The sequence below is a fragment of the Streptomyces sparsogenes subsp. cuspidosporus genome, from assembly GCF_039532705.1.
GTDB lineage: Bacteria > Actinomycetota > Actinomycetes > Streptomycetales > Streptomycetaceae > Streptomyces > Streptomyces sparsogenes.
Genome location: NZ_BAAASD010000005.1, coordinates 1 through 225888 on the forward strand (window position 1 = coordinate 1; position 225888 = coordinate 225888).

204 protein-coding genes, 1 other RNA gene, 9 pseudogenes and 1 riboswitch are annotated in these 225888 nt (G+C 72.2%); of the genes and pseudogenes, 114 read left to right on the plus strand and 100 right to left on the minus strand.

Annotated elements, in window-relative coordinates:
• The 3 genes from ABFY07_RS07870 to ABFY07_RS07880 all read right to left on the minus strand — a co-directional run.
• On the minus strand, nt 1–322 hold a 322-nt coding region (locus ABFY07_RS07870; protein WP_346173751.1), incomplete at its 3' end, for a nitrilase-related carbon-nitrogen hydrolase.
• Between the two features lie 245 nt (nt 323–567).
• Nucleotides 568–1008 carry an SPW repeat protein gene (locus ABFY07_RS07875; RefSeq protein ID WP_065958672.1) on the minus strand — a complete coding sequence of 147 codons (441 nt, stop codon included), beginning with the start codon at nt 1006–1008 and terminating at the stop codon, nt 568–570.
• 174 nt (nt 1009–1182) lie between these two features.
• Nucleotides 1183–1554, minus strand: coding sequence for a 5-carboxymethyl-2-hydroxymuconate Delta-isomerase (locus ABFY07_RS07880; RefSeq protein WP_346173752.1), 372 nt, complete (start codon nt 1552–1554; stop codon nt 1183–1185).
• Nucleotides 1555–1673: 119 nt separating this feature from the next.
• Here ABFY07_RS07880 and ABFY07_RS07885 point away from each other — a divergent pair, with 119 nt between their 5' ends.
• Complete coding sequence (locus ABFY07_RS07885) at nt 1674–1805, plus strand: hypothetical protein (protein WP_342673112.1); 132 nt, start codon at nt 1674–1676, stop codon at nt 1803–1805.
• A gap of 106 nt (nt 1806–1911) precedes the next feature.
• Nucleotides 1912–2550: a winged helix-turn-helix domain-containing protein gene (locus ABFY07_RS07890; RefSeq protein WP_346173753.1), complete on the plus strand. Its 639-nt coding sequence runs from the start codon at nt 1912–1914 to the stop codon at nt 2548–2550.
• Nucleotides 2551–2673: 123 nt separating this feature from the next.
• Here ABFY07_RS07890 and ABFY07_RS07895 read toward each other — a convergent pair whose 3' ends face one another.
• Nucleotides 2674–4887: an MMPL family transporter gene (locus tag ABFY07_RS07895; protein WP_346173754.1), complete on the minus strand. Its 2214-nt coding sequence runs from the start codon at nt 4885–4887 to the stop codon at nt 2674–2676.
• Nucleotides 4888–5225: 338 nt separating this feature from the next.
• Here ABFY07_RS07895 and ABFY07_RS07900 point away from each other — a divergent pair, with 338 nt between their 5' ends.
• The 3 genes from ABFY07_RS07900 (at nt 5226) to ABFY07_RS07910 (ending at nt 9329) form a co-directional block, all read left to right on the plus strand.
• Nucleotides 5226–6509, plus strand: a complete 1284-nt coding sequence (locus ABFY07_RS07900; RefSeq protein WP_346173755.1) for a sensor histidine kinase — start codon at nt 5226–5228, stop codon at nt 6507–6509.
• Nucleotides 6510–6744: 235 nt separating this feature from the next.
• Entirely contained in the window at nt 6745–8169 is a 1425-nt protein-coding gene (locus ABFY07_RS07905; protein ID WP_346173756.1) for a hypothetical protein, read from the plus strand.
• Entirely contained in the window at nt 8166–9329 is a 1164-nt protein-coding gene (locus ABFY07_RS07910; RefSeq protein WP_346173757.1) for an ARPP-2 domain-containing protein, read from the plus strand. The genes ABFY07_RS07905 and ABFY07_RS07910 overlap by 4 nt, the downstream gene beginning before the upstream one ends.
• 25 nt (nt 9330–9354) lie before the next feature.
• Here ABFY07_RS07910 and ABFY07_RS07915 read toward each other — a convergent pair whose 3' ends face one another.
• The gene (locus tag ABFY07_RS07915; RefSeq protein ID WP_346173758.1) at nt 9355–11388 is read right to left on the minus strand and encodes a DUF6571 family protein; all 2034 of its coding nucleotides are present in this window, start codon (nt 11386–11388) and stop codon (nt 9355–9357) included.
• Nucleotides 11389–11797: 409 nt separating this feature from the next.
• On the minus strand, nt 11798–12739 hold the full coding sequence (locus ABFY07_RS07920) for a hypothetical protein (RefSeq protein ID WP_346173759.1): 942 nt from the start codon (nt 12737–12739) through the stop codon (nt 11798–11800).
• A 409-nt stretch (nt 12740–13148) separates the two neighbouring features.
• Between ABFY07_RS07920 and ABFY07_RS07925 the strand changes: the two genes are divergently transcribed.
• Both ABFY07_RS07925 and ABFY07_RS07930 read left to right on the plus strand, forming a co-directional pair.
• A complete protein-coding gene (locus ABFY07_RS07925) occupies nt 13149–13469 on the plus strand; it encodes a hypothetical protein (protein ID WP_346173760.1) in 321 nt (106 codons plus the stop codon).
• Nucleotides 13470–13539: 70 nt separating this feature from the next.
• Nucleotides 13540–14664 (plus strand): hypothetical protein, encoded by a 1125-nt coding sequence (locus tag ABFY07_RS07930; protein ID WP_346173761.1) that lies wholly within the window; start codon nt 13540–13542, stop codon nt 14662–14664.
• 41 nt (nt 14665–14705) lie between these two features.
• Here the strand turns inward: ABFY07_RS07930 and ABFY07_RS07935 are convergent, their stop codons facing one another.
• The 3 genes from ABFY07_RS07935 to ABFY07_RS07945 all read right to left on the minus strand — a co-directional run bounded on the left by ABFY07_RS07935 (nt 14706) and on the right by ABFY07_RS07945 (nt 16993).
• Nucleotides 14706–16082: a PT domain-containing protein gene (locus ABFY07_RS07935; RefSeq protein ID WP_346173762.1), complete on the minus strand. Its 1377-nt coding sequence runs from the start codon at nt 16080–16082 to the stop codon at nt 14706–14708.
• A 118-nt stretch (nt 16083–16200) separates the two neighbouring features.
• Nucleotides 16201–16536: a PIN domain nuclease gene (locus ABFY07_RS07940; RefSeq protein WP_346173763.1), complete on the minus strand. Its 336-nt coding sequence runs from the start codon at nt 16534–16536 to the stop codon at nt 16201–16203.
• Nucleotides 16537–16558: 22 nt separating this feature from the next.
• Complete coding sequence (locus ABFY07_RS07945; RefSeq protein ID WP_346173764.1) at nt 16559–16993, minus strand: ATP-binding protein; 435 nt, start codon at nt 16991–16993, stop codon at nt 16559–16561.
• Between the two features lie 131 nt (nt 16994–17124).
• On the opposite strand from ABFY07_RS07945, the gene ABFY07_RS07950 reads away from it, so the two are divergent.
• The 3 genes from ABFY07_RS07950 to ABFY07_RS07960 all read left to right on the plus strand — a co-directional run bounded on the left by ABFY07_RS07950 (nt 17125) and on the right by ABFY07_RS07960 (nt 18969).
• Nucleotides 17125–18009: a helix-turn-helix domain-containing protein gene (locus ABFY07_RS07950; RefSeq protein WP_346173765.1), complete on the plus strand. Its 885-nt coding sequence runs from the start codon at nt 17125–17127 to the stop codon at nt 18007–18009.
• 11 nt (nt 18010–18020) lie between these two features.
• The gene (locus ABFY07_RS07955) at nt 18021–18221 is read left to right on the plus strand and encodes a DUF397 domain-containing protein (protein ID WP_346173766.1); all 201 of its coding nucleotides are present in this window, start codon (nt 18021–18023) and stop codon (nt 18219–18221) included.
• An 88-nt stretch (nt 18222–18309) separates the two neighbouring features.
• Nucleotides 18310–18969 carry a response regulator transcription factor gene (locus ABFY07_RS07960; RefSeq protein ID WP_346173767.1) on the plus strand — a complete coding sequence of 220 codons (660 nt, stop codon included), beginning with the start codon at nt 18310–18312 and terminating at the stop codon, nt 18967–18969.
• A 101-nt stretch (nt 18970–19070) separates the two neighbouring features.
• Here the strand turns inward: ABFY07_RS07960 and ABFY07_RS07965 are convergent, their stop codons facing one another.
• The gene (locus tag ABFY07_RS07965; protein ID WP_346173768.1) at nt 19071–19466 is read right to left on the minus strand and encodes a RidA family protein; all 396 of its coding nucleotides are present in this window, start codon (nt 19464–19466) and stop codon (nt 19071–19073) included.
• 138 nt (nt 19467–19604) lie between these two features.
• On the opposite strand from ABFY07_RS07965, the gene ABFY07_RS07970 reads away from it, so the two are divergent.
• From ABFY07_RS07970 to ABFY07_RS07985, 4 genes are all read left to right on the plus strand, one after another.
• Nucleotides 19605–20636, plus strand: a complete 1032-nt coding sequence (locus ABFY07_RS07970) for a helix-turn-helix transcriptional regulator (RefSeq protein WP_346173769.1) — start codon at nt 19605–19607, stop codon at nt 20634–20636.
• A gap of 103 nt (nt 20637–20739) precedes the next feature.
• Nucleotides 20740–22176: a hypothetical protein gene (locus ABFY07_RS07975; protein WP_346173770.1), complete on the plus strand. Its 1437-nt coding sequence runs from the start codon at nt 20740–20742 to the stop codon at nt 22174–22176.
• A 237-nt stretch (nt 22177–22413) separates the two neighbouring features.
• Nucleotides 22414–25560 carry an alpha-N-acetylglucosaminidase gene (locus ABFY07_RS07980; protein ID WP_346173771.1) on the plus strand — a complete coding sequence of 1049 codons (3147 nt, stop codon included), beginning with the start codon at nt 22414–22416 and terminating at the stop codon, nt 25558–25560.
• A 95-nt stretch (nt 25561–25655) separates the two neighbouring features.
• Entirely contained in the window at nt 25656–27680 is a 2025-nt protein-coding gene (locus ABFY07_RS07985) for a hypothetical protein (protein ID WP_346173772.1), read from the plus strand.
• A 110-nt stretch (nt 27681–27790) separates the two neighbouring features.
• Here the strand turns inward: ABFY07_RS07985 and ABFY07_RS07990 are convergent.
• A pseudogene (locus ABFY07_RS07990) lies at nt 27791–27904 on the minus strand (DinB family protein); the annotation flags it as partial.
• A 166-nt stretch (nt 27905–28070) separates the two neighbouring features.
• Here ABFY07_RS07990 and ABFY07_RS07995 point away from each other — a divergent pair.
• The 8 genes from ABFY07_RS07995 (at nt 28071) to ABFY07_RS08030 (ending at nt 36103) form a co-directional block, all read left to right on the plus strand.
• The gene (locus ABFY07_RS07995; RefSeq protein WP_346173773.1) at nt 28071–28667 is read left to right on the plus strand and encodes an RAD23 family protein; all 597 of its coding nucleotides are present in this window, start codon (nt 28071–28073) and stop codon (nt 28665–28667) included.
• Between the two features lie 186 nt (nt 28668–28853).
• On the plus strand, nt 28854–30512 hold the full coding sequence (locus ABFY07_RS08000; RefSeq protein WP_346173774.1) for a glycoside hydrolase family 13 protein: 1659 nt from the start codon (nt 28854–28856) through the stop codon (nt 30510–30512).
• A 25-nt stretch (nt 30513–30537) separates the two neighbouring features.
• The gene (locus ABFY07_RS08005; protein WP_346173775.1) at nt 30538–31578 is read left to right on the plus strand and encodes a LacI family DNA-binding transcriptional regulator; all 1041 of its coding nucleotides are present in this window, start codon (nt 30538–30540) and stop codon (nt 31576–31578) included.
• A 115-nt stretch (nt 31579–31693) separates the two neighbouring features.
• Nucleotides 31694–32572 carry a phosphatase PAP2 family protein gene (locus ABFY07_RS08010; RefSeq protein WP_346173776.1) on the plus strand — a complete coding sequence of 293 codons (879 nt, stop codon included), beginning with the start codon at nt 31694–31696 and terminating at the stop codon, nt 32570–32572.
• Between the two features lie 224 nt (nt 32573–32796).
• Nucleotides 32797–33693 carry an HAD family hydrolase gene (locus ABFY07_RS08015; RefSeq protein ID WP_346173777.1) on the plus strand — a complete coding sequence of 299 codons (897 nt, stop codon included), beginning with the start codon at nt 32797–32799 and terminating at the stop codon, nt 33691–33693.
• Nucleotides 33694–33712: 19 nt separating this feature from the next.
• The gene (locus ABFY07_RS08020) at nt 33713–34888 is read left to right on the plus strand and encodes a threonine synthase (RefSeq protein WP_346173778.1); all 1176 of its coding nucleotides are present in this window, start codon (nt 33713–33715) and stop codon (nt 34886–34888) included.
• A complete protein-coding gene (locus ABFY07_RS08025; protein WP_346173779.1) occupies nt 34885–35520 on the plus strand; it encodes a helix-turn-helix transcriptional regulator in 636 nt (211 codons plus the stop codon). Before ABFY07_RS08020 ends, ABFY07_RS08025 begins: the two co-directional genes overlap by 4 nt.
• A 133-nt stretch (nt 35521–35653) precedes the next feature.
• Nucleotides 35654–36103, plus strand: coding sequence for a DNA-binding protein (locus ABFY07_RS08030; RefSeq protein ID WP_346173780.1), 450 nt, complete (start codon nt 35654–35656; stop codon nt 36101–36103).
• A 9-nt stretch (nt 36104–36112) separates the two neighbouring features.
• On the opposite strand, the gene ABFY07_RS08035 is transcribed toward ABFY07_RS08030, so the two are convergent.
• A complete protein-coding gene (locus tag ABFY07_RS08035) occupies nt 36113–36760 on the minus strand; it encodes a class I SAM-dependent DNA methyltransferase (protein WP_346173781.1) in 648 nt (215 codons plus the stop codon).
• A gap of 77 nt (nt 36761–36837) precedes the next feature.
• The gene (locus tag ABFY07_RS08040) at nt 36838–37215 is read right to left on the minus strand and encodes a TetR/AcrR family transcriptional regulator (protein WP_428836880.1); all 378 of its coding nucleotides are present in this window, start codon (nt 37213–37215) and stop codon (nt 36838–36840) included.
• 128 nt (nt 37216–37343) lie between these two features.
• On the opposite strand from ABFY07_RS08040, the gene ABFY07_RS08045 reads away from it, so the two are divergent.
• Nucleotides 37344–38306, plus strand: coding sequence for a zinc-dependent alcohol dehydrogenase family protein (locus tag ABFY07_RS08045; RefSeq protein ID WP_346173782.1), 963 nt, complete (start codon nt 37344–37346; stop codon nt 38304–38306).
• A gap of 53 nt (nt 38307–38359) precedes the next feature.
• Here ABFY07_RS08045 and ABFY07_RS08050 read toward each other — a convergent pair whose 3' ends face one another.
• Nucleotides 38360–38662 carry a pyridoxamine 5'-phosphate oxidase family protein gene (locus ABFY07_RS08050; RefSeq protein WP_346173783.1) on the minus strand — a complete coding sequence of 101 codons (303 nt, stop codon included), beginning with the start codon at nt 38660–38662 and terminating at the stop codon, nt 38360–38362.
• 170 nt (nt 38663–38832) lie between these two features.
• Nucleotides 38833–39363, minus strand: a pseudogene (locus ABFY07_RS08055) (MFS transporter); the annotation flags it as partial.
• 79 nt (nt 39364–39442) lie between these two features.
• On the opposite strand from ABFY07_RS08055, the pseudogene ABFY07_RS08060 reads away from it, so the two are divergent.
• Nucleotides 39443–39742, plus strand: a pseudogene (locus ABFY07_RS08060) (winged helix-turn-helix transcriptional regulator); the annotation flags it as partial.
• Here the strand turns inward: ABFY07_RS08060 and ABFY07_RS08065 are convergent.
• Both ABFY07_RS08065 and ABFY07_RS08070 read right to left on the minus strand, forming a co-directional pair.
• The gene (locus tag ABFY07_RS08065) at nt 39730–43050 is read right to left on the minus strand and encodes a bifunctional [glutamine synthetase] adenylyltransferase/[glutamine synthetase]-adenylyl-L-tyrosine phosphorylase (protein ID WP_346173784.1); all 3321 of its coding nucleotides are present in this window, start codon (nt 43048–43050) and stop codon (nt 39730–39732) included. The pseudogene ABFY07_RS08060 and the gene ABFY07_RS08065 sit on opposite strands and share 13 nt — an antisense overlap.
• 151 nt (nt 43051–43201) lie before the next feature.
• Nucleotides 43202–43288, minus strand: a pseudogene (locus tag ABFY07_RS08070) (glutamine synthetase); the annotation flags it as partial.
• 622 nt (nt 43289–43910) lie between these two features.
• Here ABFY07_RS08070 and ABFY07_RS08075 point away from each other — a divergent pair.
• The 3 genes from ABFY07_RS08075 (at nt 43911) to ABFY07_RS08085 (ending at nt 46339) form a co-directional block, all read left to right on the plus strand.
• Nucleotides 43911–45014, plus strand: coding sequence for a hypothetical protein (locus ABFY07_RS08075; RefSeq protein ID WP_346173786.1), 1104 nt, complete (start codon nt 43911–43913; stop codon nt 45012–45014).
• Between the two features lie 297 nt (nt 45015–45311).
• On the plus strand, nt 45312–45758 hold the full coding sequence (locus ABFY07_RS08080; protein WP_346173787.1) for a GntR family transcriptional regulator: 447 nt from the start codon (nt 45312–45314) through the stop codon (nt 45756–45758).
• Nucleotides 45759–45769: 11 nt separating this feature from the next.
• On the plus strand, nt 45770–46339 hold the full coding sequence (locus tag ABFY07_RS08085; protein WP_346173788.1) for an HD domain-containing protein: 570 nt from the start codon (nt 45770–45772) through the stop codon (nt 46337–46339).
• Here the strand turns inward: ABFY07_RS08085 and ABFY07_RS08090 are convergent.
• Nucleotides 46327–46800 (minus strand): NUDIX hydrolase, encoded by a 474-nt coding sequence (locus ABFY07_RS08090; RefSeq protein WP_346173789.1) that lies wholly within the window; start codon nt 46798–46800, stop codon nt 46327–46329. The two genes, ABFY07_RS08085 and ABFY07_RS08090, sit on opposite strands and share 13 nt — an antisense overlap.
• Nucleotides 46797–47567 carry a helix-turn-helix domain-containing protein gene (locus ABFY07_RS08095; protein ID WP_346173790.1) on the minus strand — a complete coding sequence of 257 codons (771 nt, stop codon included), beginning with the start codon at nt 47565–47567 and terminating at the stop codon, nt 46797–46799. Before ABFY07_RS08095 ends, ABFY07_RS08090 begins: the two co-directional genes overlap by 4 nt.
• A gap of 1235 nt (nt 47568–48802) precedes the next feature.
• On the opposite strand from ABFY07_RS08095, the gene ABFY07_RS08100 reads away from it, so the two are divergent.
• The 19 genes from ABFY07_RS08100 (at nt 48803) to ABFY07_RS08190 (ending at nt 63500) form a co-directional block, all read left to right on the plus strand.
• Nucleotides 48803–49102 carry a hypothetical protein gene (locus tag ABFY07_RS08100; protein ID WP_346173791.1) on the plus strand — a complete coding sequence of 100 codons (300 nt, stop codon included), beginning with the start codon at nt 48803–48805 and terminating at the stop codon, nt 49100–49102.
• Complete coding sequence (locus ABFY07_RS08105; RefSeq protein ID WP_346173792.1) at nt 49099–49479, plus strand: hypothetical protein; 381 nt, start codon at nt 49099–49101, stop codon at nt 49477–49479. Before ABFY07_RS08100 ends, ABFY07_RS08105 begins: the two co-directional genes overlap by 4 nt.
• Complete coding sequence (locus tag ABFY07_RS08110; RefSeq protein ID WP_346173793.1) at nt 49476–50126, plus strand: GGDEF domain-containing protein; 651 nt, start codon at nt 49476–49478, stop codon at nt 50124–50126. The genes ABFY07_RS08105 and ABFY07_RS08110 overlap by 4 nt, the downstream gene beginning before the upstream one ends.
• On the plus strand, nt 50123–50617 hold the full coding sequence (locus ABFY07_RS08115; RefSeq protein ID WP_346173794.1) for a Pycsar system effector family protein: 495 nt from the start codon (nt 50123–50125) through the stop codon (nt 50615–50617). The genes ABFY07_RS08110 and ABFY07_RS08115 overlap by 4 nt, the downstream gene beginning before the upstream one ends.
• Nucleotides 50614–52251, plus strand: a complete 1638-nt coding sequence (locus tag ABFY07_RS08120; RefSeq protein WP_346173795.1) for a hypothetical protein — start codon at nt 50614–50616, stop codon at nt 52249–52251. Before ABFY07_RS08115 ends, ABFY07_RS08120 begins: the two co-directional genes overlap by 4 nt.
• Nucleotides 52252–52567: 316 nt before the next feature.
• Nucleotides 52568–53017, plus strand: coding sequence for a hypothetical protein (locus ABFY07_RS08125; protein WP_346173796.1), 450 nt, complete (start codon nt 52568–52570; stop codon nt 53015–53017).
• On the plus strand, nt 53017–53211 hold the full coding sequence (locus ABFY07_RS08130) for a hypothetical protein (protein ID WP_346173797.1): 195 nt from the start codon (nt 53017–53019) through the stop codon (nt 53209–53211). The genes ABFY07_RS08125 and ABFY07_RS08130 overlap by 1 nt, the downstream gene beginning before the upstream one ends.
• Nucleotides 53212–53334: 123 nt before the next feature.
• Nucleotides 53335–55212 (plus strand): chromosomal replication initiator protein DnaA, encoded by a 1878-nt coding sequence (locus ABFY07_RS08135; protein WP_346173798.1) that lies wholly within the window; start codon nt 53335–53337, stop codon nt 55210–55212.
• 3 nt (nt 55213–55215) lie between these two features.
• On the plus strand, nt 55216–55638 hold the full coding sequence (locus tag ABFY07_RS08140; RefSeq protein WP_346173799.1) for a hypothetical protein: 423 nt from the start codon (nt 55216–55218) through the stop codon (nt 55636–55638).
• 81 nt (nt 55639–55719) lie between these two features.
• Nucleotides 55720–56520, plus strand: coding sequence for a hypothetical protein (locus tag ABFY07_RS08145; protein ID WP_346173800.1), 801 nt, complete (start codon nt 55720–55722; stop codon nt 56518–56520).
• Nucleotides 56520–57881, plus strand: a complete 1362-nt coding sequence (locus ABFY07_RS08150) for a DNA/RNA helicase domain-containing protein (RefSeq protein WP_346173801.1) — start codon at nt 56520–56522, stop codon at nt 57879–57881. Before ABFY07_RS08145 ends, ABFY07_RS08150 begins: the two co-directional genes overlap by 1 nt.
• Before the next feature lie 32 nt (nt 57882–57913).
• Complete coding sequence (locus tag ABFY07_RS08155) at nt 57914–58060, plus strand: hypothetical protein (RefSeq protein WP_307110159.1); 147 nt, start codon at nt 57914–57916, stop codon at nt 58058–58060.
• A gap of 88 nt (nt 58061–58148) precedes the next feature.
• A complete protein-coding gene (locus ABFY07_RS08160) occupies nt 58149–58340 on the plus strand; it encodes a hypothetical protein (protein WP_346173802.1) in 192 nt (63 codons plus the stop codon).
• 42 nt (nt 58341–58382) lie between these two features.
• Nucleotides 58383–58697, plus strand: a complete 315-nt coding sequence (locus ABFY07_RS08165; protein WP_346173803.1) for a hypothetical protein — start codon at nt 58383–58385, stop codon at nt 58695–58697.
• Nucleotides 58698–58708: 11 nt separating this feature from the next.
• Nucleotides 58709–59038 carry a hypothetical protein gene (locus ABFY07_RS08170; protein WP_346173804.1) on the plus strand — a complete coding sequence of 110 codons (330 nt, stop codon included), beginning with the start codon at nt 58709–58711 and terminating at the stop codon, nt 59036–59038.
• A 91-nt stretch (nt 59039–59129) separates the two neighbouring features.
• Entirely contained in the window at nt 59130–60014 is an 885-nt protein-coding gene (locus tag ABFY07_RS08175) for a bifunctional DNA primase/polymerase (protein ID WP_346173805.1), read from the plus strand.
• Nucleotides 60011–61813 (plus strand): ATP-binding protein, encoded by a 1803-nt coding sequence (locus tag ABFY07_RS08180; protein WP_346173806.1) that lies wholly within the window; start codon nt 60011–60013, stop codon nt 61811–61813. The genes ABFY07_RS08175 and ABFY07_RS08180 overlap by 4 nt, the downstream gene beginning before the upstream one ends.
• 100 nt (nt 61814–61913) lie before the next feature.
• Entirely contained in the window at nt 61914–62141 is a 228-nt protein-coding gene (locus tag ABFY07_RS08185; RefSeq protein ID WP_346173807.1) for a helix-turn-helix domain-containing protein, read from the plus strand.
• Between the two features lie 93 nt (nt 62142–62234).
• Complete coding sequence (locus ABFY07_RS08190; protein WP_346173808.1) at nt 62235–63500, plus strand: tyrosine-type recombinase/integrase; 1266 nt, start codon at nt 62235–62237, stop codon at nt 63498–63500.
• A gap of 75 nt (nt 63501–63575) precedes the next feature.
• On the opposite strand, the gene glnA is transcribed toward ABFY07_RS08190, so the two are convergent.
• Nucleotides 63576–64937: a type I glutamate--ammonia ligase gene (gene glnA / locus ABFY07_RS08195; RefSeq protein WP_346173809.1), complete on the minus strand. Its 1362-nt coding sequence runs from the start codon at nt 64935–64937 to the stop codon at nt 63576–63578.
• 383 nt (nt 64938–65320) lie between these two features.
• Here glnA and ABFY07_RS08200 point away from each other — a divergent pair, with 383 nt between their 5' ends.
• A complete protein-coding gene (locus ABFY07_RS08200) occupies nt 65321–66943 on the plus strand; it encodes a multicopper oxidase family protein (RefSeq protein ID WP_346173810.1) in 1623 nt (540 codons plus the stop codon).
• A gap of 112 nt (nt 66944–67055) precedes the next feature.
• On the opposite strand, the gene ABFY07_RS08205 is transcribed toward ABFY07_RS08200, so the two are convergent.
• From ABFY07_RS08205 to ABFY07_RS08250, 10 genes are all read right to left on the minus strand, one after another.
• Nucleotides 67056–67865: an alpha/beta fold hydrolase gene (locus ABFY07_RS08205; RefSeq protein ID WP_346173811.1), complete on the minus strand. Its 810-nt coding sequence runs from the start codon at nt 67863–67865 to the stop codon at nt 67056–67058.
• A gap of 66 nt (nt 67866–67931) precedes the next feature.
• A complete protein-coding gene (locus tag ABFY07_RS08210; protein WP_346173812.1) occupies nt 67932–69152 on the minus strand; it encodes an MFS transporter in 1221 nt (406 codons plus the stop codon).
• A 60-nt stretch (nt 69153–69212) separates the two neighbouring features.
• On the minus strand, nt 69213–70379 hold the full coding sequence (locus ABFY07_RS08215; RefSeq protein ID WP_346173813.1) for a methyltransferase domain-containing protein: 1167 nt from the start codon (nt 70377–70379) through the stop codon (nt 69213–69215).
• 554 nt (nt 70380–70933) lie between these two features.
• A complete protein-coding gene (locus tag ABFY07_RS08220) occupies nt 70934–71410 on the minus strand; it encodes a hypothetical protein (protein ID WP_346173814.1) in 477 nt (158 codons plus the stop codon).
• A gap of 61 nt (nt 71411–71471) precedes the next feature.
• Entirely contained in the window at nt 71472–72599 is a 1128-nt protein-coding gene (locus ABFY07_RS08225; protein WP_346173815.1) for a hypothetical protein, read from the minus strand.
• The gene (locus tag ABFY07_RS08230) at nt 72581–73117 is read right to left on the minus strand and encodes a WXG100 family type VII secretion target (protein ID WP_346173816.1); all 537 of its coding nucleotides are present in this window, start codon (nt 73115–73117) and stop codon (nt 72581–72583) included. Before ABFY07_RS08230 ends, ABFY07_RS08225 begins: the two co-directional genes overlap by 19 nt.
• 218 nt (nt 73118–73335) lie before the next feature.
• Nucleotides 73336–74541 (minus strand): MFS transporter, encoded by a 1206-nt coding sequence (locus ABFY07_RS08235; protein WP_346173817.1) that lies wholly within the window; start codon nt 74539–74541, stop codon nt 73336–73338.
• A gap of 125 nt (nt 74542–74666) precedes the next feature.
• Entirely contained in the window at nt 74667–75695 is a 1029-nt protein-coding gene (locus ABFY07_RS08240; RefSeq protein ID WP_346173818.1) for an endonuclease/exonuclease/phosphatase family protein, read from the minus strand.
• Nucleotides 75696–75902: 207 nt separating this feature from the next.
• Nucleotides 75903–76511 carry a TetR/AcrR family transcriptional regulator gene (locus tag ABFY07_RS08245; RefSeq protein WP_346173819.1) on the minus strand — a complete coding sequence of 203 codons (609 nt, stop codon included), beginning with the start codon at nt 76509–76511 and terminating at the stop codon, nt 75903–75905.
• Complete coding sequence (locus ABFY07_RS08250) at nt 76508–78133, minus strand: MFS transporter (RefSeq protein ID WP_346173820.1); 1626 nt, start codon at nt 78131–78133, stop codon at nt 76508–76510. The genes ABFY07_RS08245 and ABFY07_RS08250 overlap by 4 nt, the downstream gene beginning before the upstream one ends.
• A 216-nt stretch (nt 78134–78349) precedes the next feature.
• On the opposite strand from ABFY07_RS08250, the gene panB reads away from it, so the two are divergent.
• From panB to ABFY07_RS08265, 3 genes are all read left to right on the plus strand, one after another.
• On the plus strand, nt 78350–79240 hold the full coding sequence (panB, locus tag ABFY07_RS08255; protein ID WP_346173821.1) for a 3-methyl-2-oxobutanoate hydroxymethyltransferase: 891 nt from the start codon (nt 78350–78352) through the stop codon (nt 79238–79240).
• A gap of 142 nt (nt 79241–79382) precedes the next feature.
• Entirely contained in the window at nt 79383–80414 is a 1032-nt protein-coding gene (locus ABFY07_RS08260) for an ATP-binding cassette domain-containing protein (protein WP_346173822.1), read from the plus strand.
• A complete protein-coding gene (locus ABFY07_RS08265; protein WP_346173823.1) occupies nt 80411–81235 on the plus strand; it encodes an ABC transporter permease in 825 nt (274 codons plus the stop codon). Before ABFY07_RS08260 ends, ABFY07_RS08265 begins: the two co-directional genes overlap by 4 nt.
• 29 nt (nt 81236–81264) lie before the next feature.
• Here the strand turns inward: ABFY07_RS08265 and ABFY07_RS08270 are convergent, their stop codons facing one another.
• Entirely contained in the window at nt 81265–85257 is a 3993-nt protein-coding gene (locus ABFY07_RS08270; protein WP_428836881.1) for an AfsR/SARP family transcriptional regulator, read from the minus strand.
• A gap of 499 nt (nt 85258–85756) precedes the next feature.
• Here ABFY07_RS08270 and ABFY07_RS08275 point away from each other — a divergent pair, with 499 nt between their 5' ends.
• On the plus strand, nt 85757–86545 hold the full coding sequence (locus ABFY07_RS08275) for a site-2 protease family protein (protein WP_346173824.1): 789 nt from the start codon (nt 85757–85759) through the stop codon (nt 86543–86545).
• Here the strand turns inward: ABFY07_RS08275 and ABFY07_RS08280 are convergent.
• From ABFY07_RS08280 to ABFY07_RS08305, 6 genes and pseudogenes are all read right to left on the minus strand, one after another.
• Complete coding sequence (locus ABFY07_RS08280) at nt 86535–86744, minus strand: hypothetical protein (RefSeq protein ID WP_065958727.1); 210 nt, start codon at nt 86742–86744, stop codon at nt 86535–86537. The two genes, ABFY07_RS08275 and ABFY07_RS08280, sit on opposite strands and share 11 nt — an antisense overlap.
• 104 nt (nt 86745–86848) lie before the next feature.
• The gene (npdG, locus tag ABFY07_RS08285; protein WP_346173825.1) at nt 86849–87574 is read right to left on the minus strand and encodes an NADPH-dependent F420 reductase; all 726 of its coding nucleotides are present in this window, start codon (nt 87572–87574) and stop codon (nt 86849–86851) included.
• A gap of 53 nt (nt 87575–87627) precedes the next feature.
• Nucleotides 87628–88569, minus strand: a complete 942-nt coding sequence (locus ABFY07_RS08290) for a carbohydrate ABC transporter permease (protein WP_428836882.1) — start codon at nt 88567–88569, stop codon at nt 87628–87630.
• A gap of 179 nt (nt 88570–88748) precedes the next feature.
• A pseudogene (locus ABFY07_RS08295) lies at nt 88749–89648 on the minus strand (carbohydrate ABC transporter permease); the annotation flags it as partial.
• Nucleotides 89649–89662: 14 nt separating this feature from the next.
• Nucleotides 89663–91018: an ABC transporter substrate-binding protein gene (locus ABFY07_RS08300; RefSeq protein WP_346173826.1), complete on the minus strand. Its 1356-nt coding sequence runs from the start codon at nt 91016–91018 to the stop codon at nt 89663–89665.
• Complete coding sequence (locus tag ABFY07_RS08305) at nt 91015–92136, minus strand: sialidase family protein (RefSeq protein ID WP_346173827.1); 1122 nt, start codon at nt 92134–92136, stop codon at nt 91015–91017. Before ABFY07_RS08305 ends, ABFY07_RS08300 begins: the two co-directional genes overlap by 4 nt.
• Nucleotides 92137–92349: 213 nt before the next feature.
• Here ABFY07_RS08305 and ABFY07_RS08310 point away from each other — a divergent pair, with 213 nt between their 5' ends.
• The 3 genes from ABFY07_RS08310 (at nt 92350) to ABFY07_RS08320 (ending at nt 94635) form a co-directional block, all read left to right on the plus strand.
• Entirely contained in the window at nt 92350–92547 is a 198-nt protein-coding gene (locus ABFY07_RS08310) for a DUF5708 family protein (protein ID WP_346173828.1), read from the plus strand.
• 122 nt (nt 92548–92669) lie between these two features.
• Nucleotides 92670–93263 (plus strand): hypothetical protein, encoded by a 594-nt coding sequence (locus ABFY07_RS08315; protein ID WP_346173829.1) that lies wholly within the window; start codon nt 92670–92672, stop codon nt 93261–93263.
• Nucleotides 93264–93327: 64 nt separating this feature from the next.
• Nucleotides 93328–94635: an MFS transporter gene (locus ABFY07_RS08320; RefSeq protein WP_346173830.1), complete on the plus strand. Its 1308-nt coding sequence runs from the start codon at nt 93328–93330 to the stop codon at nt 94633–94635.
• Nucleotides 94636–94737: 102 nt separating this feature from the next.
• Here the strand turns inward: ABFY07_RS08320 and ABFY07_RS08325 are convergent, their stop codons facing one another.
• Both ABFY07_RS08325 and ABFY07_RS08330 read right to left on the minus strand, forming a co-directional pair.
• Nucleotides 94738–95940 carry a PP2C family protein-serine/threonine phosphatase gene (locus ABFY07_RS08325; protein WP_346174027.1) on the minus strand — a complete coding sequence of 401 codons (1203 nt, stop codon included), beginning with the start codon at nt 95938–95940 and terminating at the stop codon, nt 94738–94740.
• A 206-nt stretch (nt 95941–96146) separates the two neighbouring features.
• Nucleotides 96147–96377: a hypothetical protein gene (locus ABFY07_RS08330; RefSeq protein WP_346173831.1), complete on the minus strand. Its 231-nt coding sequence runs from the start codon at nt 96375–96377 to the stop codon at nt 96147–96149.
• 71 nt (nt 96378–96448) lie between these two features.
• On the opposite strand from ABFY07_RS08330, the gene map reads away from it, so the two are divergent.
• From map to ABFY07_RS08355, 5 genes are all read left to right on the plus strand, one after another.
• Nucleotides 96449–97306: a type I methionyl aminopeptidase gene (gene map, locus ABFY07_RS08335; RefSeq protein WP_346173832.1), complete on the plus strand. Its 858-nt coding sequence runs from the start codon at nt 96449–96451 to the stop codon at nt 97304–97306.
• Between the two features lie 148 nt (nt 97307–97454).
• Nucleotides 97455–98582, plus strand: coding sequence for an iron uptake system protein EfeO (efeO, locus tag ABFY07_RS08340; protein ID WP_346173833.1), 1128 nt, complete (start codon nt 97455–97457; stop codon nt 98580–98582).
• A gap of 13 nt (nt 98583–98595) precedes the next feature.
• A complete protein-coding gene (gene efeB, locus ABFY07_RS08345; RefSeq protein WP_346173834.1) occupies nt 98596–99987 on the plus strand; it encodes an iron uptake transporter deferrochelatase/peroxidase subunit in 1392 nt (463 codons plus the stop codon).
• Nucleotides 99988–100045: 58 nt separating this feature from the next.
• Complete coding sequence (gene efeU / locus ABFY07_RS08350) at nt 100046–101023, plus strand: iron uptake transporter permease EfeU (protein ID WP_346173835.1); 978 nt, start codon at nt 100046–100048, stop codon at nt 101021–101023.
• Entirely contained in the window at nt 100974–101879 is a 906-nt protein-coding gene (locus ABFY07_RS08355; protein ID WP_346173836.1) for an SCO2278 family lipoprotein, read from the plus strand. Before efeU ends, ABFY07_RS08355 begins: the two co-directional genes overlap by 50 nt.
• A gap of 95 nt (nt 101880–101974) precedes the next feature.
• Here ABFY07_RS08355 and ABFY07_RS08360 read toward each other — a convergent pair whose 3' ends face one another.
• Nucleotides 101975–102709 (minus strand): bifunctional DNA primase/polymerase, encoded by a 735-nt coding sequence (locus ABFY07_RS08360; RefSeq protein WP_346173837.1) that lies wholly within the window; start codon nt 102707–102709, stop codon nt 101975–101977.
• 185 nt (nt 102710–102894) lie between these two features.
• Between ABFY07_RS08360 and ABFY07_RS08365 the strand changes: the two genes are divergently transcribed.
• Nucleotides 102895–103692, plus strand: a complete 798-nt coding sequence (locus ABFY07_RS08365) for a glycerophosphodiester phosphodiesterase (RefSeq protein WP_346173838.1) — start codon at nt 102895–102897, stop codon at nt 103690–103692.
• Between the two features lie 48 nt (nt 103693–103740).
• Here ABFY07_RS08365 and ABFY07_RS08370 read toward each other — a convergent pair whose 3' ends face one another.
• Nucleotides 103741–104370 (minus strand): TetR/AcrR family transcriptional regulator, encoded by a 630-nt coding sequence (locus tag ABFY07_RS08370; protein WP_346173839.1) that lies wholly within the window; start codon nt 104368–104370, stop codon nt 103741–103743.
• Nucleotides 104371–104547: 177 nt separating this feature from the next.
• Here ABFY07_RS08370 and ddaH point away from each other — a divergent pair, with 177 nt between their 5' ends.
• Nucleotides 104548–105342: a dimethylargininase gene (ddaH, locus tag ABFY07_RS08375; protein ID WP_346174028.1), complete on the plus strand. Its 795-nt coding sequence runs from the start codon at nt 104548–104550 to the stop codon at nt 105340–105342.
• 130 nt (nt 105343–105472) lie between these two features.
• Nucleotides 105473–106486 carry a small ribosomal subunit Rsm22 family protein gene (locus ABFY07_RS08380; RefSeq protein ID WP_346173840.1) on the plus strand — a complete coding sequence of 338 codons (1014 nt, stop codon included), beginning with the start codon at nt 105473–105475 and terminating at the stop codon, nt 106484–106486.
• A gap of 10 nt (nt 106487–106496) precedes the next feature.
• Here ABFY07_RS08380 and ABFY07_RS08385 read toward each other — a convergent pair whose 3' ends face one another.
• Nucleotides 106497–107684, minus strand: a complete 1188-nt coding sequence (locus ABFY07_RS08385; RefSeq protein ID WP_428836891.1) for a serine hydrolase domain-containing protein — start codon at nt 107682–107684, stop codon at nt 106497–106499.
• On the minus strand, nt 107648–108997 hold the full coding sequence (locus ABFY07_RS08390) for a multidrug effflux MFS transporter (protein WP_346173842.1): 1350 nt from the start codon (nt 108995–108997) through the stop codon (nt 107648–107650). Before ABFY07_RS08390 ends, ABFY07_RS08385 begins: the two co-directional genes overlap by 37 nt.
• 99 nt (nt 108998–109096) lie before the next feature.
• Here ABFY07_RS08390 and ABFY07_RS08395 point away from each other — a divergent pair, with 99 nt between their 5' ends.
• Nucleotides 109097–110092 carry a Gfo/Idh/MocA family protein gene (locus ABFY07_RS08395; protein ID WP_346173843.1) on the plus strand — a complete coding sequence of 332 codons (996 nt, stop codon included), beginning with the start codon at nt 109097–109099 and terminating at the stop codon, nt 110090–110092.
• Between the two features lie 23 nt (nt 110093–110115).
• Here ABFY07_RS08395 and ABFY07_RS08400 read toward each other — a convergent pair whose 3' ends face one another.
• Entirely contained in the window at nt 110116–111447 is a 1332-nt protein-coding gene (locus ABFY07_RS08400; RefSeq protein ID WP_428836892.1) for a phosphatase PAP2 family protein, read from the minus strand.
• 255 nt (nt 111448–111702) lie between these two features.
• Nucleotides 111703–113325 carry an alkaline phosphatase D family protein gene (locus tag ABFY07_RS08405; RefSeq protein WP_346173844.1) on the minus strand — a complete coding sequence of 541 codons (1623 nt, stop codon included), beginning with the start codon at nt 113323–113325 and terminating at the stop codon, nt 111703–111705.
• 419 nt (nt 113326–113744) lie between these two features.
• Here ABFY07_RS08405 and ABFY07_RS08410 point away from each other — a divergent pair, with 419 nt between their 5' ends.
• From ABFY07_RS08410 to ABFY07_RS08420, 3 genes are all read left to right on the plus strand, one after another.
• The gene (locus tag ABFY07_RS08410) at nt 113745–114407 is read left to right on the plus strand and encodes a hypothetical protein (protein WP_346173845.1); all 663 of its coding nucleotides are present in this window, start codon (nt 113745–113747) and stop codon (nt 114405–114407) included.
• Nucleotides 114408–114562: 155 nt separating this feature from the next.
• Entirely contained in the window at nt 114563–115147 is a 585-nt protein-coding gene (locus ABFY07_RS08415) for a hemerythrin domain-containing protein (RefSeq protein WP_346173846.1), read from the plus strand.
• A 265-nt stretch (nt 115148–115412) separates the two neighbouring features.
• Nucleotides 115413–116093 carry a response regulator gene (locus ABFY07_RS08420; protein WP_346173847.1) on the plus strand — a complete coding sequence of 227 codons (681 nt, stop codon included), beginning with the start codon at nt 115413–115415 and terminating at the stop codon, nt 116091–116093.
• Nucleotides 116094–116349: 256 nt separating this feature from the next.
• Here ABFY07_RS08420 and ABFY07_RS08425 read toward each other — a convergent pair whose 3' ends face one another.
• Genes ABFY07_RS08425 through ABFY07_RS08475 form a run of 11 tightly spaced genes read right to left on the minus strand, consistent with a single transcriptional unit; the run spans nt 116350 to nt 128996 of the window.
• Nucleotides 116350–116799, minus strand: coding sequence for an SRPBCC family protein (locus tag ABFY07_RS08425; RefSeq protein WP_346173848.1), 450 nt, complete (start codon nt 116797–116799; stop codon nt 116350–116352).
• 18 nt (nt 116800–116817) lie between these two features.
• Nucleotides 116818–118164, minus strand: a complete 1347-nt coding sequence (locus ABFY07_RS08430) for a hypothetical protein (RefSeq protein ID WP_346173849.1) — start codon at nt 118162–118164, stop codon at nt 116818–116820.
• Nucleotides 118097–120457 (minus strand): MMPL family transporter, encoded by a 2361-nt coding sequence (locus ABFY07_RS08435; RefSeq protein ID WP_346173850.1) that lies wholly within the window; start codon nt 120455–120457, stop codon nt 118097–118099. Before ABFY07_RS08435 ends, ABFY07_RS08430 begins: the two co-directional genes overlap by 68 nt.
• A 41-nt stretch (nt 120458–120498) precedes the next feature.
• Nucleotides 120499–121677, minus strand: coding sequence for an acyl-CoA dehydrogenase family protein (locus ABFY07_RS08440; RefSeq protein WP_346173851.1), 1179 nt, complete (start codon nt 121675–121677; stop codon nt 120499–120501).
• A 5-nt stretch (nt 121678–121682) separates the two neighbouring features.
• Nucleotides 121683–122747, minus strand: a complete 1065-nt coding sequence (locus tag ABFY07_RS08445; RefSeq protein WP_346173852.1) for a methyltransferase — start codon at nt 122745–122747, stop codon at nt 121683–121685.
• Between the two features lie 2 nt (nt 122748–122749).
• Nucleotides 122750–124471 (minus strand): AMP-binding protein, encoded by a 1722-nt coding sequence (locus ABFY07_RS08450; protein ID WP_346173853.1) that lies wholly within the window; start codon nt 124469–124471, stop codon nt 122750–122752.
• Complete coding sequence (locus tag ABFY07_RS08455) at nt 124468–125712, minus strand: aminotransferase class I/II-fold pyridoxal phosphate-dependent enzyme (protein ID WP_346173854.1); 1245 nt, start codon at nt 125710–125712, stop codon at nt 124468–124470. The genes ABFY07_RS08450 and ABFY07_RS08455 overlap by 4 nt, the downstream gene beginning before the upstream one ends.
• Complete coding sequence (locus ABFY07_RS08460; RefSeq protein WP_346173855.1) at nt 125705–125998, minus strand: acyl carrier protein; 294 nt, start codon at nt 125996–125998, stop codon at nt 125705–125707. Before ABFY07_RS08460 ends, ABFY07_RS08455 begins: the two co-directional genes overlap by 8 nt.
• Entirely contained in the window at nt 125998–126804 is an 807-nt protein-coding gene (locus tag ABFY07_RS08465; RefSeq protein WP_346173856.1) for an acyl-ACP desaturase, read from the minus strand. The genes ABFY07_RS08460 and ABFY07_RS08465 overlap by 1 nt, the downstream gene beginning before the upstream one ends.
• 3 nt (nt 126805–126807) lie before the next feature.
• Nucleotides 126808–127080: an acyl carrier protein gene (locus ABFY07_RS08470; RefSeq protein WP_346173857.1), complete on the minus strand. Its 273-nt coding sequence runs from the start codon at nt 127078–127080 to the stop codon at nt 126808–126810.
• On the minus strand, nt 127077–128996 hold the full coding sequence (locus ABFY07_RS08475) for a fatty acyl-AMP ligase (RefSeq protein ID WP_346173858.1): 1920 nt from the start codon (nt 128994–128996) through the stop codon (nt 127077–127079). Before ABFY07_RS08475 ends, ABFY07_RS08470 begins: the two co-directional genes overlap by 4 nt.
• Before the next feature lie 326 nt (nt 128997–129322).
• Here ABFY07_RS08475 and ABFY07_RS08480 point away from each other — a divergent pair, with 326 nt between their 5' ends.
• Nucleotides 129323–130996, plus strand: coding sequence for an FAD-binding oxidoreductase (locus ABFY07_RS08480; RefSeq protein ID WP_346173859.1), 1674 nt, complete (start codon nt 129323–129325; stop codon nt 130994–130996).
• 16 nt (nt 130997–131012) lie between these two features.
• Here the strand turns inward: ABFY07_RS08480 and rnpB are convergent.
• Both rnpB and ABFY07_RS08490 read right to left on the minus strand, forming a co-directional pair.
• An RNA gene (rnpB, locus tag ABFY07_RS08485) (RNase P RNA component class A) lies at nt 131013–131416 on the minus strand.
• 58 nt (nt 131417–131474) lie between these two features.
• Nucleotides 131475–132044, minus strand: coding sequence for a Uma2 family endonuclease (locus ABFY07_RS08490; protein ID WP_346174030.1), 570 nt, complete (start codon nt 132042–132044; stop codon nt 131475–131477).
• 186 nt (nt 132045–132230) lie between these two features.
• On the opposite strand from ABFY07_RS08490, the gene yaaA reads away from it, so the two are divergent.
• On the plus strand, nt 132231–133028 hold the full coding sequence (gene yaaA, locus ABFY07_RS08495) for a peroxide stress protein YaaA (protein ID WP_346173860.1): 798 nt from the start codon (nt 132231–132233) through the stop codon (nt 133026–133028).
• Nucleotides 133029–133180: 152 nt separating this feature from the next.
• Complete coding sequence (gene eda / locus ABFY07_RS08500; protein ID WP_346173861.1) at nt 133181–133831, plus strand: bifunctional 4-hydroxy-2-oxoglutarate aldolase/2-dehydro-3-deoxy-phosphogluconate aldolase; 651 nt, start codon at nt 133181–133183, stop codon at nt 133829–133831.
• A 124-nt stretch (nt 133832–133955) separates the two neighbouring features.
• On the opposite strand, the gene ABFY07_RS08505 is transcribed toward eda, so the two are convergent.
• Genes ABFY07_RS08505 through ABFY07_RS08515 form a run of 3 tightly spaced genes read right to left on the minus strand, consistent with a single transcriptional unit; the run spans nt 133956 to nt 136901 of the window.
• Nucleotides 133956–135272 (minus strand): bifunctional RNase H/acid phosphatase, encoded by a 1317-nt coding sequence (locus ABFY07_RS08505; protein ID WP_346173862.1) that lies wholly within the window; start codon nt 135270–135272, stop codon nt 133956–133958.
• A 4-nt stretch (nt 135273–135276) separates the two neighbouring features.
• Nucleotides 135277–136020, minus strand: a complete 744-nt coding sequence (locus tag ABFY07_RS08510; protein ID WP_346174031.1) for a zinc ribbon domain-containing protein — start codon at nt 136018–136020, stop codon at nt 135277–135279.
• Nucleotides 136017–136901: a Nif3-like dinuclear metal center hexameric protein gene (locus ABFY07_RS08515; protein ID WP_346173863.1), complete on the minus strand. Its 885-nt coding sequence runs from the start codon at nt 136899–136901 to the stop codon at nt 136017–136019. Before ABFY07_RS08515 ends, ABFY07_RS08510 begins: the two co-directional genes overlap by 4 nt.
• Nucleotides 136902–137108: 207 nt before the next feature.
• On the opposite strand from ABFY07_RS08515, the gene ABFY07_RS08520 reads away from it, so the two are divergent.
• Nucleotides 137109–138749 (plus strand): hypothetical protein, encoded by a 1641-nt coding sequence (locus tag ABFY07_RS08520; protein WP_346173864.1) that lies wholly within the window; start codon nt 137109–137111, stop codon nt 138747–138749.
• Between the two features lie 161 nt (nt 138750–138910).
• Nucleotides 138911–139081 carry a hypothetical protein gene (locus ABFY07_RS08525; RefSeq protein ID WP_346173865.1) on the plus strand — a complete coding sequence of 57 codons (171 nt, stop codon included), beginning with the start codon at nt 138911–138913 and terminating at the stop codon, nt 139079–139081.
• A gap of 112 nt (nt 139082–139193) precedes the next feature.
• On the opposite strand, the gene ABFY07_RS08530 is transcribed toward ABFY07_RS08525, so the two are convergent.
• The 4 genes from ABFY07_RS08530 to ABFY07_RS08545 all read right to left on the minus strand — a co-directional run bounded on the left by ABFY07_RS08530 (nt 139194) and on the right by ABFY07_RS08545 (nt 142988).
• A complete protein-coding gene (locus ABFY07_RS08530) occupies nt 139194–139910 on the minus strand; it encodes a hypothetical protein (RefSeq protein ID WP_346173866.1) in 717 nt (238 codons plus the stop codon).
• A 59-nt stretch (nt 139911–139969) separates the two neighbouring features.
• On the minus strand, nt 139970–140917 hold the full coding sequence (locus tag ABFY07_RS08535) for a 3-oxoacyl-ACP reductase (protein ID WP_346173867.1): 948 nt from the start codon (nt 140915–140917) through the stop codon (nt 139970–139972).
• An 80-nt stretch (nt 140918–140997) separates the two neighbouring features.
• Nucleotides 140998–142083, minus strand: a complete 1086-nt coding sequence (locus ABFY07_RS08540) for a Zn-dependent alcohol dehydrogenase (RefSeq protein WP_346173868.1) — start codon at nt 142081–142083, stop codon at nt 140998–141000.
• A 50-nt stretch (nt 142084–142133) separates the two neighbouring features.
• A complete protein-coding gene (locus tag ABFY07_RS08545; protein ID WP_346173869.1) occupies nt 142134–142988 on the minus strand; it encodes a MaoC/PaaZ C-terminal domain-containing protein in 855 nt (284 codons plus the stop codon).
• 338 nt (nt 142989–143326) lie between these two features.
• Here ABFY07_RS08545 and ABFY07_RS08550 point away from each other — a divergent pair, with 338 nt between their 5' ends.
• On the plus strand, nt 143327–144541 hold the full coding sequence (locus tag ABFY07_RS08550) for a sensor histidine kinase (protein ID WP_346173870.1): 1215 nt from the start codon (nt 143327–143329) through the stop codon (nt 144539–144541).
• Nucleotides 144538–145143, plus strand: coding sequence for a response regulator transcription factor (locus ABFY07_RS08555; protein ID WP_065958778.1), 606 nt, complete (start codon nt 144538–144540; stop codon nt 145141–145143). The genes ABFY07_RS08550 and ABFY07_RS08555 overlap by 4 nt, the downstream gene beginning before the upstream one ends.
• Before the next feature lie 259 nt (nt 145144–145402).
• On the opposite strand, the pseudogene ABFY07_RS08560 reads toward ABFY07_RS08555, so the two are convergent.
• Nucleotides 145403–145630, minus strand: a pseudogene (locus ABFY07_RS08560) (sigma factor); the annotation flags it as partial.
• 66 nt (nt 145631–145696) lie between these two features.
• Nucleotides 145697–147193, minus strand: coding sequence for an MFS transporter (locus ABFY07_RS08565; RefSeq protein WP_346173871.1), 1497 nt, complete (start codon nt 147191–147193; stop codon nt 145697–145699).
• Nucleotides 147194–147599: 406 nt separating this feature from the next.
• On the opposite strand from ABFY07_RS08565, the gene ABFY07_RS08570 reads away from it, so the two are divergent.
• The 5 genes from ABFY07_RS08570 to ABFY07_RS08590 all read left to right on the plus strand — a co-directional run bounded on the left by ABFY07_RS08570 (nt 147600) and on the right by ABFY07_RS08590 (nt 151644).
• A complete protein-coding gene (locus tag ABFY07_RS08570; protein ID WP_346174032.1) occupies nt 147600–148196 on the plus strand; it encodes a class I SAM-dependent methyltransferase in 597 nt (198 codons plus the stop codon).
• Between the two features lie 17 nt (nt 148197–148213).
• Nucleotides 148214–149122 carry an N-acetylmuramoyl-L-alanine amidase gene (locus tag ABFY07_RS08575; RefSeq protein WP_346173872.1) on the plus strand — a complete coding sequence of 303 codons (909 nt, stop codon included), beginning with the start codon at nt 148214–148216 and terminating at the stop codon, nt 149120–149122.
• A 165-nt stretch (nt 149123–149287) separates the two neighbouring features.
• Nucleotides 149288–150109, plus strand: coding sequence for a hypothetical protein (locus tag ABFY07_RS08580; RefSeq protein WP_346173873.1), 822 nt, complete (start codon nt 149288–149290; stop codon nt 150107–150109).
• A gap of 127 nt (nt 150110–150236) precedes the next feature.
• Nucleotides 150237–151247 (plus strand): LLM class F420-dependent oxidoreductase, encoded by a 1011-nt coding sequence (locus tag ABFY07_RS08585; protein WP_346173874.1) that lies wholly within the window; start codon nt 150237–150239, stop codon nt 151245–151247.
• A 103-nt stretch (nt 151248–151350) separates the two neighbouring features.
• Complete coding sequence (locus ABFY07_RS08590) at nt 151351–151644, plus strand: hypothetical protein (RefSeq protein WP_065958786.1); 294 nt, start codon at nt 151351–151353, stop codon at nt 151642–151644.
• 15 nt (nt 151645–151659) lie between these two features.
• On the opposite strand, the gene ABFY07_RS08595 is transcribed toward ABFY07_RS08590, so the two are convergent.
• The 3 genes from ABFY07_RS08595 to ABFY07_RS08605 are packed head-to-tail and all read right to left on the minus strand — an operon-like array spanning nt 151660 to nt 155024.
• Nucleotides 151660–152754, minus strand: coding sequence for a prenyltransferase/squalene oxidase repeat-containing protein (locus ABFY07_RS08595; protein ID WP_346173875.1), 1095 nt, complete (start codon nt 152752–152754; stop codon nt 151660–151662).
• A complete protein-coding gene (locus ABFY07_RS08600; protein WP_346173876.1) occupies nt 152754–153488 on the minus strand; it encodes a class I SAM-dependent methyltransferase in 735 nt (244 codons plus the stop codon). The genes ABFY07_RS08595 and ABFY07_RS08600 overlap by 1 nt, the downstream gene beginning before the upstream one ends.
• 39 nt (nt 153489–153527) lie before the next feature.
• Complete coding sequence (locus tag ABFY07_RS08605) at nt 153528–155024, minus strand: glycosyltransferase family 4 protein (protein ID WP_428836883.1); 1497 nt, start codon at nt 155022–155024, stop codon at nt 153528–153530.
• A gap of 366 nt (nt 155025–155390) precedes the next feature.
• On the opposite strand from ABFY07_RS08605, the gene ABFY07_RS08610 reads away from it, so the two are divergent.
• Together ABFY07_RS08610 and ABFY07_RS08615 are read left to right on the plus strand one after the other, a co-directional pair.
• Nucleotides 155391–156002 (plus strand): TetR family transcriptional regulator, encoded by a 612-nt coding sequence (locus ABFY07_RS08610; RefSeq protein ID WP_346173877.1) that lies wholly within the window; start codon nt 155391–155393, stop codon nt 156000–156002.
• 296 nt (nt 156003–156298) lie between these two features.
• A pseudogene (locus tag ABFY07_RS08615) lies at nt 156299–156757 on the plus strand (response regulator transcription factor); the annotation flags it as partial.
• On the opposite strand, the gene ABFY07_RS08620 reads toward ABFY07_RS08615, so the two are convergent.
• The 6 genes from ABFY07_RS08620 to ABFY07_RS08645 form a co-directional block, all read right to left on the minus strand.
• Nucleotides 156683–158746 (minus strand): ATP-binding cassette domain-containing protein, encoded by a 2064-nt coding sequence (locus tag ABFY07_RS08620; protein WP_346173878.1) that lies wholly within the window; start codon nt 158744–158746, stop codon nt 156683–156685. The pseudogene ABFY07_RS08615 and the gene ABFY07_RS08620 sit on opposite strands and share 75 nt — an antisense overlap.
• A gap of 97 nt (nt 158747–158843) precedes the next feature.
• Entirely contained in the window at nt 158844–160772 is a 1929-nt protein-coding gene (locus ABFY07_RS08625) for an ABC transporter ATP-binding protein (RefSeq protein ID WP_346173879.1), read from the minus strand.
• Nucleotides 160773–160971: 199 nt separating this feature from the next.
• Entirely contained in the window at nt 160972–161106 is a 135-nt protein-coding gene (locus ABFY07_RS08630) for a SapB/AmfS family lanthipeptide (RefSeq protein WP_346173880.1), read from the minus strand.
• Nucleotides 161107–161121: 15 nt separating this feature from the next.
• Entirely contained in the window at nt 161122–163974 is a 2853-nt protein-coding gene (gene lanKC, locus ABFY07_RS08635) for a class III lanthionine synthetase LanKC (RefSeq protein ID WP_346173881.1), read from the minus strand.
• Between the two features lie 220 nt (nt 163975–164194).
• On the minus strand, nt 164195–164437 hold the full coding sequence (locus ABFY07_RS08640) for a ferredoxin (RefSeq protein ID WP_065958792.1): 243 nt from the start codon (nt 164435–164437) through the stop codon (nt 164195–164197).
• Nucleotides 164437–165921: an aldehyde dehydrogenase gene (locus ABFY07_RS08645; RefSeq protein ID WP_346173882.1), complete on the minus strand. Its 1485-nt coding sequence runs from the start codon at nt 165919–165921 to the stop codon at nt 164437–164439. Before ABFY07_RS08645 ends, ABFY07_RS08640 begins: the two co-directional genes overlap by 1 nt.
• A 139-nt stretch (nt 165922–166060) precedes the next feature.
• Here ABFY07_RS08645 and ABFY07_RS08650 point away from each other — a divergent pair, with 139 nt between their 5' ends.
• The 4 genes from ABFY07_RS08650 (at nt 166061) to ABFY07_RS08665 (ending at nt 171358) form a co-directional block, all read left to right on the plus strand.
• Nucleotides 166061–167110: an MBL fold metallo-hydrolase gene (locus ABFY07_RS08650; RefSeq protein WP_346173883.1), complete on the plus strand. Its 1050-nt coding sequence runs from the start codon at nt 166061–166063 to the stop codon at nt 167108–167110.
• 158 nt (nt 167111–167268) lie between these two features.
• Nucleotides 167269–168726 (plus strand): cytochrome P450, encoded by a 1458-nt coding sequence (locus ABFY07_RS08655; protein ID WP_346173884.1) that lies wholly within the window; start codon nt 167269–167271, stop codon nt 168724–168726.
• Nucleotides 168708–169859: a cytochrome P450 family protein gene (locus tag ABFY07_RS08660; RefSeq protein WP_346174033.1), complete on the plus strand. Its 1152-nt coding sequence runs from the start codon at nt 168708–168710 to the stop codon at nt 169857–169859. The genes ABFY07_RS08655 and ABFY07_RS08660 overlap by 19 nt, the downstream gene beginning before the upstream one ends.
• Before the next feature lie 323 nt (nt 169860–170182).
• Entirely contained in the window at nt 170183–171358 is a 1176-nt protein-coding gene (locus tag ABFY07_RS08665) for a serine hydrolase domain-containing protein (RefSeq protein ID WP_346173885.1), read from the plus strand.
• 32 nt (nt 171359–171390) lie between these two features.
• On the opposite strand, the gene ABFY07_RS08670 is transcribed toward ABFY07_RS08665, so the two are convergent.
• Both ABFY07_RS08670 and ABFY07_RS08675 read right to left on the minus strand, forming a co-directional pair.
• Nucleotides 171391–172485, minus strand: a complete 1095-nt coding sequence (locus ABFY07_RS08670) for a serine hydrolase domain-containing protein (RefSeq protein ID WP_346173886.1) — start codon at nt 172483–172485, stop codon at nt 171391–171393.
• Nucleotides 172486–172613: 128 nt separating this feature from the next.
• Nucleotides 172614–173366 (minus strand): TioE family transcriptional regulator, encoded by a 753-nt coding sequence (locus ABFY07_RS08675; protein WP_346173887.1) that lies wholly within the window; start codon nt 173364–173366, stop codon nt 172614–172616.
• Between the two features lie 68 nt (nt 173367–173434).
• Here ABFY07_RS08675 and ABFY07_RS08680 point away from each other — a divergent pair, with 68 nt between their 5' ends.
• Complete coding sequence (locus tag ABFY07_RS08680) at nt 173435–174640, plus strand: erythromycin esterase family protein (RefSeq protein ID WP_346173888.1); 1206 nt, start codon at nt 173435–173437, stop codon at nt 174638–174640.
• Here the strand turns inward: ABFY07_RS08680 and ABFY07_RS08685 are convergent.
• Nucleotides 174627–175244 (minus strand): GNAT family N-acetyltransferase, encoded by a 618-nt coding sequence (locus ABFY07_RS08685; protein ID WP_346173889.1) that lies wholly within the window; start codon nt 175242–175244, stop codon nt 174627–174629. The genes ABFY07_RS08680 and ABFY07_RS08685 overlap by 14 nt on opposite strands.
• Nucleotides 175245–175312: 68 nt before the next feature.
• Entirely contained in the window at nt 175313–175744 is a 432-nt protein-coding gene (locus tag ABFY07_RS08690; RefSeq protein WP_346173890.1) for a DUF2000 family protein, read from the minus strand.
• A gap of 49 nt (nt 175745–175793) precedes the next feature.
• On the opposite strand from ABFY07_RS08690, the gene ABFY07_RS08695 reads away from it, so the two are divergent.
• Nucleotides 175794–176597: an AraC family transcriptional regulator gene (locus ABFY07_RS08695; RefSeq protein WP_346173891.1), complete on the plus strand. Its 804-nt coding sequence runs from the start codon at nt 175794–175796 to the stop codon at nt 176595–176597.
• Between the two features lie 10 nt (nt 176598–176607).
• On the opposite strand, the gene ABFY07_RS08700 is transcribed toward ABFY07_RS08695, so the two are convergent.
• Nucleotides 176608–177258, minus strand: a complete 651-nt coding sequence (locus ABFY07_RS08700; RefSeq protein ID WP_346173892.1) for a TetR/AcrR family transcriptional regulator — start codon at nt 177256–177258, stop codon at nt 176608–176610.
• A 161-nt stretch (nt 177259–177419) separates the two neighbouring features.
• Between ABFY07_RS08700 and ABFY07_RS08705 the strand changes: the two genes are divergently transcribed.
• Complete coding sequence (locus tag ABFY07_RS08705; RefSeq protein ID WP_346173893.1) at nt 177420–177632, plus strand: DUF4287 domain-containing protein; 213 nt, start codon at nt 177420–177422, stop codon at nt 177630–177632.
• Between the two features lie 7 nt (nt 177633–177639).
• On the opposite strand, the gene ABFY07_RS08710 is transcribed toward ABFY07_RS08705, so the two are convergent.
• The gene (locus ABFY07_RS08710; RefSeq protein ID WP_346174034.1) at nt 177640–178263 is read right to left on the minus strand and encodes an RraA family protein; all 624 of its coding nucleotides are present in this window, start codon (nt 178261–178263) and stop codon (nt 177640–177642) included.
• Nucleotides 178264–178357: 94 nt separating this feature from the next.
• Entirely contained in the window at nt 178358–179692 is a 1335-nt protein-coding gene (locus tag ABFY07_RS08715; protein ID WP_346173894.1) for a TolB-like translocation protein, read from the minus strand.
• Nucleotides 179693–179888: 196 nt separating this feature from the next.
• Between ABFY07_RS08715 and ABFY07_RS08720 the strand changes: the two genes are divergently transcribed.
• The 6 genes from ABFY07_RS08720 (at nt 179889) to ABFY07_RS08745 (ending at nt 187012) form a co-directional block, all read left to right on the plus strand.
• Complete coding sequence (locus tag ABFY07_RS08720; RefSeq protein ID WP_346173895.1) at nt 179889–180668, plus strand: TetR/AcrR family transcriptional regulator; 780 nt, start codon at nt 179889–179891, stop codon at nt 180666–180668.
• A gap of 161 nt (nt 180669–180829) precedes the next feature.
• Nucleotides 180830–180957, plus strand: a riboswitch (cobalamin riboswitch).
• 161 nt (nt 180958–181118) lie between these two features.
• Nucleotides 181119–182438, plus strand: coding sequence for a prenyltransferase/squalene oxidase repeat-containing protein (locus tag ABFY07_RS08725; protein ID WP_346173896.1), 1320 nt, complete (start codon nt 181119–181121; stop codon nt 182436–182438).
• On the plus strand, nt 182438–183220 hold the full coding sequence (locus ABFY07_RS08730; protein ID WP_346173897.1) for an SCO2322 family protein: 783 nt from the start codon (nt 182438–182440) through the stop codon (nt 183218–183220). Before ABFY07_RS08725 ends, ABFY07_RS08730 begins: the two co-directional genes overlap by 1 nt.
• The gene (locus ABFY07_RS08735; protein WP_346173898.1) at nt 183217–184476 is read left to right on the plus strand and encodes a CbiQ family ECF transporter T component; all 1260 of its coding nucleotides are present in this window, start codon (nt 183217–183219) and stop codon (nt 184474–184476) included. The genes ABFY07_RS08730 and ABFY07_RS08735 overlap by 4 nt, the downstream gene beginning before the upstream one ends.
• On the plus strand, nt 184473–186119 hold the full coding sequence (locus ABFY07_RS08740; protein ID WP_346173899.1) for an ABC transporter ATP-binding protein: 1647 nt from the start codon (nt 184473–184475) through the stop codon (nt 186117–186119). Before ABFY07_RS08735 ends, ABFY07_RS08740 begins: the two co-directional genes overlap by 4 nt.
• Nucleotides 186116–187012: an ECF transporter S component gene (locus ABFY07_RS08745; RefSeq protein WP_346173900.1), complete on the plus strand. Its 897-nt coding sequence runs from the start codon at nt 186116–186118 to the stop codon at nt 187010–187012. The genes ABFY07_RS08740 and ABFY07_RS08745 overlap by 4 nt, the downstream gene beginning before the upstream one ends.
• Nucleotides 187013–187066: 54 nt before the next feature.
• On the opposite strand, the gene ABFY07_RS08750 is transcribed toward ABFY07_RS08745, so the two are convergent.
• Both ABFY07_RS08750 and ABFY07_RS08755 read right to left on the minus strand, forming a co-directional pair.
• Entirely contained in the window at nt 187067–187603 is a 537-nt protein-coding gene (locus tag ABFY07_RS08750; RefSeq protein ID WP_346173901.1) for a hypothetical protein, read from the minus strand.
• A gap of 135 nt (nt 187604–187738) precedes the next feature.
• Complete coding sequence (locus ABFY07_RS08755) at nt 187739–188908, minus strand: steroid 3-ketoacyl-CoA thiolase (RefSeq protein WP_065958808.1); 1170 nt, start codon at nt 188906–188908, stop codon at nt 187739–187741.
• Nucleotides 188909–189206: 298 nt separating this feature from the next.
• Between ABFY07_RS08755 and ABFY07_RS08760 the strand changes: the two genes are divergently transcribed.
• Both ABFY07_RS08760 and ABFY07_RS08765 read left to right on the plus strand, forming a co-directional pair.
• Complete coding sequence (locus ABFY07_RS08760; RefSeq protein ID WP_346173902.1) at nt 189207–190439, plus strand: cytochrome P450; 1233 nt, start codon at nt 189207–189209, stop codon at nt 190437–190439.
• A 73-nt stretch (nt 190440–190512) separates the two neighbouring features.
• The gene (locus ABFY07_RS08765; protein WP_346173903.1) at nt 190513–191100 is read left to right on the plus strand and encodes an HD domain-containing protein; all 588 of its coding nucleotides are present in this window, start codon (nt 190513–190515) and stop codon (nt 191098–191100) included.
• Here ABFY07_RS08765 and ABFY07_RS08770 read toward each other — a convergent pair.
• The 3 genes from ABFY07_RS08770 to ABFY07_RS08780 form a co-directional block, all read right to left on the minus strand.
• Nucleotides 191090–191824: a superoxide dismutase family protein gene (locus tag ABFY07_RS08770; RefSeq protein WP_346173904.1), complete on the minus strand. Its 735-nt coding sequence runs from the start codon at nt 191822–191824 to the stop codon at nt 191090–191092. The genes ABFY07_RS08765 and ABFY07_RS08770 overlap by 11 nt on opposite strands.
• Before the next feature lie 121 nt (nt 191825–191945).
• On the minus strand, nt 191946–194114 hold the full coding sequence (locus tag ABFY07_RS08775) for a bifunctional glycosyltransferase 87/phosphatase PAP2 family protein (RefSeq protein WP_428836884.1): 2169 nt from the start codon (nt 194112–194114) through the stop codon (nt 191946–191948).
• A 220-nt stretch (nt 194115–194334) separates the two neighbouring features.
• Entirely contained in the window at nt 194335–194874 is a 540-nt protein-coding gene (locus ABFY07_RS08780; protein ID WP_346173905.1) for a hypothetical protein, read from the minus strand.
• Between the two features lie 260 nt (nt 194875–195134).
• Between ABFY07_RS08780 and ABFY07_RS08785 the strand changes: the two genes are divergently transcribed.
• The 5 genes from ABFY07_RS08785 (at nt 195135) to ABFY07_RS08805 (ending at nt 198708) form a co-directional block, all read left to right on the plus strand.
• The gene (locus ABFY07_RS08785; RefSeq protein ID WP_346173906.1) at nt 195135–195737 is read left to right on the plus strand and encodes a dihydrofolate reductase family protein; all 603 of its coding nucleotides are present in this window, start codon (nt 195135–195137) and stop codon (nt 195735–195737) included.
• Between the two features lie 246 nt (nt 195738–195983).
• A complete protein-coding gene (locus ABFY07_RS08790; RefSeq protein WP_065958814.1) occupies nt 195984–196412 on the plus strand; it encodes an Rrf2 family transcriptional regulator in 429 nt (142 codons plus the stop codon).
• 89 nt (nt 196413–196501) lie between these two features.
• On the plus strand, nt 196502–197239 hold the full coding sequence (locus ABFY07_RS08795) for an NIPSNAP family protein (protein ID WP_346173907.1): 738 nt from the start codon (nt 196502–196504) through the stop codon (nt 197237–197239).
• Nucleotides 197240–197374: 135 nt separating this feature from the next.
• Nucleotides 197375–198301, plus strand: coding sequence for a hypothetical protein (locus tag ABFY07_RS08800; protein WP_346173908.1), 927 nt, complete (start codon nt 197375–197377; stop codon nt 198299–198301).
• 77 nt (nt 198302–198378) lie between these two features.
• The gene (locus ABFY07_RS08805) at nt 198379–198708 is read left to right on the plus strand and encodes an antibiotic biosynthesis monooxygenase family protein (protein ID WP_346173909.1); all 330 of its coding nucleotides are present in this window, start codon (nt 198379–198381) and stop codon (nt 198706–198708) included.
• A gap of 140 nt (nt 198709–198848) precedes the next feature.
• Here ABFY07_RS08805 and ABFY07_RS08810 read toward each other — a convergent pair whose 3' ends face one another.
• Both ABFY07_RS08810 and ABFY07_RS08815 read right to left on the minus strand, forming a co-directional pair.
• Nucleotides 198849–199214 (minus strand): YrdB family protein, encoded by a 366-nt coding sequence (locus ABFY07_RS08810; RefSeq protein WP_346173910.1) that lies wholly within the window; start codon nt 199212–199214, stop codon nt 198849–198851.
• A 553-nt stretch (nt 199215–199767) separates the two neighbouring features.
• Complete coding sequence (locus ABFY07_RS08815) at nt 199768–200262, minus strand: recombinase family protein (protein WP_346173911.1); 495 nt, start codon at nt 200260–200262, stop codon at nt 199768–199770.
• Between the two features lie 147 nt (nt 200263–200409).
• Between ABFY07_RS08815 and ABFY07_RS08820 the strand changes: the two genes are divergently transcribed.
• The 3 genes from ABFY07_RS08820 (at nt 200410) to ABFY07_RS08830 (ending at nt 203155) form a co-directional block, all read left to right on the plus strand.
• A complete protein-coding gene (locus ABFY07_RS08820) occupies nt 200410–201591 on the plus strand; it encodes a helix-turn-helix domain-containing protein (protein WP_346173912.1) in 1182 nt (393 codons plus the stop codon).
• A 72-nt stretch (nt 201592–201663) separates the two neighbouring features.
• Complete coding sequence (locus ABFY07_RS08825; protein ID WP_346173913.1) at nt 201664–202563, plus strand: aminoglycoside phosphotransferase family protein; 900 nt, start codon at nt 201664–201666, stop codon at nt 202561–202563.
• Between the two features lie 160 nt (nt 202564–202723).
• Nucleotides 202724–203155: a protein-tyrosine phosphatase family protein gene (locus tag ABFY07_RS08830; RefSeq protein ID WP_346173914.1), complete on the plus strand. Its 432-nt coding sequence runs from the start codon at nt 202724–202726 to the stop codon at nt 203153–203155.
• Nucleotides 203156–203312: 157 nt separating this feature from the next.
• Here ABFY07_RS08830 and ABFY07_RS08835 read toward each other — a convergent pair whose 3' ends face one another.
• Together ABFY07_RS08835 and ABFY07_RS08840 are read right to left on the minus strand one after the other, a co-directional pair.
• On the minus strand, nt 203313–203864 hold the full coding sequence (locus ABFY07_RS08835; RefSeq protein ID WP_346173915.1) for a hypothetical protein: 552 nt from the start codon (nt 203862–203864) through the stop codon (nt 203313–203315).
• Entirely contained in the window at nt 203864–204577 is a 714-nt protein-coding gene (locus ABFY07_RS08840; protein WP_346173916.1) for a hypothetical protein, read from the minus strand. Before ABFY07_RS08840 ends, ABFY07_RS08835 begins: the two co-directional genes overlap by 1 nt.
• Nucleotides 204578–204765: 188 nt before the next feature.
• Here ABFY07_RS08840 and ABFY07_RS08845 point away from each other — a divergent pair, with 188 nt between their 5' ends.
• Nucleotides 204766–205329, plus strand: a complete 564-nt coding sequence (locus tag ABFY07_RS08845) for a GNAT family N-acetyltransferase (RefSeq protein WP_346173917.1) — start codon at nt 204766–204768, stop codon at nt 205327–205329.
• Between the two features lie 101 nt (nt 205330–205430).
• Here ABFY07_RS08845 and ABFY07_RS08850 read toward each other — a convergent pair whose 3' ends face one another.
• Entirely contained in the window at nt 205431–207503 is a 2073-nt protein-coding gene (locus ABFY07_RS08850; RefSeq protein ID WP_346173918.1) for an MDR family MFS transporter, read from the minus strand.
• A gap of 210 nt (nt 207504–207713) precedes the next feature.
• Between ABFY07_RS08850 and ABFY07_RS08855 the strand changes: the two genes are divergently transcribed.
• Both ABFY07_RS08855 and ABFY07_RS08860 read left to right on the plus strand, forming a co-directional pair.
• Nucleotides 207714–209066: a peptidoglycan-binding domain-containing protein gene (locus ABFY07_RS08855; RefSeq protein ID WP_346173919.1), complete on the plus strand. Its 1353-nt coding sequence runs from the start codon at nt 207714–207716 to the stop codon at nt 209064–209066.
• Between the two features lie 219 nt (nt 209067–209285).
• Nucleotides 209286–209948 (plus strand): HAD-IA family hydrolase, encoded by a 663-nt coding sequence (locus tag ABFY07_RS08860; protein ID WP_346173920.1) that lies wholly within the window; start codon nt 209286–209288, stop codon nt 209946–209948.
• Between the two features lie 108 nt (nt 209949–210056).
• Here the strand turns inward: ABFY07_RS08860 and ABFY07_RS08865 are convergent, their stop codons facing one another.
• Together ABFY07_RS08865 and ABFY07_RS08870 are read right to left on the minus strand one after the other, a co-directional pair.
• Nucleotides 210057–210638, minus strand: coding sequence for a TMEM165/GDT1 family protein (locus tag ABFY07_RS08865; RefSeq protein ID WP_065958858.1), 582 nt, complete (start codon nt 210636–210638; stop codon nt 210057–210059).
• A 201-nt stretch (nt 210639–210839) separates the two neighbouring features.
• Complete coding sequence (locus ABFY07_RS08870) at nt 210840–211661, minus strand: ABC transporter permease (protein WP_346173921.1); 822 nt, start codon at nt 211659–211661, stop codon at nt 210840–210842.
• 255 nt (nt 211662–211916) lie between these two features.
• Here ABFY07_RS08870 and ABFY07_RS08875 point away from each other — a divergent pair, with 255 nt between their 5' ends.
• Nucleotides 211917–212588, plus strand: a complete 672-nt coding sequence (locus ABFY07_RS08875) for an HNH endonuclease family protein (protein ID WP_065958859.1) — start codon at nt 211917–211919, stop codon at nt 212586–212588.
• Between the two features lie 707 nt (nt 212589–213295).
• Here ABFY07_RS08875 and ABFY07_RS08880 read toward each other — a convergent pair.
• On the minus strand, nt 213296–214936 hold the full coding sequence (locus tag ABFY07_RS08880; RefSeq protein WP_346173922.1) for a recombinase family protein: 1641 nt from the start codon (nt 214934–214936) through the stop codon (nt 213296–213298).
• 38 nt (nt 214937–214974) lie between these two features.
• Between ABFY07_RS08880 and ABFY07_RS08885 the strand changes: the two are divergent.
• From ABFY07_RS08885 to ABFY07_RS08900, 4 genes and pseudogenes are all read left to right on the plus strand, one after another.
• Nucleotides 214975–216015: pseudogene (locus ABFY07_RS08885) on the plus strand (metallophosphoesterase family protein); the annotation flags it as partial.
• A gap of 539 nt (nt 216016–216554) precedes the next feature.
• Entirely contained in the window at nt 216555–217034 is a 480-nt protein-coding gene (locus tag ABFY07_RS08890) for a DoxX family protein (RefSeq protein ID WP_346173923.1), read from the plus strand.
• Between the two features lie 334 nt (nt 217035–217368).
• Nucleotides 217369–218046: a DedA family protein gene (locus ABFY07_RS08895; RefSeq protein WP_346173924.1), complete on the plus strand. Its 678-nt coding sequence runs from the start codon at nt 217369–217371 to the stop codon at nt 218044–218046.
• Nucleotides 218047–218342: 296 nt separating this feature from the next.
• Entirely contained in the window at nt 218343–218948 is a 606-nt protein-coding gene (locus ABFY07_RS08900; RefSeq protein ID WP_346173925.1) for a lytic transglycosylase domain-containing protein, read from the plus strand.
• On the opposite strand, the gene ABFY07_RS08905 is transcribed toward ABFY07_RS08900, so the two are convergent.
• Nucleotides 218932–219714, minus strand: coding sequence for an alpha/beta fold hydrolase (locus tag ABFY07_RS08905; protein ID WP_346173926.1), 783 nt, complete (start codon nt 219712–219714; stop codon nt 218932–218934). The two genes, ABFY07_RS08900 and ABFY07_RS08905, sit on opposite strands and share 17 nt — an antisense overlap.
• A gap of 234 nt (nt 219715–219948) precedes the next feature.
• On the opposite strand from ABFY07_RS08905, the gene ABFY07_RS08910 reads away from it, so the two are divergent.
• Both ABFY07_RS08910 and ABFY07_RS08915 read left to right on the plus strand, forming a co-directional pair.
• Nucleotides 219949–220788 (plus strand): PP2C family protein-serine/threonine phosphatase, encoded by an 840-nt coding sequence (locus ABFY07_RS08910; protein ID WP_346173927.1) that lies wholly within the window; start codon nt 219949–219951, stop codon nt 220786–220788.
• 136 nt (nt 220789–220924) lie between these two features.
• Nucleotides 220925–221935 (plus strand): MASE1 domain-containing protein, encoded by a 1011-nt coding sequence (locus tag ABFY07_RS08915; protein ID WP_346173928.1) that lies wholly within the window; start codon nt 220925–220927, stop codon nt 221933–221935.
• A gap of 91 nt (nt 221936–222026) precedes the next feature.
• Here ABFY07_RS08915 and ABFY07_RS08920 read toward each other — a convergent pair whose 3' ends face one another.
• From ABFY07_RS08920 to ABFY07_RS08935, 3 genes and pseudogenes are all read right to left on the minus strand, one after another.
• Nucleotides 222027–223385, minus strand: coding sequence for a hypothetical protein (locus ABFY07_RS08920; protein WP_346173929.1), 1359 nt, complete (start codon nt 223383–223385; stop codon nt 222027–222029).
• A gap of 21 nt (nt 223386–223406) precedes the next feature.
• On the minus strand, nt 223407–223910 hold the full coding sequence (locus ABFY07_RS08925) for a hypothetical protein (protein WP_346173930.1): 504 nt from the start codon (nt 223908–223910) through the stop codon (nt 223407–223409).
• A gap of 416 nt (nt 223911–224326) precedes the next feature.
• Nucleotides 224327–224707, minus strand: a pseudogene (locus tag ABFY07_RS08935) (DUF6010 family protein); the annotation flags it as partial.
• Between the two features lie 200 nt (nt 224708–224907).
• Between ABFY07_RS08935 and ABFY07_RS08940 the strand changes: the two are divergent.
• The gene (locus ABFY07_RS08940; protein WP_065958871.1) at nt 224908–225846 is read left to right on the plus strand and encodes a GlxA family transcriptional regulator; all 939 of its coding nucleotides are present in this window, start codon (nt 224908–224910) and stop codon (nt 225844–225846) included.
• Nucleotides 225847–225888: the final 42 nt, after the last annotated feature.

The following is a 225888-nucleotide window of genomic DNA, read 5'->3' on the forward strand; positions in this document are numbered from 1 at the left end:
GGATCTTGTCGTACGAGGTCTCCACCCCGGGCCCGGTGGCCAGCAGGGTGTTGGTCACCCGGCCGTCGGGCGCCGGGGTGAACATGCCGGCCACCACCACCAGGCCGGCGTCCTCGGCGATCTGCCGCACCTCGGTGGCCCACGGGCCGTCCAGCGGCTCGGCCAGGGGCGCCAGCGGGGTGCCGAAGCAGGCCATGGCGGCCTCGGGGAAGACGATCAGACGGGCGTCGGCCGCCGCCGCGCGGTGTGCCTGCTCGCGCAGGACGGCAAGGTTCCGCTCCGGGCGCGGGCCGCTGACGATCTGGCTCAGTGCGATACGCATGACGGTCTGCCTCATTCCCTGGACGTTGCCTCGAAGAGTCCCTACGGGTGTGTACGTGACGCCCCGGGGGTGCGCTCATTGTGCGGCCCGGAACATCTCGGCCGTGTCCCGGGGACGCCACGGGACATCACTCGCCGGCCCGGGCGGGAACTGGCCGACCGTCAGCCGTGCGCCGGCCGTGGAAAAGCCGCCGGCCGCACGCCCCGGAGGGGGTCGTGCGGCCGGCGGCCTTCCTCACTTCACGCCTACGCCTCCCTGCCGGTACGCATCAACACCCCAGCCGCCACCAGGCCGAGCACGCAGGTGACGGCACCGACGACGACGTTGTTCCAGATGATTCCCGCGTCGGGGAACCGTGTGACCACCCAGGGAGAGATGATCATCCACACACCGATCGCGGACATCGCCCAGCACAGGCTGTACATCCGGCGCGGCGCCGTGGTCAGTCCGATGCCCAGCAGAGCCACGCAGATGCCCAGGATGAGGTTGTTGACCGTGAGGTCCGGGCGGGCGCCCGAGAAGTGGACCACCCAGGGAGAGATGGCGAAGTAGAGACCGGCCAGGAGCACCGGCCCGTCGACGAAGACGACATCCCGCGCGCCGAGCATCCGTGCGTAACGCTCGCGCATCTCGGTCACGTCGGGGTGGCGCGTGATATCACTCCTGTGGCGTGAGACGTCGGCCATTACGACTCGCCTCCTTCGATCCATGCAAGTCTGACCGCGCAGTGCGGCGCTGTGCCGCACCACCATTGTGCGCCTCGCCTCGGTTTATAGGTAGATGTCTGGTTCGACGGGAAGGAGGGCTGTTTCGGCGGGAAGGGCGGGGCCGCGCCCGGGAGCTGCGCGGCCCGGCGCACGTCAGGAGGGGTGGACCTCGGCGTGCTTCGCGTACCAGGCGCGGTCGAGGTCGGTCACATTGACGGTGATCTGCACGGCCAGCCCGGGCACGGGCGCCAGGTGGGCGCGCGCGACCTCCAGCACGGCGGCGGTCAGCGCCTGCTTGTTCTCCGCGTCCCGGCCGGACAGGATCGCGGCCTCGATGTGAACGATGGCGTGGTGCGGGGCGCCGTCGGCGATGACGGCCTCGTCGAGCCGGCGGAAGCGGGTCTTGCAGGCGTCCACCGTGGTGTCGACGGTCTTGGCCACGACCGGGTGCAGGGCGAGGCCGAAAGCGCGCCGGTCGAAGGCCTCGGCCAGGGTGTCGGAGTACTCGACGACGATGTGCGGCATGGGAATGCGCTCCTCACGGGATCGGGGCGGGCTGCGCTCGCGGGTCCGGTTGCGTGGGCATCGTCGCACCCGGCCGGCGCGGCGAGCGCGGCGGGCCGCTCGTCTGCTTCAATAGGGGCATGGCCAGCCTCCCTGACGCCGCGACGGGTCCTCTCGACCTCGAGCCGTTCTGGCCGTCCCGGCAGGCGCACCACTTCGACCGCGAGTGTTGCCGCGCTTCGTATGCGCGGGCCCGCTCGCTCGGCCGCTGACGCCGCTCGTCCGCTCAGCCGCCCTGCTCCCGGGTGATCTCCCGGCGGCCCAGCCCGCGCGCTCGACGTCCATCCGTCGCCCCTCAAGCGCGAAAGAGCCGAACCCATGACGAACGTCCGTAGCCTGTCCTCCTCCGCCGTCTCCGCCGCCACCTCCGGCTCCCCGGCCGCCGCGTCCGGCCGCCACCCCCATCCGAACCGGCAGCGGCTGCGAGCCGTGGCGCCCGACGAGGTCCCGCCGGTCGCCGAGCTGCTGCACTCCGGCGCCACCTGGCTGCCCGCCCCCGCCCACACGCTGCCCGCGCTGCCCGGGCAGCCGCCGATGGTCGGTTACCTGGTGCTCGTCCCGGCCGATCGGGTGGCCCCCGACGCGTTCGCGCCGCCCGCCGCTCCCGCCACCACGGCCGCCGCCGGGGCGGGCGCGGGCGAGACGAGGCGCGGGGCGCCCGGGACGGGCGACGAGCTGGTCCGGATCGATCCCGAGCAGCGCACCGCCCATGTGGCCGGGCGGCTGCTCGACCTGACGTACCTGGAGTTCGAGTTGCTGGCCCACCTGGTGGCGCACCCCCACCGGGTGCACACCCGCGACCAGCTGGTGACCACGGTGTGGGGGTACGGACACGTCGGCGACGGCCGGACCGTGGACGTCCATGTGGCCCGGCTGCGGCGGAAGATGGGCGCCGAGCACCGCGGGACGATCGTGACGGTCCGCCGGGTCGGCTACAAGTACGTACCGACGGCCTGACGTTCGCCGGGCGGGCCCCGGACACAGCACACGACAACGCCCGCCGCGCCGGGTCGGGCCCTTGGAGGGCCTGATCCGGCGCGGCGGGCCGGCCGGGGGGACGTACCGCGGCCCGCCTCGGCCTCAGCCCCGGTGACCGGCGGACGCCGTCGGCCGCTCCTGGGGCAGGGGCGGCAGCTCCGCGTCCTGCTCGCCGTGGTTGAGGCTCGGCAGCCAGGCCAGCGCCTTCGGCAGGTACCAGTTGCGCTCCCCGAGCAGCGCCATCACCGAGGGCAGCAGCACCATCCGGACCAGCGTGGCGTCCACCAGCACCGCGACCGCGAGGCCGACGCCCATCTGCTGCATGTCCTGCATCCGCAGCAGGGCGAAGACCGCGAACACCGCGACCATGATGGCGGCCGCTCCGGTGACCGAGCCCGCCGTGGACCGGATGCCCTCGCGGATCGCGTCCCGGGTGGCCAGGCCCCGGTCGTGGGCCTCACGGATCCGGGAGACCACGAAGACGTGGTAGTCCATCGAGAGACCGAAGAGGATCACCAGGACGAACAGCGGCATCCAGCCCTCGATCGCCCCGGCCGGCTCCATGCCCAGCGTCTCCGCGCCCCAGCCGTGCTGGAAGACGGCGGTCATGGTGCCGTACGCGGCGCCGACGGACAGCAGGTTGAGCAGGATCGACGCGATGGCGATCGGCAGCGACCGGAAGCACACCAGCATCAGCAGGAAGGTGACGGCGGCGATGAAGAGGAACACCGGCGCGATGTCGCTCTTCAGCTGGTCGTTGAAGTCGATGCTGGAGGCCAGCTCCCCGCCCACGTAGGCCTTCTCGGACACCGGGCCGAGGACCTGCGGGACGATGTCCTCCTTCAGGGTGTGCAGGGCGTGCTTGGAGGCGGCGTTGGCACCGTTTCCGGCCAGCGGCACCTCGATGCGCGCCACGCCCTCCTTCTGGTGCAGCTGGACCTCGACGTTCTTGCCGAACTCGCCCGAGGCGGCGAGCTTCCGCCGGAAGTCGGCGACCGCGCCCTGGAAGCGGGGCGAGGACACGTCGTCGGACCGCAGGACCACCTCGGCCGGGGCGGGGCCACCGGGGAAGGACTCGGTGATCTCCTTGAAGGCCACCGTCAGCTTCGAGTCCGAGCCGAACTGCTTCTCCATGCCGAGCTGTTCGGTCTTCATCCCCAGCGCGGGGGCGCACAGAGCCAGCAGCAGCGCGCCCGCCAGGACCGCGAACAGGCCCGGCTTGGCCAGCACCGGCTTCATCATCCGGCCGGAGATGCCGCCGCTGGCGTGCACGCCCTTCCTGCGGCGGCGGTTCAGCAGCGGCACGCGCCCGGCGTCGACCCGGTCGCCGAGCCAGGACAGCATCGCGGGCAGCACGGTCACCGAGCCGAGCATGGCGGTGAGGACGACCAGGATGGTGGCCACCGCGAAGCCCTTGAAGAGCAGCAGGCCGGACAGGAACATGCCCGACATGGCCAGCATGACCGTGACACCGGAGATCAGCACCGCCCGGCCGCTGGTCTGCGCGGCGATGCGCAGCGCGCTCTGGGCGTCCCGGCCGGCGGCCCGCTCGTCGCGCTCACGCCGCAGGTAGAACAGGCAGTAGTCGACGCCGACGGCCAGGCCGACCAGGAACATCACGGAGTTGGTGCTGGAGTACATCGGCAGTTCGTGGCTGGCCAGCGCGAGCAGGCCGAAGGTGCCGACGCAGGCGGTCAGCGCGAGGAAGACCGGCAGCAGCGCGGCGACCAGGGCGCCGAAGACGACGAGGAGGATGCCCAGCGCCAGGGGGACGGCCGTCATCTCCGCGGTCTTCATGTCGCCGGAGAGCATGTCGTTCAGGCTGTGCGCGAAGGTCGCGTCGCCGAACTCGTACAGCTTGACGCCCTCATGGCGCGCCTCGGTCTCCTTCACCGCGTCGAGCACCGGCTGCATCCGGTCGCCCGCGGTGTCCGGGTCCCCCTTCATCTCGAAGCCGATCAGCCCCTCCCGGCCGCTCTCGGAGCGCACCGGGCGCTGGACCCGCTCCGTCTCGCCGCTCTTCTCCAGCCGCGACGCGAGGTCGCCCGCGGCGGCCCGCCAGCCGTCCGGCTCGGCGCTGCGCAGCATCACCATCTCGCCGGCGGGGGGTTTGAGCCCGGCGTCCTCCAGGACCTTCTCGGCGCTCGCCGAGTCGCCGCTCCCGTTCTGGGAGTTGGTCATCTCATTGATGCCGGACATGCCGCCGATGACGGCGACGACCACGACGAACAGCAGCCACCCGATGATCGCGGTCTTGCGGTGTCGGGTGCTCCACCCGCCGAGTCGTACGGCGAGGCCCCGCCTCGTTGCGCTCATGGCGTCTCCCCCGGGGAGGTGTGAGTCCTGCGTGGAACCGACGGCGGAACCGGTGACGGAACCGGCAGGACTGAACGGACTGAACGGACCGTTGAGGTCACGTCATCGACGCTAGAAAACGGCGGGCTCGCGCCCCAGCCGCACAAGCCCCCCATTCGGGGAGGCAAAAGGAGAGTCCCGGGGGTGGGGCTAGGTATACCCCGGGACGGGGGCAGGGCCGAGTGACCGGGCGGGCGGGGTCCGCCAGACTGGGAGCGTGGGAGCCGGGGGGACCGGCCCCTCCCGGTCGGGGCGCGGGCCCGGAGCGGGTCCCGCGCAGGCGTCAGGGGGATCGTCCGATGAAGATTCGCAGCGCGCTGCTGGCCACCGCCCGGGGGCTGGGGCTCGCGAACGTCTCGCTCGCCGGGTCCATCACACTGTTCGTGCTCGCGGTGTTGTCCCTCGCCCTGCTCCCGCTGGGCGTGGGGGTGCTCACCACCCCGCCCGTGCTCGGCGCGGTGCGGGCCCACGCCAACCACAGGCGCCTGCTGGCCGCCCGCTGGTCCGGGGTGCAGGTCCCGCTGCCCTACCGCGCCCTGCCTCCCGACCGGCGCGGCGGGCTGGTGGGCCTGGTGGAACAGTGCTCGCTGCTGCTGAAGGACCCGGCGACCTGGCGGGATCTGTGGTGGCTGGCCGTCGACATGACCGCCGGGTTCGTCACCGCTCTGCTGGCCTTCGCCTTCATTCCGTTCGGTCTCGAGGGCTGGACGCTGGCGCTGGGCACCTGGAAGCCGATCGTGCACGCCGCCGGCGGCTACTGGTACGCGTTCATCCCCATCTCCTCCCAGTCCACCGCGAATCTCGCCGCCCTGCTGGGCAGCGGCTTCCTGGTCCTGGGCGTCTTCGCCTCCCCCCTGCTGCTGCGGGCCCACTTCCTGCTGGGCCGGGCCTTTCTCGCCCCCACGCCGGGGATGGCGCTCGCCGAGCGGGTCCGGCACCTCACCGAGACCCGGCACGACGCGGTCGACACCTCCGCCGCCGAGCTGCGCCGCATCGAGCGGGATCTGCACGACGGCGCGCAGGCCCGTCTGGTCGCCATGGGCATGAGCCTCGGCGCGGTGGAGGCGCTGGTCGAGAAGGACCCGGCCAAGGCCAAGGAGTTGCTGGCGGCGGCCCGCGCCAGCTCCGCGGAGGCCCTGGCCGAGCTGCGCGACCTGGTCCGCGGCATCCATCCGCCGGTGCTGGCCGAGCGCGGCCTGGGCGACGCCGTGCGGGCCCTGGCGCTGCGGATGCCGCTGTCCGTGGAGGTGGACGCGGACCTTCCGGGCCGGGCCGCGGAGCCGATCGAGTCGGCGGCGTACTTCGCGATCAGCGAGCTGTTGACGAACGCGGCGAAGCACTCCGGCGCCCAGCGGGTGTGGGTCGACATCCACCACGACGACGGCGCCGGCTCCCTGCGCATCGCGGTGACCGACGACGGGAAGGGCGGGGCGGCCCCCTCGGAGGGCTCCGGGCTGAGCGGGCTGCGGCGGCGGCTGGGCGCCTTCGACGGGGTGCTGGCCATCAGCAGCCCGGTCGGCGGGCCGACGATGGTGACGATCGAGATACCCTGCGAGCTCTCCGTCGCTCGCCCCACCGGCTGAGAGCTGCCTGCCCGAGGCCCCGGGAAACCCGGGGGCGGACCGTCGTACGCCGGTGCTAGCGTGCTGGGGTCGGCCGCGGGACTCCGGCGCGACTTCCGGAACCCGCCTGTGAAGCGATGATTCGCAGTTCGTGCCCCCATTCCCCGGCCGACCCCCGCCTGCCGCGCCGCCGGAAGACCGAAGCAGGAAAACGACGCAGGAGACCGGCGCAGGAGACCGAAGCAGGAGACGCACGTTGGAGAGCTACGCCGATCTCGTGGCGGCCGAGGACCTGCTGCTGTTCGTGAACGCGGCGATCACCTCCACCGGACAGCGGGAATTCCGTTCCCGGGCCGAGGAGCAGCGCATGTCGCTGGACTTCCTCCACGCGTATGTGCTCGGCAACTACCGTGAGCTGTACGCGGCGACGCTCGCCCTGGACATCAACCACCACAACGCGGCGCGGATCGTGCGCGGGCTGCTGGAGACCGCGTCCGAGGCGACGCCCGCGCAGCGCAGCGCCGAGGGGCCGCTGATCGCCAGGCGGCTGGCCCTGCTTCCGCCGCAGCGGGTGTACCGGCTCTTCCGCGAGCTGCGCCGGGCCGGGGTCAACAACCGCCGCACCCGGGCCATCACGCGGGACTGGCTGGCCGCCCGGCCCGATCCGGCGCTCGACGCGGTCAAGTACCGCTCCGGGGTCAAGGCCGCCGCCCGCCACGCGCATCTGCGGCTCGACGGCGAGCTGGGCGACTTCCTCTTCGAGCCCCACACCCGCCGGGCCGGCTTCACCACCCCCCTGTTCGACGCGTGGCGCCGCGCCCACTACAGCCACAGCGCGCTGTACGAGCTGCCGTACACCGTCGCCGAGGGATTCGCGGCGGCGCACGGCATCGACCGGGCCGCGTTCCTGGAGCGGATCGCCCCGCGCCTGACCCGGCTGGAGCGGCTGCGGCTGCGGGAGTCGGCCCGGGACCACCGGGTGGACGGGGTGGCCGGCGACCTCGCCGCCCTGCCGCTGACCCGGCTGGCGAGTTATGTCCTGGCCCTCCCCCTGGACGACCGGGCCCGCCGCCGCGAGGAGCTGACCGCCGCGCTGCGGGCGGCAGCGCGGCGCACCGCGGGCCCCCGCGCGGGCAGCTGGGGGCGGGTGGCCGCCGTGCTGGACGACAGCTTCTCGACCCTCGGCTCGGGGCAGAAGCGGCGCCGGCCGCTGGCGGTGGCGCTTGGCTGCCACTTCCTGCTGGAGGCGCTGGCCGGCGAGTGGATCCCGCTGTGGCTGTCCGGCCGCACGGACGCGCTGCTGGCGTATCCGTACGGGCCGACGCCGCTGGGCGCCCGCGTCCTGGACGCGCTGGAGCACCGCCCGGACCGGCTGGTGATCGTCTCCGACGGCTTCGACAACGCGCCGCCCGGCCTGGCCGGCGAGGTGCTGCGGGTGTGGCGCGCCCGGCTGGACGCGGAGGGCCGCACCAGCGTGGTCCACCTCAACCCGGTGTACGAGGCGGAGGACTTCGACGTGCGGCGGCTGGCGCGCGAGGTGCCCACCGTCGGGGTGCGGGACGCGGAGGACCTCCCGGCCCTGGTGGAGCTGGCCCAGTTCACGCAGGGCCGCACCCAGGCGGCCGATCTGTGGGCGCATGTGGACGCCCGCGTGCGCGGCTTCTTGCGGGAGGAACGGTGAGTGAGGAAGAGGCGCCCGTGGAGCTCGCGGGCCTGACCGCGCTGCCCTCCCAGGTGTGGGGCGCCGTCCGCCTGGTGCCGCTGGTGCGCGAGGAGCCGATCGCCGACCTGCGGCTGGACGACCGGCTCTACGGGGACGACTTCGCCGCCGTGGAACTGGACCGGCGCACCGCGTACTGCTCCTACATCCCGCACGGCTTCGTCGCGACCTGGACCGGCGACGGCACCCCCGCGTCCTCCTACGGCACCCAGCTGCGGCCGGGCGCGGGCGGGGAGCGCCCCGCGTGCGTCCCGCTCCGCTTCCATCGCCGGATGGCCCGCCGCGCCGACCGGAACCGGGTGCGCTTCCTGCCCCTGCACCTGGCCCTGGAGGGCTATCTGGCGCTGCACTTCGGCGGCCCCGACGTGGTCTGGGAGGAGTGGTCCCGCCGGGCGGTGGCCCATGGCCTCTCCCCGCGCGTCGAGCAGGCGTACGCCGGGGCCGAGGTGGAGGGGCTGCGCGACGCGCTGCGGGTGTTCGAGATCCACCCCGGCCAGTGCGGGGTCATGGTCTACGCGGCCGACGCGCTCGCCGCCGCCTTCGTGGTGCCGCACCCCGACGACTACCGCGCCCTGCACTCCTCGCTGGTCCTTGACCTGTTCGGGGAGCTGGTGCACCACTACGCCACGCTGCACGGCCCGGTCCCGGAGTTCCGGGCCCGGCTGCGCGACGGCGCGGTGAGCTCGCTGGCCGACCTGCGGGCCGAGGCCGCCCGGCAGCGGCGGGAGTGGGCCGCGTTCCACGACCGCACCATGGCGGGCGGGCTGCTCGACGCGTCGTACGCCTTCCAGCGCGTCCGCGCGATGGGGCCCTTCACCCTGTCCCGTTTCCTGCCGCCCTTCCACCGCAACACCGAGCAGCACATCGGCGAGACCATCACCCACCAGGACGGCCGGCTGGCGTATCTGAAGACCTTCCGCCTCTCGGAGGCCCAGATACGCCGCGGCCATCTGCTCACCGTGCTCGCCGCCCACGACTGGCGCCTGGAGGCGGCCGCCGGCGCGCTGGGCGTGAGCTGCGACCAGCTCGCCTCCCGCATGGAGCACGCGGGGTTCGGCGCGCTGCTGCGTCAGGACATACGCGACCGGTACCGCGCGGCGGCCCGCCGCGCGGCACCCTGATGCCCTGATGCCCTGATGCCCGAGGCTAGACCCCGGGCCGCCCCAGGGCCTGGAGCGCCTCCCGGCGCGCGCTGTCGTGGCGCTCCTGGCCGGAGCCGACAAGGGTCCTGGTGAGGCCGCTGTCGGCGTCCTCACCGTGCTGGTGGGTCCACCCCACGACGAGGGAGTCCACCTGCCGCTGGCCCACGTCGAAGACCTTCATGTTGTCCAGCGCCGCCGACGCGTTGGCCTGGGCGGCGTAGTCCTTGCCCCACTCGTACATGCCGTAGTAAAGGAGGGAGCCCGCGATGTCGGCGGCGACCGGCAGATGCCCCCCGAGGGGCTTGTCCGGCACGAAGTTGAGCGCCCCTCCGGTCATCAGGAAGCTGGCCGTCCGGACATCCGTGGCCCACTGCACCGCCTTGTCCCTCTTGTCGAAGAGGATGTCGGAGGTGACCCCGTCGTAGAAGCCGAAGGTGGAGGAGGCCGCGTTGATGGCGGCGGTGCGGTCGTTCGGATTCTTGAAGTCGGTCCGGGCCAGCGTCTCCGCCGCGTACTGCCGCTCCGCGGCGTACATTCCGGCGTACGCGTTGGGATCCTCCGCGACGCCGCGCATGATGCGCGACAGCTCCTCGGGCGACACGGCCATGCGGACCGTGCCGTCGTCGCTCCACACCCCGCCGCCATCGGCGTGGATCTTGTAGTTCTCGTTGGTGCGGGACAGGATCTCGTGGGTGTCGGGGGTGTAGTCCATCAGCATGTGGCCCAGGGGCGAGCGCAGGCCGGCGGGCATCTCGTCGCCCTTCCAGTCCTTGTTGAGCAGCTTGATGGTGTCGTGCATGACCCGCGCCTCGGCCTCGGTGTGTCCGCCCAGCGGGTGGTCGGTGCCCGGCACATTGCCGGTGGCGGCCGCCTCCAGGGCCCGGCCGAACCCGCCGCGCACATCCGCGTCGGAGGCGTCGTCGCCCACGGTCTCGATGTTGCCGCGCCAGTTGGTGGTGTTCTTGAGGTCCCAGTCGCGGTCCTGCAGCAGGTACTTCAGCCGGTCGTTGCCGCCGTCCGCCTTCGGGTCGAGATACCCGGTGGCCGTCTTGGGGTCATGGCTCATGATGTCGAGGGCGCCGTCGACGGGGTCGTTGGCGAACCAGCCGTCGTCCTTGCCGCTGAACTCCCCGTAGAGGTCCCAGATGTCCTTGTCCTTCCGCTCCGCCGCGATCATGTCGTCGGTCAGGTCGGAGAGGAACTGGGAGGAATACCCGCGGCCCTGCTTCATGAGGGTCACCAGGCTCTGGTAGCCACGGGCCCCCTGGCCCTGACCGGTGCCCACCGGGATCTTGTTGTCCACCGCGTCCAGGTCGTACTTCTCGACGCCCGCCTTTTTGAGGCCCTCCCGCCACGTGTCGTAGAAGGGGTCGGAGGGGGACTTGGTGGCGGTGGCCAGGGTGGTGGCCAGGCCCTTCTCAAGGGCGCGGAAGTTCTCCTTGTCGTCGCCCTTGGCCAGGTCGAAGTACTTGTTGGCCAGCTCGATGGTGCCCTTGGGGCCCATGCCGGCCAGGAAGGTCTGGCTGAACGTCTTGTCGTCCTGGTTGTCCCGGAACAGCCGCTGGTACTCGGCCATCTCCTTGGCGCTGAGCTTCTCGCCGGAGTTGAGCTTGGTCGAGAGGTCCTTGGCCTCCTCGGCCTCGACCTTCTCGATGTCGCCCTCGGCCTTGGCGTTGAACCCGTTGTCGATGCCGTCGATGAGGTTGGAGTCCCGCACGGCCGCCTGGAGCGCGACCTTCACGCCCTGGTCGGCGTCGTCGACCGCCTTGACCGCGGCCGCGATGTGTTCAGTCCATGACAGCTCAGTGGCGTGCAGGTCCGGGTCGTGCTTGATGGTGAAGGCATCGTCCTTGCTGACCTTCGAGAAGTCGTAACTCGCTCTCCCGTCCTCCGAGACCTTCATCCCGGCCTTCACCGCGTCCGCGACCGCGGACTTCACCTTCCCGTGCAGGTCCTTCAACTGGGTGTGCGCGTCCCGGAGAATCGAGGCGATTGCCTTTGCCTCCGTCTGGGCGGCGGTGAATTGCTCATCCGTCATGCCCACCTGAATCTGCCCGAGGCCATTCGCCACGCCGGTCCAAGTGCCGTCGGTCGCGGCCGTCTTTACTTGCTGCTGATATGCCTTCTGGACTTCGGAGAACTGCTTCGCAGCCTCCGTCCATTGCTTCGCTGCGGTCTCCAGGAAAGACAGGTCGACTGTCATGACCTGGTGGTACGTAAGCACAATTCCCCCATGGCTGGCCATCAATAGAAAATGAAACGGGTACGTCGGCCAACCGTGACAGTACCCCTGGCCGGGGGCCGCGAGACCCCCCCGAGACCGTTTTCATAATACGGCAAGAAAACCTTCACAAAGAAAGGGAAAACAGGTCGGACAGCCAGGGGGTTTTGTGACTCGCCTCACGGCCCGCAGGTCCGTCTCGCACGCAACCCGCGGACGACACCGGTCATTTCGGAACTTCGACCCTCACCTCCTTACGGAGATTGGCGGCGGTCTGGGCGGACTCGTCGAGCGTCAGATCCCTCGCTCCCTCCCGGGGGATCACCAGGGCCACCGTGTCGTAGTCGGCCCACACGCACAGCGCCAGCGAGCTGGGCTCGTCGGGGCTCGGCTCCTCCTTCGGCCTGATGATCTGGCACTTCATGACGCCGTTCTCGAAGCCCGCGGGCGACTTGCGCTCCGGGCTGCCCACCACGACGACATCGCTGTCCTCGCTGCCCGCCGTCTCGCTCTTCTTCTTCAATTTGCTGAAGAAGGAGTCGACGGACTTCTCCGGATCCGGCACGGTCCCATAGGCGCCCAGCATCTGGATCTTCTTCGCGTCACCGGGGGTGGCCCACTCCACCTCCAGGCCCATGCCCTTCGTCAGCCCGAAGTCCCGCGCCGCCTCGCCGTCCAGCCGCTGCGAGGTGCTGTCCCCCGAATCACTCGTGTATTCACCGAGCACGGTCGAGGGCACGGTGAGCCTGTAGTCCTTCCCGTCATCCGTCAGCTCGTCGTCGCTCGCCCCGCGGAACAGCAGGACGCCCCCGACGATCGCGGCGACCACCACCACGGCGCCGATCACCAGACCCGTCGTCTTGCCCTTGCCCCCGCCGCCCGGCGGGGCCGGCGGCATGCCGGGCGGATAGCCCGGCGGCATCTGGGGCTGCTGCGGGTAGCCGTAGCCCGGCTGCGGCGGCTGCGGGGCGGCGTACGGGGCGCCGCCCTGCGCGTACGGCCCCGGCGCCCCCTGCGCGTACGGGCCCGGCGCCCCCTGCCCGTACGGGCCCGGCGCCCCCTGCCCGTACGGATTCGGGCCGCCCTGCGACGGCGGACCGGGCGGCGGACCGGGCGGGGTGCCCGGAGGCGTCCCATACGGCCCCGGTGGCGGCTGGTTGTGACTCACAGGCTGTGGCCCCTTCCCCTTGACCCTGACCCTGACCCCTGATCAGGGGTCACAGACCTGGACGCGACAAGTGATGCATGGGGTTCCACTCACCGCGGGGCGGTTCCTCGTGCCGCCATGTCAGCCACCGCCGGCTTGCGCGGCAGGCCAACAACAGCGCGCTCAGGGTCAATGACAGTCCGAAGCCCGGATGGGACGATTGGACAAGCCCCACCGTCACCGAAGCGCCCCATCCGGCCAAGCGGCCGTAGCCGTTTCTGCCGACATGGGTTCACTACCGAAGGGACACGCCGCGATGTCCGTCCCGTCGCCGACGCCTGGCTTACCTCCGCCCCCGCCCACTTCCGAGGGGACCCGGTCGAGCCCGCAGCCGACACCCTCGCCCACCCACAACCCTCCCCCGCATCCCGTGCCGCCGTGGGGCAACCCACCGGATCTCCAGGTCTCTCCGCAGTGGCTGGAAAGCCGGGCGAAGGACTGTGACACCGCGTGCGAGGTCTTGTGGCGGCTTCTGGGACCCGCCAAGGAAGCCTTCGACTCGCTGGGCAGGGCAGCACCCGGCTGGAGTTTCGTGGACAGCATCGATGACATGGAGGGGCGCTGGAAGAAGCTCAATGGCTTTGTGCGGCAACGCCTGGGGACCGCAGCCGACAGCTTCCGGATGAGCGCGGGGGAGTTCAACCGCATCGAACACGACCGTGAGCGTGAGTTCCGACAGGTCCGCGACTGAGCGGAGCCGTGGCCCACCACGGCCGGCACACTGCCAGTCGCTCCATGCCGAGTTGGGGGAACGGTATCCGGTGATCACCATATCGCAACTGATGCACCTCGACGTCACCGCGTTCGAAGCCCTGGCGGACAACTGGGCCGCCATCCACCACAAGATCCAAACAGCTCGGACCGAGTTCCACGACGACGTGGTCCTCGCGCTGCAACACGACCACTGGATCGGCGAGGGCGGAAGAGCCGCGCAAAGTTACTGCGACCGGATTCTGCTCGATATCGACGCGTTCGACGCGGAGGTACGAAGCCTGCGCAGATACCTCGACCAGACGGCCGACGGGGCGAGCGGGCGCGGCGGGGTCAAGGGCCTGGAAGGGCATCAGCGGATGGTGGCGGAACTGCGGCAGCAGGCCCTGAACGCCGGCATGACGGTGACCGATACAGGCGAGGTCCGATGGGCGGAGGTACGCGCGCCCGGACCGCTGTCACCCGCCGACAAGAAGCACATCGCCGAGCGGAACAGCAAGGCAGCGCAACTCGAGGAGAAGATCAAGGCGGAGCTGTCCGCCGCCACCGAGATCGACGGTGAACTGGCCCGCGATCTCAAGGTCATCTTCGGTACGCCGGAGAACTTCGAGACGGAGAACCGGAAGTACGGCATCACCGATCCGGGGCTGGGTGACTGGTGGACGTACCAGAAGCTGGAAGTCGTCGAAGCGGGCATGCGGGACGGCAAGGGCTGGACCAACGCCTCAGCGCTCCTCGGCCACTACCTGCGCGGCAACGGTGAGCCGTATCAGATCGACCCCGCCACGATGCTCGCCGACATCCCACAGTTCCAGCACGATGTCGATGGGACTCTCGATGGGGTACGTCAGGGGCCGGACGGCAAGTTCACCACCCCCTGGACGACGACCGCGCCTCGGCTGTCGGACGGCGGCAAAAGCCTCGACTGGTATTACGCGCTCAATCACTTCCAGTACCGCACGGTCGGGGAGAAGCGTGACGGGCGGATCACCTACCACGTCGAGGTCCAGAAGCGATACGACTGGGGCATTCCCAGCGAGCACCGCAGGAACGTCTCGGGCGTGGGCGGCCTGATCACCATGGAGCAGGCCGATATCGCCCACCTCAACACCACGGGCAAGGCCCACGACTTCGACGTACGCGGCCGCACCGGGGAGAGGACCGCGCCGGGGTAGGCCGAAACATCACCCGACGCGGCGCCGGTCTCTGGCGGGCTTCAGTCGGTGATGTACCAGTTGTCCTTCAGGTATTCCAGGGTGGAGGTGCCGATCTCACTTTCGGAGAAGGTGACGGAGGCCCTGACCGCCGCGGCCGGAATGTCGAACTTGTCGGGGGTTCGTACGACGACCTTCCGCGGGTCGACCGTCGCGGTCTGCAGAGCCTTCTTCTGCGTGGGCGAGATCATCTGGAACGTGACCAGGAACGTGGACGTGCAGGGGCCGAACCCCTCGTCCTCCGCCTTCTTCGCGGCGGGCCCGCCCACATCGCAGACGGTCTTGATGTCCTCCCGGCCCACGGCGTGCAGGTACTCCTCGTACCGCCGGATCGCCCCCTCCTTCGTCCTGGGCGCGCCCTGGTCCGAGGGCCGCTCCGAGGGCTGGTCCGAGGGCTGCTCCGTGGGCTGGTCCGAGGGCTGCTCCGTGGGCTGGTCCTGGGGCGGGCTCGTCGGCTTCTCGTCGGCGGGCCCACAGCTGTCGCTGGTGAAGATGCCAGGCAGCAGACGCTTCGGGTACGGGCCGATCGGCCCGTTGAAGCCGTTCACATGCTGCTGCGAACCCCACCACCCGGCGTACCCCCACCACGGTTCACCCTTGACGGGGCGGATGTTGTCCCATGTGTGCCACTCCGCGCCCTTCGAGGTGCGGTCGAGCGCGATCTTCGCCCGGTGGTAGCCCGTGGTCGGGTAGGAACCGTGGGAACCACGCGCCGAGTACACCGTCGGATGCCCGCCCTGCGGGTCCAGGTCCGACCACTTCACGCTGCACGGATCGCCGCCGTGCTTCGCGAACGTCATCGCCTCCGGCTTGCCGTCGCGCAGTTGCACCGCGACGCGCTCCCAGTCGCCCTCGTGCCTGTTGCCCCCGAGCAGGTTGTTGTAGGCGTAGAAGAACCAGTACACATACGCCCCGCGCGCCGGGTCGGTCTTGTGCTTGTGGTACTCCCAGTAGACCGGCGCGCCGGTACCCTCGCCCTCGCGCACCTCCTTCGGCGGGGCGAGGTAGAAGCCGCCATCGGGCTCGGTCGAGGTACGCCACCGCTCCCCGTGCCCCGGGCAGGACACCGGCTTGGACGACGCCTTCCCCGGTTCGATGTCCGCGTGCTGGTAGGGATTCTCCGCACTCCCCAACCGCCGCGGGTCCGCCGGATCGGCCACCGGCCCCTCGTCACGGCACATGCCGTCGTGGTCGAAACGCAGCGCGGAACGCTCGATGAAGTGCGTGGCGTCCATCGGCTCCAGCGTCTCCCCCTTGGCGAGCCGCACCAGCGGCGCGAACCGCGCGGCGTCGGCCGCGGTCCCCTGCGAAGGCTCCGCCCCCGTGTACTCCTTCTCCTTCTCCGGCCCGCACGCCACCAGCGCCACGGAGAGCGACACCGCCACACCCGCCAAAGCCCGCATCCGACCCCGCACCGGCTCCCCCTTCGATCGCCCACCATCAGCCAGTGGCACGTCAGGACATCACGCGGAATCCGGCTGAACGGTTCCCCCCGAGTCAGTCGGCGTCACCGGCGGGCACGACCCACCGATGGGGCTGCCCGGTGATCGCGGCGATCTGCTCGTAGTCCTCGTCGTAGTGCAGCACGACGGCCGCATGCCGCTCAGCCGTCGCCGCGATCAGCAGATCCGGCATCGACAACGCGCGGTGGTTTCCTTTACGGATCGCTCGGGCCTGGACATCCTTGGCGCGGCCCCGTACCTCGTCCGGGCAAGGGAGGTAGTCGAAGCCGGACAGCCAGTAGCGCAGCTTTTCGGCCTCCGTGTCATTGCGAGCGGAGTAGAGAATCTCCTCCGGGCGCGTGGGGCAGCCCCCTCCACCGGGCTGCCCCACGCACGGAAGCCGCCTCATACGCTCAGCCGTGTCGCTCCTCGGCCTTCGGCGGCGCCAGCGCGAACCACACCGCCTTGCCGGTGACGCCCGCGTCCTTGTCGGTGTAGTCGACCACGCCCCAGTCGTCCGAGCACGACTCCACGAGCGCCAGCCCCCGCCCGCCCTCGTCGTCGGCCCCGGCCTCCACGGGCTGCGGCAGAGCGGCGCCCGAGTCCCACACGGTGACGCGGAAGTCCGGGGGCGCCGGCTGCCAGTCCATGCTGACGTAGGAGTCGGTGGCGGTGTTGCGCAGGGCGTTCGTCGTCAGCTCGGAGACGAGGAGTTCGGCGGTGTCCATGAGGCAGTCGAGGCGGGCCGATTTGAGGATGTGGCGGATGGTGGCCCGTACGACGCCCACCGCGCGGGGGTCGTGCGGGATGAACAGTCCGTAGGACCAAGGCTTTTCGGGCGTGCGCATGTGGCAGCCTCCAGTTGAGTACCTTGCGTGACTGGCGCCACACTCACCGTAGACTTACAGGTGCTATCACTGCAACCTTCTTGCGTCGATGTGTGGTTGCACAGTGGACTGGCCCGAGGGAAGGGAGAACCGTGGGACTCAGAAGCAGCCCGACATACCGGCAGCGGCGCCTGGGGGCGGAGCTGCGTCGCATGCGCGAGCGGAGTGGCCTGTCCTCGTACGAGATGGCGGGGCGGCTCGGCATGAAGCAGCCGCAGTTGAGCCACATCGAAGCCGGACGCACCACAATCGGTGTCGAGCGGCTCCGGGCACTGGCGGCCGAGTCAGGTGTCAGTGATGCCACCTTTATCGAAGCTCTGATCGAGATGGAGCAGTCGTCCGGCAAGGGGTGGTGGAGCGGGTTCCGTAAGCGTCTGCGACAGCCTTACCTCGACCTCGCCGAGTCGGAGGCCGCGGCGGTGCGTCTCAGGAACTACGAGCCGATGTTCATCCCGGGCCTGCTGCAGACGCGTGAGTATGCGGCGGCCGTCCATCGGGACGGGTACGCACGGCTCTCCGCCGAAGAGCAAGAGACGGCCGTCGAGTTCCGGATGCTTCGGCAGAAGATCCTTACCGGCGAGAACGCTCCCCGGTTCCACGCGATCATCCACGAGGCCGCGCTGCGCCCCTCCATGGGAGACCAAGAACTCATGCGCGCGCAGTTGCTGCGGCTGGTCGAAGCGTCCCGGCTGCCGAACGTGACTCTGCAGGTCCTGCCGTTCGACGGCCCCATCGCCTTCGGGACCGGCTTCCTGATGATCGAACCGCGCGTGGCGGACCTGAGCATGACGCTCGTCTCACACGTCGAGCAGACGCTGTACCTGGAAGACCCGGCCTCCATCGCCAGGTACGACGAGCACTTCGCTAGGTTGGAAGCCATGGCGCTGGCTCCCATCGACGCCACGGCGGCACCGGAGACACGCATCGCCAAGGACTCGCTGGGGCTGATCCAGCGCATCCTGTATCCCCTGCTCTAGGAGAGGCGTCGATGTCGCGGCTGATATGGCGGAAGTCAAGCTTCAGCGAGGGAGGAGCCGTCAACTGTGTTGAGGTCGCCACAGACCCCACCGGCACCCCCCACCTCCGGGAGAGCGACGACCCCGACACCGTCATAGCCACCACCCCCACCGCCCTCCGCTCCCTCCTCCGCGCCATAAAGACCGGCGCCCTCGACCGCCCGGGCGGCTGATCACCGCCCTCCCCCTCACGGCGGTACATTCGGGTCCGACTGGGCCAAGTCCCTGACCCCAGGGGCCCGACGAAGTCTTGGAGCCGCCGTGCGCGTTGTCCTCGCCGAAGACCTGTTCCTGCTGCGGGACGGTCTGGTCAGGCTGCTGGAGGCCTACGACTTCGAGATCGCAGCGGCCGTGGACACCGGGCCCGACCTGAGCCGCGCGCTCGCCGAGCTGAAGCCGGACGTCGCCGTCGTGGACGTGCGGCTGCCGCCGTCGTTCACGGACGAGGGGTTGCAGTGCGCGCTGGCCGCGCGGCGGGCGCGGCCGGGGTTGCCGGTGTTGGTGCTGTCGCAGCATGTGGAGCAGCTGTACGCGCGGGAGCTGCTGGCCGACGGCAGCGGCGGGGTCGGGTATCTGCTCAAGGACCGGGTCTTCGACGCCGACCAGTTCATCGACGCGGTGCGGCGGGTGGCGGCGGGCGGTACGGCGATGGATCCGCAGGTGATCTCGCAGTTGCTGAACCGGCGGGCGCAGGACAAGCCCATGGGGAAGCTGACACCGCGCGAGCGGGAGGTGATGGAGCTGATGGCGCAGGGGCGGTCGAACGCGGCCATCGCCACGCAGCTCTTCGTCACCGAGCGGGCGGTCGCCAAGCACACCTCGAACATCTTCGGGAAGCTCGGCCTGCCGCCGTCCGACGACGACAACCGCCGGGTGCTGGCCGTGCTGGCCTATCTCGACCGGGGGCATACGCGGGACTAGCCACCGGCCGGCGGCAGGACAGAAGTTGCGCGCCGACCGTCGGCGCCCCCGCTGCTCGTGCCGGTCGAACCGGCACGAGCAGCGGGGGCGGCGAGGTCGCGTCACGCGACGGCGGTCCCCTCCAGCTCGACCATCAGGGTGGGGATCGCCAGCCGTGTCACCCCGAGCATCGTGGTGGTCGGCGCCACCCCGGCGGCGCCCAGCCGCGATGCCAGCACGCCGTAGTGCTGGAAGAGCAGATCGACATCGGTGGTGTAGACGTTGAGCCGCACGAGGTTCGCCAGGGACATGCTGGCCTCGCCGAGGACGGCCTCCAGGTTGTCGAGGCTCAGCGCCAACTGCGCGGCCATGTCACCGTCATGCTGGGGCTTGCCGTCGCCGCTCATCGCGGTCTGCCCGGCGCAGTACAGGGTCCGGGTGTGCCCCGAGACGACCTCACCCTGGTTGTACCCCAGCTCGGCCGACCACGCCCACGGGTTGACCGTCGTGCGCTCCATAGCCTCATCAGCTCCCATTCGGTTCATCGACAGTACGTACGTCCGCCGGCCGGACAACCGCCCGGCCCCGAGACGCTGTTGAGAGCCTCGCAACGAAAGCGTGACACCTTGTGTCGTGTATCTCGGTAGTGTTCTCGCATGCGCGCCGACCGATTGGTTTCGCTGGTGCTGCTGCTGCGCCAGCGCGGTCGGCTGTCGGCGGCCACACTGGCCCGCGAGCTTGAGGTGTCCACCCGCACCGTGCTGCGCGACATGGAGGCGCTGTCCGCAGCCGGGGTCCCGGTCTACGCCGAACGCGGCCGGAACGGCGGTTTCGCGTTGTTGCCCGGTTTTCGGACAGAGCTCACCGGGCTGAACCACGACGAGGCGCTCGCCCTGCTGGTCGCCGGATCACGGCGCGGCGCGCAGGTGTTCGGCCTCGGCTCGGCGCTCGCTTCGGCCATGCTCAAGGTGGTTGACGCGCTGCCCGAAAGCCATCGGGACACGGCGGCGGGCGTCGCCGAGCGCTTGCTCATCGACCCGGAGACCGACCTCCTCTCGCGCCGCGTGGTCGCCGACGAGGTGCCCGACACCGTCGTGTCCGAGGTCCGGCGCGCCGTGCTCGCCGGACACCGGCTGCGCATCCGCTACGCGGCCGTGGGCCGGCCCCCGAGGTGGCGCACGGTGGACCCGATCGGCCTGGTCACCGTGCGCGACCAGGGCTACTTGCTGGCCACGAGGTCCGGCGCGGACCGCACCTACCGGCTGTCCCGGGTGCTGGCCGCCGAGGAACTCGACGAACCCGCACAGCGACCGGACCGGGTCGATCTGGACCGGGCCTGGCAGGAACACAGCACACGGTTCCGGACCGGCGGCGACCAAGTCGCCGTGCTGGTACGGGTGGACCCGGCGCGGCGGGAGGATCTGGCGGGGACCGCGCTGGCCGTCCTGGCCGAAGCGGCCGACGCGGACGGCCGGCTGCGGATGGAGGTGACCTTCCAGGATCCACGACACGCCGAATGGGCGCTGTGGCAGCTCGCCACAGACGCGGAAGCCCTGGCCCCGCAGTGGTTGCGCTCCTCCCTGCGCGACCGCGCCGCCGCGATCGCCGCCCGCTACGGAGTGTCCGACGACAACCGCCGGGTGCCGGCCGTGCCGGCCTGTCTCGACCGGGGGCATGCGCGGGATTAGCGTTGCACGGAGGGTCAAAAACTGTGCGCCCCCGGTCAACGGCGGCAAGAGTTACGGGCCGGAGAATGCTGGTGCGAGTACCTGGCTCGAAGCGGCAGGGGGCATGCGCGTGGTCTCGGCGATTCCGGAAAACCTCTTCAAGTACTCCGATGCCTGCACCAGGGGCGCCGAGCAGTTCCAGAGCTGGGTTCGCACGGTGCTGGCGCCGGCGATGAGCGCTTTCGATCGCAACGCGGCCATCCCGTGCAGCGGGCTGGACGCGGCTGTGGCCAAGCAGATCGCGGCGGCGTTCTACACGGATCGCGATGTGAGGACGGTGGGCCAGGCCTTTCTGGAGGCCGATGGCCCGACGGCCCGCAAACCGGGAACGCCGGTCGGCGCTCCGGAGAAGGCGGTCGAGTCGGCTTTCCAGCGACTGCAACGGCAGTATGCCCTGCGGGCTCTGCAGGGTGCGCACCAGGCGCAGATGAATGCGGGAGCCAATCTCGCCAAACGCCTGATGAACGCCCGGCCCGCCGAGGTGAACGACATCGTCAAGCTACTCGCACCGCACGCCAACGACCCTTATTTCAACGCCGGTTTCTACAATAACCTGGACAAGCGCCATATTGAGACCGCCATGACGTTGGGTGGAATTCCGGCTCTGGTGCAGGCCTACTCATCCGGCCTCCTGGACAGGAAGGTCCACGACAGTGTCGCACGGATTGTTTCGGTGCCCGCGCCCGACTTCCGCGGCGCCGTGAGCCTGGACGATCATTACATGAGCGATGCCCAGAAGACGGAATTCCTCAGGAGTATTGGCGCCAACCCGATGGCGGCCCGCAACTTCTTGGCGTGGTGGCCGCCCGATGTGGCGCCGCCGTCCGGCCCGGCTCATCTCTCCTACGAGCTGTGGTTCGCGGGCTACCTTCCCTATCCGTCCGTGGCTCCCCATGGCGTGGCCCCTGACGGCAGGCGCTACTCTCGCGAGGAACTGGCCGTGCTGAGCTGGATAGAGCTGCACAAGGACATCATCCTCCGGGAAGCCAGGAAGTGGGACATCGATCCGAGGGGCATCATCGCCGCCATCTCGTGGGAGGCGCTGAAGAACGTGCACAACCGGCGGCGTCCCATTGCCGTCAACATCCCTCCGACTGTCCCCAAATTTGGCTTACATTCCGTCGGACCGGGCAAGGTTCACCTTCTCAGCAGTCTCATAACGGATCTCGAGGGCGGAAAGTACGGGAACTATGTGCCCGCCACCGGACTGGACGAGCGGAAGCAGATCCTGGCCAGCAGCGAGGGGTCCATCAAATACATCGCCGCGATCATGGCCGCCTACTCCAAGGTGACGGACGATTCCGGGCACCGCCCCATCCGGAAGGACCCTGTGATGCTGACCCAGGTGTTCCATGGCGGCGGCGTGCAAGAGAACCCGGGTAAGTGGCGCGAGCATCTGAATTCTGTTCCGAAGGACTATCAATACGCGCCGGGGAACGACATGGCCGTCTGGGCCCGGCAGAACATGCGCTTCCTGGACGATGCCTTGGCCGCCGACTAGTTCCGCGTCAGGTGATTTCCCATGAGCCAGCCCCGTTGTCACTGGGCCGGCTGGCGTCGCTGGGCCGGCGGGCCTATCCGATGCCGTTGACCTGTTGCTCGATACGTGGTCGGTCGAGCGGTGGTCCACGTCGACGCATCATGCCCCGTACGCACCATTGCTGCCGCACCGTCACCCTCGTTAACGTGCCGTTGACATACGACCGTTGGCCCGGGCCGGGCGGCATTGGGGGGCACCATGAGCGATCTGAGCAGACGCACGCTGATCGGAACCGCCGGAGCACTCGGCGTCGGGGCCGCGATCGGGAGCCAGTCCCCGGCGGCGGCCGTGGGGGTGGGGGGCGCGGAGGACGCGGAGGACGCGGAGGACGCCACCGCCGCCTTCGACACCGCGCCCGCGCGCGCCGCGCTGAAGCGGCTGCTGCCGGAGCACGCCGGGCAGTTCCGGCTGGTGGCGCTGGAAAGCGATGGCGGCGAGGAGCGGTTCGAGGTCTCGGGGAAGCCGGGGCGGATCGAGGTGGCGGGGACCAGCCCGGCAGTGCTGCTCACCGGGGTGCACTGGTATCTGAAGTACACCTGTCATGCTCTGATCACCTGGGCCGGGGACCAGCTCGACCTGCCCAAGACCCTCCCCGCGCCCCGGGGCCGCGTCGAGCGGTCGACCGCGCTCCCCCACCGCTTCGCGTTCAACGACACCCACGACGGCTACACCGCGCCGTTCGCCGGCTGGGAGCAGTGGGAGCACCTGATCGACGTCGCGGCCCTGCACGGCTGCAACGAGCTGCTGGTCACCGCCGGCCAGGAGGCCGTCTACCACCGCCTCCTCAAGGACTTCGGCTACTCGGACGAGGAGGCGCGCGCCTGGCTGCCCGCGCCCTCCCACCAGCCCTGGTGGCTGCTCCAGAACATGAGCGGGTACGGCGGGCCGGTGAGCCCCGAGCTGCTGGCCAAGCGCACCGAGCTGGGCCAGAAGATCGCCGGCCGGCTGCGCGAGCTGGGCATGCGGCCGGTGTTCCCCGGCTACTTCGGGACCGTTCCGGACGGGTTCGCCGAGCGCAACCCGGGCGCGCGCACCGTCCCGCAGGGCACCTGGAACGGGCTCGAGCGCCCCGACTGGCTCGACCCGCGCACCGAGTCCTTCCGGCAGGTGGCCGCCGCGTTCTACCGCCACCAGGAGGAGCTGTTCGGCGCCTGCGAGCTGTTCAAGATGGACCTGCTGCACGAGGGCGGCGTCGCCGGGGACGTCCCCGTGGCCGACGCGGCCCGCGCCGTGGAGACCGCCCTGCGGACCGCCCGGCCCGGCGCGACCTGGGTGATCCTCGGCTGGCAGGCCAACCCCCGGCGGGAGCTGCTGGACGCCGTGGACCGGGACCGGATGCTGGTGGTGGACGGCCTGTCGGACCTGGACTCCATCACCGACCGGGAGAAGGACTGGGGCTCGGTGCCGTACGCCTTCGGCACCATCCCCAACTTCGGCGGCCGCACCACGATCGGCGCCAAGACCCACATCTGGGCGCGGCGGTTCACGCAGTGGCGCGACAAGCCGGGCAGCAAGCTGGTCGGCACCGCCTACATGGCGGAGGCGGTCGGGCGCGATCCGGCGGCCTTCGAGCTGTTCAGCGAGTTGGCGTGGCGGGACGAGGCGGTGGACCGCGAGGAGTGGTTCCGCACCTACGCGGACGTACGGCTGGGCGGCCGGGACGACCGGGCCCGGGAGGCGTACGCGGCGCTGCGCGACACCGCGTACCAGATCACCAGCTCCGACGGCCGCCCGCACGACTCGGTGTTCTCCGCCCGCCCCGATGTGACCGCGCGCTCCGGCACCAACTACGCCACCCGCGTGCCCGCCTTCGACCTGCCGGACTTCGACGCCGCCTTCGCCGCGCTGCTGGCCGTGCGCCCCGCGCTGCGCGACTCCGACGCCTACCGCCACGACCTGACCGACCTGGCCCGCCAGGCGCTCGCCGACCGCTCGTGGACCCTGATCCCCCACCTGCACGACGCGTACGCCCGCAAGGACCTCGCGACCTTCCGGGTGCTGGCCCGGCTGTGGCTGAAGCTGATGCGGCTGAGCGACGACATGACCGGCGCGCACCGCGGCTTCCTGCTCGGGCCGTGGCTGGAGGACGCCAAGCGGATGGCGTCCGGCGAGGCGGAGGCCGCCCAGCTCGAACACGCCGCCCGCGCCCTGATCACCACCTGGGCGGACCGGGTCACGGCGGACACCGGCAAGCTCGCCAACTACGCCAACCGCGACTGGAACGGCCTCATCGGCGACTTCCACCTGCCGCAGTGGCAGAGCTACCTGGACGAGCTGGAGGACGCGCTCGCCGAGGGGCGCGAGCCGCGCGAATTCGACTGGTTCGCGGTCGAGGAGCCGTGGACGCGGGAGCGCAAGAGCTACCCGGTGCGGCCCACGGCGGACGCCCACCGCACCGCGCGGCGGGTGTACGAAGCGTTGGCCAAGGCCCCGTACCAGGGCGCGGCCACCGTCTCCACCACCCCGCCCCAGGTGCCCCCCGGCGGCGCCGCCGACATCGCCGCGTCCCTGCGCAACCTCAACGGGCTGCGCGCCACCGGCCGCGTCGACTTCGACCTGACCGTGACCGGCCTCGACCCCAAGCCGCAGGGAGACACCTGGCTCCCCTCGATCGCCCCGGCGAAGAGCGGCGAGGTCCACTGGCGGGCCACCGCGCCCGGCGAGCCGCTGAAGGACCCGCTCAAGCCGCTGCCGTACGAGCTGGCGGTCGAGTTCGGGCCGCGCGGCGAGGACCGGGTGCGGCTGGACCGCACCGGCACGCTGTGGGTGGCCGGGCCGCTGGATCCGGGCCTGAGGACGGTCACCAACAACGGCGCGGTCTTCGGTCAGCTGGGCGAGCGCTTCGCGATCGACGGCGCGGGGCGGGACCTGTGGAAGGCGACGGCCGAGTTCGGGTCGGTGTACCGGGAGGGGGCGCTGGCCGTCTCCACCGCCGTGACGGTGAAGGTGGACAGCCAGGCCGCGACGGGCGCGTGGGCGCGGGCCGGCATCATCGCGCGCGACAGCCTGGCGACGGCGGGCTCCCTGGGCTTCGTCAACCTGTCCGTCACCCCGTCCAGCGGCGTCGTGCTGTCGTACGACACCAACGGGGACGGCACGCTGGACGCGTACAAGCGCGTCACCGGCGTCAAGGCGCCCGTGCTGCTGCGGCTGACGCGGGTGGCCGCCGCCTCGTACAAGGGCGAGCTGTCCACCGACGACGGGGCGACCTGGCGGGCGGTGGGGACGGTGACGGCGCCCGGCGGCGCCGGTTCCGCGCAGGACGTCGGGATCTTCATGAGCGCGGCCCACGGGGGGAACGTGGCGCGCGGCACGGTGGAGTTCAGCGGCTGGCGCGTCGGCTGACCGCGCGGGCCCGCTCGGGCGCGGAGCCGGGGCCCGCGCAGGGGCCCCGGCTCCGCGCGGCGGTGACCATCGCATCCGGCGCTCGTTCTCCAACCGTGGAGCAGCAGCAGGAGACAGCCGACCTCCCCGGTGGTTCCCCCACCCTGATCGACGTCGAGCAGGCCGAGGCCGCCATCGTCGAGCACTACCCGCGCCTGGTGCGGCTCGCGTATCTGGTGCTGCCGCCCGGCATGGGGCGCACCCGCCGGGTGCTGGCGGCCCACGGGCTCGCGCAGCGCGCGCTGCCCCGCGGCCGGGCCAACGGCGCCGGGGCCGGACCACAGACCGGTGTCAGGCCGCAGACCGGGGCCGACGGCCGGGGCGGCGCCGGGGCCACGCCCGGGCTCCCCGGGCAGCGCGGGGCGGAGGGCGCGGCGGACGACGCCGGGTACGCCTTCGTGCGGCTGCGGGTGCTGCGCGGCGCGCTGCGGGCCGCGCGGCGGCGGCGCCTGCCGCTGGGGCCGGCGCTGCCGCGGGTGTGGGGGCTGCGGCTGTCCCCGTCCCCCGGCGGGTCCGACGAACTGGCCCTGGACAAGGCGCTGTCTCAGCTGTCGGGCCCCGGCCGCGCCGCGTACGCGCTGCGCGGCCTGGAGCGGCTGGACGACCGCGAGGCGCGGGAGGTGCTGAAGGCCGCCGGGGTCGCCGACCCGCGCGGCGCGCTCGCCGAGGCGGACACGGTGGAGGACCCGGCGGGCAGCCGGGACGGCACCCTGCTGGAGTCCCCCGAGTTCGACCCCTGCGCGCTGCGGGCCCGGCCCACCGATCTGATGCGGCGCCGGCAGCACGCGCGCGCGGCGCTCGCCGCCGCCGCGGCGCTGGTGGTGTGCGGCACGCTGCTCGGCGTGCCCGGCGAGGGCTGGGGCCCCAGCGGCGCGGCCGCGCCCCCGTACGCGCGCAACCCGTCCTCGGAGCGCGCGCTCGACCCGGCCGAGCTGACCCGCGCCGCGCCCGAGGCGTGGCGCACCGCCACCCGCGCCGACTTCTCCACCTGGCCCGCCCGCGGCGACCGCACGGGCGACACGCCGCTGCTGCGCCGCGCGCTGGCCGTTTGGGCGCGGCCGGGGCGCTCGGTGCGCGTGTCGGCCACGCCCGGCACCCAGTCCGGCCCGCCCTCGGGCCCGCCCCAGCTGCTGTACGCGGGCGAGGTGGACCAGGTGGCGGTGGTCCTGCTGTACGACGGGCTGCGGGTGGTGCGGTACGCGGAGGCGGGGGGCGGCGACGGCGGCGCCGTGGCGCTGGACTTCGCGCGGGCCGACGCCGCCGACGCGGCCTCCTCGACCGGTCTGGTCGTGACCCGCGCGGACGGGAACGTCCGCTATCTGGCCGCCCCCTGGGTGCGCCACCCCTCCGTACGGGACCTGGTGCGGCCCGGCGAGGCGGCCCGGCCGCTGCGTCTGACGGCGGACGGGGTGACGGATCCGGTGCGCGCGGGCGGCGCCGACCTGGTGGGCGGCGCGGGGCGGGCGCCCGAGTGCGAGAGCTGGACCGCGCTGCGGCTCGGGTCCCGCCTGGTGACGGACCTGGGCGAGATCGTCCCGGCCCGGCTGACGTACGGCGCCCCGGGCGGCCGGGGCGGCGGGCCGCGGGACGTGGCGGGCGCGCCGGCCCGGGCGGCCTGGGCGCACACCGCGTGCCGGCTCCCGCTGCTGCACTCGCGGGGGGTGCGCACGGTCAACGCCTGGCGGTTCGCGGCCCAGCGGCTGCCCGAGGGCGGCGGCTCGGCGGAGTGGGTGTGCACGCGCGCGGAGACCTGGCGGGGCGCGGGCGGCCGGGTGCTGGCCCAGTTCCAGCCGCCCACCACCGACCCCGCCGCGCCGGCCGCGGTCGTGGCCAACGCGGGCGACTCCCCGGCCTGCGGCCCGCGCGAGCCGCGCGTGCTGGCGGGCGCGCTGTGGAAGTCCCGCGCCGGGCGGTGGTATCTGCTGGCGGCGGGCAGCAGCCAGGTGACCTCCGTCGCCGCGCGCGGCGACGTCCGGGGCACGGCGGTGGGCCGGACGCTGACCCTGCCCGCGCGGGAGGGCGACCAGGCCCGGCTGAGCGGCCGCCTGGTGTCGGGCGGACGGCTGTCGGCGCTGCGCTGACGGGAGGCGGTATGGCGAGCCCCGTGTGGTGACGTGAGGAAGGAATCCCTCACAGCCGCCGGCGCCCCCGCGCAGCCCCGCGCGTGGTCGATGGCCGTGCTTCACCACCATGCGGCGGGTTCCCACAAGAAGTCGTCGGGCTCCAGCCGCTCCAGGTGGTATTCGAACAGGGCCCAGGTCAACTCGAACTGCCAGCGCGCAAGGTCACGTCGGGAAGTCTCCATGCGCCGACCCTGACACACCGTCGTTCCGCCCGGAAATCAATTATCCGCAGTGCAGCAGAACTGATCCAGGGAACCCCATTGAACAGTGGAATTCGTCTCGTCGCGTATGGAAGGCTCGCAGGTGTCCACAGAATTCCATAGCGATTTGGGTACGGCAGGAAATCTCGTGCGGATAACGAATTCGATCGCCGCCACCGCTGTCGCGGTGCTGGCATTCACTCTGACCGGCTGCGGCGACGACGGCGACGACAGTAAGTCGGCGGCACCGACCAAGGACGACAAAGCCACCACTCGGGCCGAGGACGCGGGCAGGTCCACCCCCTCTGCCGGCGGGGACAGCGGCGACATGAAGTCCTCCCGCCCCACGCCCACCCCGAGCCGCGCCAAGGCCCCCAGCGGGACCGCCACCCCCGCCCCCAGCCGCACCACCAGCGCTCCCTCCAAGGCCCCGGCCCCGAGCCGTACGACCGCCGCCCCGCCCACCACCTCCAGCCAGTTGTCGCGGGTCCAGGGCGCCTGGTACTACCCGATGCGGGACGCGAACGGGAACCTGATCACCCTGAGGATCAGCGGCACGTCCATGTCCGCGAGCGGCAACAAGGGCACCTGCTCCGGGACCATCAGCGCCTCCATGGCCGCCACCTTCACCTGCCAGGGCGCGACCACGAGCGGCACGGCCCGGCTCAGCGACGGCGGCCGGACCCTCACCTTCAACTGGAGCGACGGCAACCCCGACCGGTTCGTCCGCGCCAAGCCCGCGTAGCGGTTCAGCCAGGAAAATGTTTGCGGCGCATTTCTGCAAGGGGATGGGGCGTTGCCCCCACGCGTTCGCCCCAGCCGCCCCGACACCTGACGGAAGCGCCGGAGCACGCCCGGATCACGCCGGATGGGCACCGCAAGCCCCTGCAAGCCTTCCGCAAGGCATTGCGGTGCTGTTACGTTCACCGGCATGACCCAGGAGCTGACCACCTCCCCCCAGACCGAGACCGCCCGTCCGGCCGGCGGTGCCGACTGGTGGCGCGACGCCGTCATCTACCAGGTGTACGTGCGGTCCTTCGCCGACAGCGACGGCGACGGCATCGGGGATCTGCGCGGCGCCCGCGAGCGGCTGCCCCACCTGGCCCGGCTGGGCGTGGACGCGGTCTGGCTGACCCCGTTCTACGCCTCGCCGCAGGCCGACGGGGGCTACGACGTGGCCGACTACCGCGCCGTCGACCCGCTGTTCGGCACCCTCGGCGACGCCGACGACCTGGTGCGCACCGCCCATGAACTGGGCCTGAAGGTGATCGTGGACATCGTGCCGAACCACACCTCCGATCGGCATGTGTGGTTCCAGGAGGCGCTCGCGGACCGGCCTCGGGGGGCGGCCCGCGAGCGCTACCACTTCCGGCCCGGCCGGGGCGCGGACGGCGAACTGCCCCCCAACGACTGGGAGTCGGTCTTCGGCGGCCCCGCCTGGACCCGCACCACCGATCCCGACGGCACCCCGGGCGAGTGGTACCTCCACCTCTTCGCGCCCGAGCAGCCCGATCTGAACTGGGACTGCCCGGAGGTCGCCGAGGAGTTCGAGTCCATCCTGCGGTTCTGGCTCGACCTGGGCGTGGACGGCTTCCGCGTCGATGTCGCGCACGGCATGGTCAAGGCCGCGGGCCTGCCCGACATCGGCCACACCGAACAGGCCAAGCTGATCGGCGCGCAGGTGCTGCCGTTCTTCGACCAGGACGGTGTGCACGAGATCCACCGCTCCTGGCGGCGGCTGCTGGACTCCTACAGCCGGGCCGACGGCACGGTGCGGATCGGCGTGGCCGAGGCGTGGGCGCCCACCTCCCAGCGGCTGGCGCTGTATGTGCGCCCCGACGAGCTGCACCAGGCGTTCAACTTCCAGTTCCTCAGGTGCCCGTGGGACGCGGCGGCGATGCGCGAGGTGATCGACGAGTCGCTGGCCGCGACCGCCTCCGTGGGCGCCCCCACCACCTGGGTGCTCTCCAACCACGACGTGGTCCGGCACGCCACCCGCTACGCCGAGGACAGCCCGGCCCAGGGGCTGCGCCGGGCGCGGGCCGCGGCCCTGCTGGTGCTGGCGCTGCCCGGCTCGACGTACATCTACCAGGGCGAGGAGCTGGGGCTGCCGGAGGTCACGGACCTGCCCGACGAGTGCCGCCAGGACCCGGCGTTCTTCCGCGCCCTCCACGCCGGCGGCCAGGACGGCTTCCGGGACGGCTGCCGGGTGCCCATCCCCTGGTCGCGCGACGGGGAGTCGTACGGCTTCGGCCCGGGCGGCAGCTGGCTGCCGCAGCCCGCCGACTGGCCCGGGCTGTCGGTGGAGGCGCAGACCGGCGACCCGGACTCCACGCTGGAGCTGTACCGCGGCGCACTCGCGGTGCGCCGGGAGCTGCCCGGCCTCGGGGACACCCCGATGGCCTGGCTGGACGCGCCCGACGGGGTGCTCGCGCTGTCCCGGCCGGGATTCGTGTGCACCCTCAACACCCTCGGGGAGGAGGTGGAGCTGCCCGTCCCCGGGCGTGCGCTGCTGTCCTCGGCCCCCCTGGAGTACGGGGCCGGCACCGTGCGCATTCCCGCCGATTCCTGTGCGTGGTGGGCAATCTGACGCGCGACCGGTACAGTCCAGCCCCATGACCGCACGGCTCGCTGACATCGCAGCCCAGGCGGGGGGCAGCGAGGCCACGGTCAGCCGTGTGCTGAACGGCAAGCCCGGCGTGGCGGCGACCACCCGCGAATCCGTCCTCGCGGCCCTCGACGTGCTCGGCTACGAGCGGCCGGTGCGGCTGCGGCAGCGCAGCGCGGGGCTGGTCGGGCTGATCACCCCCGAGCTGGAGAATCCGATCTTCCCCGCGCTCGCGCAGGTCATCGGGCAGGCGCTGACCCGCCAGGGCTACACCCCGGTGCTGGCTACCCAGACCCCGGGCGGCTCGACCGAGGACGAGCTGACGGAGATGCTGGTGGAGCGCGGGGTGGCCGGGATCATCTTCGTCTCCGGGCTGCACGCGGACACCACCGCCGATATGCGGCGCTACGACCGGCTGCGCGGCCAGGGCGTGCCGTTCGTCCTGGTCGACGGCTACTCACCGAAGGTGCGGGCGCCCTTCATCTCCCCCGACGACCGGGCGGCGATGCTGCTGGCGGTGACCCACCTGGCCTCCCTCGGGCACACCCGGATCGGGCTGGCGCTCGGCCCGAAGCGGTTCGTGCCCGTGCTGCGGAAGATCGAGGGCTTCCAGCGGGCGATGCGCGAGCAGCTGGGGGTCGGGCCGGAGGAGTCCGAGGAGCTGATCCAGCACTCCCTGTACACCCTGGAGGGCGGTCAGGCGGCGGCCGAGGCGCTGATCGAGCGCGGGTGCACGGCGGTGGTGTGCGCGAGCGACATGATGGCGCTGGGCGCCATCCGCGCGGCCCGGCGGCAGGGCCTGGCCGTGCCGGAGGACATCTCGGTGGTCGGCTTCGACGACTCACCGCTGATCGCCTTCACGGACCCGCCGCTGACCACCGTCCGCAAGCCCGTGCAGCCGATGGGCCAGGCGGCGGTGCGCGCCCTGCTGGAGGAGATCGGCGGCACCCCGGCGCCGCCCAGCGAGTTCGTCTTCCTCCCCGAGCTGGTGGTCCGCGGCTCCACGGCCTCGGCGCACGGGGCGGGCGCGCGGGGCGGCGGGACATAATCGGGCGTTTGCCGGACTCCCCTACAACCGGGACCACCCCAAGCGGGACATAAGGTGTCAAGACCGGACTCGGGGACGGTCTGCCGCCGGGTCGCTTCTGGCAGACTGTTGCCCTATGGGTGAAGCGACTGTGAGGACTCTGCCAGGCCGGACGGCCACTCCGTCACCCATCGAGGAGACCGAAGCGCGCCCGGCGCCGCCCCCTACGCTCATGGACCGGCTGCGCGCCCCCCGCAGACCCCGGCTCTGGTTCGAGATCCTCCTGGTCGCCGTCGGCTACTGGACGTACTCCCTGATCCGCAACGCCGTCCCGGAGCGGAAGCACGAGGCGATGCGCAACGCGGGCCGGATCTGGGAGTGGGAGCACCGGCTCGGCCTGGCCTTCGAGCACGGCGTCAACCACGCGCTGGACTCGGTCGGCTGGCTGATCGTCGGGATGAACTACTACTACGCCACGCTGCACTTCGTGGTGACCCTCGGCGTGCTGGTGTGGCTGTACCACTGGCACCCGGGCCGCTACGCCGCCACCCGGCTGGCGCTCTTCGCGACCACCGGGGTCGCCCTGCTGGGCTACTACTTCTTCCCGCTGGCGCCGCCCCGGCTGATGGCGAGGGGCCACTTCATCGACACCGTCGTGGCGCACCACACCTGGGGGTCGATGGCCTCCGGGAACCTGGCAGGCATGTCCAACCAGTACGCGGCGATGCCGTCGATGCACATCGGCTGGTCGCTGTGGTGCGGGATCACCATCGCGGTGCTGGCCCGCCCGGTGTGGGTGAAGGCGCTGGGGCTGCTGTACCCGGCGGCCACGCTGGTGGTGATCGTGGCGACGGCCAACCACTTCTGGCTGGACGCCGTCGGCGGGGCCCTGTGCCTGTCGTTCGGCTTCGGCCTCTCCCGCCTCTGGTACGGCAGGCTCTCGTACCGGCTGCCGAAGCAGGTGGCCGTGCGGCAGGCGGAGGCCGAGCCGGAGGCCGGGCCGCGGACGGCCTGAGGACGGCTGGCGCGGGCGGCTCGAGGGCACCTGCCGTGGGCGGCTTGCGCGCGGCTGTCAAGACGGCTTGATCGCACCCGCCCGAGCCGCCATTCTGGCTCAGCATTCAGGGGCTCGATCTTTCGCGCGAGGGCGACGATCCGCGTCGCCCTCGCGTCGCTGTGGGCACGCCGCGGGCCCGAGGACACGGCGCGGGCCCGAGGACATGAAAGGGACACCGGCACGTGCACACCGCCGACGCCACACCAGCCGCCTCCGCCCCCTCCGCCCCGCGGCTGCCCCGACCCCGCTCGGGCTCCGCCGGGCCGCGCTTCCGGCTCGTGGCCACCGATCTCGACGGCACGCTGCTGCGCACCGACCTGACCGTCTCCGCCCGCACCCGCGCGGCGCTCGCCCTCGCCGGCCGCTCCGGGGCGCGCCATCTGGTCGTCACCGGGCGGCCGGCCGCCTCCTGCCGGGAGTTCCTGGTCGCCATCGGCTACGAGGGACTCGCGGTGTGCGGTCAGGGCGCGCAGCTGTACGACGCCTCGGCGGACCGGCTGCTGGTCTCCGCGGCGCTGGACCTGGACCTGGCGCGTGCGGTGGTCAAGCGCACGGAGGAGGAGCTGGGCGGGCGGCCGCTGGAGCTGGCGGTGGTCACCGCCGCGCCCGAGAACCGCTTCGTGGTCACGCCCCGCTTCACCGACCGGGTACGGCCGGACTGGGGGCTGGCGGGCAGCCGGGAGGAGTTGTGGGCACGGCCGATCGAGAAGGTGCTGATGCGCCACCGCGAGCTGCCCGACGGCCGGGTCGCGGCGGCCGCGGCGCTGGCGGGCGGGGACGAGGTGTCGGTGACCCACTCGGAGAAGGGCATGATCGAGGTGCTGCCCGCGGGGGTGGACAAGGCCCTGGGGCTGGGGCGGGCGGCGGAACGCATGGGCTTCGCGCCGGAGGACACCATCGCCTTCGGCGACATGCCGAACGACATCCCGATGCTGGAGTGGGCGGGCTACGGGGTGGCGATGGGCAACGCGCACCCGGGGCTGATCGCGGTCGCGGACGAGGTGGCGCCGGACCACGACGAGGACGGGGTGGCGGCGGTGCTGGAACGGGTGTACGGCCTGCCTGACACCCTTGACTGACTCTCCATGGCTAAACAGAATGTCCAAAGTGCAGCCTGAATCCCGCCCCGCCGACCCGCGCCCCACCGCACCCCACTACCTGGACGAGCGGTCCGGCGCCCGCTACCCGCTCACCGACCCGCGCTGGCGCGGCGACGACGGCGCCCCGCTGACCGTCTCCGCCCTGCCCGGCATCACCCGCGAGGACGTGGACACCGGCACCCGCTCGCTGTGGCGCTACCGCGCGGCCCTCCCCCTGGACATCCCCACCCCGGTATCGCTCGGTGAGGGCCTCACCCCCCTGGTCGAGAAGGCCTGGGGCGAGGCCCCGGTCCTCTTCAAGCTGGAGTGGTTCAGCCCCACCGGCAGCTTCAAGGACCGCGGCAGCAGCGTGATGATCTCCCTGCTGGCGCAGCGCGGCGTGCCGGAGGTCATCGAGGACAGCTCCGGCAACGGCGGGGCGTCCGTCGCCGCGTACTGTGCCGCGGCCGGCATTCGGGCCACCATCCTCGCCCCCGCGTCCACCTCCCCCGCCAAGGTCCTCCAGGCCCGCGCGTACGGGGCGCGGGTGGAGCTCGTCCCGGGCGACCGGGACGCCACGGCGGCGGAGACGCTGCGCCGGTCGGCCCGTACGTACTACGCCGGCCACAACTGGCACCCCTTCTTCCTCCAGGGCACCAAGACCCTCGCCTACGAGCTGTGGGAGGACCTGGGCTTCACGGCCCCGGACAACGTGGTGACGGTGGCCGGCGCGGGCTCCACCGTGCTCGGCTGCGACCTCGGCTTCTCCGAGCTGCTGGCCGCCGGCCAGATCCGGCGCCGCCCCCGGCTGCTCGTCGCCCAGCCCGCCCACTGCGCCCCCATCCACGCGGCCTTCCACGGCGAGCCCGCCGCCCCCTTCGCCCCCACCATCGCCGAGGGCGCGGCCATCCGCGCGCCCGTCCGGCTGCCCGAGGTCGTGCGGGCCGTGCGCCGCTCGGACGGCGACATGGCGGCCGTCCCCGAGGACGAGATCGCCGCCGCGGCCCGCCGCCTGGCCGCCATGGGCCTGTACGCCGAGCCGACCAGCGCGACCGCCGCGGCGGCGATCGACGTCTTCCGCGCCCGGGGCGCGATCCGGCCCGGCGAGACGACGGTCGTGCTGCTGACCGGCTCGGGCCTGAAGGCGGCGACCACGATGAGCGCCCTCTTCACCGATCGGAAAGACGCCTCATGACCGCCGAGGACGACCTGCTCCTGCGGGAAGCCGAGAAGATCGTCGTCGCCATCGGCCGGATGTTCCCGGGGCTGTGCGAGGTCGTACTGCACGACCTGCGCGACCCGGAACACGCCATCCGGGCCATCGAGTCCAACCTCTCCGGCCGCGCCGTCGGCGACCCCGCCACCGAGCTCGGCATCGCCCGTATCCAGGACCCCGGCTTCCCCGACATCGTCCAGAACTACCCGAACCGCTTCCCGGACGGCCGCCCCGCCAAGAGCACCTCGATCGGCATCAAGAACAGCGCGGGCGAGTACGTCGCCGCCATCTGCCTCAACCTCGACGTGTCCCTGTTCGCCAGCGTCGCCCGCAGCCTCAGCAACCTGGTCCGCACCGACGACCAGGAGCAGCCCCTCACCGAGACCCTGCGCGCCCGCACCGCGGACGAACTCCGCACGGTCATAGAGGAGTTCGCCGCCGCCCGCGGCCACACCCCGCGCAGCCTCGGCTCCCCGGCGAAGAAGGAACTCGTCCGCTCCCTCAAGACCCGCGGCTTCCTCCAGGTCAAGCACTCCGTGCCGGTGGTGACCGAACTGCTGGGGGTGTCCCGGGCGACCGTCTACAACTACCTGCGCTCGCCCGCCGAGTGACGCCCCGGCCGGCGAGGCACCAAAACATCAAGGCACCAAGGCACCGAAGCGCCGACGCGCCAGCCAAGGGTATTGAACAACTCGTTCAAAACATGTCGTTGACATCAGCTCGTGCAGGTCCCATCCTGGTCCCATGACCTCGACTCCCGATCAGCCGTCCGATCCCTTCACGCCCCCGCGGCCGGAGGCGGCGCGCGCGCACCGCGTCTACGCGTCCCTGATGCGCATCGCCGAGCGCCACGCCGCCACCGACGCCCAGCGCCGCCGGCAGACCCATCCTTCGGTCCTCGGCCCGCACGAGGCCGTCCGGCTGGTGTCCTTCCTGCTCAGCGGGGCGGCTCAGCGGGACGACGGGGAGCCGGAGGTCGACCAGGCCGACATCACCGCCGCCCTGACCCTCGTCCCGCTCGTCCGCGGGGAGATGGACGAGCTGGAGGCCGGACTCCTGCAGATGGCCCGGGGCCGCGGCATGACCTGGCAGGAGATCGCCTTCGGACTGGGGCTCGGCACCCCGCAGGCCGCCAGGCAGCGGTACGAGCGACTGGCCAGCCGCGCCACGGCCGACGACGAGGCCCCGGCGTAGGCCCGGCGGTCACGGCTCCACTGGTTTGCGGAGCATGACGCAGGCCGTCGCAGGCCCGGTCTCCGACTCCTCGACGAGCGTGGCGCACACCGTCAGCCCCACGCGGGCCGCGAGCCCGGCGACGCGGTCAGGCGGCAGCAGGTAGACATCGAGGGCCATCCGATGGCCGTACCCCTTCTCCTTGCGCCGTCTCTCGTCGCCGACGTGGAAGCCGAGCAGCAGATGGCCCCCGGGAGCCAGGACGCGGTGGAACTCGCGGAACACCGCCGGCAGCACCGCCGGCGGTATGTGGATGATCGAGTACCAGGCGACGACGCCGCCGAGTTCGCCGTCCGCCGACTCCAGCGCCGTCATGGTCCCGGTGTGGAACCGCAGCCCCGGATGGTCCCGCCGGGCCACCTCCACCATCCCCGGCGACAGCTCCACACCGAACGCGTCCAGCCCGAGCGAGCGCAGATGCGCCGTCACATGCCCCGGCCCGCACCCCACATCGGCGACCGGTCCCCCACCGGCCCCCCGCACGCGCTCGGCGAACACCCCCAGCATCGCGCGCCCGAACAGATCGGCCTCGAACGCCGGGCGCACCAGCCTGGCGTAGTCCACGGCGACGGTGTCGTACGAGGTTCGGGTTTCCCGAAGGTAGGACGGCTGGGTCACGCCGCAGACCCTACCCCCGGGAAGATCTCTCCGCTCCGCGAACCAGGGTCGGGCCCCAACTCGGGCTCACCACGCTTCTACGGACCGACCCGCAGCACGTAGGCGCGGTCCATGGCGGCGTTCGTCGCATCGGGGAAAGCCGCCAGGAAGGCTTCGGTGAAACCCCGGTCGCGCGCGTGCAGCTCACAGGTCTTCTCGATCACACGGCAGAAGCCCTGCCACGGATCCGGGTCGGCGAGCCCCTCGTCGAGGATGGCGTGGCAGGCGCGCACTTCCGCCGCGAACGCCTCGGTCACCAGCGCCTGCTTGGTCGGGAGACGGCGGGACAGGGTGGCGGGGCCGATCCCGGCGTGCCGGGCGATCTCCCGCATCGGCACGTTGAGACCCTCGGTGGCGAACAGTGCGCGGGCGGCGTCGAGGAAGCGTTCGTGCTTCTCCAGGGCGTCGGAACGCACCGGGTGAGACAAACGGTCGGTCACCGCTCTCACTTCAGCCAACCGGACGGTGGCGTCCGTTAGCGTCCGCCGTGGCCGGGAGGCAGCGCCCGGCCCGGTCCCGATCGATCCCGGAGCGAGGAGACGACATGAAGGCAGTGGTGATTCGGAGGTTCGGAGGCCCCGAGGGTCTGGAGGTCATCGAGGTGCCCACCCCGGCTCCCGCCCCCGGACAGGTGCTGGTCACCACGGAGGCGATCGGCGTCGGCGGCGTCGACACCTTGATTCGCAGGGGTGGCCTCCCCGGCTACGGCTTCGAGGAAGGCCATGTCCCCGGCAGCGAGGTGGCGGGCACGGTGACCGCCGTCGGTGACGGCGTCGACACGTCGTGGATGGGCCGGCGCGTGTGGGCCTTCACCGGCGTGGGCGGCGGTTACGTCGAGCAGGCGACGGCCCCGGTGGAGGAGGTCCTCCCGCTCCCCGAGGGTCTGTCCGCTGTCGAGGCGGTGACGCTCGGCGCTTCCGGGCCGGTCGCGCACTTCGGCCTCTCCCACGCCCGCTTCGCGGCCGGCGAGTCGGTGCTGGTGCGCGGCGCGGCCGGCAGCATCGGGATCATGACGGTCCAGCTCGCGGCGCGCGGTGGTGCCGGTGCGGTGGCGGTCACGACGTCGTCGGCCCAGCGCGGCGACCGCCTGCGCGAGCTCGGCGCGACCCATGTGCTGGACCGCGCCGGCGAAGGGGGCGAGGACGCTCCGGAGGGCTACGACGTCATCATCGACATCGTCGCCGGTGCGGACATGCCTTCGTTCTTCGCCAGGCTCAACCCGAACGGTCGCATGGTCGCCGTCGGCGCCGTGGCGGGCCTGCCGCCGGCGGACTTCGGCGCGAAGATGATGACGGCGTTCCAGAAGTCGCTGTCGTTCGCCACGTTCAGCGCGAACACCGTGGCCGCACCCGATCTGCGGGGCGTGCGGGCGGAGCAGTTCGCCGCCGCGGACCGCGGCGAACTGCGCACGGTGGTGCACGAGCTGCTGCCGCTGGAGCAAGCCGTACTGGCGCACCGGAAGATGGACGCCGGTGAGGTGTTCGGCAGGATCGTGCTGACCCCTTAGCCCGCGCTCCGCGGATGCGCCCCCGGCCGTGGCCGGGGGCGCACCGGCGGGCTCTACACACCGCCTTCGGCCGTCCAGATCTTGCTGTGCAGATCCGTGCCGCGCAGCACCCGCACCCGCCACGGCGCGATGCGCAGCACGTGGTACTCGGGGTCCGTCGGCCCGCCGCGCCAGTAGCCGAGGGGGTCGTAGCCGACGCCCGGTGGGCTGCCCTTGCGGTAGAGCTCCCAGGCATAGCGCTTGGTGGGCTCGTCCTCGACCCAGGTGGAGACGCTGTCGATGAACACGGCGTTCTGGCGGGGGCTCCAGTAGGAGTAGGTGGTGTGCGGGTTGTTCGCCAGGTGGGCCGACTTCACGGGCGTCTTGTAGGCGGCCAGCCAGCCGACGGGGCGGCCGTCGACGAGCGCAGACGGGGAGGAGCACGCGGGCCCGGGGGCGGTTCTTCTTGTCGACGGTGATCATGGTCGCGTACCCGATGTCGCTGATGTACCGGAAGAACTCGCGCTCGATGTCGGAGAAGGAGCCGACCTTCGGCGTCATGCCGCCGCCGCCCCGTCGCGGGGACGGCCGCGCAGGCCGAACGCGCTGATGAGCGCGGGGCGGCCAGGACGAGGAACGACAGGACGACGGGCGCGTAGAACACCCAGCGCCAGTCGGCCGAGGTCAGCAGCCCTCCGACGACCAGGCCGACGGAGAAGCCCCCGGCCGCGGTGCCGGAGTAGACGAGGAGGGCCTTGTCCCGCTGCGGCCCCTCCTCAAAGCTGGTCGTGACGATGGACAGCCCGGCCGGGGTCATGAACGCGGCCGCGACCCCCGTCACAAAGCGGGCGACGATGAGCGTCGGCCCGTCGTCGGCGAAGCCGCCCAGGCCGGAGAAGAGCAGGAACACGGTGAGCCAGAACAGGAACATCCGCCGCCGGCCGAAGAGGTCCGCGGCCCTGCCGCCCAGCAGCATGAACCCGCCGTAGCCCACGACGTAGGCGCTCATCACCCACTGCAGCTCGCCGGTGGACATCCCCAGGTCGGCGCGGATCGACGGCAGGGCCACATTGAGCATGGCCACATCGATGCCCTCGAGGAAGATCGCTCAGCAGAGCACAAAGAGCACCCCCCACGCACGCCCGCTCATCCGGGACCGCGCGGCGGAGCGCGACGGGCTGGTGCGCCGTACGGTGCACCCGGTCGTCCCGCCGCGGGTGGACTACCAGCTCACTCCGCTGGGCGCGACGCTGCACGACACCATCCAGGCGCTGGTCACCTGGACCGAGGACCACCAGGACGAGATCGCCGTCGCGCGTGCCGAGTACGACCGGCGCGAGGCCGGGGCAGGGGCCGGGGCCGAGCCCGGCGCCGTGGCCGGGGCAGGGGCCGGGGCCGAGCCCGGCGCCGTGGCCGGGGCAGGGGCCGGGGCTGGAGCCGCGCGTCAGGCCTCGTAGTCGTAGAACAGCCGCTCCACCACGGCCCGCGCCCGCCGCGTGGTGCGCCGGTAGTCGTCGAGCATCTGGCCGACGAGCCCGGGCCCGTAGCCCAGATAGCGGGCCACCGCGGCCAGCTCCCGGCTGTCGGCGGGAAAGGTGTCGCCGGGGCGGCCGCGGACCAGCATGACGCCGTTGCGGACCCGGGTGGCCAGCACCCATGCCTCGTCCAGGGTCTGCGCGTCGTCCGCGCCGATCAGCCCGGCGTTCCGGGCGGCGGCCAGGGCCCGGCGGGTGCGGGTGGTGCGCAGCCCCGGCTCCGCCCAGCCGTGGCGCATCTGCAACAGCTGCACCGTCCACTCGACATCGGCCAGGCCGCCGCGGCCCAGCTTGGTGTGGGTGGCGGGGTCGGCACCGCGGGGCAGGCGCTCGGACTCCATGCGGGCCTTGAGCCGCCGGATCTCGCGGACCGCGTCCTCGTCCAGGCCCTCGGCGGGGTAGCGCAGCGGGTCGATCAGCTCGATGAAGCGGGCCCCGAGGTCGGGGTCCCCCGCGACCGGCTCGGCGCGCAGCAGCGCCTGGCTCTCCCACACCAGCGACCAGCGCCGGTAGTAGGCGGCGTACGAGGCGAGGGTGCGCACCAGCGGGCCGGACTTGCCCTCCGGCCGCAGGTCGGCGTCGATGGCCAGCGGCGGGTCCACGGTGGGCAGCTGGAGCAGCCGCCGCATCTCGTTGGCCACGGCGAACGCTGCGCGCGAGGCCTCCTGCTCGTCCGCGCCCTCGCGCGGCTCGTGGACGAAGAGCACGTCCGCGTCCGAGCCGTAGCCCAGCTCGTGGCCGCCGAACCGGCCCATGCCGATGACCGCGAAGCGGGTCGGCAGCTCGTCGCCCCACTTCTCGCGCACCGCGGCGCGCAGGGCGCCCGCGATGGTCGCGGCGTTGAGGTCGGAGACGGCGTCCCCGACCAGGTCCACCAGCGCCGCCGGGTCCAGCGGTGGCTCGGCGGTCCCCGGGGTGCGCGGGGCGGCGGCCGCCGTACCCCCCGGCCTCGGCGCCCCGCCGGGCCGCGGCAGGCCGGACGTGCCGGACGTGCCGGGCGCGCCGGACTGCCTGCCGCCGGGCGGCCTCGTATCGGGCAGCGTGCCGCCTCCGGTGCCGGCGGCGCTCGCCGCGAGAGCGCCGCCGGCCGACGCGCCCCCCGCGGAAGCCGCACCGAACCCGGCGCCGCCGAGCCCCGCGCCACCGGACGGCGGCAGGCTCACCGACGGCTGCACGGCGCCGTTCGCCAGGCGCGCGCTCTCGATGATGTCGGCGGCCGCCGTACGGAACAGCTCGCGCCGCCGCACCCCGCGCGCCGCCGCCACCGCGGCCTCCGCGCCGTCGGCCCGGCCGACCGCCGCGAGGGTCTCCTGCTCCAGATGGTCCCGGCCGCGCGGCCGCAGCCCCTCGGGGTCGCCGAGCAGCGCGACCGCCTCGGGGGCGCGCAGGAGCAGGTCGGGGGCGAGCCGCCCGGCGGAGAGCACCCGCGCCAGATTCTCCGCGGCGGCGCCCTCGTCGCGCAGCAGCCGCAGATACCAGGGCGTCTTGCCCAGCGCGTCGGAGACCTTGCGGAAGCCCAACAGCCCGGCGTCCGGGTCGGCGGAGTCGGCGAACCAGCCCAGCAGCACGGGCAGCAGCGTACGCTGAATCGCCGCTTTACGGGTCACACCGGACGCCAGCGCCTCGAGATGTCGCAGCGCGGCCGCCGGGTCGGCGTAGCCGAGGGCCTCCAGGCGCTGGCCCGCGGCCTGGGAGCTGAGCCGGGTCTCGCCGGGCTCCAGTTGGGCGACCGCGTCCAGCAGCGGCCGGTAGAAGAGCTTCTCGTGCAGCCGCCGCACCTCGCGCGCGTGGCGCCGCCACGCCGTGCCCAGCTCGGCCACCGGCTCGGTGCGCAGGCCGAGGGACCGGCCCAGCCGCCGCAGGTCGGCCTCGTCCTCGGGCACCAGGTGGGTGCGGCGCAGCCGGTACAGCTGGATGCGGTGCTCCATGGAGCGCAGGAAGCGGTACGCGGCGTCCAGCGCGGCGGCGTCGGAGCGGCCCACGTAGCCGCCGGCGGCCAGCGCCGCGAGCGCGTCGAGCGTGGTGCCGCTGCGCAGCGTCTCGTCGGACCGCCCGTGCACCAACTGCAGCAGCTGGACGGCGAATTCGACGTCCCGAAGACCGCCGGGGCCGAGCTTGAGCTCGCGGTCTATCTCGGCGGCGGGGATGTTCTCGACGACGCGGCGGCGCATCTGCTGCACGTCGGGGACGAAGTTCTCGCGCTCGACGGCCTGCCACACCATGGGCGCGAGTGCGTCCACGTACGCCTGGCCGAGCTCGGCGTCGCCCGCGACCGGCCGGGCCTTGAGCAGGGCCTGGAACTCCCAGGTCTTGGCCCACCGCTGGTAGTACGCCACATGGCTGGACAGGGTCCGCACCAGTGGCCCGTTGCGGCCCTCGGGGCGGAGGTTGGCGTCGACCGGCCAGATGCTGCCCTCGACGGTGGCCTCGGAGCAGACGCGCATCAGCCGGGAGGCGAGCCGGGTCGCGGCCTGCACCGCCTTGCCCTCCTCGACGCCCTCCACCGTTTCGGCCACGAAGATGACGTCCACGTCGGAGACGTAGTTGAGCTCCCGCCCGCCGCACTTGCCCATGCCGATCACGGCGAGCCGGCAGGCGGCGGCGTCCTCGGGCTGCTCCTCGGCGGCGATCTCCAGCGCGGCGCGCAGCGTGGCGGTGGCCAGGTCGGCCAGCTCGGCGGCCGCCTGGGCGACATCGGTGGTGCCGCACACATCGCGGGCCGCGATGGCCAGCAGCGCGCGGCGGTAGGCGACGCGCAGCGCGTCCGGCCGGGGCCGGCCCTCCCCGGCCTCGCCCCAGACGCCCTCGGCCAGGGCCCGCTCGAACTCGGGGGTGGTCGGGTGCAGGTCCGCCGACTCGTAGGTCACCAGGGCCTGCCAGTCCCCCGGGTGCCTGGCGAGGTGGTCGCCCAGCGCCTCGGACGCCCCGAGCACGCCGAGCAGCCGGTCGCGCAGCGGCTTGGCGGTCACGAGGGTGTCCAGCAGCGCCTGCCGCGACCCGCCGCCCGGGGCGTCCCCGCCGGGAGGCAGCGCCTCGACGAGCCGGACGAGCCCGCGCAGGGCGAGGTCGGGATCGGCGGTCGCGCCCAGCGCCTCCAGCAGCACCGAGTCGCTCCGCACGCCGGACAGCTCGGGCGAGTCCAGCAGCCGCTGGGCGGCGGACGGGTCGGTGAAGCCGTGCCGCAGCAGCCGGGTGAAGTTGCTGCTCCTGCGTCCCTGCGGTACGGACATCCCGCCGCCTCCCGTGCCTCTCGAGTGCCGCCGCCCACGGACCCGGGCCCCGCTGACCTGCTCGGCGACCTGGGGTGGGCCCGGTGACGAGCTTAGGCTCTGCGGGGCGGGACGCGCCGTGCCGGATCACACAGCCGCGCCCCGTCCGCGCTCACAGCACCGGCAGGTTCTTGCGCAGCTCGAAGGGGGTGACCTCGGAGCGGTACTCCTCCCACTCCTGCTTCTTGTTGCGCAGGAAGTCATGCCGCAGATCCGCCATATGGGGAGCCCCTTCCTGGGCCGCTTCTGAGCAGGGGCGGCGCGGTCGTCGTTGGTCGTTGTTGGCCATCGTTGGGCACCTTCGGACGGCCCACCGACGGCCCAGATGTGTCAATCACAATGCAGCCTGGCCTGCACCGCTATGTATGCTCAGCGATCCAGATGACAAGGCGCCATACGTTGATCACTGCCGTTGCGACACCAGCGGTGACAGCAGCCATCTGTCGGCTGCGAGTCAGTGAGTAGCCAACGGTCGAGTTGGGACTACCGATCACGGCAGCGTCTGGACGACATCTGGCGCGTCGAAGCCCACGAGAGCGATGGCACGCCGCGTATGGTCGCGCGCCACGCACTCTCCTGACTCGCACGCGATGCGCAGATCCGTGATGGCCACCTAGCATGGTGCTCGCCTTCCTGTCAGGGAAGCGGAGAAGGTGTCCGCCACGAAGGTCCAGGGTTCGCAGCCGGAGGGCCGCCGCGGCGGACACGCTTCTCTCAACTGTCAGCGACTTGCCGACACACAGAGCTTAGGCCGCCACAACCTCGTTTTGTGTTTCCGCGAGTCCACCCCGAGTGGACCCCGCTGCGGGTATGTTGCTTGCATGAACCCAGGTGAATCTGCTACGCGCGAGGCGGACTATTGGCCAGGTATTAGTTGCACATCCTGGCTATGGCCATTCACTCAAGACAAAGTTGAATTCGAGTTGCGCAGGGCAATCGGGAACCTCACACATGGAATGCGCCGGACTTCCGACGGAAAAGCCCCCACCCGCGAGAACGTGCTGCGATGCTTGGAGGCAACTCATGAACTAGAAAAGGCCATCAAAAAAACCATGCACATGATCGCCCTGGAGGCTGTAACCAGAGGCGCAAGCTGGCGAGATGTGGGCGAGTGCCTCAATGTCGGAAAAACAGCCGCCCATAAACGTTTTAACGGGAGACCGAGCGAGCAGGAAAGGGAATTTTCAACTCAAGAGGCAGACGCTAGTGGACTACTGGAGCTTCTCTGGAGTGGGGCGATAGGTGATGACCGACTGGGGTTCGATGATGAGGACTGGGAGGCTGCGCCTCCACATGTCTCTACCCAATACGCACTCAGAAACCTGCCAAAAGCATCTATCAACTTACACAAGGCGCTAATGGTGCAGTTGGGCGAGGAAGGAGACCCGGTACTAACCATGTACAGGGCCTGCGAGTCGCTCCGCTTGGTGATGCGGACGCTTGCAACCAAAAAAGCGGTCGACGTCATAAACGAATGCATTAGCGAGCACCAAAACTTCCGTCCTTGGATTGACGAACAGCCGGGCATCTACTTCGCCGCGGCCACACAGAGGTGCATGGTCGCACACATCCAACTGGACAAAGCCTTGAAGTCTCCAGATCGGCGCGAACGCCTTAAGTGGATGATATTGGCCCACCACAACACCCAAGAAGCCACAATGATCATATCGAGACCGGAGTGCGTCGATATAATTTCCGCACTGGAATCCAAAGTGAGGGATTCAGGGCATCCCACATTTCCACCCAGCCAAGACCAGGGTGGCAATCTCTTCGACATATTATCCCCCTACTGGGAAGGTGATAAAGCCGGACTCGCAGATGCTGCAGGAGTAGAGGTGGATGAATTAACCGAGGAACTTTCATTTAATGACCGCCTTGAGATAATAGAGATTCTCTTGAAGGATTTCGAAACATCCTCGGAGTAGATTCAGAGGATGGCCCGAGAGCCCGACAGTGCATTCCAACGGTTCAACGTCCTCTCACAGTGAGCACCCAGCGAGCGGTCAGCGCTATGGGCACCGCTTTCGTCAGTGCACCGTCGGCCACTTCGGCTGTCGCAGCACCAACTAACGGCACCGACCCTCTCAAAACGTCGGCGCACAGTACGCCCTCAACAAGCGGAGGCCAGCGAGTCAGGGCATCGTCCGGCCGGTCGTGCCTGACGTGGGAAGCTGGAAGCGCCACCGGGAAGACGTCGGCGAGGGCGAGGAAGGGGAGGCCACGTGCCGCAGGCCAGTCCGCGAGGTACGTACTTGCAGATCTCGGAGTCTCTGCGCCAGAAGATCGAGAAGGGCGCGATCAGTGAGGCGCTGCCCTCCGAGGCGGAGCTGATGCGTACCTATGGGGTCGGCCGGTCCACGGTCGGGCGGGCGCTGAAGGCTCTGAAGGCGGACGGGCTGATCGAGTCTGTGCAGGGTGCTGGCTGGTATGTCACGGGGACGGGTGACCGCCGGCCGCTGGTGGAGAAGGTGACGGACCTCCTGCGCGGCCCGGACGTCGAGGTGGGTGCCCCCTTCCCCTCCGAGAACGAGCTGTGTGAACGATTCGGCGTCTCTCGCACGGCGGTGCGCTCGGCGATCGCGCAGATGGAGGGCCGCGGGCTCATCGCGATGGGGCCGAGCCGCCGACGGCAGGTTCGTGCTCTCCCGGAGGAGCGGGCGGACTCGTAGCCTTGGCGACCATGGATCTCACAGAGCGGGCCTATGGCCTCGCCGAATCGCTGCTGTCGGAACCGCTCCCCCGGCGCTGGTCGCACTCCCTTGGGGTGGCCAAGCGGGCCCGCTCGCTCCGGCCGATCCTCGGGGAGGACGCCGGCCTCATGGAGGCGGCGGCGGTACTGCATGACGTCGGCTACTCGCCACGGATCGCCACCACCGGGTTCCACCCGCTCGACGGGGCCCGCTTCCTGCGTGACCAGGAAGGCTTTGATGAGCGCGTCGTCCGCCTAGTGGCGCACCACTCGTGCGCTCTGCTCGAGGCGGAGGAGCGCGGTCTCCGGGGCGAGCTTGAGGGCGAGTTCGAGCTTGAGCGCCCCGAGCTGGTCGACGCGCTCGTGTTCTGCGACATGACGACCACCCCGGACGGCACGCCCACGAACTCAGACGCCCGCGTCGCCGAGATCGTCAGCCGGTACGGGCCCGACACCATCGTGGGGCGCTTCATCCAGCGAGCCGCCCCCGAGATCCACGCGGCGGTGCATCGCGTGGAGGGGCGCCTCTCCGCCGCGCAAACGGCAGGTCAGCCGATGTAGGGAGCGGTACGCGACTCGTCGAGGCCGTGAGTGATCCGGAGCCGCATCGATGGGTGGATGTCCAGCTCGTCAAGGTCCGCTGGGGAGACCCAGCGGACCTCTTTCGATTCAGAGCTGGTGCGAAGGGCGCCGCCGACGGGGCGAGCGTGGAAGCAGATCGAGAACTGTTGCCGGACCTCGCCATCGTCGTACGCCATGACGTGCTGAGGGTCGGTGTAGAGCCCCACGATGTCTTCCACGACGACCGAGATCCCGGTCTCCTCCTCCACCTCCCGCACGACCGTCTGCGCGATGCTCTCGCCGACGTCGTGGCCCCCGCCGGGCAGGGCCCACAGATCATTGTCGGTCTTGTGGATGAGTAGGAGGTTCCCATCCTCGTCGCGCACGACGGCGGTGACCGACGGCACGACCGAGTTGGCCCTGGGCGCGTTCGGGTCCCGGAAGTAGTCGACACGGCTCATGCGGTTGCGCCTTCGTAGTCGGTGGGCGAGGTGATGCGTCGAGCGTTCTCCCAGACCCGTTCCACGCTCTCCGCGTACGTGTCGAACAGCTCGCCCCCGGGGACGCGCTGCAGGTGGATGACGGGCGCCATGTAGGCCCCGACTCCATAGACGTGGCCGTTTGCTAACAGCTCGTTGTCGGCGCGGTAGATCGAGTTGTACAGCGTCGTGGCGTGGAGCCTGAACTCCACGTTGGGGAGCCCGAACAGCGGCGCGTAGTTGAGAAGCGCGTTACGGATCTTCGCCGCCATCGCCGAACCGATGCCTTCGTCTTCGCCCCGTACGGCGACGGCCGGGCTATTGGGGTCCCCCAGCATGAAGCGCACGGGGACGCCGGCCGCCGACTTCTCTCGCACGAGTCGGTGGAACCGCGGGTCCTCCGTCAGCCAGAAGCCGGAGTACACCAGCACGTCGAACTGCGCGACCGCATCGGCGTACAGCTTGATCCACGCGTCCTGTGGCACGACGGAGCGGTGGGGGTAGAGCTTCAAGACCTCCGAATCGCTGGACGCTGCCACCTCCTCGGAGGTCCGCTCATCCGGCCAGAGGTACGAGACCTCACGCCGCAGCATCGAGGCGACGGCGTACTGAAACCGCCGGTAGGGCTTGCGGTTCGGCTCGGAGATCCAGCGCTCAACGGTCTTCGGAGACACGCCCAGTCGCTCCGCCACCTGCTCCAGCGTCAGGCCACTCTCCACGATGGCCCCGCGCAGCCTTTCGTTCGCCATGCGGTCTCCCCCCGCCTGGGACGTCCTGGGACGACTTCGACTGTAGCGAGTCGTGCGCAAGCCGTACATGAGCGGAGTCCAGTGTCCGCCACTTCCTCGCCAAGCTGGTCATGTCGCTGATCGAGAGCGGCAGTTCAGGCACCGAGAACCCAAGCGAGTTGACGGTGCGGAATTGATCTGCCACCTTGAGAAGCAAGTAATACATGCTTCGCTTCGGCGGTGCGTGAGGCCGCGCCATGCGTGTGCCCGGAGGGCCCCGTGAGACGGGCCCGATGGCTCGTCCCTGGCGCGTACAAACAACTTCAACGGTCACCCGGACCAGAAAACGGGAGGTCACGCGGGGACACCTAGGCCCTGGACCTACGCAGATGGGGGTCACAGCCCGGACGCCGGAGAACCGCCCCAAAGGCGGAGCACGAGCGATCACCGCTCTGAAGTTCTAGGAGATCACCACAAGAGAGGACTCAGTGATGAGACGAACTCTGAGGGTGCCGCCGTGATGGACCGGCCGACGGCACCTGTACGCACTCCGGTTCGCAAGCGGGGCTCACGCGCTTGCGGCCAAGCCGGTCCGCCTCTTCCTGCCATCGCAGCGGCTAGCGCTGCGCCGGTTGCCTCCCCCGCCCGTCCAGCCCACGCACTGCGTGAGGCCGTACGGGCGGGGCTGAGGGGAGCCGGATCCACCGACTTCAACGACAAGCGGCCCCCGGGTGGCACCCCGAGGACCGCGTACAGGCACCTGGATGAGAGGCAACCTGTGATCACCAGCATGACACGCAGCGTCCTCGTCGCGAACCCCGACGACAACGACCCGGACATGGACGAGGCGCTGCGGCGCGTTCGGTCGGGGGGTGGACGCTGATGGCGGCGTGTGGCTCCTGCGGCGGCGCCGGCGGGCGGACCGAGGACAGCTCGGAGGGCGGGGTCACCCGTCAGACCTGGCGGACCTGCGGTTCCTGCAACGGAAGCGGGAGCAAGTGATGGACCCGCGACCGCTGATGAACGCCCCGATTCGCTGCACCACCTGCAACGGCACCGGCGAGGGCCAGTGGGTCATCACCGGCAACGGGTCTAAGACCCGTCAGCCCTGTGGCTCGTGCGGCGGTACCGGACAGAAGTAGGGCCCGCTACTCCGCGAACCCGATCTCGCCCGACTCAACCGGGGCGGCGGCCTCCGGCCAAGGACAGCCCGCCGCCCCGGCTTCCCCTTCGCACCTGAAGACATCGGAGCCATCATGAAGAGCTTCATCGGTCACCATGAGGTGGCCACGGACACCGACTACCTCGAACTCGCCCTCGGAACCCCGCTTGAGCTGTGGCTCGGCGAGGAGGATGAGAGCGACGACGAGCGCGCGGCCCGTCTGGACGCGGCCCGCGACATCCTCGCCGACGACCCGGAGCTGATCGACCGCGCGACGCGGATCGCCGCCGAGGCCATCGAGGCCCACGTCCCCGCGCTGTTCCACAACGTCAGCCGCCTCCCGCGCCCGGCTCGCAGCACGGGCCGCACCACGCCGAAGGCGGTGGCGGCATGAGCTCGACCAACACCACCGCCGCCCAGCCGTTGCTGGAGATGATCGCCGCAGATGAGCGGGCGCTGCTCCGTACCGGGGAGGTGGCCCGGGAGCTCCTGGCCCTGCACGCCGATCTGCCGCTGACCGGCGTGCGGCTGAAGTACGGCGGTGAGATCCTCCTGAACGCGCCGGCGGCTGAGGACGTGAGGGCGTGGGCCGAGCGGCTGCGTTCCGAGATCACCGAACACACCGATGACCCCGGATACGGCAGCGGGTCCGTGTTCCAGCACACTTCCACCGAGTCCGTCATCGAGGGCGTCAGGGTGCACGTCTGGCACTGCCGCATCCTCGCCGACGCCGAGGCCGCCGCCTGGCGCAAGAGCGGGGGCCGACCGTGAGTCACACGCTCACCGCGATATCGGCCGCCGCTCCGCTGGCCGCCGGTTGGACCGTGCACAGTCTGTGGTTCCGCCGCATCCTCGACCAGGCGCGGCGGGACCCGCTGACCGGCTTACCCACCCGGGCCGCGTTCGAGATGCACGCGGCGCGGCTGCTGAGCAGGGCGCGCTGTGCGGTGCTGCTCATCGACCTCGACGGCTTCAAGGCCCTGAACGACACGTTTGGGCACGCCGCCGGTGACGCGGCCATCCGTGCGGCCGGTGAACGCCTTGGCACTTGGGTGCACGTCCAGAACGGCGCCGTGGGGCGTTTGGGCGGGGACGAGTTCGCCGCCGTCGTACGGATGCCGCACACCACGGATCTGCCCCTGGAGCTGCGCACCCTGCACGAACTTCTCTGCCAGCCGGTTAAGTTCGACGGCCGCCTCATCTCGCTGGGCTGCTCGATCGGTGCCTACCACGGCCCCTTTCCCGGCCCGAGCCTGCCGACCGCGCTGCGGGTGGCGGACGAGGCGATGTACGGGGCCAAGCAGGCCGGCGGCGGCTCGCTCATCGCCAGCAATCCCACGCCCGTTTACCTCACGGTCAATGGCCGCCGCGACGGCCGCTCCGGCACCGACTTCGACGCCGAAGGAGGCGTGACGTGATCAGCCCCAATACGACAACAGCCGCCGCGGCCGATGCCGTGTTGGCCGCCGCACATGCGGAGGTGAAGGCGGAGATCGGCCGCACCGACAGCAAGGCGTCGTTGCTGCTGGCCTTCAACGGTGCGCTGCTGGCGGGAGTGTGGACCGTCGCCACGGGCCTGCGTCTTCCCCCGGCCGCATTGGCCGTGGGGGCGGTGGGCGTGGGTCTGCTTATGGCCTCGGTCGCCGTGCTGCTGGCTGCGGTCCGCCCGAACCTGGGTGGCGCCCATCCGAAGGGCTTTCCACTGTGGGCAACGCTGCCCGCCGATCAGCTCCGCGCGGCGCTGGTCAGCGATGACCTGACCGAGCACGTCAGGCGCCTGTCCCTGTTGGCCGTGGGCAAGTTCGTCCGGCTGCAGCGCGCGGTGGACCTCACCCGCGCCGCTGGTGCCGCCTTCATCGTGGCCGCGCTGGTCGCGGTGGTGCTGGCCATGGCAGGAGGCACGCGATGACGTCCTGGCTGTTCGACCTGTTCCCCGGCGCGCCGGGCTGGCTGTCGTGGGCAGCTCCACTGGCCGGCGCCGTGCTGGTGCTCGCACTGGTGGCGTGGGCGATGGGGCGGCTGCGGGAGTCGCGCTGGCTGTCCGGCATCGGCCCCCAGGCCGTCGTCGCCCTCGGCGGTGTCGCGGTCTCCGTCCATGGCCTGTGGGGGTTCGCCACCGACACGGCCGGGCTGCCGAATCCGTTGTCGGTGGCGTTCATCGCCGTCTTCGACGCGGCCGAGATGACCCTGCTGGTGATGATGTACCGCGCGGCCGACCCCGAGCAGGGGTGGACGCCGGAGCTGCGGCTGATGCACCGCACCGCGTGGCTGCTGGTCAGCTTCTCCGCCGCGATGAACGCCGTCCACGCCCCGAACTGGTGGGCCCGGCCGGTCCTCGCGTCCATCCCGGGCCTGGCCGCCTGGCTGATCGAGCTGCAGCTGCGCAGCAAGCTGCACCGCGAGCGTCCCGACGAGGCCGACCAGGGCGGCCGGCCGGGGCCGGTCCGGCTGCTGGTGCTGCTGTGGCAGCACGCGTGGGCCGGACTGTTCGCGCTGCTGGGCCTGGATGCCCGTACGTCATCCTCCGCCGTGGCCCGCGCCGCGCTGGCGCAGCGGGCCGCGCACCGCGTCTACCGGCTCCGGCTGGCCCTGGAAGCCGGGTCGGCCAGTGGGAGCTCTCGGCGGGCGCAGCGCCGGTTGCGGCGGCTGCGGGGCCGGGCGCAGAAGGCGCTGGACCGTGCCGACGTCGCCACCGATACCGGGCAGTCTCTCGCCCTTGTGCGCCGTCTGGCCGCGCTAACCCGCGCGGACGAGGTGGCCCGTCTGAACTACGCGGATGCTACGGCGGTGCTGGCCCTGATCGAGGACCTGGCGGTCACCCCGGCCGCGAAGCGTCTGGAGTCCTCGGCCCTGGCCGAGCGCGCGGAGGACGCGCGACAGCGCGCGGAAGCTGCGCGGGAGGAAGCGGAGGCCGCGCGGAAGCGCGCGGAAGACGCTCTGAGCACCGCGCAGCGCAACCTCCAAGCGGCCCGGGAGGAGCACGCCGCGCTTCTTGAGCAGCGGGAGGATGCGGACGGTGCGATGGAGGCTGCGCGACAGCGCGCGGAGGACGCGCGGCAGGCCGAGCAGGACGCGCGGAAGCGCGCGGATGACCTGATCAGTGCCGCGCGGCAGGAAGCCGACCGTATCCGCACCGCCGTGGACGCGGAGGAGCAGCGACTGGAGCGGTTGACCCTCGACACGGACGCGCTCCAGCGGACCCACAGCGAAGCGCAGACAGCGTTGCGGCAGATCACGGGCCAGATCGAGGAAGCCACCGCACTCCGGGACCGGCTGCTTCGGGACGTGGCCGAGCACGCCGGCAGCGACCCGGACCCGGTGTTCAAGTCCGAAGCCAAGCAAGCCGGATGGCAGCTCTACCTGGCGTCGGTCACCGCCGACCACGGGAGCGAGCCGAGTGCCGCGGAACTGGCCGAGCGGTGCTCCGTGGACCCCGGGAACGCGCGGAACTGGCTGCGTGACTTCCGTGCCGCGCGCGCCGCGCAGCTCACCGCGCACCAGCCGCGCGCGCTGGTCGGTGTCAACGGCACCGACCGCTCATGACCTGTGCGTTACAGCCGTCCAATAGGCCCCCAGACGAGGCAGGACCCCATGAACTTGCTTGAGATCATCCTCCACATCCTCGTGCCAGCGCTGCTCGGCGCACTCGCGGTGTGGGTCGGGATCACCCGCATCCCCTGGACACCGCCGCGCGACGAGGACCAGTAACCCCAGCCAGACCTCACCGTCGTCCGGCACCACCAGTGAAGGCCAGCCCAGGGCAATTGGGCTGGCCTTCGCTGCGACTGCCGGAAGCAGTCGGTCCCCGGAGCAGTCGACGTGCCCCGGGGACAGCCTCACCATCCCACGGAGGAGCCGTATGGCACAGGAGAAGTGGACGCCTGCCCTGCTCAAGACGCCGGAGGACCGGGCCATCCACCTCGCGCAGCGACGGGCGCAGATCGAGCCGATCATCGATGACCTGCGGCGGCTGGCCCGCGAGGTGGCCGCGGACCTCAAGGAGCGCGGTGCCCTGGAGGGTGACATGCCGTTCCAGGCCAGGGCTCGCGCGTGGAGCACCGGCCGGCCGATGTTCCAGGCCGTTGACGACCTGGAGGCGGCCATCACGCACCTGGTGGCGTTCGGCGCCCGCTACGAGCGGTCGTACGAGGAGCTGCCGGAGAAGCGGGCCAGGAAGGCGGCCGAGAAGCAGCGGGTCAAGGAGCTGAAGGCGTCCGCCGGCGCACCTCAGCTTGAGCAGCAGCGGGCCGACGACGCCCCGCAGACCGAACCCGGTGGTCTTTTTGATCACCTCACGAAGGGGGCGTGATGGCCGGCAAGGACCCGGCGCGCTCCAAACGGCTCCGCGCTGAGCTGTGGGCGCCCCGGGTCAACGAGGCCGCCGATGCCCGGTCGCGGGCCATCGTCCTGTTCGACATGGCCCGCGCGCGGCTCCCCGACGACGACCCGCTCTGGCGGTCGCTGGCGTCGGAGCTGTCGCGCTATCTGGACAGCAAGCAGTAACGCTCCGCGTTCAACAACAACGGTTCAACGAGGCGATCCGGGCTCGCGCGCATAATGCGCGCGCGTCACGCGCGCGCGTACGCGAGGCGGGCCGTTACGTCAAGTAGTTGAGAGGGGCGGCCGATGGCCGACGAAGACCCGGGGAATGTGATCACACTCCCCGTCATCAACCTGGCTCCGCCGGAGGACAGCCCGCCGGCGCCGGACGGCGGACTGCCGACCCTGCCGGGCACCCCGCCCGCCGTCCCGCCGGGGCGCGTCAACCTTCCGTCGCCGGACCTGGACGGCGACGGAGACGAGGACGAGGACGAGGACGACCCGGCGCCGGGGATGGTGGCACACGCCGCTGATGCCGGGTCACCGGTCCGGGGTACCGCCTCCATGGCCATGGTGGTCATGGCCGGTATCGCCGTGGCGGCTCTGCGCGGGGCCTGGAATGTGGCCGCGTATCTCAAGGCCCGGCGTGAGCATCACAAGGCCGTCGCGGATAAGGCGCGGCAGGACAACGCCAAGGGCCAGGCGGCAGCGCCCAAGGCCGAGGTGGGTGCCGATGCGGCCCGCCGAAGGGGCCGTATCCAAAGCGGCCCGGAGTACGGCCGCGGCGTCGCCAGGGGCACGGCCAGGCCGGGCGCTGTGTCGTCCCGTATGGCGTCGGGTGCTCTGGCCAGGCAGCAGCCCAAGGCGGTGCATCCGAAGGCGGCCACCGTGGCCGGGGCGGCCAAGAGCAGGATGCCGGACGCCAGGAGGGCCGCCGACGCTCGCAAGGTAGCGCGGACGGAGGCTGCCGCTCGTACGGCCGACAAGAAGCCGGCCGGTGTGTCCTCATCAGGGGGCGCCACGAAGGATCCGGGCACCCTCGGGAAGCTGGCACTCGCGCGGCAGGCCCGGAAGAACGGTGACGCCATCGTGGCCCGGAAGGCTGACGCCGACCGCCGTAAGGCCGGTCTGGCGGGCCGGGTCAGTGCCCGGAAGCAGGGCGAGAAGGACGCCGACGGGAAGGGAATCCGGAGAGCCGCCAAGGACATGGCCCGGAAGGGCAGGAGCGGCAAGCCGGACGGCACGAAGAAGCACGACAAGGACGACGGGGCGCCCAAGGTCGATCTCACCAAGAAGCCCAAGAGCGACAAGGGCAGGGACGATCCTCCAAAGGCATCGAAGGGCCGCAAGAAGCCAGGGCCCTCCTCGTCGCACACACCCGGCGGCGAGCCAGGCAGTAGGCCATGGAGAGAACGCGCCAAGGCGGGCAATACAAAGCCAGGCACAAAGAAGCGTCGGAAGGCCCGCAAGGCTCCGCCAACCGGTGGGCGTCGGCGTCCATTTGGCGGCAGCCGTAAGCGCGGCGCACATAGCAGGCAGCGCCCGCAGGACGCGCCCCGCACCGACGGCGAGTGGCTGCGCCCTCCGCCCGGCTGGAAGGTCGGCTACTCGGTCACCATCACGCGGCCGGACCGCGAGAGGCCCAAGCCGCAGCCCGCGGCCATCAGCCGGGGCCGCCAGGCTCTCCCCGCCGCAACCTCGTCGGCCGCCTCGGCGGCCGGCACCACTCCCGGGCCGACCGGTCCGGCAGCACCACAGAAGGGACCGCGGCCCATGGGCGGAGCACCTGCCGTACGGACCACGCAGTTCACGGACGCCGAACTGACGGTGTACGACGTCATCGACTCGGACGAGGACATGGCCGAGGAGATCATGGCGGGCGCCGAGCACGCCAAGGTGGTCGCCGACCGATGCGAGCAGTTGACATCCACCCTGGAGGCGCTGCGCGCGGAGCTGATCGGCAAGAAGGTTCCCGGCGTCCTCGTCGGCTGGACGGCGCGGCTGATCGAGCGGGCCGGAGTTGTCCAGGGCAAGGCGGAGGGCCTGGCGGCAGCACTTCCCCGCGCGTCCGAGGCCATCGCGACCGCGGGTCAGCGAGCGGCCGAAGCCGACAAGCACCGTGCCGACGCGGTGAAGGACGCGGGGCACGTCGCCCCAGCCGAGCGCGAATACCACCAGGAGTAGCCCGTGAGCGAGATCGATTCTGTGGGCGTCGGCGGCCGAGTCGCCGACCTGATCGGCGATGGGGTCACGTTCACCGTCGTCACGGCCAGGCTCGCGGCAGCGTCCCTCGCCATGGCGGCCCTGTCGCAGGCCGTGCGGGGCGCCTACGACTACGTCGAAGGGTGCGCCGCGTCGGTCGACCGGCTGGCCGACACCGCCGCATCGATCCATGTGGACGCCGACGTGGTCGCCGCGCACCGCGACGCGGCGGCCGTCATGCGCTCCGTGCTGGCCGAGGCGGAGGAGCTGGCGAACGAGGCGGCCGAGATGGCCGGCGACTTCCGGCAGGCCGCCGACGGCCACGAGGCCGATTACGGCCCGGTCGCCGCCGCGATGCAGACCGGCGGCGCCGACGTGGCCGACCGGACCTACTACAGCAACCGATAGCACCGAACGCGACGAGGGGCGGCCCGCCGAACGGGCCGCCCCTCGCGCGTCCCCTCGACAGCCAGGAAGGACTCGGCCGTGATGCCGCTGCGCACCTACATCGACACCGCACGGGGCCGGATCGGCCGCGTCGCAACGGCCGCCGGGGCCACTACGCTCACCGCGGGCCTCTTCACGGACGCGGTGACGCAGCCGGGCCTCACAGCCGCCCTCGGCGCCGCGCTGCTCGGTGTGGGGTTCTCCCCTCGCCTCATGGCAGCGCACCAGAAGGTCAAGCCCGTCGCGATGATGGTCTACGCATCGCCGCACGCGGGCATGGCGGCCATCCTCGTCGCCGAGCGGGTCGCCTCGGGTGATGTGGCTCGCCTCGTCGAGGCGGGCGCCGTCACTGCCTGGACGGCTGGTGTCTGGTGGCTCCGCCCCGCGTCCCTGGCCAAGCGGATCGCCAGGGCACGGCCCGCAGCCGAGGCCATCACTCAGCCGCAAGAGGCGGTGCCGACCGTCGTCGACCAGGCGCCGACCGACCCGGCGGCCCGCTGGTGGGCGGAGAACGTGGCCCGGGAAGGCGGCATCGCACCGGGCACGTGCGTGATCGCCACGCAGCGGATCGACGCCGACCGCACGGCGGCCGTCATCGCCGCGACGAACCCCGGTGAGCCCGTGCCGGAGATCAGCATCACGCGGCTGTCCGCGCTCATGGACATCCCCGAAGAGCTGATCTCGATCGACCCGATCCCCAGCCGGGGCGCGGGCCTGCGGATGCTCGCGGTCGGCAAGAAACGCGAGGCGCCCGCCGACACCTGGACCGAGATTTCCCGCTCCGCCCTGCCGGGCGTGGAGTTGATGGAGGCGAACACGTACGAACTCAAGGAACTGCGCTGATGGCCGCCGTCAAGGAATACGTGCTGAAGACTCCCCCGGGAGGAGTGAAGAACATCGATCACGAAGCGCTGTGCGACCTGCTCAAGATCGATGACCCGTCGCGGGTCATCTTCGAACAGGCCCGAGGGGAAGCGGTCGTCAGAGTCTTTCCGACCAACCCCCTGATGCACATGCGACCCGCGACCGTGGCCGACCTGACCATGGACGCACGCGGCCGGATCGTCGTCGGCGCGTACTACGACGGGTCGCCCCTGCGGATCCGGCTGTTCGACCCGAAGACCGGCAACGCCCAGCGGATGGCGATCTTCGGCACCACGGGGGCCGGGAAGTCGCGGGCGCTGCAATCGGTGCTGGCCGCCTGCAAGCGCTCGGGCATCGTCGTGCACCTGGCCGACCTCAAGGAAGGGCAGAGCGTCCCCGAGGCGGTCGGAAACGTCGCCACGAGGGTCACGACGCAGAAGGGCGCTATCCGGCTTCTGCGCCGCCTCGTCGACGAGGCCGAACGGCGCATGAAGGCGTACGGGGAACTGGGCCGGTCCGGCTTCATCCTCGGCGACCCCGACCCGCTGATGTACGGCGTCATCGACGAGGCGAACCGGCTCCTGGAGAAGGGAGCGCCTTACCGCGACGAGGCGGCCGGGCTCATCAAGGAGCTGGGGCGTACCGGCCGGAGCGTCGGCGTCGGCATCATCCTGGCCGCGCAGGCCGGCCACCTCGAGGAGATGGGCGGAAGCGACACGCTCCGCGGGATGCTCAAGGAAGGGGAGGTGATCCTGCTCCGCTGGTCGTCCGCGATGATGGCCCAGCTCGTCTCCGATGGGCTGCTCCCCCGGGGCGAATCGCTCCAGCCGATCCCCAAAGTCGTCGGCCAGGTCCGCCGCATTCGCCGGTGGGACGAGGCGGCCGACGAGGACGAGGACGAGCCCAATTCGCAGGGCATGTGCTACCACCTCACCTCGTCGCGGCCGACGAGTATGGCGCGGTTCTTCCTCGTCGGCTCCATCGCGCCGTGCCGTGGCCATGACCCCGCCATCCTCGCGCTGTACGGCGACGGAGCGCCCCCGGGCAAGCCGTTCGACCTGGACGACGCGCCAGACCCCGAAGAGGGCACTCCGGCAGCATCAAACGCGCCGTCCGTACCGGCCACCGCAGAGGCGGCGCCGCCGGGTCCGGTGACGCTGGCCGACCGGATCACCGCTGCGCTGGCCAGCGGCCCACTGGCTGAGGCCGACCTCCTAGCGGCCGTCAACGCCGACGGCCACAAGCAGATCAAGCGCGGATCACTTCGAACCCGCGTGTCCGACCTCCGCCGAGACGGCGTGATCGGGCCGCCGGACGGCGGCCTCGTGACACTGGCTTAGACGCGCCATGCTGTCTCCAGGGAGGAGACGGCATGGACTTCGAGTTCGAGTGCTGGCGCTGCGGCGCAGACTGCGTTGTCTACGGCAAGCCGGTGGGCTTCTGGGAAGAGCGCTTCCGGCTACCGGACGAGTGGGACTGCTGGAACTGCGGCGCCACGAACATCACCCCTGACGACTGACCCCACACCACCCCCAGCGAACGAAGACCCCGGAGGGCAAAGCCTCCGGGGTCTTCGCTTGCTCTGGCACGTTCAGCAAGGAGTTGCCGTGATCGTCTCCCTGTCCGCCGTGCTCCTCCTCGGAGCCGTCCTGGCCGTCATGCTCCGCAATCGCACCCTCGGCACCGGCGGCGCCACGGTCGCCGCCCTCTTCGGCTTCTGCCTCGCCTCGACCGGCGCGGCGCCCGCGATCAACGACGCGCTGCAGTCCCTCGCGGACTCGCTGAGCCGCGTCGGCTGACACGCCTTGACCATCCCGTACGAACCGGCACCGGAGGCAGCCATGCACCAGCCCGACCCGCACCACACCATCCCCGGCAACCTCGCCCCGCACATACCCGCCGACCTCTACCGGCAGTTAGACGGCCGGCCCGTCGTCATCATCCAGCCGCCCGCCCCGGCCCCGACCCGCTCTCTCGCGAAGTGGGCCGTGCCGCTGGCAATCGGGCTCGCCGGAGCCGCCGGAGTCCTCGGCCTGGTCGCCGCCGCCGTCGCGGTCTTCGACTACGCCGCTCGCACCGCCGCCTTCATCGGCTCCACCACCGGCCCGATCGGGCTCGGCCTGTCCCTGAAGCTCTTCAGCTCCAAGAACAAATAGGAGATCACCGCATGATTCGCCGCTTCCTGGCCCGCCGACGGCTGGAGATCCGCTACTGGTCGTCGTGGACCGCCAGCCGTGCCAACGGCCGTCAGACCGGACCCCGCCCGATCCTCGCCGTGCACCGCCTGCCCGACCCCCACTGCCCGACCTGCGGCGGCGAGGGCGAGGTGAGGTGCGCCGGGCCGGATCCGGAAGAGCCGGACTACGACGACTGCCACTGCGCGCCGTTCCTGCCCCTGGCATGGATCTGGCTGCCCAAGGCGCCGCGCTGGACGCGCCGCCTGCGCCGCTGCCGCTGGTGCCGTAACCGGCCCTGCGCCTGCGTCGCGCCGTTCTAGCTACGCCCCGGGGCGGCGGCCTCCGGCCAAGGACAGCCCACCGCCCCGGGTTCCCCCTGCCCATCCACAACGGAACAGGAGAACCACCAGGATGCCCTACTCCGTACATTGGCCTGAAGCCCTAGCCAACGCGCTCCGCGCAGTGCAGCGTGGCCTGCACGTCTTCCCCCTCACCTCGAAGAAGCTGCCCGCGGTCCGCAGCCCGCACGCCGACCAGCCGGACGCGGAGCCGTGCCGCGGCGAGTGCGGCCGTCCCGGGCACGGCGTACATGACGCAACCACCGTGCCCGCCGACATCCGGGCGCTGTTCCACGCGGCGCCCCGCGCCACGGGCTACGGCATCGCCTGCGGCCGCCGACCGATGCACCTGATCGGCGTGGACCTGGACCGCAAGAACGGCCTCGACGGCGTGGCCGCCCTCCGGGACCTGGCCCACGAGCACGGATTCGACCTCCCCGGGACGGTCACGATCGCGACCCCGAGCGGCGGCCTGCACCTGTGGCTCTCCGGCCCGGCCGGTGTGGTGGTGCCGAACTCCGCGAGCCGGATCGGCCCCGGCATCGACATCCGGGGGACCGGCGGCTACCTGGTCGGCCCCGGCTCCTGGACGCCCGCTGGCGTCTACCGCGTGCTGGCCCACAGCACCCCCGTGCCCCAGCCCGTACCAGCCGCGCTGCTGCAGCTCCTCGTGCCCTCGCCCGCCCAGGAGCGGCCCCGGCCCGCCCCGGCCGCCGGGCGCGGCACGCCCTCGCAGGCGTCCGATGCCCTGGTGCGCTTCGTCCGGGACTCTCCCGAGGGCCAGTTGAACAACCGGCTCTACTGGGCCGCCTGCCGGGCCTTCGAGAGCGGCGAGGACGCGGACAGCGTCGCGGCCGAGCTGCTGGCCGCCGCCTGCGCCGCCGGCCACCCCGAGCGGGGCGCCGCGCGCACCATCGCCAGTGCCCGCAGCCGGGTCGCCGGGAGGGCGGGCCGTTGAGCGAGAAAGAAGGCAAGGGCCCCTCGCAGGCATCCCTGCTGGTGCAGCTCGCCCGTGAACGGTACGACCTGGTGACGTCGGAAGACGGCCGCCCGTACGGAGTGAAGAAGCGCGGCCCGAACCTGGCGATGCCGCTCCGAGGCAAGGCCGGGCTGCGTGCCCAGCTCGCGCGCATCTACACCGACGCCTGTGACGGCGCCGTACCCTCCCAGTCCGCGCTGGCCGACGCCATGACCGTGCTGGAGGGCATCGCGGGCGCCACCGACCCGGTGCCGGTCCACATGCGGGTCGCGGGGGACGCCGGGCGCGTCGTCGTGGACCTTGGTACCGCCGACGGCCGGTGCGTCGTCGCGACTCCGGACGGCTGGCACGTCGCTGACCGCTCGCCGGTGCTCTTCCGCCGGTCCGGGGCCATGTCCCCGATGCCCGAACCGGTGCGCGGTGGCGACGGGCTGGCCGCGCTCCGGTCCCTGGTGAACATGGACGATGCCTCGTTCCACCAGTTGGTGGCGTGGCTGGTCGCCGCGTGGATCCCGCACATCCCGCACCCCGTGCTGACCTTCAAGGGAGAGCAGGGCACCGGCAAGTCGAAGGCCGCGCAGACGATCGTCAACCTCGTGGACCCCTCGCCCGCGGCCAAGCGGAGCCAGCCGCGGGACGTGAAGTCCTGGGCGACGCAGGCGTTCAACTCCTGGGCGCTGTGCCTGGACAACGTCAGCACCATCCCGCCGTGGCTGTCCGACACCCTGTGCAAGGCGGTGACCGGTGACGGCATCGTCGACCGCGCGCTCTACACCGACGACGACGTCGTCGTGCTCACCTTCCGCCGCGTCCTGGCGATGACCACCATCGACGCCGGGGCCCTGGCCGGTGACCTCGCCGAGCGGCTGCTGATGCTCGACCTGCAGCTCATCGACGAGAACAAGCGGCGGACCGAGGAAGAGCTGGACACCGCCTTCCACGAGGCACGGCCGGTGATCCTCGGAGCGCTGTTCGACCTGCTGTCGGCCGTGCTGAAGGAGCTGCCGAACGTCCACCTGACCCGTATGCCGCGCATGGCCGACTTCGCCCGCGTCCTGGCCGCCGTCGACCGGATCCAGGGGTGGAACACCCTGGACGCTTACACCACGTCCTCGGCGAACGTCGCCGCCGACGCGCTGGAGGGCGACCCGTTCGGCAGCGCGGTGGTCACCTTCGTGGAGTCCATGGGCACCTGGACCGGCACCGCCGGCGCCCTGCTGGAGTACCTGCCCGCCCCCGAGGTGCCACACCAGAAGTGGCCCAAGGACGCCACCCGGGCGGGCGGACGGCTCAAGCGGCTCGCGCCCATCCTGCGCTCGGTCGGCATCACCTTCGACGACACCCAGCGCACCCCGGACCGGCACCGCCAACGGCTCTACACGCTCACCGCGCCCACGGGCACCAGAGATGAGCGGATTCCAGCGTCCGAAGCACCCGCAGCGTCCGCAACGGCACCCGACCAGCACGAACGCGCGGACGCTGAGACCCTCGACAGCGTCCGGCCGGTGATCGCCCAGCGTCCGCAGGGCATCTCAGCGGACGCTGCGGACACCACACCGGACGCTGAGCGCGCCCCAGCGTCCGCACCCCGCACCGCCTCCGACCAGCACCGGAGCACGTCACCGGACGCTGCGGGCACTGCGGACGCTGAAATGCACCCAATCTCTGGACGCGAGCCGCTGTGCGGCATCTGCCGCCAACCCATGGCGGCCGCGCTCGTTGCCATCGGCGAGACGACGCATCCGTGCTGCGAGCCGGTACTCGACCCGCAGCGATAGCCGCTGAGGCGGCCTCCTCGAAAGCCCAGGGCGGCGGCCCCGGCCAAGGACAGCCCGCCGCTCTGTTTGCCCATCCCGCACGCCAACAGGAGAGAGCCAGATGGCAGAGGCATCCGCCGTAGCCACGCTGCGGGCCGGACTTCCGGACCGCTACCTCACCCCCGACGACATCGCCGAGATCTTCGGCGTGCCCGTCGAGACCGTCTACCAGTGGCGCAAGAAGCGCGTCGGCCCGCCCGGCTTCCGCATCGGCAAGCACCTTCGCTACGACCCCGACGACGTCAGCCGCTACGTCAGGGAGCGCAAGGCCGAAGACAGGGCCGCCTGACAGCAACGACCAACACAGCACGACACCCGCGGGGCGGGGCCACACGGCCCCGCCCCGCTCTCTGCTCTGCCCGAGAAAGGGAGCACAGCCTCAATGGCAGGCCACATTCAAGACCGCTGGTACAAGACCGAACCCGGCCCCAACGGCAAACCCCGCCGCGTCAAGACCGACCGCTACGGCACCGGCATGCGGTACCGCGCCCGCTACATCGGCCCCGACGGCACCGAGAAGAGCAAGTCATTCCCCGACAAGCAGAAGCGACTGGCCGAGAAGTGGCTGACGCACATCGAGGCCGACATGTCTCGCGGGCAGTACATCGACCCGCGCGCCGGGCGCATCACGTTCCGGGAGTACGGCGAGAAGTGGCTCGCCGCGCAGACCACCGACCCCAACACGAGAGTTCCGGTGGGTGTGCAGCTCAGGCTCCACGCTTTCCCGTACATCGGGGCACGCCCGCTCGATTCCTTCCAGCCTGGGCACATCCGGGAGTGGCTGGCCGAGCTGGAGCGAGCGGTACCGGCATCGTCCTACCGCCGGGTGATCTTCTCGAACGTCTCGTCAGTCCTGAGCGCCGCCGTAGATGACGCACTGCTTCTCAAGAACCCGTGCAAGGCACGGTCGGTCCGGGCGCCCGAGCGCGGGGCGCCGCGGGTACGCCCGTGGCCGGCCGAGCGCGTCTTTGCGGTGCGGGCCGCGCTCCCCAAGCGCTATCAGGCGATGGTGGACCTCGGGGGCGGCTGCGGCCTCAGGCAGGGAGAGATCTTCGGCCTACCCGATGATGAAGTGAACTACGAAACCGGATGGCTGCACGTCGGCTATCAGGTGAAGGTGGTCAACGGGCACCTGGTCTTCGCCCCGCCGAAGCGCAACAAGGAACGGGACGTGCCGCTGCCGGAGCGCGTGGCGCAGGTGCTCAAAGAGCACCGCAAGCACTTCCCGCCCGTGGACGTGACACTTCCCTGGCTGCGGCCGGACGGCCCGCCCGTCACCAAGCGTCTGCTGTTCTCCCTCATAGGAGGTGGCGCGGTCCGGCGGACCGACTTCAACACCCGGCTGTGGAAGCCCGCGCTCGTGGCGGCCGGGGTGATCCCCGAGCCGAAGAAGGGTGAGCGGCACGAGGCGGCGCGCGAACACGGTATGCACGCGCTGCGGCACTTCTACGCGTCGGTCCTGCTGGACGCCGGGGAGAACATCAAGGCCCTGAGCGGCTACCTTGGCCACACGGACCCAGGCTTCACCCTCCGGACGTACACGCACCTCATGCCGAGCAGCGAGGGGCGGACCCGGAAGGCCGTAGACCGGCTGTATGAGGCGGCCGACTCCGCGCCGGACGGCCCACAGACGGCCCAGGAGGAATGAGACGACTCCGGGCCAGCGCCGTGACGACGCTGGCCCGGATCATCGGTCTAGCGGTACACCCCCGCTGACCTGCCCTTACAGCACCGGCAGGTTCTTGCGCAGCTCGAAGGGGGTGACCTCGGAGCGGTACTCCTCCCACTCCTGCTTCTTGTTGCGCAGGAAGAAGTCGAAGACGTGCTCGCCGAGGGTCTCGGCGACCAGCTCGCTGCGCTCCATCAGGGTGATGGCCTCGCCGAGATTCTGCGGCAGCGGTTCGATGCCCAGGGAGCGCCGCTCCGCGTCGGACAGGGCCCACACGTCGTCGTCGGCACCGGCCGGGAGCTCGTAACCCTCCTCGATGCCCTTGAGGCCCGCCGCGAGCAGCACGGCGTAGGCGAGGTAGGGGTTGGCGCCGGAGTCGAGGGAGCGGACCTCGACGCGGGTGGAGCCGGTCTTGCCGGGCTTGTAGAGGGGCACCCGGACCAGCGCGGAGCGGTTGTTGTGGCCCCAGCAGATGTACGAGGGGGCCTCGCCGCCCGCGCCCGCGGTGCGCTGGGAGCCGCCCCAGATGCGCTTGTAGGAGTTGACCCACTGGTTGGTCACGGCGGAGATCTCCCCGGCGTGGCGCAGCAGGCCCGCGATGAAGGAGCGGCCGACCTTGGAGAGCTGGAACTCGGCGCCGGACTCGTAGAACGCGTTGCGGTCGCCCTCGAAGAGGGAGAGGTGGGTGTGCATGCCGGAGCCGGGGTGCTCGGAGAACGGCTTGGGCATGAAGGTGGCCTGCACGCCCTGCTCCAGCGCCACCTGCTTCATGACCAGGCGGAAGGTCATGATGTTGTCGGCGGTGGAGAGCGCGTCGGCGTAGCGCAGGTCGATCTCCTGCTGGCCGGGCGCGCCCTCGTGGTGGGAGAACTCGACCGAGATGCCCATCGACTCGAGCATGGTGATGGCCTGGCGGCGGAAGTCCATGCCGATGTTCTGCGGGGTGTGGTCGAAGTAGCCGGAGGAGTCGGCGGGCACCGGGCGGCTGCCGTCCACGGGCTTCTGGCTGAGCAGGAAGAACTCGATCTCGGGGTGGGTGTAGAAGGTGAAGCCGAGGTCGGAGGTCCTGGCCAGGATCCGCTTGAGGACGAAGCGCGGGTCGGCGAACGACGGGGAGCCGTCCGGCATCAGGATGTCGCAGAACATCCGGGCGGTGCCGGGGGCCTCGGCGCGCCAGGGCAGGATCTGGAAGGTGCCCGGATCCGGCTTGGCGATCATGTCGGACTCGTAGACGCGGGCGAAGCCCTCGATCGCGGAGCCATCGAAGCCGATGCCCTCGTCGAAGGCGCCTTCGAGCTCGGCGGGCGCGACGGCGACCGACTTGAGGAAGCCCAGCACGTCGGTGAACCACAGCCGCACGAACCGGATGTCGCGCTCTTCCAGGGTGCGGAGCACGAACTCCTGCTGCTTATCCATGGTCCCCTATCCTTGCAGGTCAGACGGCTCTTGGGGTACGCGTGGGGCGCCTGTGGTCCCCAGTATCACCCGGCGGGGTTTCGGCGAGGTTTCGCACCCGCGCCCCGTGTCCCCGCCACGATGTGTGCATCGTACTTTCACGCGGCCCCGGACGGCCCAGAGCGCTTTCCCTCCCGGGCCCGCCACCGGGGTTTCCATACCCCTTGGGGGTAGGCTCCGGCCATGCTCCGCCCCGCCCCGCCGTCGCGCGCCGCCCCGCCGTCGCGCGCCGTTCCGCTGCGCATAGCGGGGCGCGTACGCCGGACCCCGCGCCCCTGAGCGGGGCGGGCGTACGCGCCGACCTCCCACGCAGCTCACACACACCGGCATTGGGGTGCTCACTCATGCACGCATACACTCGCCGCGCCGTGATCGGCGCGGGAATCGGCGTCGCGGGCGGCGGACTGCTCGCTTCCTGCGCGGCCTCCTCCTCCGCGTCCCCGGCGTCCTCGGCCTCCGCCACGCCGTCCGCGTCCGGCAACCCCGGCGGCCCGGCCTCCGCCGTGCCCCCGGGCTATGTCTCCCCCGACGGCGAGGAGGTCGCCGCCGCCGAGCGCGGGCGGGCGCGGGGGGCCGTACGGGAGATCCGGCTGACCGCCACCCCCTCCTCGCTCGACCTCGGCGACCGCACGGTCAGGACCTGGACGTACGGCGACGAGCTGCCCGGTCGGCCGGTCCGGGTCACCGCCGGCGACACGCTCGCGGTCCGGCTCGACAACAACCTGCCGCGCTCGACCACCCTGCACTGGCACGGCATCGCGCTCCGCAACGACATGGACGGCGTGCCGGGCGTGACCCAGCAGCCGATCAGGCCCGGGGCCTCGTTCGACTACCGCTTCGCGGTGCCGGACCCGGGCACGTACTGGTTCCATCCGCACTCGGGCGTCCAGCTGGACCGGGGGCTGTACGCACCGCTGATCGTCGAGGACCCGAGGGAGCCGCTGGAATACGACCACGAGTGGATCGTCATGCTCGACGACTGGGTCGACGGGGTGGACGGCAGCACCCCGGACGCGGTGCTGGACGAGCTGACCGGCGGCCGGGCGAGGATGGCCGGGATGGACGACAGCGAGGGCGCCCAGGACACCGAGGACCTCGAAGGCGCCGACGGCGGCCCCGGCGGGCGCCCCGCCGGGCCGTCCCGGAGGCTGCGGGGCGCCCGCAGCCGGCTGCTGGAGGGCGACCCGGGGGACGTGGCGTACCCGTACTACCTGGTCAACGGCCGCGCCCCGGAGGACCCCCGGGCCTTCCGCGCCAAGCCGGGCGACCGCATCCGCATCCGCTTCGTCAACGTGGGCGGGGACACCCCCTTCCGCGTCGCGCTCGGCGGCCACACCATGACGGTCACCCACACCGACGGCTACCCGGTCGAGCACACCACCACCGACGCGCTGCTGCTGGGCATGGCCGAGCGCTACGACGTGCTGGTCACCGCCCAGGACGGCGTCTTCCCGCTCGTCGCGCTCGCCGAGGGCAAGGGGGGCGCCGCGATGGCCCTGCTGCGCACGAGCGACGGCGCCGCCGCGCCGCCGCCGTCCGTGCGCCCCAGGGAGCTGGACGGCAGGCTGCTCACCGCGGACCGGCTCAAGGCCGCGGAGGACGTGCGGCTCACCCCGCGCGACCCCGACCGGACCGTCCGGCTGCGGATGACGGGGTCCATGGCGAGGTACGACTGGGCGATCAACGGCAAGCCCTACGACCCGGCGCAGCGCTATCCGGTGCGCGCGGGCGAGCGGGTCCGCGTCTCGTTCATCAACGGCACCGACATGTGGCACCCGATGCACCTGCACGGCCACACCTTCCAGCTCCCGGGCGGCGGCCCGCGCAAGGACACGACGATCGTGCTGCCGCACCACAAGGTGGACGTGGAGTTCGACGCGGACAACCCGGGGCTGTGGATGGTCCACTGCCACAACATCTACCACTCCGAGTCCGGGCTGATGACAATCATCGGATACCGGAAGTAGCCGCACCCCCGCGGCCTCGTCGTGGTCCGCGGTGAATACGTTCGTCCTGAATACGGGACAACGACACGCCGTGCCGTCGGCGTGTCGTTGTCCCGTTCTCACCCTTCTGTTCTCACCGCGAGGTAACTGTCCCGGCCTGGCTTTCCACGTGCGCGTCCAGGAATTTCCTGATCAACCCGAGCCACTCCGCCGGCGCCTCCACGAACGGCAGGTGGCCGGACGGCAGCTCGGCGAACTCCGCGCCGGGTATCCCGTCCGCGACCTCCCGGTGGTGGTACGGCGTCACCATGGAGTCCACGGCGGTGGAGATCACCAGGGTGGGCACCCGCACCCGGCCGAGGTCCTCGCGCACGTCCACGCTGCCGACGAGCTCGACCTGCTCCACGGCCCCAGGCGGTACGGAGTCCCGGGCCCCGGCCACGGTGGCCGCGAGTTCATCCGCGGTCATCCGGTCCACGAACGGCGCCCCGGCGCCGTTGAGCACCGCCCACCGGGCCAGCGCCTCCTCGTCGCCCGACCGCAGATGGCGCAGCCAGTCCTCGCTCAGCAGCCGCAACCGGGCGTTCGGGCGCGCGAAGCCGGCCGTCAGCACCAGCGCGGTCACCCGTTCCGGGTGCCGGCTCGCGGCCCGCAGCGCGACCGGGGTGCCCAGGGAATAACCTGCGATCGCGAAGGTGTCCAGGCCCTCCTCGACAGCGGCGGCGACGAGCTCGTCGGCCAGCCGGTCGAGCTGGAGCGGCTCCTCGGCGCGCGGGGTGCGCCCGGAGCCGGGGTAGTCCGGGCCGACCACCTTGTAGCGCTCGGCCAGCCCGTCGAGGATCGGACCGTAATTCCCGTCGATGCTCCCCGTCGCCCCATGGGCGAGCAACAGCCCGGGGCCCGAGCCGCGCACGATACGTCCGAGTGTTGATGCGGTGGTCATGAAGGTGTTCCTTCCGTGGAATATCAATGTGCTGATCCCGGCGCCACGACGAGGCTGCCTGGACGATCACAGGGCCTGGCGCGCCGGCTCGGCGTCGCCGTTCCGGCCCGGCCGTACGCGGCCGCGCCCCGTGAAGACTGTCTGGGCCGTCAGACCGAGCCCGGCCAGCACGACGAGCGCGCCGATCGGGGCGAGTGCGGTGAGGCCGAGGCCGCCGCTGCCCAGAACCCGGCCGCCGAGCCAGGACCCGGCCGCGATGGCGAGGTTGAAGACGGAGGTGTACGCGGACACGGCCAGTGTGGGGGCGTCCGGCGCGGCGGCCACCGCCTGGGTCTGCAACACCGGCACCAGCGCGAAGGCGACCACGCCGAGGCCGAACACCGTCACCGCGGCCGTCGCGGCCCAGTGGCTGGTGACCGCGAAGGCGGCCAGCCCGGCCGCCAGCGCGCCGATCAGGACGCGCAGCGCGCTGCGGGGGCGGCGGTCGGCCAATCGGCCCCCGATGATGTTGCCGACGAGCGCCCCGCCGCCGAAGACGACCAGCAGGACCGTGACGGACCCCTCGCCGAATCCGGCGACGCCGCCGAGTATCGGCGCGATGTAGGTGTAAACGACGAAGAACCCGGTCTCCACGACCAGAGTGACCGCGAGGAGTACGACGGCCCGGCGGACGCGCAGCGCCGCGAGCCCGTCTCGGAGCCGGGGCGCCGCGTCCGGGCGGATGGCCGGGACGAGCAGCGCGACGGCCGCGAACGCCAGCGCGCTGACCGAGCCGAGGGCCCAGAACGCCGCCCGCCAGCCATGGGCGTTCCCGATCCAGGTGCCGAGCGGAGCGCCGAGGACGGTGGCGAGGTTCAGCCCGGTGGACACGAAGGCGACCGCCCGGCCCCGCCGCTCCTCGGGGACCATCGCCGCGGCGGTCACCACGGTGATCGCGAAGAAGGTGCTGTGGGTCAGCGCGGTGAGCACCCGCGCGGCCATCAGCAGCCCGAACCCGCCGGCGCTCGCGGCCACCAGATTGCCCGCCGTGAACACGCCCAGCAGCCCCAGCAACGCCCCCTTACGCGGCGCGCACAGCGTCAGCGCGGTCACCACGGGACCGCCGACGGTGGCCGCCAGCGCGTAGCCGGTCACCAGCAGCCCGGCGGTGGGCACGGACACCCGCAGATCACCGGACAGCTCCGGCAGCAGACCTACCACCACATACTCGGCCGTGACCACCACGAACAGACATGCGGCGAGCGCGACGAGCGCGAGCCGGTTCACACGGGGAGACGTTGAACGCATGCCCGTGACGCTAAAGTCTCACATCGGTGTCAGAGTCAAGTCAGTGGGTGATTCCGCGGATCATGACTCCCGGAGCTGCTCAGATGAGGTTGTGGTGAGTATCGGACAGCGACACGCCATGGCGTCGGCGTGTCGCTGTCCGATACTCACCACAAAGTCACTGGCGTCCCCGTCAGGCGCCGAGGGGCAGCGGCGGCCGTCGGGGATGTGCCAGGCGTACTCACGCCCGTCGGCCTCCCGGACGTAGCCGAAGCGGTCTTGAGCGGGCCGGCCGTGGTCGTCCCACCAGAGCCAGGCGGCCTCCGTCCGCTCCCACAGGTCCACGGCGCCACCGTAGGTGACGGTGGCGACGCGTTCCCCGGTCAGCGGGGCGCGGGCCCACGCCCCATCGCGCCGCTGAAGCTGCAGCTCCATGTCACCGGTCCCGTCGTCGACGTGGTAGACGAGCTCGACACCGGGGAGGTGGAAGGCGGCCACCAAGCGGAACGGGTAGTACGCACGGATGTCCGCGGCGATGACCTTGCTCGCCCGCTCCTCGGCCAGGGGTGCGTATGGTGCCCTCTCACACCGGGAGTACCCGCGCGCGGCACCGCGAGCCGCCATGAAGCGTCCGGTTGCGGTGGTGAAGTGCCCCAGCGCCCGACGCTCCTCGTCGACAGCGAGACGGACGAGGCCACCCTCCATGCCGAGGGACAGGTCGGCCAGGATGATGCCGCCGGGCCGGGTCTGCTCGATCCATGCGGCAGGGATACCAGGGACCGAGCAGGTCGCGATGATCCGGTCGAACACGGAGTGTGCCGGGTAGCCGCTTTGACCATCGCCGACGGCGAGGTGCGGCTGAAAACCGGCCGTGGTGAGTCGACTGCGTGCGCTTTCGACGAGGTCAGGGTCGATGTCGACGGAGTACACAAGGCTGTCGCCGAGGCGAGCGCTCGGAAGGGCCGCGTTATAGCCGCTGCCTGTGCCGATTTCGAGGACCCTGTGTCCGTCCTCTACGCTGAGGTCTTCGAGCATGTGCGCCATGAGGCTGGGCAGAGTGCTGGACGACGTGGGCACGCCAGTCCATGCGTGCTCGCCGACCTGTTCGGCGGTGTCGGGGTCGAGCGCGGTGACAAGGGTCTGGTCGCTGTAGACGGCGGCGAGCCTGGCGTCGCGGTCGAACGCTTCACACAGGCGCCACACGGCGATCCCCCTGTCGTTGGTCTCCTGCCTGTACCACGTGGGCACGAAGACATGGCGGGGCACGGTGGCGAATGCCTCGGCCCATTCGGGCGACCGGATCGAACCGCCCTTCTACAACTCGGCGACGAGGCCGGCGCGGAGCGGCCATACGTCGTCGAGGTCGGGGTGACTCACGCGGGTACTCCTTGCAGTTCGTCAGCGATGGCCTCCGCGATGCGTAGCCCTGTGGCGTGCTGGATCCAGTCCCATCGGGAGCGAGGGCGCGTTGCCGCGCGCGGTCCGTACAGGCGATGCGTACGGCGGCGAGGGGTCAGGCCTCCACGGAGGTCGGGGCGCCGACTCACTGCTCTCCACCACCCGGGACACCCCGCGCGCCCCGGCCCAGCGCGCCCGCCGTGACCGCGACGGCCAGGCCCACGACGGCCAGGGTCGGCGAGGTCCAGCGCCAGCTCCGCTCAACTCTGCATCGGCGGACACGCCCAGGTGCCGCGCTGGGCCGGGCTGCAGCAGCGCGGGGACACCGAGTTGGCCAGTCCTCGTCCTGCACGACACCGAGACCGCCCGTCAGTCAGGATAAAACTGGCTCATGAGACATCGTCCTATTCACCTTTCTCCAGCACGAAGGCGCAGTCATCAGTGCTGCCTGACGAGTCGTACAGGAAGAAAGAGGAGCGATCTCCCCCTATGATCAAGAGTTCAGGCTTCTCAAGAATCTGCATGTCGGTCGACCCAAGGAAAGTCAGGTCGACGTAGTAAGATTTCTCCCCCATCGGCTGGATATCCCAGACTCCTGAACCGCTGATCCGGTCCATATCGCCAGGATCACGCAACGGCTCTTCCCACACCGGCCAGTTCTTCACCGTGAACGCAACTGACCCAGACTCAGAGGAATCCGACGGGGGCTTCAGTATCAGCTCACTTCCTTTCTGGCCCCGGTAATGCCCGTAAATTTGCCGCTTATCGACCGACCCAAGGTAAGGCTCCGGATCACAAGGCGTGCGGTAGTCCCCGGAGATGAGGTTGAAACAAACCACGAAACCAGTCCACAGTACCGGTATCCCCACCAGCAAGGTCATGCATCCTCGTAGTTTGGTGGCGAACAAGCGCCGGAGCAGCCTACGGCCACGTCGGCCGTCCTTACGAACCATCGGCGGGAATCCGCTCCGTCCACACGATTTTCTGATGGATGTCACGACCCGGCCCCCAGCCCGAGTTGACGATATCCATCCATTTATGGTAGCCGATATAATGCAGGAAGGATGAACGGCTTGTTTTGTTGTCCAGCTCGTATTTCACTACGAGCGACCCGTCGTCCTCAACACCCTTGACCTCGTATTTGACCGAGTACGAGCCGGTGAATGCTTGACCGAGTCCGTCCTTGTCGTTGGTGAATATGGCAGGGATGTCTTCCGTGACCAGCTTTTTACCGGCACCGATATATCCGTCCTCAGAAATTGAGTACTTGACGTCACCCTTCAACCGCGCGGTCTCCTGCCATTTGCTGAGCGTTTTCTCTCTGATGCCCTTCATGCTCTCACTTCTGCGGATCAGTTCGGTGAGCTTGTCGCCGTTGGTGAACTCTCTGTGCTCCGGGCCGGTACCCGAGAGCCAGTCCCATCCCAAGCGGTAAGGGTGAACGTTGTTGCGATCAGGCCAAGGATCTTTCCCGTCCAGGGCCCGGCCCACCGCGTTGTACTGATTCTCGCTGATCGAGTCGGTGTGATTGATATCGGTGCGCTGCTTGCCGCTGTTGAACCAAGCGCCGAGCCCGATATCCGTCATGAGCGTGACCGCAAGGGCGTGATCGGCCTTGATGCCTTTCTTCACCAGATCGATGATCTCATCCTGGGCGTCGTCCATCGCTTTTTCGGTCGAGGCTCCCCCAGGGCGGGAAACCACACCGTCACTGTCGACATGCAGACCTTGGTCCCTGGCCCGCCGTACCGCGTCCTTGAGGTCCTTCTGAATGACCCTCAGCTCACCGACGGCGTCCTCGATGACCTTTCGCACACTGTCGGCGACTTTGGTGGCCGATTCGATCTGGTCGCGGATGTTGTCGATCTGAGCCCACGCATAGGGGGCTGCGGCACCCTCCCAGTACCCCTCGTCCTTGAGGGGCTTGAGCATCTCCTTCTGGACGCGCTTGGCTAACCCTTTGATGTCTTTGTGTGTCGCGCGCCATTTATCGGCGAGCGCGTCGAGTTTGCTGAAATCCGTGTTCATCAGCTCCGGGAAGAAGGAAGGCATCAGTTCTTCTTCCTCCACACGGGCTGAATGGACTCCCAGACCTCGTGGTCGGTGCTGGTGTGGCTGCGTGCGGCTGCTCGCAGGCTCTCAGAGATGGTCTGGAGCCATGCGACCACCGTGCCGGCCTGGGCCTCCCAATTTCCGTGAGAGGTCTTGAGCGCACGTGCGGACTCCCAACCGCCCATGGCCGTCACGGCGCTCTTCGTCGGCTCTTCGAGAGCGGCAGCGGGCTTGGAGAAGTCGTCGTATATCTTGTCGGCGCTGTCAGCGGCGGCACGCAGTACTGAAGTCGCGATCTTCAGTTTCTTCCCCTGCAGAGACGGCGGCAGCTCGGGAGTTCCTTCCACTGGCTTGCTCGGCATGCCGGAGAGATACTCGTCGATCTTCGACTTGGGCCGCGTGGCTGGGGGGTCTTTGGGTTGCAGGTGGGGACTGAGGATCAGCGACTTTCCCTCGGATGGATCAGCACCCGGAGGTGTCGGTAGAAACAGCGGCGGTTCCGGCAGATCACCTTCTGTTGTCCGTTTTCCTGTCATATGGACGACCCCCCTATCGCCTACCCACTGCATACGAAGCGTGTTTGAATACGTGTGTCAGCGTAACCGACGGCCTCCCGCTGTTTCGACTGGGTTACGCACCGCAGTTGTCGGCCGATCGCCCGTCCATGTCGCGCCCCACAACGTCGCGCTCCCGCTCCCGACATCGGCCGGGAGCGGGAGCGCGTTCATGCGGACGGTTGGTGCGGACTCCGCGGTCAGCTCACCTCGGAGTAGCGGGGCACCGAGTCGCTGGTCGCCACCACGCGGGACGGCTCGTGGCGGTCGCGGTCGAGCGCGCCCGCCGTGACGGCGATGGCGAGGCCGACCACGGCGAGGACGGCGCCGACCAGGGTCGGGGAGGTCCAGCCCCAGCCGGCCGCGATCGCGACGCCGCCGAGCCAGGCGCCGCCCGCGTTGGCGAGGTTGAAGGCGGAGTGGTTGGAGGCGGAGGCGAGGGTCGGGGCGTGGCGGGCCTTGTTCATGACCAGCATCTGCAGCGGGGTCGTGGTCATGAAGCCGACCGCGCCCAGCACCACGACCGTGGCCAGGGCCGCCCACTTCACGTGCACCGTGAAGTCGAACAGCACCAGCACCGCCGCGAGGGCCGCCAGCGAGCCGTAGAGCGTCGGGCGCAGCGCCCGGTCGGTGAGGGGTCCGGCGATCAGCGCGCCGAGGGTCATGCCGATGCCGAAGAGGGCGAGCACCACCGTGACGGAGGCCTCGGCGAGGCCGGTGACCTCGGTCATCATCGAGGCGAGGTAGCTGTAGACGGCGAAGACGCCGGCGAAGCCGAAGACCGCGGTGAGCAGGCCCAGCACGACCTGCCGGTCGCGCAGCGCGCCCAGCTCGTGGCGGAGGCCGGCCTGCTGGTCGAGGGAGATCCGCGGGACGAGCCGGGCGAGCGCGGCCATGGCGACGACGCCGATGGCGGCGACCACGAGGAAGGTGGCGCGCCAGCCGAGGCGCTGGCCGAGCAGGGTGGCCACGGGCACGCCGACGATGTTGGCGACGGTGAGGCCGAGGAACATCGTGGCGACCGCGCGGGCCCGCCGTTCCTCCGCCACCAGCCGCGCCGCGACCACCGCGCCGACGCCGAAGAACGCGCCGTGCGGCAGCCCGGCGAGCACCCGCCCGGCCACCAGCAGCCCGAAGGAGGGGGCCAGGGCGGAGGCGAGGTTGCCCACCGTGAAGAGCGCCATGAGAAGGATGAGCATCCGCTTGCGCGGGACGCGGGAGCCGAGGGCGGTCAGGAGCGGAGCGCCCACCACGACTCCGATGGCGTAGGCGGAGACGAGGTATCCGGCGGTTGGCACCGAGGTGCCCAGATCGTCGGCGACGTTGGGCAGCAGGCCCATCATCACGAACTCGGTGGTACCGATGCCGAAGGCGCTCACAGCGAGTGCGAGCAGGGCCAGGGGCATGAGAGACCTTTCCAAACGGGGAAAAACTGCGGGGACTTTTTATGTTCTCTTCCGGAACAAAGTCTCTCACGCGTTTTGTTCCCCCCGCGAAACCCCCAGGTGAACAGATCGTTAGGGCTTGCCGCTCAGAGCTTGACCGACGCCGCCACCGGCAGGTGGTCGCTCTCGGTCCGCGGCAGGGTCCACGCCGACACCGGCGCCACCCCGCGCACCATGATCTGGTCGATCCGCGCCATCGGGAACGACGCGGGCCAGCTGAAGCCGAAGCCGTCGCCCGCCGCGCCCTGCGCGGAGCGCATCTGCGAGGTGACGGGGGCCAGCGCCCGGTCGTTCATCGTGCCGTTCAGGTCGCCCAGCAGGATCACCCGCCGGAGCGGCTCGTGGGCGATCGCCGCGCCCAGCGCGTCGGCGCTGTCGTCGCGCTGCCCGGCGGTGAAGCCCGAGTTGAACTTCACCCGGACGGATGGCAGGTGGGCGACGTAGACGGCGACCCGGCCGGCCGGGGCGGCGACGGTGGTGCGCAGCGCCCGCGTCCAGCCCAGCTTGATGTCCACCGGCTTGGTGCCGGAGAGCGGGTACTTGCTCCACACCCCGACCGTGCCCTGGACCGTGTGGTACCGGTAGGTGCCGGCCAGCGCCCGCGCGTACGTGGGCACCGCGGCGCTCTTCAGCTCCTCCAGGGCCACCACGTCCGCGTCCGAGGCGGCCACGTCCTTCGCGGTGGCGGCCGGGTCGGGGTTGTCCGCGTTGACGTTGTGGGTGACGACGGTCAGATCGCCGCCGCTGCCGGACTTGTCGGCGAACATCAGCCCGCCGAAGAGGTTCAGCCATACGGAGACCGGCAGCACCAGCGCGAGCAGGGCGCTCGCCGAGCGGCGCACCAGCGCGAGCACCAGCAGCACCGGGACCAGCAGGCCCAGCCAGGGCAGGAAGGTCTCCAGCAGGCTGCCGAGGTTGCCCACCCGGTTGGGGATCTCGGCATGGAAGATCATGACCAGCGCGAGGACCACCGCGATCGCCGCGAGCACCAGACCCCGCCGCCAGAAGCCGCGGTCACGCCGGAGCCCGTCGAGGAGACGCCGGACCCTGGAGCCGGTCGGCCGCGGGGCATCCCCTGGGTGCTGCGCCGTCTCCTGCGTGTACGCCTGCGCCATTCGCTGTCCGTCCCTCACTGCCTCTGCCACTGCCTCGTCCGCCGCGCCCTGCGCCAAGACCCTAGGTGATCACCAGGCTTCCCCCGACACCCGGGCGAGCGCCCCCCGACAAGGGGACGTTCGCCGGGAGCGTACGGGTTCCGGATGCCGGGGGAGGCGGGACCGTTGTGACAGAACGAGCACAAACCAGCCGCAAGGCGGCGGATGTCACGGCCGGGGCCGCACCCCCTCCAGCACCGTATCGACGATGGTCTCGGCCAGTCCCTCCGGGAGCGCCTTCCACTCGTGGAGGATCACGCGGGACAGCATCGGACCGGTGAACAGGTCGGCGAGCAGCTCGAGGTCCAGATCGCCGCGGATCTCGCCGCGGGCCATCCCGCGGCGCAGCACCTCGTACAGCATTTCCCGCCGGGCCGCTATCACATGGGCGTCGTAGGCGCGCCACAGCTCCTGGTTTGCGTGCATCTGGGTGACGACCGTGCGCAGGAGGGCGGAGTTCCGCTTGGCCAGGCCGCGCCGCCGCATCAGCTCCAGGAGGGTGACCAGGTCGTCGCGGACCGAGGCCCCGGCCGGCCTCGGGTTCGGCTCCTCCAGGGAGCGCATCACATCGATCATCAGCGCTTCCTTGCCGGACCAGCGGCGGTAGACGGTGGCCTTGCCCACCCCCGCCTCGCGCGCGATCCGCTCGATGGACAGCTCCCCGATCGTGGCGCCCTCCTCGATCAGCCGCAGCGCGGCCTCGATGATCGCGGCGTCGGCGGCGGCGCTGCGCGGCCGCCCCGGCAGCCGGGCCCCCGCGTACCCGGACGCGGTCATCGTCCCGCCCCGGCTCCCGCCTTCTCCCTCGGCCGGCCGGCGTCGGGGTCGCCGGGGGCGGCTCCCTTGCGGGGGAGGAAGGCCACCGAGACCAGCGCGCCGAGGAGGGCGACCGCGGCCGAGCCGAGCGCGGTGACGTGCATGGCGTGGATGAAGGCGTCATGGGCCGGGCCGATCAGCGCCTGGCCCTTGGGCCCCAGCTTCTCGGCGAGGCCGAGGGTGGCCTCGACGGACTCCCCCGCCGCGTGGCGCGCGGAGTCGGGCAGCCCGGGCACGGCCGCCAGCGTGTCCTTGATGCCGTCGCGGTAGGCGGTGGAGAGCACCGAGCCGAGCACCGCGACCCCGAGCGCGCCGCCGACCTGGCGGAAGGTGTTGTTGAGCGCCGAGCCGGAACCGGCCTTCTGGCGCGGCAGCGTCTGCATGACCGTCAGCGTGACGGGCGGCATGATGTGCGCCATCCCCGCGCCCTGGACGAAGAAGAGCACCTCCATCACCACCAGCGGGGTGTCCACCGCCAGCTGGGTGAAGCCCGCCATGGTTCCGGCCACCAGCAGCATGCCGCCCGCGCACACCGTCCGGACCCCGAACCGCTCGACGACCAGCCGGGTGCGCGGCGCGAAGATCAGCTGGGCGACGGCGAGCGGCAGGATCAGCAGGCCGGACTCCAGGGCGCTGTAGCCGCGCACGCTCTGGATGTAGAAGACCATGAAGAAGGTCACGCCCATCAGGGCGAAGAAGACCAGCGCGATCGCGGCGATGGCAGCCGAGAAGGCGGGCTTGCGGAAGTACGAGACGTCGATGGCCGGGTGGTCGCTGCGCTTCTCGTGCACCACGAACAGCACCAGGACGGCCAGTCCGCCGCCGATCGTGCCCAGCACCCGCCCGTCGGTGAAGTCGGCGAGCTGGCCGCCCTTGATGATGCCGTACACCAGGAGCACCAGGCCCACGACCGACAGCACCACCCCGCCGGGGTCCAGCCGGCCGGGCGCCGGGTCCTTGGAGTCGGGGACCAGCAGGCTCATCGCGACCAGCGCGACGATGACGATGGGCACGTTGACGAAGAAGACCGAGCCCCACCAGAAGTGCTCCAGCAGCACCCCGCCGGTGATCGGGCCGATGGCGATGCCGAGGCCGACGGCGGCGGTCCAGATGCCGATGGCCCTGGGCTGCTCCTCGCGCTCGAAGACGTTCACCAGGATCGCGAGGGTGGCGGGCATCACGAACGCCGCGCCCAGGCCCATCACGGCCCGGTAGCCGATCAGTTCGCCCGGCGAGCCGGAGAACGCGGCGAGCACCGAGCCGATGCCGAACACCGTCATGCCGCCCAGCAGCACCTTCTTGCGGCCCAGCCGGTCCCCGAGGAGCCCGGCGGTGAACAGCAGCCCGGCGAAGACGAGGGTGTAGGAGTTGATCGCCCATTCCAGCTGGCTCTGGGCGGCGCCGAGCCCGGTGGGCTCGGGCGAGGCGATGGTCTTCATCGCCACGTTGAGTATGGAGTTGTCGAGGACGACGACCAGGACGCTGAGCATCAGCACGACCAGGATCGCCCACCGCCTGCGGTGGATCACCTCGGGGACGCCGCTCTCGGCGGGGGCGCCCTGGGTGTCGGAGGGGGATGCCATATCTCCCAGGCTAGGCAGCGTTCCGAGACGGCCCCGTCTCGTATTGGAAAATCTTTGCGAGGCTTTACCGGACTTTTCGATGAGCGGCTTTTCGTATCCCGGGGTGGCCCAGCGCACGCCGGGGCCCACTTTCGCGCCGCGACACCGCGTGCCAGCATGGGGGGTGGTCCGGGGACGCCGTCAGGGCGCCTCGAGATGACGAACAGGAGCGTTGCGATGACGCACGTCACCCCTGCCGGGAAACAGCACGACAGCAGCGGGACCGGCCCCTCGGCGGCCGGGAAGGCGCTGTACGGAGGGACCGGGTCCCGGCGCATCACCGTCCGTGACATCGCCGCCGCCAAGGAGCGCGGCGAGAAGTGGCCCATGCTCACCGCCTACGACGCGATGACCGCCTCCGTCTTCGACGAGGCCGGCATCCCGGTCATGCTCGTCGGCGACTCCATGGGCAACTGTCACCTCGGCTACGAGTCCACCGTGCCGGTCAGCATGGACGAGATCACCATCCTGTCCGCCGCCGTCGTCCGGGGCACAAAGCGCGCCCTGATCGTCGGCGACCTGCCCTTCGGCTCGTACCAGGAGGGCCCGGTGCAGGCGCTGCGCAGCGCCACCCGCCTGGTCAAGGAGGCCGGAGTGGGCGCGGTGAAGCTGGAGGGCGGCGAGCGCTCCGCCCACCAGATCGAGCTGCTGGTCCAGTCCGGCATCCCGGTCATGGCGCACGTCGGCCTCACCCCGCAGTCCGTCAACGCCTACGGCGGGTACCCGGTGCAGGGGCGCGGCGAGGAGGCCGCGCAGCAACTGCTGCGGGACGCCAAGGCCGTCCAGGACGCGGGCGCCTTCGCGGTCGTGCTGGAGACGGTCCCGGCCGAGGTGGCCGCCGAGGTCACCCGCTCGCTGCACATCCCGACCGTGGGCATCGGCGCCGGGCCGGACTGCGACGCGCAGGTCCTGGTGTGGACCGACATGGCCGGGCTGACCGCGGGCCGCGTGCCGCGCTTCGTGAAGCAGTACGCGCAGCTGCGGCAGACCCTCGGGGACGCGGCGCGGGCCTTCGCGGAGGACGTCGTCCAGGGCGCCTACCCGACCGCGGAGCACTCCTTCCGCTGACCCCTGAAGGGGCCCGCTCATGGGCCCCGCCGAGGCACGCCGAGCCATCGCGGTACACCGACAGCCCGCCGATCTTCCCCCGTCGGCGGGCTGTCTGCCGCTTGTCGGCGATCTGTCGGTGGCCCCTGCCATCGTGGGGGACATGACGCGATACGAACGAAAGACCAGCGGCGGCAACGCCGTCGAAGTGCGGGGGCTGGTCAAACACTTCGGCGACACCAAGGCGGTCGACGGAGTGGACCTGGACGTGCCGGAAGGCACCGTCCTCGGCGTGCTCGGCCCCAACGGCGCCGGTAAGACCACCCTCGTCCGCTGCCTCTCCACCCTGCTGGTGCCGGACGCCGGCACCGCGGTGGTCGCCGGGTACGACGTGGTGCGCCAGCCGCGGCAGCTGCGCCGCACCATCGGGCTGACCGGGCAGTACGCCTCGGTCGACGAGAAGCTCTCCGGCCGGGAGAACCTCTACATGATCGGGCGGCTGCTGGACCTGCCCCGCAAGGAGGCGCGGGCGCGGGCGGACGCCATGCTGGAGCGGTTCTCGCTCACGGACGCGGCCAAGCGGGCCGCGCGCACCTACTCCGGCGGCATGCGCCGCCGGCTGGACCTGGCCGCCTCCATGATCGGCCGGCCCGCCGTGCTCTACCTCGACGAGCCGACCACCGGTCTGGACCCGCGCACCCGCAACGAGGTGTGGGACGAGGTCAAGCTGATGGTCTCCGAGGGGGCCACGGTCCTGCTGACCACGCAGTACATGGAGGAGGCCGAGCAGCTCGCCGACGACCTGACGGTCATCGACCGCGGCAAGGTCATCGCCGAGGGCCGGGTCAACGAACTCAAGGCCAAGGTCGGCGGCCGCACCCTGCAGATCCGCCCGGCCGACCCGGGCGAGCTCCACCGCATGGTCGGCTCCATCGCCCAGGCGGGGCTCGACGGCGTGACCGGGGCGACCGCGGATGTGGCGGAGGGCCTGGTCAATGTGCCGATCGTCAGCGACGAGCAGCTGACGGCGGTGATCGGCCTGCTCGGCGAGCGCGGCTTCGCGATCTCCGGGATCGACACCCATCTGCCCAGCCTGGACGAGGTGTTCCTGGCCATCACCGGCCAGAAGACGTCCACCCCGCAGGACCAGGTCGACCACATGGACGACAAGACGCTCGAGGAGGTCCCGGCGTGAGCGCCGCGACGTTGAGTTCCGCGCCCCTGGAGGCGCACAGCGAGGGCCGGATCGGGCTGCGCGCCAATCTGCGCCACATCAGCGCGCTGGTGCGGCGCAACGCGCTGCAGATCAAGCAGGACCCGGAGTCGATGTTCGACGCCCTGCTGATGCCGATCATCTTCTCGCTGCTGTTCGTGTACGTCTTCGGCGGCGCGGTGGCGCAGGGCGACCGCGACGCCTACGTCAATTACTTCATCCCCGGGATGATGGCGATGGGCGGTCTGAACATCGCGATGTCGGTCGGCACCGGCGTCAACGACGATTTCAACAAGGGCGTCATGGACCGCTTCCGGACCATGCCCATCGCCCGCTCCTCGGTGCTGATCGCCAAGCTGATCGTGGAGACCGGCCGGATGCTGGTGTCCACCGTGGTCCTGCTGATCATGGGCTTCGCCATGGGCTTCGACCTCGAGACCGGACCGCTCGAGCTGCTCGCCGCGGTCGCGCTGGCCCTGCTCTTCGGCTCCTCGCTGACCTGGGTATTCATGCTGCTGGGCCTGTCGGTCAAGACCCCTCAGGCCGTACAGGGACTGGGGTTCCTCGTGATCATGCCGCTGCAGTTCGGCTCGTCCATCTTCGCCCCGACCGCGACCATGCCCGGCTGGTTGCAGTCCTTCACCAAGTACAACCCGCTCTCCCAGCTCGCCGACGGCGCCCGGGCGCTGACCAGCGGCCACGGCGCGGTCGCGCACCCGGTGACCATGGTGGTGATCTGGGCGCTGGCCATCACGGTGGTCACCGCGCCGCTGGCGGTGGCGAAGTTCCGCAACAAGACCTGAGCGGGATGCACCCCCGCCGGACCGCCGTGTCAGACAAGGGCGGTGGCCTCCTCCAGGGACAGGCCGCCGCCCTCGGCGTGCGCCCGCTCGTACGCCGCGTCGCCCAGCCGGGCCCGCAGCGCGGCCTCGGTCCGCCGGCGGCCCGCGCTCTCCGAGAGGAGGACGCGGAAATGCGGCTGCCGCAGCGCGTCGTACGCGCCCACCAGCCGCGCCGCGGCCTCGGTGCGCTCCGGGCCGTCCAGGTCGCACAGCGCCCAGGCGCCGATCAGCACATGGGTGACCTGGATGTGCGGCGCGACCATCTCGGCCAGCGGGTCGTCGACCTTCGCGATGGCGCCGCGCACCCGCACGAGTGCCTCCTGGGGCCGTCCGTCGACCAGGTCCAGCCAGGCGATCAGCCCCTGCACCACGCCCTCGAAGAGGCCCAGCGCACGCCGGCCGAACTCGGCCAGCAGCCGCTCGAGCTGGTCCCGCGCCTCGTGGGTGGCGCCGGTGTTGCCGCAGCGCATGGCCAGTTGCAGCCGGGCGTACGACAGGGCCTCGCTCCCGGCGTGCGGTCCCTGCTCCACCACCCCCCGCAGGATCCGCTCCCCCGCCGCCGCCTCGGCCTCGTCCCGCGACTCGACCATCGCGCCGCCCAGCCGTGCCCGCAGCAGTGACACCTGCGCATGCGCCCCCAACTGCTCGGCCCAGCCGATCGCCGCCCGGTAGTCGGCGGCGGCCGCCTCGCCCTCGCCGCGCTGCTCCAGCAACTCGCCGCGGCCGGACAGCGCCTCCGCCGCACCCCACGCGTCCCCGAGCCGGGTGAAGATCTCCAGGCTCTCGTCGGCGTCCCGCAGCGCCTCCCGGCTTCCCCGGCCCACCTCGGCGCCCATCGGACCGCTGAGGACCTTGGCGCGCAACTGGAGGAGCATGGCCTTCTCCCACTCGTAGCCGAGCTCCCCGCAACTGCGCACCCCTTGCTCGACGACCTCCCGCAGCAGCGCGAACCGGCCGGTCAGCAGCACCGCGTAGAACCACATGAAGCCCGGGATACGGCAGGTCTGCGGAAGCCCGGGGCGGTAGGCGCGGACGATCCCCTGGAGGTCTTCGGCCGCCTCGTCGTCGCTCAGCCCCCGCAGGTCGCCCTCGATGTTGGCCAGCCCGAGCAGCCGCACCCCGCGCCGCGCCTCGTCCAGCAGGTCGGGCGGCATGGGCGGCGGGCGGTCCGTACAGGACTCCAGCAGCGGGGCGACCGGGGAGACGGGCGGCGCGAAGGGGTTGGGACCGAGCGCCGCCGCGGCCGTCGACCACTGGCGCGCCTCGCCGCGGTGCCCGCGCAGAGCCCAGAACCAGCCGAGCGACAGCACCAGGCACAGCGCCTCCTGCTCGTCGCGCGCGGCGACGGCGCGGCGCAGCGCGGCCCGCAGATTGTCGTGCTCCGTCTCCAGCCGGGCGAGCCACCGGCGCTGCTCCCGGCCGCGCAGCAGGGGGTCGGCGGTACGGGCCAGCTCCCGGTAGGCGACCAGGTGCCGCCGCTCGACCGCGGCGCGCTCCCCCGCCTGTTCGAGCCGGTCGGCGGCGTATTCGGCGACGGTCTCCAGCAGCCGGTAGCGCATGCCGTCGGTCGCGTCCGGGGCGGCGACGACCAGGGACTTGTCGACGAGCGAGCCGAGGAGCGCGGCGACGTCGAGGGGATCCACGCCCTGGGCCCCACGGGCCCCGCCGGCCCCGGCGCCGTCCCTGCCAGGCCCGCCGTCCCCGCCGGTCCCGTCGGCCTCGCCGTTTTCATCGGTCCCATCGGTCCCGTCGGCTGTGCCGTCCGGGTCCCTGTCCGGGTCCCCGCACACGGCCTCCGCGGCGGCCAGGTCGCAGCCGCCGGCGAAGACCGACAGCCGGCGCAGCACGGTGCGCTCCCGCTCGTCGAGCAGCCCCCAGGACCAGTCGACGACCGCGCGGAGCGTCTGCTGGCGGGGGAGTACGGTGCGGCTGCCGCTGGTCAGCAGGCGGAAGCGGTCGTCGAGCCGGTCGGCTAGCTGGCGCGGGGTGAGCACGCGCAGCCGCGCCGCGGCCAGCTCGATGGCCAGCGGCAGGCCGTCGAGCCGACGGCAGATCTCGGCGCAGGCCGCCGGGTCGTCGGCCACCCGGAAGCCGGGCCGGGCCGCCGCGCCCCGGTCCTGGAGCAGCCGCAGCGCGACGGGGTCCGGCAGCGGGTCCACGGGGCGTACCAACTCCCCCGGGACCGCGAGCGGTTCCCGGCTGGTGGCCAGGACGGTGACGCCGGGGCAGCGGGTGAGCAGGGTCTCGGCGAGCCGGGCGGCGGCGTCGACGAGGTGCTCGCAGTTGTCGAGCACGATCAACATGCGGCGCGGCGCGCAGTGGTCCACGAGCTGGGCGAGCGGGTCGAAGGCGGTCGGGTCGGTCGCGGCCCGCAGCTCTTCGGCGGCGGTGCCGCGGATGACGGTCTGACGCGCCCCGAGCGCGGTGAGCACGGCTTCCGGCACGGTCCCGGGGTCGTCCACGGGGGCGAGTTCGGCCAGCCAGACGCCGTCCGGCCAGGCGTCCGCCACCGATTCGGCGGCCTCTTGGGACAGCCGGGTCTTCCCGGCCCCGCCGGGCCCGAGCAGGGTGACCAGCCGGTGCGGCCCCGCCAGATCGGCCCGCAGCACGCCGAGGTCGGTCTCACGGCCCACGAAGCTCGTCAGCCGGGCCCGCAGATTGCCCCCCGACCGCGCCGCGACCCCCTGCCCCGGCGCCCCGCCGGAGGCGGGGTCGGCGGAGGCGGGGTCGCCGGAGGCGGGGTCGCCGGAGGCGGGGTCGCCGGAGGCGGGCCGGCCGGGGCCGACGGGGACGGGATCGCCGGGGACAGAACCACCAGGCACGGCCCCACCGGACGCGAGCCCGCCGGGCGCCACGCCACCGGCGCCGGAGCCACCAGGCGTGAGACCGCCAGGGGCGGTGGGCGGCCGACCCGTCGCGGGCCCGGGGTGGCCAGGGTGACCGGGGTGGCCAGGGTGACCGGGGTGACCGCGGCGATCCAGGTCACCGGGCTGGCCGGGGTGGCCAGGGTGACCGGGGTGACCGCGGCGACCCAGGTCACCGGGCCGGCCGGAGTGGCTCGGGTGACCGAGCTGGCCGGGCTGGCTGGGCCGGCCGGGGTCACCGGGCTGGCTGGGCTGGCCGGAGCGGCCCAGGTCACCGGGCCGGCCGGAGTGGCTCGGGTGACCGAGCTGGCTCGGGTGACCGAGCTGGCCCGGGTGGCCGGGCTGGCCCGGGTGGCCGGGCTGGGCGGCCGGATACGCCGGGGTCGGGGCCAGCAGGTCGGCGTGGAGGGCGCGGAGGGCGGGGCCGGGGTCGGCGCCGAGGCGGTCGGCGATCTCGCGGCGGATCGCCTCGTACGCGGTCAGCGCCTCCGCCGTGCGGCCCGCGTCGCGCAGGGCGCGGATCCGCAGGGCGTGCAGGGGCTCGTCGAGCGGATGGGCCGCGCACAGCTCGGCGAGCCGGGGCAGGACCCGCTCGGCGCGGCCGAGGGCGAGATCGGCCGCGATCCGGTAGCGGCGGGCGTCCAGTCGGCGGGCCTCGGCGCGGGCCGCCGCCGAGGCGGCGCCGGGGAGGTCGGCGAGGGCCGGGCCGCGCCACAGGGCGAGCGCGTCGTCGAGGACGGCGGCGGCCTTTGCCGGGTCGCCGTCCTCCAGCGCCGCGGCCCCCTCGGTCACGAGGCGTTCGAAGCGGTGCAGATCGACGTCGTCGGGGTCGGCGCACAGCCGGTAGCCGCCGGGGACCGAGCGCACGGCGTCCTTGCCGAGGGCCCTGCGGAGGCGGCCCACGAGGGCCTGCAGCGCGCCGTGGCCGTCGGCGGGCGGGTCGGCGTCCCAGATCTCGCCGATCAGCGCGCCGGTGGTGTGCACCCGTCCCGGGCGGAGCGCCAGCACGGTCAGCAGGACGCGCAGACGGGTGCCGCCGAGCGCGACGGGGGTGCCGTCGTCGCGGTGGGCCTGGGTGGTGCCGAGCAGGGCGTAGCGCACCGCCCCATTGTCATGCACGGCGAGCGCGATCCGTTCAGCCGTTCGCCCGCGCCGGCCTCCCGGCGGCTGCCGGGCGGCTCCCCAGCCGCTCACGGAGGCCTCCCCAGCGGCCCCCGCGCGGCTCCCGGACGGCCTCGAACAACTTCCCTCGACGGCTCCCCGGCCACTCCGGCACCACTCCCCGGCGGCCCCCACGCGGCTCCCGGACGGCCTCGAACAACTTCCCTCGACGGTTCCCCGGCCACTCCGGCACCACTCCCCGGCGGCCCCCACGCGGCTCCCGGACGGCCCCCGCACGCGGCTCCCGGACGGCCCCGAACAACTTCCCTCGACGGCTCCCCGGCCACTCCCGCGCCCCCCGGCGGCCCCGAACGGCTCCCCCGGCGGCCCCCACGCGGCTCCCCCACGCTGCTCCCCGGGGTCCCCCGCCGTCGCTCCCGGAACCTATGACACCCTGCTCGACGTTTCCCGGGAACCGCACGCCGCGCCCCTCGATCCACACGGAGAGACCTCACGCATGGCCACCGCAGTAAGCCGCCGCGACCGGCGCATAAGCCCCGTCTTCCTCGGCCTGGTCGCGATCATGGGCGTGTCCGGATGGGCGGTGTGGACGGGCTCCTCGGCGAGCCCCGGCTTCGCCGTCTTCCTCTTCGTGGTCTCCGGCTGGGTGGTGTCGCTGTGTCTGCACGAGTACGCCCACGCGCGCACCGCGCTGCACGGCGGTGACATCTCGATCGGCGCCAAGGGCTATCTGACCCTGAACCCGCTGAAGTACACCCATGTGGCGCTGAGCATCGTGCTGCCCGTGATCTTCGTGATCATGGGCGGGATCGGGCTCCCCGGCGGGGCGGTGTTCATCGAGCGGCACCGCATCCGCGGCCGCTGGAAGCACAGCCTGATCTCGGCCGCCGGGCCGCTGACGAATGTCGCGTTCGCGGTGGCGCTGACCGCGCCGTTCTGGCTCGGCGCGCTGGACGGGGTGCCGGAGGTGTTCCGTTACGCGCTCGCGTTCCTGGCGATGCTGCAGGTCACCGCGGCCATCTTGAACTTCCTCCCGGTCCCGGGGCTCGACGGGTACGGGGTGATCGAGCCGTGGCTGTCGTACCGTGTGCGGCGGCAGGTCGAGCCGTACGCGCCGTTCGGGCTGCTCGCGGTGTTCGGGGTGCTGTGGATACCCGAGGTCAACCAGGTCTTCTTCGACGCGATCGACGGGGTGATGCGGGCCCTTGGCGTCTCGGAGTGGGAGACCTACTGGGGTCAGGAGTTCTTCCGCTTCTGGCAGGGCGAGCCCCAGCTCACCCCGTGACCTCGGCCTCCCGGCCGGTCTCGTGGGCGGCGGCCCGGTCCGCCTTGGCCTTGCGCAGGTAGTACCAGGTCATGTTGGAGGAGATGCCCGCCAGCAGGATCCACACCACGCCGAGCCAGCTGCCCCGCGCGAAGGACAGGACCGCCGCGACGACGGCGAGGACGCAGACGGCGAGGGAGTAGAGGGCCAGTCGGGGCATGGTGTCGGCTCCTGTCCGGGATGTGGTGGTCCCGGACATTGTCCCCCATGCCCCGCCCCGCTCCCCCATGCCCCGCCCCGCTCCGCTCCGGCCGGTGACCCCGCTCAGACGTCGGTGACCCGCAGGCCGGCGTGCGCCTTGTAGCGGCGGTTCGTCGAGATCAGGTTGGCCACCAGCGACTCGACCTGGTGGGCGTTGCGCAGCCGCCCCGCGTACACGCCCCGCATCCCGGGGATGCGGGCCGCCAGCGCCTGGACCAGGTCGGTGTCGGCGCGGCTCTCGCCCAGCACCATCACATCGGTGTCGATCCGCTCGACCCCCGGGTCCTGCAGCAGCACCGCCGACAGGTGGTGGAAGGCGGCGGTCACCCGCGAGTCGGGCAACAGGGCCGCGGCCTGCTCGGCGGCGCTGCCCTCCTCGGGCTTCAGCGCGTACGCGCCCTTCTTGTCGAAGCCGAGCGGGTTCACACAGTCGACGACGAGCTTGCCGCTCAGCTCCTCGCGCAGCGCCTCCAGCAGCCCCGCGTGGCCCTCCCACGGTACGGCGACGATCACGACATCGCTGCGCCGCGCGCACTCCGCGTTGTCCGCGCCCTCGATGCCGAGCCCGGCGCCGCCGAGCTCCTCGGCCGCGGTCCGCGCCCGCTCCGCGACCCGCGATCCGATGATCACCTTCTGGCCCACCCGGGCCAGCCGGTACGCCAGGCCGCGCCCCTGGTCGCCGGTTCCCCCGAGCACCCCGACGACCAGGTCGGACACGTCGGGCAGGTCCCAGGGGTCCTTCGCGGGGGCCTTCTTGGCGGGCGTCGCGTCATCAGCAGCAGTAGTCATGACAGCGATACTGTCACGCCCACGTCACGCCTTCACGCTGCCCTCCATGAGCGTCACGCCTTCACGCTGCCCTCCGTGAGCCCCGTGCGCCAGTACCGCTGCAACATCCCCATGAGGACCATCAGCGGCAGGACGGACAGGAAGGCGCCGCCGACCGTGTACTGGTAGAGCTCCGGCTGCCGGTCCGCGTACCCCTGCCAGGAGGTGAGGCCGAGCTGGATCGGATACAGGTCGGAGTCGGAGAGCATCACCAGCGGCAGCAGGAAGTTGTTCCAGATGTGCACGAACTGGAACAGAAAGACGGTCACCAGCGCGGGGGTCATCAGCCGCAGTCCCAGCACGGTGAAGATCCGCGCCTCGCCCGCCCCGTCGATCCGCGCCGCCTCAAGCAGCGAGTCGGGCACGGCGGCGGTCGCGTAGATCCGGCACAGATAGACCCCGAAGGGGCTGACCATGCTGGGCAGCAGCACCGACGCGTAGGTGTTGGCGAACCCCATCTCGCTGAACAGGAGGTACAGCGGCAGGGCGAGCGCGGTGCCCGGGATCAGCACCCCGGCGAGGACGATGTTGAAGACGCCCTCCCGGCCGGGGAAGGGGAACTTGGCCAGGGCGTAGCCGGCGGCGGCCGACAGGAGCGTGGCGGCCAGCGCGCCGGCGCCCGCGTACAGCAGGCTGTTGCCGAACCAGCGGACGTAGATGCCGTCGTCGTAGGTGAGCACCCGGCGCAGATAGTCGATGGGGTGCGGGTCGTGGAACCAGAAGCCGAACGTGCCGAAGAGGTCGCTGCTGGACTTGGTCGCCGACACGGCGAGCCAGTAGACCGGCATCAGGAAGTAGAGGGCCGCGACGGTGAGCAGGGAGACGGTGATGACGCGGTGGCGCAGCGGCGGCTGCCGGCCGTCCCGGCCGCGGCCGGGGCGGCGCGACCCGCTCGCCCCGGTGCCCGGCGCGGGGGCACCGTCCGCCGGGATGTGCTCGGTGACCTGGGTGCTCACCTGCCCTCCCCGTCCTTGTCCCTGGATGCCGCAGGTGTCTCGGATGCCGCGGGTGCCGTGGATGCCGTGGGTGTCTCGGATGCCGTGGATGCCGCGGGTGCCGCGGGTGCCGCGGGTGCCGCGGGTGCCGCGGGTGCCGCGGGTGCCGTGGATGCCTTGAGTACCTTGGGTGCCTTGGGACCCCGCTGCCCCACGAGCCGCAGGAAGCCGAAGGACAGCACGCACGCGACCAGCGCGAGCAGCACCGCCTCGGCCGCCGCGGTGTGCTGGTTGTTGCTGGTGAAGGCCTCGTTGTAGGCCGCCAGGTTGGGGGTGTAGCCGGAGTCGATGGAGTTGCTGAGCGGCTTGAGCACCTTGGGCTCGCTGAACAGCTGGAGGGTGCCGATGATGCTGAAGACGGTGGTGAGCACGAGCGCGGGCCGGATCAGCGGCAGCTTGATGTGCCAGGCGATCTGCCAGGCCCTGGCACCGTCGATGCGCGCCGCCTCGTACAGCTCGCCTGGCACGGCCTTGAGCTGCGCGATCAGCACCAGCATGTTGTAGCCGGTGAACTGCCAGGTGACGATGTTGGCGATGGACCACAGCACGGCCCCGCGGGACAGGAAGTCCACGTCCCAGCCCGCGGAGTGGGCGATCTCCACCAGGGGGCTGATGCCCGGCACGTACAGGAAGCCCCACAGGATGGAGGCGATGACGCCGGGCACCCCGTACGGCAGGAAGAAGGCGGTCCGGAAGAAGCCGACCCAGCGGGCGGAGGCCGCCTCCAGCAGCAGCGCCAGCCCGGTGGCCAGCGCGATCATCACCGGGATCTGTACGGCGCCGAACAGCAGCACCCGCCCGAAGCCGGCGGTGAAGCGGTCGTCGTCCAGCGCGGTGGCGTAGTTGGACAGCCCCGCCCAGACCTCCTTGGTCTCGCCGCCGAGGCCGAGCGTGCCGGTGCGCTCGACCTTGAGCAGGCTCTCGTAGACGGCGTAGCCGATGGGCGCCAGGAAGCACAGCGCGAAGAGCGCGAGGAAGGGCAGCAGGAATCCGGCCGCCGCCCGTGCGCCGCGGAGCTGGGTGCGGGTGGGGCGTCTCATCCGGGCGGGGCCTGTCACCCGGCCTTCACCTTCAGTCCCTTTTCCTTCAGGTCGCTGATCGTCTGGCCCTGCACGGTCTTCAGTACGGACCTGAAGGAGCCGCCGTCGCCGATGGCGGCGGTGAAGGCGTCGCCGAGCCGCTGGTAGAGGGTGTCGGTGGCCGGGCCCCACCGCCAGCTGGTGTCCACGCCCTTGCTCGCGGCGTCGAAGACCTCGCTGTACTCCTGTCCGCCGAAGAAGTCCTTGTGCACATCCAGGTCGGAGGTGGCGTAGCCCCGCTTGGCGGCGGGAGTGCCGTAGCCGTTGTCGATGAGCAGCTTGATGGACTCGGGGTCGGTGTTGAGCCAGATCGCGAAGTCCAGTGCTTCCTTGGGGTACTTGCTCTTGGCGAAGACCGCGGTGGTGGAGCCGCCCCAGTTGGCGAAGGCCCCGTCGCCCTTCTTCCACTGCGGCATGGGCACGACCCGCCACTTTCCGCTGGTCTTGGGGGCGTTGCCGACCAGCAGCGCGTCGCCCCAGCTGGCGCCGAGCCAGGAGGCCATCGCGCCGGTCTGGACGTCCTTGTACCAGGCGTTCTGCCGGTCCGGGATGGTCTTGATCAGCTTCTGCTCGACCAGCGCCTCCCAGTAGTCGGCGACCTTGCGGGTCGGCTCGTCGTCGATGCTCACCAGCCAGGTGTCGCCCTCGGCGCCGAACCAGCGCGCCCCCGCCTGCCAGGCCAGGCCCGCGAAGCGGTTGCCGTTGGTCGCCGAGAAGGTCTCGATCCAGGCGCCCTTCTTGCGGATCGCCTTGGCCGCCGCCTCGTACTCGTCCCAGGTGGTGGGGGGTTCGATGTCCCACTTGTCGAACAGGTCCCGGCGGATGAACAGCCCCATCGGCCCGGACGCCTGCGGGACGGCGTACACCGCCTTGCCGAACACCGACTGCTGCCATTGCCAGCCGACGAACTTGTCCTTGTGCTCGCCGACCCCGTACTTGGTGAGGTCCAGCAGGCCGTTGTCGATGAGGAAGCTGGGCACGACCGGGTATTCGATCTGGCCGAGGTCCGGCGGGTTGCCCGTTCTGATCGCGGCGTGCATCTTCGCGTACTGGGCGCCGTCCACGGCCGAGACCTTCTCGACCTCGACCCGCACCTCGGGGTTCTTGCTGTTCCACAGGTCGACGGGCTTGTCGATGCCCGGCACCCAGGACCAGAAGGTCAGCGTGATCTTCTCGCCCTTCTTGCGGCCCTTGGGCTCGTCGTCCCCGTCGTCCGAGCCGCAGCCCGCGAGGACGAGGCCGGCCGCCGCGGCGGCCGCGCCGCCCAGGACGGCGCGCCGCCCGGGGCCCTGGGGCCGCCCGTGGGACGTGTGCGTGTACGTCTCGCTCATGCCAGCTCCTCCACCGGAATGCGCCGGAAGGTGATCGTCGAGTAGGCACTGAAGTCGCCGGTCTCGTACAGCAGTCCGACCGTCGCGTCATCGATCCGGACCAGGTCGGAGTAGGCGGCCGGCAGCCCGTCGACGGTGTGCGCGGGCCGCCAGGTGACTCCCCCGTCGCGGCTGGCCCGCACCGTCATCAGCGCCCGGTGCGCGGGGTCGGCGGGCCCGGAGAACAGCAGCGGGTCCGGGCCGTCCGAGCGGCTCAGGTGCAGCACGCTGCCCTGGACGACCGGCCCGGCCAGTCCGGCCTGCGGCCGGAAGGGCCGCTCGAGGCTCGCGCCGCCGTCGGACGAGTGGGCGTCGGCGCGCCGGCCGGGCGCGGCACCGTCGTTGCGGGCGTTGAAGTACACCCGGCCGTCGGGGAGTTCGGCCGCCGTGGTCTCGTTGGCGTTGACGTATCCGTCGGGGTTGTCGTCGACGTACCCGATCCGCCAGGTCGCGCCGTCGTCGTCGCTCAGCAGGTCGTGGCCGCCGTCGTACTTCCCCTCGGCCCCGGTGTCGCCGGCGGCGGTCGGCGGGGTGGAGTGATTGCCCGGTACGACGAGCCGGCCCGCCCACGGACCGTGGCGTAACCGCAGGGCGTGCCCGGGGGTGGTGGCGTACCAGCGCCACTCGGGCCGCTTCGCCTCCCCGGTGATCTCCCGGGCCGCGCTCCAGGTCGCCCCGTCGTCGTCGCTGTGGGTCACCCACACCCGCCGCCCCTCGGCGGCCGGCACCCGGCCGCGCCGGATCAGGTCCTCGGTGGCGCCGGCCGCGCTGGTCACATGGACGAGGACGACGCGCCCGTCCCCCGCCACCACGGGCGCCGGGTTCCCGGCCGTGCCGCCGCCGTTCTCCACGACGACCTGTAACGGCCCCCAGGTCCGCCCGCCGTCGGGCGAGCGCTTGAGGACGAGGTCGATGTCCCCGTGGTCGGCGGCCGACTGCACCCGCCCCTCGGCGAAGGCCAGCAGCGTCCCGGCGGGCGTCGCCACCACCGCGGGAATCCGATAGCTCGCGTGCCCCTCGGTGCCCGCCCGGAACGGCACGGATGTCTCGTACGCACGCGTTGCCACACCGCTTGCCATCCGACCCCTCTTCCCGCTCGGTCCCGGGGCGCTCCAATGACCGGACGTAGGACGTCCCTTGTGTGCGGCGACCTTAGGGTTCGCCCTCCAGAGCGTCAAGGGACGGCGCAATGAACACTTGGCGGCGGGTCGGTCGAAGGATGCAGAGGACCGCTTGTCGATCTCATCCGCCGGACCGAGGATCCGTCGGACAGGCGGCCATAGCGTGGGGTTATGACCAAAGTTCTCAAGCAGCTCCTCGAAGGGGGCGTCACCCTCGCCGTCGGACTGGCGCTGTGGCTGTTCACCGGGGACGTCGAACTCCCCGTGGTGACCCTCACCAAGGTGGGGGTCGTGATGATGTTCTGGGGCGGCGCACAACTGCTCTACGGCGCGTACCTGGGCCTGGCCGGGCAGCGCGCGAAAAGCTGAGGCGCGGAAAGCCGGCGGGGGGAAGTCGGCCCGGGAAGCTGACGCGTTCCCGACCCCCCGAAGGAGTGAGGCGCCCCGGATCCGCCCCGCCGCCCCGGGCGCCGGGGCACCATTCCCATGCCATGGACGCCATACGGGTCGCGCTGCTGCGCGAGGTGCTCGCCGGGACCGAGTGGCCAGGGGCCGCCCGCCGCTTCGCGGGCTCCCTGCGCGCCTCGGTCGGGACGCGCGGGGGCGGGCTGCTGTTGGTGGGCACCGATGCGTACGAGCCGTGGCACCTGGCCGCCCACCTCGACGACGAGGCCGCCTGGGCGGGCCTGCCCGAGCTCTCCCCCACCCTCGTACGCCACCGGATACCGCACGGCCCCCTCCCGGCGCACCTCTCCGTCGGCCTCCGCCGCCTGGAGCGCGCCGGGCGCGGCGAGACCCTCCTCGTGGTCGCGCCGGACGCCCCCGGTGCCGGGCTGCTGGAGCGGGTGGCCGACGCCCGGCGCGGCGGCGTCACCGTCCTCGCCCTCGACCACGGCCACGCCGAACTCCACGCGCTGGCCCACGACGCGCTGGCCACCCCCGCCGAGGCGGGCCCCGACCTGGACACCCTCCAGCACCTCGTCAGCGCCGCCACCACCGACCCCCGCCTCGCCGCCCCCCGCCTCCGCGACCGCCTCGCCCGCCTGACCGCCCACCTGACGGCTCCGCCCCCGGCGCCCTGGTGAGCCGGTCCGTGGCGGGAAAAATTCGTTTGTCGGCGGCGCGGTCGGCGCCGGAGCATGTCGCCTTGTGACGGACGACGAACATCCCCCGCCGGCGGGGGCGCGCCGACGCGCGTTATTGCCGGATCTCGCGCCCTGGCGCTCCTCCCGCGACTTCCGCCTGATGTGGACCGCGGGGCTGGTGACGGCGTTCGGCAGCTTCCTGACGATGGTGGCGCTGCCGCTGCAGATCAAGGAGTTGACGGGGTCGGCCTTCGCCGTCGGGGCGATCGGCGCGGTCGAGCTGGTGCCGCTCGTCGTGTTCGGGCTGTACGGCGGGGCGCTCGCCGACGCCGTGGACCGCCGGAAGCTGATCCTGCTCACCGAGGCGGGGCTGGGCCTGCTGGCCGCGCTGCTGCTGGTCAACAGCCTGCTGCCGGACCCCATGCTGTGGCCGCTGTACGCCGTGGCCGCCCTGACCAGCGCGCTCACGGGGCTGCAGCGCCCGGCCATCGACGCGGTGACGGCCCGGATCGTGCCGCACGACCAGCTCACCGCGGCCGCCGCGCTGAACTCGATGCGCTGGCAGCTGTCGGCCGTCGCGGGCCCCTCGCTCGCGGGGGTCGTCGTCGCGTACGCCGGGCTGCCGTTCGCGTACGGTCTGGACCTGCTGACCTTCGTCGTCTCGGTGCTGCTCGCGCTCGGCCTGACCCCGGCGCCGCCCGCCCATGACGCGGAGAAGCCGTCGCTGCGCGCGATCGGCGAGGGCGCGCGCTACGCGTGGCGGCGCAAGGAGCTGCTGGGGACGTACGCGGTGGACATGGTCGCCATGTTCTTCGCCTTCCCCAACGCGATCTTCCCCTTCCTCGCCGACGAGCTGGACGCGCCCTGGGCGCTCGGCCTGATGTACGCGGCCGGGTCGGTGGGCTCGATGGCGGTGAGCGTGACCAGCGGCTGGGCCTCCCGGGTGCACCGGCACGGCCGGATGGTGGTGCTGAGCGCGGCGCTGTGGGGCGCGGCGATGGCCGCCGCCGGGTGGCTGCCGAACGTCTGGCTGGTGCTGCTGTGTCTGGCGGTGGCGGGTGGGGCGGACATGGTCAGCGGGCTGTTCCGCTCGACGATGTGGAACCAGACGATCCCCGACGGGCTGCGGGGGCGGCTGGCGGGCATCGAGCTGCTGTCGTACGCGACGGGGCCGCAGCTGGGGCAGGTCCGGGCCGGCGGGATGGCCGCCCTGGTGGGCGTGCGGGCCTCGGTGTGGACGGGCGGCCTCGCGTGCGTCGCGTCGATCGGGCTGCTGGCGCTGGCCCTGCCGAAGCTGATGACGTACGACGCGAGGACGGACGAGCACGCGCGGCGGGTCCGAACCCAGCGCGAGGCCGCGGCAGCGGCCTGAGGCCGACGGTGAGCCAGGCCCTGTCCGGGCGGTCTTCTCGGGCCCGCGACGCCGGTTACGGCACCTCGCCGCGTTGTCGGAGTCGCCCGCCACGCCGCGGGCTCATCCTCGAAGATCGCCCGGCAGGGCCTGATCGGTGGAGCGGCGGGCGGGGGAGGCCAGGCGAATGTCCGCCCCGGACATGACCTGCCGGTGGGTCTTCTGGGGGCCGTGCCAGTCCAGGCACATCACGGTGGCGTCGTCTTCCAGCTGGCCGTGGGTGGCGTCCAGGACCGCGGTGGTCAGCGTCAGCACGGTCTCCCGCGGATGCAGGTGCCGGGTGCTCTTCAGCAGGGCGGGCAGATCCGCCTTCTGCGCGTCGCGTTCGAGCATGCCGTCGGTGAGCATGATCAGACGGTCGCCGGGGCGCAGGTCGATGTCCTGGGAGTGGTAGGGGTGGGTTGCGGTCAGAGGCAGTCCGAAGGGGTGATTCACGTCGCAGACGATCTCTTCCACGGTCTCCTCGCGGACGCGCAGCGGCCAGGGGTGGCCGGCGTTGACGAGTTCTGCCCGCCCGGTGTGGAGGCAGATGCGCAGCAGTTGCCCGGTGGCATGCCCGTGGTCGTGGTCGGTCAGGGCCTCGTCGGCGTGCCGGGCCTGGCCGGCCAGGTCGGCTCCGGCACGGCGGGCGCCACGCAGGGCGCCCATGAGGATGGTGGCGGTCAGTGCGGCGTTGGTGTCGTGGCCCATGGGGTCGGTGACCGACAGGTGCAGGGTGTCGCGGTCCAGGGCGTAGTCGAAGGTGTCCCCGCTGATCTTTTCCGAGGGTTCCAGATTCCCGGACAGGGCGAACTGGGCGGCCTCACACGACAGCGAGGAGGGCAGCAGCTGGTATTGGATCTCCGCCGCCAAGGTGGGGGGCCTGGTGCGTTTGCCCCAGGTGTAAAGATCGGTGAAGCGCTGGTTGGCGATCACGATGTAGGCCAGGATGTGGGCGGCTTCTCCGACCGCGTCGAGGATGTCGTCGGCGGGCTCGGTCGGCAGCAGCACCTCCAGCAGACCGATCGCATCCCCACGGTTGGTGACCGGGGCGATCACTCGCGGCCCCTGGCCGGTCGCCTCCTGGTACGGGCGCTGGGTGCGCATAACCCGCTCGTAGACGCTGCCGAGCAGGTCGATCCGCTCCACTCCCCGTCCGGCTTTCTCGGCGGCCGCGACGGACAGGCGCGCTACCGCCCTCCTGGTCAGATCCAGGATGAGGAAGGAGACCTGCGTGGCGTTGAAGCGCCGCCGAAGATGCTCGGCGACCACGTCGACGGCATCCACTGGTGCGGCCGCCTCCGCCGCTGTCAGCAGCCGGGGAAGTTGAAGTTCACTGTGCCCACTCACAAGCCGGCTCCATTCGTCACCGCCCCCGCCACCAGGCTAGACCCGACGGCAGGAAGGACGGGGAATCCATGCGGGCACGGTGACCAGCCCCGGGGCGGCGCCGGCCGCCCCGGGCGCCCGGGGTCAGGTACCGCCCGGCGGGGTCAGTCCGCGTCAGGGCCCGGCGTGGGCTCGTCGCGCCAGCGGGGGTCGCGCTCCCACTCCGCGTTGCGCTCCTCGGCCAGCTCGACCGCGTGCGCGGCCTCGGTGCGGCTCGGGTACGGGCCCAGGCGGTCGGCCGCCCGGCATTCGGGGCCCTCTTCGACCTTCTGGTGCTTGATGCAGTAGTACCACTCGCCCGGCTTCCCCGCGGCTCGCTTCCCGAACAGCGCCATCGCGCCCTCCCGCCCTTTTCCCTCCGGTTTTCCGCCATGCTGCCCGATGCGCCGCCGATACACTCGCTGACATGTCTGGCCAGTCGCTTCTTGTCCCGGGAAAGCTCTCCCCGACCCGCTCCGTCCCCGCCTCGATCCCGCGCCCCGAGTACGTCGGCAAGGAGGGCCCGTCCCCGTACACGGGGTCCGAGGTCCAGGACGCCGAAACGATCGAGCGGATGCGGATCGCGGGCCGGATCGCCGCGCAGGCGATGGCGGAGGCCGCGAGCCGGATCGCGCCGGGGGTCACCACGGACGAGCTGGACCGGGTGGCCCATGAGTTCCTGTGCGACCACGGCGCGTACCCCTCGACGCTGGGCTACCGGGGCTTCCCCAAGTCGCTGTGCGCCTCGGTGAACGAGGTCATCTGCCACGGCATCCCGGACTCCACCGTGCTGCGCGACGGTGACATCGTGAACCTGGACGTGACCGCCTACCTCGGCGGCGTGCACGGCGACACCAACGCCACCTATCTGTGCGGCGCGGTGGACGACGAGTCGCGGCTGCTGGTGGAGCGCACCCGGGAGTCCCTCAACCGCGCGATCAAGGCGGTCAAGCCGGGCCGCCGGATCAACATCATCGGCCGGGTCATCGAGTCGTACGCCAAGCGCTTCGGCTACGGCGTGGTCCGCGACTTCACGGGCCACGGCATCAACTCGTCCTTCCACTCCGGCCTGATCGTCCCGCACTACGACAGCCCGCACCACACCACCGAGATCAAGCCGGGGATGACCTTCACCATCGAGCCGATGCTGACCCTGGGCACCTACGAGTACGACATGTGGGACGACGGCTGGACGGTGGTCACGAAGGACCGGAAGCGGACGGCACAGTTCGAACACACGCTCGTGGTGACCGAGACCGGCGCCGAAATTCTGACCCTGCCGTAGGTTTATTACCTAATTTTTGCTCTTTTCTTACGGGTTCTTGGGGCTCGGCTGGAGCTGGGTAGGCAAGCCTCAGTTAAGTTAGGGCGGCCTATCCGGCCCCTGTCTCGACATGTCCGCATGGTCGACCCCGATTGCCTGGAGCCCGTATATGAGAGCCGCCCGCTCTTCCGCCGTCACCGCCATCGCGGCGGTCGCCTCGCTCGCCGCCGTGTCCGGCTGCGCCGAGAAGTCCGACGCGAAGGGCTCCGACGCGATACGGATCACGGCGTCCGACGACGCGTGCGAGGTCTCCAGGACCACCTTCCCGGCCGGGCACGTGAAGCTCGCGGTGGAGAACAAGGGCTCCAAGGTCACCGAGGTCTACGTCTACGCGCCCGGCGACCGCATCGTCACCGAGCGGGAGAACATCGGCTCCGGCCTCAAGGCGAACATCACCGCCGAGATCAAGGCCGGGACGTACGAGATCGCCTGCAAGCCCGGCATGAAGGGCCACGGCATCCGGCAGAAGATCACCGTGACCGGCGGCAAGACCGCCAAGCGGAACCCGAAGCTCGACAAGGCGGTGGCCGACTACCGCGCCTATGTCCAGGCGCAGGCCGACGAGACGCTGCCGAAGGTCCAGGAGTTCGTCGACGCGATCAAGAAGGGCGATCTGGAGGCCGCCAAGAAGGCGTACGCCCCCTCGCGCGTCGGCTGGGAGCGCACCGAGCCGGTCGCCGAGTCCTTCGGCGACATCGACCCGAAGGTCGACCTCCGCGAGGACGGCCTGGCCAAGGGCCAGAAGTGGACCGGCTGGCACCGGCTCGAGAAGTCCCTGTGGAAGGCGAAGAAGATCACCGCCGAGGACAAGAAGCTCGCGGACCAGCTGGTCAAGGACCTCAAGGACTGGCAGAAGCGGGTCGGCACCGCGGACATCACCCCCACCGGCATGGCCAACGGCGCCAAGGAGCTGCTCGACGAGGTGCAGACCGGCAAGGTCACCGGCGAGGAGGAGCGCTACAGCCACACCGACCTGGTCGACTTCGAGGGCAACGTCGACGGCGCCGAGAAGTCCTACCAGCTGCTCGAGCCGGTGGCCGCGCAGAACGACCCGGCCCTGACCAAGGACCTCGACAAGCGGTTCGCGGCGGTGAAGAAGCTGCTCGACACCTACCGCGAGGGCGACGGGTTCGTGTCGTACGACACCGTGGGCCAGGCCAAGCGCAAGGAGCTGTCGGACGCGGTCAACGCCCTGGCCGAGCCGCTGTCCAAGCTCGCCGCGGCCGTCGCGAAGTAAGGGCGCGCCGATCATGACCGACCACACCACCGACCGCACCACGGACCACGAGCCGGCCGCCGCCGACGGGCAGACCACCACCGGCGGACAGGCCCCGGCCGACGGGCAGGCCGCGGACCACGAGCCGGCCGCGGCCGGGGCGCCCGCGGCCGCGCGCCGCGCCGCCCCCTCCCGCCGCGCCCTGCTCGGCTGGGGCGCCGCCGGGCTCGCGCTCAGCTCCGCCGCGGCCGGGGTCACCGCGACCCGGCTCACCGGCTCCGACGAGGAGAGCGGGGCGGCGGCGGCCGACAGCGGGGCCGCGGTGCCCTTCTACGGGGCCCACCAGGCCGGGATCGCCACCGCCGTACAGGACCGGCTGCACTTCGCGGCCTTCGACGTCACCACCGACGACCGCGACGAGCTGATCGCGCTCCTGAAGGAGTGGACGAAGGCCGCCGCCCGGATGACGCAGGGCAAGGCGGTCGGCGGCGGGGCGGTCGGCGGGCTCGCCGAGGCCCCGCCGGACGACACCGGCGAGGCGCTCGGCCTCAAGCCGTCCCGGCTCACCCTCACCTTCGGCGTCGGGCCGACCCTGTTCAAGGACAAGAAGGGCAAGGACCGCTTCGGCCTCGCCTCCCGCCGCCCCGAGGCCCTGATCGACCTCCCCCCGTTCCCCGGCGACAACCTGGACCCGGCGCGCAGCGACGGCGACCTGTGCGTCCAGGCGTGCGCGGACGACCCGCAGGTGGCGGTGCACGCCATCCGCAACCTGGCCCGGATCGGCATGGGCAAGGTCGCGATCCGCTGGTCGCAGCTCGGCTTCGGCAAGACGTCCTCGACGACCCCGGACGCGCAGACCCCGCGCAACATGATGGGCTTCAAGGACGGCACCCGGAACATCGCGGGCACCGACTCCGCCGCCCTGGACAAGCATGTGTGGGTGGGCGCCAGGACCGGCCCCGCCTGGCTGGTCGGCGGCTCGTACCTGGTCGCCCGCCGCATCCGGATGCACATCGAGACCTGGGACCGCGCCTCCCTCAAGGAGCAGGAGGACGTCTTCGGGCGCACCAAGGGCGAGGGCGCGCCCCTCGGCAAGCGGCGCGAGCACGACGAGCCGAACCTGAAGGCCCTGCCGCCCACCGCGCACGTACGCCTCGCCCACCCGGACTCCAACGGCGGGGTGCGGATCCTGCGCCGCGGCTACTCCTTCACCGACGGCACGGACGGCCTGGGGCGGCTGGACGCGGGGCTGTTCTTCCTCGCCTACCAGCGGGACGTACGGCAGGGGTTCGTGCCCGTGCAGCAGAGCCTGGCGCGCGGCGACGCCCTCAACGAGTACATCCAGCACGTGGGTTCGGCGCTGTTCGCCGTCCCGCCGGGCGTCCGCGACGCGGACGACTGGTGGGGGCGGGCGCTGTTCTCCTGAGCGACCCAAGGGCCCGCGGGACCCGCGGGCCCGAGGACCGAAGAGAAAGGCCAACCTCGTGTTCGGCAACTACCTGATCGGACTGCGCGAAGGGCTGGAGGCCAGCCTGGTCGTCTGCATCCTGGTCGCCTACCTGGTCAAGACCGACCGCCGCGCGGCGCTGCGGCCGGTCTGGCTGGGCGTCGGCGTCGCGGTCGCGCTGAGCCTGTCCTTCGGGGCGGCGCTGCAGTTCGGCTCGCAGGAGCTGACCTTCAAGGCGCAGGAGGCGCTGGGCGGTTCGCTGTCGATCCTCTCGGTGGGCCTGGTGACCTGGATGGTGTTCTGGATGCGGCGCACCGCCCGGCACCTGAAGGCGGAGCTGCAGGGCAAGCTGGACGCGGCGATCGCGATGGGCACCGGCGCGCTCGTGGTGACCGCCTTCATGGCGGTGGGCCGCGAGGGCCTGGAGACGGCCCTGTTCGTGTGGACGGCCGTGCAGGCGAGCAGCGACGGCACGCCGCGGCCGCTGATCGGGGTGGCGCTGGGGCTGCTCACCGCGGTGCTGCTCGGCTGGCTGTTCTACCGCGGCGCGCTGAAGATCAACCTGTCGAAGTTCTTCACCTGGACCGGCGGCATGCTGGTCGTGGTGGCGGCGGGCGTGCTCGCGTACGGCTTCCACGACCTCCAGGAGGCGGAGTTCCTCCCCGGCCTGCACAACCAGGCCTTCGACATCAGCGGGGCCGTCCCGCCGGACTCCTGGTACGGCACCCTGCTCAAGGGCGTCTTCAACTTCCAGCCGGACCCGACCGTGGTCCAGGTGGTGGTGTGGCTGCTGTATCTGGTCCCCACGCTCGCCTTCTTCCTGCTCCCCGGTAGGGTTGCGCCGTCCCGAGCAGTCCCGAAGGAGCCCAAGCCCCATGACTCGCAGGTCACAGCGTCGGCAGTGCGCAGTTCCGGCAGCCGCGGCGGCGGCAGCGGTGGCGCTGGCGATGACGCTGACAGGCTGCATGACGGTGCACGGCGAGCGGGAGAACATCCCGTCCGTCGCGAAGGATGAGGCGCCCAAGGCCCTCAAGCGGTTCACGGACACCTACAACAAGGCCTACCGCGAGCTCGATCCGTCGCTGGTGGGCCAGGTCGAGACCGGCCCGCTGCAGGACATCAGCACGGCCGACCTGAAGGCGCAGCACGCCCAGACCCCGGGCGGGAACCCCAACGCCTCGCCGCTGAAGCTCGGCGACGCGCGCTACATCATCCCCAAGCAGGTCGGCTGGCCGAAGTTCTTCGTGGCGGACACCGAGAGCAACCGCGACGACAACCGCTGGCTGCTGGTGTTCACCCGGGGCGGCGCTGACGAGCCGTGGAAGGCCGCGTATCTGTCGATCCTCAGCCGGGACGAGGTGCCGGACTTCCAGATCGACAAGGACGGCTGGGCCAAGCCGGTGCCCGCCGACGGCGGAACGCCGAAGCTGACGGCCGGGCCAGAGAAGCTCAGCGGCGCGTACACCGACTACCTGATGACCGGCAAGGGCGAGGTCTTCGCGGACGGGGGGTCCACCTCGGGGCTGCGGACCACGCGGAAGAAGTACCTGCGCACCCCGAAGTTCTGGACCGAATACATCGACACCGCCGCCCAGGGCGCCCGCTACGCCCCGGTGGGGCTGCGCCTGAACGACGGCGGGGCGCTGGTCTTCTTCGCCTCCCACCACCGGCAGAAGCAGACCATGGCCAAGGGTTACCGGCCCAACCCCACCCCGCAGATCAAGGCGCTGATGACTGGCGAGGCGAAGAAGTCGGTGACCTTGACGCGGATCTCGGAGGCGGCGGTACGGGTCCCGGCGCGGGACGCGGCGGACCCGAAGGTGGTGTTCCTCAACCGGCTGGAGGGCGTGACGGCGGCGAAGGGCGAGTAGGCCGGCCCTTCCGGTCCTCCCCGGCTCACGGCCTGCCGAGGGGCTCAGGAGCTCACTGGCTCACGGCCTGCCCAGCGGCCCACGGCCTCCCCGGCTCACCGTCCTATCGGCCAGGCGTGCGACTCGTGTTCGTGCCCCTCGTCCGCGAACCGCGCGCACGCGTCGGTCAGCGACTCCAGCAGCGACAGCGGGTCCGGCAGCGGACGCTCCGGTCCGAGCAGCCAGGCCACCCGCCCGTCGCCCGGCAGCCGCGCGGGCGGCAGCAGGACATAGCTGCCCCGGCAGTGCCAGCGCAGCCCGGGGTGCTCGTCCATCGTCTCGGGGTGGCAGTCCAGCTCGCACGGCCACCACTCGTCCTCGTCCTCGGGCGTGCCGCGGGTGGCGGTGAAGAACAGCATGCGGTCCTGGTGGAGGTCGGCGCTGCTGGTGGCGACGGGGCCGACCTCGACGCCGGCCTCGCCGAGCCGCTCCAGGGCCAGCCGGCCGGCGGCCACGGGCACGTCCAGGACGTCATGGGCGATGCCGGTGGCGGTGATGAAGTTCGCCTCCGGGTCGGCGCGCAGCCACCGGGCGACCTTCTCCGGGTCGGTGGTCGCCTGCGTCTGCCAGGCGAAGGAGACCGGGTGCCGCCCCGGAGTGGGACAGCCGATCCGGTCACAGGAACAGCCGTAGCCGGACGGGTGGGCCGCCGGGGCCAGCGGGAACCCGGCCGCCGCGGCGGCCATGAGCAGATCCTCTCGGGCACCCGCGCCCGCCCCCGTGTCCGTGTCGCCGCCCGCCCCGCCCCGCGGTCGGCGCAACCACTGGGAGAACCTGCCCTTGCGTTCCATCTACCGCCTCGCTTCCCCGCCGGTGCCGCCGGTACCCCGTCAATGCTGCCACCATCCTGCTCCGGAGGTGGCCGGTGTCCGCATCCGGGGTGGCCGGGAACCCACCTCTGGGTGCGGATATCAGGCATAACAGAGCGGGCGCCCCTAGCGTTCCCTTTATGGTCACGAGGTCTCTACTGGCGGGTATGGCGGTCCTCACCCTGTCCGTGCCGGCCGCTGCCCCGGCCCTGCCGCCCGCGCGGCGGGGCGGGCCCCCGACCGCCGATTCGCTCCCGGGGATCACCTACGCGGCGCACCGCGGCGGCGCCCTGGAGGTGCCCGAGAACAGCATGTCCGGGCTGACCACCGCCTTCGAGCGCGGCGTGGCCCCGGTCCTGGACTTCGACACCAGGATGCTGCGGGACGGCACGCTCGTGGTGATGCACGACGCGACGCTGGACCGTACGACGTACTCGACCGGCCCCGTGAGGTCGCTCACCGCGGCCCAGTGGCGGTCCGTACGGCTGCGGCCCCGGGCCGGGCTGCCCGGGCTGTGGCTGCCCGAGCGGCCGCCGACCGTCGGGGAGGTGCTGGACCGCTTCGGCGGCCGCAGGGTGCTGATGGCGGAGGCCAAGGACCCCGACAGCCTGCCCCGCCTGGCCGCGATGATCCACGAGCGCGGTCTGACCCGGTCCGTCTTCGTCAACACCAACCACGTCCGGCTGGCCCGGCAGGCGCACCGGATGGGGCTGCTGACGCAGCTGTGGCGCTCGGCGCGGCAGCTCCGGGAGGACCGGCCCCGCGCGTGGCGGGGGTTCGTGGACCTGCTGGACGTGGACTACCAGGCGCGGGGGTCCGATCTGCGGCGGGCCGTGACCTCCGGCATCCGCCGGGTGTGGGCCCATACGGTGAACACCCCGGGGGCGCGGGACCGGGTGCTGCGGCTGGGGTGCGGGGGCGTCATCACGGACGCGCCGACGCTGCTGACCTCGACGGCGCGCTGACCAGCGCCATGACCACCGCGCTGACCACCGCGCTGGTCATGGCGCTGGTCACTGCTGGAGGATCCCGCGCAGGGCGGTCTCGACCACCGCGTCCGCGTACTCATGGGTGAGCGGGAGGGTGCGCAGCAGCCAGCGGTGGGTCAGCGGGCCGCACACCAGCTCGACGGCGACCCTCGGGTCGATGTCGCGCGCGACCTGCCCGGCGTCCTGGGCGGCCCGCAGCCGCTCGGCGAACAGCCGCAGCGGCGGCTCCAGGACCTGGGCGACGAAGTGGGCGCCGAGTTCGGGGTTCACCAGGCCCTCCGCGGTCAGCGCCCGGGCCGGCAGGTCGTACGCGGGCGCGTTCATCTGGTCCACGGCCGCCCGCAGCACGAGCTTGAGGTCCGCCTCCAGATCGCCGGTGTCGGGCAGCGCGGCCCCGGCGCGCTCGGCGCCCTCGGATGCCTCGGCGCCCTCGGGGGTCGCCCCCGGGTCGGTGAAGGCGTCGAGCAGCACCGCGGCCTTGGAGGGCCACCAGCGGTAGATCGTCTGCTTGCCGACCCCGGCGCGGGCCGCGATGGCCTCGACGGTGAGCCGGGGATAGCCGAGTTCGCCGAGCAGTTCCAGGGCGGCGTCGAGGATCGCCCGGCGGGAGCGTTCGCTGCGGCGGGAGGAGTCGGGCGCTGCTTTGTCGGCCATGGCGCACAACCTACCGACCACCGAAACCATCCATACGGCTCATGCCGCGGGCGGGCTCCCGGGCGCACCATGTGACCAGGACCACGTACGACGATCCGTACGGGCCTGCATCCCCGTGAGGAGCCATCCTTGTCCTTGCGTACCCCTGAGCGCCGCGCCACCGCGCGCCGCTATCTCATGTGTCCGCCGACCCACTTCAAGGTCACCTACTCCATCAACCCCTGGATGGACCCGGCCAAGCCCGTGGACATCCCGCTCGCCGTCGCCCAGTGGGAGGATCTGCGCGACCGCTACCGCTCCCTCGGCCACACCGTCGAGGAGCTCCGGCCCCGCCCCGACCTCCCCGACATGGTGTACGCGGCGAACGGCGCGACCGTCGTCGACGGCCGCGTCCTGGGCGCCCGCTTCGCCCATCCCGAGCGCACCGCGGAGGCGGCGATCCACCTGGAGTGGTTCCGCGCCCACGGCTACGCGGAGGTGCGGGAGCCCCAGCACGTCAACGAGGGCGAGGGCGACTTCGCCGTCACCGCCTCCTGGCTCCTGGCCGGCCGCGGCTTCCGCAGCAGCCCGCTCTCGCACCCCGAGGCCCAGGAGTTCTTCGGCCGCCCGGTGATCGGCCTGGACCTCGTCGACCCGCGCTACTACCACCTCGACACGGCGCTGTGCGTGCTCGACGACACGACGGACACGGAGATCATGTACTACCCCGGCGCCTTCTCACCGGGCAGCCGGGCCGTCCTCGGCCGGCTCTTCCCCGACGCGATCATCGCCACGGAGGCGGACGCCTCGGCCCTCGGGCTCAACGCGGTCAGCGACGGCCGCCATGTCGTCCTCCCCCAAGCGGCCGCCGGGCTCTTCGGCCCGCTGCGCGAGCGGGGCTACGAGCCGATCCCGATGGACCTGAGCGAACTCCTCAAGGGCGGCGGCAGCGTCAAGTGCTGCACGCAGGAGCTGAGGGCCCCGGCCGGCTAGGGCGGGGGCGGCCCCGGTGCGCTGGGACCGGGGCCGCCCGGTGCGGCCGGGCCGGGGAAGCGGTGCGCCGCTCCCCCGGCCCGGCCGCCACGGGACCGGCTCCCGACACGCCGCCGGTAGAATCTGCCGGATGCACGCCCCCGCTCCCGAAGCCGCCCGTACCGGCGAGGCGCTGCGCGTCGCGCTCGCCGGATTGCTCGATGGGCTGTCGCCCCGGCAGGCCGCTCAGGCCACGGGGCGGCTGATCGAGAACTACCGGGGGCGCACCCCGACCGACGCGCCCGTGTTGCGCGACCGCTCCGACGTCGTCGCGTACGCCGCGTACCGGATGCCCGCGACCTTCGAGGCCGTGCGCTCCGCGCTGGCCGCCTTCCGCGCGGCGGCGCCGGAGTGGAGGCCGGGCTCCCATGTGGACATCGGCGGCGGGACCGGCGCGGCCACGTGGGCGGTCGCCGCGGCCTGGCCGGACGGCGGGCCCGCCACCACCGTGCTGGACTGGGCCGAGCCCGCGCTCGCGCTCGGGCGGGAGCTGGCCGGCGGGGCGGACGTGGAGGCGCTGCGCGCGGCGCGCTGGCAGCGGCAGGCCATCGGCGACGGCCTGGCCCTCCCGGACTCGACCGACCTGGTCACCGTCTCGTACGTGCTGGGCGAGCTGACCGCCGGCGACCGCCGCGCCGTCGTGGACGAGGCGGCACGGGCCGCCCAGGCCGTGGTGCTGGTCGAGCCCGGCACCCCGGAGGGCTATCTGCGCGTCCGCGAGGCGCGGGAGCGGCTGCTGGCGGCGGGGCTGTGCGTGGTGGCCCCCTGCCCGCACAGCGCGGCGTGCCCGATCGAGCCGGGCGCGGACTGGTGCCACTTCTCGGCCCGGGTCGCCCGGTCGTCGCTGCACCGGCAGGTGAAGGGCGGCTCGCTGCCGTACGAGGACGAGAAGTTCGCGTACGTCGCGGCGGCCCGCTTCCCCGCCGCGCCCGCCGACGCCCGGGTGGTGCGCCGACCGCAGCTCCGCAAGGGCCAGGTGCTGCTCGACCTGTGCGCCCCGGACGGGCTGCGCCGCGAGACCGTCACCAAGCGCCAGGGCCCCCACTACCGCGCGGCCCGCGACGCGGACTGGGGCGACGCCTGGCCGGCCCCGGACGGCGACTGACGGCGACTGATCACCTCACCTGTCCCAGCGCCCGCGCCAGCGCCGTCCCCGCCGCCGCGCGCGGGGCGCTGTCGGCCGGGCGGCGGCGCGGGTGGACGGTGTTGGCCAGCAGCACCAGGAACGAGGACGTGGCCCGGTCGATCACCAGGCTGGTGCCGGTGAAGCCGGTGTGGCCCGCCGCGCCCCGGCCCGCCAGCTCGCCCATGAACCAGGGCTGGTCGACCTCGAACCCCAGCCCGGGCGCGGTCAGCATCAGGTCGACGGACTCCGGCCGCAGCACGGGCGGGCCCCCGCCCAGCAGGGCGCGGCACAGCAGCGTCAGGTCGGCGGCCGTCGAGAAGAGCCCCGCGTGGCCGGCGACGCCGCCCAGGGCGTGGGCGTTCTCGTCGTGGACGACGCCCCGCAGCATGCCGCGGTCGAGCTTCGCCCAGGGGCGCCGCTGGTCCTCGGTGGCGGCGATGCGGGGCAGCCATGCGCGGGGCGGGCGGAAGCGGGTGGCGGCCATGCCGAGAGGGTCGGTGATGTCGTCGCGTACGAGCCGGTCCAGGGGGCGGCCCGCGGCCCGCTCGACGACCCGCTGGAGCAGCAGGAAGTTGAGGTCGGAGTAGCGGCGGGCGGTGCCGGGGGCGGTGGTCGGGGGTTCGGCGCGCAGCCTCGCCAGCCGCTGTTCGTGTCCGTCGTACTCGTACAGCGGGAGTTCGGGCAGCAGCCCGGAGGTGTGGGTGAGCAGCTGCCGCACGGTGATCCCGTGCTCGGCGGCGGCCGTGAACTCGGGGGCGTACGCGGCGACCCGGCCGTCCAGGTCGATCTCGCCGCGCTCGGCGCACCGCATCGCGACGATCGTCGTGAACAGCTTGGTGAGCGAGGCGAGATCGAAGACGGTGTCCCGGCCGGCGGCGTTCGGGAAGGCGGTGTTCGGGAAGGCGGTGTCCCGGCCGGCAGTATCCGCATCCGCGTCCCGCCCGGCGCGCATCGGCACCCACCGCTCGCGCGGCAGCTCCACCCCCCGGTCCGTGGCCGCGTCGTACGCCGCGTAGCGCACCGCCCAGCCGAAGGCCGCCTCGACGAGGACGTCCTGCCCCCGCCCGGCGGCCACGACCGCCCCGGCGCACCAGGGGCGCTCCCCCTCGGGGAGCGCCGCCACGCCTCGTATCAGCCGGTTCAGCCGGTCTTGCTGTGCTGCTGCCACGGGCGGCAGAGTCCCACGAAGCAGCCCACGGCCGCGAGCGCACACACCAGCTGGACCACGGTCATGGGCACCGCCGTGTGCTCGCCCGCGATGCCGACCAGGGGCGAGGCGACCGCGCCGACGAGGAAGGAGGAGGTGCCCAGCAGTGCGGACGCGGACCCGGCGGCGTGCTTGGTGCGCATCAGCGCCTGGGTGTTGGTGTTGGGCATGGCCAGGCCCATCGCGGACATCAGCACGAACAGCCCGGCGGCCATGGGGACGAGGCCGGTGTCGCCGAAGACCCCGGCGGCCATCAGGCACAGCGCGACGGCCGAGAGGGTGATCGCGGCCAGGCCCACGGCCAGCGCCACGTCCAGGTTGACCCGCCCGGCCAGCACCTTGCCGTTGAGCTGCCCGACGGCGACCAGGCCGATCGAGTTGAGCCCGAAGAGCAGGCTGAAGGTCTGCGGGGAGGCGCCGTAGATCTCCTGGACGACGAAGGCGGAGCCGGAAACGTAGGCGAAGAGTGCGGCGAAGGCGAAGCTGCCCGCGAGCATGTAGCCGGTGAAGACGCGGTCGGCGAGCAGCCCGCGCATGGTGCGCAGCGCCTGGCCGACTCCGCCGCCGTGGCGCCGCTCGGGCGGCAGCGTCTCGTGCAGCCGGCGCCAGACGACGGCGGTCAGCAGCACGCCGACGACGGTCAGCACGACGAAGACGCCGCGCCAGTCGGTGAGGCGGAGGATCTGGCCGCCGATGAGCGGCGCGGCGACGGGCGCGACGCCGGAGATCAGCATGAGGGTGGAGAAGAAGCGGGCCATCTCGGCGCCGTCGTACAGGTCGCGGACGACGGCGCGGGAGATCACGATGCCCGCGGCCCCGGCCAGGCCCTGCAGCAGCCGGAAGGCGATGAGCAGTTCGATGGTGGGCGCGAAGGCGCAGATGGCGGTGGCGACGACGTAGATGACCATGCCGATGAGCAGGGGCCGGCGGCGCCCCCACTTGTCGCTCATGGGGCCGACGACCAGCTGGCCGAGCGCCATACCCGCCAGGCACGCGGTGAGGGTGAGCTGGACGGTGGCGGCGGGGCTGTGCAGCGCGCCGGTGACCTCCGGCAGGGCCGGGAGGTACATGTCCATGGACAGCGGCGGGACGGCGTTGAGGCCGCCCAGGATGAACGTCACCAGCAGACCGGCGCGGCGTGCCCGGCCCTGCGCGGAAGAGGAAGCGGAAACGGAAGCGGACGAGGAAACGGAAGAGGAAGCCGAGGGGGAAGGGACGGCGAGGGGGGTGGCTTCGGGTATCGGACTGTGGTCGGGGGCGGACGGGGGGCCGGACTGCGGCATTCAGCGCTCCGTGAGTCGTTGAGTCTTCTCTATGCTCTCAGCTGTTCGTTGTGGTCATGACCGGTACTGCGACCGGTGCGGAGCGGAATGAGGGTGGGGATGGCGGACAGCGTGCGGTGGGGAGTCCTGGCGACCGGCGGCATCGCGGCGGCGTTCACCGCGGATCTGCTGGAGATGGCGGACGCGGAGGTGGTGGCGGTCGGCTCCCGCCGCCCTGAGTCCGCGAAGCGCTTCGCCGAGCGGTTCGGCATACCGCGCGCCCACGGCAGCTGGGCCGAGCTGGCCGCGGACGACGAGGTGGACGTGGTCTACGTGGCCACCCCGCACTCGGCACACCGCGCCGCGGCCGGGCTGTGTCTGGAGGCCGGGCGTGCGGTGCTGTGCGAGAAGCCGTTCACGCTCAATGTGCGGGAGGCCACCGAGCTGGTCGCTCTCGCCCGGTCCACCCGCCGCTTCCTGATGGAGGCGATGTGGACGTACTGCAATCCGGTCGTCCGGCGGATGACCGAGCTGGTGCGCGACGGCGCGATCGGCGAAGTGCGCGCGGTGCACGCGGACTTCGGCATCCCCGGCCCCTTCGATCCGGCGCACCGGCTGCGCGACCCGGCCCAGGGCGGCGGCGCGCTGCTCGACCTGGGCGTGTATCCGGTGTCCTTCGCCCATCTGCTGCTGGGCGAGCCGGACGAGATCCAGGCGTGGGCGCGGCTGACCCCAGAGGGCGTGGACGAGAACACCGGCGTCCTCCTGGGCTGGGACGGCGGCGCGGTGGCGCTGCTGAGCTGCTCACTCGTCGCGGACACTCCGCAGACCGCGTCGGTGACCGGCTCGTCGGGCCGGATCGAGTTCCCGCGCGGCTTCTTCTACCCGGAGCGCTTCGTACTGCACCGGTCCGGCCGCGACCCGGAGGTGTTCACGGCCCCGGCCACGGAGGCCGCCCGGCACGGCTACCAGCACCAGGCGGCGGAGGTGATGCGCTGTCTGCGAGCGGGTGAGACGGAGTCCCCCCTGGTGCCCCTGGACGGCACCCTGGCGGTGATGCGCACCCTGGACGCGGTGCGCGAGCGGATCGGCGTGCGCTACCCGGACGAGGGCTGACCGGCCATCTGACGCACCGCGACTCACACCGGCTCGGGTTGCGGTTCCGGCCGTGGCGCCGGGGCGGTCGCCGGTTCCCACAGTCTGGTGGTGCGTATGTAGACGTGGATGACGGAGGCCATCGCCAGGAGGAGCAGCGGTCCGGACACCCAGGGATGGGTGGCCATCTGCATCGGCAGATAGCGGTAGGAGACCAGGAGCGCGGCGAAGACGGTGGTGCCGTAGGCGACCATCTGGACTGCCGACCGGTTCCAGCCGCGGTCGAACGAGCGCAGGGCCGCTTCGATGGTGAGGGCGAAGACCACGCCGGCGATGAGGTCCACGCCGTAGTGGTAGCCGAAGCCGAGGGTCGCGGTGAGCGTGGCGATCAGCCAGAAGGTGCCCCCGTAGCGCAGCAGGCGGGGGCCCTTGCGGGAGTGGATGAAGATCGCGACGGCCCAGGCGGTGTGGAGGCTGGGCATGCAGTTGCGCGGGGTGATGCCGTCGTAGGGCATCGGGTGCGGGGGGCTGATGGACGGGAGGGTGTGCGGCCACAGGTTGATCAGGGCCCATTCCGGGCCGCCGGTGCCGGAGGCGCCGGGGCCGTAGGCGAAGACCGGGCCGACCACCGGGAAGATCATGTAGAAGGCGGGTCCGACGAGGCCGATGACCAGGAAGGTGCGCACCAGGTGGTGGCCGGGGAAGCGGCGCTCGGCCGCGACCTTGCGCAGTTGGTAGAGGGCGACGACGACCGCGGCGACCGCGAGCTGGGCGTAGACGACGGCGACGATCTGGGTGGGGATCGGACCGGCGGCGTCGAGAGCGCGGCCGACCAGCCAGGAGGGGTTGCCCAGTGCGTGGTCGGCGGTGGCCACATACGGGTCGAGCACGGTCGGGTGGGCCTTGGAGGTGATGAGAAGCCAGGTGTCGCCGGTCTTGCGGCCGGTCACCAGCAGCAGGCCGAGACCGACGCCCTTGAGCAGCAGGGCGCGCTCATTGCCGGTGCGGCGGGTGAGGGCGATGACGGCGCAGCCCAGCATGACCCACATGGCGCCGTTGCCGAAGAGCCGGTCCTCGGGCACCTCGACGCCGGCCGCCCATCGCACCAGGGCGAGGACGACGTCGATGCCGATCGCGGCGCCGATCGCGATGAAGCGCTGCCGCCAGGTGAGGACCACCATCATCAACGCCAGGCCGCCGTACAGCGGCCCCGGCTTCGGGGGGAGTATCACCTCTTTCGCCTGGGTGGCCATCGGCCCGGGAAGGCCGTAGTGATGCGCGGTGATCTCCAGCGCGATGAGGAACCCGAGGGTCGCCACACCCGCCGTGGCCCACAGGATCGCCCGGGGCTGCCGCCATGCGCCGGACTTCAATATGCGGTTTACGCGGTCTATTCGCGACAACACCCGCGACACTATAGGTATCAATTTTTTGACCGATTTGCTCGATATTGAGTAAAGAGGTCGTTCTTCGTGCCGAATAGCATAGTTTTCTCGTGAAGGACAGTCGATGAGAGTTCTCGTCAATGTCCGATCATGCCATCGGAGCGGTGCGGGTGGTCTGGCCGCCCGACGACAGAGCCGGGCCACCGCGGAGCGCGCGCTCCGCGGTGGCCCGGCTGGGGGGAGGGGTCAGACCTCATGGAGGCCGGGGTTGCCGGCCTCGCTGACGAACGACGCCGCCGTGGTGAGCGGCGCGCCCGGCGTGGTGACCGCGGGGACCGTCTTGTAGTCGGCCCGGGCCTGCTCGCGGTCCAGGGTGACCGTCACATAGCCGCGGCGGCCGTTGTAGAACTTCATGTGCGGGTTGGCCGCCATGTACGTGGCCCAGTTGGCGGGCTTGTCGGCGCCGTCCTTGCCGCTGGTGATGGAGGTGCCGACGAACTCCACGCCGAGGGTGCGGGAGGCGGGGTCGTCGAAGTCCTTCTTGATGTCGAAGGCGTAGTGGACGTGGACGTCGCCGGTGAGGACGACGAAGTTCTCGATCCCGGCGGCCTCGACGCCCGCGAGGACCCGGGCGCGGGAGGCGGGGTAGCCGTCCCAGGAGTCCATGCTGAGCTTGGAGCGGGCGGCGGTGGTGTTCTTCCGCCGGGAGAAGGTGACCTGCTGCGGGATCACGTTCCACAGGGCCCTGGAGCGGTGGAAGCCGTCGAGCAGCCAGCGCTCCTGGGCGGCGCCGGTCAGGGTGCGGGACGGGTCCTCGGACTCGGGCCCGGGGTACTGCCAGCCGTCGCCGTAGGCCTGGTTGGAGCGGTACTGGCGGGTGTCGAGGATGTCGAACTGGGCGAGCCTGCCGTAGTGGAAGCGGCGGTAGAGCCGCATGTCGGGGCCGTCGGGCCGCTGGGGCATGCGCAGCGGCATGTTCTCCCAGTACGCGCGGTAGGCGGCGGCCCGGCGGATCAGGAACTCCTCCGGCGGGTCCCCGTTCTCGTCGACGTCGCCGGCGTAGTTGTTCTCGGTCTCGTGGTCGTCCCAGGTGACGTACCAGGGGAAGGCGGCGTGCGCGGCCTGGAGGTCCTCGTCGGTCTTGTAGAGGGCGTAGCGCAGCCGGTACTGGTCGAGGGTGACGGTCTCGGTGTTGAAGTGGGCGGGGAGGGTGCGGTCGGTGTAGTTGCGGGCGCCGCCCACCGCGTTGACGGCGTACTCGTACTGGTAGTCGCCGACGTGGAAGACGGCGTCCAGGTCCTCGCCCGCGAGGTGGCCGTAGGCGGTGAAGTAGCCGTCGTGGTAAGCCTGGCAGGACACCAGGCCGAAGCGGCCCTCGCGGACGTGGGCGCCGGTGGCGGGGGCGGTGCGGGTGCGCCCGGCGGGGCTGGTGAACCGGCCGGCGCGGAAGCGGTACCAGTAGACGCGGTCGGCGTCGAGGCCCCTGGCGTCGACGTGCACGGTGTAGTTGAACTCGGCGTGCGCGGTGGCCGTGCCCTTGCGGGCCACGCGTCTGAAGCGCTCGTCGTGCGCGATCTCCCAGTCGACGCGTACGACACCCTCGTCGGGCAGCCCGTTGCCCGGCTCGTACGGGCGCGGGGCGAGCCGGGTCCACAGCACCACGGCGTCCGGCAGCGGGTCACCGGAGGCCACGCCGAGGGTGAAGGGGTCCTCGGTGAGGGAGTGCGAGGTCAGCTCGGCGGCGTGGGCACTGGGCAGGTTGGTGGTGAAGGCGAGCGCCGCGGCGGCCCCGGTGACGGTGAGGAAGCGGCGGCGGCCCAGGCGCGCTGCCGCGGCTCGTATGGCCTGCTGGTGCGGGTGGTGTGCCATGTGGCTCTCCCCTGGCTCGTGGCGTGTGGCATGTGGCGGGTGGCGTCTGGCTTCGTGCGTCACAGGCATTGGAAGGGCAGAGGACGGCCGGGCGCTAGCCTGTACACGTCATCAAGATGTCGGAACGGTGAGTTCCACAGCGGGATGGGACCTTTGCGGCGATATGCCCTCGGCAGGCAACAACTTGACGAGACGTAGGTTGCTGGGCCATGCGTACGGATCGTCACCACCCCTACTTAACCAATCACTTGATCAGATAATTGGATCAAGTGGCGATTTCACTCCTTAGGGTCAGCCGGCCGGCTGGCCCGGCCTTCCCGCGAAGCGCCCCCCCGGGTGTTCGCAGACACGTTCGTATGGCATGGTCGTCTCCCACTCGCGCCGCTCACCATGCCGCTCACGACCGAAGAGAGACCGCCGTGCGTTCTCTGCCGCTCACGCTGGTCGCCCGCCTGCTGCCGGTCGCCGTACTCGCCGCCGCGGGCGTGGCCATGACCACCTCCGACGACGCCGGCGCGCGCCCCGGGCCCTCCGCCGCCTCCCCGCACCCCTCCCGGACGGCCCCGGCCTCACCGGCCCCGCCGTCGGGCGGCCAGGGCCGCGGTACGGCCCCGCCGCGCTACCCCCGGCCGCCGGCCGAGCCCTGCGCCACCCTCCCGGCGGGCACCGTCAAGGACCTGGTCCCGGCCGCCGCGACGGCCGGCACCGAGCTGAGGACGAGCGACACCGCCCACCGCTCCGGCTGCTCCTGGCACGCGCTGAGCGGCTTCGACTACCGCTGGCTGGACATCTCGTACGACGTGTCGGCCTCCGCGGCCGCGCGCGCCCGCTCGGCGCTGGGCGGCGGCCCCAGCACCCCCGTGCCCGGCCTCGGCGACCAGGCGACCGTCAGCCTGAATGTCACCACCGACGACGAGCAGCGCATACGCGAGGCCGTCGTGGTCGCGCGCCGGGCCAACGCGGTGGTCACCGTGACCTACAACGGCGGCGACTTCGAGACCCACGAGGCGGCGGGCGCCGACGAGATGCGCCAGGGCGCCGTCGCCGCCGCGAAGAAGGCCCTCGCCGCGCTCGACGGCTGAACGCCGCAAGGAGTAACCGCCTCCGCGCCATAAGGATGAAACCCGGGCGTCCGGCGCCGTTTCGGGTGGACGGCCGGTGCCGTCTGTGAAGCACTGACCTGGGCGCATCAGGGTATCCGGGCGTCCGTTCCCGAGTCCGACCGAACGGAGCGACGATGACCGACCGGACGCAGCGCGGCGCGACCAGCACCGACGAAGACGTCGTGGCGCTGCTCACCCATCAGCACGACATCATCCGCGAGATGTTGCAGCAGGTGGAGCGGGCCACCGGAGACGCGCGGCGGGACGCGTTCCGCCGCCTGGTGCACATGCTGGCCGTGCACGAGACGGCGGAGGAGGAAGTGGTGCACCCCACCGCCCGCCGCGCCTTCGAGGGCGGCGAGCAGGTGGTCCGGGAGCGGCTGGAGGAGGAGCGGCAGGCCAAGGAGAAGCTGAGCCGTCTGGAGTCCATGAACCACGAGGACCCGGAGTTCATGCCGCTGTTCATCACCCTGCGCGACGCGGTGCTGCGGCACGCGGAGGCCGAGGAGCAGCAGGAGTTCACCCAGCTCAGGGCCCACACCGACGCCAAGCGGCTGACCAGGATGGCCAGCGCGGTCAAGGCCGCGGAGGCCGTGGCGCCCACCCATCCGCACCCCGGTACGGAGAGCGCGGCCAAGAACCTCGCCCTCGGCCCCATCGCCTCGATCATGGACCGCACCCGCGACGCCGTCCGCAACGCCATGGAGAAGCGGGGCTGAGCGGACCGCCGCCCGGAGACGTGTGCGCGGGGGACGGCGAGCCGGGTGCCCCGCCGTCCCTCGCGCACGCACGACTCCCGCTCGGCGGGCGACGAGCACTGCCGACGCCGCCCGTGATGGCAGGAACATGACTGTCCGTCAACAAATGAGGCGCGGCGGATTAAGTTTTGCGGACGCTTGAACCGTCTCTGCTCGGCCGGGCACCTTCCGGTGTCGTCGTGGATGAGAGGAGCTCGAAGAGTTGACCATAACGGGGGAGGAAGCAGTGCCGATCAAGGTCCTGATCGCCGACGGGCATTCCCTGGCGAGACTGGGGCTGTCCACCCTGCTGGGCTCGGCCCCCGGGCTGCGCGCCGTCGGCGAGGCCGCCGACGGCGACGGCGCCCGCACCCTGGCCGCCGTGCACGGCCCGGACGTCATCCTCATGGACATCTCCCTGCCGCGGCTGGGCGGCATCGCCACCACCCAGCGCATCCTGGAGGCCGCACCCGCCCGGCCGCCCCGCGTCATCATCACCGCCTCGAAGGTCATCGACGAGGAGATCCAGGCCGCCCTGCGGGTGGGCGTCGCCGGGATCCTCCTCAAGGACACCTCACCGCAGAAGCTCACCGCCTCGATCAGCGCGGTCGCCACCGGCGACATGGCCTTCTCGCCCAGCGTGATGGAGCGGCTGATCGACGCGTACACCCACCGCGCCACCGCCACCGAGACCTCGGGAGCCGGCCTGGCCATGCTCACCATGCGGGAGACCGAGGTGCTGCGGCACGTCGCCAAGGGCCGCAGCAACTCCGCCATCGCGCGGGAACTGAAGATCAGCGAGGCCACCGTGAAGACCCATCTGAACCGCGCGATGACCAAGCTGGGCATCACCAGCCGGGCCCAGGCGGTGGCGCTGGGCTACGAAAGCGGCCTGGTCGTCCCCTCGCAGCCCCAGCCGGTCGGCTGACCGTACGTCCCTTCCGCAAGCCCACAAGCCCACAAGCCCGCAAGCCCGCAAGCCCGCAAGCCCGCAAGCCCACGAATCCTCAAAGCCGTAAGCCCGTAAGCCCACGACTCCGCAAGCACATGAGCACATGAGCACATGAGCCCGTAAGCCTGTGAATCCGTACCTTCCATGAGTTCTGCCTTCCGCTGACGAGCCCGCCCCCGCGGGCCGGGCCGCGACCGGTGATGATGACGGCGCTTCCGGCCCCCGGGGCGGCTCACCCCCGTTCCGCCGCCTCCCTGATCCTGGCCAGGGTCGCGCGCATCCCCTCGACCATCAGCCGCTCCCGCCGGAAGCCCACGAGCCCGCTGGCGTCGACCGCCCGGATGAGGAGGTTGGGACGCCCGAAGTGCTCCCGCCACTCGGTCAGCACCACCCCCGCGCTCTCCGGCTCGATCCGGTAGCCCCACCGCACCTTCGACTGGGCGACCTCGAACGCGAAGACCTTCTCCTCCTCGCACTCCACGACCGTGCAGTCCGTGGTCCAGAAGATCAGCCCCCGCCGGTTGCTGCCCCGGAACCGGGCCCCGACCGCGGGGCCCGAGGCCGGGCCGACCCAGCGGCCGCCGGTGCACTCGGGGCTGAACCGGCCCATGCCGGTGACATCGGAGACCAGCCGCCACACCCGCCCGGGTGCGGCGGCGATGGAGATCGAGACCTCGTCCACCGCTCCCCGCCCTCCCGGTCAGCGCCCGTGCCAGTCCCGCATGTGGGACCGGTGCACCTCGGGCACCACGGACGGGTCGTAGAACTCGTCGTAGAAGTCCACGTCGAGGTGCACGGACTGGAATCCCATCTGTGTGTGGTAGGCGGGCAGGTACGAGGGGAACCGGCCCGACTTCCTGAAGACGTACTCGCAGAAGGCCACCGTGGCGTCGATCGCCTTACGGCTGATCCCACTGATCCCCGCCGCCACCTTCTCCGGCTCCCGCCAGCCGCCCCGGCCGATGCCGCCGCGGTAGATGCCGTCCTGGCCGAACTTGCGCTCGACGACCGCGTGCACGGCCGCCTCCATCGACTCGTAGTACGGCGGGCAGTAGGGCTTGAGCAGCACCTCGCCGTCCCGCTCCAGGCCCAGCGGGTAGGCGAAGTTCGCGTCCTGCCGGCGGAGCTTGAGGACCAGCTTGGAGACCGTGGGCACCCGGAAGTACCGGCTGATCGGCATCTCGGCCATCCGGAAGTCCAGCGCCTCGAACCACGCGCCGTCGTGCCCGGTGTAGTGCGGGAAGCCGCCGAGCCCCAGCGCCTGGCTGACCAGGCCCAGGTTCTGCAGCATCATGCCCATCTCGATGGCCGCCGTCTCCACCAGGAGCCGCTCGGCGAACTCCATCGGCAGCGCCTTCAGCTTCCGCGGGTCGTCGTCGAGGTGGCCGCCCTTGGACTTGCCGAACGCGCCGAGCCCGGCCGGCAGGTAGAACCGCCGCTCGTCCAGGCAGAAGGCCGCCATCTCCTCGTTGAAGAACTCCAGCAGGATGTTGATGTAGAGGTAGGACAGGTCCTCGATCGGCAGGAAGTACGTGGACCCGGGCGTGTGCAGCGACCACTCGTTGCCGGTCAGGTTGTACGGGGAGGCCACCGGCGGGTGACGGCGCTCGGTCCCGATCCTGACACGGGTGGCCCGGTACGCCCCGACGAAGTCGTTCTTGGCCACCATGTCCTGGACCTGGCGCAGCTCCGCCGTGGTCAGGTCGGCCGGCCGGCGGATCAGATAGGTGGCCTCGTCGTCCATGACCACCATCGCCCCGCTCTGGAGCGCGTCGGAGCTGGAGACGGTGCGGCCGACCACGCCGGCCATCACGTTTCCGCCCTTGCCCTTCTCCCAGTTCCAGTCGTTCAGCGCGGGGCCGGTGATGCCGCACGCGGCGAAGGTGAGGATGGCCTGCTCCTCCTCCGTCAGCGGCACCGGCCGCTGCTTGCTGCGGTACTCCAGCGGCCCGCCGGGGATGTTCATCCCCATGCCGAATCTACGGGCGCGGCGGGACTTCAGGCCCTCGATCAGCGGAAAGCTCTGCCACGTGTCGCTCGCTGCCATGCTGTTGCGTGCTCCTAGTCCTTGAGTGAGCGGGGGTGGACGATGCGCGGCGGTGGCCGGGGAACCACCAGTTGGCCGAGCCCATGAGCTTCATGGCGGCCGGGACGACGAACATCCGCACGAGCGTGGCGTCCACGGCGATCGCCACCGCCATGCCGAAGCCCAGCTCGCCGATGGGCTGGATGCCGGAGAGGGTGAAGCCGCCGAACACCGCCACCATCAGCACCGCCGCCCCGGTGATCAGCGGGCCCGTGGCGGAGATGCCGAGCGCCACGCTCTCGGTGTTGCCGGCCCCCGCCTTGTAGTACTCGCGCACCCGGCCCAGCACGAACACCTCGTAGTCCGTGCTCAGGCTGAACAGCAGGGCGAGCAGGAGCACCGGTACGAAGTTGGTGACCCGGCCGGACGGGTCGAAGCCGAGCGCCTCGGCCACCGGGCTGCCCTCCCGGAAGGCGAGGGCCAGCATGCCGAACGCCACGGACACCGACAGCACATTGACCGCGATGGCCTTCAGCGGCAGCAGCACCGAGCGGAACGACAGCATCAGGATGACGAAGATCGCCAGCAGCATCACCCCGACGACCGTGGGCAGCCCGTCGGCGATCACCTTGTTGGCGTCCACGCCCTCGGCGGTCTGGCCGCCGACCGCGATGCGCAGCCCGTCGCCGTCGGCCTTCGCCGCCACCTTCCGGACCTCCGTGAGCAGCCGGCGAGTCCGGGTGGCGGAGGCGTGGTCCTCGGGGATCACCTGCGCGATCAGCTCGGTGGCGTCCCTGGAGACGAAGTGGCCCACCGTGGCGCGGGCGGCGGCCGGCAGCCGGTCGCGTACGCCGGGGGCGAGCGCGTCGAACGGGCGGCCCGGGGCGGCCTGTTCCAGGACGTCCAGCGGCGAGTCCACCCGCCGGACGTGTTCCAGGGCGCCCAGCTCGTCGCGCAGCGCGGCGATCCGTCCGCCCGCCCCGCGCAGCGGGTGGTCGGAGCGGATCAGCACCACCATCGGGGAGGCGTCGCCCTTGCCGAACTGCTCCTCCACCCGGTCGTAGGACTGGCGCACGGTCGAGGTGGTGGGGGTGATCCGGGCGTCCGGGGTGAAGGTGTCCAGGCCCAGGGCCGGGACCGCGCCCACCGCCAGCACCGCGCCGCCGCCGACCAGGGCGAGCACCGGGCGGCGCAGCACCCGGTGGGCGAAGCGGTACCAGCCGCGCTCGCGGGGGTCGGCCGTGGCGCTCGCCGGGCGCAGCCGGGCGAACAGGTCCCACCGGCCGATCCGGGGGCCGACCGCGTACAGCAGCACGGGCAGCAGCAGGAGGGCGGCCAGCACGGACACGGCGACGACCAGGGCGGCGCCGAGGGCGATCGACTGGATCACCGGCAGGTCGACGAAGGCCAGCGTGGCCATGGAGACGATGACGGTCACGCCCGAGGCGAGCACGGTCTCCCCGGAGGTGGCGAGCGTGACGCGCAGGGCGTTCTCCACCGGTTCGCCGCGTTCCAGCTCGTCGCGGAAGCGGCGGATGATGAACATGGAGTAGTCGATGCCGACGCCGAGACCCAGCATGGTGGCGGTGTTCTGCACGAACACCGACAGGTCGTAGGAGTCGGCGAGCAGGGAGAGGACGGCGAAGGTGACCACCGCGGCCGCCCCCGCGGTGATCATGGCGATCACCGCGGAGACCGCGCTGCGGAACAGCAGGAGCAGGATGAGGGTGATCAGCGGCAGCACGATCACCTCGGCCCGGACCAGGCCCTCCTCGCTGAGCACGTTGATCTCGCCGAAGAACGGCGCCGTGCCCACCATGCCGACGGTCAGGCCGCGCTCCCCGTACCGCGCGTCGAACTCCCGCTGGATGTCGGGGAGGATCCGGCGCGCGGTGCCGTCGTCCACGTCGAGGCCGAACATCTCGATCGCGGTGTGGCCGTCCCGGCCGACGAACGTGTTCTCCGTCGCGCCGCGGAAGGTCGACCACCCGTAGTGGGACGCGGCCTTGAGCCGGCCGTCGTCCTCGATGTCCGCCACGGCCTGGCGCACCCGCCGGTCGAAGCGGTCCGTCCCGGCGGCGAAGCGCTCGTCGTGGATCACCACCGTGACGCTGGTCTCGCCGCGGCCGGTGAAGCCGTCCTTCTGCTGCTGCGCCACCCAGGTGGACTGCGCCCCGGGGACGTACCAGCCGCCGCCGCTCAGCTTGTCCGGCAGCGAGAGGGCGAGCGCCCCGCTGACCACCAGCAGCACGCCCCACACCGCGAGCAGCGGCCACCGCACCCGGCCGATGAACCGTACGAACCGCTCCGTCACGTGCCCTCTCCCCGGTTTCTCCCCGTGCCGTCCGCTGGGTGTCAGTAGACCGTGGTGTCCAGGTCCTCGCCCAGGAAGTAACCGGCCAGCGCGGGCAGGGCCTTGGCCCGGGCCGGCGGGTGGAACGCCAGGGCGCGTGTGGCCTGGAGGAGGTAGCCGACCTCGGTGTCGCGGATGAAGGAGATGCCGCCGGCCAGCTCGGCCGCGGCCGCGGACACCTCCACCACCGACTCCTGGACCTGGAAGCGGGCCAGCAGCGAGCGGGCCAGCTGGCCGCCCGGGTCCTCGAGGGAGGCGGTCATGTCGCGGGCGACGTTCTCCAGGGCGCCCATGGCGCTCTCCAGCTTCACCAGCAGGGCGCCCAGCTCGCCGCGCGAGGCCCGGGGGGCGGCCAGGGCCTTGGCCACCAGGGAGCCGGCCACGCCCACGTACGAGGCGGCGGCCAGCAGCTCGAACCAGGTCCAGCCGCGGATCTGGAGGGTGTCCATCTGCGTGCCGGGCCGCTGGTCGGTGAAGATCATCAGGGACTCGTCCAGGACGAGGTCCTCCAACACCACCTCGTCGCTCTCGGCGCCCGCGAGCACCTCGCTCTCCCAGAACGGGCGGCGCACCAGGCCCTCGGTGGCGGCGGGCACCAGCGCCATGGCCAGGTGGCCGTCGTACTTCTCGTCGCCCTCCACCAGCACGCTGGCGGTGAACCAGTCCATCGACTGCGACAGGCTGCACGGCTTCTTGCTGCCGCTGATGACGAACGACTTGCCGTCGCGGCGGGCGCGCATGGTGGGCTCCAGCATGCTGCCGCCGCGCTTGGCCTCGGCGGAGGCCGAGGCGACCAGCTGCTTCTCCCCCGCGATCGACTTGAGCAGGATCCACTCGAACGCGTCCGGCTCGCAGTGCTGGGTGAGGTACTCGGTGAAGGTGGCCAGCGAGAGCTGGTGCATCATCGCGGCGACCGCCAGCGAGGGCGAGCGCATGGCCAGGGCCCGCTGGATCCGGACCGCTTCCAGCGGCTCGGCGCCCAGGCCGTCGTGCTCGGCCGGCACCAGCAGCCCGGCCCCGCCGGCCTCCCGGAACGCCGGGATGGCCGGGCCGCCGCGCTTCTCCAGTTCCGCGAGCGGATGGGCCGCCAGCTTCTCGTCGAGCCCGGGGAGCAGGCGCTCCAGCACCGCGCGCTCGGTGGCGCCGAGGCGGCTCGCCGTGGACGTTTCCGTGTTGGCCATGGTGACTACTCCGGCTTCGCTACGACGGCACAGACGGGGGAGAAGCCGCGGTGTACGGCTTCGAGGCGGAAGCCGGCGGATCCGAGCAGGGTGTTCAGCTCGGGCTCCGTGCGCAGCTCACCGCCGCTGACGACCAGGCATTCGATGTCGCCGAGGGTGGCGAAGGAGGGGGTGCCGTTGCCCGGGATCACCATGTCGAAGAGGACCAGGGTGGCGTCCTCGTCCATGGCGGCCCGGCAGTTCTCCAGCAGCTTGCGCGCCTTGTCGTCGTTGTAGTCGTTGAGGACCATCGACAGCAGGTAGCAGTCGCCGCCCCCGGGCACCGAGGCGAACATGTCCCCGGGCACGAACTCGACGCGGTCGGCGAACCCGGCCTCCGTCAGCAGGCCCTTGGCGTTGTCCACCACCCGCTCCCGGTCGAACAGCACACCGCGCAGGCCGGCGTGGGTCTCCAGCAGGTTGGACAGCACCACGCCCGCGCCGCCGCCGACGTCCACGACCACCTTGTGCTTGCCGAAGTCGTGGAGCGGCACGGCCAGCAGCTGGGCCTGGGCGGCCATGGCCGTCATGGCGTGGTCGAAGAGGTCGCCCTCCTCGGGGTGCCGGTCGATGTACTCGTAGTAGGGCAGGCCGTGGTGGTCGGAGAAGGTCTCGCCGCCCTTGCGCACCGCCTCCGGGGCCAGCGACCACGGGTCCCAGTGCCACCGCGAGCCGTGCAGCATGGCGTTGTAGCGCATGGAGAACGGGTAGTCGGTGCGCAGGAAGTGGCCGGCCTCCGTGAGCGAGAAGGTCTCGTCCTCGGTGTGGTCCAGGACCCGCAGCGTGGCCGCCGCCCGCAGCACCCGGTACAGCGCCCGGGGGTCGGCCCGGTGCTGCTCGGCCAGGTCCTCGGCGCTGCGCGGGCCGTCGGCGAGCGAGTCGGGGATGCCGAGGGTGGCCAGGGTGGAGACCACCTGGGTCCCCCAGTGCCCCAGGATGATCTGCATGAGGCCGGCGACCGGGAGCGCGGAGTGCGCGATGACGTCGACCGGTTTGAGCTGCTGGTCGGCGGATTCGTCGTGCTCGGTCATACTCATCCTTCCTCGGGGCGCCGCGGGCGGTGGGCGACCACTTCGCCGGGCAGTTTCTGTTCGAGGTACTGGGTCAACATGGGGCGGCGCCGGGGCTTGCCGCTGGAGGTGCGCTGGATGGTGCCGCGCCGGCAGCTGACGACGGTGACGTCGACCACGCCACCGATGTAGAGGGACAGCGCCTCGGCCAGCCGCTCGGCCCACGGCCCGGGCTCGTGTTCGGCGAGCACCACGATCCGGCGGGCGTCGACGAGGGTGGCGCAGCGGTACCGGTCCACGCCGGGGGTGTCCGCGAGGCGGGCGTCCAGGTCCTCGGCGTAGATGTTGCGGCCGCGTACGCTCAGCGCGTCGCCCAGCCGCCCCAGCACGTACGTCTGGCCGTCCAGCAGGAATCCGGCGTCCCCGGAGTACACGCGGCCGTCGACGAAGCGGGACGAGCTCTCGGCGTCCGGCGGCTCGTACCCGGCGGCCGCGCTGCTGCCGGAGAGGACCAGTTCGCCGAGGTAGCCGTCGGGAAGCGGCCGGCCCTCGCCGTCCACCACGGCCACCGAGACGCCCTCGATCGGCAGCCCCGAGCCGACCAGCCACTGGGCCGGGCTGTCGGCCGCGCCCGCGTCCCGCAGGGTGCCGCGGGCCAGGACCTTGACGGGCTGCTCGGGGGTGAGCGACTCCCAGTCGAGGTGGACCGCCTGCGGCACGGTGCCCGGGGCGTGTCCGGTGATGCCGAGCGTCATCTCGGCCATGCCGTAGCAGGGCGTGAACACGGCGGGGTCGAAGCCGTACGGCTCACACAGCTCGGTGAACTCCCACAGCCCGCGCGGGTCGTGCCGCTCCGCTCCCAGGGTGGCCGAGCGCAGGGTGGAGAAGTCGGCGCCCTTCAGGTCCTCGGGCTTCAGCCGGCGGGCCGCGTAGGCGAATCCGAAGGACGGCGCCGCGGTGTAGGCCATCCCCTCGCGGGCGATGCAGTCGACCCAGCGCCGGGGGTCGTAGATGAACTGCTCCGGGCGCATCAGGGAGAGTTCCCCCTGCTGGGCCACGATGGTCATCAGACAGCCGACGAGCCCCAGGTCGTGGTACATCGGCACCCAGCTGACGGTGGACCGGGTGGCGTCGTAGTCGATCAGCCGGCCGTTGCCGCGGGCGTTGGCCTCCATGTTCGCCCAGGTGATGCGCACCCCGCGGGGGCTGCTGGTCGATCCGGAGGTGAACTGCAAGGTGGCCAGCTCGCTGCCGGGCACCGCGCTGAGCCGGTCGGTCTCGGTGCCGGTGGAGAAGTCGCTGGACAGCACGGCGACGGGGGCGCCGCCGTCCTCGCCCGCCGCCTCGGCCGCGTCGGTGAGGACCGTCAGGTGGACCGGGTCGCCGACCACCGCCGAGGCGCGGGTCAGCCGCAGCACGCGGGCCACGTGCCGTACGTAGTCCTCGCGCCCCCCGAAGCGGGCGGGCGGGGCGATGGCCGTGGGGACCAGGCCCGCGTTGACGGCGCCGAAGTAGCCGGTGACGAAGCCGACGCTGTTGGGCGTGGCCAGCACCACCCCCGGGCGGCCGGGCAGCGCCCGGGCCCGGAAGGCGGCGCTGGCCAGCGAGACCAGATGGGCCAGGTCGGCGTAGGTGTAGAGGTCCCAGCCGCCAGAGCCCCGGGCGAACCGCATGCCGCGGTCGGTGCGCGGGGCGGTCAGCCAGGACAGCAGCGGTGAGGGGGCGGCGCCGGGCGCACCGGTCACGGGGTGCCCGCCTTCCGCCTCATCACCTTCTGCACCTCGGCGAACACCTCGAGGGCCCGCTCCAGCTGGGCGCGGGTGTGGGTGGCCATCGGGCAGATCCGCAGCATGGCCCCGGTCGGCGGGACGCCGGGGTACAGCGCCACGCCGGTGAACACGCCCCGGTCGTACAGCTGCCGCCACCACTCCATGGCCAGGTCGTCGTCGCCGAGGATGACCGGGATGATGGGGGTCGTCCGCTCCGGGAGGTCCGAGTCGGGCCCCATGGGCAGGCCCAGGCCCTTGAGTTCGGTGCGCAGGAAGCGGGAGTTGCGGCGCAGTTCCTCGGCGAGCTGGGCGCCCTCCTCCGAGCGGCGGATGCGCACCGCCTCCAGCGAGCCGCCGAGGGCCGCCGGGACGCCGACCGTGGTGAACACGAAGGAACGAGCCGTGACCTGGAGGTAGTTGATCAGCTCACGGCTGCCGGCGATGAACCCGCCGACCCCGGCCAGCGCCTTGGACAGGGCGCCCATGCGGATGTCTATCCGGTCCTGGACGCCGAACACCTCGGCGGCGCCGGTGCCCTGCTCGCCGAGCACACCGAGGGAGTGCGCCTCGTCCAGCATCACGGCCGCGTCGTTCTCCCGGCAGATGTCCAGCATCTCGTCCAGCGGCGGCAGGTCCCCCTCCATCGAGTAGAGCCCGTCGAGGATGACCAGGATCCGGCCGCCGTCGGCCCTGGCGCGGCGGACGCTGTCGACGAACAGGTCCATCCGGTTGTGCCGGAAGCCGCGCAGCTTGGCCCGGGAGAGCCCGACGCCGTCGAGCATCGAGGCGTGGGCGAAGGAGTCGGACACCACGGTGTCGCCCACGCCCACCAGGGCGCTGATGGTGCCGATGTTGGTCTGGAAGCCGGTGGTGAACAGCAGGGTCTCCTCGACCCCCAGCCAGTCCGCCAGTTCCTCCTCCAGCTCCCGGTGCAGGGCCGTGGTGCCGTTGAGGATGCGCGATCCGGTGAGCGAGGTGCCGTAGCGGTCCACGGCGGCCTTCGCCCCGGCCACCACCCGGGGGTGGCTGGCCAGGCCCAGGTAGTTGGGCGAGCCCAGCATCAGCCGCGGCTCGCCCTCCATGGTGACGACCGGGTCGAGCAGGGACTCCGCGTTCCGGAAGAACGGCAGGTTGCCCGCCTCGACACCACGGTGGTAGGCCGTCACGAACTGCGACGACCGCAGGTCCTTCAGCCAACTCGCGCCGTACTCAGCCACCGTGGGCCCCCTCCCCCGCCGTCCCGGCGCCGGAGGTCCGCACGATGAAGTCGACCGCGTCCCCCACGGTGCGGAGGTCGATCGCGTCCTCTTCGCCGATCTTCACGTGGAAGGTGTCCTCGAGTTCCTGGGTGAGGGTGAGGATGTCGAGCGAGTCGATGCCGAGGTCGGCCTTCCAGGTGGCGCCGCGCACGATGCGCTCGGCGGACACCCCGCGGACCACCAAGTGGTCCACGATCACCTTCATGACCGTCTCGTCCGTCACCCGCGTGGACTGCTCTGCCATCACTCGTCCTCTCCTTGTTCCCGGCGCAGGAGTCCGCGGGCCCTGACCAGATCGCGGCGGCTGACGCCGACCTTCTTCAGGGTCGGCATCAGGACATCGCGGAAGAACACCTCGCGGTCGATCCCGATGACCTGCATGACGGCCAGCCGCTTGTCGTAGTCCGGCAGCAGGTCGTAGGCCGGCATCCTGAATTCCCTGACCACGTGCGCGAGGTCCTTGAGCGTGCCCTCGTAGTCCTCCTGGAGGCAGGCCTGGAGGGTGCGCCGGTAGAAATCGGCGTGCGCGGCCTCGTCCCGGGCGATGTACCGGCATATCTCCGCCATCACGGGATCGCCGAGGTCACGGGCCCGGTTCAGCTGCTGCCGATAGCTCATCCAGGTCGTCTTCTCCTGGATCGCGCCGTACACGAACATTCTGCGCGGCGTGCTGTGCGGCATGGTCCACCGCCGGCTCAGCACCTTGCTTTCGAATTCCCGGATCTGCTCCTCGGTGCGCTGGCCGCTGCGCAGCAGGAATTCCTTCAGGGCGAGCGCGTGCTTGGATTCCTCATACCCCCAGTTGACCTGGAACCAGGCCTGCCCGAAGGATTCCCGTACGAGATTGAGCCCCTCGGCCACATAGTCCGGGAGATACATCTCCACGCCGAGGAAGGTCTCCGCGCACTGGGCGAGGTTCTCGTCCCGGCTCTGCTCCTGCCATGTGTCCCACGGAATGTCGTCGAAGACGCTCCAGCGGCGGCGGCGCTCGGCGAGTTCGAAGAATTCCATGTACTGCCGGTACAGAGTCTCCTCTGAAAGGAGGTCCACGGCTCATCCCTCCCGGGCCGCGGGCGTGCCGCCGCGGATCAGCTCGACGACGTCGCCGACGGTGCTGACGCCGAACAGCACGTCGTCGTCGAAGCTGAGCCCGGTCTGGTCCTCGATGGAGACGATCAGCTCCAGGGTGGCCACCGAGTCCAGGCCGATCTCCCCGATGTCGTCCGCCGGCGTGAACGTCCGCTCGGCCAGCCGGGGGTCCACCTCCGCCGCGGCCTTGGCCACGATGCCGAGCGCTTCTTCTTCCGTCAGGTCCGCCGTCGTCACTGCTGTGCTCCTCCATGGCCCGCGAGGGCTTTTCGGGAATACGCGTCGCGGCAGGCGGCACGCCGCAGCTTGCCGCTGCTGGTCTTGGGCAGGGTGCCGGGCCTCACCAGCACCACGTCGTCGGGCGTCACCCCGACCGCGCCGCGGACCCGGGTGGCGATCTGCCGCGCGAGGTCCGGTGGCGAACTCGCCGGCTTGTGCTCGGCGACCACCACCAGGCGCTCGTCCGGGGTGCCGAAGGCGATCACATGGTCGGGGCGCACCCCCGGGAGCCCCAGGCAGGCCCATTCGATGTCCGTGGGGTGGTAGTTGCGGCCGTGATGGATGACCAGGTCCTTCGTCCGGCCGGTGACGTACACCTCGCCCTCGTGGACGAAACCGAGGTCGCCGGTAAGCAGCCAGCCGTCCTGGAAGGTCTCACCGGTCAGCTCGGGCGCTTCCCAGTAGCCGCGCGCGACGCTGGCCCCGCGGATCTCGATCTGCCCCTCGGCGGACGCCGGCTCCCCGGCGGACCCTGCGCCGGACTGCCCCTCGGCGGACGCCGGCTCCCCGGCGGACCCTGCGCCGGACTGCCCCTCGGCGGACGCCGGCTCGCCGGCGAACCCTGCGGCGGGCTGCCCTTCGGCGGACTTCCCGTCGGCCGGCTCCTGTGAGGCGGCGCGGATACGGATCTCCCAGCCACTCAGCAGCGGCCCGCACGAAACGATCTCGCGGACGTCGGCCCCGGGCTCGGCGCCCGCCTCCACGCCGGCTTCGGCCTTCGCCCCGCCCCCCGCCCCGCCTTCCACCGGCCGGACGACGCCCCGCTCGCTCAGGGCCGCCGCGTCCACCGACAGCGTACGGAGCCCCTGGCCGACCGGGGTGAAGGCGACCCCCAGGGTGCCTTCCGCCAGCCCGTAGGAGGGGGTGATGGCGGCCGCGTCGAACCCGGCGGCGGCGAAGCGCTCGCCGAACTCCCGCATGGTCCCCGGCCGCACCGGCTCCGCCCCGACCCCCGCCACCCGCCACGCGGACAGGTCCCAGCCGGCCAGCTGCTTGTCGGTCGCCCGGCGGGTGACCAGCTCGTACGCGAAGTTGGGCGCGTAGCTGAAGGTGCCCGAGACCCGCGACATCCAGTCGAGCCAGGTGGTGGGGCGGCGTGCGAAGTCGTACGGCGGGATGAACCAGGCGGGGATCTCGTACACCAGCGGCCCGAGCATGCAGCCGATGAGCCCCATGTCGTGGTACAGCGGCAGCCAGCTGACGAACCGGTCGCGCTCCGGGGAGGTCCCCAGCGCCTCGTTCATGGACCGCAGGTTCTCCAGGAGGTTGTCGTGCGTGACGACGACACCCTTGGGGCCGGCGGTGCTCCCGGAGGTGTACTGCAGGAACAGCGGCTCCCCGCCGTCCGGCTCCACCAGCTCCCCGGTCGGCGCCCCGGCGGCGAGCTCAGCGAAGTTGACGGGCTTCTCCCCCACCGCCTCGACGCAGATGTCGAACAGCGCGTCATCGGCGACGATGTGCCGCGGCAGACACGACGCATGGATCGAGTGCAGGCGCTCCCGGTAGGCCTCGATCCGGGTCAGCATCGCCGGCGGGAAAACCGGCACGGGAATGACACCGGCCCGCACCATACCGACGAAGGCGATGATGAACTCACGCTGACCGGACAGCATCAGAATGCCCCGGTCACCTCGCTGAAAACCCGCGGAAGCGAGCCTTCTGCCGAAGTCCTCACCGGCGGCCTTCAGTTCCGCGAAGCTGAGAAAATCAGTGGAATCCCCGGAGACGAAGGTGAAGCCCCGGGAGGTTGACGACAACCGAGCGATGACACGAGACAAGCTCACGTGCTGGAAACCTCCACGTGCACGTACACCCCACGGCAAGGGGGCATCGTTTTGCCGGACCGGTATTTCGGTCCCGGCGCCGTGCGACATGGCAAGAAAATAGCGAGACCGGCACCTCACGGAATCCCGCGCCCGGTGGAACTCACGCTGCAACCGGGGCGGAAGCCCGGGGTCAACCTCCCGCGGCACACCGCCTCAACCCCAGAGGGTGGGGCCGGGCGGGTGTGCCGCGGAGGGTTGCGACTCGGCGGCGGGAACGGCGAGGAACGGCGGAAGCCGCGCCCCGAGGGGGGAATCCCCCGGGGCGAGGTGGTGCCGGATGTACCCCGGATACACGCCCCAGGCCACCTCTCACGGCCGCTGTTCCTTTCTAACGTCGGAGGCCACCCTGTCCACGGAACAGTGAGGGAACAGCCATGGGTTCGACAGACGAGCACAACCGACGCACCGTCCTGCGGGCCGCCTCGGCGGCGGGCGCGGGCCTGGCACTGACCCCGTCGGCGGCGTCGGCGGCGGGCGCGGCGGGCGCCGCCGGGGAGGCCACCTGCGCGTCGGACTGGCTGCCCGAAGGCCCCCTGCGCGTGTCCCCCGCCGACCCCCGCTACGACCACCTGATCGCGCGGGGGGCGAGCAACCGATTCCGGGGCCGGCCCGACCGCGTCTACCTGGTCGGCTCGACGGAACAGGTCGTACGGGCCGTCCAGGAGGCGGTACGGTCCGGGGCGCGGCTCGCCGTCCGCAGCGGCGGCCACTGCTTCGAGGACTTCGTCGACAACCCCGGCGTCAAGGCCGTCATCGACATGTCGCCCATGCGGGAGGTCTCCTTCGACCCCCGGCGCCGGGCCTTCGCCGTCGAGGCCGGGGCCACCCTCGGGGAGGTGTACCGGAAGCTGTACCTCGGCTGGGGCGTGACCTTACCGGCCGGCTACCACGCCGAGGTGGGCGCCGGCGGGCATGTGCCCGGCGGCGGATACGGCCCGCTGTGCCGGCTGTTCGGGCTGGTCAGCGACTACCTCTACGCGGTGGAGGCCGTGGTCGTGGACCGCGCGGGCACGGCGCGCGCCGTCGTGGCCACCCGGGAGGAGGACGACCCGCACCGCGATCTGTGGTGGGCCCACACCGGCGGCGGGGGCGGCAACTTCGGCGTCGTGACCCGCTTCTGGTTCCGCTCCCCCGAGGCCACGGACGGCACGGACGCGACCCGTATGCTGCCGACCCCCACCAGGACCGCGCTCACCTTCACCGCGGACTGGAGCTGGCAGGGCATGGACGAGGCGCGCTTCACCCGCATGGTGCGCAACCACGGCGAGTGGGCCGAGCGCCACGGCACCGCCGACGACCCGTACGCCGCGCTCTACGCCGAGTTCGCCCTCACCCGCCGCGCCGCGGGCGCCCATCTCCTCCTCGGCCAGGTCACGGCGGAACCCGGCGAAGACCGCCGCCTGCTCGACGGCTTCCTCCACGCGATAAGCGCGGGCACCAACCGCCCCACCAACCTGGTGATCCGCCGGCTGCCCTGGCTCACCGCCGCGCTGAACGGCTCGGGCGAGGCGGTGGGCGACTGGCACATCAAGATCAAGTCGGCCTTCCTCCGGCGCCGCCTCACGGACCACCAGATCGCCGCGGTCCACCACCACCTCACCCGCGCGGACACCGATGTGATCGCCGGAAGCGTCGTCCTCAACACCTACGGCGGAGCCGTCAACACCCTCTCCCCCACCGCCACCGCCATGCCCCACCGCGACTCCGTACTGAAGCTCTCCTGCCTCGCCTCCTGGTCCGCTCCCGACCAGGCGGCCGAGTACCTCGCCTGGATCCGCGCCTGCTACCGAGACCTCTTCGCCGCCACCGGCGGCGTCCCGGTGCCCAACAAGACCACCGACGGCGCCTTCATCAACTACCCGGACACCGACCTCGCCGACCCCCGCTGGAACACCTCGGACACGCCCTGGCAGACCCTCTACTACAAGACCAACCACGCCCGCCTGCGCGCGGCCAAGACCCGCTGGGACCCGCGCGACGTCTTCCACCACGCCCTCTCCATCCGCCCGGCCCGTGGTGGGGGGGCGGACGGGATGACGGCCCGGTGAACCATCAGAGGTGGGGCGGACGAGTCGGCCTGTACGCCGGGTTCTGTTCCTCAGGGCCCTTGCGGTCCCTGGGGCGGCGGCCATCCATCTAGGGCCGACGTTGCCGCCGGCCTCGTGCGGTCTACCCGCGGACTCGGGCGGGCAGCCCTCGGTCGTCCGCGCAGAGCCGCCTGGGCGGCTCCTCTTGACCTTGCTCCGGGTGGGGTTTACCGAGCCGTCCGAGTCACCTCGGACGCTGGTGGTCTCTTACACCACCGTTTCACCCTTACCGGAAGCCTCGCGGCTCCCGGCGGTCTGTTTTCTGTGGCACTGTCCCGCGGGTCACCCCGGGTGGGCGTTACCCACCACCCTGCCGTGTGGAGCCCGGACGTTCCTCGGCGGGATCCCGAAGGACCCCGACGCGACCGCCCGGCCGGCTCGTCCGCCGTGGTGACCATGGTACCCGGGGCGTGCGGTGGCCAGGGCCGCGCGGTGGAGGTCAGAGGAAGTCGGCGGTCTCGAGGGGGAAGGAGAAGGGCGCGGGAAGGTTGATCGACTTGCCGAAGGGGACCGTGACGACCTCCCGGTAATCGGCCTTCTCCGGGTCGCTGAACAACGTGACCGAGCTCTTCTCCCGGTCGACGAGGAGGTAGAGCGGGATGTTTCCGTTCGCGTAGCAGTGGCGCTTGGCCTCCCGGTCGCGGTCCGGCTTGGTCGAGGTGACCTCGACGACCATGGATACGCCCTCGCATGGCATCCAGGACTCGGCGCCACGGAAGGGCCACTGCTCAGCGGGAGCGAACGTCCCGTCGGGGATCACATGGTTGCGCACGCACAGTCCACCGCGCGGGACCTTGAGCCCCTTGTTGCCGGAGAACTCCATGTCGGTGGCGGACTTCCTGATCACCTGCCTGACAATCCGGCTGATGTAGGTCTCGTGGTCCCCATCCTGCGGCGGTGTCACGACGATCTCCCCCTCGATCAGCTCGGCCCGGAAGCCTTCCGGCGTCCCCAGGGCCAAGAAACCCTCCAGCAGGACTTCCTCCTGCGTGAGCGGTTCGTGTGCCATGGCGCTCATGCCACGCCCCTTCCCTGTCTCGCCGCCACCGTAGGTACCGAGGGGGCCGGCACCGCACGGAAAGAAGTCTTCCTCACTCGATCGTGGCACAGATACTCCCGCGCGGGGCCGTAGGCTGCCACGGGCCCGCCTGGAAGCCGTGAGGCCCGGGAGTCGTGAAGCGAGGGAGAGAAGACCGTGCTCGTGCTGTTGCCGCCGTCGGAGGGGAAGGCTCCGGCGGAGTCGGGGAGTCCGGTGGAGCTGGGGGCGCTCTCGCTGCCGGGGCTGGGCGGGGCACGGGCGGCGGTGCTCGACGAGTTGGTGGGGCTGTGTTCGGGGGATGTGGGGAAGGCCGCCGAGGTGCTCGGGCTGAGCGAGGGGCTGCGGGGTGAGGTGGCGAAGAACGCGGCGCTGCGGGAGGCCGGGACGCGGCCGGCCGGGGAGATCTACACCGGTGTGCTGTACGACGCGCTGGGGCTGGCCAGCCTCCCGGCGGCCGCGTGGCGGCGGGCCGAGCGGTCGTTGCTGGTGTTCTCGGGGCTGTGGGGCGCCGCACGGATCGACGACCGGATCCCGTCGTACCGCTGCTCGATGGGCGTGAAGCTGCCGGGCCTCGGCGCGCTCGGGGCGTTCTGGCGGGCGCCGATGGGCGAGGTGATGCCCGAGGTGGCCGGGGACGGGCTGGTGCTGGATCTGCGGTCGGCGGCGTACGCGGCGGCGTGGAAGCCGAAGGGTGAGGTGGCGGAGCGTACGGCGACCGTGCGGGTGCTGCAGTCGAAGATCGTGGACGGGGTCGAGAAACGGTCCGTGGTCAGCCACTTCAACAAGGCGACCAAGGGGCGGCTGGTGCGGGATCTGCTGGTGGCGGGGGCGGAGCCGAGCGGGCCGGAGGAGTTGGTGGAGGCGCTGCGGGGGCTCGGGTACACCGTGGAGGCGGCCGCGCCCGGCAAGCCCGGGCGGGGCTGGGGGGTGGATGTGGTGGTCACCGAGGTGTAGGCCCGAGCGAGCCGGCCCCCGGCTCGGCGAGTTCCTTGCCGAGCCGCCGGGCCGACTCCCCGCTGATCCCGAAGCGGCCGCCGGGCGCTGACGAGACACGCCCGTTGCAGCATGCGCAACGGGCGTTGCGAAGAGTGTGCGGCGGCGGCAGGATGGCGGCCGTGAACAGCGCCGCCCCCTCCGCCACGCCCTCCGTACTCGACCTCGCCCCCGTCATCCCCGTCGTCGTCATCGACGACGCGGCCCACGCCGTGCCGATGGCCCGCGCCCTCGTCGCGGGCGGGCTGCCGGCGATCGAGGTGACGCTGCGTACCCCGGCCGCGCCGGACGCGATCCGGGCCATCGCCGAGGAGGTGCCCGGGGCGGTCGTCGGCGCCGGGACGGTGCTGACGGCGGAGCAGGCGGAGACGGCCGTCGCGGCCGGGGCGCGTTTCCTCGTCAGCCCCGGGTGGACGGACCGGCTGCTGGACGCGATGCGCGCCTCGGGCGTGCCCTTCCTGCCCGGGGTCTCGACCGCGTCGGAGGTCGTGGCGCTGCTCGAGCGCGGGGTGAGCGAGATGAAGTTCTTCCCGGCGGAGGCGGCCGGGGGGACGGCCTATCTGCGCTCGCTCGCCTCGCCACTCCCCCAGGCCCGCTTCTGCCCCACGGGCGGCATCGACGCGTCCCTCGCCCCGGGCTATCTGGCCCTCCCCAACGTGCGCTGCGTCGGCGGCACCTGGATGCTGCCGCCGGACGCGGTGGCCGCGCGGGACTGGGGGCGCGTGGAGCACCTCGCGCGCGAGGCGGCGGCGCTGCACGCCTGATGACGGGCGCGGGCGCCGTCAGGCGGTCGCCGGCGCTGAAATCTGCGGTGAGTATGGGACAGCGACACGCCGTGGCGTCGGCGTGTCGCTGTCCCATACTCACCGCAACTCGGGCTTTGGCCCGTTAGCGTAGGTGCGCGGTGTCGTTCAGCAGCCGCAGCGACGCGTTGCCGTCCGCGTAGTACGCCAGCGCCGACACCGACGCCGCGGAGATCTCCATCCGGAACAGCGCCTCCGGCGGCGCGCCCAGCGCCAGCCGTACCAGGGTCTTGATCGGCGTCACGTGGGTGACCAGCAGCACCGTACGGCCCGCGTAGCGCGCGACCAGCTTGTCCCGGGCGACCGCCACCCGGCGCGCGACCGTCGCGAAGCTCTCGCCGCCGCCGGTGGGGGCCGCCTTGGAGGAGGTGAGCCAGGCCTGGAGGTCGTCCGGGTAGCGCTCCCGTACTTCCCCGAACGTCAGGCCCTCCCAGGCCCCGAAGTCGGTCTCCCGCAGCCCCTCCTCGATACGGACGTCCAGGCCCAGGCGGGCCGCGACCGCCTGGGCGGTCTCCACGCAGCGCGTGAGCGGTGAGCTGACCACGGCCTGGATGGTGCCGCGCGCCGCGAGCGCCGCCGCCACCAGCTCGGCCTGGCGGCGGCCCACGGGGGAGAGGTGGGGGTCGCTGCCGCCGCTGCCGGAGAAGCGCTTCTCGGGGGTGAGCGCGGTCTCGCCGTGCCGCAGCAGGACGAGGGTGGCGGGCGCGCCCAGGTCGGCGGGCGCGGCCCAGCCACGGGGTGCGGCGGTCGGGGTCGTGGTACCGGTTCTCTCAGAGGGCGCCGCCGTCGGGGTGACGGTCGGCGGGGTCGCAGTCGCCGGGGTCGCAGGCGGGGCGGCGGTCGCCGTGGGTGCCTCCAGGGCGTCGTCGGCGGACGGCTCCGCCCCGCCGCCCGCGGCCCCGGCCGGCGTCGCGCCCGCCGCCGCCCCCGCGAGATCCTCCGCGCCCGCCAGTGAGCCCCCCGGCGGCGGCTTGGGCCGCCACTGCTCGCCCCGCTTGCCCGCGTCCATCGCCTCGTTGGCGAGCCGGTCCGCGTGCTTGTTCCGCTCGCGCGGGATCCACTCGTACGACACCCGGCCCGGCGGGAAGACCACCCTCGCCTCGGCCGCGAGCGGGCGCATGCCGGGGTGCTTGATCTTCCAGCGGCCGGACATCTGCTCGACCACGAGCTTGGAGTCCATCCGGACCTGGACCTCGGCCTCCGGGTCGAGGGCGTGTGCCGCCCGCAACCCGGCGATCAGGCCCTTGTACTCGGCGACGTTGTTGGTCGCGGTGCCGATGTACTCCGCCGCCTCCGCGAGGGTCTCGCCGGTCTCCGCGTCGCGGACGACCGCGCCGTAGCCGGCCGGTCCCGGGTTGCCCCGGGAGCCGCCGTCCGCCTCGACGAGGAAGCGGCGGGGCACCGGCCTACAGCCCCGACTCGGGCGTACGGACCAGGATGCGGCGGCAGTTCTCGCAGCGGACCACCGCGTCGGGGGCCGCCGCCCGCACCTCGTTGAGCTCGGTGATCGCCAGCTCCTGGCGGCAGCCGTCGCAGCGCCGCTGGTAGAGCCGGGCCGCGCCGACGCCGCCCTGCTGCTCGCACAGCTTGTCGTAGAGCTTCAGCAGATCGGCGGGGATGGTGCCGGCGATGACCCCGCGCTCCTTGGTGACGGTCGCCACCTCGGCGTCGATCTCCCCGGCCGCCGCGTCCCGGCGGGCGGTGGTGTCGCCGATCCGGTCCTGCAGCGACTGGACGCGGCCGGTCAGCTCGGCCACCCGCTCCTGCGCGGCCTCGCGGCGCTCCATGACCTCCAGGACGACGTCCTCCAGGTCGCTCTGGCGCTTGGCGAGGGAGGCGATCTCGTGCTGGAGGTTCTCCAGGTCCTTCGGGGAGGTGACGGCACCGGAGTCCAGGCGCTTCTGGTCGCGGGCGGCGCGCTGGCGCACCTGGTCCACGTCCTGCTCGGCCTTGGTCTGCTCGCGGGCGGTGTCGCTCTCCTCGGTCTGCGCCGCGACGAGGAGGTCGCGGAGCTGGGTGAGGTCGGCGTTCAGGGCGTCCAGCTCGGCGTGCTCGGGCAGCGTCCTGCGCTTGTGCGCGAGTTGGGAGAGCCGGACGTCGAGGGCCTGGACCTCGAGGAGGCGGATCTGGTCGGCGGGCGCGGCGTTCAGCGGGGGGCTCCAGGGGTGGTGGTGGGCGGGACGTGAGCGGGGGTGGGCGCGTGAGCGGTCCAAGGGTCGGTGACCGTACGGGAGATATGGGTCCGCAGACCCCAGCCGTGACGGTCGGAGATCTCGTCGAGCTGCGCGGCGGCCTGCTCGACCCAGGGCCACTCGGTGGCCCAGTGGGCGGCGTCCAGCAGCGCGAGGTCGTCGCCGCCGGGCATAGCCGCGGCCTGCTGGGCCTCGGAGGCGGGGTGGTGGCGCAGGTCGGCGGTGAGGTAGGCGTCGACTCCGGCCGCGCGCACCTCGGCGAAGAGGCTGTCGCCCGAGCCGCCGCAGACGGCGACCGTGCGGATCAGCCGGTCGGGGTCGCCGGAGAAGCGGATGCCCTGGGCGGTGGCGGGCAGCCGGGCCGCGGCGCGCGCGGCGAAGTCCCGCAGCGCGACGGGGTGGTCCAGCTCGCAGACCCGGCCGAGCCCGCGGCGGCCCGCCGGGTCGGTGGGGTCGGGCACCAGCGGGCCGGTGATCCGCAGGTCGAGGGCGCCGGCGAGAGCGTCGGAGACTCCGGGGTCGGCGCGGTCGGCGTTGGTGTGGGCGACGTGCAGCGCGATGTCGTTCTTGATCAGGGTGTGCACGACCCGGCCCTTGAAGGTGGAGGCCGCGACCGTGGTCGTCCCGCGCAGGTAGAGCGGGTGGTGGGTGACCAGCAGGTCGGCGCCCAGCTTCACCGCCTCGTCGGCGACTTCCTGGACGGGGTCGACGGCGAACAGCACGCGGCCGACCTCGGCGTCGGGGTCCCCGCACACCGTGCCGACGGCGTCCCACTGCTCCGCCCGCTCGGGCGGCCAGAGTGCGTCGAGTGCGGCGAGGACGTCGATGAGTGCGGGCACGGGGCAAGGCTACCTCCCGCACCCCCCGCAAGCCTTGCCCCTGCCTTCACTCAGCGCGACGGCCGGGGCTGGTTCGGCACCCAGCACAGCCCGGCCGGACTTCTCCGGCGAATCGGGCGGCAGACACACTTACGTGTGAAGCGAGCCGATTTCGGTGTTCGGCAGGGAGTGCGAAAACTACGTTGAGTGGTCGGAGGTGACTCAACGATGACAGCCTGTGCCTTCGATGCCGCGCTCGCCGCAGGCCCCACCGGTGCCCTGGGCGCCGCCCAGCGGCGCCGAGCGGCGTTCACGATCGCCGCGGACGGGTCGTACGGTGCCCGGCTCGCGCTCAGCGGCGAGGCCGGGTGCTGGTTCCCGGAGCGGTGGACGCTCGACGGGCCCGAGCCGTACGCGGTGCCGCTGCCCGCCGCCCAGCCCGAGGAGCCGGACAGCGAGGTGCTGCCCCTCGCCGACGGGCAGGTGCTGATCCGCCGCCGGGTGGCCGGCCGCCACACCCTGTCCCTGCTCTACCCGGCCGGCCCCGGCACCGGTGAGCGGCCGCTCGGGGCCGTCGAGTGCGCCGAGCTGTCGCTGCTGCCCCCCGCGCCCGGCGGCTCCTCCGTCTTCGCGCTGGGCCGTGGCGAGCGGTCGACCTCGGTGTGGCTGGTGCACGGCGGCGGCTTCGGGCCGCAGCACCTGGCCGAGGTGCCCGGCCACTGCACGGGCGGCATCTGGCTGGACCATACGGGGCGGCTGCTCGCCCTCGACCGGCGGCTCGACGGCCGCACCAAGACCGTGGTCGTCGATCTGCGCCGCGGCGGCGAGACCAGCCCGCTGCTGCAGATCACCGACGACAGCGACGACCGGCTGCTGCTGGCCGACCCGGACAGCGGGCTGCTGCTCGTGCGGTCCGACGCGCCCGGGGACGAGCGGCTGGGGTGGGGGGTGCTGGGCAGCGCCCGGCCCGTCAGGTTCCCCGACTGTCTGCGGCCCGCGCAGGCCGAGGCCACGCCCTTCGCGGTGCAGCCGGGGCAGGTGCTGACGCCGGAGGCGTGCGCGGTGGCCTTCCGCATGGACGGCCCGGTCGGACGGCCGTGGGTGGGCCTGTGGCGGCCGTCCGAGCGGCGGTTGCGGCAGCTCCCGGCGCCGGAGGGCTGGCTGGCCGGCGCGGGCCTGTGGTCCCGCGACGGCGAGCTGCGGCTGCCGTACGCGACGGGGCAGGTGCCGTGCGGGCTGGCGCGGCTGCGGATGCCCGAGCCACCGGAGCCGCCCCGGGTGGCGCGGATCGCGTCGCCGTCGCTCGCGGCCGGGGTGGCGGTGGCCGCGTGGACCCGGGTCCGGGCGGGGGCGGCGGCCCCCGGGGGCGAGACCGGGGTGGAGCCGTGGGCCGGGACGGGGTCCTGGGCCGGGGTCGCGCAGGAGACCGGCCCGGAGGCGGAGCCCGGCCCCGAGGCCGGGCAGGAACCCCGGCGCGACGGCGGACCGGGCTCCGGACCGCCGGCCGGTGCCGAGCGGGGGAGGGAGCGCGTCCAGCAGCGGGAGCGGGAGCAGCCACCGCTGCAGCAGCGGGCGCCCGTACGGGTGCGGGAGGAGGGGCTCGCGGGCGAGCAGGGGGGCATCGCCGGCCGGGAGCCCGAACAGGGGCCTGCACGCCTGCCCGAGCGCTTGCCCGCCCACCGGCTCAGACCCCAGCTCCTGCCCGGCCCCGCGCTCGACCTCGCTCCCGTGCCTGGTGTCGCCGCGCGGCCCGTACCACTCCAGCAGGCCCCGCTCGCCCGCCGCGACCAGCTCCGTCCGTCCCATCCGTCCCATGAGCCCCGCCCGCCCCGTCCACCCCGTTGGGTCCGAGATCGACGCTCTGGTTAGACTCCTGCGGGGGGCCACGGCAGCCGCGTTCCGTTCACCCGCGGGGCGTCCGGTGACACGTGTTGACGTCTCTTGACCCTCGTCGTGACGTCGTGGCGAGTTGACTTCCTGATCGGCCTCCCGTGCACCGTACGCAGCGATCTGACGGGGTGACTTCCCAGATGTCCCAAGCCCGCACGAACACGACCGAGTCGCGTCCGCAGGAGGCGGCCGCCGCCGCGGGGGCCGACGACACCGTCCACGGCAAGCACCGGGGCCCGGCCGCGTCCGAAGACGCCCAGACCCCGCCCCACGGCCGTCACCGCCGCCCCGGCGAGACGGCGGCGTCCTGACAAGCCGGCTGACCTGGCCCGCCACGGGGCCGGGACCCCGCCGGGGTCCCGGCCCACGTCGGACGTGGTCCGCCCGCTGATCCGAAGGCCCCTGGGCCGCTGGTCCGAAAGACTAGGTCCGGCTCGGCGCCTTGACCGGGACGCAGGGGAACTCGTCGGTGTCCACCTCGACCTTCTTCGTGGGACCGCACAGCTCGAACGACGTGGCCTTCTCCGTGTCCGACAGGCTGAACCCGACCACGCCGACCTTGGTCGCGCCCTGCTCGACGGTGCTCCCCAGGAGGGATTCGCTCCAGCTGTAGGTGCGCCAGTCGCCGCCCGTGTCCTGCTGGACGTCATCGAGGTCCACGAGCTCGCTGCTGGGGTACGCCTCGGCGAAGCAGTAGCCGCTCTCCCCGATCTCGCACGGATGCTCCGTCGACTTGTACTTCAGCCGAAGGTATTTGATCTCGGCCTCTTCCACCGCACGGTCGGGCAGTTCCCCGGTCACGGCGACGTAGACGGCGACATAGTGCTTCCCGGGCTCGGCCGACTTGCCTGCCAGCTCGGGCGTCCAGCTGGTGTCCACCGGCTTCACCCGCAGGCCGAGGGGCATCCCCGGTTCGGTCGTCACGAAGTCCTTGCCCGGGAAGTCGGCGAACTTGGTGTACCTGGGCTGCGAGGCGGTCGACGACGGCCCGGCGCTGTTGGACGGCGTGTCGCCGGCGCCCTTGGCGCCACCGCCGCTCTTGTCGTCACCGCCGCTCTTGTCGTCACCGCCGCCGCCCGAACATCCCGCGACCAGGAGAAGTGAGCCGATAGCGAGCGCGGTCAGCGTGCGAGTCGACATGTGTCCCCCTCAGGCCGTGGCAGAAGCCGCATCATAGCGAGGGGGTCAGCGCAGCCGTCCTACCCGCGCTTGAGCCCCAGCACCTCCACCGCCGCGAAGGTCTCCGCGCGGGGGCGGCCGGCGAAGTAGGGCGTCAGGGCCGCGTCCAGCTCCTCGAAGGTGAAGACGTCCTTGGCCGTGTCCACCTTGACCGCCACCTTCGGCCGCTCCAGCACGGCGACCATGCCGCCGTGGACGACGAAGACCTGCCCGGTCACCCCCGCCGCCTCCGGCGCCGCCAGGTAGCCGACGAGGGGGGCGACGTGTTCGGGGGCGAGTGCGTCGAGGGTGCCGTCCTCGGGGGGTTCGAGGGCGGCGAAGACGTCCTCGGTCATGCGGGTGCGGGCGCGCGGGCAGATGACGTTGGCCGTGACGCCGTACTTGGCGAGCGCGGCCGCCGTGGAGGTGGTGAGCCCGACGATGCCGCCCTTGGCCGCCGCGTAGTTCGGCTGGCCCGGGGAGCCGGCGAGGAAGGCCTCGGAGGAGGTGTTCACGATCCGGCCGTGGACGGGGCCGCCGTCCGCCGCCTTGGACCGCTCGCGCCAGTGGGCGGCGGCGAAGCGGGTGGTGTTGAAGTGGCCTTTGAGGTGGACGCGGATGACGGAGTCCCACTCGTCCTCGCTCATCGAGAAGACCATCCGGTCGCGCAGGATGCCCGCGTTGTTGACCAGGATGTCGAGCGCGCCGTACGTGTCGACCGCGAGCCGCACCAGCTCGGCCGCCTGGTCGAAGTCGGCCACGTCCCCGACGTGGGCGGTGGCGTCTCCGCCGGCCGCCCGGATCTCCGCCGCCACCGCCTCGGCGGGGGCGGCGGACGCCTCGCCCGAGCCGTCGCGCCCGGGGCGGCCGAAGTCGTTGACGACGACGCGGGCGCCCAGGCGCGCCAGCTCCAGCGCCTCGGCGCGGCCGAGGCCGCGCCCGGCCCCGGTGACGATGGCGGTCTTCCCCGCCAGTGGCGTGTTGGGCATGGAACGTCCTCCCGGGTCCGGGTCGGTCTCCAGGGTCGGCTGCCAGGTCGTGCAGGCGGCGCGCGAGGCGCGGGGCGGCGTCAGACCTCGACGCAGGTGCGCAGCGCCTCTCCCGTGCGCATCTGGTCCAGCGCGTCGTTGATCTCGGTGAGCCGTACGCGGTGGGTGATGAGCCCTTCGAGGTCGATCCGGCCCGCCCGCCACAGCGCCACGGCCCGGCGGTACGAGCGGAGCACGTCCCCGCCGCCGTACAGCGAGGGCAGGATCCGCTTCTCGTCGAAGAACAGCTCGAACATGCTGAGCTGGAGGAAGTCGTCCAGCGCCCCCGCCCCGACCACGCACAGCGTGCCGCCGCGCCGCGTCGCCTCGTAGGCCGTGCGGGCGGTGGCGGACCTGCCGACGACCTCGAAGACGTAGTCGAAGCCCTCGCCCGCCGTGACGCGGTTCTTGGCGTCGGCCAGGCCCTCGGGCGCGACGGATTCGGTGGCGCCGAAGCGGAGCGCCGCCTCGCGCCGCGACTCGACGGGGTCGACGGCGACGATCTGCGCGGCGCCCACCGCCCGGACGCCCTGGATGGCGCTGATGCCCACGCCGCCGCAGCCGATGACCGCGACCGAGGAGCCCGCCTCGACCTCGGCCGTGTTGAGGGCGGCGCCGAGGCCCGTGGTCACCCCGCAGCCGATGAGGGCCGCGATCTCGTACGGGACGTCGTCCGGGATCGGCACGGCGCACTGCGCGGGCAGCACGACCTCCTCGGCGAAGGTGCCGGTCCCGGCGAAGCCGAAGATGTCCTGGGGGGTGGCGCCCGGGCGCTTGAAGTTGGGGGTGCCGGCGTTCATGAAGCCGGTCAGGCACAGGTGGGTCTGGCCGCGCTCGCAGGCCGGACACGAGCCGCAGGCGGGCAGCCAGCACACCAGCGCCCGGTCGCCCGGGCTCAGTCCGGTCACGCCCTCCCCCACCTCGACGATCTCGCCCGCGCCCTCGTGGCCGGGGACGAAGGGCCCGGGCTGGGGCAGTACGCCGCTCATGGCGGACAGGTCGGAGTGGCACAGCCCGGTGGCCTTGACGCGCAGCCTGACCTTGCCCGGTCCGAAGCCCACCGCCTCCATGTCGTCGACGACCTCGAGCTTGTCCTGCCCTATCTCGTGCAGTACGGCTGCGCGCACAGCGGCTCCTCTCGTCCGTGGGAGGTGCGAGGTGGGGTTCTTCGGGTTCCTCAGTGGTGCACGACCGCCGTGTCGGTCAGGACCGGCGCGTCGTCCCGTTCGACGGCCGTGGCCAGCAGCCGCACCTGGCCGGGCTCCCGCCACATCCGGATGCGCAGCGTCTCGCCGGGGAAGACCACCCCGGCGAACCGCGTGGTGTACGAGCGGACGCCGGCCACGTCGCCGCCCAAGGCGGTGTCCACGACGGCCTTGAGCGCGATCCCGTAGGAGCACAGACCGTGCAGGATCGGCCGGTCGAAGCCCGCGACCTTGGCGAACTCGGGGTCGGCGTGCAGCGGGTTCCAGTCCCCGGAGAGGCGGTAGAGCAGCGCCTGGTCCTCGCGGATCGGCCGCTCCACGGTCAGGTCGGGCTCGCGCGCGGGGGGTTCGACGCGGTCGGCGGGCCCGCGTTCGCCGCCGAATCCGCCCTCTCCGCGGACGAAGATCCGGGTGTCGCAGGTCCACAGCGGGCCGTCCGCGTCGGCGACCTCGCTGCGCAGCACGATGACCGCGGCCTTGCCCTTGTCGTAGACGGCGGCGACCTTGGAGGTCTGGGTGGCGTCCCCGGCGAGCGGGATGGGCCGGTGCAGCTCGATGGTCTGGCCGCCGTGCAGGACGGCGGCGAGGTCGACGTCCACGCCGGGGGCGCTGAGGCCGCCGGCCAGCGCCATGCCGCCGCCGGCGACCGTGGCGAAGCTGGGGAGGACGTGCAGCCTGCTCTCGAGGGTGTAGCGGAGCTCGTCGGGGTCGGTGGCGGGGATGCCCGCGCCCACGCCGAGGTGGTAGAGCTGGATGTCCTTGTGGCCCCAGGTGAGGGCCGTCGTCCGGGGTTCGGCCGAGACGGCCTTGGCGGCATCGATGGGCATCGCTGAGAGCACTCCTCGCCACGCTGTGGAAGACCCCGGCCCGCCCGTCCGCACCGTCGGCCGCGCCGGGGTCGTAACTGGTCGGCCGCTCTGTTTCCGGTGTGCGGGCGCGTTGGGCGGCCCGCGCGGCGGAGCCGCGTATCGACACAGGAACGTGTTCTAGCCGATGGCCCATGTATAGCCCAATCCCCCGGCACTGGGAAGACTGCTGACGGCTCGTCAGGTTTCGGCGGATCCCTTGCGCCCCCGGCCCCGCGCCCAGCCGGGACAAATGTCACGGACCACGCTCTGACAACCGGATCTGCCCAGCTCACCGATGGCTTCCGTAACCTCGGACCATGCCTGCCAGAACCGCCGACGACTCCGCGACCTCGCGCATCGCCCGCCGCAGACCGCCCGGGCCGGCCGCCTTCCTGCCCTGGTTGTTCATGCTCACGGGGGGCGTCAGGGACCTCTTGCAGGGCGAGATCCCCCTGCCGTGGCTCGGCGCCGCGGGGCTGGCCGCCTTCTGCGCGCTGTACGCCGCCACGGTCTTCACCGGCCTCGACAGACGGCGCCGCCACACCCCGCTGTGCGTCGGCTCGCTCGCCGGGCTGGCCCTCGTCGGCTACGCGCTGGCCATCGGCTACGCGGACAACTGGCTGCTCTGCTTCCCGCTGCTGTCGCTGGCCACCGGCATCGTGCTGCGGGGCCGCCCGCTGGGGCCGCTGATCCTGCTGTACTCGGCCTCCGCCGGGATCGTCTCCGGCTGGCGCGGCGGCGGGGACGAGGCGATGACCGTCGCCTACGGGACGATGTTGTCCGGTCTGGTCACGGCGGCCATCCTGTCGCTCTTCGACACCGTCGCCGAACTCCGCGCGACCCGCCAGGAGCTGGCCCGCAGCGCCGTCGAGAAGGAGCGGCTGCGCTTCTCCCGCGACCTGCACGACCTGCTGGGCCACACCATGTCCGTGGTGGTGGTCAAGGCGGAGGCCGTACGCCGGCTCGCGCCGCGCGACCTGGACGCCGCGCTGGGCCAGGCCGCCGACATCGAGGCCGTCGGCCGGCAGGCACTCACCGAGATCCGGGAGGCCGTCACCGGCTACCGCGAGGGCAGCCTGGCGACCGAGCTGGACCGCGCCCGCTCCCTGCTGGACGCCTCCGGCGTCGACTCCGTCGTCCGCCGGTCCGGTCCGCCGCTGCCCCCGCAGGCCGAGGCGCTGCTGGGCTGGGTGGTCCGCGAGGGCGTCACCAATGTGGTGCGGCACAGCGGGGCGCGCCGGTGCGAGATCGAGGTCCATCAGGAGGCCGGTCGGGTGCGCCTGGAGATCGTCGACGACGGGAACGGCGTAGGCTCCCGTTCCGCCGGTGAAGCCGCCCCTGGTGGACGGGGAGGCACGGGCCTCAAGGGCCTGGCCGAGCGGCTGGCCTCGGCGGGCGGCTCGCTGGAGGCGGGCCCGGCCGGGCGCCGCGGCTTCCGGCTCGTGGCCGCGCTGCCGGTGGACGGCGACGGTGCCAACGGGCAGGACAGGAAAGGGGGTCCGATGGACGCCAAGGAGGTCCGGACCGCGTGATCAGGCTACTGCTGGCCGAGGACCAGGGCATGATGCGGGGCGCGCTGGCCCTGCTGCTCGGCCTGGAGCCGGATTTCGAGATCGTCGCGCAGGTGGGCGCGGGCGACGAGATCGTGCCCCGCGCCCTGGAGACACGTCCTGACGTCGCCCTCCTCGACATCGAACTCCCGGGCCGCAGCGGCCTGGACGCCGCCGCCGCGCTGCGCGAGGCGCTCCCGGCATGTCAGGTGCTGATCCTCACCACCTTCGGCCGCCCCGGCTATCTGCGCCGGGCGATGGAGGCGGGGGCCGCGGGCTTCCTGGTCAAGGACGGCCCGGTCGAGGAGCTGGCCGTCGCGGTCCGCCGGGTGCTCGCGGGCGAGCGGGTCATCGACCCGGGCCTGGCCGCCGCGGCCCTGAGCGCGGGCCCCAACCCGCTGACGCCACGCGAACGGGATGTGCTGTCGGCGGCGGTGGACGGGGCGACCGTCGCCGACATCGCCGCCAAGGTCCACCTCTCCCCCGCCACCGTCCGCAACTACCTCTCCTCGGCCATCGGCAAGACGCAGACCCGCAACCGCATGGAGGCGGTGCGGGCGGCGCGCCAGAACGGCTGGCTGTGAGAGCGGGCTCCGGATGGCCGCCGAAGCCCGCCGTGGGCCGCCCGCCCGACGTCACCTCCCGGGCGTCTTCGCCTTCTCCCGCGCTTTCGACCCGATCACGTCCTCCGGCCGCATGGCGGGCCCGAGCCGCGTCCGCTTCCCCGTGGCGGCGCAGCATCTCCCGGTCGTCGGCCAGGGAGATCCGGTCCCGGTCGGTCGTCTGCGAGCCGTCGGTGTGGTCCTGGGAGAGGGTCAGCAGCTCCTTGAGCTTTCTGCGGTGGCGCCGCGCGTGCTCGTTGACCAGCACGCGACGCACAGAGGCGTCCGGCTCGTCCGCGGCGCGGACCCGCCGCCATGCGACATAGACCCGGACCAGGGCCGACTGGACCAGGTCCTCGGCCGTGTGCTGCTCGCCGCACAGCAGATACGCCGTGCGCAGCAGCCGAGGCCAGCGCGCGGCGACGAACTCCCGGAACTCCTCGTCCCGGTCCGCCGTCGTGTCCCCCATGGGCACCTCCTTCGCCTTACGGAGTCCACGGAGGCGGCGAACCGTTGCCCGGCCGCGGAGCAATTCTCAGGGGCGGCGGCGCGGGAGGGCCACGGCCATCAGCACCACGGCGGCCGCGATGATGCACGAGGCCACGGTGAAGGCGTGGCCGTACCCGGCCGCCAGCGCCACCGGCCCCGGTCCGTCGCCGATGCCGCCGCTGCCGTCCCCGGCACCGCCCCCGGCTCCGGTCGCGGTCGTGGCAGCCGTCGCCGTCGCCGAGATGCGGTCGGCGGCGACCGCGGTCAGGACCGCCAGGCCGAGCGCGCCGCCGATCTGGCGGCTGGTGTTGACCAGGCCCGCCACCAGTCCGGCCTCGGACGGCGCGGCGCGCGAGGTGGCGGCGGTGGCCAGCGGGGTCATCATCAGGCCGGAGCCGAGCGACATGACGATCGCGGGGCCCAGGACGGTGCCGAGGAAGGTGCCGTCGGCGTCCATCCGGCTCTGCCAGGCGTAGCCGACGACGGCCATGGTCCCGCCGGCCATCGCCAGCGTCTTGCCGCTGACCACGCCCATCAGCCGGGGCGCGAGCTTGGAGCCGAGGATGATGGACAGGGTGTGCGGGAGGAAGGCCAGCCCGGCCCGGACGGGGCTGAAGTGCAGCACGTTCTGCAGGTAGAGGGACATGAAGTACCACATGGCGAACATGCCGCCGCCGCACACCAGCATCACCGCGTTGGCCGCCGAGACCGCCCTGACGCGGAACAGGCCGAGCGGCATGAGCGGCTCCCGGGTGCGCGCCTCCACGGCGACGAAGGCGACGAGCAGCGCGCACCCGCCGAGCAGCGGTACGAGCGAGGCGGCGGCGCCCCAGCCGTGCTGCTCGGTCCCCACGATGCCGTACGCGAGAGAGGCGACCCCCGTCGTGACGAGGACCGCCCCCGGTACGTCCAGCCGGCGGCCGGCCGCCGCCCGGCTCTCCACCAGCCACCAGCCCGCGGCGACCAGGACCAGCGCGCCCACGGGCACGTTGACCAGCAGCACCCAGCGCCAGGAGAGGTAGTCGGTGAGCAGCCCCCCGACCAGCCCGCCCGCGGCGCCGCCGCCCGCGCCGACCGCCGTCCAGGTGCCGATCGCCCGGGTGCGCGCCGCGCCGCCCGGGAAGGAGGTGGTGAGGATGGTGAGGGTGGCCGGGGAGAGCACGGCCGCGCCCAGGCCCTGGGCGGCGCGGGCGGCGATCAGCTGCCAGGGCTGCTGGGCGAGCCCGCCCGCGAGGCTGGCCGCGGTGAACAGGCCGAGGCCCACGAGGAAGGCCCGCTTGCGGCCGAAGAGGTCGGCGGCCCGCCCGCCGAGCAGCAGGAACCCGGCGAAGGTGAGCGCGTAGGCGTTGACCACCCACTGCAGCGCGGTCTCGCCGAGCCCCAGGTCCGTACGCATGGACGGCAGCGCGACATTGACCACCGAGACGTCCAGGACCACAAGGAACTGTCCCGCGCACGCCACCAGCATCACCGCCCAGGCCGGTGGGGTGACGCGGGGGGCGGCGGATGAGTGGCCCGTGGCGGAGGGGGTGTGGGCGGACATGGCCGTGATGCTGGCACCGAGCGAGGCGAGGTGCATCGTATTTTTGTCGTACCTAAGGGGGGCGTTGGGCGTAGGGCTCGCGTAGGAGGCGCACACGCATGTGCGCAAGCCGGGGCGCGCGCTCGCGCTACGCCGGGGGCGCCGGGTGAAGCGCCGGAGGGACTGATCATGGCGGTGACGCCGGGGGCCGGCCCATGGGCCAAGGCCGAGCCCGGCTCCGCGCACCACCGCCCGGTACCGCCACCCGATTCCGCCACCCCCGCTGCCCCGCCGCCGCGCCGTACGGCACGATGGCCAGGTGACCCAGCCTGCTGCCTCCGCCCCCGCCGGCGCTCCCACCGAGACCTCGGACGCCCGTACGCCCGACGCCCGCACGCTGGCCGCGTTCGAGGCCGCGAAGGGCTTCATGCCCGTGGACGAGGGCCTCGCCCTGTACGCCGCCGCGGCGGACGCGGCCGCCGCGCTGCGGCTGCCGCTCCTGGAGGTCGGCACGTACTGCGGCCGCTCCACGATCCTGCTGGCCGCCGCCGCCCGCGCGGCGGGCACGGTCGCGGTCACCGTCGACCACCACCGCGGCTCCGAGGAGCAGCAGCCCGGCTGGGAGTACCACGACCCGGAGGTCGTCGACCCGGAGGTCGGCCGGATGGACACCCTGCCGACCTTCCGCCGCACCCTCCACGCCGCGGGTCTCGAGGACCACGTGATCGCCGTCGTCGGCCGGTCCCCGCAGGTCGCGGGCGTGTGGGGCAAGCAGGTCGGGCTGGTGTTCATCGACGGCGGCCACACCGACGAGCACGCGAGCGCGGACTACGAGGGCTGGGCCCCGCACCTGGCCCCCGGCGGGCTGCTGGTGATCCACGACGTGTTCCCCGACCCGGCCGACGGCGGCCAGGCCCCGTACCGGGTCTACCGCCGCGCCCTCACCTCGGGCGCCTTCACGGAGGTCTCCGCGACCGGCTCGCTGCGCGTGCTGCGCCGCACGGACGGAGCCGCGTCCGGCTGACCGCTACCATCGCCCGAGTGTCGAACGGAAGCTTTCCCCCCAGCCCCGGCCGCCGTGGCGGCACCCTCGCGGTGGTGCTGACCGCGCTGGTGCCCGCCTGTCTCGCCGGGTGGCTGATCTGGGATTCCATGGGCGACCCCAAGAACGGCGACGCCGGCTCCCGGCCGACCGCCGACAGCACCTCGATCGCCCCGCCCCACAGCGGCGGGCCGCCGGGCACGGCGACGAAACGTCCGAAGCACGACGCCGCCCGGCCGCTCGCCGGCAAGGTCGTGGTCATCGATCCCGGCCACAATCCGACCAACCGCGACCACCCCTCCCGGATCGCCCGCAGCGTCGACATCGGCACGGCGACGAAGGAGTGCGACACCACGGGCACGGCCACCAACTCCGGCTATGCCGAGGCGTCCTTCACCCTGGACGTCTCGCGCCGCGTGCGCGCCCTGCTCCAGGCCCGGGGCGCGAAGGTCGTCCTCACCCAGGACGGCGACCGGGCGTACGGGCCCTGCGTGGACGAGCGGGCGGAGATCGGCAACGAGGCGCACGCCGACGCCGCCGTCTCGGTCCACGCGGACGGGGCGGCCGCCGGGCAGCGCGGTTTCCATGTGATCCTGCCGGCCTCCGTGCGCGGGGGCGGGGCCGACACCTCGGGGATCACCGGGCCTTCCCGCCGTCTCGGCGAGCGGCTGGTGAGGGAGTTCGGCGCGGCGACCGGCAGCGAGCCCGCCAACTACATGGGCGACGGCACCGGTCTGAAGGTGCGCGACGACCTGGGCGGACTCAACCTCTCCTCCGTTCCGAAGGTGTTCATCGAGTGCGGCAACATGCGTGACCCGAAGGACGCGGCACAACTGACCGACGCGGCGTGGCGGGAGCGCGCCGCCCGGGGGATCACCCAGGGCATTACGGACTTCTTGAACGGATAGCGCAACAACTCCCGAACGGCAGGTCACGACCGGGACACCGATCGGGCACCCCTGCTCACCGGCGATAGATTCACCCGTACGATGGGGCACCACCCCCGACGCCTTCGCGCCACGCGCCCGGCGACTGCCGTCCCGTAAAGACGAAACCGACAAAGGACTTCTACGTTGAACATCCGCTCCCTCACTCGAGGCGACGGCGTGGTGATCGGAGCAGCGGTGTTGCTGTTCATCGCCTCGTTCCTCGACTTCTACAAGGTCGACTGCAGTGGCCCCTACTGCGGCGACACCGGCACCAACGCCTGGGAGTCCGAGATCTTCCCGGTGCTGCCGTCGATCTTCCTGGCCGGTGTGATCGCCGCCGTCCTCATCGTCTCCGCGCGCTTCCAGCCCCAGGGCCGCAACCTGTTCGGGCTCTCGCTCGACCAGTGGGGCACGGCCCTCGCGGTGTTCGCGGCGTGGACCTCGCTGTGGACGATCATCGGCGGCCCCAAGGGACTCGACTCGGGCGTCGGCCAGATCCTCGGTCTGATCGCCACCCTGGCGCTGGCCGCCGGCGCCCTGCTCACCCAGCGGGTCCCGGCCCTGAAGGCCCCGCTGATGAACGCGGCCGGCCCGGCCCCGTCCCCGTACGGCGCCCCCGCCCCGCAGCCCGGCTACGGCTACCCGGGCCCGGGTGCCGCGCAGCCCGGCCCCGCCCCGTTCGGCGCGCAGCCGGGCCAGCCGGCCCAGCCGTTCGGCGCCCAGCCGGGCCAGAGCCAGCCGACCCCGCCCCCGGCGTCGGGCGGCTCGGACTTCGCCCCGTTCTGGTTCGCGGTGCCGGTGGCCCGCCCCCTGTACGCGGAGGACGGCTCGTCGTCGACCATCGCCGAGCTGGCCCCCGGCACCTGGTACCTCGCGGTGGAGCAGCGCGGTCAGGCGCTGGTCGCCCAGACGCAGGACGGCCGCCGCGGCGTGCTGCAGGACACCACGGGGATCCAGCGCGGCTGACCCTCCCGGGCGACGGCCCCCCGACCGGTCTACCGGGCGGGGGGCCGTTGCCATTCCCGGACCGGGCCCGTACAGTCCGAGCGTCCAGATGGCCTGACGCGCCGTCATACGGGATGGAGGGGGTGCCATGCGGCTCGGACTGGCGCTCGGCTACTGGGGCCGCGGCCCCGACCCCCGCCATCTGGAACTGGCCCGGCAGGCCGAGCGGTTCGGCTACCACTCGGTGTGGACGGCAGAGTCCTGGGGGTCGGACGCCTTCACCCCGCTCACCTGGATCGCCGCCCACACCACCCGCGTCCAGCTGGGCACGGCCGTCGCGCAGATGGCCGCCCGCACCCCCACCGCGACCGCGATGCACGCCCTCACCCTCGACCACCTCTCCGGCGGCCGGATGATGCTGGGCCTCGGCCTGTCCGGCCCGCAGGTCGTCGAGGGCTGGTACGGGCGCCCGTTCCCGAAGAGCCCGCTGACCGCCACCCGCGAGTACGTGGAGGTCATCCGGCAGGTGCTGCGCCGGGAGGCCCCGGTGCGGCTGGACGGGCGCTTCCACGCGCACCCGTACGCCGGGCCGGACGCCACCGGGCTCGGCAAGCCGCTCAAGCCGATCGTCCACCCGCTCCGCGGCGACCTGCCCCTGCTGCTGGGCGCCGAGGGCCCGAAGAACATCGCGCAGACCGTGCGGATCGCCGACGGCTGGCTGCCGCTGTACTGGTCGCCGCGGCGCACCGAGCTGTACGAGGCGGCGCTCGCCGAGGCGGCCGAGGGGTTCCTGGTCGCGCCCATGGCGCGGGCCCGGGTCTGCGCGGACGTCGCCGAGGGGCTGCTGCCGGTGAAGGCGATGCTCGGCTTCTACATCGGCGGCATGGGCCACGCGGCCCGTAACTTCCACGCGGACCTGATGGCGCGCATGGGCTACGAGGCGGAGGCGCGGCGGATCCAGGAGCTGTTCCTCGCGGGCCGCCGCGAGGAGGCCATCCAGGCGGTCCCGGACGCCTTCGCGGACGAGATCTCGCTGGTCGGGCCGCGCGAGCGGATCGCGGAGCGGCTGGAGCTGTGGCGCGCGGGCCCGGTGACCGACCTGCTGGTGACCGCCCCCGACCCGCACACCCTGCGGGTCCTGGCCGAGCTCAACACCTGACGGGCCGTTCGATTGGGCTTCGCTCGCGCGGCCGCGGTCGGCTTCTCCGCGTTTGGCTCACTCCGCCGCGTTTGGCTTCGGGTGAGCGGGCAACCCGCCTGGCATGTCCCGAAGTTATCGCTACGGAAGCAATGAGGCGGCCCGGGTGGTGGCGATCGCGGCGGACGTGACCGCGGTCATCCTCGGGCTGTGGATCCTCTTCTCGCTCCTCGACGCCAACCGCGCGAACGACCTGGTGTCCTTCGTGCACGACGCCGCCCGGTGGCTGGCGAGCTGGTCGCACGACCTGTTCACCATGGACACCGACTGGCTGCGGACCGTGCTGAACTACGGTCTGCCCGCGCTCGTCTACCTGATCATCGGCCATGCGCTTGCCGCGCGCATCCGGCGCATATAGCACCTGCCGGGGCGGCTACCCGCAGCAGTCCGAGTCCAGCCCGCGCGGCAGCCGCTCCCCGCCGAAGACCGCCGTGGTGGCCTCGTCCCCGCCGAGCGCGGCCACCGCCAGCAGCAGCGAGCCCGCGGTCCAGGTCGTGCGCTCCTCGGGCCAGATGGCGTCGTCCTCGAAGACGTACCCGGTCCAGTACATCCCGTCCTCCGCGCGCAGCGGGGGCTGGATCCACCGCAGTATCTCCACCGCCCGGTCCGACTCCCCCATCACCCACAGCGCGAGCGCCAGTTCGCAGCTCTCGCCGCCGGTGATCCAGGGGTTGGTGGACAGGCAGCGCACGCCCAGGCCGGGGACGACGAAGCGGTCCCAGCCCTCCTCGACCCGCTCCTTGGCGGCGGCGCCGGTGAGCGCCCCGCCGAGGATCGGGTAGTACCAGTCCATCGAGTAGTGGTCCTTGTTGAGGAACCGCTCGGGGTGGCGACGTATCGCGTGCCCCAGCAGCCCGGCCGACAGCTCCCAGTCCGGCTGGGGCTCCTCCCGGTGCTCCGCGATGGCCAGGGCGCAGCGCAGCGCCTGGTAGACCGAGGAGGAGCCGGTGAGCAGCGCTTCGGTGGCCGCGGTGCCGTCGGCCTCGCGCCGCCAGCCGATCTGCCCGCCGGGCTGCTGGAGACCGAGGACGAACTCGACGGCGGCGAAGACGGTCGGCCACACGCGGTCCAGGAAGGCGTCGTCGCCGGTGGACAGGTAGTGGTGCCAGGCGCCGACGGCGACGTACGCGCAGAAGTTGGACTCCCGGGCGGGGTCGGCGGGGTGCGCGGTGTCCACCCCGGCGGCCGTGTCGGAGTAGGCGGCGCACCAGGAGCCGTCGGGGTTCTGGTGGCGGGCCAGCCAGTCGTACGCGGCCTCGGCGCGCTCCCGCTCGCCCGCCGCGTCCAGGGCCATCGCGGCCTCGATGTGGTCCCAGGGGTCGAGGTGGTGGCCGCGGAACCACGGGATGGCGCCGTCGTCGCGCTGGACGGCGGCGATGCCCGCGACGGTCCGCGCGGCCTCTTCCGCCGTCAGCACGCCGGGCAGGACGAGGCGTTCGGTGCGGCCGGGCCCGGGGCCGAAGGCCATCACGCCTCCCCCTGGGCGGGGGTGTGCGGCTTGGTCGCGTAGGCCACAAAGCTCTTGCCGACGAGCGGGTTCAGGGCCCGCTCGGCGAGCCGGGTGGCCAGGGGCTTCTTCATGATGTCCCACACCAGGAGCTTGTGGTACGCGCGCACGGGCAGGGCCTTGTCGTTGTCCACGCCGAAGGCGCACTTGAGCCACCAGTAGGGGCTGTGCAGCGCGTGGGCGTGGTGGGTGCCGTAGGGGCGCAGCCCGGCCTCGCGCATCCTGGCCAGGAGTTCGTCGGCGCGGTAGATGCGGATGTGGCCGCCCTCGACCTCGTGGTACGCGTCGGACAGCGCCCAGCAGACCTTCTCCGGCCCGTAGCGGGGGACGGTGACGGCGATCCGGCCGCCGGGCCGCAGCACCCGCACCATCTCGGCCAGCACGCCCTTGTCGTCGGGGATGTGCTCCATCACCTCGGAGATGATGACGACGTCGAAGCTGTCGTCGGGGAAGGGCAGGGCCAGCGCGTCGCCCTCCATGGCGGTGGCGGTGGCGCCCGCGGGGGCCTCGCCGGCCTCCTTCATGGCGGCGAACCACTTGGCGACTTCGCGGATCTCCTCGCCGTTGCGGTCCAGGGCGACGACCCGAGCGCCGCGCCGGTAACACTCGAAGGCGTGCCGGCCGGCGCCGCAGCCCAGGTCGAGGACGCGATCGCCGGGGGCGAGCGGGAAGCGGGAGAAATCGACGGTCAGCACGGTGATCTGCCTTCTGATCAGGGGCTTGGGGGCGGGGCTTCAGACGGGGCGGCGGGTGGTACCGCGGGCGGCGCCGCGTGCGGCGGGCCGGGCCCGGAGGGGGCCGGCCCCGGCCGCGATGGCCTCCCGGTACCGCTCGACCGTGCCGATCGCGGCCCGCTCCCAGGTGAAGCGCGCCAGGACCCGCTCGCGGCCCGCCGCGCCCAGCTTCCGGCGCAGCTCCGCGTCGCCCAGGAGCCGGGTGAGCGCGGCGGCGAGCGCTCCCGGGTCGCCGGGCGGCACCGCCAGGCAGGTCTCGCCGTCGGGCCCGGCGACCTCGGGGATCGCGCCGCCGGTGGTGGCGACCAGCGGGGTGCCGGTGGCCATGGCCTCGGCGGCGGGGAGCGAGAACCCCTCGTACAGGGAGGGCACACAGGCGATCTGCGCCCCGCGCACCAGGTCGACGAGTTCGGCGTCGCTGATGCCCTTGACGAAGTCGACGGCGCCCTCGACCCCGTACCGGGCCATGGCCTCGGCCACCGGCCCGGTCCCGGGACGCTTGCCGACGACGACCAGGTGGGCGTCCGGGTTCTCGGTGCGGACCTTCGCGAGCGCCTCCACGAGGTGGACCAGCCCCTTGAGGGGGACGTCCGCGCTGGAGGTGGTGACGATCCGGCCGGGCACCTCGGGCACGGCGGGGTCGGGGGAGAACAGCCGGGTGTCGGCGCCTATGTGCACGACGTGGACCCGGCTCGGGCGCACCCCGAGGTGGTCGACGATCTCCCGGCGGGAGGAGCCGGAGACGGTGAGCACGGAGGGCAGCCGGCGGGCCACCCGCTTCTGCATCCGGGTGAAGCCGTACCAGCGGCGCAGCGAGGCGCGGCGCTTCCAGTCGGGCGCGGCGTCCAACTCCAGCCGCCGGTCCACGGTGATGGGGTGGTGGATGGTGGTGACCAGCGGGAAGCCGACGCGGTCCAGGCCCAGCAGGCCGTAGCCGAGGGTCTGGTTGTCGTGGACGACGTCGAACTGGCCGCGGCGGGCGGCCAGATGGCGGCGGGCGCGCAGGCTGAAGGTCAGCGGCTCGGGGAAGCCGCCGGTCCACATGGTGGCGACCTCCAGGGCGTCGATCCAGTCGCGGTATTCCTCGCGGCGGGGCGTGCGGAAGGGGTCGGGCTGCCGGTAGAGGTCGAGGCTGGGCAGCTCGGTGAGGGTGACCCCCTCCTGCTCGTCGAGGACCGGGTACGGCTGGGCGCCGATGACCTCGACGGTGTGGCCGAGCCGGGCGAGTTCGCGGGAGAGGTGGCGTACGTAGACGCCCTGGCCACCGCAGAAAGGATTCCCCTTGTAGGTGAGCAGCGCGATCCGCAGCGGTCGGTCCGGATCCCCGCGGACGCCCGGGTCGGTATCCCCTTCGGTGACCTTTCCCGTATCCCCTTCGGCGACCTCGCCGGTATCCCCGTCGGTGACCTCGCCGGTATCCCCTTCGACTTCGACGGCGGCTGGAGGCGTGTCGGGAAGCGGTCCGGTCCCGGTCTCCTGCGCGGCCTCAGCGGTCACTCGCGCCCCCTCCTAGGTGCAGCTCTGCGGGAGCGTAACCGCTCGCGTTTCTCTAGAACAAGTTTCACTATCGGATCGCCCGAGAAGTCTCGAAGATACCTGGTCAGCACACCGGCCCCGGCGCCGGGACGGGTGATCCGTACCACTTGACCGCAGGTCGGGGCATTCGGGCGGAGCGGGGGGCGGTCGCGTCGATACTCGCCAGTAGACCTTTACCTGTCCCAACTGGGCAAACGCCGGTGTGGACGGCGGGCCGCCGCGCTAACCTAGAACGAGTTTCAGTGACCCGTCGGCGCTTTCCGCCCCGGCACGCGCGGTCGGCCGGCCGCCGGCGGATCACACTTGTACCGCACCGAAGTGAGACAGATGACCGCAGAAGCCAAGCCTGCCTCCCTGCAGCTGACCGAGCGGCAGGAGGCGCGCCGCCGGCGGATCCTGCACGCCAGCGCCCGGCTGGCCAGCCGTGGCGGCTTCGACGCGGTGCAGATGCGCGAGGTCGCCGAGAACTCGGGCGTGGCCCTCGGCACGCTCTACCGCTACTTCCCCTCCAAGGTCCATCTGCTGGTGGCCACCATGCAGGACCAGCTCCAGCACATGCACGAGACGCTGCGCAAGCAGCCGCCGACCGACGAGCAGCCGGCCGCCCGGGTCGCCCACACCCTCATGCGCGCCTTCCGGGCGCTCCAGCGCGAGCCCCATCTCGCGGACGCGATGGTCCGGGCCCTGACCTTCGCGGACCGCTCGGTGAGCCCAGAGGTGGACACCGTCTCCCGGCTCACCACCGCGATCATCCTCGACGCGATGGGGCTGGACGGGCCGCCGACGCCGGAGCAGCTCTCCGCCGTGCGCGTCATCGAGCACACCTGGCACTCGGCGCTCATCACCTGGCTGTCGGGGCGGGCCTCCATCGCCCAGGTGAAGATCGACATCGAGACCGTCTGCCGCCTCATCGACCTCACCGCGCCGCGCCGGCCGTGAGCGCCGCGCCGGCCGGGGGTGAGGGTCGGGGGCCGGGGGCCGGGCAGCGCGTCCGGGGCGCAGGAGGCGCGCGCCGGGGCGGACACGGGCAAACGAGCTGTTCCATGCGCCGGTGCGCCCCCCGTTGGCTCAATATGCGCGTTCATGACAGGGGCAACCCCGGTAGGCATCAACGATGCCCGGGACCGGGCGAACCGCACGGGTTGGAGGGACCGTACGTGATCCGCGTACTTCTGGTGCACGACTCCTGCTTGTTGAGATCGGCGTTGGCGGCACTGATCGAAGCCGAACCGGACATGGAGGTGACGACCACATCATGGTGTGACGCGCGTGGCCGAGTCCACGCGACACGACCGCACGTATGCGTGGTGGACACGGACTGTCCGGGCTCCGGGAGAGCCACGAGAAGAGGGGAGTTAGGGAGGATATCCAGCGAGATATCGGGCAAGGACGGCCGGTGCGAGCTGCTGGTGCTGGCGGACGCGGAGCGGCCGGGCCCGCTGCGCCGCGCCCACGAGGCGCGGGCGCTCGGCTACATCGACCGGAACGCCCCGCCGGCCCGGCTGCTGGACGGCATCCGGCGCGTCGCGAACAAGGAGCGGTTCATCGACGACTCATTGGGCTATGGCTTTCTCCAGGCGGCCCGGATGCCGCTGACGGAGCGTGAACTGAGCGTGCTCTCACTCGCCGCCGAAGGCGCCTCGATCCCCGAGATCGCCCGCAGCCTGCATCTGTCCAACGGCACCATACGCAACTACATGGCCGCGATCACCCGTAAGACCGGGGCGCGCAACCGCGTGGACGCCATCCGTATCTCGCAGGGCGAGGGCTGGGTCTGAGGGCCCGGCGTCCGAGTGTCCGGGGCCTGACTGTCCGGGGCCTGACTGTCCGGGGCCTGAGGGCCCGGCGTCCGACCAGTTCCCCGCGAGATCGCGGTAGAGCGCCGAACTCTCCAACAGCTCGGCGTGACGGCCGCAGACCGTGTGCCGCCCGTCCATGACCAGCACCCGCTCGGCGCGCCGCGCCGAGCTGACGCGATGGGCGATCACGATCAGCGTGGTGCCGGGGCGCCGCGCGAAGGCCCGCTCCGCGCGGGCCTCGGCAGCCGGGTCGAGATGGCAGGTGGCCTCGTCGAGCAGCACGACGGGGGCGGGCGAGAGATAGGCGCGGGTGAGCGCGATCAACTGGCGCTCACCGGCGGACAGGGCGGCCGGGTCGACCTCGGCGTACGGCCCGCCGACCCGGGCCAGCAGCGCGTCGAGCCCCATGGCCTCGGCCGCCGCCGCCAGCTCGGCGTCCGGGGGGACCGGGGCCGGGCCCGCGTCCGTCCCCCCGCCCGTCCCCCCACCCCTCACCGGGCACAGATAGCGGAGGTTGTCGGCGAGCGTGCCGGAGAAGACGTACGCCTCCTGGGGGATCAGCACCCGGGAGGCGGCCCGGGTCCCGGCCTGCGACGCGGAGCCCGGCCCCCGTACGGGCTCCCCGCACACCCGGATCTCGCCCGAACGCGGCTCGAGCAGCCCCGCGATCAGCCCCGCCAGCGTGGACTTGCCGATCCCGCTCGGCCCGACCACGGCCAGATGCCCGCCCGCCGGGACGTCCAGGTCCAGGCCCTCGACGACGGGCGCGGCCCGGTCGCCGTACGCGAAGGTGACCGAGCGCAGTTCGACGGCGAGCGGAACGCCCCCCGCCGCGGCGCGAGGCGCCGTCCCGCGCGCCGGAGCATGCCCCGGCGCCGCCCCGCCCGGCGCCGGGTCCGCCGTAGCGGGAGCCCCCGCGTCCGCGTCCGCCCCCGCGTCCGCCCCGGCGTCCCGCGTCGGGGGGCCGATGAGGCGGCGTACGACGACCGCGAGGCGCGAGCCGCCCGTGCCGAGGGCCTGCATCAGGCTTTGGAGGGCGGGCAGCAGCGACTGCTGGAGGTAGGCCAGCGCGCCCACCAGCGCGCCCGTCGTGACCCCCCGCCCCAGCAGCCACGGGGCGGACACCAGCAGCAGCACGACGGGCAGCCGGCCGCCGAGCCCGGTGGCGAGCACGCGGACCACGCCCCAGCGGGCCAGGGAGCGTGCCGCCTGGTACTCGGCGTCGATCCGCTCGGCCGCGTCCGCCCCGACCGGCTCCTCCGCCCCGGCCGCGGTGATGTCCCGCAACCCGGAGGCAACGGCGCCCAGCGTTTCCGCGATGCGCTCGTCGGCCTCCAGGAACGCCTCCTGGCGGCGGGCCATCGGGCGCAGCGTCGCCAGGAACAGCGCCAGTCCGAGGAGGAGCGGGGGGAGGACGACGAGCAGCAGGACCGGGGCGAGCGAGAAGAGTCCGACCAGGGCGCCGGCCGCGACGAACACGAACGAGCGGGAGACCATGACCAGGCCCGCGAAGGTGTCGCGGGCGATCTCCACCTGGTGGGTGAGCCGGGACACCGCCGTCACGCCCCCGCCGCCACCGGCGGTGCCGTACGCGCCACCGCCATCGCCACCGGCCCCGCTGCCCGCGTCCCCGACGGCCCGCGCCACCACGCGCCGTACGAGCGCGTCGCGCAGGGGCTCGACGAGGTCGGCCATCGCGCGGTAGACGCGGCCGGTGCCGTACGCGCCGAGGGCCACCGCGAGCGCGGCGAGGCCCAGCCAGGCCAGCCCGGTGCCGCGCTCCCCCGCCAGGAATCCGTCGTCCAGCGCCCGGGCCAGCGCGTATCCGCCCAGGAACGTCTGCCCGGACTCCAGCACCGACCACACGGCGAGGCACAGCAGCACACGGCGTCGCCCGCGCAGAAAGCGAATGCCCTGGGCATATGGCCCGGGCCTACCTCCGCGCACCCCGGTGCGGCGGCCCTTTTGGGCCGGGCCGGTTTCAGCCACCTTGAACGCCCCCGTCCGTTTGCGCCTCCCGGGACACCTCCGGCTCATCGGCCACCTCCGGCCCACCGGACACCTCCGGCCCACCGGACACCCGCGCCTCTCCGGATGCCTCCGGTAGGTCCGGCGCGGCGAACACCGCCCGGTACCCGGCCAGTTCCCACAGCTCGGCGTGGCTCCCCACCGCCCGTACGCGCCCGCCCTCCAGCCAGACCACCAGATCCGCGCGGGCCGCCGTCGCCGCGCGGTGGGCGACGATCACCCGGGTGCGGGGCCGGGCGCCGAGGAGGCGGCCGGACAGGGCCCGGGACACCCGCAGCTCGGTGACGGTGTCCAGGCTCGATGTGGCGTCGTCCAGGATCAGCAGCCGGCCGTCGTGGGCGAAGGCCCGGGCCAGGCCGAGGCGTTGGGTCTCGCCGCCCGACAGCGGTGCGTCCGCGCAGGGGGTGGCGTAGCCGTCGGGGAGCAGCCGTACGAAGTCGTCGGCGCAGGCCGCGCGCGCCGCCTCGGTGACCCGCCCGGGCGGCGGCGGGGCGGGGCCGAGCGCGATGGTCCCCCCGATCGTGCCGCCGAGCAGCGCCGGGCGTTCGAAGGCGTAGCCGATGGCGCGGCGCAGCGCGTCGTGGCCGAGTTCGGGCAGCGGCACGCCGTCGAGCAGCACCTCGCCGCCGTCCGGGTCGGCGAGCCGCCCGGCGATCGCGGCCAGCGTCGACTTGCCGGAGCCGGAGCGGCCGACCACGGCGGCGCAGCTTCCGCCGGGCACCACCAGGTCCACGCCGCGCAGCACCGTACGTCCGCCGCGCACCGCCTCGACGCCGCGCAGCTCCAGCGTCCCGTCCCCCGGCGGCAGCGGGCGCGTGCCGTACGCGGTGGCGGGCTCGGCGAGGACGGGGGCGAAGCGCAGGGCGGCGGTGCGGCTGCGCACCAGGCCGTTGAGGTGGCCGACCAGCATGCCGATGCCGGTGGCCAGCACGGCGTAGCGGGCGGCGGCCAGCAGGCTGCCGACGCTGAGCTGACCGGACGTCAGCCGCAGCCCCGCCACGGCGAGGACGGCGATCTGCAGGAGCGGGACGATCGCGGCCGCCCACGCGGCGGAGCGGCCCTGGACCTGCCACATGCGCCGTCCCTGGCGGCCGAGTTCGGGCAGTGGCGCGAGCACCCGCGTCCGCTCCCGGCCGGCCGTCCCGGCCGCCGCGATGGTCCGCGCCCCGCCCAGCGCCTCGACGAGACGGCCCGCGATCTCGCCTTGGCTCTGCTGGTAGCGGGCGACGCTGTCGGTGGTGTCCCGGATGAAGGTGCGCAGCAGGACGGCGAGGAACGGCAGCCCGACCAGGAAGGCGAGGGCGAGCCACGGGTCGATGAGCGCCAGCGCGACCAGTCCGCCGACCGGGGTGACGACGGCGGCGAGCGCGGAGGCGAGCGCGGTGGGCGCGGTCCCGGCCTGCGCGGCGTTGCCCACGAGCCGGGTCACCAGGTCTCCGGGCGGGAGCCGCCGGTCCGCACGCGGCCCGGCGGAGAGGGTGTGGCGCAGCAGGCGGCGGCGCAGCCAGGCGACACAGCGGGCGCTGGTGGTGCCGGTGAGCAGCGAGTCCAGCGCGTCCAGTACGACGAGCAGACAGGTGAGGCCTGCGCCGGCCAGCACCCAGCGGCGGGCCTCGGCGCCGTGGGGGGCGGCGAGCAGCAGGTCGAGGGCGTGACCGAGGACGGCGGGGAGGGCGAGGCCGGCGGCGGCGGACGCGGTGGTGAGGCAGAACACGGCGGCCACGCGGCCGGCGCTGTGCCGCAGCACCCCCCGCAACAGCCGGTCCCCCGCCCCGCCGGTGGCCTTCCCGGGCGCGGCGGGTGCCTCGGGCGCCTCGGCTGCGGTGGTGGCGCCGGGGGCCTCGGCGGCGTCGGTGGTGTCGGGGGTGCTGGAAGGGGCCATGCGCGGCAGGTCCTCGACTCCTCGCGGGTGGGCTGGTTCGGTCGGCCGCCCGGCCGGAGGCGGTCGGACCCGCGCCGGTCCGGAAGCCCGGCGCGGGACCGCGGCCCGGCGGGGCGGGCCCCGCCGGAGTGACGCCCGTGCGGGGACGCGGCCCCGGGCGGGTCGTTCCGCCGGGGCCGCGTCGCGCGGGACCGTCAGATCACAGGCACAGCAGCTGGCTGACCGCGCTGTGCTTGTCGCAGAGCAGCAGGCTCACGCTGCTCTCGCCGCCGCCACCGCCGCCGAAGCTCTCGGACTCCTCGGTCTCGAGCGTCTGGAGGTCAAGCAGAGTCATGTCTGTTCCTCTCTCTCAATTTCCCTGGGGATGGGTTTCCTTGATACGGCCCCCGTGCGTGGGAGCCGGTCCTTGGGGCCGCCGCAGGGGCGGCAGGAAGGGCAGGCCGACCGGTCCGTCGTGCGGCTGCCCGCAGGCCGCGCCGAGCGCGAGCAGACAGCCCGCGGTCCCGGTGGCCAGGTCCATGGAAAGGCGCATCATCTGCTCGCCGGGGAAGGCGAGGTGGCCCTGGTACGGCACGGCGTACCAGCCCAGGGCCTCGATCTGGGCGGCGAGCCGTTCGGGCGCGAGCCGCGGGGTGGTGGTGCGGCCGAGGTGCAGCACCATTCCGGCGCGGCCGTTGAACAGCCCCGGCTGGGCGTAGTAGCGCAGGGACGCCGCGGCCACGATGCCGGCGCGGGCCGCCTCGAAGTCCTCGTCGGCGCGGTGGGCGAGCCAGCCGTCGAGGACCATCCCGATCCCGACGCTCCCCGCGCCCAGGTACGGCATGGTGCGGAAGCCCTCGTCGACGAGCAGGGCGCCGTGGCGGTCCGGGACGCAGCGGTCCAGGTCCTGGCGGAGCGCGGTGGCGGCGAGGTCGAGCAGCGCGGGGTCGCCGGAGTGTTCGTACAGCCGCAGGAAGAGCAGCGCCGGGCCGGTCGCGCCGTGCAGCAGCCCGGCCCGGTCGCCGGTCAGCCGGCGCCCGCCGGCGGCGTCCCCGCCCGGTCCGCCGCCGCCCGGCCCGCCGCCGACAGCCCCGTCGAGTGCGTCCGCGAGCAGCCGCGCCGCCTCGTCGGCCCGCTCGCGCAGCCCGGCCTCGCCGGTCGCGCGGGCGAGGTGGTCGAGCGTCAGGCCGAGACCGGCGAGTCCGCCGTGCAGGTCGGGGCCGAGCCGCTGCCACTTCTCGTCCAGGACCCGGGCGATGACCTCCACCGCGCGGTCGGTGTGCCCGAGCCGCTCCAGGACGTACGCCACGCCCGCGAGCCCGTCGTAGAAGCCGAGCGGGGTGCCGCGCGGGGGCGGGGCGGTGTGCTTCAGCAGCCACTCCTCCCCCGCCTCGTACCGCCCGGCGCCGGTCAGGTCGAGCGCGTGGAGGACTCCTGCCGCCCCGTGCGCCACCCCGAGGCCGCCGCCGTCGGCGAACTGGCCGATGTCGCCGGGGAAGAGCCGGTCGTCGCGCTCGGGGGTGGCCGAGGCGCGGATGGCGCGGGCCATCGAGTCACGGCTGCGGGGCCAGTCGGCGGGGCCCACCGGCACGTACGACGCGCCGCCGCCCCTCACCACCCGGCCGCCACCACTGGCCGCCGCGCCCGGGCCACCATTCGCGACCGCTCCCGCGCCGCCACCGCTCGCGACCGCTCCCGCGCCCCCGCCAACCCGCACGGGCGATCCCTCGCCGCCGTGCTCCGCGCCCGCGATCACTTCCACCGCCTCGTCCAGGAAGGCCCGGTCGAGGGGGAACAGCGCGGCCGCCACCTCCGCCAGGTGCGCGGCCTTCCCGCGGTCCACCACCAGCAGCGTGGTCATCGGGACGAAGAGGGCGAGCCGCAGACACGCGAGGGCGTAGCGGTCCACCTCGAAGCCCCTGCGGTCGGGCGGCGCGACGAAGCCGGGGTGGGCGATGGCCTGCCGCCGCCCCTCGCTGATGTGGGCGGCCGCCTCGAAGTCCAGCAGCATGACGGAGGACTCGTCGGGGCTGACCATGATGTTGAACATGTGCAGGTCGTTGAAGACCACCCCGCGCCCGTGGACGGCCGCCACGGCCTCCTCGACCGCTCCGTGGATCCGCAGCGCCCAGCGGGTGTAGTCGGCGACGGCGGCCGGGTCCGGCTCGGCGGCCAGCAGCGGGTGGCGCCTGGCGAAGAAGGAGTTGAGGGTGCGGCCCGCCACGTGGTCCATGACCAGGAAGCGGTGGTCGCCGAGGGTGAACCAGTCGCGCACCTCCGGCGCCACGCCCAGCCCCGACAGCCGCTCCAGCGCGGCCTTCTCCCGCTCCAGGCGGGTGACGGCGTCCGCCCCGTCGGAGGCGAGCCCCGCGTACGGGCGGGCCTCCTTGAGGACCACCTTCTCACCGCTGCGCGTGTCCGTCCCCACATACACCCCGCCGCCGTTGGAGAAGTGCAGGGCCTTCTCGATGCGGTACGGCAGATCGGCGACCGTGGTGGCGTTGCGGGCGGCCAGCTGCGGCGCGAGGAAGTCGGGCAGCGTCACCCACGCGGGGACGTGGAAGGCCGGGTCGCGGCGGTCCGGGACGAGCTTGCCGGACGGGTCCTCGATGGCGGGCACGAGCGTGCCTCCGCCGGCCGCCTCATCGACGCAGTAGCGCTGTGCGAATCCGCCGTACCGCACATACAGCGGGCCGTCCTGCCAGCGCAGATCGGTCAGGATGTACGGGCCCGGCTCGCCCTCGAGCAGCTCGCCCAATTCCTTCAGAACGGTGTGGAGTTCCGCCTCGTCCGCCGGGTAGACGGTGGCGAACTTCCCACTGGAGCCGCGTCCCGCGTACTTGGAGTTGCGCAGGTGAAGGGCGTGCGCGGTGGGCACGAATTTGAAGGGTATTTCCCGGGGTACGCAGTAGTCCCAGACCTTGGCGGCGGCCTTTTCCGCGTTGTCGAGGCAGGCCGAGACATGCACCTTCCAGCCCTGGGCGGGCCGGCCCGGCCGCGGAGTGCCGTCCGGCAGCACGGGGTTGACGTGCAGCCAGTCCCCGGAGACGAAGGTCTTCCACCCTTCGGGGACGGCGCGCTGGGCGGCCTCGAAGAAGGCGTCGGAACTCGCGCCGGAGTTCGCGCCGGAGTTCGCGCCGGCCCGGCGCCCCGCGGACAGTCGGTCGGGGGTCTCATAGAAATATCTGTCGGCTAGACAGAAGACCTCATACCTTTTGTCCATCGAGTCCCCCTCGGCGTGATGGGCTAGAGATTTCCACGCCACTACCGAGTGGGAACAGTCACATCCGTCACGAAGAGACCGTGCAATACGCACGAGTAGGTTCGATGGACTGGCGTTTGGAATGCGAGTTCGGAATCTTAGTTCGAAATACCAGTTCGAAACAGCCTATTCGAATTCGCGTGCGATGTGTAGGCCCGGGCCGGGCCGCACCGGCACTCCGTCATTCCTCCGGCGGGTACACCGGCTCGCCCCGGGAGCCGCCCTCCACGAGACGGATGGCGATGGCCTCGACCGGACAGCCCTCGGCCGCCGCCAGCACCGCCTCCGACGCGTCCGTCTCCGGGGCGACCGGGTGCGCCTGCCGTGTCGCGTCGAGCCGGAACCCGCCGGGCGCGGTGCTCGCGCACAGCCCCGAGCCGATGCACACGCCGCGGTCCACCTCGACGTACCAGCGGTCCCCCATCAGCCCTGCCCCCCGTCCCCACCCCGCTCGCCGTCCCAGCCCTGCGGCAGGTGGATCATCTTGTGCTCCAGGTACGACGAGAAGCCCTCGGGCCCGAACTCCCGCCCCAGGCCCGAGTTCTTGTAGCCGCCGAACGGCCCGAGCATGTCGAGGCTGAAGGTGTTCACGGAGTAGGTGCCGGTGCGGATGCGGCGCGCGATCTCGATGCCGTGCGCCACGTCCGAGGTCCACACGCTGCCGGACAGGCCGTAGTCGGAGTCGTCGGCGATGCGCACCGCCTCCTCCTCGTCCCCGTACGGCAGCAGGCAGATGACCGGCCCGAAGATCTCCTCGCGGGCGATGCGCATGGCGTTGTCGACGTCACCGAACAGGGTCGGCTCGACGTACCAGCCCTTCTCCAGGGCCGCCGGACGCCCGCCGCCCGTCAGCACCTTGGCGCCCTCCCGCTGCCCGATGGCGATGTAGTCCAGCGACCGCCGCTGCTGGCGCCGCGCCACCAGCGGGCCGACCTGGGTCGCGGGGTCCAGCGGGTCGCCGACGACCAGGGCCGAGGCGGCGGCCGTGAGGCGCTCGGCGATCTCGTCGTAGTGGGCGCGCGGGGCCAGGATGCGGGTCTGGGCCACGCACGCCTGCCCGTTGTTCATCCACGCGTTCGGCACGATCCCGGCGACCGCCGCCTCCAGGTCGGCGTCCGGCAGGATCACCGCGGCCGACTTCCCGCCCAGTTCCAGGGTCACCCGGGTCAGGTTGCGCGAGGCGACCTCCATGACCCGCTTGCCGCCCGCCACCGAGCCGGTGAAGGACACCTTGTCCACGCCCGGGTGGCCGACCAGGTACTCGCTGACCTCGCGGTCCGCCGGGAGGATCGACAGCACCCCTTCCGGCAGCCCGGCCTCGGCCACGATCTCGGCCAGGACGTAGGAGTCCAGCGGGGTCTCCGGCGAGGGCTTGAGGATCACCGAGCAGCCGGCCAGCAGCGCGGGCGCCAGCTTCGCCGCCGCCGTGAACTGCGGGACGTTCCACGGCACCACGGCCGCCACCACCCCGACCGGCTCGCGCCGCACCAGCAGCGGCCCCAGGACGCCGGCCCGCCGCTCCTCGAAGACGAAGCCGCGCGCCACCGTGATCGCGGCGTCCCACACCATCAGCGCGCCGAGCGCCTGGCCCAGGACGCTCCAGGAGTACGGGGAGCCGTTCTGCGCGCTGATGAGCCTGGCGATCTCCTCGTGGCGGGCGGCGACGGCGTCCTTGACGCGGGTGACGACCGCGATCCGCTCCTCCAGCGACGCCCGGGCCCAGGGCCCCTCCTCGAAGGCGGTGCGCGCCGCCGCGACCGCCCGGTCCACGTCCGCGCGCGAGGCGTGCGGCACCCGCCCGATGACCGCCTCGGTGTGCGGCGAGACGACCTCGATCACCTCCGCGCCGGCCGGGTCGGCCGGCACGCCGCCGATGAAGAGCTGCCCGTGCTCGATGAGGTCGCTCATCGCCGTTGCCTCCCGCCGGGGTCCACCAACGTGGCGCCGCATTTCTGACGCCCCATCAGAACTGATACCAGTTCTAGTTATCGTGGGCAATGCTTGCGATGCTGGCGTTGCTCGCACACGACCCGGAGAAGGGACGGCCATGACGGGGGTAACGGATCACGGCGGCGGGGTGTGGAGCATTCCGGTCCCCATCCCGGACAACCCGCTCGGCCACACCCTCGTCCACCTCCTCGACACCGACCGCGGTCCGGTCCTCGTCGACACCGGCTGGGACGACCCCACCGCCTGGGACACCCTCGCCACCGGCCTGGCCGCCTGCGGCACCTCGGTGGCCGAGGTCCACGGCGTGCTCGTCACCCACCACCACCCCGACCACCACGGCCTGTCCGCCCGGGTCCGCGAGGCCTCCGGCGCGTGGATCGCCATGCACGCCGCAGACGCCGAGGTCGTACGCCGCAGCCGCGAGGCCGAGCCCACCCGCTGGCTCGACTACCTCGCCGGGAAGCTCGCCGCCGCCGGAGCCCCCGAGGAGCACCTGGCCCCCCTGCGCGCGGCCCGCGCCGCGGGCCGCGCGGACGCCCTCCCCGGCACCCGCGCCGCCCAGCCCGACCGCCATATCGCGCCCGGCGAACTGCTCGACCTGGCCGGGCGCCGGCTGCGCGCCATCTGGACCCCCGGCCACACCCCCGGCCATGTCTGTCTGCACCTCGAAGAGGCCCACCCGGCGGCCGGCGAGGGCCTGCCCGGCCACGGCCGGCTCTTCTCCGGCGACCACCTGCTGCCCGGAATCAGCCCGCACATCGGCCTGTACGAGGACCCCGACGACGCGACCGTCACCGACCCCCTCGGCGACTACCTGGACTCCCTGGAGCGGGTGGCCGCCCTCGACCCGGCCGAGGTGCTCCCCGCCCACCAGCACGCCTTCACCGACGCCCCCCGCCGCGTACGGGAGCTGCTGCGCCACCACGAGGAGCGCCTGGCCGGGCTGCGCGGCCTGCTGCTGGCCGCGCCCCTGACGCCCTGGCAGCTCGCCGAGGCCATGGAGTGGAACCGCCCCTGGGCCGACATCCCCTACGGGTCGCGCAACATCGCGGTCTCGGAGGCCGAGGCGCATCTGCGGCGCCTGGTGAAGCTGGGCCGGGCGGAGCCGGTGCCGGGCACGGATCCGGTGGCGTACCAGGCGAGATGAATCCCCGCAGAAGGGTGGAGGCACCGCTGATCCACGGCTAGCCTTACCCCGCTCGGCCGGGCCGTACAGCGTCTCCGCCCCGCGGGACCGAGCCGTGCCCTCCCCCACTGCCCTGCACTGTCATGCCTAGTTCGTTCGAGCGCCACCCAGGAGCACGTGTGCCGATCTCCACCCCCGACTCCGGTCCGACCCCGCCCCCCGGCTGCCCCGCGCACTCCGCCGGGGGCCCGGCCCCGGCCGGCCCCGAGTCCCTGTACGGCCCCGAGTTCGCCGCGAACCCGTCCGCCGTCTACGCCCGGCTGCGCGCGTACGGGCCCGTCGCACCCGTGGAGATCTCCCCCGGCGTCCACGCCTCGCTGGTCACCAGCTACGCCACCGCCCTGGAGATCATGCGCAACACCGAGACCTTCCCGAGGGACCCGCGCCGCTGGGAAGCGCTCAACGACGGCACGGTCCCCATGGACAGCCCGGTCGTCCCGATGATGATGTACCGGCCCAACCCCATGTACACCGACGGCGAGGAGCACGAGCGGTACCGCGGCGCGGTCTCCGACACCCTCAACCGGCTGAACCCGCACGCCCTGCGCACCTACGTCGAGGAGAGCGCCGACCTGCTCATCGACCTCTTCGGCCCCGAGGGCGAGGCCGAACTGCTCAGCGAGTACTGCGCCCGGCTGCCGCTGCTCGTCTTCAACCAGCTCTTCGGCTGCCCGCCCGAGCTGAGCGAGACACTGGTCAAGGGCATGGCCTCGCTCCTGGACGCCAGCGAGGACGCGGTGGACGCCAACGCCGTCCTCGTCGACACCCTCCTCGCGCTGATCGCCCTGAAGCGGCGCGAACCCGGGGCGGACATCACCTCCTGGCTGCTGGCCCACCCCGCCCGGCTCAGCGACGAGGAGATGATCAGTCAGCTCATCCTCCTCACGGGCGGCGGTGTCGAGCCCGTGAAGAACCTGATCTGCAACGCGCTGCGGCTGCTGCTGTCCGACGACCGCTTCGCGGGCGATCTGTCGGGCGGCACCATGCCGGTGGACGAGGCGCTCGACGAGGCGCTGTGGACCGACCCGCCGCTCGCCAACTACGCCACTCACTTCCCGGTCCGCGACATCACCATCGGCGGACACCGGGTGGCCAAGGGCACCCCTGTCCTCATCAGCATGGCCGCCGCCAACAACGACCCGCAGCTGGTCTCCGACCGCCGCGGCAACCGCGCCCACCTCGCGTTCGGCGCGGGCCCGCACGCCTGTCCCGCGAAGGACCCCGCGCGGATCATCGCCTCCACCGCCGTCGAGAAGCTCCTGGACCGCGTCCCGGACATCGAGCTGACCGTCGACCCCCGCCAACTCCAGTGGCGCCCCGGCCCGTTCCACCGGGCCCTGGCCGCTCTGCCTGTGCGTTTCCCCCCGGTAGCCGCCAAGTACGATGCGACCGGCGTCACAGCGACCGACCAGAATCCCGGAGGCAGCGCATGGAACTCCAGTCGAGACCCCTCGACCTCCGCCCTCTCGTCCTCGACCCCGAAGGACGCGACGTCCACGGAGAAGGAGCGCGGCTCCGCGAACGCGGTCCAGCGACCCTGGTGGAACTCCCTGATCGCGTGGTGGCGTGGGCGATAACCGAGCCCACCCTCCTCAAACGGCTGCTCACCGACCCACGCGTCTCCAAGGACCCCCGGCTCCACTGGCCCCAGTACATCAACGGTGAGATCCCCCCGACCTGGCCCCTGATCGGCTGGGTCGCGGTGGAGAACATGTTCACCGCGTACGGCGCCGACCACACCCGGCTGCGCAGGCTCGTCGCCAAGGCCTTCACCACCCGCCGAACGGCCGCGCTGCGCCCCCGTATCGAGCAGCTGGTGTCCGGGCTGCTGGACGACCTCGCGGCCAGCGGCCCCGACACGGCGGTCGACCTGAAGGCGGCGTACTGCCACACCCTCCCCATCGCCGTCATCTGTGAGCTGCTCGGCATCCCCGAGGGCGAGATGCGCGAGCGCGAGCTGGGGTACGTCGACACCATATTCCGCACGACCGCGACCCCCGAGGAGGCCGGCGCCGCCTTCCAGGGGCATGAGGCGCTGCTGCGGGAACTGGTCGCGTTCAAACGGAACGCCCCCGGCGACGACATCACCACCGAACTGATCTCCGTCCGCGACGAGGACGGTTCCCGCCTCAACGAGCAGGAACTCGCCGACACCGTCGGCCTGCTCATCGCCGCGGGGTTCGAGACCACGGTCCAGCTCCTCGACCAGGCCGTCACCGCCATGCTGACCCACCCCGACCAGTTCGCCCTGGTCCGCTCGGGCCAGGCCTCCTGGGACGACGTCATCGAGGAGACGCTGCGCGCCCAGCCCCCGGTGGCCAATGTGCCGCTGCGCTACGCCGTGGAGGACATCGAACTCGAGGACGTCACCATCAAGAAGGGCGACGCGATCCTCCTCTCCATCACCGCCGTCAACCGCCACCCCGACCTCCACGGCGACCGGGCCGACCAGTTCGACATCACCCGCGCCGTCAAGGAGCACCTGGCCTTCGGCCACGGCGTCCACTACTGCCTGGGCGCCCCCCTGGGCCGACTCGAGGCCCAGATCGCCCTCCCCGCCCTCTTCGACCGCTTCCCGGACCTCCGGCTCGCGGTCCCCCAGGAGGAGCTCCGCCCCCTGCCCACCCTCATCTCCAACGGCCACCAGACGCTCCCGGTACTCCTCGGCGCCGACGCGGCCGCGACCCCCAACGCCGACCCGGCCGCCTGACGACCGCCCCGGGGAGCGCCCACACGCTCCCCGGGCCCGGCCCCGCGATCGACGGCCACGTCTGCGCGTGCGTGAGGGCGCGCGCGTGACCTTCCGTATACGGGAACCCGATGGAGGCGTAAGCCTCGGCGTCCGTGCGGGGGATAACCCCCGGCACCGCCCTGAGGACAGCGCACGGGCGGGTCGGGGGGAAGCCGGATGGGCCGATCCCGGCTCCGTTGGTGGAATGGTCGTCGACCAGCGGCTCCGGGGGCGCGACAGCCGCGGGCCACGGCCTGAGCGGCCCGGAACGCGCAGGCGACCCGAACAGAACGGGGACCCTCATGCATGCGTCAGGAAGGCGTCGGCGGGGCCTGCTCGCCCTGTCCAGCCTGGCCGCGGTCCTTCTCGCCGCGTCGACCGGGCTGACGGCGGCGGCGAAGCCGCGGCAGGCCGATCCGCTGCGACAGCAGGTGGACGCGATCCACGACACCGGAGCCGTCGGGGTGTTCGCCGAGGTGACGTCAGGGCACACACGGCACACCGCGCGCGCCGGGACGGCCGAGAGGGGCACCGGGAGGCCGATGCCGCAGAACGGCAGGTTCCGGATCGGCAGCGCCACCAAGACCTTCACCGCCACGGTCGTGCTGCAACTCGTCGGCGAGGGACGAATGTCCCTGGAGGACACAGTCGAGCAGTGGCTGCCGGGAGTCGTCCGGGGCCACGGGCACGACGGCAGCCGGATCACCGTACGGCAGCTGCTGCGGCACACCAGCGGCATTCCGGACGTCGCGCCGAAGATACCCGCGTTGAACAGCGCGGACGGCTATCGAGCCGAGCGGTTCCGCACCTACACCCCCGAGGAGTTGGTGGCGATGGCCATGCGGCCCGCTCCCAAGCTCTCCTCGGACGCCGAATGGTCGTACTCCAACACCAACTACATTCTCGCCGCGATGATCATCCAGGAGGTCACCGGCCGGAGTTGGGCCCAGGAGGTGAACGACCGGATCATCCGCCCGCTGGGCCTGAAGGACACCAGTACGCCCGGCGCCTCCCCGTCCATCCCGGGCCCGCACGCCCACGGCTACGCCTCGTTCGACACCGGCACCAGCATCGACGTCACGGCGCTCAACCCGAGTATGGCCGTCGGCGCCGGCTCGATCATCAGCACCACGCACGACCTGAGCCGGTTCTACACCGCGCTGCTCGGCGGCCGCCTGCTGGCTCCGGCCGGGCTCGACGAGATGACGACCACGACGCCCGCGCCCGAGCTGGGCGTGAGGTACGGGCTCGGTCTTGGCGAGATCCCCTTGCCCTGTGGCGGCAGCTACTTCGGTCACTCGGGGGAACTGCTCGGCTATCGCACCTGGGTCGGCGTCACCCGGGACGGGAGCCGGTCCGCCGTGGTGTACGTCACCAGTGACGGCGGCCGGGACACGCAGGGGGCCATGGGCGCCCTCGTGGGTCAGGAGCTGTGCCGGGCCGGCTCCCAGGACGCGACAGCCGTTCGCGCGGGGTGACCCGCAGGGCCCCCGCCGCGGGAAACGGGCCCTCAGTCCTCGCCGACCACCGCCAGATCGTCGCCCAGGGCCGCGGCGATCTCGGCGGCCCGCGCGTGGTCGTCCAGCCGGCGGGTGAGGTAGGCACAGGCGTGGTGGTGTCGCAGTGACCACCAGGCGGCCGAGCCGCCGATCCCGCCCTTCGCGATCTTTCCCTTGTCCCGTACGAGGCCGAGTGTCCAGGTGATCCGGGTACCGAAGACCTCGTCGTGATCGGTGACTTGGGAGGTGAGCAGCTCGGTGTGGAGCCGGGGGCCGAGCAGTGCGCGCACGGGGCCCTCCTCGCTGGTGAGGTGGGCGAAGAAGGCCGCCATGGCGGTGGCGGTGGTGTGCAGGTTGATCGCTCCGAAGACCGACTGCCGCAGCGCGCGGGAGTTCGTCCGCTCGATGTCCAGGGCTCCGTCGGGGATCCGCAGCCACGGTGCCGCGTGGAGCCGGTGCGGCCAGTCCGGGTGCGCGTACTCCAGGTCGGCCACCCGGTGCAGTGAGTCGTCCGGCACGCCGAACCACGCGTCGAGACCGAGCGCGGGCCGTACGACGCCGTGGAACACCTCGCCCAGGGTGCTCCCGGCGCTCGCGCGCAGGATGCCGTCCACGAGGTGTCCGTAGGTCAGCGCGTGTTCTCCGAGCGAGGTGCCCGGAGCGTACTCCGGGGCCGCGTGCGCCAGACTGTCCCGCAGTCCGCGCGCGTCGAGCAGGTCGAGGCCCGCCGCCGTGTCCGGGAAGCGCGGCTGGCCCGCCCGGTGGGTGAGCACCTGCCGGAGCGTGACCGTCTCCTTGCCCCGGGCCCCGTACTCGGGCCAGTGCTCCGAGATCGGCTCGTCCAGGTCCAGCGCGCCGTCGCGCACCGCCACCAGGGCGGCGAGGGTGACGAACGTCTTGGACAGCGAGTACGGCATCACCAAGGTGTCATCGCGCCAGGGGCGGCTTCGCCGGGCGTCCGCCCAGCCGCCGCTCAGCCGGACGACCTCGCGGCCTTCCCGCCACACCGACAGGCCCGCCCCGGTTTCCCGGCCGTCGTCCAGCAGACGCTGGAACACCTGGCGCACCCCGTCGTATCCGTCCGCGGTGAATCCCTCGACCCTCATCGTGCCCGCTCCCCTCCGCACAGGTGAGGCAGGCAGTCCTCCTGGACGGCGCGCCACGGCCCCCGCCCCCGGGACGACGCTGCCCGGACTCCGAACCATACCCCCAGGGGGTATCGCCGGCAATGGGCTCATCCGCGCGCGCGGAGGTACGCCTCCAGTTCGGCGGCCCCGGTCAGCATCGCCCGCCCGCGGGCGGACAGCCGGCGGTGCCAGTCGCCCAGCGCGGCCTCCAGCGGCTCCAGCCCGCCGGCCGCCCGTACTTGGGCGATCAGGGGGGCGATCTGCTCCAGCAGGTAGCCGCCCCGCCTGAGCTGGTGGGTCAGCCGGGCGTCCCGTACGTCGACCTCGTCGTAGACGCGGTATCCGGTGTGCGGGTCGCGGCGCGGGCGCACCAGGCCGGCGCGCTCCCATTTACGCAGGGTCGCGGGGCGGATGCCGAGTCTTCCGGCCAGCGGCCCGATGAACGTGCCGCCGGGCGCGGGTCTCGCCGCCCACCCGCCGGCCGCCGCGTCACGCTCGGGCGCCGTGGTGGTGGCCAGGTCGCGGAGGGCGGTCTCCACGGCCTGGAGGGTCCGGCGGTCTTCGAGGAGCTGGGCGTGGCTCTCGTCGAGGAGGCGGAACGCCTCCTCGTCCACGCCCTCGTTCACCGCCCGCATGATCGACGCGGCCGTCCGGTGGCCATGGCCGGGCACCAGGGCGAGGAACGCGCGCAGAGCGGCGGCGTGCAGCGACGTATAGGTGCGGTAGCCGTGGAGGGTGCGCGCGGCGGCCGGAAGGATGCCGGCCTCCTCGTAGTTCCTGACCGCCTGCGTGGACAGGCCGTGTCCGCGCGCGAGGTCAACCGGCCTGAGCCGTTCGCCCGTTTGAAGGTTCTGCCCCATCAATCCGCCCTGAGCCTGCTGACATCGCGGAAAAGTTTCCACCGAAGGTTCAACGATACGTTGAATCCATGGTCACCGACATCAAAGACACCACCCATGCCGTCGATGCCGCCGCCGTCATGCGGCTGCTCCCGGCCCGGCCCCGGCTGCTCGCCCTGGGCGAGCCCACCCACGGCGAGGACACCCTTCTCGAGGTGCGCAACGAGCTGTTCCGGCAGCTGGTCGAGCAGGAGGGCTACCGGACGATCGCGATCGAGAGCGACTGCCTGCTGGGCCTGATCGTGGACGACTACGTCACCTCGGGCACCGGCACCCTGGACGAGGTCATGGAGCGCGGCTTCAGCCACACGTGGTTCAACGCGTCCGCGCCCAACCGCGAGCTGGTGCGCTGGATGCGCGCGTACAACGACGGCCGGCCCGCGTCCGAGCGGCTCCGCTTCGCGGGTTTCGACGGCCAACTGGAGATCACCCACGCCGCGAGCCCCCGGCAGGCCCTCACCGCGCTCCACGGCTACCTCGCGGCCCAGGTGGACGCGGACCTGCTGCCCTGCGCCCCCGAGACGCTCGACCGCCTGCTCGGCGACGACGACCGGTGGACCGATCCCGACGCGATGACGGACCCGGCGAAGTCCATGGGGCGGTCGGCCGAGGCCAGGGAGTTGCGGCTGCTCGCCGACGAACTGGTGGCACTGCTCGACGAGCAGACACCCCACCTGATCGCGGAGACCTCCCGGGAGGGCTGGGACCGGGCGCGCCTGTACGGGCGCACCGCGACCGGCCTGCTGCGCTACCACTTCTGGATGGCCGACACCTCACCGGCGCGCATGACCCGGCTGGCGGGCCTGCGGGCCCGGATGATGGCCGACAACCTGCTCGCCGTCGCCGAGCGGGGCCCGGCCCTCGTCCACGCCCACAACTCCCACTTCCAGCGGGAGAAGAGCACGATGCCATGGAACGGGAAGCCGCTGGAGTGGTGGAGCACCGGCGCGCTGGTCAGCGCCCGGCACGGCGAGGAGTACGCCTTCGTGGCCACCGCCCTCGGCACGATCCGGCATCAGGGCGTGGACACGCCGCCGCCGGACACCCTCGAAGGGCTGCTGTACGAGCTGCCCGAGGACCGCTGCGTCGTGGACGCCCGCCGGCTGGCCGCCGCCCTCGGCGACACCCGGCCCGCGCCCCGCGTGTCCCCCTGGTTCGGCTACGCCCCGCTCGACCCGGCCCACCTGGCGGACAGCGACGGCCTGGTGTTCGTCAAGGACGTCACGCGGGACTAGCCTCGCGTGAGGTGGCACGGCGGCGCTCCCAGGCCTCCCGCGTCAGGTCGTACTCGACCTCGCCGTGCTCCGATCCGTCGATGACCTCCGGCCAGTCGCCGACGTAGGTGCGGACGAAGGTCAGGCCGGACTTCTCCATCACCCGCCGCGACGCGGCGTTGACGGTCATCGTGTTCGCGGTCACCCGCTGGACACCCAGCTCGGTGAACCCCTTGTGGATCAGCGCCCGCGCGCCCTCGGTGGCGTAGCCGCGCCCCCAGGTGGCGGCCCGCAGCCGGTACCCGAGCTCCACCACGGCCGGGCTGTCGTCCTCCAGCGGCCGGAACTCGAACCAACCGAGAAACGCCCCAGCATCCTCCGCCCCCGCGCCCTCCGCCCCCGTGCCTTTCGCCTCGGCCGCCCAGTAGCCGAAGGTTCCCAGGCCAGGGTGGCGGTGGAGGAGTCGCGGCAGGTGCCGGGTCCGGATCGTGTCGCGGGGCGTGGGCCGGCCGCCGTTGATGTACCGCATCACCTCGGGGTCGCCGTCGAGCTCCACGAGCCGGTCCACGTCGTCGGGGGTGAACGGGCGCAGCACCATCCGCTCGGTCTCCAGGAAGATGTCCATGGCGCGATCCTCACGGCCCTCCCATGGCTCCGCCACCGATTAAAGTCCGGTGCGGGTTCCGGCGGTGCTCAGGGGTGCATACGAGCGCCCTTGAGCACCTTGTCGACCGCGTTGCGCGGCCCGTACACGGCCAGCCCCACCAGGTCGAGCCCGCCCTTGGGCACGGCCCGTACCGCCGCGCGGTTGTCCCGGTCGTTGCCGGTGGAGAAGAGGTCGGAGGTGAACACCGCGCGGGGAAGCGCGCGGGACAGGGCGCGGTCGTGGGCCGCGGTCAGGGTCTCCTTCGTCCCCTCGAAGACCAGGACGGGCTGGCGGAACATCGGCAGGTACGGGGTGTCGTCGGCGTCGGCGTACGGCTCGCCGATCACCTCGGGCAGCTCCGAGCCCAGGCCGCTGACCAGGAACGCGGTCACGTTCAGCCGCTGCCAGGTCTGCAGGTCCTCCCGCAGCAGCACGGCGATCTTCGTGTCGAAACGTACGGGGGTGGTCTCAGTCGTCATGCCCCGAGCCTGCCGACCGGCCCGCCGCACCGTCTTGTACGTTTCTTGCATGGTGTCCCGGCATGAGGTGTTCGCTTGGCGCCCGCGGGTCCCGGGCGTCGTGGAGGTCTTCCACGCCCACTTCACCGAGCACGCGTACCCGATGCACGTCCACGACGTGTGGACGCTGCTGATCGTCGACAACGGCGCGGTCCGCTACGACCTGAACCGCCGCGAGTGCGGCACCCCCGGCGACACCGTGTCCCTGCTCCCCCCGCAGGTGCCGCACAACGGCTCACCGGCCACCCCGCAGGGGTTCCGCAAGCGGGTGCTCTACCTGGACCTGCCCCAGCTCGACGAGGGACTGATCGGCCCGGCGGTGGACCACCCCGACATGGCCGACCCGCTCCTGCGCCGACGCGTCGGCCGGCTGCACTCCGTCTTGGCGCACCCCGGCGACGAGCTGGAGGCCGAGTCCCGGCTCGCCCTGATCGGCGAACGCCTGCGCGGCCATCTGCTGCCCCGGCTCGCCCCCCGCCCGCCGAAGCCCGACCGCGGCGTGGCCCACAGCCTGCGGGAACTGCTCGACGAGCGGCTGCTCCACGGCGTGACCCTGGACGACGCCGCCAAGCTGGTGCATGCCCACCCCACCCATCTGGTGCGGGCCTTCTCCACGGCCTTCGGCATCGCCCCGCACCAGTACCTGATGGCCCGGCGGGTGGACCGCGCCCGCCGGCTGCTCCTCGACGGCCGCCCGCCCGCGGAGGTGGCCACCGCGGTCGGCTTCTACGACCAGTCGCATCTGACCCGGCACTTCAAACGGTTCATCGGCATCACCCCGGGACGCTACGCCCGCACCGCGGCGGGGGCCTGAGCCGGGCGGGTCAGATGCCGCGTTCGATCATGTCGATGACCTGCCGGCCGGCGTCCTGGGCCTGGGTGGGGTGCAGGCCGCGCAGGGGGCCGTCGATGAGCAGGACGGCGAGGCCGTGGACGGCGGACCAGGCGAGGAACTCGGCTCCGGGGCGGCGGTCCTCGGGGAGGAGGCCGGTCTCCACCAGGTCGTCGAGGGCGGCGCCGAGGAGTTCGAAGGGGGTCCTGCCACCGGCTCCGGCGGCGGTCTCGGCGGCGGCGTGGGCCATGTCGCCGGGGACGTGGAAGGCGGTGCGGAACAGGCCCGGCTGCTCCTGGGCGAAGCGCAGGTAGCCGGTGCCGACCGCGCGGAAGCGGGCGCGGGCGGCGGCGACCGGGTCGGCGGCGGGCGGCAGGGCGGCCTGCTCGGCCTCCATGGTGCGGGCCGCCTCGGCCATGGCGGCCTGGGACACGGCGTGCAGCAGGGCGGCCCGGTCGGCGAAGTGCCGGTACGCCGCGTTGGGCACCACGCCCGCGTGACGGGTCGCGGCCCGCAGGACGACGGCCCCGGGGCCGCCCTCGCGGGCGAGTTCGAGTCCGGCCTTGATGAGCGCGTTCCGCAGGTCGCCATGGCGGTAGGTGTCCCGCTTCGGCTTGCCGCCCTCGGCCACGGTCAACCTCACCCATCTCCAATGTGGACAGCATCCACTTAGCTCGTCTAGGCTCCTGCCCGGCGGGGGGACGGATCGCCGCACCCCCGAATGTGGACATCGTACACAAGGGTGGATCGGCAGGACGGCAACCGGCCCGCCGGAACCCGACGACACGGAGGACGACGCACGACATGACCGCACCCGTAAAAGGCCCCGCCAGCTACTTCCCCTCGATCGAGAAGAAGTACGGCCGCCCGATAGCCGAGTGGAAGGACCTCATCCGCTCCTCGCCGCTGACCAAGCACATGGAGCTCGTCACCTGGCTCAAGAACGAACACGGCCTCGGGCACGGGCATGCCAACGCCCTCGTCGCCCACACCCTCGCGGAGAGTAAGGCCTCCTGACAGGCGGTCAGCCCTCGAAGCCCTGGTCGCTCAGGATCTTGTCGATACGGGCGCGGTGCGCCTCCTCCCACGCGTCGAGGGTCTCCCCGGCCTCCTTGGCCGGCTTCGCCTCGGCCGCGCGGAGCACCTCCTCACGGCGGGCGCGCGGAGTGACCACGACGCCCTCCTCGTCGGCCACCACGATGTCACCGGCGTTCACCTCGACGCCGCCGCACCGCACCGCGACATTGAACGGCCCGGCCGCCGTCTTGGTCCCCGGGATCGGAATGACTCCCCTGGCGAAGACGGGGAAGCCCATCTCGCGCACCTCGCCGAGGTCACGTATCACCCCGTCGAGCACGAACGCCGCGATGCCACGGCGCTGGGCGACGGCGCAGACGTTCCCCCCGGCGAGCGCGTAGTCCACATCCCCCGACTCGACCACGACGACCGAGCCCGGCTCAGCGCGGTGGATGGCCGCGTGGAGCATCAGGTTGTCGCCGGGAGGGCACCGCACCGTGAACGCGGGACCGGCGACGCGCGGGGTCGGGGACCAGAGCGGGCGGATGCCGATGTCCATGACCTGCGCGCGGCCGAGGACATCGGCGAGCGTGGTCGGGGGGATGTGCGCGAAGCCGGTGGCGTCGGTCAGGTCGGTCATGGGGCTGCCTTCCCCCGTGGACGGGAGGGGCCCGCCGGGCCCCCTCCGCCATGATCGCCCCCCGATGCGCTCTGCCGGACGCCCGTCAGCGGAAGTCGCCGGTCTGGAAGTTGGTGCGGAAGGCGAAATCCTCCCCCACCCCCTTCGGGAGTGCCCCCAGCTCCTCCGGGTCTCCCGGCGACGTCAGGCCGGCCCGGTGCAGCTTCACCTGGGCTCCCGCCCGGTTCTCACGGGAGGCGATGTAGAGGGATTCACGGTCCGCCGACACGGCCATCGCGAGAATCGTGTTCTCCGTCGCGGGGGCGATCTCTGCCTTCACGCCGACTTCCACCGTGTGCATGGCGTCGACCTCCCTCGCCTTCGACGGGTCGACGCGCACGGTGAAGAAGTCGTTGGACGGCCCCTTGCACAGAAGCTCCTCAGAGGTGAGCCAGGCCAAGGGGGTGCAGCCGCGCAGATCGTCGTCGTCGCGCACGACCACCTGGTTGCTGAACGGCCCGTGGAGCGGGGCGTCGCCGAATGTGTCGATCTCGTTCGACAGGGGGTCGAGGTCGAACCCGTCCACCGAGGAGAAGCCGACGGCGACAGTGGCGGGGGAGGCGGCGTACTTGCCGCTCGGGTTGATGGTGCGGGGGCAGGTGACGGCCACCGAGTTCACCGGGCGGTAGTACTCGTCGTCCCCCTTCGACCGGCCACAGGCCAGGCTGATCCGGTGGGGGGACAGGCGCCCGTCCTCGTCGGCCGAGAAGAACTGGTCGGAGCCCCGCAGGAACCACAGCGACCCGTCCGGGGCGAAGCCGGGGTGCCGGTCGGAGTGCTTCTCCGGGCTGTACCCCTTCTTCTCCGAAGCCTTGGTGATGTCCGTGAACTTCCCCGTGCCGAGGTCCAGCCACCCCACGTGCCACGGGGAGTCGCTGTCGTCCGTCTCCACCTCGACCGCGACGCGGCGGCCGTCCGGCGAGACCGGGCTGACCCCGGTCTCCCCCAGGCTCTCACCGGTCTCCCCCTCGTCCCCGCACAGGCTGGTCACGGTGGCCTCGTGGCCGCCCGTCTCCCGTGCTATCTCGGCCAGCCGAGGCAGCAGAGACTTCTCGGAGAACGCGGCGATCCGCCTGCTGAACGTGGCGTCGTACGCCGCCGCCTGCCACCCCTCGTCCTCGCCTCCGTCCCAGCAGATCACCGGCCCGGTGGCCGAGGCCACCCGGGAGAGGTTCTTCCGCACCGTGGCCGGCGTGTCCCCCGCCGAACCCGCCGCGCCCGCACCGGACTCCCGGCCACCGCCGCCCGAGACGCCGCCGCGCCCGGAGTCCTTGCCCGAGTCGCCGGACGCGCCGCACGCGGTCAGCCCTCCCACCGCCAGCACGGTCGCGGCGGCCGCCGCGATCCACCCGCGCGTACCGGACCCATACGTCTTGCCCACTCAGCTCTCCGCCTTCCCCCACGGCACGGCCGCGACAGCACCGATCCCTTGCCGGGGCAGCACAAGCGTGACTGCCCTTAGAAGCGAGAATAGTATTAACCATGCAACGCCTCTTCACGGCAAGTCGGCTGCCCCGTGGCCCCGCCCGCCGATGAAGGATCATTGAGGCGCACCCGACCAGCAGGAGGAGGCGACGGTGTCCGGCACCGACGGAGGCAAAGACGGCGGCAACGACGGCGGCGGGGGCGCGCGCGTGGCGGGGCTGACGCGGCGGGAGCGGCTGCGGGCGGAGCTGGAGCGGGATGCCAAGGCCGCCGCGCGCCGGATCACGGCCGCGGAGGGAGTCGAGGGCCTCACCGTCGCCGCCGTGGCGCGCAGCGTCGGGGTGACCTCACCCGCCCTCTACCGCTACTTCGACGGCAGGAACGGGCTGATCCTCGCCGTCTACGACGACGTCATGGCGGAGTTCATGCGGGTGGTCGGCGGGGCGGTGGAGCGCCAGGACCCCGACGACATCAGCGCCCGGCTGCACGCCGCCACCCGCTCCGTGCTGGACTGGTCGATGGCCAACCCGGCGGAGTTCAACCTGCTCATGGGGGCCGGTTATCCCCAGGCGGCCGCCGCGTCGGCGGAGGACATCCCGCAGGCCATCTCGCGCGAGCTGGGCGGGACGTTCGGGCAGCTCTTCACGCGGCTGTGGCGCGAGAAGGGTCTGGCGCACCCGTCCGACGAGGAGATCGATCCGGCCCTGGTGCCGCAGTTGCGGACCTACCGCGAGGTCGTCGGGCTGGATGTGCCCATCGGCGTGGTGTTCCTGATGCTCACCTGCTGGCGACAGATCTACGGCATGCTCTGCCTGGCCGTCTACCGCCACATGTCCTTCGCGCTCAACGACCCGGTGCCGCTGTTCGAGGACATGATGGACCGTCTCCTCGGCCTCCTCGGCCTCAGTCGCAGCCCCCGCCTGGTGCTCTGAGCAGCAGCGCGCCGGCCCCCGCGCGCACGGCGGCACGGTCGGCGAGCGGATCCGGCGGGCCGAGGCCCACACGGAGCGTACGGGCCCGTCCCGGAGGGGCCGGCCCAGCGGTCCCGACCGCCGTGGAAGGGCCCGGGTCGGCGCCGGATAAAGTATCCGTGAAAACTTCATCCGCGTCCGATCGGGGGAAGCCGGTGAGAATCCGGCGCTGACCCGCAACCGTGAGTACGGGCTGTGCGTGCCGCAGGGCGTACGAGCCGGAGCACCTGGTCGGGCGCACCGCAGGCTCCCGCCGTCGGCCCGTCCGGCGGCGGCACCGTCGAGGTATGCGGAGCTGAGCCCGGTGTCATCGCGTCGTACGTCCCTCGGCGTGCGGGGTGGACGGCCGTGCGCGGCCGCGTACCGCTGTCCGTCCACCGCCGAGATCACCGACCGAGAGGCACCGTCGCCATGAACGTACGCCGCAGCGCCACGGCTCTGGCCGCCCTGGCCGCCCTGTGCACGGCCGCCGCCCCCGCCGCGTTCGCCGACGCCTCCCCCTCCCCGAAGCCGTCCGGCCCGGCGCTGCCGAAGGGGCTGTACGGCACCAAGGACCCGCAGTTCGACGGGGTGTGGCGGCAGTCGCTCGCGCTGCTCGCCCAGGACGCCGTCGGGGTCACCCCGGCGAAGTCGGCCATCGACTGGCTGGCCGGCCAGCAGTGCGAGGACGGCGGCTTCGCCGGGTACCGGGCCGACCCGGCCAAGGCGTGCGACCCGAAGAAGGGCGAGTTCACCGACGCGACGGCGGCGGCCGTGCAGGCGCTGGCCGCGGTCGGCGGGCGTAGCTCGGCCGTCGAGAAGGGCGTCGCCTGGCTGAAGAAGCACCAGAACGACGACGGCGGGTGGGGCATGAACCCGGGCGGTCCGAGCGACGCCAACTCCACCTCCGCCGCCGTCGGCGCCTTCGCGGCCACGGGAACGGACCCGAAGGGGGTGAAGTCGGCCAAGGGCGGTAAGACCCCGTACGACCTGCTGCTCGGCCTCCAGTTGGGGTGTGACGCCAAGAAGGGCGAGCGCGGGGCGTTCGCGTACACGGCGGACAAGGGCGGGGCCGGGGCGGCGGCCAACGACCTGGCGACAGCGGCCGCCGCGCTGGCCACCCAGGGCAAGGGCTTCGTCTTCGAGCCCGCGGGCAAGGACGACGGCAAGGCGCCCGAGCCGCTGGACTGCGGCAAGGGCAAGGGCGACGGCAAGGGCGGGGGCGGCAGGCCGGCCGGGGTGGCGGAGGCCGGGCAGGCCGCCGCCGCGTATCTGGCGGACACCATGGCCGAGCACGGCCGCCACCTGCTGTCCTCGATGCCGGGCGCCAAGGACCAGCCGGACTTCGGCGGCACGGCGGACGCGATCATCGCGCTGGCCGCCGGGGAGCACAGCGCGACCGCCGCCAAGCCCCTGCAGTGGCTGCAGAGCGAGAAGAACGGCGCGCTGGCCTGGGCGAAGGGCGACCCGGGGGCGCTGGGCAAGCTGGTGCTCGCGGCGCACGCGGCGGGCGCGGATCCGCGCAGCTTCGGCGGCGTGGACCTCGTCCAGCGGCTGAACGCCACGGGTCCGAAGCCGGAGTCGGTGTCCGCGTCCGGGTCGCAGGCGGACTCCGGCAAGGACGCGGACGGGGAGAAGAAGGACGACGACAAGGGGGGTGTCGGTGGTGTCTGGTGGACGGTGGGCGTGTTCATGGTGGCGGGCATCGGCATCGGCTTCCTGCTGAGCGGCCGGAAGAAGCAGCAGCTCTGATGGGCCCGCGCGCCGCCTCCGCCCGCCTGACCTCCGCCCGCGTGACCTCCGCCCGCGCCGCCCTCGCCCGCGTCACTTCCGCCCGCACCGCCCTCGCCCGCGCCCGGGCCGCGCTCGTCTGCGCCGCCCTCGCCTGGGCCGCGCTCGCGCTCGGTGCCTCCCCCGCGCACGCCGAGGGCTATCGCTACTGGTCGTTCTGGCAGCGGGAGCGGGGCGCCGACGCCTGGACGTACGCCACGCAGGGCCCGGCCACGGCCCGGCCGGGCGACGGCGACACGGTCGGGTTCCGGTTCGCCGTGAGCGAGGACTCGCGGGACGCCGCCCGGCCGCGCGGCCCGGCCGACTTCAAGGCGATCTGCGCGGACACCCCCGCGAAGGACGGCGCCAAACGCGTCGCGGTGGTCCTGGACTTCGGCACGGCCGCCGACGCCCCCGACCACCGCACCCCGCCGAAGCCCCGTACGGAGTGCGCGCGGGTCGCCGAGGACGCGAGCGCCGCGGACGCGCTGGCGGCCGTCGCGAAGCCGCTGCGCTACAACTCCGCCGCCCTGCTGTGCGCCATCGCCGGCTACCCCGCCACGGGCTGCGGGGAGCAGGTCGACGCCACCAGCCACGGGGCAAGCGGCGGGGACGGAACCAGTGGCGGGGACGGCGGCCACGGCGGGGACACCGGAAACGGCGGCGGGGGCATCCCCTCGGCCGGGCTGATCGGCGGTCTGGCCGCCGTGGTCGCGCTGGGGGCCGCCGCCGTCTGGCAGGCGCGCCGCCACCAGCGGCGATGAGCGGCGCCGCCCGGCCCGCCGGACACCCGCTCACCGGGCGCCGAGCGGCGCGCTCCGGTGGCGCGCAGCGCTCCAAGGACGCCCTGTACTCCCGCGGCGCGCTGCACGCCGGGGCCTGGTGGCTGTGGGCCCTGGGGCTGGCCACGGCCGCCTCCCGCACCACCAACCCGCTGCTGCTGGGTCTGCTGGTCGCCGTCGCGGGCTATGTGGTCGCCGTGCGCCGGACGGACGCACCGTGGGCCCGCTCGTACGGCGCGTTCCTCAAGCTGGGGCTGGTGGTGCTGGCGATCCGGCTGACCTTCGCGGTGCTCCTCGGCTCGCCGATCCCCGGGACGCATGTGCTGGTCACCCTCCCCGAAGTGCCCCTCCCCGGCTGGGCGCAGGGCGTGCGGATCGGCGGCCGGGTCACCGCCGAGGGGCTGGTCTTCGCCCTGTACGACGGGCTGAAGCTGGCCACCCTGCTGGTGTGCGTCGGCGCGGCCAACGCGCTCGCCAACCCGGCCCGGCTGCTGAAGTCCCTGCCCGGCGCGCTGTACGAGGCGGGCGTGGCGGTTGTGGTGGCGATGACCTTCGCGCCGAACCTGGTGGCGGACGTCCAGCGGCTGCGGGCCGCCCGCCGGCTGCGCGGCCGCCCCGACCGCGGGGTGCGCGCGCTGCTTCAGGTGGGGCTGCCGGTCCTGGAGGGCGCGCTGGAGCGTTCGGTTGCGCTCGCGGCCGCGATGGACGCGCGCGGCTACGGCCGCACCGCCCAGGTCCCGCCCGCCGTCGCCCGCGCCACCGCCGCCCTCACCCTGGGCGGGCTGCTCGGCGTCTGCGCCGGCACGTACGGGCTGCTGGCGGCGCGTGGCGCGGGCTTCGGCCTGCCGGTGCTGCTGGGCGGGCTCGCCGCCGCGCTCGGCGGGCTGTGGCTGGGCGGCCGCCGCTTGGCGCGCAGCCGCTACCGGCCCGACCGGTGGGACGCCCGCGCCTGGCTGGTGTCCGGGTCCGGGGTGGCGGTCGCGGGCCTGATGATCTGGGCGGCCTCGTACGCCCCGCAGGCCCTCGACCCGCCCGCCGTCCCGCTCACCGCGCCGGTCCTGCCCCTGTGGCCCGCGGCCGGGGTGCTGGTCGGGCTGCTCCCGGCGTTCGTCGCCCCGGCGCCCGCCCGGGCCCCGTACGCCAAGAGCCCCCAGAGCCCCCAGAGCTCCCAGGACCCCCAGAGCCCCCAGGACCCCCAGACCACCAGCGAGGACACCGGTAAGGAGGCCACTCGGTGATCCGCTTCGAGCAGGTGTCCGTCACCTACGACGACGCGCCGCGACCCGCCCTCCAGGGCGTGGACCTGACCGTTCCGGAAGGGGAGCTGTGGCTGCTCGTCGGCCCCTCGGGGGTCGGCAAGTCGACACTCCTGGGCGCCGTCCCCGGCCTGGTGCCGCACTTCACGGGCGGCACGCTGCGCGGGCGGGTGACCGTGGCGGGCCGCGACACCCGCACCCACAAGCCTCGCGAACTGGCCGATGTGGTGGGCTGGGTGGGCCAGGACCCGCTGGCCCACTTCGTCACGGACACCGTGGAGGACGAGCTCGCCTACGGCATGGAGTCGCTGGGCGTCCCCCCGGACACCATGCGCCGCCGCGTCGAGGAGACCCTGGACCTGCTCGGCCTCGCCCCGCTGCGCGACCGGCCCATCGCGACCCTGTCCGGCGGGCAGCGGCAGCGGGTCGCGATCGGCTCGGTGCTCACCACGCACCCGCGCGTCCTGGTCCTCGACGAGCCGACCTCGGCGCTGGACCCGGCCGCGGCCGAGGAGGTGCTGGCGGTCCTCCAGCGGCTCGTGCACGACCTGGGCACCACCGTGCTGATGGCCGAACACCGCCTGGAGCGGGTGGTCCAGTACGCGGATCAGCTGATCCTGCTGCCCTCCCCCGGCGCGGCCCCCGTGACCGGCGACCCGGCCGGGGTGATGGCGGTCTCCCCCGTCCGGCCGCCCGTGGTGGACCTCGGCCGCCTGGCGGGCTGGTCACCCCTCCCGCTGTCCATACGGGACGCCCGCCGCAAGGCGGCACCGCTGCGGGAGCGCCTGGCCCCGCACACCCCGGACGGGGAGGCGGACCTCCCGGCGGGCGAGCCCGTCGCCGAGGTGGCGCGGCTGGCCGTGCGCCACGGGCGGGTCGAGGCGCTGCGCGGGGTGGACCTCGTGGTGCGCCCGGGCGAGACGGTGGCGCTGATGGGCCGCAACGGGGCGGGAAAGTCGACTTTGCTGTCCACGCTGGTGGGGATGCACACCCCCGCCTCCGGTTCGGTGCGTCTCGGGGCCGCCGGGCCGGGCGGCGGCCGGGGGGTCGTACCGCACCGGACCCGCCCCGCCGACCTGCTGCGCCATGTGGGCCTCGTGCCGCAGGAGCCGCGCGACCTGCTCTACGCCGACACCGTGGCGGCGGAGTGCGAGGCCGCCGACCGGGACGCGGGCGCGGCCCCGGGGAGCTGCCGGGAGCTGGTCGGCCGGCTGCTGCCCGGCGTGGCGGACTCGGCGCACCCCCGTGACCTGTCCGAGGGCCAGCGGCTCGCGCTCGCGCTGGCGGTCGTCCTCACCGCGCGCCCGCCGCTGCTGCTGCTCGACGAGCCGACCCGCGGCCTGGACTACGCGGCGAAGGCGCGCTTGGTCGAGATCCTGCGCGGGCTGGCCGCGGAGGGCCATGCGACCGTGCTGGCCACGCACGACGTGGAGCTGGCCGCCGAACTCGCCCACCGGGTGGTGATCCTGGCCGACGGGGAGGTGGTGGCCGACGGCCCGACGGCGCGGGTGGTGGTTTCCTCCCCGGCGTTCGCCCCGCAGGTCTCCAAGGTGCTGGCGCCGCAGCCGTGGCTGACGGTCCGGCAGGTACGGCGGGCCCTGGGCGAAGCGGAGCGGGTCGTATGACACCGGGTGGCGAGGACGCGGCGCCGAAGGGTACCGGCGCGCCGGCGAAGGGGACCGGCACGGCGGAGGGACCCGGCGCGCCGGAGGAGGCGACCAGCGCACGCGCCATCCGCCTCGGCCCCCGCTCCGTGACAGCGCTCGTCCTGGTGTCCGCGGTCGGCGTGGCCGCCTTCGGCTGGCCCCTGCTCGCGGACTCGGCGTCCGGGCTCGCCCACTCGGCCGACGCGCCCTGGCTGTTCGCCGCCCTGCTGCCGCTGCTGCTCGCGGTGGTCATGGCGACCATCGCCGACACGGGCCTGGGTTCGAAGGCCGTCGCGATGCTGGGGGTGCTGGCGGCCGCCGGGGCCGCGCTGCGGCCGCTGGGCGCGGGGACGGCGGGCATCGAACCGATGTTCTTCCTGATGGTGCTGTCGGGGCGGGTCCTGGGCCCGGGCTTCGGCTTCGTGCTCGGAGCGGTGTCGATGTTCGCGTCCGCGCTGCTGACGGGCGGGGTGGGGCCGTGGATGCCGTTCCAGATGCTGTCCATGGGGTGGGTGGGCATGGGCGCGGGCCTGCTGCCGGGGGCGGAGCGGCTGCGCGGGCGGGGCGAGTTGGCGCTGCTGGCCGGGTACGGGGCGGTCGCCTCCGTGCTGTACGGCACGGTGATGAATCTGCAGGGCTGGCCGTACCTCGCGGGGATGGCCTCGGGCGTGTCGTTCGTGCCCGGCGATCCGCTGCCGCACAACCTGGCCCGCTTCGTCGCGTACTGCCTGGCCACGTCGCTCGGCTGGGACCTGCCGCGCGCGGTGGTGACGGTGGTGCTCACCCTCACCCTCGGCCGTACGGTCCTGCGGGCCCTGCGCCGGGCGACCCGCCGGGCGGCCTTCGACGCGCGGGTCTCTTTCAAGAGCTGAGCCAAGGCCCGAGCCAAGGCCGAGGCCGGCCCGGAGGGGGCCGGCCTGGTGGTCCTAGCCCTGGTGGTACACGTTGACCTTCCAGTCGGCGACCCACTTCCCGTCGCCGTACTGCAGGTTCGCCGTGCACTTGTAGGTGTTGCCGTCACAGGTCAACCCCGTGACCGGCACCGGCGCCGCCGCACTCCGCACCGACGACGACTGTGACGCCACACCCTGGTGGTACACGTTCACCGCCCAGTCCGCCACCCACCTCCCGTCCCCGTACTGGAGCTTCGCCGTGCACTTGTAGGTGTTGCCGTCACAGCTCAGCCCCGTGACCGGCACCGGCGCCGCCGCACTCCGCACCGACGACGACTGTGACGCCACACCCTGGTGGTACACGTTCACCGCCCAGTCCGCCACCCACCTCCCGTCCCCGTACTGCAGATTGGCCGTGCACTTGTAGGTGTTGCCGTCACAGTTGAGCGCCGTGACCGGGACCGGCGCGGCGGCCCTCTCGGGCGCGGCCGCCTGCGCGCCGGCGGCGGGCGCGAGGACGGAGGTGGTCATGAGGAGGGCTCCCAGGCCCAGGAAGGTACCGGTGAGCATGCGACGAGCTGACATCTGTGTGGCTTCCCTTCGACTCGGTCGGCGTTGACCGAGGCGTAAGGAACCAGAGGCCGCTCGCGGCGGACTCGAGCCGGGGGCGGCTGCCGCCGCGACCGGGGATGGCGGGCGGGGCCGTCACAGGCGCTGGATGATCGTCCCGGTCGCCAGCGCGCCCCCCGCGCACATCGTGATCAGCGCGAACTCCTTGTCCGCGCGCTCCAGTTCGTGCAGCGCCGTGGTGATCAGACGGGCGCCGGTGGCCCCCACCGGGTGGCCCAGCGCTATCGCGCCACCGTTGACGTTCACCTTCTCCAGGTCCTGCCCGAAGACCCGCGCCCACGACAGCACCACCGACGCGAACGCCTCGTTGATCTCGACGATGTCGATGTCCTTGAGCGTCATCCCCGCCTTGCCGAGCACCGCCCGGGTCGCGTCGACCGGCCCGTCCAGGTGGTAGTGCGGGTCGGTGCCGACCAGCGCCTGGGCGACGATCCGCGCGCGGGCCTTGAGCTTGAGCGCCCGCGCCATCCGCTTGGACGCCCACATCACGGCCGCGGCTCCGTCGGAGATCTGGGAGGAGTTGCCCGCGGTGTGCACGGCGGTCGGCATCACCGGCTTCAGGCCGCCGAGCGCCTCCATGCTGGTGTCGCGCAGCCCCTCGTCCCGGTCGACGAGCCGCCACATGCCCTGCCCGGCCGCCTGCTCCTCCTCGGTCGTCGGCACCTGCACCGCGAAGGTCTCGCGCTTGAAGCGCTCCTCCGCCCACGCCCGGGCCGCCCGCTCCTGCGAGATGAGCCCGAGCGAGTCGACGTTCTCCCGGGTGAGCCCGCGGCGGCGGGCGATCCGCTCGGCCGCCTCGAACTGGTTGGGCAGATCGACGTTCCACTCGTCCGGAAACGGCCTGCCGGGCCCGTGCTTGGAGCCGCTGCCCAGCGGCACCCGGGACATGGCCTCGACGCCACAGCCGATGCCGACGTCGATGACCCCGGTCGCGACCATGTTGGCCACCATGTGGTTGGCCTGCTGCGAGGAGCCGCACTGGCAGTCGACGGTGGTGGCCGCGGTCTCGTACGGCAGGCCCACCGCGAGCCAGGCGTTGCGCACGGGGTTCATCGACTGTTCACCGGCGTGGGTGACCGTGCCGCCGACGACCTGTTCCACACAGTCGGGCTGGATGCCGGTGCGGGCGAGGAGTTCGCGGTACGTCTCTCCGAGCAGATAGGCGGGGTGCAGATTGGCGAGCGCGCCTCCGCGCTTCCCGATGGGGGTGCGCACGGCTTCGACGATGACGGGTTCCGCGGCCATGACTCGTCCGTCCTCACTCTCTTAAGGGCTCGGTTCCCCTTCGGATCACTCGCCCAGCGGTATCCGCGGGGCTCCCGGCGGCGCCCGCGACGGAACTGATACTTGTTCTAGTTCCTGGGCCAGTCTGCTGAGGGCCGACCCGGCGACGCAAGGGGCATGCACGCCCGTTATGGGCCACTCCGGCGCCCGTCGCGCGCCCGCCGGGCCGCAACAAAGGCGGGCATGACACTTGCCACTTGTAGAACCCGTTACTACGTTCACCGAGACTTCTGATAGGCCGTCAGATCTGGAGTGGCCGATGTCCTGTCCAGCGCTGCCCGAAGGCTTCGACTTCACCGACCCCGACCTCTACCAGCACCGCCTGCCGCTCCCGGAGTTCGCCCTGCTGAGGCGGACCGCCCCGGTGTGCTGGATCCCCCAGCCGCACGGCATCGCGGGCTTCGACGACGACGGGTACTGGGCCGTCACCCGCCACGCCGACGTCAAAGAGGTGTCGACCAGGCCGGAAATCTTCTCCGCCAACCTCAACACCGCGATCATCCGCTTCAACGAACACATCCAGCGCGACCAGATCGACGTCCAGAAGCTCATCATGCTCAACATGGACCCGCCCGAACACACCCGGGTCCGCCAGATCGTGCAGCGCGGTTTCACCCCGCGCGCCATCCGCGCGCTGGAGGACGCCCTGCGCGAACGCGCCGCCCGGATCGTGGCCGGGGCCAGGGAGGACGGCAGCGGCGACTTCGTCACCGACGTGGCCTGCGAACTCCCCCTGCAGGCCATCGCCGAGCTGATCGGCATCCCGCAGCAGGACCGGGCCAAGATCTTCGACTGGTCGAACAAGATGGTGGCCTACGACGACCCGGAACTGGCCATCACGGAGGAGATCGGCGCGCAGTCGGCGATGGAGCTGATCTCGTACGCCATGAACCTGGCCGCCGACCGCAAGGCCTGCCCGGCCAAGGACATCGTCAGCAAGCTGGTCGCCGCCGAGGACGAGGGCAGCCTCGGCTCGGACGAGTTCGGCTTCTTCGTGCTGGTCCTCGCGGTGGCGGGAAACGAGACCACGCGCAACGCCATCAGCCACGGCATGCACGCCTTCCTCACCCACCCCGACCAGTGGGAGCTGTTCAAGCGGGAACGCCCGGCCACCGCCGCGGAGGAGATCGTCCGCTGGGCCACCCCGGTCATGTCCTTCCAGCGCACCGCCACCCAGGACACCGAGCTGGGCGGGCAGCGGATCGAGGCGGGCCAGCGGGTCGGCATCTTCTACTCCTCCGCCAACCACGACCCGGAGGTCTTCGACCACCCCGAGGTCTTCGACATCACCCGCACCCCCAACCCGCACCTGGGCTTCGGCGGCGGCGGCCCGCACTTCTGCCTCGGCAAGAGCCTCGCCGAGCTGGAGATCCGCCTGATCTTCAACGCCATCGCGGACGCCCTCCCGGACATCCGGCTCGCGGGCGCCCCCAGGCGGCTGCGGTCGGCGTGGCTCAACGGGATCAAGGAGCTGCGGGTGACCTACGGCTGACCCCGGGTGACCGCGGCGCGTCCCCCGCCCCGGGAGTGCCGTCCCGGCCCCGTACGGGGGCACACTGTCGGCCATGAACGACACGAGCGGCATCCCCGGCGCCCAGCACGACCTCCGAAGACTCTTCGACTTCATCGCCCTCACCGCCCGGCTGCGGGAGGTCGAGCGCCCCAACAACGCCACCGCCGCGCGCAAGGAGAGCGTGGCCGAGCACTCCTGGCACCTGGCCATGGTCAGCTGGATACTGCACGCCGAGTTCGAGCGCGAGGCCGGCCGCTGCCTGGACCTGACCAAGATGCTCAAGCTGTGCCTGATGCACGACCTCGTCGAACTCGACCCTTCGGGCGACGCCGCCGAGGTCCCCTTCGCCTCGCTGCCGGGACCGCTGGGGCCCGAGCTGCTGGCCCTGTGGCACGAGTACGAGGAAGGCCGTACGCCCGAGGCCTGCCTGGTCCGCGGGGTGGACCGGCTCAACCCCGCCCTGATGCGCTACCTCACCGGCCAGGGCTGGCACGACGTGCCCACCGACACCAACGCCGCCATGGACGCCGACGCCCTGGACCGGCGGCAACTGCCCCGGGTGGCCGTCAGCGAGACGCTGCGCGCGCTGTACGAGGAGATCCGCGACGCGTCGGTGCGCAGCGGGCTGCTCACCCCTTGAACGGCACCTTGACGCACGCCACCCGCGTCCCGGCCATCCCGGCATGGCCCTTTCCCGTGGCGGTCGCATGCTCGTGGATCACCACGGAGCGCGCCTCGGAGTCCCGGAAGCGCCAGTCCACCTGGGCCTTGGCGTAGCCCTCGCCGTGTCCGTTGGTGGTGAGATCCAGCCACACCTCGTTGCGCGGATTCGCGTACTTCGGGTTAACCGACGGCTGCTTGGGGTCCTTCGTGTTCTGGTAGTGCGGACCCGAGTCGTCGGGCATGGTCCCGCACGGCTTCGTATGGACATGCACCCCGAAGGTGTGATGCGCCTTGACCCCGCGCACCCACACCCCCACGAACGTGCCCTGGCCCTTGCCCTGCGGGCTCTGGGTGCCCTGCGGGCTCTGGGTCGGGCTCGGGCTCTGCGGGCTCGGGCTCTGGGTCGGGGTGCTCCGGGCCGCGCCGCCCATGTGCTGGTGACCGTGGTCATGGCCGTGCTCGTACTCGTGCTCGTGCTCGTTCTCGTAGTGGCGCGGCTTGCCGAGGAACTCCACGACGACGACCTTGGCGGAGACGGGCACCAGCTTGGTGTCGTACGTCACCGCCTTGTGGTCGCGGGCCTGGGCCGCCGGCGCGAATGTCGCGTGGACCATGACCGCGGGGCAGGGCGGCGAGACCGCCGGGGAGACCGCGACCATCGACGCCGCTGCCGCCGCGGTGACCGCCATGGCAAGGGACATGGGGGATCACTCCTCCGAGCGTGGCCCCCCTCGACTGGCCCCAGGGGCGCGGGCCCCGCGCACTGCCCCACCCGACCGGGCACGTCCCTGCTTTCCACGCTAGTGCCCTCCGTCACACCCTTCAACGCGAGCCGGGACCGGCGACCTCCGTCGGCTCGGCGGCCCCCGGCGGTTCGGCGGTCCCGGTCGGCTCGGGGCCTTGAGCGTCGGGCCCCTTGGACGGGGCCGGCACCAGCGCCACCGCCGCCCCCGCCCGCTCCGGTTCGCGCCGACGCAACCTGGGCGGCCACAGCGGCCCCGCGGCCCCCTCCGCCGGCCGCTTCCCGAAGCCGAACAGCACGTACTGCAGTCCGAAACCGGCCGACACGACCACCGCGCCCCCGACCGCGTCCAGCACCCAGTGGTTGGCCGTGCCGACGATGACCGCGGTGGTCATCAGCGGATACATCAGCCCCAGGACCTTCATCCACAGCTTCGGCGCCACCATCGCGATGACCACCCCGCACCACAGCGACCAGCCCACGTGCAGCGAGGGCATGGCCGCGTACTGGTTGGACAGCTTGGTCAGCGCGCCGAAGTCCGGATTCTCGAGGTCCTGCGGGCCGTGCGCGGTGTCGACGAAGCCGAGGCCCATCAGGCGCGGCGGGGCGGTCGGGTAGAGCCAGAAGCCGACCAGCGCGAGCATCGTGGCGAAGGCGAGCGGGGTGCGGGCCCAGCGGTAGGTGAGGGGGCGGCGCAGATACAGCCAGGCGAGCAGGGACAGCGGCACCAGGAAGTGGAAGGTGCTGTAGTACCAGTTCATGCTGTCCCTCAGCCATGGTGTGTCGGCCACCACGCTGTTGAACCAGTGCTCGATGTCGATTCCCAGCCACTTCTCGGCCGTGAGGATCTGGTGGCCGTGGCTCTCCGCGAGGCTCCGCGAGTCGGGGGCGTGGGCGCGGATGTAGGAGTAGCCGAAGTAGCCGATGCGGATGAACATCAGCTCGAGCATCAGATTGGGCCGGGAGAGCGGCCGCCGTACGAAGCGCAGCAGCGGCACCCAGGCGAAGCGCCCCTTGACCGGCTCCGCGACCGGGGTCGGGGCCGGGTGGTCCCAGGCGGGGGAGGTGCGGGAGAGGAAGGGGACCAGGCAGGCGGCGGCGAGGGCGGCCAGCAGCGGCGCGTTGTAGCCGATATGGCCGAGCATATCGATATCGGGGAGCAGGGCGGTGCGGTTGAGGGTCATCACCAGCACCACCAGCACCGGCCACACCAGCCGGTCCGAGGCGCGCCTGCCGACCCGCCCGACGACCGCCAGCAGGATCCACAGCTGCTGGTACTGCCAGGACGTGGGCGAGATCGCCAGCGCCACGCTGCCGGTGATCGCCGCCGCCAGCAGCAGCTGCCCGTCCTTCGCGTAGTACGCGGCGCGCCGCAGGCCGACCACGGCCACGGTCACGGCGAGCACCGCGAGCAGCGCCAGCTCGACCGGGCCCGAGAGCCCGATCCGCAGCAGCAGCCCGTGCAGGGACTGGTTGGCCAGGCCGTCCGCGGGCGCGCCGAGCCCCGCGCCGCCGATGTGGTGCCCCCAGTACGTCCAGGAGTCGTGCGGCATGGCCGCCCAGGCGAGCGCGGTGCAGGCGGCGAAGGTGGCCCCGGCGACCGCCGCGGCGCGCCGCTGTCCGACCAGCCACAGCACCACCGCGAACAGCAGCAGCGCGGGCTGCAGCGCCGCGGCCACACCGATGAGCACGCCCGCCTGCCGGCCGGAGGTCCCGGGCAGCACGGTGAGCACCACCAGCAGCACGGGGATGATGCTGGTCTGGCCGAGGGTGAAGGTGTTGCGCACTGGGAGCGACAGGACGAGGAGGCTGATGGCGACGGGCGCGGCCAGCAGTGAGGTACGGCGGGAGACGGGGCCGGGCAGGCAGCGGGCGGCGACCAGGGCGAGCACCACCACCAGCAGCAGGGTGCCGAAGGTCCAGGCGTAGCCGAGGCTCTGCTCGGCGGAGCGGGTGAGCGGTTTGAGCACCAGACCGGAGAAGGGCGTCCCGGTGAACGCGTCGCCGTCGTACAGCGATCCGCTCACATGCAGGACGCCCCGCTCCCCGATCCAGGTCTCCAGATCGGTCAGTCGCTCGTCGGGCGGCAGCCGCAGCACCGCCGCGGCCTGACGGACGGCCAGCAGACCGGCGAGGAGCCACAGCGCTCCGAGCGCCAGCAGGCTCCGTGACGTCCGTGTCCGGGCGGCACCGGGGCCCGCCCTCGTACCCGAGGTGCTCCGCAGTCCGCTTCGCTCCACGTTCGTCACGCCCTGCCGCTCCCCCACTCGCCTTGTCACTCGCTCCGGATGCTTGAGACCTTACTGAGCCCTGTACTCAGACGCGGAAAACCCCTCGTCACCTGACCGCCGTCCGGGGTTGTCCGAAAAGTACCGCTCAGTCGACCGGATGAGTTGTGTGGTCCGCCCCAATTTCACCAGGGGTGAGGGGTGTGCCGCGAATCGCCCCCGCGGCGTGCCCCGTACGGCCTCACCACTGGCAGTGGACGTGGGTGGAGTGCCCGGCGTCGCCGGGGCCGAGGACGAGGACGGCCCCGTAGGACCGGCACGCCTTCATGAACTTCTTGGCCTTGGTGTAGCCCGCTCCGCCGGTGCTGACCCGCGCCCCGTTGACGGTGCCGACGTCGAAGGCGCGGCCCGCGTAGTGCTTTGAGCCACGCGAGTGGCTGCCGCCGGCGACCTCGGTGACCCGGAAGGTGAACCTCTTGACGGTGTTCAGCTTCAGCATCGCGTTGAGCATGTTCGTGTTGAGGGTGACCGATCCGCCCGGGGCGGTGCCGTAGCTGCTGCGCCTGGCCTTCCGACCGGCGGCGGTGTCCGTGATGTTCTGCTTGGCGTTCGCCTTGTCCCGCACGCCGCTGTCGTGGGTGGTGGCCAGGCTGATGCCGCGGTGGTTGAGGATCGACTTCGCGATGGCGGGCCGCGTGGCGGCCTCCGCCGTGGTCGCGGTGGCCATGACCGCCAGCGAGGAGGCCAGGGCGGCGGAGATCATGAGAGGAGCGCGCTTCATCGGCGGTTCCCTCCCGTTACGGTGACGCGGCCGGCTGGCCGACGCGATCCACGGTGCCGGTCGGATCCTGTGGAAATCTTGCGCGTTTCTTGAATGAGGCCCGACCGACGCCGGTGTGCGCTACATCACACCATCGGATCGCGCGGAGGCGACGACTTCGGTGCGATTCGGCGGTCTTTATCACCGCGAGCGTCGAACGGCGCGAGTATCAAACACCGTAAGCACCATAAGCACCGCTGCGAGTTGGAGGAGCGAGTCCCGTGCGCATCGTGATCAGTGAGTTCATCAGCCTGGACGGCGTCGTGCAGGCCCCGGGCGGCCCCGACGAGGACACCGAGGGCGGCTTCGCGCACGGCGGTTGGACACACCGCTTCTTCGACCCCGAGGTGGTGGGCGGCGCCTTCAACGACGCCCTGTCCCAGGCCGACGCGCTGCTGTTCGGGCGCCGCACCTGGCAGACGATGGCCGCGGCGTGGCCGGATCGAGCCGGCGACCCGTTCGCCGACCGGATGAACGGCATCCGCAAGTACGTGGTGTCCCACACCCTGAGAGACGACGAGCTGACCTGGGACAACACCACCCGCATCCAGGGCGAGGAGGCCGTCGCCCGGCTCCGCGAGCTGCGCGAGGCCGACGGCGGCGACCTGCTGCTCATGGGCAGCCCCACCCTCGCCCGTACCCTCCTGCACGAGGACCTGGTCGACGAACTCCGGCTGATGCTCATGCCGGTGATCCTCGGCGGCGGAAAGACGATCTTCCCGGGCGACGGGTCGCTGCGCACGCTGGAGCTGGTCTCCACGGTCACCAGCGGCACGGGCGTACAGGTGAGCACCTACCGGCGCGCCACCGACGACAAGTCCTGAAGTGACTTTCGCGCCGCGAGCCTGATGTGTGGTGAGTATCGGACAGCGACACGCCGTGGTGTCGGCGCGTCATTGTCCGATACTCACCACAAAGTCACCGGTCGCCGGAGTCGCCACGGTCGCCACCTCCGCCGCCACCCGCACCACCACCTCCGCCCCCGCCCCACCCCCGCCCCCACCCAGCGGACGTGGCTTGACCGCGGCGGCGGATGTAACAGAAACTGTTGCAACAAACGAGGAGGGGCGATGGCGGCGAACAGTCGATTGACCATCGCGACGCACGCGCTGGCCTGGCTGGCGCTGGCGCGGCGCCGTGGCCAGGAGGTACTCACGTCGGAGCAGGTCGCGGCCAGCGTCAACACCAACCCCGTGATCATCCGGCGCAGCCTCGGCGACCTGCGACGAGCCGGCCTGGTGGAGGTCCGCCACGGCGCCGGCGCGGGCTGGAGCCTGGCCCGTGAGCCCGAGGGGATCACCCTGCTCGAGGTGTACGACGCCGTCGACGCCCAGCCGCCGTTCGGCCTGCACCGCACGGAGCCCAATCTGGAGTGTCCGGTCGGCCACGGCATCCGGCCCGCGCTGAGCGGCGTCTACGGCCGGGTCGAGCAGGCCATGCGGCGCGAGCTGGCGGAGACATCGATCGCCGATGTACTGCGCGAGACGCTGGTGAACTAGCCGACAGACCGGTGGCCATGGGGCCGTCCGCCACCACACCCCTTGCTGTAACAAACATTGTTCCAACAACTGAACGAGGAGCAGGACTGGTGAAGGCCCTACGGTGTCCAGTCGTCGAACTGCGGCAGTACACGCTGCACCCAGGACAGCGAGACGTACTGATCGATCTGTTCGACCGGGAGTTCGTCGAGACCCAGGAGGCCGTGGGCGCGACCATCCTGGGGCAGTTCCGCGACCTGGACGACCCCGACCGGTTCGTCTGGCTCCGCGGCTTCGACGACATGCCGAGCCGCGCCAAGACCCTGGAGAGCTTCTACGGCGGCCCGGTCTGGAAGGCACACCGCGACCAGGCGAACGCGACGATGATCGACTCCGATGACGTGCTGCTGCTGCGTCCGGCCTCGCCGCTCGGTGGATTCCCGACGCCGTCCGACGCCCGGCCGTCCCCCGGCGAGCCGGCGCCACCGCCACCGTCGCTGCTCCTCGCCACGATCTGGTACGGGCACGGCCCGTTCGACACGGCGTTCGTCGAGTTCTTCCAGCAGCGTGTCCGCCCCGTACTGGCCGAGACCGGCGGCGAGCCACTGGCGTACCTGCGGTCGGAACACGCCCCGAACACCTTCCCCGCACTGCCGGTACGGACGAACGAGGAGGTCTTCGTGTGGTTCGCACGTTTCACCGACGAAGGCCACCTCGACCACCACCTGAACCGCTTGCGGCGTTCGGAACGCTGGCGCGAGGAGGTGCTGCCGACCCTTTCGGAACGGTGGGCGAGGACCCCCCAGCGGCTACGCCTGGCACCCACCGAGCGGTCACTCCTGCGGTGAGGCGCCGACCTCACGCCCGCCGCCCGAGAGTCTCACATCCCCCTGAGTGATGACCCGGATGCGCCCTACGGTTGACGCCCGCGCGGACAGCGGGGAACGAGTCTGGAACTCACGTGCTTCGAGTGAGGAGTTCGCGTGGACCGGTGGGATCGGGTCGGGCGGGTCGCGGCGTACGGGGCAGCACTGGCGCTGACGCCCTACCTGCTGATCAAGGTGTCGTGGGTGGTTGGTTCGCTGGTGGGGCTGGTGCCGGTCGGGACCGGATTCGGCATGGCGGAGTGGGTGGTGCTCAACAGCGCCACGATCGGTATGGCAGGGCTCGGGATCGCGGTGGCGCTCGCGCTGGTGCGGCCGTGGGGGATGCGCGTACCGGGAGCGCCGTTGGCTTTCTGCGCATGGGTGGGGACGGGGTTCCTCGTCCCGGTGTTGCCGTACGCCGTTCTCAGTTCGCTGCTGGGCTCGGCGGACGGCGATCCGAAGAGCGGGAGCGACGCGGGCCCGTCGATGCCCGCCTGGGAGGCAGCGCTGATTCAGATCGGGTTCGTCGGCATGGGGCTGGGTCTGGCCATCGCGCTGCCCACGTACTTCCGGCGGCGCTGGCCGGACGCGTTCGAGGGTCGGCTCGGGGACCGCGGGGAGGGCTCGCCAAGGGCGCTGCCATGGATGACCGTGGTCGGCGTCGCAGTCGGTCTCATCTGGCTGTACTGGGCGATGGGCGGTACCGGGGGCGTCGCCCACCGCGGCGAGCGGGACCTCGCCTGGTACGTGCTCTCCGGCGTCTTCGCGCTCTGGGCCTTCGTGGCGTCCGCCGCCACCTGGGCCGCCGTCCGAGGCCGCCCCGCCCGAGTCCCCCGCTGGGTTCCGATGGTGCTCGGTTGGCTCGGCTCGGGCTCGCTGTTCGCCTGGAACGGCTGGAAGCTCCCGTTCACCCTGTACCTGGCGGTCGCCCAGCCGGCCGACGCGACCCTGCCGGAAAACCTCGCGCTCGCGGCGGTCCTGCACCTTGCGGCAGTGGGGGCGGGCGCCGCGATGCTGCGAGCGCTCGTCCGTACGCCTCTTTGAGTGCCGGATGTAGGAGACTGCGCGCAGAGTCGAGGTCAGGGCGCCAAGCCGGCGTCCGCTGCCTGAGAGGTGTTCACATGCCCAGCGTGGTGAAGATCAACGTCCTGACGGTCCCCGAGGAGCAGCGCGAGGTGCTGGAGAAGCGCTTCGCGTCGCGGGCCGGGGCGGTGGAGAGTTCCGACGGCTTCGAGTGGTTCGAGCTGCTGCGCCCGGTGGAGGGCACCGACACGTACCTCGTCTATACGCGCTGGCGCAGCGAGGAGGACTTCCAGGCCTGGATGGAGGGCCCGATGAAGGCGGCCCACCAGCGCGGCGGCGAAGGCGCCCCGCAGCAGAAGCCCGCCGCGTCCGGCTCCACGCTGTGGTCGTTCGAGGTCGTGCAGCAGACCGGCCCCAAGCGGGACTGACCCGGCGGGATTGGCCCGAGCGGGACTGACCCGAGCGGGACCGACCCGAGCCCCTCGCGACCACCGCCGGCCCTCTGACCCGCGTCAGAGGGCCGGCGGTGCGGCTCCGGGTCACGGTACGTCCGGACGCCTGCCGTGGGTCAGGTTGCCAGGGCGGGGCGAAACGCCTCGGCCACCGCCGTGTTCGCGATCACGACGACCGCCATGACCATCGCGGCGACGTGCTCCCCCACCCCGTAAACGGCCGCCGCCCCGCCACCCAGCACGACCGCCTTCACGACCAGTACGAGCGACAACCGCGGCCGCCACCGCGCCTTCGGGGCCGCGAACAACGACCAGAGCACGATCGCCACCAGAGGCGTTCCCACCCCCAGAAGGACACCGGTGGCCTCGTCGTGCGCGACGCTGAATCCCCACCAGCTCAGGCACGCGAGCGCGGCGAGTTCGAGCAGGAACGCCAGGAGCTCGTTGGCGGCGTACCACGGCCGTCTGTCGATCAAGGTCATGGAGCCGGTTCCTCTCGGCGTGGAGTCCTCTCGGCGGGACGGCCGGCGTGAAGTATGGCATGCGTGAAGAAAGCCCCGCCCACGCGCCACGGAGGACGCACAGACGGGGCAGGCAGGGCTAGTCTCTGCTCGATTCTCGAACACATTCGGCGCACACCCATTGCGAGCGCGCGATTAGCTGTGTCCGCTCCTTCGGATGCTTGCCGCACCACTCCGACGGGCCGGCCCGGTTGGGTAGGTCCCGCTTGATCAGCATCCCGATCATTTCCCGGGGTTTCAGCGGCTCGCCTTCAGGTGCTGACTCCTGCGTCATTCCTCTTCCTGGGCCGGAGGCTCCGGCTCGGGAGCCGGGGTGACGGTCTCGTTCTCGTACACGTCATACCCGTTAATCTCTTTTTCGCCACCCATAGCGGCGCTCCTTTCTGTCGTCATGGATTTCTTAGGCGGTGGGGCACTGGCACCTGACGGTGACCTCAGCAGCGCCCCACCGGCCGCCCGCCGGACGGGAGTTCAACGTTCGGCGAGCGGGGCCTTGAGCGGACCTTGTCGTCGCTCATGACTCGTGCGGTACGAGCGTCGTGCCGGGCGCCACCACCTGCCCACGCCTGCGCAGAAGCTTGCTTGCGTCGTCGAACACTCGCCCAGGCGGCGGAGGCGGAGAGGTGAGTCGTCCACGACTGGCGCCCTCCCCCGAGTCGTCCTCGCCCCTGGCCGTGATACACACTCCGTCGGCCAGGCTGACGAGCCGACGCAGCCGCGCGCTCTCCTCGTGGTTGTGGCTGATGCGCCCCCAGTCGGCGACAAGGCAGACGATCTTGCGGCCCTGCCCCTGTGCCTCCATAGCGGCCACCATGCCGCGCCAGTGGGGCCGTCGGTCCGTCAGCGCGACGTCTCCGCGGTCCACCCACTGGCCGGCGACCTCCCATTTCATCTTGGCCGCGTATGCCCGGCAGGTCGCGATTCGACGGTTCAGGCTGTCCGTCTGAGCCGTCGCCTCGCGGTCGTAGATGAAGGCGAGAGTCGTGCTGTCTGCCGCGTCCTCTGTCACTGGTCGCTCCCCGGCTCGATGTCGTTGCCGTCTGTATTTAGGCAACTACTGAAGAGCCATGATCAGTTAACACGGAAGTTGCACAACGGCGGGTCAGATCCGGTTGGACACAAGGACGAACGTACTTGCGCATGCGATGGTGGGCTCATGCACAGCGCACCGTCAGCGGGAGAGAACATCGCGGTCCTGCGGAAGGTCCGTGGAATGAGCCAGACGAAACTCGCCCGACTCATGAAGATCTCGCTCTCCTATCTGAGCAAGATCGAGACTGGCCTTCGTCCAGCCACTCCTCCTCTTGTGGCTGCCGCAGCCTCAGCTCTGCATGTGACGACAGCGAGAATCTACGGTGATCCATTCGCCGATCCGTCGACGCAGCACGAGTTGATGAACGATCTACGCACTGTCGTCCGAAGGCACACGCTGCCCAGGGAAGATGTTCCACCGCCCGACGAGCTGGCAGCCTCGCTCGACAGGGCAGCTCAACTGCGGGCAGAGACCGACTACCTGTCGCTGCTCAAGCTTCTTCCCACGTTGCTCGGCCAGGCAACCGCAACCGCTATGGCGTCCGGCGGCGACGCCACCGCGTGGGGCCAGGTGGCCGACGTGTACAGCTGCGCCTACGCCGTCGCACATCGGTTCCGTCAGCCGGACCTGACCGACATGATCGTCGCGCGGCAGACATGGGCAGCACAGCAGACGTGGAACCCCAGCGCCGAGGCGGCTGCCGCGTGGAACGAGGCGGGGACCTACCAGTCAGCCGGTGAATACGCCGACGGCCTGGCCATCGTGGAACGGGCCATCGTGCGCTACGAGTCGGCTCCGGGCGATGGGCTCGAGCACATCGTCCATCTCGGATCGCTCCACCTCCGCGGGATCGTCCTGGCCTCCCGCCACGAGGACGCGAAAGCCACCGCGGACCACGTCCGGAGGGCGAAAGCACTCGCCGAGCGCATCAAGGGCCCTGACCTCCTTCAGCACAATCTGACATTCGGCCCGGGTAACACGGCGCTGTATGAACTGGCCGCGCAGATCGAGTTGAACGCACCGGGCAAGGCGGCCGAGGTAGCGGGCCCGCTGTTGAAAGAGCCTCCCGCCGGCCTCAAGCCTTCACGGGTCGGCCGCCTGGCCATCGACGCCGCCCGCGCCCGTCTCGCGACCAAGGATCTGACGGGCGCGGAGGACGCGTTGAAGTACGCGTTCCGGGTCGCCCCTCAAATGGCCGAGATCCACCCGATGGCCCGGGAGGTCCTGCGGGTGCTCTGGACCATGCACCAGCGCAGCCGTCCGGATCTCGTCCTTATGGCGAAGCGGGCAGGGCTCGCCGACTGAGGCTCCGTGCGCCGGTCGGCTGGGTGAAAAACGATTGACGTTCGTCGGCGTGCGGCGGTCGGATGGCGTCCCATGAGCACAGGGCCCCTCCATCCCGGCATGCACCCGATCGACGACGGCCTCGTACGGCGGCTGATCGCCGGGCAGTTCCCGCAGTGGGCGGGGCTGGAGGTGCGGCGGTTTCCGTCCGGTGGCACGGTCAACGCCATGTACCGGCTGGGCGACGGCATGGTCGTACGGCTTCCGCTGGTCGAGGGCGGGGCCGGCGACGTGGCGCGGGAGCGGATGTGGCTGCCGAGGCTCGCGCCCCAGCTGCCCGTGCCCATTCCCGAGGCGCTCGGGGACGGGGTTCCCGCCGAGGGGTATCCGTGGCCGTGGTCCGTGTACCGGTGGCTGGCGGGGGAGAATCCCGAGGCGGGGGCGCTGAGCGAGCCGGTGCTGCTGGCCAAGGATCTGGCCGAGTTCGTGGCGGCCATGCGGGGCGTCGCCCTGCCGGGTGCGCCGCGGGCCCATCGCGGCGGGCCGCTCGCGTCGCTCGACGTGGAGACCCGGGCGGCGATCGAGGAGTTGCGCGGGTTGCCGCAGGAGGGCGTCGACTGCGATGCCGTCAGCGCCGTATGGGAGGAGTCGCTGCGGGCCCCGGAGTGGGACGGGCCGCCGGTGTGGCTGCACGCCGACCTCATGCCGGGCAACCTGCTGGTGGACGGGGGCAGGCTGAGCGCGGTGATCGACTTCGGGTGTCTGGGGGTGGGCGATCCGGCCTGCGATCTGTTCCCGGCGTGGAATCTGCTGCCCGCCGAGGCGAGGGAGGTCTTCCGCGAGGCGCTGGGCGTGGACGACGCGACCTGGATCCGCGGCCGGGGCCGGACACTCTCGCAGGCGCTGATCGCGCTGCCGTACTACCGGGAGACGAACCCGGCGATGGCCCGCAACGCCCGGCATGTGATCCGGGCGGTGCTGGAAGAAGGCTGAGGCCGGGGTGTGCGTACCGCGCCGGCGCCGGTTGATGCCGGTGGTGGGGAGCGCGCCGCCGCCGGACGAGCGGCCGGGGAACCCCTGGGTAGGGGATCAGCCTTCAGCGAAGAGCTGAATCCCGGGGGGTGACGGGGCGGCGGGGCTACCCTCGCTCGACATGATCACTACGTGGGAGCCCACGGCCGCGGGCGTGTTGCGGCTGCCGTCGGGTCGGCTCGTACGGGGCAGGGGGCTGCGCCGGCCGCTGCCCGCCGGGCCCGAGCCGGACTTCGCGCTGTATCTGCTGGGCAAGGAACCCCCGGCCGTCTCGTGGGAGGCGCGCTGGGTCCGCTGGCCGGACTTCCGGCTGCCGTCCGACCGGGCCGCGGCCACCGAGGCGCTGCGCGAGGCGTGGGAGCGGGCCGCGTCCGAGCGGGTGGAGGTGGCGTGCGGCGGCGGGGTCGGCCGTACGGGCACGGCGCTGGCCTGCCTCGCGGTGCTGGACGGGGTGGCGAGCGGCGAGGCGGTCGCCTACGTCCGCGAACACTACGCGGCGCGCGCCGTGGAGACGCCCTGGCAACGCCGCTTCGTCGCCCGCTTCACGCCATGAACGCCACGGCCACGACCTGGGCCGCGGCCGTGGCCGTGGCCGTCTGACCAGGACGGATGACGAGCGCGGACACGCCGCCGCCTCCGGCACGCCGGGTCGTGGCGTGCCGGAGGCGGCGGCGTGTCGCTGCGTCGTCGTTCCGCGGGGGCCTGCCCGCTCAGATGCTCAGCAGGCGTTCCAGGACGTCGCGGTAGCCGCGCATGGCCAGCCGCAGCTCCTCGGTCCGTACCGTGCCCGTCCCGTCGGCCTCGTCCTCGCTCCAGGTGTCGCGCAGCGTGCGGCGGCGGTCGGCCAGGAGTTCGGTGAGGCGGGCGGACAGCTCCTCGAGGAGCCGGTCGGCCTCCTCCACGGCGCCGCGCGGGGCGTCCACGAAGCCGCTGACCACGTGGCGCAGGCGTTCGGTCAGCTCGGTGTGGTCGCTCGGCGGGATGACCGGGAAGGGCGGGCCCTCGGGGTCGGCCCCCGTGGCCCCCGCAACCCCGGGGGCCGCCGGGGCGCCGACCCCGGTGGGACCAGCTGCGCTCGCGGGGCCCGTGGCGCCCGGGGTCCCGGGGCCCGGGGTCCCGGTGGCCGCCCCCGGCGTCGTGGCCGCCCCCGGCGCCGTTCCGGCGGTCCCGGCCGCCGGCGCCGCGCCGGGTGCGTACGGCGCCTTGGCGGTGGTGGCGTGGCCGCGTGGCGCGGCGGACGTGTCAGGGGTGGTCTCGCGCATCAGAGGTCACCCCGCCCCATGTTCCCGCCCCGCATGGCCCACGGCGCGTGCGGCCGGGTGCCGAGTCGGTGGCGCATGCCGCCGCCCCGGTGGTCGCGGGTGCCGCCGCCGAACCGGCGCCGGTGGTGGTGTTGCTGGTGGGCGGTGTCCTTGCCGTCCGCGCTGTGGTGCGGCGGCTTGACCAGGTCCTCGAAGAGGGCCCGGGCGTGCACCACGGCCTCGCGCAGCTCCTCGGTGTCCGCCCGGCCCTCGCGGGCCCGCAGGGCGGCCGCGTGGATCTGGCGGTAGCCCTGCACGGTGTCCGCGTGATGCACCGACAGGGCCGCGACCTGCTCGTCGTAGCGGTCGGAGGGGAAACCGCGGTCGTGGGCGAGGTGGGCCAGCAGCTGGTCGGCGTCGGCCACGGCACGGGCGGGCTGCTCGATGAACTCCTCCTGCACCCCGGCCCATTCGGCCACGTAACGCTCGCGCAACTCGCCGGAGAGGGGCTGCGTCTTGAGGTCGCCGTGCCGCCGCAGCCGCTCGTCCAGCTCCCGCTCGGCCGCCTTCGTATCGCCCGCGTGGCGGGCGACGGTCAGGTCGTACTCGGGTCCGAAGTGGCGTCGCAGAGCGCGGTTCCGGCCTCCGCCGCGCGCTCGGGCGATTCCGACGGCGAGCGCGGCGACGATGACGACGGCAGCGACAACCACGATGATGGTCGTGCCAGTTGACATGGTCTGCTTCTGCCTTCCACAGGTGCCCCCTTCCGTCCGGGGGCTGGTCCTCTTCGGGTGTCCCGGTCCGCCGCCGTCAAACTAACGGGCGTTCAGAGGCGGTCGCGGGACTGCGGGGTCCCGCGAGGCGAGGGGCCGGGGGATCAATTCGCGTGCGCGGCCCGGCGGCGGCTGTCAGGATGCCCGCCATGAGCAGCACGCCCCGCACCCGCACCCCCGCCCTCACCACCGCGCCGTGGGCGGTCGCGCCGCATCCGGTCGACGACCCCGTCTCGGCCCGGCTGCTGCGCGAGTACCTGGTCGATGTCGCCGACCGCTGGTACGAGCTGTACGAGGGGCGGTCCTCGACGCCTGAGGAGATCGAGCGGCACCTCGCCGAGATGCCGAGCGACGACCTCGCCCCGCCGCACGGCGTCTTCCTGGTGGCCCACCGCGCCGGCGAGCTCGCCGGCTGCGCGGGCGTGCGGCTGCTGAAGGAGGGCGGCGCGGCGGAGCTCAAGCGGATGTTCGTACGGCCGGACCAGCGCGGCCTCGGCGGCGCCGGCGTGCTCCTCGCGGCGGCCGAGGCCGCCGCGCGCGAGCTGGGGGCCGGGCGGATGGTGCTGGAGACCCGGCTGGACCTCACCGAGGCACGCGCCCTGTACGCGCGCCATGGGTACGTGGACGTGCCGCCGTTCTGCGAGGGGCCGTACTCGGAGGTCTGGCTGGGGAAGGAACTCGGCGACCCCCTCGGCACCCCGCTCGCCGGCTGACTCGGCCCTCCGCTCGCCGGCTGAAACGGCGCACCGCTCGCCGGCTGAATCAGCGCCCGGTCAGCGCACCGCTCGGCGGCCTGCCGCCTGCCGCCGCGCGCTCACACCTCTCGCGGCGGCTCCGGGCGGTGGGCGTCCCCGTCGTGCGGCTGCTCCGCGTCCGAGCCGCACAGCTCCCGGTTGAGCTCGCGCACCAGCTCGATCAGGTCGGTCGGGCGGTCCGGGGACCACCAGTCGCCCAGCAGGTCGGCCAGGGACTCCTCGCGGGCGCGGTAGAGCCGGTCAGCCGCCTCGCTCCCCTCCCCGGTGGGCACGAGCGCCAGCCCCTCCCGTACGCCGAGCTTCCGCTCCTCGATCTGCCGGGCCGCCTCCGTGATGACCCGCAGCGGCACGGTGGAGCGCTCGGCCAGCAGGAAGGGTTCGACCGCGCCGTCGCGGCTCATGCGCAGCAGCATCCAGCTCGCGGCCGGTTTGAGGTCGAGGCCCACCCGTTGGGTGATCTCCTCGTAGATCCGCTTGCGGCCCTCGCGGTGGCCGAGCACCGAGAGGGCGCGCGCGGCCTCCTCGTGGGAGGAGCGCTCGACGGGGTTCGTGGCGACGACCTCGCTGGCGTCGGGCGCGGTGACGCTGGCCCGTAGCGGCTCCTCCTTCAGGAACCAGGCCAGGACGAAGGCGATCAGCACGATGGGGGCCGCGTACAGGAACACGTCGGTGATGGAGACGGAGTACGCGTCCAGCACCCTGGCCCGCAGCGCCGCGGGCAGCATCCCCACGGCCCTGGGATCGGCGCTCAGCGCGCCGGGATCGATGCCGGGTGGCAGCCGCCGCCCGGCCAGCACGTCGGTGAGGTGCGGGGCGAGGCTGCTCGCGAAGAGCGCGCCGAAGACGGAGACGCCGAAGGAGCCGCCGATGGAGCGGAAGAAGGTGATGCCGGAGGTGGCGACGCCCAGGTCCTGGTAGCTGACGGCGTTCTGGACGATGATCACCAGGACCTGCATGACCAGCCCGAGCCCGACGCCGAAGACGAAGAAGTACGCGCTGGTCTCGGCCACGCCGCTGGCGGGCCGCAACTGGTGCAGGAGCAGCAGCCCGAGGGCGGTCACGCCGGTGCCGAGGATCGGGAAGACCTTGTACCGCCCGGTGCGGCTGATGAGCTGGCCGGAGCCGGTGGAGGCGAGCAGCATGCCGAAGACCATCGGCAGCATGTGGACGCCGGACAGGGTCGGCGAGACGCCCTGCACGACCTGGAGGAAGGTCGGCAGGTAGGTCATGCTGCCGAACATCGCGAAGCCGACGACGAAGCCGATGACCGAGCAGAGCGTGAAGGTGCGGCCGCGGAAGAGCTTCAGCGGGAGGACGGGTTCCGCGGCGCGCCGCTCCACCCGTACGAAGGCCGCCAGCAGGACGAGCCCGAGCAGCCCGAGCCCGACGATCTGCCAGGAGCCCCAGGGGTAGTTGACGCCGCCGAGGGAGGTCATCAGGACCAGGGCGGCGGCGACGGCGGCGATGAGGAGGGTGCCGAGGTAGTCGATGGTGTGGCGGGCGCGCCGGACCGGGATCTGGAGCGCGGCGGAGATGACGGCGAGCGCGACGATGCCCAGCGGCAGGTTGACGTAGAAGACCCAGCGCCAGCTGAGGTGGTCGACGAAGAGCCCGCCGAGCAGCGGCCCGAGGACGCTGGTGGCGCCGAAGACCGCGCCGAAGAGACCCTGGTAGCGGCCGCGCTCCCGGGGCGAGACGATGTCGCCGACGATCGCCATCGACAGCACGATCAGCCCGCCGCCGCCCAGCCCCTGGAGCCCGCGGAAGGCGATCAGCTGCGGCATGTTCCGCGCGAGCCCGCACAGCGCCGAGCCGACGAGGAAGAGCACGATGGCGCCCTGGAAGAGCCGCTTGCGCCCGTACTGGTCGCCGAGCTTGCCCCACAGCGGGGTGGCGGCGGTCGAGGCGAGCAGATACGCGGTGACGACCCAGGAGAGGTGTTCCAGGCCGCCGAGTTCGCTGACGATCGTGGGCAGGGCGGTGGCGACGATGGTCTGGTCGAGGGCGGCGAGCAGCAGGCCGAGCAGCAGGGCACCGATCGCCACGAGGACGGTCCGCTTCGTACGGGCCTCCCCCGGCCCGAGGGCCACGGGGCCCGGGGCAGGGGTCGGGCGGCTCGCGTCCTGCGCCATGGTGGCTCCTCGACCGCGCGGCCGCCCGCCTCCGGGCGCCGCGCTCGCACGCTCGTGTCGTCCTTGTGCTCGTCCTCACCCCCATCCTCGCCTTTATGTCCCGCTATGGCCCGCCGAGAAGGTCCACACCCGGGGACCACCCGGGGGAAGCGCTGCGCGGAACATGACAGGCTCTGCATAATCGCTGCGACTCCAGGGAGGGATAGACCCGTGACGGCAGACCTCTGCCCGCACTGCTTCGCACCGGCGCGCGCCAACGGCCGCCCCGGTTGCGCGTGCGCCGCGCGTGCCGCCGCCGCGGCCGCCGCGGCGGCGGGCGACAGCGAGGACCGCATACGCGACGACCGCGACGGCACCCGTGGCCGCGACGCCACAGGCGTCACCGGCACCACTGGCACCACCGGCGACCGCAGACGCGACGGCTTCGACGACTTCGACGACGAGATCCGCGACGACCCGATGGGCCCGCGCCCGTACGTCACGCTCTCCGGCGAGGGCCGCCGCAAGGGCCCCGAGCTGCGCGACATACGGCTGTTCGAGCGCATGACGACCCGCAGAGCGACCCGCGACGCCCACGATGCGGACACGGATTCCGGGCAGGGGAACAGAGGGGACAGAGGGGACAGCGCGGGCAGAGCGGACGCAGCGGGCGGCGCCGCCGGTACGGGCGGAGCCGCCGGTACGGACTGGGCGACCCGTACGGACTGGGCGCCCGGCAGGGGCAGCGGCGACCGGGCGAGCGGCACGGACCGGGCGAGCGAGCCGAACGGCGCCGACACGGCCCCGGGGGCCGCCGCCGCGACGCAGGCCTTCGAACCCATCACCCAGCCCATCGACACGGTCGGCGCCCCACGCCCCGGCGCGGACTCACCCGCCGACTCGCCCGACTCCGCCGACGGCGGGGCCGGGGCCGGCCTCGGGCGCCACCGCAAGAGCCGGCGCGGCCCGGTGGTGGCGGTGCTCTCCGGGGCCGCCGCCGTGGCGGTGGCGGGCACGCTGGCCTTCGGCACCGGTTTACTGGGCGGCGACAAGAAGCACGACCAGGACAGCGATCGCGCGCTGTCGGACGCGAGCTCCAGCGCCCCGGCCGACGACCCGACCACCGAGGACGGCGAGCCGTCCGACAAGGCGTCGCCCTCGGCGTCGTCGGCCACGCCCACCGCGACGCCGTCCGCCTCCAGGCACGCGAGCGCGAGCGCGAGCCCGCGGCCCAGCCGGTCGCCCTCGACGCTGAAGTCGGGGGACGCCTCCAGGACGGCCGTCCCGCCCACCCCCTCGGCGACCGACGCGAGCGGCAGCGTCTCCCCCGACCCGACCGAGAGCCCGACCCCCACCGGCCCGCCCGTACTGCGCGAGGGCGACAGCGGTCCGGAGGTGGTCGAGCTGCAGAAGCGCCTGGGCCAGCTGCTGATCTACCTCGGGTCGGCGGACGGCGACTTCGACGACGGCGTACGGAACGCGGTCTCCAGCTTCCAGACCACCTACGGGGTGGAGGGCGACCCGGAGGGCGTGTACGGGCCCCAGACGCGCAAGGCGCTGGAGGCGCGGACCGACGAACCGTAACGAGGAGGCGAGCCGTGACGAGCGGCGGGCCGTAAGGAGCAGCGGGCCGTGACGAGCGGCGGGCCGTGACGAGCGGCGGGCCGCGGAGCCGTCCATGGGCCGCAAGGCTGGCGCACCGGCGGCGCTCTTTGTATCGTAGAGGAACAAAGTGGTTCCGCCCGCATTCCCTGACCGGCGGGCGGAACCACTTGTCTGTCTCCCGCGCCTTGGAGTACGCCGATGCCGGCCACCGCCCCGCTCACCGCCCGCGCCCTCCTCCTCGACATGGACGGCACCCTCGTGAACTCCGATGCCGTGGTGGAGCGCTGCTGGCGCCACTGGGCGGCCGAGCACGGGCTCGACGGGGACAGCGTCATCGAGGTCGTGCACGGCCGGCAGGGGTACGCCACCATGGCGGTGCTGCTCCCCGAGCGGCCCATGGAGGAGAACCTGGCCGACAACCAGCGGATGCTGGAGCGGGAGACCGCGGACGTCGACGGCGTCGTGGCCATCCCCGGCGCCCCCGCCTTCATGGCCTCCCTCGCGGACCTTCCGCACGCCCTGGTCACCTCCGCCGACGAGGGGCTGGCCCGCGCCCGCATGGACGCGGCGGGGCTGCCGATGCCGCGCGTGCGGGTCACGGCGGAGCGCGTGGGGGCGAGCAAGCCGGATCCGGAGGGCTTCCTCAAGGGCGCGGCCGAGCTGGGCTTCCGGCCCCAGGACTGCGTGGTCTTCGAGGACTCCGAGGTCGGCATCGCGGCGGGCCGGGCGGCCGGCATGCGGGTGGTGGGCGTCGGCCCCCGGGCGGCGGCCCACACCCCCGACGCGCACGTACGGGACCTGGAGCAGGTCCGCGTCGAGGCGCTGCCGGACGGCACCCTGCGCCTGCGCTTCACGGACTGACCCCGCGCACCGCCCCGACCCGGAGCCGGGCACAAACCCCGGCCCGGCTCCGGAGACGCACCCCGGCCCGGCGCCGGGGACGGTCCCCCGGCGCCGGGCGCGGGTGCGTCAGGCCACCACCGCCTCGTACAGGCTGAACCCGGCCAGCGTCAGCATCACCAGCGCCGCCACCTTCGTGATCAGCCGCAGCGGCACGTACCGCATCAGCGTGCGGCCGCCCACGATGCCGAGGCCCGCGACCGCCCACAGGGCGAGCACCGCGCCGATGCCGACCGACAGCGGGTCGTCGTAGCGGGCGGCCAGGTTGGCCGTCATGATCTGGGTCAGGTCGCCGAACTCCGCGACCAGGATGAGCATGAACCCCGCCCCGGAGACCTTCCAGAAGCTCTGGTCGGCGGGCTTGCGGATCTCCTCCTCGTCGTCGTCCTTCTTCAGCAGCAGCATCGTCGCGCCGGCGAGGAACAGCACTCCGACGATCGCCTGGACGAGGCGGTGCGGGAGCAGCCCGAGCACGCTGCCCGCCGCGATCGCGAGCGAGACGTGGACCGCGAAGGCGGCGGCGACCCCCACGAAGACGTACGAGGCGCGGTAGCGGGTGCCGAGCATCAGCCCGGCGAGGGCGGTCTTGTCGGGAAGTTCGGCCAGGAAGACGACGCCGAAGACGACGGCGGCGACGGTGAGACTGAACACGGGTGGGTTACCTCGAAGGCTCGGGGCCGCGCCGGGAGGGGCCCTGGGAAGGGGTCGCTTCGGCACGGCAGCGTCGGACACTGCGGCCGAAGGTCTCGCTGGCGCACGGGCGGAATCCCCTGGGACGGGTCCCGTACGTACGCTCCGGGCGCCGGCCCGCACCACGAGGGGCGGGCAGTATGTCGACGGTCCGGCGAAGAGCTACTCCCCTTCTGCTGTCGGCAAGGATACGCGACGCGCCCGGTGCAGCCGCCCCCGCGCGACCAGCTCCAGGACCACCGCGACCGCCACCGCCTGCACCGCCATCAGCGCGACCAGCACGAACAGCTGTACCGCGCCCGCCATCACGGGCGAGGCGCCGCCCAGCAGCATGCCGACGAAGGCCCCGGGGAGTGTGACGAGCCCCACAGTCCTGGTCTGGTCGAGCCCCGGCACCAGCGCGTCCGAGGCGGCCGGGCGGGCGATCTCCAGCCGGGCGTCCCGGTCCGGCAGGCCGAGCGCCAGGCCCGCCTCCACCTCGCCGTGGCGGGCGGTCAGCTCGTCCAGCGCGCGCCGGCCGCCGAGCACGGTGGCGGTGAGGGCGCCGCCGATGAGGATGCCGGTGATGGGGATGAGCGCGACGCCCTTGAGCGGGACCAGCCCGGTCAGCAGCAGGACGGCGACCACGGGCACCACCCCGGCGCCGATCGGGAGCGCCGCCCACCACCAGGTGTGGTTGTCGGTGATGCGGCGGCCCGCGGTGCGTACGGCGACGCCGAACATCACCAGGAGGAAGGCCAGCAGCGTCGCCAGGGCGTGCACCACCCAGCCGATGAGGTACGAGACGGCGGCCAGCTGGACCGCCGCGCGCAGCCCGGCGACGGCGATGGCGCGCGCGTAGCCGCGGTCGCGGCGGTCCGCGAGGCGGGCCCGGGCGGCGACGGTGACGGCGGCCAGGAGCAGGGCGGCGAGCACGGCCCCGAGGACGGGGTTGACCGGGAGCAGGGTGGCGGAGGAGGCCGCGCGGGCGGCGAGGACGTACACGCTTCACGGTAGGCCGGGGGCTCCCGGGGCGGGCATTCGGCGCGGAATCCGTCGCGCTGCGGACATTCGGCCCCGGAATGCGCCGCGGGGCCGGCATTCGGCGCGGAATCCGCCGCGAACCTCTCGACATGACGTGCACATGACGCCAATCTGTTACCTGTCGCACGCCGAAGAGAAACGTTTCGGCGACAGCATTACCCCCGCGTTACCCGGCTCCGACCGAGCCGAACCGTCCCCCACATCAAGGGAGTTCGCATGTCCCGAATACGCAACGCCTTCACCCGGCGCGGGCTCTACGCGCGTCGACGGCTGAGCGTACTGGCCGCGGCCACCGGTCTGATCGCCCTCACCGGCCTGTTCAACGGCCCGGCCGCCCAGGCGGCACTGCCCACCCCCGTCAGCGCCGCCACCGCCCGCACCTACCTCGCCTCGCTGACCGTGGCGACGGAGGACCGCACGGGCTACGACCGCGACCTCTTCCCCCACTGGATCACCCAGAGCGGCGCGTGCAACACCCGCGAGGTCGTCCTCAAGCGCGACGGCACCAACGTCCAGCAGGACTCGAGCTGCGCCGCGGTCAGCGGCACCTGGCGCTCCGTCTACGACAACGCGACCTGGACCGCCGCCTCCGACCTGGACATCGACCACGTCGTCCCGCTCGCCGAGGCCTGGGACTCCGGCGCGAGCAGGTGGACCACCTCCCGGCGCCAGGCGTTCGCCAACGACCTGACCCGCCCGCAGCTGATCGCCGTCACGGACAACGTGAACCAGGAGAAGGGTGACAAGGACCCGGCCGAGTGGCTGCCGCCGGTCACCTCGTACCGCTGCACGTACGCCCGCGCCTGGGTGCAGGTGAAGCACTACTACGGCCTGTCGGTCGACTCCGCCGAGAAGAGCGCCCTCAGCTCCCTCCTGAACGGCTGCTGAGCCCGGCGCCGGACGGCTGCCGAGCCCGGGCCGGACGCCGACCCGGAACCCCGCGCCCTCCTTCGTCGTTCCGTACCGAGACGCCTCGCGCGTCAAACGCCACGAAGGACGCCGTGACGCCACGAGCGACGGAGGAGGGCCGGATGGCCGGGTTGCGCCTGGGACCGCTGCTGCGCCACGTGGACTGGGAGACGGGCACGCTCGTCATCGTCGGCGACGGGGCCAACGACGAGGATGGGGGCGAAAGCGGGAACGGGACCAATGGAGGCGATCTGTGCGACCATGTGCATACTCATTCCTGTAAGTGCCGTGGGCCCCGGTATCCGCCAAGATGCATCGGGGCCTACGTCGCGACCGGGCTCGTATCCCCCGGTCACGGGTGGTTGACCACCCACAGATTGACACAGGCTCGACAGGTGGTCAACCACCTTGGCAAGCTATCCCCATGCCCAGTCAACACAAGAATCCCGTTCGCGGTCTGCGCGGCATTGATCAGAAGCTATGGGACGACTTCGAGGCGGCGACCACAGCAGTAGGCAGCGACCGTTCTGCGGAGCTGCGCCGATACATGGAGTGGTTCGTCCAACGTCCCGGCGCAGCACTCCCTGAGCGACCCCCAGCCGGCCCATGGTCGACGCCATAGCGTCTCGCGCTCGGACACACGGAAGCGGCCCCCATCGAGGGGCCGCTTCTGCGTTTCCGGCTAGTCAGTCTTGTGACAGCTCAAGAGACAAATCCTCAAGCGCCGCCGCCTCAGGGTCGGGCTGGCCCTCGTACCCCATGGTGAACGACATCCGTGACTCGTCCAGCGAGCGCCACCCCCCAGAGACTCCCTTGCGAACCGTGACACGGACACCTGCGTTCATGAGCATGTGGCGCCGCTCCACGTGGTTGATGTGCTGGCGCTCTTCCTCCGATGCCGTGACGAGCGGCCCCCACTCGTCGGCGTAGACCCTGCCAGTGGGCACCTCCACCCTGCTGGGCTCCACCTTCGGCGTGTCTTCCAACTCGGCCATCCGAGCGTCAAGAGCGTCTGCGCGCCGCTGCCACTCCTCTTTACCGGCCTTGGACTTCTGCCGCCCTTCCTGTTCCTGGTGCAGCTTGAACTCGGCCCGGGTGGCTTCGAGTTCTGGCCCCGGGTCATACCCGGGGGTCTCGATCACCTCGATGATCTGGAAGCGTCCGGCACGGAGGAGGAATTCACGCTCCACGTACGCCTCTGCCCATTCCCGCTTGATCGTGGTCGGTTCCTTGCACGTCTGCTGACGTTGGCGCGCGCCACACTTGAACGATGCGGGGCGCGTCCCCTGCTTAGACAGGTACATCGCACCGCCACACCCCGCGCAGAGAAGGATGTGAAGGAGCCAAGAGTCAGTGTCCTGACGTGTCCCGTTGCTGAACGACCGAGCAGCCAGCTTCGCCCCGATGACGTCAAACTCCGGGCGCGTGAGGATCGGCGTTTCCGTCGCGAGCACCGGGCGCCCCGCCTCGTCGCGGACGGGGTTGCCCTTGTGGGTCTTCCATCCGATCAAGGCCACAGACGTAAGCATCCCCGTGATCACGTTCCCGCTCCACAGGAAGCGCTCTCGTGTCTCCTGACGTCGCGTACGCCTCGCTCCTGTCGACTTCCCCCCGGTACTGCGCCCCTTCTTCAACGACCAGTAGTCGCGGGGCGACGGGATGCCTTCCTCGTTCAGTTCGATGGCGATCGCTGTGGGGCTCTTCTTCACGTCGAGTAGGCCCTTGATGATCCGCTCGATGACCTTGACAGCGTCGGGGTCCGGGACGAGCGTCCAACCGCCGCCCTCCAGCGGCGCGGGCATGTAGCCGTACGGCGGGCGCGAGCCGCGCCAGCGTAGCGGCATCCTGCGGATCGCTGCCTGCGCCCCGGTCACGCGGTCCCGGATGCTCATGGCTTCGACCTGTGCAGCGAAGGCGAAGAGGACCATCATCATTTCGGCGATGGGGTCCATCGGGTTACGGAAGTCGAAGGTCATGGTTGACCCACCACCGATGCCCTCGGCGAAGACGAGCAGCTTTCGATGCTCCCGTGCCCACTTCGCCAGTTCGTACATGTCTTGCATGGAGCGAATGGCACGGTCGAAGCGCCACCAGACAAGCGCGTCGAACTCAGTCGGCCGGCGCAGCCACTCCCCTAGCTGCGGCCGCTCGAACGGAGAGGTCTTGGAAGCACTGACGTCAAGATCCTCCGCTTCCCTGCCATCGAAGGTGATTCCCAGTTCACGCGCGGCCCTGTCGTCGGCCTCCCGCTGACGCTCCGGGCTGGTTGTCTCGTCGGTCAGCACACTCAGGCGGATACACCGCACTCCCCGCAGTCCAACAGCCACGGGCCCCCCTTTCAAAGGTGTAGTTCAGAGTATCTGGAGACTACGAGGTCATCGACGACTGGAACACCAGCGAGGCGTGGCTGCGGCGGATGCGCGCCACGCCCTGGTGGCGGGAGCGGATCCTCAGCGGCCTGATGTCGTACTGGGTCTACCAGCACCTCGGCAACCTCTCCCCGGCCGAGCTGGCGGCCGATCCGCTGTACGCGGCGGTGCGGGAGGCGCCGGACGGCACGGAGCCGCTGCGGGAGTTCGCCGCCCGCGCCGACGCCGACCCCACGTACGCCCGCTGGAGCTACCGCCGCGACTTCGGGCGGGTGCGGCTGCTGATGGTGGACACCCGGGCCGCCCGCGTGCTGGCGGAGGGCGAGCGGGCGATGGTCGCCGAGCCGGAGCTGGCCTGGCTGCGCGAGCAGTCGCTGGACGGCGCGGACGGCTACGCCACCGAGGGCAGCGCCGGGCCGTACGACCACCTGCTGATCGGCACCTCGCTCCCCTGGCTGCTGCCGCACTTCGTCCACGACGTGGAGGCGTGGAACGCCGCGGTGTGCGGCGGGGCGCGCGGTCCGCGGTGGGCGCGGCTGGGGGAAGACCTGCGCCGGCGCGGCGACTTGGAGCACTGGGCGGCCTTCCCCGAGTCCTTCGAGGCGCTCACCGAGCTGATCGCGAAGGTGGGCGGCGGGCCCTCGGCGCCGGCGACGATCAGTGTGCTGTCCGGCGATGTGCACCACGCGTACATCGCCGAGCCCGACTGGTCGCGGTGGCCGCAGCCGCCGGACAGCCGGGTGCGGCAGCTGACGTGTTCCCCCGTGCACAACCGCACCTACGCCTCCATCCGGCTCGGTTTCCGCTTCGGCTGGAGCCGGGCGGGCCGACGGCTCGGTCGCGCCTTCGCCCGGCACGGGCGGGCCACCCCGAGCCGGCTGGACTGGAGCAGGACGGGCGGGCCGTGGTTCGGCAACCAGCTGATGACGCTGACGCTGCGGGGGCGCGCCGCGCGGCTGCGGCTGGACCAGGCCCGGCCCGACCCCTCGGGCGGCGGGGCCCGGCTGGTCACGGCCCTGGAGACGGACGGTCTTTGAGGCCTGGAAGGTCTATTACGAGACGCTGTTGGGACAGCGGGGACGGGCCGGGCAGCCGGGAATCAGGGGCTCCACGGGATTCCGGAGACGATTTCTGGCCACCGAGCTCGACGGAGCGCAAGAGGCGGCCGTGCCGGGCGAGTCCGGGGTCATGACGTGTGATCGCTGATGTTGGACGAGCGGCCCGCCGCGCCCGCGCGTCGCGGAGTTGGCCACGCCGACCGAGGCGAGGGCGCTGGAGGCGCTCGGTCCGCATGGGGAGATGGAGAAGCCGGGTCCCGTCGGGCCGGGCGGAATCCCCGGCTTCGGCACGCGGCGGGCGCGGGTGCCGGCCCTCCGGTGGTGCCGGCGACGCCGACGGCGACCGGGGCGCGGCCCGGCGTCACCCCGCTGACCTCGCACGACACCGATGCCGTCGACCGACCGGCGCCGCGCGCGGCGGCCCCAGATTGGCGAAACTTGAACTTGCAACAAAAGGTGAGGGGAACCTAACCTGACACTCCCGTTGTTTCCCGTCCCCGGAACAAGGAGCAGTCCCCATGCCCCCGTCCGCCACCCCCCAAGGTCTCGCCGACCGCCTGGACGGCACGAGGCCGTACGTCCTCTCCCTCTTTCGCATCGTCGTCGGCCTGCTCTTCTTCTGCCACGGCGCCTCATCGCTGCTGGGCTGGTTCGGCGGCCTGATGGGCACCGGCAAGACCCTCGACGCGGGCACCTGGCCCGGCTGGTACGCGGCCGTGATCCAGCTCGTCGGCGGCGGCCTGGTGCTGCTGGGCCTCGGCACCCGCAGCGCGGCGTTCATCTGCTCCGGCTCGATGGCGTACGCGTACTTCCACGAGCACCAGCCGGAGAAGCTGTGGCCCATCCAGAACGGCGGCGAGGCGGCCGCGATGTTCTGCTGGGCGTTCCTGCTGATCGTCTTCACCGGCCCCGGCCCCTGGGCGCTCGACCGCTTCCTGGGCTCGGCGCGCCCGTCGGTCACGACCTCCGAGACGCACCGTCAGCCGACGGCCGTCTAGGGCGACTCGGCGGCCCGGCGGCTCGACGACCGCGACGACCGCGACGACCCGGCGACTCGACGGCTCGCCGGCTCGACGACCGCGCGATAAAGCGACAAAGCAATAAGTCGCTCGATCAATCTGGCCGACCACGCCAAGTCTCGCTTCACCTGATGCGGGGGTACCTCCCCATTCGTCCCCCGGGAGGCGACCCCCGCGTCACGTGATTCGAACAACATCAACACCCCCTGGCCCCATCCCCACCCGCCACAGGCGTACGCTGTATGACTGTGAAGGCCGCTCCTGCCGCTCCCCAGCGACATCGCGGCTGGGGGGAACGGGACCGGGAGAAACGTTGCTGGAACATCTGGGGTCGCTGACCAACACCCCATGGATTTACGCGGTTGTCGGCATGTCCGTTCTCCTCGACGTCTTCCTCCCCGTCCTGCCCAGCGGTGTCCTCGTCATCACGGCGGCCACCGCGGCCGCCGGGACCACCGTGGACGCCGTGGGCGTGGTGCGCGTCCAGGCGGGCGCCGCCGACTTCCCCGAGATGTTCGCCCTGATGCTGTGCGCCGCCACCGCCTCCGTCCTCGGCGACATGGTCGCCTACCGGCTGGCCTGGCGCGGCAGCGACCGCCTCGACCGCGCCATCTCCCGCTCCCGCCGTCTCACCTCCGCGCAGGAGAAGTTGGGCACGGCGCTGGTGCGGGGCGGTGGCGCGCTGGTCGTCATAGCCCGCTTCGCGCCCGCCGGGCGGTCGGTCGTCAGCCTGAGCGCGGGCGCGGCGCACCGCCGGGCCAAGGAGTTCCTGCCCTGGTCGGCCGTCGCCGGACTGGCCTGGGCCGCCTACAGCGTGAGCCTGGGTTACGTGGGCGGGCAGTGGCTCGGCGCCACCTGGCTCGGCACGGCGGTCTCGGTGCTCGCGCTCTTCGCGGCCGGCGCGGGCGCGGCCTATGTGATGAAGCGCCCCGCCGAAGCGGAGCAGCCGCTCCCGGCCCACCCCGCGGTGGGCGGAGCGGGCCGGCCCTGACGTCGTAGGGGGTGTCTTGTGGATCATGCTGGGCTCCCGACGCCTGGCACGCCCGCCCCCAGCTACCGCTGGGAGGTGCCCCCGGCTGCGTTGTCGTCGTCACACGCAGCACCGCTGCGCTCTCCTCCTCCGCCTTGCGGCTGGACGCCCCAGACGCCGCTCGCTGATCCAGCCTGACCCACAAGACACCCCCTCGCGCACGCCCGGACCCGACCGCCGGGCGTGCGAATTCAGGATCCCACCGCGAAATCCCGTTAACGTCCCCTCATGCGCATCCCCACCCCGCCGGACCCCGCATGGTGACCCGCCGCAGCCGTACCGTCGCCACCCTGGTCGGCGGCGCCCTGGTGCTCGCCGCCGCGATCCTCGTCGTACGGCACTTCACCGCCCCGTCCGAGCCCGAACTCCCGACGATCCCCGAAGCCCGCCGCCCGGTGGTCGAGGCGGCCGCCCGCCTCTGCCCCAAGGTGAGCGTGCCGCTGCTGGCCGCGCAGATCGACGCGGAGAGCGGCTGGCGGCCGGACGCTGACTCCGGGCACGCGCAGGGGATCTCGCAGTTCGCCCCGCAGACCTGGGCCGAGTGGGGCCGCGACGGGGACGGCGACGGAAAGGCCGACGTGTGGGAGCCCGAGGACGCCATCCCCTCGCAGGCGCGCTACATGTGCCATCTGTACGACATGGTGAAGAACCTGCCCGGCGATCCGACCGAGCTGGCGCTTGCCGCGTACAACGCCGGGCCGACCGCGGTCCTCGAGGCCCGCGGGATCCCGAGGATCGACGAGACCCGCGAGTACGTGGACCGCATCCTGCACACGCTGCTCCCCCAGTACCGCAAGAGCGAGGCGGAGTACGCGGCGGCACACCCGTCGCCGGGCGCCTCCCGTCTCACGCCCCGGCCGTGATGAAGTCCTCGACGGCGCGTACGAGTTCCAGCGGCGTCTCGTCGGCGGGGTAGTGCCCCGCGCAGGGCAGCTCGACCAGGTCGGCCCGCGGGTACCAGCGCAGCCAGGTCCGCCGCATCAGCTCCGCCGTCAGCGCCGGGTCGTGCGCCCCGATCACCACGCGGACCGGCACCCGGGCCCCGGCGATGTCCTCGTGGAAGTCCTCCAGGGCCCAGGAGTCCAGCCAGGCCCGTAACGCCTTGGCGTCGCTGTGCTCCAGCGAGTGCCGGACCATCAGGTCGAGCCAGGCGTCGGGGTGGCGGCCGCCGGTGGTGTGGTCGATGATCGCCCGCCGGCTCTCGGGGTGCTCGGCGGCGGAGGTGAACAGCTCCCACTGCTCGCCGTCCATCGGCATCCCGCTCGCGGGGACGGGGGCGACCCCGATCAGCCGCACGACCCGGTCGGGGGCGGCGGCCACGACCCGCTGCGCGACGGAGCCGCCCATCGAGTGCCCGACGAGCGAGAACCGCTGCCAGCCGAGGTCGTCGGCGAGCGCCAGCAGATCGCGGCCCGCCTCCTCGGTGGTGTACTCGCCGGGGATGTCCCGTGCCTCCCCGTAGCCGCGCAGATCGGGGAGTGCGTAGGTGAAGGTCCGTCGGTCGATGTGCGGCAGCACGGCCGCGAAGGCGGCGCGGTCCGAGAACCAGCCGTGGACGGCCATGACGCGGTGCGGCCCTTCGCCGACGAGCTCGAACGGTGGAACGAGGGGTGGAACGATCGGTCCCATGGCACCTCCGGTCCCTGTCGAAGACGGGCGCGCGGCGCGCGTGCCCGTTGCCGGACAACGGTGGCGGCAACCGGCGGCCCCGACAAGGCCGCTACCCATATGCGTGGGCAGCGCCTGACCGTGACCTGACAGCCGACGGGTGGGACTGCCCCTTCGGCCGTATCCGCGCGTACCATGAGACCCAGGTCAGAGCTCCCCCAGCTATCGCCGGCAGGTGCCCCCTCGGAGCCACCGATGAACCGCCGCCGCACCCCGCACCAGAGCACCGAAGAGGCGCTGCGCTCTCTGGGACGGCTGACCGCCCAGATCCTGGAGCGGATCAAGCTGCAGCAGGCGCGGGTGGAGCTGGCCGTGGCCCTGCAGCGCCATATGCTGCCGTCCGAACTGCCGGCCCTCCCCGGTCTGCACGCCGCCGCCCGCTACACCCCCGCACGGGCCGGGCTCGACATCGGCGGCGACTGGTACGACGCCTTCCCGCTGCCCGGCACCGCCTCGGTCGGCTTCGCCATCGGCGACGTACAGGGCCATGACGTGGAGGCGGCGGCCTTCGTGGGCCAGGTCCGCACGGGGCTGCGGGCCATCGCCGCCGCCACCTGCGACCCGGGCGAGGTGCTGCGCGGCGTCAACGAGCTGCTCGTCTCGATGGGCACCGACCTGTTCACCACCTGCTCCTTCCTGTGCTTCGACCCCGTCGCCGGCGAGCTGGCCTGCTCCCGGGCGGGCCACGTCCCGGCCGTGTGGGCCTCGGCCGGCTGCCCGGTCGAGGTCCTCTGGGACCCCGGAGGCCTGCCGCTGGGGATCATGCCCGGGGAGACCTATCCGGTGACCCGGCGCCGGCTGACCCGGGCCGGCGCCTTCGTCCTGTTCACGGACGGGGTGGTGGAAGGGCCGGCGTACCCGATCGACCAGGGCCTCGCGGAGGTGTCGCGGCTGGTCGGCGCGGGCTGCGAGGCCGACGCGGAGGAGCTGGCCACGCGGGTGAGCCAGGTGGCCGACCGGACCGGCCACAGCGACGACGCGGCCGTGCTGGTGCTGCGCCACGACGGCGCACGGCGCGACCGCCCGGGACCGTGACTGCCGCGCCCGGGGCCGTGACCGCCGCGGCCGGGGCCGTGACTGCCGCGCCCGCGGGCGGGCGGTTCCCCCGTGCGACGGAGACCGCGCCACGGCCGCGCGTGTCACCCGCTCCGGGCCGCGACGGCGTTGTGTGATGGCCGCTGTGGCAGGCGATGACGGGATCCGGCGATACGGTGCCACGGTCCTGCGGATCCTCGTCGTCGCGGCCGCCTACTACGTGGGGGCCCGGATCGGGCTGCTGGAGGAGCTGGTCCGCGGACAGATCACCCCGCTGTGGCCACCCACCGGTATCGCCCTGGCCTGTCTGCTCCTCCTCGGCCTGCGCACCTGGCCGGGCGTCGCGCTGGGCGCCCTCCTGGTCAACGCCCCGATCGGGCCGACGGTCCCCGCCGTCGCCGCGATCGCCGTGGGAAACACCGCGGCCCCGGTCTGCTCGTACCTGCTGCTGCGGCGCGCGGGCTTCCGTACGGAGCTCGACCGGCTGCGGGACGCGCTGGCCCTGGTCTTCCTCGGCGCGCTGGCCGGAATGCTGATCAGCTCGGCCGTGGGCACCGGGGTGCTGGTCCTGGAGGGGGCGATCGGGACCGGCGACTTCTGGACCACCTGGTCGGTGTGGTGGACGGGGGACGCGATGGGCGTCCTGGTGATCACCCCGCTGCTGCTGATGCTCCGCAAGGCCCGGCCGCCGCGTGACGTAAACCCCTATCGGTGGGCCGAGGCGGGGCTGCTGACGCTCGGGACGGCGGCCGTCACGCTGCTCGCCACGCACTCCGTCCACAGCCTGCTCTTCCTGGTCTTCCCCTTCCTGATCTGGGCGGCCCTGCGCTTCCAGCTGGCGGGGGCCGTGCTGTGCTCACTGATCGTGTCGGTGATCGCGATCCAGGCCACCGCGGCGGGGGTCGGCCCGTTCGCCGGGCATACGCTGCTGACGCGGATGGTCACCCTGCAGGCGTTCAACGGCTCCACCGCGCTGACCTCGCTGCTGCTCTCGGCGATCATCATGGAGCGGAACCGTACCCGTCGGCAGATCGAGCAGATCTGCGGCCAGCTCGCCGAGGCGGTCGTCCGGCTGGCGCCGGACGAGGCGTCGCTGCGGCAGTGGCCGCCGCCCCGCCACGGCGACGAGCCGCCGGACCGGCGGTAGAACTTTGCGGTGAGTACGGGACAGCGACACGCCGTGGTGTCGGCGTGTCGCTGTCCCATACTCACCGCAAAACCGCCGCCGTTGCCCCGCCTCAGGACAGTTCGCGAGAGCGCGTCGAGCTGCTGCCGTGCATGTTGTATTCCTGGGCGAGCCCGGTCTGGTGGAGCTTTTGCATCTGCTCACCGGTGACCGTGACGCCCGCGATGTCGAAAGACGTGTCGTCGTCCCAGTTGAACCGGTCCCAGACGTTCACCTGGTAATCGAGGGAGACCTTGGGCTTTCCGTGCGGGCCGGGCTCCACGCTCACGACCCCCGAATGGTTCACCATTCCGTGGCCGACGGCGAGGTACCAGTCGCGGTCGTCGTGCTTGTAGCCCTCGGCCTTCGTCTCCACCGGAATGGCCACCGGCCGGCCGCCCGACTCCTCGAACGCCCTGAGCGCCTTCTTCTTCCACTCGCCCTCGTACTTGGAGAGGTTTTCCTCGGCCGCCTTGCGGAAGCCGTCGGGGTCCTCGTCCCACATCCGATTGATGTCGAGGTCCAGCGGCTTTCCGGACGCGTCGAGGTAGTGGTCCAACTCCCGGGCCGCCTCCTTGTAGCCCACCAGGCGGCCGCCTTTCACCATGGCCGCGGCCTCGACGCGGAACAAGTGGTCCTTCATTCCGGCATCCCGCGAGTGGAACTTCCCGGATCCCACGTCCGCCGGCTTCCACTTGTACTGCGGGTCCATGATCCCGGCCGCCATCAGCGCGACGCTGTCGGCCGCCCATACCCGGCCCCGCAGCTCCGGGCTGAGACCGTCCCAGATCCGGCGCAGTTCCGCGCGCTGCCGGGGGCTCGCCTCATGGCCGAGCGAGGCGATTTCGATGGCCCGGTCGGCCTGGACCTCGGCCAGCGAGTGGTACCGGGCGTGGCCCGCGTCATACACGTCGCCGCCGTGGCTCCTGACCAGCGCGGCCTTCACGATGCCGTCGATCTCGGCGGCCCGGGCCAGCTTCCGGTTCACACTGTTAGCGTACTCCGCCTGGGTGTCCAGCTGGGCTTGCGTCCGCGCCCCGTCGTCCCCCGGGTAATGGGGGATGAAGAAACGCACGGTGCCGTCGGCGTTGTCGGACAGCTTGAATCCGGCGTCCGCCGCCTGCGCGACGGTCGACCGGACGCTGGACTGAATCTCGGTCAGCTGGGAATGCGCGTCGTCCAGGACGCTCCAGATGCTGCTGGCCTCCTTGTGCAGGTCCTCGAACTCCTTCGCGGTCCTGCCGACGAACTCACGGGTGACGGTCGCGTTCAGCCCGGCCCACCGCGCGCCCTCCGACTTCTTCAGCAGGCCCGAACGCGCGTCGGTCATCAGCGCTTTCAGGCTGTCGACGGCGGATTTCCAGTCCGAGACCGCGGCGCCCAGCTTCCCCAGGTCGACATCGACGAGATCCTGGTAGGTGAGAGCCCCCATCGTCTTTCCCCGCTACGTCTTTCACTTCACCAGTTCGGATATCTCGGAAACACTCACGGCCGAGCCGTCCCGGTGGCGCAGCGAGGCGGCGATCGCCTCGTCGTCCTCGGCATGCCGCTTCTTCGAGTAGTCCAGGTGGTTGGAGATGTGGGCGCACATCTGCAGCACGGTCTTGACCTGGGAGCTCCAGACGGACACCGTCGTGCTCAGCTCCTCGCCCATCGCGAAGTTGTGGTCGCTCAGCGCCTTGGCCGCCTGCATGGACGACCCCACGCCGTCCTTGTCCGCCCCGGCCCCGGCGATGTCGGCCGCCTTCTGAAGCCTGCCGTGCAGCACGAAGGCCTCGTGCCCCACCGCGCCCAGGTCGTCCTGGTGCACGACCAGGTCAGTGGAGCCGCCCTCCCCCGTCGAGCCCGCGCCCGTCCCGCCCCCGCCGTCGGCGACGGTCTGGTTGAGCCGTGTATGGGTGCTCTGCCGCCCCGCCGCGTCCGCCTTGAGCTGAGACCACTCGCTGTCGAATGACATATCCCCGTTACCTCCCGTAGAGGGTCCCGCGCATCCGCGCCCACGGCCGTCCCTCCCCTGGCCGCGCCGCGCCAAATCGCAGATCAGGACGCATGGTAGCTGAATCGGATGACGTCACTCCGGCTGCCGTCCGGCCGGGGGCGGGGGCGGGCCGGCCCCCGCCCTCCCCCTCACCGTCCCGCCTCGGCCCGGTGTATCCCCCGGTGCGCAACCCCGAACCCGGCGGAGGACGTCTTCCAGGGCACCACGCCCGCCTATCGCCGAGGAACCCGTCGATGACCACCAGGGCCGCCCGTTACCTCTATCTGACCCGGCACGGCGAGGCGTCCCCCGACGAGACCGAGTTGACGGCGAACGGCCGCCGCCAGGCCGCGCTGCTCGGCGAGCGGCTGCGCGGCGACCGCCACGGGCCGCCCGCGCCGCAGGAGTTCACGCGGGGACAGGCCTCCGCCCAGGCACCACAGGGCGATGACCGGGTCGCAGATGGCACAGCCCAGCGACGAGGTGTGGGCGAACGGGACGATCGGGTTGCCCTTGATGTGGTGAACCACGTCCCACGCGGTGTGCAACAGCCAGCCGATGCCGATGAACGTCCATGACTCCAGGCCGCGGTAGGCGACGTAGGTGACGAGCGCGGTGAACGCGAACTCCCAGCCGCCCAGGCCGCCACCGCTGAGGTAGGCGGCGCCGGCGCCGGCCACCATCATCGCGTTGAAGCGGCGTCGATGCGGTTCCCGGATGAGGGACATCAGCAGGGCGTAGAGAAGGCCGATGCCGATCGGCGCGAGGTACAGCACGCGTATGCCTTTCCAGAAAGGGGACGGTACGGGATCGCCCTCGACGCTAGTCGCGCGGCGCGGCCCTCCCCAGTGGCGTTAATGACGAGTATCAACGGAAAAACGCCAAGCCTGGTGATGTGCCCCTGACCTGCCCGGACAGGCGCGGGAGCCTCGCTCCCATCGGTGCGTCCGGCCCGTCGGACCGCTAGGTTCTGGACATGCATACGGTGGCCGTCCTCGCGCTCAGCAAGGTGATTCCGTTCGACCTGTCCACCCCCATCGAGGTCTTCACCCGCACCCGCCTGCCCGACGGCCGCCCCGGCTACCAGGTACGCGTCTGCGCCGAGCGGCCGGAGACCGACGCCGGCGCGTTCACCCTGCGGGCGCCCTGGGGCCTGGAGGGGCTCACCGGCGCGGACACCGTCATCGTGCCCGGCGTGGCCGACCCCGCCGCCCCACCCAGCCCCGCCGAACGCGAGGCGCTGCGCCGGGCCGCCGCCGACGGCACCCGTATCGCCTCCATCTGCACCGGCACCTTCCCCCTGGCCGCCACCGGCCTGCTGGACGGCCTGCGCGCCACCACCCACTGGCTCGCCGCGGACCGGCTCGCCGCCGCCCACCCGGACATCGATGTCGACCCGAACGTGCTCTACGTCGACAACGGCCAGATCCTCACCTCCGCCGGCGCGGCCGCCGGACTCGACCTGTGCCTGCACCTGATCCGCCGCGACTACGGCGCCGCGGTGGCCGCCGATGCCGCCCGCCTGTCCGTGATGCCCCTGGAACGCGAGGGCGGGCAGGCCCAGTTCATCGTCCACGACCACACCCCCACCCCCGGTGGCTCGGTGCTGGAACCGGTCCTCGTCTGGCTCCGGGACAACCTCGCCCGGCCCCTCACCCTCGACGACATCGCCTCCCACGCCGGGGTCAGCACCCGTACGCTCATCCGCCGCTTCCGCGACCAGACCGGCACCACCCCCCTCCAATGGCTCCACCGCGCCCGCATCCGCCAGGCCCAGCACCTGCTGGAGACCACCGACCACTCCGTCGAACGCGTCGGCGCGCGGGTCGGCTTCGGCTCCCCCACCGCCTTCCGCGACCGCTTCAAGCGCACCACCGGCGTCAGCCCGCACGCCTACCGCCGCGCGTTCAGGTGAAGGCCTTAGGTTCAGGCCACGGGTTCAGGCCACGGGTCCAGA

Coding starts and splice junctions, on each gene's coding strand:
- ABFY07_RS07875 (WP_065958672.1), bottom strand. CDS start 1,008: ATGGCCGACGTCTCACGCCACAGGAGTGATATCACGCGCCACCCCGAC.
- ABFY07_RS07880 (WP_346173752.1), bottom strand. CDS start 1,554: ATGCCGCACATCGTCGTCGAGTACTCCGACACCCTGGCCGAGGCCTTC.
- ABFY07_RS07885 (WP_342673112.1), top strand. CDS start 1,674: ATGGCCAGCCTCCCTGACGCCGCGACGGGTCCTCTCGACCTCGAGCCG.
- ABFY07_RS07890 (WP_346173753.1), top strand. CDS start 1,912: ATGACGAACGTCCGTAGCCTGTCCTCCTCCGCCGTCTCCGCCGCCACC.
- ABFY07_RS07895 (WP_346173754.1), bottom strand. CDS start 4,887: ATGAGCGCAACGAGGCGGGGCCTCGCCGTACGACTCGGCGGGTGGAGC.
- ABFY07_RS07900 (WP_346173755.1), top strand. CDS start 5,226: ATGAAGATTCGCAGCGCGCTGCTGGCCACCGCCCGGGGGCTGGGGCTC.
- ABFY07_RS07915 (WP_346173758.1), bottom strand. CDS start 11,388: ATGACGGATGAGCAATTCACCGCCGCCCAGACGGAGGCAAAGGCAATC.
- ABFY07_RS07945 (WP_346173764.1), bottom strand. CDS start 16,993: ATGCGCACGCCCGAAAAGCCTTGGTCCTACGGACTGTTCATCCCGCAC.
- ABFY07_RS07955 (WP_346173766.1), top strand. CDS start 18,021: ATGTCGCGGCTGATATGGCGGAAGTCAAGCTTCAGCGAGGGAGGAGCC.
- ABFY07_RS07965 (WP_346173768.1), bottom strand. CDS start 19,466: ATGGAGCGCACGACGGTCAACCCGTGGGCGTGGTCGGCCGAGCTGGGG.
- ABFY07_RS07970 (WP_346173769.1), top strand. CDS start 19,605: ATGCGCGCCGACCGATTGGTTTCGCTGGTGCTGCTGCTGCGCCAGCGC.
- ABFY07_RS07975 (WP_346173770.1), top strand. CDS start 20,740: ATGCGCGTGGTCTCGGCGATTCCGGAAAACCTCTTCAAGTACTCCGAT.
- ABFY07_RS07980 (WP_346173771.1), top strand. CDS start 22,414: ATGAGCGATCTGAGCAGACGCACGCTGATCGGAACCGCCGGAGCACTC.
- ABFY07_RS08000 (WP_346173774.1), top strand. CDS start 28,854: ATGACCCAGGAGCTGACCACCTCCCCCCAGACCGAGACCGCCCGTCCG.
- ABFY07_RS08005 (WP_346173775.1), top strand. CDS start 30,538: ATGACCGCACGGCTCGCTGACATCGCAGCCCAGGCGGGGGGCAGCGAG.
- ABFY07_RS08010 (WP_346173776.1), top strand. CDS start 31,694: ATGGGTGAAGCGACTGTGAGGACTCTGCCAGGCCGGACGGCCACTCCG.
- ABFY07_RS08020 (WP_346173778.1), top strand. CDS start 33,713: ATGTCCAAAGTGCAGCCTGAATCCCGCCCCGCCGACCCGCGCCCCACC.
- ABFY07_RS08025 (WP_346173779.1), top strand. CDS start 34,885: ATGACCGCCGAGGACGACCTGCTCCTGCGGGAAGCCGAGAAGATCGTC.
- ABFY07_RS08030 (WP_346173780.1), top strand. CDS start 35,654: ATGACCTCGACTCCCGATCAGCCGTCCGATCCCTTCACGCCCCCGCGG.
- ABFY07_RS08045 (WP_346173782.1), top strand. CDS start 37,344: ATGAAGGCAGTGGTGATTCGGAGGTTCGGAGGCCCCGAGGGTCTGGAG.
- ABFY07_RS08065 (WP_346173784.1), bottom strand. CDS start 43,050: ATGTCCGTACCGCAGGGACGCAGGAGCAGCAACTTCACCCGGCTGCTG.
- ABFY07_RS08075 (WP_346173786.1), top strand. CDS start 43,911: ATGAACCCAGGTGAATCTGCTACGCGCGAGGCGGACTATTGGCCAGGT.
- ABFY07_RS08085 (WP_346173788.1), top strand. CDS start 45,770: ATGGATCTCACAGAGCGGGCCTATGGCCTCGCCGAATCGCTGCTGTCG.
- ABFY07_RS08090 (WP_346173789.1), bottom strand. CDS start 46,800: ATGAGCCGTGTCGACTACTTCCGGGACCCGAACGCGCCCAGGGCCAAC.
- ABFY07_RS08095 (WP_346173790.1), bottom strand. CDS start 47,567: ATGGCGAACGAAAGGCTGCGCGGGGCCATCGTGGAGAGTGGCCTGACG.
- ABFY07_RS08100 (WP_346173791.1), top strand. CDS start 48,803: ATGAAGAGCTTCATCGGTCACCATGAGGTGGCCACGGACACCGACTAC.
- ABFY07_RS08105 (WP_346173792.1), top strand. CDS start 49,099: ATGAGCTCGACCAACACCACCGCCGCCCAGCCGTTGCTGGAGATGATC.
- ABFY07_RS08120 (WP_346173795.1), top strand. CDS start 50,614: ATGACGTCCTGGCTGTTCGACCTGTTCCCCGGCGCGCCGGGCTGGCTG.
- ABFY07_RS08125 (WP_346173796.1), top strand. CDS start 52,568: ATGGCACAGGAGAAGTGGACGCCTGCCCTGCTCAAGACGCCGGAGGAC.
- ABFY07_RS08130 (WP_346173797.1), top strand. CDS start 53,017: ATGGCCGGCAAGGACCCGGCGCGCTCCAAACGGCTCCGCGCTGAGCTG.
- ABFY07_RS08135 (WP_346173798.1), top strand. CDS start 53,335: ATGGCCGACGAAGACCCGGGGAATGTGATCACACTCCCCGTCATCAAC.
- ABFY07_RS08145 (WP_346173800.1), top strand. CDS start 55,720: ATGCCGCTGCGCACCTACATCGACACCGCACGGGGCCGGATCGGCCGC.
- ABFY07_RS08150 (WP_346173801.1), top strand. CDS start 56,520: ATGGCCGCCGTCAAGGAATACGTGCTGAAGACTCCCCCGGGAGGAGTG.
- ABFY07_RS08155 (WP_307110159.1), top strand. CDS start 57,914: ATGGACTTCGAGTTCGAGTGCTGGCGCTGCGGCGCAGACTGCGTTGTC.
- ABFY07_RS08165 (WP_346173803.1), top strand. CDS start 58,383: ATGCACCAGCCCGACCCGCACCACACCATCCCCGGCAACCTCGCCCCG.
- ABFY07_RS08170 (WP_346173804.1), top strand. CDS start 58,709: ATGATTCGCCGCTTCCTGGCCCGCCGACGGCTGGAGATCCGCTACTGG.
- ABFY07_RS08175 (WP_346173805.1), top strand. CDS start 59,130: ATGCCCTACTCCGTACATTGGCCTGAAGCCCTAGCCAACGCGCTCCGC.
- ABFY07_RS08185 (WP_346173807.1), top strand. CDS start 61,914: ATGGCAGAGGCATCCGCCGTAGCCACGCTGCGGGCCGGACTTCCGGAC.
- ABFY07_RS08190 (WP_346173808.1), top strand. CDS start 62,235: ATGGCAGGCCACATTCAAGACCGCTGGTACAAGACCGAACCCGGCCCC.
- glnA (WP_346173809.1), bottom strand. CDS start 64,937: ATGGATAAGCAGCAGGAGTTCGTGCTCCGCACCCTGGAAGAGCGCGAC.
- ABFY07_RS08200 (WP_346173810.1), top strand. CDS start 65,321: ATGCACGCATACACTCGCCGCGCCGTGATCGGCGCGGGAATCGGCGTC.
- ABFY07_RS08205 (WP_346173811.1), bottom strand. CDS start 67,865: ATGACCACCGCATCAACACTCGGACGTATCGTGCGCGGCTCGGGCCCC.
- ABFY07_RS08210 (WP_346173812.1), bottom strand. CDS start 69,152: ATGCGTTCAACGTCTCCCCGTGTGAACCGGCTCGCGCTCGTCGCGCTC.
- ABFY07_RS08220 (WP_346173814.1), bottom strand. CDS start 71,410: ATGACCTTGCTGGTGGGGATACCGGTACTGTGGACTGGTTTCGTGGTT.
- ABFY07_RS08230 (WP_346173816.1), bottom strand. CDS start 73,117: ATGACAGGAAAACGGACAACAGAAGGTGATCTGCCGGAACCGCCGCTG.
- ABFY07_RS08235 (WP_346173817.1), bottom strand. CDS start 74,541: ATGCCCCTGGCCCTGCTCGCACTCGCTGTGAGCGCCTTCGGCATCGGT.
- ABFY07_RS08240 (WP_346173818.1), bottom strand. CDS start 75,695: ATGGCGCAGGCGTACACGCAGGAGACGGCGCAGCACCCAGGGGATGCC.
- ABFY07_RS08245 (WP_346173819.1), bottom strand. CDS start 76,511: ATGACCGCGTCCGGGTACGCGGGGGCCCGGCTGCCGGGGCGGCCGCGC.
- ABFY07_RS08250 (WP_346173820.1), bottom strand. CDS start 78,133: ATGGCATCCCCCTCCGACACCCAGGGCGCCCCCGCCGAGAGCGGCGTC.
- panB (WP_346173821.1), top strand. CDS start 78,350: ATGACGCACGTCACCCCTGCCGGGAAACAGCACGACAGCAGCGGGACC.
- ABFY07_RS08260 (WP_346173822.1), top strand. CDS start 79,383: ATGACGCGATACGAACGAAAGACCAGCGGCGGCAACGCCGTCGAAGTG.
- ABFY07_RS08275 (WP_346173824.1), top strand. CDS start 85,757: ATGGCCACCGCAGTAAGCCGCCGCGACCGGCGCATAAGCCCCGTCTTC.
- ABFY07_RS08280 (WP_065958727.1), bottom strand. CDS start 86,744: ATGCCCCGACTGGCCCTCTACTCCCTCGCCGTCTGCGTCCTCGCCGTC.
- npdG (WP_346173825.1), bottom strand. CDS start 87,574: ATGACTACTGCTGCTGATGACGCGACGCCCGCCAAGAAGGCCCCCGCG.
- ABFY07_RS08300 (WP_346173826.1), bottom strand. CDS start 91,018: ATGAGCGAGACGTACACGCACACGTCCCACGGGCGGCCCCAGGGCCCC.
- ABFY07_RS08305 (WP_346173827.1), bottom strand. CDS start 92,136: ATGGCAAGCGGTGTGGCAACGCGTGCGTACGAGACATCCGTGCCGTTC.
- ABFY07_RS08310 (WP_346173828.1), top strand. CDS start 92,350: ATGACCAAAGTTCTCAAGCAGCTCCTCGAAGGGGGCGTCACCCTCGCC.
- ABFY07_RS08315 (WP_346173829.1), top strand. CDS start 92,670: ATGGACGCCATACGGGTCGCGCTGCTGCGCGAGGTGCTCGCCGGGACC.
- ABFY07_RS08330 (WP_346173831.1), bottom strand. CDS start 96,377: ATGGCGCTGTTCGGGAAGCGAGCCGCGGGGAAGCCGGGCGAGTGGTAC.
- map (WP_346173832.1), top strand. CDS start 96,449: ATGTCTGGCCAGTCGCTTCTTGTCCCGGGAAAGCTCTCCCCGACCCGC.
- efeO (WP_346173833.1), top strand. CDS start 97,455: ATGAGAGCCGCCCGCTCTTCCGCCGTCACCGCCATCGCGGCGGTCGCC.
- efeB (WP_346173834.1), top strand. CDS start 98,596: ATGACCGACCACACCACCGACCGCACCACGGACCACGAGCCGGCCGCC.
- ABFY07_RS08355 (WP_346173836.1), top strand. CDS start 100,974: ATGACGGTGCACGGCGAGCGGGAGAACATCCCGTCCGTCGCGAAGGAT.
- ABFY07_RS08360 (WP_346173837.1), bottom strand. CDS start 102,709: ATGGAACGCAAGGGCAGGTTCTCCCAGTGGTTGCGCCGACCGCGGGGC.
- ABFY07_RS08365 (WP_346173838.1), top strand. CDS start 102,895: ATGGCGGTCCTCACCCTGTCCGTGCCGGCCGCTGCCCCGGCCCTGCCG.
- ABFY07_RS08370 (WP_346173839.1), bottom strand. CDS start 104,370: ATGGCCGACAAAGCAGCGCCCGACTCCTCCCGCCGCAGCGAACGCTCC.
- ddaH (WP_346174028.1), top strand. CDS start 104,548: ATGTGTCCGCCGACCCACTTCAAGGTCACCTACTCCATCAACCCCTGG.
- ABFY07_RS08380 (WP_346173840.1), top strand. CDS start 105,473: ATGCACGCCCCCGCTCCCGAAGCCGCCCGTACCGGCGAGGCGCTGCGC.
- ABFY07_RS08390 (WP_346173842.1), bottom strand. CDS start 108,997: ATGCCGCAGTCCGGCCCCCCGTCCGCCCCCGACCACAGTCCGATACCC.
- ABFY07_RS08395 (WP_346173843.1), top strand. CDS start 109,097: ATGGCGGACAGCGTGCGGTGGGGAGTCCTGGCGACCGGCGGCATCGCG.
- ABFY07_RS08405 (WP_346173844.1), bottom strand. CDS start 113,325: ATGGCACACCACCCGCACCAGCAGGCCATACGAGCCGCGGCAGCGCGC.
- ABFY07_RS08415 (WP_346173846.1), top strand. CDS start 114,563: ATGACCGACCGGACGCAGCGCGGCGCGACCAGCACCGACGAAGACGTC.
- ABFY07_RS08430 (WP_346173849.1), bottom strand. CDS start 118,164: ATGGCAGCGAGCGACACGTGGCAGAGCTTTCCGCTGATCGAGGGCCTG.
- ABFY07_RS08440 (WP_346173851.1), bottom strand. CDS start 121,677: ATGGCCAACACGGAAACGTCCACGGCGAGCCGCCTCGGCGCCACCGAG.
- ABFY07_RS08445 (WP_346173852.1), bottom strand. CDS start 122,747: ATGACCGAGCACGACGAATCCGCCGACCAGCAGCTCAAACCGGTCGAC.
- ABFY07_RS08460 (WP_346173855.1), bottom strand. CDS start 125,998: ATGGCAGAGCAGTCCACGCGGGTGACGGACGAGACGGTCATGAAGGTG.
- ABFY07_RS08475 (WP_346173858.1), bottom strand. CDS start 128,996: ATGTCGCACGGCGCCGGGACCGAAATACCGGTCCGGCAAAACGATGCC.
- ABFY07_RS08480 (WP_346173859.1), top strand. CDS start 129,323: ATGGGTTCGACAGACGAGCACAACCGACGCACCGTCCTGCGGGCCGCC.
- ABFY07_RS08490 (WP_346174030.1), bottom strand. CDS start 132,044: ATGGCACACGAACCGCTCACGCAGGAGGAAGTCCTGCTGGAGGGTTTC.
- eda (WP_346173861.1), top strand. CDS start 133,181: ATGGCGGCCGTGAACAGCGCCGCCCCCTCCGCCACGCCCTCCGTACTC.
- ABFY07_RS08520 (WP_346173864.1), top strand. CDS start 137,109: ATGACAGCCTGTGCCTTCGATGCCGCGCTCGCCGCAGGCCCCACCGGT.
- ABFY07_RS08525 (WP_346173865.1), top strand. CDS start 138,911: ATGTCCCAAGCCCGCACGAACACGACCGAGTCGCGTCCGCAGGAGGCG.
- ABFY07_RS08530 (WP_346173866.1), bottom strand. CDS start 139,910: ATGTCGACTCGCACGCTGACCGCGCTCGCTATCGGCTCACTTCTCCTG.
- ABFY07_RS08535 (WP_346173867.1), bottom strand. CDS start 140,917: ATGCCCAACACGCCACTGGCGGGGAAGACCGCCATCGTCACCGGGGCC.
- ABFY07_RS08545 (WP_346173869.1), bottom strand. CDS start 142,988: ATGCCCATCGATGCCGCCAAGGCCGTCTCGGCCGAACCCCGGACGACG.
- ABFY07_RS08550 (WP_346173870.1), top strand. CDS start 143,327: ATGCCTGCCAGAACCGCCGACGACTCCGCGACCTCGCGCATCGCCCGC.
- ABFY07_RS08565 (WP_346173871.1), bottom strand. CDS start 147,193: ATGTCCGCCCACACCCCCTCCGCCACGGGCCACTCATCCGCCGCCCCC.
- ABFY07_RS08570 (WP_346174032.1), top strand. CDS start 147,600: ATGCCCGTGGACGAGGGCCTCGCCCTGTACGCCGCCGCGGCGGACGCG.
- ABFY07_RS08585 (WP_346173874.1), top strand. CDS start 150,237: ATGCGGCTCGGACTGGCGCTCGGCTACTGGGGCCGCGGCCCCGACCCC.
- ABFY07_RS08590 (WP_065958786.1), top strand. CDS start 151,351: ATGTCCCGAAGTTATCGCTACGGAAGCAATGAGGCGGCCCGGGTGGTG.
- ABFY07_RS08595 (WP_346173875.1), bottom strand. CDS start 152,754: ATGGCCTTCGGCCCCGGGCCCGGCCGCACCGAACGCCTCGTCCTGCCC.
- ABFY07_RS08610 (WP_346173877.1), top strand. CDS start 155,391: ATGACCGCAGAAGCCAAGCCTGCCTCCCTGCAGCTGACCGAGCGGCAG.
- ABFY07_RS08625 (WP_346173879.1), bottom strand. CDS start 160,772: ATGGCCCCTTCCAGCACCCCCGACACCACCGACGCCGCCGAGGCCCCC.
- ABFY07_RS08630 (WP_346173880.1), bottom strand. CDS start 161,106: ATGACTCTGCTTGACCTCCAGACGCTCGAGACCGAGGAGTCCGAGAGC.
- lanKC (WP_346173881.1), bottom strand. CDS start 163,974: ATGGACAAAAGGTATGAGGTCTTCTGTCTAGCCGACAGATATTTCTAT.
- ABFY07_RS08640 (WP_065958792.1), bottom strand. CDS start 164,437: ATGGGGGACCGCTGGTACGTCGAGGTGGACCGCGGCGTGTGCATCGGC.
- ABFY07_RS08645 (WP_346173882.1), bottom strand. CDS start 165,921: ATGAGCGACCTCATCGAGCACGGGCAGCTCTTCATCGGCGGCGTGCCG.
- ABFY07_RS08650 (WP_346173883.1), top strand. CDS start 166,061: ATGACGGGGGTAACGGATCACGGCGGCGGGGTGTGGAGCATTCCGGTC.
- ABFY07_RS08665 (WP_346173885.1), top strand. CDS start 170,183: ATGCATGCGTCAGGAAGGCGTCGGCGGGGCCTGCTCGCCCTGTCCAGC.
- ABFY07_RS08670 (WP_346173886.1), bottom strand. CDS start 172,485: ATGAGGGTCGAGGGATTCACCGCGGACGGATACGACGGGGTGCGCCAG.
- ABFY07_RS08675 (WP_346173887.1), bottom strand. CDS start 173,366: ATGGGGCAGAACCTTCAAACGGGCGAACGGCTCAGGCCGGTTGACCTC.
- ABFY07_RS08680 (WP_346173888.1), top strand. CDS start 173,435: ATGGTCACCGACATCAAAGACACCACCCATGCCGTCGATGCCGCCGCC.
- ABFY07_RS08685 (WP_346173889.1), bottom strand. CDS start 175,244: ATGGACATCTTCCTGGAGACCGAGCGGATGGTGCTGCGCCCGTTCACC.
- ABFY07_RS08690 (WP_346173890.1), bottom strand. CDS start 175,744: ATGACGACTGAGACCACCCCCGTACGTTTCGACACGAAGATCGCCGTG.
- ABFY07_RS08695 (WP_346173891.1), top strand. CDS start 175,794: ATGGTGTCCCGGCATGAGGTGTTCGCTTGGCGCCCGCGGGTCCCGGGC.
- ABFY07_RS08705 (WP_346173893.1), top strand. CDS start 177,420: ATGACCGCACCCGTAAAAGGCCCCGCCAGCTACTTCCCCTCGATCGAG.
- ABFY07_RS08725 (WP_346173896.1), top strand. CDS start 181,119: ATGAACGTACGCCGCAGCGCCACGGCTCTGGCCGCCCTGGCCGCCCTG.
- ABFY07_RS08730 (WP_346173897.1), top strand. CDS start 182,438: ATGGGCCCGCGCGCCGCCTCCGCCCGCCTGACCTCCGCCCGCGTGACC.
- ABFY07_RS08735 (WP_346173898.1), top strand. CDS start 183,217: ATGAGCGGCGCCGCCCGGCCCGCCGGACACCCGCTCACCGGGCGCCGA.
- ABFY07_RS08745 (WP_346173900.1), top strand. CDS start 186,116: ATGACACCGGGTGGCGAGGACGCGGCGCCGAAGGGTACCGGCGCGCCG.
- ABFY07_RS08750 (WP_346173901.1), bottom strand. CDS start 187,603: ATGCTCACCGGTACCTTCCTGGGCCTGGGAGCCCTCCTCATGACCACC.
- ABFY07_RS08755 (WP_065958808.1), bottom strand. CDS start 188,908: ATGGCCGCGGAACCCGTCATCGTCGAAGCCGTGCGCACCCCCATCGGG.
- ABFY07_RS08760 (WP_346173902.1), top strand. CDS start 189,207: ATGTCCTGTCCAGCGCTGCCCGAAGGCTTCGACTTCACCGACCCCGAC.
- ABFY07_RS08765 (WP_346173903.1), top strand. CDS start 190,513: ATGAACGACACGAGCGGCATCCCCGGCGCCCAGCACGACCTCCGAAGA.
- ABFY07_RS08770 (WP_346173904.1), bottom strand. CDS start 191,824: ATGTCCCTTGCCATGGCGGTCACCGCGGCGGCAGCGGCGTCGATGGTC.
- ABFY07_RS08780 (WP_346173905.1), bottom strand. CDS start 194,874: ATGAAGCGCGCTCCTCTCATGATCTCCGCCGCCCTGGCCTCCTCGCTG.
- ABFY07_RS08790 (WP_065958814.1), top strand. CDS start 195,984: ATGGCGGCGAACAGTCGATTGACCATCGCGACGCACGCGCTGGCCTGG.
- ABFY07_RS08805 (WP_346173909.1), top strand. CDS start 198,379: ATGCCCAGCGTGGTGAAGATCAACGTCCTGACGGTCCCCGAGGAGCAG.
- ABFY07_RS08810 (WP_346173910.1), bottom strand. CDS start 199,214: ATGACCTTGATCGACAGACGGCCGTGGTACGCCGCCAACGAGCTCCTG.
- ABFY07_RS08820 (WP_346173912.1), top strand. CDS start 200,410: ATGCACAGCGCACCGTCAGCGGGAGAGAACATCGCGGTCCTGCGGAAG.
- ABFY07_RS08825 (WP_346173913.1), top strand. CDS start 201,664: ATGAGCACAGGGCCCCTCCATCCCGGCATGCACCCGATCGACGACGGC.
- ABFY07_RS08830 (WP_346173914.1), top strand. CDS start 202,724: ATGATCACTACGTGGGAGCCCACGGCCGCGGGCGTGTTGCGGCTGCCG.
- ABFY07_RS08835 (WP_346173915.1), bottom strand. CDS start 203,864: ATGCGCGAGACCACCCCTGACACGTCCGCCGCGCCACGCGGCCACGCC.
- ABFY07_RS08840 (WP_346173916.1), bottom strand. CDS start 204,577: ATGTCAACTGGCACGACCATCATCGTGGTTGTCGCTGCCGTCGTCATC.
- ABFY07_RS08845 (WP_346173917.1), top strand. CDS start 204,766: ATGAGCAGCACGCCCCGCACCCGCACCCCCGCCCTCACCACCGCGCCG.
- ABFY07_RS08850 (WP_346173918.1), bottom strand. CDS start 207,503: ATGGCGCAGGACGCGAGCCGCCCGACCCCTGCCCCGGGCCCCGTGGCC.
- ABFY07_RS08860 (WP_346173920.1), top strand. CDS start 209,286: ATGCCGGCCACCGCCCCGCTCACCGCCCGCGCCCTCCTCCTCGACATG.
- ABFY07_RS08875 (WP_065958859.1), top strand. CDS start 211,917: ATGTCCCGAATACGCAACGCCTTCACCCGGCGCGGGCTCTACGCGCGT.
- ABFY07_RS08890 (WP_346173923.1), top strand. CDS start 216,555: ATGCCCCCGTCCGCCACCCCCCAAGGTCTCGCCGACCGCCTGGACGGC.
- ABFY07_RS08900 (WP_346173925.1), top strand. CDS start 218,343: ATGGTGACCCGCCGCAGCCGTACCGTCGCCACCCTGGTCGGCGGCGCC.
- ABFY07_RS08905 (WP_346173926.1), bottom strand. CDS start 219,714: ATGGGACCGATCGTTCCACCCCTCGTTCCACCGTTCGAGCTCGTCGGC.
- ABFY07_RS08910 (WP_346173927.1), top strand. CDS start 219,949: ATGAACCGCCGCCGCACCCCGCACCAGAGCACCGAAGAGGCGCTGCGC.
- ABFY07_RS08915 (WP_346173928.1), top strand. CDS start 220,925: ATGGCCGCTGTGGCAGGCGATGACGGGATCCGGCGATACGGTGCCACG.
- ABFY07_RS08920 (WP_346173929.1), bottom strand. CDS start 223,385: ATGGGGGCTCTCACCTACCAGGATCTCGTCGATGTCGACCTGGGGAAG.
- ABFY07_RS08925 (WP_346173930.1), bottom strand. CDS start 223,910: ATGTCATTCGACAGCGAGTGGTCTCAGCTCAAGGCGGACGCGGCGGGG.
- ABFY07_RS08940 (WP_065958871.1), top strand. CDS start 224,908: ATGCATACGGTGGCCGTCCTCGCGCTCAGCAAGGTGATTCCGTTCGAC.